General features: G+C 63.4%; 214 protein-coding genes, 2 tRNA genes, 3 pseudogenes and 1 riboswitch. Of the genes and pseudogenes, 123 read left to right on the top strand and 96 right to left on the bottom strand.

Annotated elements, in window-relative coordinates; translation table 11 throughout:
* The first annotated feature begins 760 nt into the window (after positions 1-760).
* The 4 genes from FJ958_RS12810 to FJ958_RS12795 are packed head-to-tail and all read left to right on the top strand — an operon-like array spanning position 761 to position 2,853.
* Positions 761-1,342: a VOC family protein gene (locus FJ958_RS12810; protein WP_140743042.1), complete on the top strand. Its 582-nt coding sequence runs from the start codon at positions 761-763 to the stop codon at positions 1,340-1,342.
* Between the two features lie 21 nt (positions 1,343-1,363).
* Entirely contained in the window at positions 1,364-2,194 is an 831-nt protein-coding gene (locus tag FJ958_RS12805; RefSeq protein ID WP_140743040.1) for a glutathione S-transferase family protein, read from the top strand.
* 60 nt (positions 2,195-2,254) lie between these two features.
* A complete protein-coding gene (locus FJ958_RS12800) occupies positions 2,255-2,485 on the top strand; it encodes a hypothetical protein (RefSeq protein WP_140743038.1) in 231 nt (76 codons plus the stop codon).
* Positions 2,482-2,853, top strand: a complete 372-nt coding sequence (locus FJ958_RS12795) for a cell envelope integrity protein TolA (protein WP_140743036.1) — start codon at positions 2,482-2,484, stop codon at positions 2,851-2,853. The genes FJ958_RS12800 and FJ958_RS12795 overlap by 4 nt, the downstream gene beginning before the upstream one ends.
* 140 nt (positions 2,854-2,993) lie before the next feature.
* Here FJ958_RS12795 and FJ958_RS12790 read toward each other — a convergent pair whose 3' ends face one another.
* The gene (locus FJ958_RS12790; RefSeq protein ID WP_140699521.1) at positions 2,994-3,209 is read right to left on the bottom strand and encodes a hypothetical protein; all 216 of its coding nucleotides are present in this window, start codon (positions 3,207-3,209) and stop codon (positions 2,994-2,996) included.
* Between the two features lie 400 nt (positions 3,210-3,609).
* Here FJ958_RS12790 and FJ958_RS12785 point away from each other — a divergent pair, with 400 nt between their 5' ends.
* On the top strand, positions 3,610-3,846 hold the full coding sequence (locus FJ958_RS12785; protein WP_140608882.1) for a hypothetical protein: 237 nt from the start codon (positions 3,610-3,612) through the stop codon (positions 3,844-3,846).
* Positions 3,847-4,099: 253 nt separating this feature from the next.
* On the opposite strand, the gene FJ958_RS12780 is transcribed toward FJ958_RS12785, so the two are convergent.
* Positions 4,100-4,429, bottom strand: coding sequence for a hypothetical protein (locus FJ958_RS12780; RefSeq protein ID WP_246679586.1), 330 nt, complete (start codon positions 4,427-4,429; stop codon positions 4,100-4,102).
* A 207-nt stretch (positions 4,430-4,636) separates the two neighbouring features.
* Between FJ958_RS12780 and FJ958_RS12775 the strand changes: the two genes are divergently transcribed.
* The 7 genes from FJ958_RS12775 to phoB all read left to right on the top strand — a co-directional run bounded on the left by FJ958_RS12775 (position 4,637) and on the right by phoB (position 14,611).
* The gene (locus tag FJ958_RS12775; RefSeq protein WP_140743032.1) at positions 4,637-8,782 is read left to right on the top strand and encodes a PAS domain-containing protein; all 4,146 of its coding nucleotides are present in this window, start codon (positions 4,637-4,639) and stop codon (positions 8,780-8,782) included.
* 531 nt (positions 8,783-9,313) lie between these two features.
* The gene (pstS, locus tag FJ958_RS12770) at positions 9,314-10,372 is read left to right on the top strand and encodes a phosphate ABC transporter substrate-binding protein PstS (protein WP_140608876.1); all 1,059 of its coding nucleotides are present in this window, start codon (positions 9,314-9,316) and stop codon (positions 10,370-10,372) included.
* A gap of 63 nt (positions 10,373-10,435) precedes the next feature.
* Positions 10,436-11,425, top strand: a complete 990-nt coding sequence (gene pstC / locus FJ958_RS12765; RefSeq protein WP_140743030.1) for a phosphate ABC transporter permease subunit PstC — start codon at positions 10,436-10,438, stop codon at positions 11,423-11,425.
* 3 nt (positions 11,426-11,428) lie between these two features.
* Positions 11,429-12,280 (top strand): phosphate ABC transporter permease PstA, encoded by an 852-nt coding sequence (gene pstA / locus FJ958_RS12760; protein ID WP_140608872.1) that lies wholly within the window; start codon positions 11,429-11,431, stop codon positions 12,278-12,280.
* Positions 12,277-13,080: a phosphate ABC transporter ATP-binding protein PstB gene (gene pstB / locus FJ958_RS12755; protein WP_140743028.1), complete on the top strand. Its 804-nt coding sequence runs from the start codon at positions 12,277-12,279 to the stop codon at positions 13,078-13,080. Before pstA ends, pstB begins: the two co-directional genes overlap by 4 nt.
* A 25-nt stretch (positions 13,081-13,105) precedes the next feature.
* Positions 13,106-13,813, top strand: a complete 708-nt coding sequence (phoU, locus tag FJ958_RS12750) for a phosphate signaling complex protein PhoU (RefSeq protein ID WP_140608868.1) — start codon at positions 13,106-13,108, stop codon at positions 13,811-13,813.
* A gap of 108 nt (positions 13,814-13,921) precedes the next feature.
* Entirely contained in the window at positions 13,922-14,611 is a 690-nt protein-coding gene (phoB, locus tag FJ958_RS12745) for a phosphate regulon transcriptional regulator PhoB (RefSeq protein WP_032917568.1), read from the top strand.
* A gap of 12 nt (positions 14,612-14,623) precedes the next feature.
* Here the strand turns inward: phoB and FJ958_RS12740 are convergent, their stop codons facing one another.
* A complete protein-coding gene (locus tag FJ958_RS12740) occupies positions 14,624-15,868 on the bottom strand; it encodes an ROK family protein (RefSeq protein ID WP_140743026.1) in 1,245 nt (414 codons plus the stop codon).
* Positions 15,869-16,140: 272 nt separating this feature from the next.
* Between FJ958_RS12740 and xylF the strand changes: the two genes are divergently transcribed.
* Positions 16,141-17,181 (top strand): D-xylose ABC transporter substrate-binding protein, encoded by a 1,041-nt coding sequence (xylF, locus tag FJ958_RS12735; protein WP_140743024.1) that lies wholly within the window; start codon positions 16,141-16,143, stop codon positions 17,179-17,181.
* A gap of 15 nt (positions 17,182-17,196) precedes the next feature.
* Here xylF and FJ958_RS12730 read toward each other — a convergent pair whose 3' ends face one another.
* On the bottom strand, positions 17,197-17,436 hold the full coding sequence (locus FJ958_RS12730) for a hypothetical protein (RefSeq protein WP_140743022.1): 240 nt from the start codon (positions 17,434-17,436) through the stop codon (positions 17,197-17,199).
* Here FJ958_RS12730 and FJ958_RS12725 point away from each other — a divergent pair.
* The 3 genes from FJ958_RS12725 (at position 17,426) to FJ958_RS12715 (ending at position 21,366) form a co-directional block, all read left to right on the top strand.
* Positions 17,426-18,781, top strand: coding sequence for a sugar ABC transporter permease (locus tag FJ958_RS12725; RefSeq protein WP_140743020.1), 1,356 nt, complete (start codon positions 17,426-17,428; stop codon positions 18,779-18,781). The two genes, FJ958_RS12730 and FJ958_RS12725, sit on opposite strands and share 11 nt — an antisense overlap.
* An 11-nt stretch (positions 18,782-18,792) precedes the next feature.
* Positions 18,793-19,593 carry an ATP-binding cassette domain-containing protein gene (locus FJ958_RS12720; protein WP_140743018.1) on the top strand — a complete coding sequence of 267 codons (801 nt, stop codon included), beginning with the start codon at positions 18,793-18,795 and terminating at the stop codon, positions 19,591-19,593.
* A 150-nt stretch (positions 19,594-19,743) separates the two neighbouring features.
* A complete protein-coding gene (locus FJ958_RS12715) occupies positions 19,744-21,366 on the top strand; it encodes a CHASE domain-containing protein (protein ID WP_140743016.1) in 1,623 nt (540 codons plus the stop codon).
* Between the two features lie 92 nt (positions 21,367-21,458).
* On the opposite strand, the gene FJ958_RS12710 is transcribed toward FJ958_RS12715, so the two are convergent.
* The 6 genes from FJ958_RS12710 to FJ958_RS12690 all read right to left on the bottom strand — a co-directional run bounded on the left by FJ958_RS12710 (position 21,459) and on the right by FJ958_RS12690 (position 24,978).
* On the bottom strand, positions 21,459-21,704 hold the full coding sequence (locus tag FJ958_RS12710) for a YMGG-like glycine zipper-containing protein (protein ID WP_140608856.1): 246 nt from the start codon (positions 21,702-21,704) through the stop codon (positions 21,459-21,461).
* An 83-nt stretch (positions 21,705-21,787) separates the two neighbouring features.
* A complete protein-coding gene (locus FJ958_RS12705) occupies positions 21,788-22,114 on the bottom strand; it encodes a hypothetical protein (RefSeq protein WP_140743014.1) in 327 nt (108 codons plus the stop codon).
* Positions 22,115-22,294: 180 nt separating this feature from the next.
* The gene (locus FJ958_RS31580; protein ID WP_181176380.1) at positions 22,295-22,471 is read right to left on the bottom strand and encodes a hypothetical protein; all 177 of its coding nucleotides are present in this window, start codon (positions 22,469-22,471) and stop codon (positions 22,295-22,297) included.
* A gap of 139 nt (positions 22,472-22,610) precedes the next feature.
* Positions 22,611-23,645, bottom strand: a complete 1,035-nt coding sequence (locus tag FJ958_RS12700; protein ID WP_140743012.1) for a PAS domain-containing sensor histidine kinase — start codon at positions 23,643-23,645, stop codon at positions 22,611-22,613.
* 182 nt (positions 23,646-23,827) lie between these two features.
* The gene (locus tag FJ958_RS12695; RefSeq protein WP_010911886.1) at positions 23,828-23,992 is read right to left on the bottom strand and encodes a DUF1328 domain-containing protein; all 165 of its coding nucleotides are present in this window, start codon (positions 23,990-23,992) and stop codon (positions 23,828-23,830) included.
* A gap of 191 nt (positions 23,993-24,183) precedes the next feature.
* Positions 24,184-24,978 carry a response regulator gene (locus FJ958_RS12690; RefSeq protein ID WP_140743010.1) on the bottom strand — a complete coding sequence of 265 codons (795 nt, stop codon included), beginning with the start codon at positions 24,976-24,978 and terminating at the stop codon, positions 24,184-24,186.
* A gap of 219 nt (positions 24,979-25,197) precedes the next feature.
* Here FJ958_RS12690 and FJ958_RS12685 point away from each other — a divergent pair, with 219 nt between their 5' ends.
* The gene (locus FJ958_RS12685; protein ID WP_140608848.1) at positions 25,198-25,401 is read left to right on the top strand and encodes a NepR family anti-sigma factor; all 204 of its coding nucleotides are present in this window, start codon (positions 25,198-25,200) and stop codon (positions 25,399-25,401) included.
* Positions 25,402-25,405: 4 nt separating this feature from the next.
* On the top strand, positions 25,406-25,957 hold the full coding sequence (locus FJ958_RS12680) for a sigma-70 family RNA polymerase sigma factor (RefSeq protein WP_013892668.1): 552 nt from the start codon (positions 25,406-25,408) through the stop codon (positions 25,955-25,957).
* Positions 25,958-25,986: 29 nt separating this feature from the next.
* Here the strand turns inward: FJ958_RS12680 and FJ958_RS32540 are convergent, their stop codons facing one another.
* On the bottom strand, positions 25,987-26,547 hold the full coding sequence (locus tag FJ958_RS32540) for a response regulator (protein WP_348642202.1): 561 nt from the start codon (positions 26,545-26,547) through the stop codon (positions 25,987-25,989).
* On the opposite strand from FJ958_RS32540, the gene FJ958_RS12670 reads away from it, so the two are divergent.
* The 3 genes from FJ958_RS12670 to FJ958_RS12660 all read left to right on the top strand — a co-directional run bounded on the left by FJ958_RS12670 (position 26,517) and on the right by FJ958_RS12660 (position 28,189).
* Positions 26,517-27,275 carry a Crp/Fnr family transcriptional regulator gene (locus tag FJ958_RS12670; protein ID WP_140743008.1) on the top strand — a complete coding sequence of 253 codons (759 nt, stop codon included), beginning with the start codon at positions 26,517-26,519 and terminating at the stop codon, positions 27,273-27,275. The two genes, FJ958_RS32540 and FJ958_RS12670, sit on opposite strands and share 31 nt — an antisense overlap.
* Positions 27,276-27,392: 117 nt before the next feature.
* Positions 27,393-27,719: a DUF883 family protein gene (locus FJ958_RS12665; protein ID WP_140608845.1), complete on the top strand. Its 327-nt coding sequence runs from the start codon at positions 27,393-27,395 to the stop codon at positions 27,717-27,719.
* Positions 27,720-27,730: 11 nt separating this feature from the next.
* Entirely contained in the window at positions 27,731-28,189 is a 459-nt protein-coding gene (locus tag FJ958_RS12660) for a hypothetical protein (RefSeq protein ID WP_140743007.1), read from the top strand.
* A gap of 35 nt (positions 28,190-28,224) precedes the next feature.
* On the opposite strand, the gene FJ958_RS12655 is transcribed toward FJ958_RS12660, so the two are convergent.
* Complete coding sequence (locus FJ958_RS12655; protein ID WP_140743005.1) at positions 28,225-29,757, bottom strand: HWE histidine kinase domain-containing protein; 1,533 nt, start codon at positions 29,755-29,757, stop codon at positions 28,225-28,227.
* A gap of 138 nt (positions 29,758-29,895) precedes the next feature.
* Here FJ958_RS12655 and FJ958_RS12650 point away from each other — a divergent pair, with 138 nt between their 5' ends.
* Positions 29,896-30,069 carry a hypothetical protein gene (locus FJ958_RS12650; protein WP_140608839.1) on the top strand — a complete coding sequence of 58 codons (174 nt, stop codon included), beginning with the start codon at positions 29,896-29,898 and terminating at the stop codon, positions 30,067-30,069.
* A 29-nt stretch (positions 30,070-30,098) separates the two neighbouring features.
* Here the strand turns inward: FJ958_RS12650 and FJ958_RS12645 are convergent, their stop codons facing one another.
* A complete protein-coding gene (locus FJ958_RS12645) occupies positions 30,099-31,019 on the bottom strand; it encodes a diacylglycerol kinase family protein (RefSeq protein ID WP_140743003.1) in 921 nt (306 codons plus the stop codon).
* A 281-nt stretch (positions 31,020-31,300) separates the two neighbouring features.
* Between FJ958_RS12645 and FJ958_RS12640 the strand changes: the two genes are divergently transcribed.
* Positions 31,301-32,581: a PRC-barrel domain-containing protein gene (locus tag FJ958_RS12640; RefSeq protein ID WP_140743001.1), complete on the top strand. Its 1,281-nt coding sequence runs from the start codon at positions 31,301-31,303 to the stop codon at positions 32,579-32,581.
* 86 nt (positions 32,582-32,667) lie between these two features.
* Here the strand turns inward: FJ958_RS12640 and FJ958_RS12635 are convergent, their stop codons facing one another.
* A complete protein-coding gene (locus tag FJ958_RS12635; RefSeq protein WP_140742999.1) occupies positions 32,668-34,245 on the bottom strand; it encodes an alkaline phosphatase family protein in 1,578 nt (525 codons plus the stop codon).
* Between the two features lie 228 nt (positions 34,246-34,473).
* Between FJ958_RS12635 and FJ958_RS12630 the strand changes: the two genes are divergently transcribed.
* From FJ958_RS12630 to FJ958_RS12615, 4 genes are all read left to right on the top strand, one after another.
* Positions 34,474-35,406, top strand: coding sequence for a VOC family protein (locus FJ958_RS12630; RefSeq protein WP_140742997.1), 933 nt, complete (start codon positions 34,474-34,476; stop codon positions 35,404-35,406).
* Between the two features lie 4 nt (positions 35,407-35,410).
* The gene (locus tag FJ958_RS12625; RefSeq protein WP_140742995.1) at positions 35,411-36,031 is read left to right on the top strand and encodes an alpha/beta hydrolase; all 621 of its coding nucleotides are present in this window, start codon (positions 35,411-35,413) and stop codon (positions 36,029-36,031) included.
* Between the two features lie 2 nt (positions 36,032-36,033).
* Entirely contained in the window at positions 36,034-36,333 is a 300-nt protein-coding gene (locus tag FJ958_RS12620) for a GNAT family N-acetyltransferase (RefSeq protein WP_140708095.1), read from the top strand.
* A gap of 146 nt (positions 36,334-36,479) precedes the next feature.
* Positions 36,480-37,538 (top strand): dipeptidase, encoded by a 1,059-nt coding sequence (locus FJ958_RS12615; RefSeq protein WP_140742993.1) that lies wholly within the window; start codon positions 36,480-36,482, stop codon positions 37,536-37,538.
* A gap of 6 nt (positions 37,539-37,544) precedes the next feature.
* Here the strand turns inward: FJ958_RS12615 and FJ958_RS12610 are convergent, their stop codons facing one another.
* From FJ958_RS12610 to FJ958_RS12595, 4 genes are read right to left on the bottom strand one after another with little or no spacing between them, the layout of a single operon-like run.
* Positions 37,545-37,802: a hypothetical protein gene (locus FJ958_RS12610; RefSeq protein ID WP_140742991.1), complete on the bottom strand. Its 258-nt coding sequence runs from the start codon at positions 37,800-37,802 to the stop codon at positions 37,545-37,547.
* 2 nt (positions 37,803-37,804) lie between these two features.
* Entirely contained in the window at positions 37,805-39,043 is a 1,239-nt protein-coding gene (locus FJ958_RS12605) for an aminomethyltransferase family protein (RefSeq protein WP_140742989.1), read from the bottom strand.
* A gap of 47 nt (positions 39,044-39,090) precedes the next feature.
* Positions 39,091-40,656 (bottom strand): NAD(P)/FAD-dependent oxidoreductase, encoded by a 1,566-nt coding sequence (locus FJ958_RS12600; RefSeq protein WP_140742987.1) that lies wholly within the window; start codon positions 40,654-40,656, stop codon positions 39,091-39,093.
* On the bottom strand, positions 40,643-42,262 hold the full coding sequence (locus FJ958_RS12595) for an NAD(P)/FAD-dependent oxidoreductase (protein ID WP_140742985.1): 1,620 nt from the start codon (positions 42,260-42,262) through the stop codon (positions 40,643-40,645). Before FJ958_RS12595 ends, FJ958_RS12600 begins: the two co-directional genes overlap by 14 nt.
* A gap of 200 nt (positions 42,263-42,462) precedes the next feature.
* On the opposite strand from FJ958_RS12595, the gene FJ958_RS12590 reads away from it, so the two are divergent.
* The 4 genes from FJ958_RS12590 to FJ958_RS12575 all read left to right on the top strand — a co-directional run bounded on the left by FJ958_RS12590 (position 42,463) and on the right by FJ958_RS12575 (position 46,393).
* Positions 42,463-42,747 carry a hypothetical protein gene (locus FJ958_RS12590; protein WP_140742983.1) on the top strand — a complete coding sequence of 95 codons (285 nt, stop codon included), beginning with the start codon at positions 42,463-42,465 and terminating at the stop codon, positions 42,745-42,747.
* A 6-nt stretch (positions 42,748-42,753) separates the two neighbouring features.
* Complete coding sequence (betI, locus tag FJ958_RS12585; protein WP_140742981.1) at positions 42,754-43,467, top strand: transcriptional regulator BetI; 714 nt, start codon at positions 42,754-42,756, stop codon at positions 43,465-43,467.
* Positions 43,468-43,492: 25 nt separating this feature from the next.
* Positions 43,493-44,575: an ABC transporter substrate-binding protein gene (locus tag FJ958_RS12580; RefSeq protein ID WP_140742979.1), complete on the top strand. Its 1,083-nt coding sequence runs from the start codon at positions 43,493-43,495 to the stop codon at positions 44,573-44,575.
* 507 nt (positions 44,576-45,082) lie between these two features.
* The gene (locus FJ958_RS12575; RefSeq protein WP_181176379.1) at positions 45,083-46,393 is read left to right on the top strand and encodes a flavin monoamine oxidase family protein; all 1,311 of its coding nucleotides are present in this window, start codon (positions 45,083-45,085) and stop codon (positions 46,391-46,393) included.
* On the opposite strand, the gene FJ958_RS12570 is transcribed toward FJ958_RS12575, so the two are convergent.
* The 3 genes from FJ958_RS12570 to FJ958_RS12560 are packed head-to-tail and all read right to left on the bottom strand — an operon-like array spanning position 46,357 to position 49,218.
* Positions 46,357-47,430: an ABC transporter ATP-binding protein gene (locus FJ958_RS12570; RefSeq protein WP_140743066.1), complete on the bottom strand. Its 1,074-nt coding sequence runs from the start codon at positions 47,428-47,430 to the stop codon at positions 46,357-46,359. The genes FJ958_RS12575 and FJ958_RS12570 overlap by 37 nt on opposite strands.
* A gap of 52 nt (positions 47,431-47,482) precedes the next feature.
* Entirely contained in the window at positions 47,483-48,304 is an 822-nt protein-coding gene (locus tag FJ958_RS12565; protein ID WP_140742975.1) for an ABC transporter permease, read from the bottom strand.
* On the bottom strand, positions 48,301-49,218 hold the full coding sequence (locus tag FJ958_RS12560; protein WP_140742973.1) for an ABC transporter permease: 918 nt from the start codon (positions 49,216-49,218) through the stop codon (positions 48,301-48,303). Before FJ958_RS12560 ends, FJ958_RS12565 begins: the two co-directional genes overlap by 4 nt.
* 268 nt (positions 49,219-49,486) lie before the next feature.
* Between FJ958_RS12560 and FJ958_RS12555 the strand changes: the two genes are divergently transcribed.
* Positions 49,487-50,905, top strand: a complete 1,419-nt coding sequence (locus tag FJ958_RS12555) for an aminotransferase (RefSeq protein WP_140743064.1) — start codon at positions 49,487-49,489, stop codon at positions 50,903-50,905.
* Between the two features lie 169 nt (positions 50,906-51,074).
* Here FJ958_RS12555 and FJ958_RS12550 read toward each other — a convergent pair whose 3' ends face one another.
* Entirely contained in the window at positions 51,075-52,277 is a 1,203-nt protein-coding gene (locus FJ958_RS12550) for an aromatic ring-hydroxylating dioxygenase subunit alpha (RefSeq protein WP_140742971.1), read from the bottom strand.
* A 345-nt stretch (positions 52,278-52,622) separates the two neighbouring features.
* Here FJ958_RS12550 and FJ958_RS12545 point away from each other — a divergent pair, with 345 nt between their 5' ends.
* The gene (locus tag FJ958_RS12545; protein ID WP_140742969.1) at positions 52,623-53,033 is read left to right on the top strand and encodes a hypothetical protein; all 411 of its coding nucleotides are present in this window, start codon (positions 52,623-52,625) and stop codon (positions 53,031-53,033) included.
* A gap of 117 nt (positions 53,034-53,150) precedes the next feature.
* On the opposite strand, the gene FJ958_RS12540 is transcribed toward FJ958_RS12545, so the two are convergent.
* A complete protein-coding gene (locus tag FJ958_RS12540; RefSeq protein WP_246679585.1) occupies positions 53,151-55,238 on the bottom strand; it encodes a sensor histidine kinase in 2,088 nt (695 codons plus the stop codon).
* A 75-nt stretch (positions 55,239-55,313) separates the two neighbouring features.
* A complete protein-coding gene (locus FJ958_RS12535; protein ID WP_181176378.1) occupies positions 55,314-56,087 on the bottom strand; it encodes a response regulator transcription factor in 774 nt (257 codons plus the stop codon).
* 45 nt (positions 56,088-56,132) lie between these two features.
* Here FJ958_RS12535 and FJ958_RS12530 point away from each other — a divergent pair, with 45 nt between their 5' ends.
* Entirely contained in the window at positions 56,133-56,819 is a 687-nt protein-coding gene (locus tag FJ958_RS12530; RefSeq protein ID WP_140608797.1) for a response regulator transcription factor, read from the top strand.
* 70 nt (positions 56,820-56,889) lie between these two features.
* On the opposite strand, the gene FJ958_RS12525 is transcribed toward FJ958_RS12530, so the two are convergent.
* Positions 56,890-57,057 carry a hypothetical protein gene (locus FJ958_RS12525; protein WP_140742967.1) on the bottom strand — a complete coding sequence of 56 codons (168 nt, stop codon included), beginning with the start codon at positions 57,055-57,057 and terminating at the stop codon, positions 56,890-56,892.
* A gap of 184 nt (positions 57,058-57,241) precedes the next feature.
* Here FJ958_RS12525 and FJ958_RS31575 point away from each other — a divergent pair, with 184 nt between their 5' ends.
* Both FJ958_RS31575 and FJ958_RS12515 read left to right on the top strand, forming a co-directional pair.
* Positions 57,242-57,496, top strand: a complete 255-nt coding sequence (locus FJ958_RS31575) for a hypothetical protein (protein ID WP_181176377.1) — start codon at positions 57,242-57,244, stop codon at positions 57,494-57,496.
* Between the two features lie 263 nt (positions 57,497-57,759).
* Positions 57,760-58,215 carry a L,D-transpeptidase gene (locus tag FJ958_RS12515; RefSeq protein WP_140742963.1) on the top strand — a complete coding sequence of 152 codons (456 nt, stop codon included), beginning with the start codon at positions 57,760-57,762 and terminating at the stop codon, positions 58,213-58,215.
* A gap of 209 nt (positions 58,216-58,424) precedes the next feature.
* On the opposite strand, the gene FJ958_RS12510 is transcribed toward FJ958_RS12515, so the two are convergent.
* Positions 58,425-61,508 (bottom strand): efflux RND transporter permease subunit, encoded by a 3,084-nt coding sequence (locus tag FJ958_RS12510; RefSeq protein WP_140742961.1) that lies wholly within the window; start codon positions 61,506-61,508, stop codon positions 58,425-58,427.
* Positions 61,505-62,815, bottom strand: coding sequence for an efflux RND transporter periplasmic adaptor subunit (locus FJ958_RS12505; protein ID WP_140742959.1), 1,311 nt, complete (start codon positions 62,813-62,815; stop codon positions 61,505-61,507). The genes FJ958_RS12510 and FJ958_RS12505 overlap by 4 nt, the downstream gene beginning before the upstream one ends.
* A gap of 145 nt (positions 62,816-62,960) precedes the next feature.
* Between FJ958_RS12505 and FJ958_RS12500 the strand changes: the two genes are divergently transcribed.
* The gene (locus tag FJ958_RS12500) at positions 62,961-63,494 is read left to right on the top strand and encodes a TetR/AcrR family transcriptional regulator (RefSeq protein WP_140742957.1); all 534 of its coding nucleotides are present in this window, start codon (positions 62,961-62,963) and stop codon (positions 63,492-63,494) included.
* Positions 63,495-63,621: 127 nt separating this feature from the next.
* Here FJ958_RS12500 and FJ958_RS12495 read toward each other — a convergent pair whose 3' ends face one another.
* The gene (locus FJ958_RS12495; protein WP_140742955.1) at positions 63,622-64,062 is read right to left on the bottom strand and encodes an Lrp/AsnC family transcriptional regulator; all 441 of its coding nucleotides are present in this window, start codon (positions 64,060-64,062) and stop codon (positions 63,622-63,624) included.
* A 130-nt stretch (positions 64,063-64,192) separates the two neighbouring features.
* Here FJ958_RS12495 and FJ958_RS12490 point away from each other — a divergent pair, with 130 nt between their 5' ends.
* From FJ958_RS12490 to FJ958_RS12460, 7 genes are all read left to right on the top strand, one after another.
* A complete protein-coding gene (locus tag FJ958_RS12490; protein ID WP_140742953.1) occupies positions 64,193-67,249 on the top strand; it encodes an aminotransferase class III-fold pyridoxal phosphate-dependent enzyme in 3,057 nt (1,018 codons plus the stop codon).
* A gap of 118 nt (positions 67,250-67,367) precedes the next feature.
* The gene (locus FJ958_RS12485; protein ID WP_140742951.1) at positions 67,368-68,381 is read left to right on the top strand and encodes an amino acid ABC transporter substrate-binding protein; all 1,014 of its coding nucleotides are present in this window, start codon (positions 67,368-67,370) and stop codon (positions 68,379-68,381) included.
* 219 nt (positions 68,382-68,600) lie between these two features.
* Complete coding sequence (locus tag FJ958_RS12480; protein WP_140742949.1) at positions 68,601-69,671, top strand: LacI family DNA-binding transcriptional regulator; 1,071 nt, start codon at positions 68,601-68,603, stop codon at positions 69,669-69,671.
* A gap of 22 nt (positions 69,672-69,693) precedes the next feature.
* Positions 69,694-70,440 carry a transporter substrate-binding domain-containing protein gene (locus tag FJ958_RS12475; RefSeq protein ID WP_140742947.1) on the top strand — a complete coding sequence of 249 codons (747 nt, stop codon included), beginning with the start codon at positions 69,694-69,696 and terminating at the stop codon, positions 70,438-70,440.
* Positions 70,441-70,505: 65 nt separating this feature from the next.
* Positions 70,506-72,155, top strand: coding sequence for an amino acid ABC transporter permease (locus tag FJ958_RS12470; RefSeq protein ID WP_140742945.1), 1,650 nt, complete (start codon positions 70,506-70,508; stop codon positions 72,153-72,155).
* A complete protein-coding gene (locus tag FJ958_RS12465) occupies positions 72,136-73,539 on the top strand; it encodes a GH1 family beta-glucosidase (RefSeq protein WP_140742943.1) in 1,404 nt (467 codons plus the stop codon). The genes FJ958_RS12470 and FJ958_RS12465 overlap by 20 nt, the downstream gene beginning before the upstream one ends.
* A 1-nt stretch (position 73,540) precedes the next feature.
* Positions 73,541-74,236: an SDR family oxidoreductase gene (locus FJ958_RS12460; protein ID WP_140742941.1), complete on the top strand. Its 696-nt coding sequence runs from the start codon at positions 73,541-73,543 to the stop codon at positions 74,234-74,236.
* A gap of 31 nt (positions 74,237-74,267) precedes the next feature.
* On the opposite strand, the pseudogene FJ958_RS12455 reads toward FJ958_RS12460, so the two are convergent.
* Positions 74,268-74,462: pseudogene (locus tag FJ958_RS12455) on the bottom strand (PfkB family carbohydrate kinase); the annotation flags it as partial.
* A gap of 106 nt (positions 74,463-74,568) precedes the next feature.
* On the opposite strand from FJ958_RS12455, the gene FJ958_RS12450 reads away from it, so the two are divergent.
* On the top strand, positions 74,569-76,179 hold the full coding sequence (locus FJ958_RS12450; RefSeq protein ID WP_140742939.1) for an inorganic phosphate transporter: 1,611 nt from the start codon (positions 74,569-74,571) through the stop codon (positions 76,177-76,179).
* Between the two features lie 418 nt (positions 76,180-76,597).
* Here the strand turns inward: FJ958_RS12450 and FJ958_RS12445 are convergent, their stop codons facing one another.
* Together FJ958_RS12445 and FJ958_RS12440 are read right to left on the bottom strand one after the other, a co-directional pair.
* Positions 76,598-77,758 carry a patatin-like phospholipase family protein gene (locus tag FJ958_RS12445; protein ID WP_140742937.1) on the bottom strand — a complete coding sequence of 387 codons (1,161 nt, stop codon included), beginning with the start codon at positions 77,756-77,758 and terminating at the stop codon, positions 76,598-76,600.
* Positions 77,751-78,539 (bottom strand): acetoacetate decarboxylase, encoded by a 789-nt coding sequence (locus tag FJ958_RS12440; protein ID WP_140742935.1) that lies wholly within the window; start codon positions 78,537-78,539, stop codon positions 77,751-77,753. Before FJ958_RS12440 ends, FJ958_RS12445 begins: the two co-directional genes overlap by 8 nt.
* A 258-nt stretch (positions 78,540-78,797) precedes the next feature.
* On the opposite strand from FJ958_RS12440, the gene FJ958_RS12435 reads away from it, so the two are divergent.
* The 3 genes and pseudogenes from FJ958_RS12435 (at position 78,798) to FJ958_RS12425 (ending at position 81,774) form a co-directional block, all read left to right on the top strand.
* Positions 78,798-79,586 (top strand): 3-hydroxybutyrate dehydrogenase, encoded by a 789-nt coding sequence (locus FJ958_RS12435; RefSeq protein WP_140742933.1) that lies wholly within the window; start codon positions 78,798-78,800, stop codon positions 79,584-79,586.
* Positions 79,587-79,923: 337 nt separating this feature from the next.
* Positions 79,924-80,958 (top strand): annotated as a pseudogene (locus tag FJ958_RS12430) (LacI family DNA-binding transcriptional regulator); the annotation flags it as partial.
* Positions 80,959-81,012: 54 nt separating this feature from the next.
* A complete protein-coding gene (locus FJ958_RS12425) occupies positions 81,013-81,774 on the top strand; it encodes a phosphodiesterase (RefSeq protein ID WP_348642203.1) in 762 nt (253 codons plus the stop codon).
* Here FJ958_RS12425 and FJ958_RS12420 read toward each other — a convergent pair.
* Entirely contained in the window at positions 81,719-81,958 is a 240-nt protein-coding gene (locus FJ958_RS12420) for a phosphopantetheine-binding protein (protein ID WP_140742931.1), read from the bottom strand. The two genes, FJ958_RS12425 and FJ958_RS12420, sit on opposite strands and share 56 nt — an antisense overlap.
* Positions 81,959-82,256: 298 nt before the next feature.
* Here FJ958_RS12420 and FJ958_RS12415 point away from each other — a divergent pair, with 298 nt between their 5' ends.
* The 5 genes from FJ958_RS12415 (at position 82,257) to FJ958_RS12395 (ending at position 88,422) form a co-directional block, all read left to right on the top strand.
* Positions 82,257-83,585 (top strand): NAD(P)H-dependent oxidoreductase, encoded by a 1,329-nt coding sequence (locus FJ958_RS12415; RefSeq protein ID WP_140742929.1) that lies wholly within the window; start codon positions 82,257-82,259, stop codon positions 83,583-83,585.
* A gap of 2 nt (positions 83,586-83,587) precedes the next feature.
* Positions 83,588-84,616 (top strand): thiamine pyrophosphate-dependent dehydrogenase E1 component subunit alpha, encoded by a 1,029-nt coding sequence (locus tag FJ958_RS12410; RefSeq protein WP_140742927.1) that lies wholly within the window; start codon positions 83,588-83,590, stop codon positions 84,614-84,616.
* Positions 84,616-85,614: an alpha-ketoacid dehydrogenase subunit beta gene (locus tag FJ958_RS12405; RefSeq protein WP_140742925.1), complete on the top strand. Its 999-nt coding sequence runs from the start codon at positions 84,616-84,618 to the stop codon at positions 85,612-85,614. Before FJ958_RS12410 ends, FJ958_RS12405 begins: the two co-directional genes overlap by 1 nt.
* A gap of 3 nt (positions 85,615-85,617) precedes the next feature.
* Positions 85,618-87,033: a pyruvate dehydrogenase complex dihydrolipoamide acetyltransferase gene (locus tag FJ958_RS12400; protein WP_140742923.1), complete on the top strand. Its 1,416-nt coding sequence runs from the start codon at positions 85,618-85,620 to the stop codon at positions 87,031-87,033.
* A 213-nt stretch (positions 87,034-87,246) separates the two neighbouring features.
* The gene (locus tag FJ958_RS12395; protein WP_140742921.1) at positions 87,247-88,422 is read left to right on the top strand and encodes a DUF930 domain-containing protein; all 1,176 of its coding nucleotides are present in this window, start codon (positions 87,247-87,249) and stop codon (positions 88,420-88,422) included.
* Between the two features lie 4 nt (positions 88,423-88,426).
* Here the strand turns inward: FJ958_RS12395 and FJ958_RS12390 are convergent, their stop codons facing one another.
* Entirely contained in the window at positions 88,427-89,101 is a 675-nt protein-coding gene (locus FJ958_RS12390; RefSeq protein WP_140742919.1) for an HAD family phosphatase, read from the bottom strand.
* A 106-nt stretch (positions 89,102-89,207) separates the two neighbouring features.
* The gene (locus tag FJ958_RS12385) at positions 89,208-89,849 is read right to left on the bottom strand and encodes a hypothetical protein (RefSeq protein ID WP_140742917.1); all 642 of its coding nucleotides are present in this window, start codon (positions 89,847-89,849) and stop codon (positions 89,208-89,210) included.
* Between the two features lie 190 nt (positions 89,850-90,039).
* Between FJ958_RS12385 and FJ958_RS12380 the strand changes: the two genes are divergently transcribed.
* From FJ958_RS12380 to ptsP (FJ958_RS12360), 5 genes are all read left to right on the top strand, one after another.
* Positions 90,040-90,477, top strand: coding sequence for a transcriptional regulator GutM (locus tag FJ958_RS12380; protein ID WP_140742915.1), 438 nt, complete (start codon positions 90,040-90,042; stop codon positions 90,475-90,477).
* A gap of 52 nt (positions 90,478-90,529) precedes the next feature.
* Complete coding sequence (locus tag FJ958_RS12375) at positions 90,530-91,297, top strand: PTS glucitol/sorbitol transporter subunit IIC (protein WP_140608745.1); 768 nt, start codon at positions 90,530-90,532, stop codon at positions 91,295-91,297.
* A 16-nt stretch (positions 91,298-91,313) separates the two neighbouring features.
* Positions 91,314-92,315: a PTS glucitol/sorbitol transporter subunit IIB gene (locus FJ958_RS12370; protein WP_140742913.1), complete on the top strand. Its 1,002-nt coding sequence runs from the start codon at positions 91,314-91,316 to the stop codon at positions 92,313-92,315.
* 27 nt (positions 92,316-92,342) lie between these two features.
* Positions 92,343-92,723 carry a PTS glucitol/sorbitol transporter subunit IIA gene (locus FJ958_RS12365; protein ID WP_140742911.1) on the top strand — a complete coding sequence of 127 codons (381 nt, stop codon included), beginning with the start codon at positions 92,343-92,345 and terminating at the stop codon, positions 92,721-92,723.
* A 159-nt stretch (positions 92,724-92,882) separates the two neighbouring features.
* Positions 92,883-94,868: a phosphoenolpyruvate--protein phosphotransferase gene (gene ptsP / locus FJ958_RS12360; protein WP_140742909.1), complete on the top strand. Its 1,986-nt coding sequence runs from the start codon at positions 92,883-92,885 to the stop codon at positions 94,866-94,868.
* Positions 94,869-94,891: 23 nt separating this feature from the next.
* Here ptsP (FJ958_RS12360) and FJ958_RS12355 read toward each other — a convergent pair whose 3' ends face one another.
* Positions 94,892-95,692, bottom strand: coding sequence for a hypothetical protein (locus FJ958_RS12355; protein ID WP_140742907.1), 801 nt, complete (start codon positions 95,690-95,692; stop codon positions 94,892-94,894).
* A gap of 157 nt (positions 95,693-95,849) precedes the next feature.
* Between FJ958_RS12355 and FJ958_RS12350 the strand changes: the two genes are divergently transcribed.
* Complete coding sequence (locus FJ958_RS12350) at positions 95,850-96,860, top strand: sugar-binding transcriptional regulator (RefSeq protein WP_140742905.1); 1,011 nt, start codon at positions 95,850-95,852, stop codon at positions 96,858-96,860.
* A 135-nt stretch (positions 96,861-96,995) separates the two neighbouring features.
* Positions 96,996-97,349, top strand: coding sequence for a cupin domain-containing protein (locus FJ958_RS12345; protein WP_140691636.1), 354 nt, complete (start codon positions 96,996-96,998; stop codon positions 97,347-97,349).
* A 380-nt stretch (positions 97,350-97,729) separates the two neighbouring features.
* Here FJ958_RS12345 and FJ958_RS12340 read toward each other — a convergent pair whose 3' ends face one another.
* The 3 genes from FJ958_RS12340 to FJ958_RS12330 form a co-directional block, all read right to left on the bottom strand.
* Positions 97,730-98,152: a hypothetical protein gene (locus FJ958_RS12340; protein ID WP_140742903.1), complete on the bottom strand. Its 423-nt coding sequence runs from the start codon at positions 98,150-98,152 to the stop codon at positions 97,730-97,732.
* Positions 98,153-98,647: 495 nt separating this feature from the next.
* Positions 98,648-98,724: transfer RNA gene (locus FJ958_RS12335), tRNA-Arg, on the bottom strand.
* Between the two features lie 83 nt (positions 98,725-98,807).
* Positions 98,808-99,971, bottom strand: coding sequence for a M20 aminoacylase family protein (locus FJ958_RS12330; protein ID WP_140742901.1), 1,164 nt, complete (start codon positions 99,969-99,971; stop codon positions 98,808-98,810).
* 236 nt (positions 99,972-100,207) lie between these two features.
* Between FJ958_RS12330 and FJ958_RS12325 the strand changes: the two genes are divergently transcribed.
* Both FJ958_RS12325 and FJ958_RS12320 read left to right on the top strand, forming a co-directional pair.
* Positions 100,208-101,371: a D-alanyl-D-alanine carboxypeptidase family protein gene (locus FJ958_RS12325; RefSeq protein WP_140742899.1), complete on the top strand. Its 1,164-nt coding sequence runs from the start codon at positions 100,208-100,210 to the stop codon at positions 101,369-101,371.
* A 3-nt stretch (positions 101,372-101,374) separates the two neighbouring features.
* Positions 101,375-102,487: a GTP-binding protein gene (locus tag FJ958_RS12320; RefSeq protein WP_140742897.1), complete on the top strand. Its 1,113-nt coding sequence runs from the start codon at positions 101,375-101,377 to the stop codon at positions 102,485-102,487.
* Positions 102,488-102,717: 230 nt separating this feature from the next.
* Here FJ958_RS12320 and FJ958_RS12310 read toward each other — a convergent pair whose 3' ends face one another.
* From FJ958_RS12310 to FJ958_RS12290, 5 genes are all read right to left on the bottom strand, one after another.
* Complete coding sequence (locus FJ958_RS12310; RefSeq protein WP_140742895.1) at positions 102,718-102,957, bottom strand: sulfurtransferase TusA family protein; 240 nt, start codon at positions 102,955-102,957, stop codon at positions 102,718-102,720.
* A 10-nt stretch (positions 102,958-102,967) separates the two neighbouring features.
* Positions 102,968-104,296 (bottom strand): murein L,D-transpeptidase family protein, encoded by a 1,329-nt coding sequence (locus FJ958_RS12305; RefSeq protein ID WP_140742893.1) that lies wholly within the window; start codon positions 104,294-104,296, stop codon positions 102,968-102,970.
* Positions 104,297-104,536: 240 nt separating this feature from the next.
* A complete protein-coding gene (locus tag FJ958_RS12300) occupies positions 104,537-105,487 on the bottom strand; it encodes an acetyl-CoA carboxylase carboxyltransferase subunit alpha (RefSeq protein WP_140742891.1) in 951 nt (316 codons plus the stop codon).
* A gap of 98 nt (positions 105,488-105,585) precedes the next feature.
* On the bottom strand, positions 105,586-106,503 hold the full coding sequence (locus tag FJ958_RS12295) for a site-specific tyrosine recombinase XerD (protein WP_140742889.1): 918 nt from the start codon (positions 106,501-106,503) through the stop codon (positions 105,586-105,588).
* Between the two features lie 55 nt (positions 106,504-106,558).
* Positions 106,559-106,711 carry a hypothetical protein gene (locus tag FJ958_RS12290; RefSeq protein ID WP_027059000.1) on the bottom strand — a complete coding sequence of 51 codons (153 nt, stop codon included), beginning with the start codon at positions 106,709-106,711 and terminating at the stop codon, positions 106,559-106,561.
* A gap of 211 nt (positions 106,712-106,922) precedes the next feature.
* Here FJ958_RS12290 and FJ958_RS12285 point away from each other — a divergent pair, with 211 nt between their 5' ends.
* Genes FJ958_RS12285 through FJ958_RS12275 form a run of 3 tightly spaced genes read left to right on the top strand, consistent with a single transcriptional unit; the run spans position 106,923 to position 109,556 of the window.
* Complete coding sequence (locus FJ958_RS12285) at positions 106,923-107,531, top strand: shikimate kinase (RefSeq protein WP_140742887.1); 609 nt, start codon at positions 106,923-106,925, stop codon at positions 107,529-107,531.
* On the top strand, positions 107,528-108,664 hold the full coding sequence (gene aroB, locus FJ958_RS12280; RefSeq protein WP_140742885.1) for a 3-dehydroquinate synthase: 1,137 nt from the start codon (positions 107,528-107,530) through the stop codon (positions 108,662-108,664). The genes FJ958_RS12285 and aroB overlap by 4 nt, the downstream gene beginning before the upstream one ends.
* 1 nt (position 108,665) lies before the next feature.
* On the top strand, positions 108,666-109,556 hold the full coding sequence (locus tag FJ958_RS12275; protein WP_140742883.1) for an HlyC/CorC family transporter: 891 nt from the start codon (positions 108,666-108,668) through the stop codon (positions 109,554-109,556).
* Positions 109,557-109,589: 33 nt separating this feature from the next.
* Here the strand turns inward: FJ958_RS12275 and FJ958_RS12270 are convergent, their stop codons facing one another.
* From FJ958_RS12270 to FJ958_RS12260, 3 genes are read right to left on the bottom strand one after another with little or no spacing between them, the layout of a single operon-like run.
* Positions 109,590-111,134 carry a SpoVR family protein gene (locus FJ958_RS12270; RefSeq protein ID WP_140691651.1) on the bottom strand — a complete coding sequence of 515 codons (1,545 nt, stop codon included), beginning with the start codon at positions 111,132-111,134 and terminating at the stop codon, positions 109,590-109,592.
* Between the two features lie 11 nt (positions 111,135-111,145).
* Positions 111,146-112,456 (bottom strand): YeaH/YhbH family protein, encoded by a 1,311-nt coding sequence (locus FJ958_RS12265; protein ID WP_140742881.1) that lies wholly within the window; start codon positions 112,454-112,456, stop codon positions 111,146-111,148.
* Between the two features lie 18 nt (positions 112,457-112,474).
* Positions 112,475-114,424, bottom strand: coding sequence for a PrkA family serine protein kinase (locus FJ958_RS12260; RefSeq protein ID WP_140742879.1), 1,950 nt, complete (start codon positions 114,422-114,424; stop codon positions 112,475-112,477).
* A gap of 176 nt (positions 114,425-114,600) precedes the next feature.
* Between FJ958_RS12260 and FJ958_RS12255 the strand changes: the two genes are divergently transcribed.
* Entirely contained in the window at positions 114,601-115,401 is an 801-nt protein-coding gene (locus FJ958_RS12255) for an alpha/beta hydrolase (protein ID WP_140742877.1), read from the top strand.
* 184 nt (positions 115,402-115,585) lie between these two features.
* Positions 115,586-117,139, top strand: a complete 1,554-nt coding sequence (locus tag FJ958_RS12250; RefSeq protein ID WP_140742875.1) for an acetolactate synthase large subunit — start codon at positions 115,586-115,588, stop codon at positions 117,137-117,139.
* 41 nt (positions 117,140-117,180) lie between these two features.
* Here FJ958_RS12250 and FJ958_RS12245 read toward each other — a convergent pair whose 3' ends face one another.
* Positions 117,181-117,483 (bottom strand): BolA family protein, encoded by a 303-nt coding sequence (locus FJ958_RS12245; protein WP_140742873.1) that lies wholly within the window; start codon positions 117,481-117,483, stop codon positions 117,181-117,183.
* Positions 117,484-117,661: 178 nt separating this feature from the next.
* On the opposite strand from FJ958_RS12245, the gene FJ958_RS12240 reads away from it, so the two are divergent.
* From FJ958_RS12240 to FJ958_RS12220, 4 genes are all read left to right on the top strand, one after another.
* A complete protein-coding gene (locus FJ958_RS12240) occupies positions 117,662-118,291 on the top strand; it encodes a J domain-containing protein (protein ID WP_140742871.1) in 630 nt (209 codons plus the stop codon).
* A 123-nt stretch (positions 118,292-118,414) separates the two neighbouring features.
* Positions 118,415-119,401 (top strand): cobaltochelatase subunit CobS, encoded by a 987-nt coding sequence (cobS, locus tag FJ958_RS12235; protein WP_056576002.1) that lies wholly within the window; start codon positions 118,415-118,417, stop codon positions 119,399-119,401.
* Between the two features lie 11 nt (positions 119,402-119,412).
* The gene (cobT, locus tag FJ958_RS12230) at positions 119,413-121,311 is read left to right on the top strand and encodes a cobaltochelatase subunit CobT (RefSeq protein ID WP_140742869.1); all 1,899 of its coding nucleotides are present in this window, start codon (positions 119,413-119,415) and stop codon (positions 121,309-121,311) included.
* A 196-nt stretch (positions 121,312-121,507) separates the two neighbouring features.
* A complete protein-coding gene (locus tag FJ958_RS12220; protein WP_140742852.1) occupies positions 121,508-122,524 on the top strand; it encodes an esterase-like activity of phytase family protein in 1,017 nt (338 codons plus the stop codon).
* A 6-nt stretch (positions 122,525-122,530) separates the two neighbouring features.
* Here the strand turns inward: FJ958_RS12220 and FJ958_RS12215 are convergent, their stop codons facing one another.
* From FJ958_RS12215 to rpmB, 3 genes are all read right to left on the bottom strand, one after another.
* Entirely contained in the window at positions 122,531-123,229 is a 699-nt protein-coding gene (locus tag FJ958_RS12215) for a spermidine synthase (protein WP_140742850.1), read from the bottom strand.
* An 80-nt stretch (positions 123,230-123,309) separates the two neighbouring features.
* Entirely contained in the window at positions 123,310-123,990 is a 681-nt protein-coding gene (locus FJ958_RS12210; RefSeq protein WP_140742848.1) for a queuosine precursor transporter, read from the bottom strand.
* Positions 123,991-124,152: 162 nt separating this feature from the next.
* The gene (gene rpmB, locus FJ958_RS12205; protein ID WP_140500766.1) at positions 124,153-124,449 is read right to left on the bottom strand and encodes a 50S ribosomal protein L28; all 297 of its coding nucleotides are present in this window, start codon (positions 124,447-124,449) and stop codon (positions 124,153-124,155) included.
* Positions 124,450-124,708: 259 nt separating this feature from the next.
* Here rpmB and FJ958_RS12200 point away from each other — a divergent pair, with 259 nt between their 5' ends.
* The 3 genes from FJ958_RS12200 to FJ958_RS12190 are packed head-to-tail and all read left to right on the top strand — an operon-like array spanning position 124,709 to position 127,167.
* Positions 124,709-125,497 carry a DUF3108 domain-containing protein gene (locus FJ958_RS12200; RefSeq protein WP_140742846.1) on the top strand — a complete coding sequence of 263 codons (789 nt, stop codon included), beginning with the start codon at positions 124,709-124,711 and terminating at the stop codon, positions 125,495-125,497.
* A 42-nt stretch (positions 125,498-125,539) separates the two neighbouring features.
* Positions 125,540-126,496, top strand: a complete 957-nt coding sequence (locus tag FJ958_RS12195; RefSeq protein ID WP_140742844.1) for an EamA family transporter — start codon at positions 125,540-125,542, stop codon at positions 126,494-126,496.
* Positions 126,493-127,167 (top strand): lysoplasmalogenase, encoded by a 675-nt coding sequence (locus FJ958_RS12190; RefSeq protein WP_140742842.1) that lies wholly within the window; start codon positions 126,493-126,495, stop codon positions 127,165-127,167. The genes FJ958_RS12195 and FJ958_RS12190 overlap by 4 nt, the downstream gene beginning before the upstream one ends.
* Here the strand turns inward: FJ958_RS12190 and FJ958_RS12185 are convergent.
* Positions 127,164-127,604: a cupin domain-containing protein gene (locus FJ958_RS12185; RefSeq protein WP_140742840.1), complete on the bottom strand. Its 441-nt coding sequence runs from the start codon at positions 127,602-127,604 to the stop codon at positions 127,164-127,166. The two genes, FJ958_RS12190 and FJ958_RS12185, sit on opposite strands and share 4 nt — an antisense overlap.
* Positions 127,605-127,728: 124 nt before the next feature.
* A complete protein-coding gene (gloB, locus tag FJ958_RS12180) occupies positions 127,729-128,496 on the bottom strand; it encodes a hydroxyacylglutathione hydrolase (protein WP_140742838.1) in 768 nt (255 codons plus the stop codon).
* A 139-nt stretch (positions 128,497-128,635) separates the two neighbouring features.
* Between gloB and FJ958_RS12175 the strand changes: the two genes are divergently transcribed.
* Together FJ958_RS12175 and FJ958_RS12170 are read left to right on the top strand one after the other, a co-directional pair.
* Positions 128,636-129,424, top strand: a complete 789-nt coding sequence (locus FJ958_RS12175; RefSeq protein WP_140742836.1) for a methyltransferase domain-containing protein — start codon at positions 128,636-128,638, stop codon at positions 129,422-129,424.
* A gap of 129 nt (positions 129,425-129,553) precedes the next feature.
* Positions 129,554-131,380, top strand: a complete 1,827-nt coding sequence (locus tag FJ958_RS12170) for an ABC transporter ATP-binding protein/permease (protein ID WP_140742834.1) — start codon at positions 129,554-129,556, stop codon at positions 131,378-131,380.
* Between the two features lie 92 nt (positions 131,381-131,472).
* Here FJ958_RS12170 and FJ958_RS12165 read toward each other — a convergent pair whose 3' ends face one another.
* Positions 131,473-132,408 carry a glycosyltransferase family A protein gene (locus tag FJ958_RS12165; RefSeq protein WP_140742832.1) on the bottom strand — a complete coding sequence of 312 codons (936 nt, stop codon included), beginning with the start codon at positions 132,406-132,408 and terminating at the stop codon, positions 131,473-131,475.
* 376 nt (positions 132,409-132,784) lie between these two features.
* Between FJ958_RS12165 and FJ958_RS12160 the strand changes: the two genes are divergently transcribed.
* Complete coding sequence (locus FJ958_RS12160; protein ID WP_140742830.1) at positions 132,785-133,105, top strand: DUF1330 domain-containing protein; 321 nt, start codon at positions 132,785-132,787, stop codon at positions 133,103-133,105.
* 61 nt (positions 133,106-133,166) lie between these two features.
* Here FJ958_RS12160 and FJ958_RS12155 read toward each other — a convergent pair whose 3' ends face one another.
* The 4 genes from FJ958_RS12155 to FJ958_RS12140 form a co-directional block, all read right to left on the bottom strand.
* Positions 133,167-134,159 carry a glycosyltransferase gene (locus FJ958_RS12155; RefSeq protein WP_140742828.1) on the bottom strand — a complete coding sequence of 331 codons (993 nt, stop codon included), beginning with the start codon at positions 134,157-134,159 and terminating at the stop codon, positions 133,167-133,169.
* Positions 134,160-134,293: 134 nt separating this feature from the next.
* Positions 134,294-135,118, bottom strand: a complete 825-nt coding sequence (locus FJ958_RS12150; RefSeq protein WP_140742826.1) for a Stf0 family sulfotransferase — start codon at positions 135,116-135,118, stop codon at positions 134,294-134,296.
* On the bottom strand, positions 135,067-135,681 hold the full coding sequence (metW, locus tag FJ958_RS12145) for a methionine biosynthesis protein MetW (RefSeq protein ID WP_140742824.1): 615 nt from the start codon (positions 135,679-135,681) through the stop codon (positions 135,067-135,069). Before metW ends, FJ958_RS12150 begins: the two co-directional genes overlap by 52 nt.
* A 58-nt stretch (positions 135,682-135,739) precedes the next feature.
* Positions 135,740-136,909, bottom strand: coding sequence for a homoserine O-acetyltransferase (locus FJ958_RS12140; protein ID WP_140742822.1), 1,170 nt, complete (start codon positions 136,907-136,909; stop codon positions 135,740-135,742).
* A 90-nt stretch (positions 136,910-136,999) separates the two neighbouring features.
* A riboswitch (SAM riboswitch) is annotated at positions 137,000-137,077 on the bottom strand.
* Positions 137,078-137,213: 136 nt separating this feature from the next.
* Here FJ958_RS12140 and hisC point away from each other — a divergent pair.
* The gene (gene hisC / locus FJ958_RS12135; RefSeq protein WP_140742820.1) at positions 137,214-138,323 is read left to right on the top strand and encodes a histidinol-phosphate transaminase; all 1,110 of its coding nucleotides are present in this window, start codon (positions 137,214-137,216) and stop codon (positions 138,321-138,323) included.
* Positions 138,324-138,344: 21 nt separating this feature from the next.
* Entirely contained in the window at positions 138,345-139,280 is a 936-nt protein-coding gene (locus tag FJ958_RS12130; RefSeq protein ID WP_181176375.1) for a prephenate/arogenate dehydrogenase family protein, read from the top strand.
* Positions 139,281-139,287: 7 nt separating this feature from the next.
* Here FJ958_RS12130 and FJ958_RS12125 read toward each other — a convergent pair whose 3' ends face one another.
* A complete protein-coding gene (locus FJ958_RS12125) occupies positions 139,288-140,217 on the bottom strand; it encodes a sugar kinase (protein ID WP_140742816.1) in 930 nt (309 codons plus the stop codon).
* Between the two features lie 7 nt (positions 140,218-140,224).
* Positions 140,225-141,223, bottom strand: a complete 999-nt coding sequence (locus FJ958_RS12120; RefSeq protein ID WP_140742814.1) for a DUF2125 domain-containing protein — start codon at positions 141,221-141,223, stop codon at positions 140,225-140,227.
* 149 nt (positions 141,224-141,372) lie between these two features.
* Here FJ958_RS12120 and FJ958_RS12115 point away from each other — a divergent pair, with 149 nt between their 5' ends.
* The 3 genes from FJ958_RS12115 to FJ958_RS12105 all read left to right on the top strand — a co-directional run bounded on the left by FJ958_RS12115 (position 141,373) and on the right by FJ958_RS12105 (position 143,682).
* Positions 141,373-141,894, top strand: a complete 522-nt coding sequence (locus FJ958_RS12115; RefSeq protein ID WP_140742812.1) for a gamma-glutamylcyclotransferase — start codon at positions 141,373-141,375, stop codon at positions 141,892-141,894.
* 125 nt (positions 141,895-142,019) lie between these two features.
* Positions 142,020-142,967, top strand: a complete 948-nt coding sequence (locus FJ958_RS12110) for an aldo/keto reductase (RefSeq protein WP_140742810.1) — start codon at positions 142,020-142,022, stop codon at positions 142,965-142,967.
* 88 nt (positions 142,968-143,055) lie between these two features.
* The gene (locus FJ958_RS12105; RefSeq protein ID WP_140742808.1) at positions 143,056-143,682 is read left to right on the top strand and encodes a LysE family transporter; all 627 of its coding nucleotides are present in this window, start codon (positions 143,056-143,058) and stop codon (positions 143,680-143,682) included.
* 22 nt (positions 143,683-143,704) lie between these two features.
* Here FJ958_RS12105 and FJ958_RS12100 read toward each other — a convergent pair whose 3' ends face one another.
* Together FJ958_RS12100 and FJ958_RS12095 are read right to left on the bottom strand one after the other, a co-directional pair.
* On the bottom strand, positions 143,705-144,493 hold the full coding sequence (locus tag FJ958_RS12100) for a 1-acyl-sn-glycerol-3-phosphate acyltransferase (protein WP_140742806.1): 789 nt from the start codon (positions 144,491-144,493) through the stop codon (positions 143,705-143,707).
* Positions 144,494-144,618: 125 nt separating this feature from the next.
* Positions 144,619-145,521, bottom strand: coding sequence for a LysR family transcriptional regulator (locus tag FJ958_RS12095; RefSeq protein ID WP_140742804.1), 903 nt, complete (start codon positions 145,519-145,521; stop codon positions 144,619-144,621).
* 121 nt (positions 145,522-145,642) lie between these two features.
* Between FJ958_RS12095 and FJ958_RS12090 the strand changes: the two genes are divergently transcribed.
* Positions 145,643-146,113: a DUF1348 family protein gene (locus tag FJ958_RS12090; protein ID WP_140742802.1), complete on the top strand. Its 471-nt coding sequence runs from the start codon at positions 145,643-145,645 to the stop codon at positions 146,111-146,113.
* An 85-nt stretch (positions 146,114-146,198) separates the two neighbouring features.
* The gene (locus FJ958_RS12085; RefSeq protein WP_140742800.1) at positions 146,199-146,828 is read left to right on the top strand and encodes a pyridoxamine 5'-phosphate oxidase family protein; all 630 of its coding nucleotides are present in this window, start codon (positions 146,199-146,201) and stop codon (positions 146,826-146,828) included.
* Positions 146,829-146,846: 18 nt separating this feature from the next.
* Here the strand turns inward: FJ958_RS12085 and FJ958_RS12080 are convergent, their stop codons facing one another.
* The 3 genes from FJ958_RS12080 to ftsE all read right to left on the bottom strand — a co-directional run bounded on the left by FJ958_RS12080 (position 146,847) and on the right by ftsE (position 149,329).
* Positions 146,847-147,569, bottom strand: a complete 723-nt coding sequence (locus FJ958_RS12080; protein ID WP_140613090.1) for a YdcF family protein — start codon at positions 147,567-147,569, stop codon at positions 146,847-146,849.
* A 121-nt stretch (positions 147,570-147,690) separates the two neighbouring features.
* Positions 147,691-148,677, bottom strand: coding sequence for an ABC transporter permease (locus FJ958_RS12075; RefSeq protein WP_140743056.1), 987 nt, complete (start codon positions 148,675-148,677; stop codon positions 147,691-147,693).
* A complete protein-coding gene (ftsE, locus tag FJ958_RS12070; RefSeq protein WP_027041732.1) occupies positions 148,670-149,329 on the bottom strand; it encodes a cell division ATP-binding protein FtsE in 660 nt (219 codons plus the stop codon). Before ftsE ends, FJ958_RS12075 begins: the two co-directional genes overlap by 8 nt.
* Positions 149,330-149,628: 299 nt before the next feature.
* On the opposite strand from ftsE, the gene FJ958_RS12065 reads away from it, so the two are divergent.
* The 3 genes from FJ958_RS12065 (at position 149,629) to FJ958_RS12055 (ending at position 151,328) form a co-directional block, all read left to right on the top strand.
* A complete protein-coding gene (locus FJ958_RS12065) occupies positions 149,629-150,273 on the top strand; it encodes a hypothetical protein (protein WP_140742798.1) in 645 nt (214 codons plus the stop codon).
* A 22-nt stretch (positions 150,274-150,295) separates the two neighbouring features.
* The gene (hpt, locus tag FJ958_RS12060; RefSeq protein ID WP_140613087.1) at positions 150,296-150,838 is read left to right on the top strand and encodes a hypoxanthine phosphoribosyltransferase; all 543 of its coding nucleotides are present in this window, start codon (positions 150,296-150,298) and stop codon (positions 150,836-150,838) included.
* 118 nt (positions 150,839-150,956) lie between these two features.
* Complete coding sequence (locus tag FJ958_RS12055; protein WP_140743054.1) at positions 150,957-151,328, top strand: response regulator; 372 nt, start codon at positions 150,957-150,959, stop codon at positions 151,326-151,328.
* Here the strand turns inward: FJ958_RS12055 and FJ958_RS12050 are convergent, their stop codons facing one another.
* Entirely contained in the window at positions 151,329-152,276 is a 948-nt protein-coding gene (locus tag FJ958_RS12050) for a DMT family transporter (protein ID WP_140742796.1), read from the bottom strand.
* Positions 152,277-152,501: 225 nt separating this feature from the next.
* Here FJ958_RS12050 and FJ958_RS12045 point away from each other — a divergent pair, with 225 nt between their 5' ends.
* Positions 152,502-153,362: a LysR substrate-binding domain-containing protein gene (locus FJ958_RS12045; protein WP_140742794.1), complete on the top strand. Its 861-nt coding sequence runs from the start codon at positions 152,502-152,504 to the stop codon at positions 153,360-153,362.
* Positions 153,363-153,469: 107 nt separating this feature from the next.
* Positions 153,470-154,099 (top strand): glutathione S-transferase family protein, encoded by a 630-nt coding sequence (locus tag FJ958_RS12040; protein WP_140742792.1) that lies wholly within the window; start codon positions 153,470-153,472, stop codon positions 154,097-154,099.
* Between the two features lie 234 nt (positions 154,100-154,333).
* Here FJ958_RS12040 and FJ958_RS12035 read toward each other — a convergent pair whose 3' ends face one another.
* From FJ958_RS12035 to argH, 5 genes are all read right to left on the bottom strand, one after another.
* Positions 154,334-156,928, bottom strand: a complete 2,595-nt coding sequence (locus FJ958_RS12035; RefSeq protein WP_140742790.1) for a TIGR02302 family protein — start codon at positions 156,926-156,928, stop codon at positions 154,334-154,336.
* 210 nt (positions 156,929-157,138) lie between these two features.
* Positions 157,139-158,077 (bottom strand): threonine/serine dehydratase, encoded by a 939-nt coding sequence (locus FJ958_RS12030; protein ID WP_140742788.1) that lies wholly within the window; start codon positions 158,075-158,077, stop codon positions 157,139-157,141.
* Positions 158,078-158,130: 53 nt separating this feature from the next.
* Positions 158,131-159,396, bottom strand: a complete 1,266-nt coding sequence (gene lysA, locus FJ958_RS12025) for a diaminopimelate decarboxylase (protein ID WP_140742786.1) — start codon at positions 159,394-159,396, stop codon at positions 158,131-158,133.
* A 69-nt stretch (positions 159,397-159,465) separates the two neighbouring features.
* Positions 159,466-159,672 (bottom strand): lipoprotein, encoded by a 207-nt coding sequence (locus FJ958_RS12020; protein ID WP_140742784.1) that lies wholly within the window; start codon positions 159,670-159,672, stop codon positions 159,466-159,468.
* Between the two features lie 91 nt (positions 159,673-159,763).
* The gene (argH, locus tag FJ958_RS12015) at positions 159,764-161,164 is read right to left on the bottom strand and encodes an argininosuccinate lyase (protein WP_140742782.1); all 1,401 of its coding nucleotides are present in this window, start codon (positions 161,162-161,164) and stop codon (positions 159,764-159,766) included.
* A gap of 36 nt (positions 161,165-161,200) precedes the next feature.
* On the opposite strand from argH, the gene FJ958_RS12010 reads away from it, so the two are divergent.
* Positions 161,201-161,878 carry a TlpA disulfide reductase family protein gene (locus FJ958_RS12010; RefSeq protein ID WP_140742780.1) on the top strand — a complete coding sequence of 226 codons (678 nt, stop codon included), beginning with the start codon at positions 161,201-161,203 and terminating at the stop codon, positions 161,876-161,878.
* Positions 161,879-161,886: 8 nt separating this feature from the next.
* Here the strand turns inward: FJ958_RS12010 and FJ958_RS12005 are convergent.
* Positions 161,887-162,117, bottom strand: a pseudogene (locus FJ958_RS12005) (hypothetical protein); the annotation flags it as partial.
* A 286-nt stretch (positions 162,118-162,403) separates the two neighbouring features.
* Here FJ958_RS12005 and FJ958_RS12000 point away from each other — a divergent pair.
* The 4 genes from FJ958_RS12000 to FJ958_RS11985 all read left to right on the top strand — a co-directional run bounded on the left by FJ958_RS12000 (position 162,404) and on the right by FJ958_RS11985 (position 166,830).
* A complete protein-coding gene (locus tag FJ958_RS12000) occupies positions 162,404-163,756 on the top strand; it encodes an extracellular solute-binding protein (protein WP_140742778.1) in 1,353 nt (450 codons plus the stop codon).
* Between the two features lie 153 nt (positions 163,757-163,909).
* Entirely contained in the window at positions 163,910-164,794 is an 885-nt protein-coding gene (locus FJ958_RS11995; RefSeq protein ID WP_140742776.1) for a sugar ABC transporter permease, read from the top strand.
* A gap of 7 nt (positions 164,795-164,801) precedes the next feature.
* Positions 164,802-165,716 (top strand): ABC transporter permease subunit, encoded by a 915-nt coding sequence (locus FJ958_RS11990; RefSeq protein WP_140742774.1) that lies wholly within the window; start codon positions 164,802-164,804, stop codon positions 165,714-165,716.
* Positions 165,717-165,729: 13 nt separating this feature from the next.
* Entirely contained in the window at positions 165,730-166,830 is a 1,101-nt protein-coding gene (locus tag FJ958_RS11985) for a sn-glycerol-3-phosphate import ATP-binding protein UgpC (protein ID WP_140742772.1), read from the top strand.
* 135 nt (positions 166,831-166,965) lie between these two features.
* On the opposite strand, the gene FJ958_RS11980 is transcribed toward FJ958_RS11985, so the two are convergent.
* From FJ958_RS11980 to FJ958_RS11970, 3 genes are all read right to left on the bottom strand, one after another.
* Positions 166,966-168,048, bottom strand: coding sequence for an ABC transporter ATP-binding protein (locus tag FJ958_RS11980; protein WP_140742770.1), 1,083 nt, complete (start codon positions 168,046-168,048; stop codon positions 166,966-166,968).
* On the bottom strand, positions 168,045-169,625 hold the full coding sequence (locus FJ958_RS11975) for an iron ABC transporter permease (protein WP_181176382.1): 1,581 nt from the start codon (positions 169,623-169,625) through the stop codon (positions 168,045-168,047). Before FJ958_RS11975 ends, FJ958_RS11980 begins: the two co-directional genes overlap by 4 nt.
* Positions 169,626-169,798: 173 nt before the next feature.
* Complete coding sequence (locus FJ958_RS11970; protein WP_140742766.1) at positions 169,799-170,806, bottom strand: iron ABC transporter substrate-binding protein; 1,008 nt, start codon at positions 170,804-170,806, stop codon at positions 169,799-169,801.
* 345 nt (positions 170,807-171,151) lie between these two features.
* Between FJ958_RS11970 and FJ958_RS11965 the strand changes: the two genes are divergently transcribed.
* The 3 genes from FJ958_RS11965 (at position 171,152) to FJ958_RS11955 (ending at position 174,487) form a co-directional block, all read left to right on the top strand.
* The gene (locus tag FJ958_RS11965) at positions 171,152-171,703 is read left to right on the top strand and encodes a sigma-70 family RNA polymerase sigma factor (RefSeq protein WP_140742764.1); all 552 of its coding nucleotides are present in this window, start codon (positions 171,152-171,154) and stop codon (positions 171,701-171,703) included.
* 1 nt (position 171,704) lies between these two features.
* Positions 171,705-172,343 carry an NrsF family protein gene (locus FJ958_RS11960; RefSeq protein WP_140742762.1) on the top strand — a complete coding sequence of 213 codons (639 nt, stop codon included), beginning with the start codon at positions 171,705-171,707 and terminating at the stop codon, positions 172,341-172,343.
* 221 nt (positions 172,344-172,564) lie between these two features.
* Positions 172,565-174,487 (top strand): PAS domain S-box protein, encoded by a 1,923-nt coding sequence (locus FJ958_RS11955; protein ID WP_246679584.1) that lies wholly within the window; start codon positions 172,565-172,567, stop codon positions 174,485-174,487.
* Positions 174,488-174,554: 67 nt separating this feature from the next.
* Here FJ958_RS11955 and FJ958_RS11950 read toward each other — a convergent pair whose 3' ends face one another.
* The 7 genes from FJ958_RS11950 to FJ958_RS11920 all read right to left on the bottom strand — a co-directional run bounded on the left by FJ958_RS11950 (position 174,555) and on the right by FJ958_RS11920 (position 180,045).
* Positions 174,555-175,433, bottom strand: coding sequence for a 3-hydroxybutyryl-CoA dehydrogenase (locus tag FJ958_RS11950; protein ID WP_140610529.1), 879 nt, complete (start codon positions 175,431-175,433; stop codon positions 174,555-174,557).
* A gap of 208 nt (positions 175,434-175,641) precedes the next feature.
* Positions 175,642-176,571, bottom strand: coding sequence for an electron transfer flavoprotein subunit alpha/FixB family protein (locus tag FJ958_RS11945; RefSeq protein WP_140742760.1), 930 nt, complete (start codon positions 176,569-176,571; stop codon positions 175,642-175,644).
* 24 nt (positions 176,572-176,595) lie between these two features.
* Positions 176,596-177,345, bottom strand: coding sequence for an electron transfer flavoprotein subunit beta/FixA family protein (locus FJ958_RS11940; protein WP_140742758.1), 750 nt, complete (start codon positions 177,343-177,345; stop codon positions 176,596-176,598).
* 181 nt (positions 177,346-177,526) lie between these two features.
* Positions 177,527-178,327, bottom strand: a complete 801-nt coding sequence (locus FJ958_RS11935) for a rhomboid family intramembrane serine protease (RefSeq protein WP_140742756.1) — start codon at positions 178,325-178,327, stop codon at positions 177,527-177,529.
* A gap of 32 nt (positions 178,328-178,359) precedes the next feature.
* Positions 178,360-178,941 (bottom strand): cob(I)yrinic acid a,c-diamide adenosyltransferase, encoded by a 582-nt coding sequence (locus FJ958_RS11930; protein WP_140742755.1) that lies wholly within the window; start codon positions 178,939-178,941, stop codon positions 178,360-178,362.
* 19 nt (positions 178,942-178,960) lie between these two features.
* Positions 178,961-179,152, bottom strand: coding sequence for a twin transmembrane helix small protein (locus FJ958_RS11925; protein ID WP_140610534.1), 192 nt, complete (start codon positions 179,150-179,152; stop codon positions 178,961-178,963).
* A 26-nt stretch (positions 179,153-179,178) separates the two neighbouring features.
* The gene (locus FJ958_RS11920; protein WP_140742753.1) at positions 179,179-180,045 is read right to left on the bottom strand and encodes an SDR family oxidoreductase; all 867 of its coding nucleotides are present in this window, start codon (positions 180,043-180,045) and stop codon (positions 179,179-179,181) included.
* A gap of 58 nt (positions 180,046-180,103) precedes the next feature.
* Between FJ958_RS11920 and FJ958_RS11915 the strand changes: the two genes are divergently transcribed.
* On the top strand, positions 180,104-180,955 hold the full coding sequence (locus FJ958_RS11915; RefSeq protein ID WP_140742751.1) for a YihY/virulence factor BrkB family protein: 852 nt from the start codon (positions 180,104-180,106) through the stop codon (positions 180,953-180,955).
* Positions 180,956-180,999: 44 nt separating this feature from the next.
* Here FJ958_RS11915 and FJ958_RS11910 read toward each other — a convergent pair whose 3' ends face one another.
* Both FJ958_RS11910 and gluQRS read right to left on the bottom strand, forming a co-directional pair.
* Positions 181,000-181,896: a DMT family transporter gene (locus FJ958_RS11910; RefSeq protein ID WP_140742749.1), complete on the bottom strand. Its 897-nt coding sequence runs from the start codon at positions 181,894-181,896 to the stop codon at positions 181,000-181,002.
* Positions 181,897-182,048: 152 nt separating this feature from the next.
* Positions 182,049-182,924 carry a tRNA glutamyl-Q(34) synthetase GluQRS gene (gluQRS, locus tag FJ958_RS11905; protein WP_140742747.1) on the bottom strand — a complete coding sequence of 292 codons (876 nt, stop codon included), beginning with the start codon at positions 182,922-182,924 and terminating at the stop codon, positions 182,049-182,051.
* A gap of 75 nt (positions 182,925-182,999) precedes the next feature.
* Between gluQRS and FJ958_RS11900 the strand changes: the two genes are divergently transcribed.
* Positions 183,000-183,641 carry a DNA-3-methyladenine glycosylase gene (locus tag FJ958_RS11900; RefSeq protein WP_140742745.1) on the top strand — a complete coding sequence of 214 codons (642 nt, stop codon included), beginning with the start codon at positions 183,000-183,002 and terminating at the stop codon, positions 183,639-183,641.
* 188 nt (positions 183,642-183,829) lie between these two features.
* Positions 183,830-184,387: an HNH endonuclease gene (locus tag FJ958_RS11895; RefSeq protein ID WP_027167440.1), complete on the top strand. Its 558-nt coding sequence runs from the start codon at positions 183,830-183,832 to the stop codon at positions 184,385-184,387.
* Positions 184,388-184,543: 156 nt separating this feature from the next.
* Here the strand turns inward: FJ958_RS11895 and FJ958_RS11890 are convergent, their stop codons facing one another.
* Both FJ958_RS11890 and FJ958_RS11885 read right to left on the bottom strand, forming a co-directional pair.
* Complete coding sequence (locus FJ958_RS11890) at positions 184,544-185,062, bottom strand: disulfide bond formation protein B (protein ID WP_140742743.1); 519 nt, start codon at positions 185,060-185,062, stop codon at positions 184,544-184,546.
* Positions 185,063-185,138: 76 nt separating this feature from the next.
* The gene (locus FJ958_RS11885; protein WP_140742741.1) at positions 185,139-185,732 is read right to left on the bottom strand and encodes a YqaA family protein; all 594 of its coding nucleotides are present in this window, start codon (positions 185,730-185,732) and stop codon (positions 185,139-185,141) included.
* Between the two features lie 180 nt (positions 185,733-185,912).
* Between FJ958_RS11885 and FJ958_RS11880 the strand changes: the two genes are divergently transcribed.
* A tRNA-Leu gene (locus tag FJ958_RS11880) sits at positions 185,913-185,997 on the top strand.
* A gap of 34 nt (positions 185,998-186,031) precedes the next feature.
* Here the strand turns inward: FJ958_RS11880 and FJ958_RS11875 are convergent.
* From FJ958_RS11875 to secA, 3 genes are all read right to left on the bottom strand, one after another.
* Positions 186,032-187,312 (bottom strand): GNAT family N-acetyltransferase, encoded by a 1,281-nt coding sequence (locus FJ958_RS11875; protein WP_140742739.1) that lies wholly within the window; start codon positions 187,310-187,312, stop codon positions 186,032-186,034.
* A complete protein-coding gene (locus FJ958_RS11870) occupies positions 187,312-188,712 on the bottom strand; it encodes a lipopolysaccharide biosynthesis protein (protein ID WP_140742737.1) in 1,401 nt (466 codons plus the stop codon). The genes FJ958_RS11875 and FJ958_RS11870 overlap by 1 nt, the downstream gene beginning before the upstream one ends.
* Positions 188,713-189,044: 332 nt before the next feature.
* Positions 189,045-191,777, bottom strand: a complete 2,733-nt coding sequence (gene secA / locus FJ958_RS11865; protein ID WP_140742735.1) for a preprotein translocase subunit SecA — start codon at positions 191,775-191,777, stop codon at positions 189,045-189,047.
* Positions 191,778-192,038: 261 nt separating this feature from the next.
* Here secA and FJ958_RS11860 point away from each other — a divergent pair, with 261 nt between their 5' ends.
* The gene (locus FJ958_RS11860; protein ID WP_140742733.1) at positions 192,039-192,959 is read left to right on the top strand and encodes a peptidylprolyl isomerase; all 921 of its coding nucleotides are present in this window, start codon (positions 192,039-192,041) and stop codon (positions 192,957-192,959) included.
* A 54-nt stretch (positions 192,960-193,013) separates the two neighbouring features.
* Here the strand turns inward: FJ958_RS11860 and FJ958_RS11855 are convergent, their stop codons facing one another.
* On the bottom strand, positions 193,014-193,610 hold the full coding sequence (locus FJ958_RS11855; RefSeq protein WP_140742731.1) for a TetR/AcrR family transcriptional regulator: 597 nt from the start codon (positions 193,608-193,610) through the stop codon (positions 193,014-193,016).
* 258 nt (positions 193,611-193,868) lie between these two features.
* Here FJ958_RS11855 and argJ point away from each other — a divergent pair, with 258 nt between their 5' ends.
* The 5 genes from argJ to FJ958_RS11830 all read left to right on the top strand — a co-directional run bounded on the left by argJ (position 193,869) and on the right by FJ958_RS11830 (position 197,039).
* Positions 193,869-195,110 (top strand): bifunctional glutamate N-acetyltransferase/amino-acid acetyltransferase ArgJ, encoded by a 1,242-nt coding sequence (gene argJ, locus FJ958_RS11850; RefSeq protein WP_140742729.1) that lies wholly within the window; start codon positions 193,869-193,871, stop codon positions 195,108-195,110.
* Between the two features lie 29 nt (positions 195,111-195,139).
* The gene (locus FJ958_RS11845) at positions 195,140-195,892 is read left to right on the top strand and encodes a GNAT family N-acetyltransferase (protein WP_140742727.1); all 753 of its coding nucleotides are present in this window, start codon (positions 195,140-195,142) and stop codon (positions 195,890-195,892) included.
* Entirely contained in the window at positions 195,885-196,307 is a 423-nt protein-coding gene (locus FJ958_RS11840; protein WP_140742725.1) for a (deoxy)nucleoside triphosphate pyrophosphohydrolase, read from the top strand. The genes FJ958_RS11845 and FJ958_RS11840 overlap by 8 nt, the downstream gene beginning before the upstream one ends.
* Before the next feature lie 127 nt (positions 196,308-196,434).
* Entirely contained in the window at positions 196,435-196,749 is a 315-nt protein-coding gene (locus FJ958_RS11835; RefSeq protein ID WP_140742723.1) for a hypothetical protein, read from the top strand.
* 110 nt (positions 196,750-196,859) lie between these two features.
* Complete coding sequence (locus FJ958_RS11830) at positions 196,860-197,039, top strand: Flp family type IVb pilin (protein ID WP_140742721.1); 180 nt, start codon at positions 196,860-196,862, stop codon at positions 197,037-197,039.
* 26 nt (positions 197,040-197,065) lie between these two features.
* Here FJ958_RS11830 and FJ958_RS11825 read toward each other — a convergent pair whose 3' ends face one another.
* The gene (locus FJ958_RS11825; RefSeq protein ID WP_140742719.1) at positions 197,066-197,938 is read right to left on the bottom strand and encodes a methyltransferase domain-containing protein; all 873 of its coding nucleotides are present in this window, start codon (positions 197,936-197,938) and stop codon (positions 197,066-197,068) included.
* A 67-nt stretch (positions 197,939-198,005) separates the two neighbouring features.
* Here FJ958_RS11825 and FJ958_RS11820 point away from each other — a divergent pair, with 67 nt between their 5' ends.
* From FJ958_RS11820 to FJ958_RS11805, 4 genes are read left to right on the top strand one after another with little or no spacing between them, the layout of a single operon-like run.
* The gene (locus tag FJ958_RS11820) at positions 198,006-198,806 is read left to right on the top strand and encodes a ComF family protein (protein WP_140742717.1); all 801 of its coding nucleotides are present in this window, start codon (positions 198,006-198,008) and stop codon (positions 198,804-198,806) included.
* A 25-nt stretch (positions 198,807-198,831) separates the two neighbouring features.
* The gene (grxC, locus tag FJ958_RS11815) at positions 198,832-199,101 is read left to right on the top strand and encodes a glutaredoxin 3 (protein WP_140742715.1); all 270 of its coding nucleotides are present in this window, start codon (positions 198,832-198,834) and stop codon (positions 199,099-199,101) included.
* 10 nt (positions 199,102-199,111) lie between these two features.
* Complete coding sequence (locus FJ958_RS11810; RefSeq protein ID WP_140742713.1) at positions 199,112-199,978, top strand: carbon-nitrogen hydrolase family protein; 867 nt, start codon at positions 199,112-199,114, stop codon at positions 199,976-199,978.
* Positions 199,975-200,400 carry a DUF1178 family protein gene (locus tag FJ958_RS11805; protein WP_140742711.1) on the top strand — a complete coding sequence of 142 codons (426 nt, stop codon included), beginning with the start codon at positions 199,975-199,977 and terminating at the stop codon, positions 200,398-200,400. Before FJ958_RS11810 ends, FJ958_RS11805 begins: the two co-directional genes overlap by 4 nt.
* Positions 200,401-200,404: 4 nt before the next feature.
* Here the strand turns inward: FJ958_RS11805 and FJ958_RS11800 are convergent, their stop codons facing one another.
* Positions 200,405-200,890, bottom strand: coding sequence for a MarR family transcriptional regulator (locus FJ958_RS11800; RefSeq protein ID WP_140742709.1), 486 nt, complete (start codon positions 200,888-200,890; stop codon positions 200,405-200,407).
* Between the two features lie 101 nt (positions 200,891-200,991).
* Between FJ958_RS11800 and FJ958_RS11795 the strand changes: the two genes are divergently transcribed.
* A complete protein-coding gene (locus tag FJ958_RS11795) occupies positions 200,992-201,906 on the top strand; it encodes a DMT family transporter (RefSeq protein WP_140742707.1) in 915 nt (304 codons plus the stop codon).
* Between the two features lie 6 nt (positions 201,907-201,912).
* Here FJ958_RS11795 and FJ958_RS11790 read toward each other — a convergent pair whose 3' ends face one another.
* Positions 201,913-202,503, bottom strand: a complete 591-nt coding sequence (locus FJ958_RS11790; RefSeq protein ID WP_140742705.1) for a winged helix DNA-binding protein — start codon at positions 202,501-202,503, stop codon at positions 201,913-201,915.
* A gap of 111 nt (positions 202,504-202,614) precedes the next feature.
* Here FJ958_RS11790 and FJ958_RS11785 point away from each other — a divergent pair, with 111 nt between their 5' ends.
* Complete coding sequence (locus FJ958_RS11785) at positions 202,615-203,739, top strand: LLM class flavin-dependent oxidoreductase (protein ID WP_140742703.1); 1,125 nt, start codon at positions 202,615-202,617, stop codon at positions 203,737-203,739.
* A 120-nt stretch (positions 203,740-203,859) separates the two neighbouring features.
* A complete protein-coding gene (locus FJ958_RS11780) occupies positions 203,860-204,372 on the top strand; it encodes a flavin reductase family protein (protein WP_140742701.1) in 513 nt (170 codons plus the stop codon).
* Between the two features lie 9 nt (positions 204,373-204,381).
* Here FJ958_RS11780 and ubiG read toward each other — a convergent pair whose 3' ends face one another.
* Both ubiG and FJ958_RS11770 read right to left on the bottom strand, forming a co-directional pair.
* A complete protein-coding gene (gene ubiG, locus FJ958_RS11775; protein ID WP_140742699.1) occupies positions 204,382-205,131 on the bottom strand; it encodes a bifunctional 2-polyprenyl-6-hydroxyphenol methylase/3-demethylubiquinol 3-O-methyltransferase UbiG in 750 nt (249 codons plus the stop codon).
* Positions 205,132-205,314: 183 nt separating this feature from the next.
* The gene (locus tag FJ958_RS11770; RefSeq protein ID WP_140742697.1) at positions 205,315-207,153 is read right to left on the bottom strand and encodes a CHASE3 domain-containing protein; all 1,839 of its coding nucleotides are present in this window, start codon (positions 207,151-207,153) and stop codon (positions 205,315-205,317) included.
* 261 nt (positions 207,154-207,414) lie between these two features.
* Here FJ958_RS11770 and FJ958_RS11765 point away from each other — a divergent pair, with 261 nt between their 5' ends.
* From FJ958_RS11765 to FJ958_RS11730, 8 genes are all read left to right on the top strand, one after another.
* Positions 207,415-208,668: an aspartate kinase gene (locus FJ958_RS11765; protein ID WP_140742695.1), complete on the top strand. Its 1,254-nt coding sequence runs from the start codon at positions 207,415-207,417 to the stop codon at positions 208,666-208,668.
* An 81-nt stretch (positions 208,669-208,749) separates the two neighbouring features.
* On the top strand, positions 208,750-211,020 hold the full coding sequence (gene ptsP, locus FJ958_RS11760; RefSeq protein ID WP_140742693.1) for a phosphoenolpyruvate--protein phosphotransferase: 2,271 nt from the start codon (positions 208,750-208,752) through the stop codon (positions 211,018-211,020).
* 8 nt (positions 211,021-211,028) lie between these two features.
* A complete protein-coding gene (prfA, locus tag FJ958_RS11755; protein WP_140742691.1) occupies positions 211,029-212,108 on the top strand; it encodes a peptide chain release factor 1 in 1,080 nt (359 codons plus the stop codon).
* Entirely contained in the window at positions 212,101-212,979 is an 879-nt protein-coding gene (prmC, locus tag FJ958_RS11750) for a peptide chain release factor N(5)-glutamine methyltransferase (protein WP_140742689.1), read from the top strand. Before prfA ends, prmC begins: the two co-directional genes overlap by 8 nt.
* A gap of 302 nt (positions 212,980-213,281) precedes the next feature.
* Positions 213,282-214,271, top strand: a complete 990-nt coding sequence (locus tag FJ958_RS11745; protein ID WP_140742687.1) for a DUF4167 domain-containing protein — start codon at positions 213,282-213,284, stop codon at positions 214,269-214,271.
* 222 nt (positions 214,272-214,493) lie between these two features.
* A complete protein-coding gene (gene clpB / locus FJ958_RS11740) occupies positions 214,494-217,100 on the top strand; it encodes an ATP-dependent chaperone ClpB (protein ID WP_140742685.1) in 2,607 nt (868 codons plus the stop codon).
* A gap of 147 nt (positions 217,101-217,247) precedes the next feature.
* Positions 217,248-217,613 (top strand): MmcQ/YjbR family DNA-binding protein, encoded by a 366-nt coding sequence (locus FJ958_RS11735; protein WP_140742683.1) that lies wholly within the window; start codon positions 217,248-217,250, stop codon positions 217,611-217,613.
* 257 nt (positions 217,614-217,870) lie between these two features.
* Complete coding sequence (locus FJ958_RS11730; protein ID WP_140742681.1) at positions 217,871-219,397, top strand: L,D-transpeptidase family protein; 1,527 nt, start codon at positions 217,871-217,873, stop codon at positions 219,395-219,397.
* On the opposite strand, the gene FJ958_RS11725 is transcribed toward FJ958_RS11730, so the two are convergent.
* A complete protein-coding gene (locus FJ958_RS11725; RefSeq protein ID WP_140742679.1) occupies positions 219,371-220,003 on the bottom strand; it encodes a TMEM175 family protein in 633 nt (210 codons plus the stop codon). The genes FJ958_RS11730 and FJ958_RS11725 overlap by 27 nt on opposite strands.
* 151 nt (positions 220,004-220,154) lie before the next feature.
* Between FJ958_RS11725 and FJ958_RS11720 the strand changes: the two genes are divergently transcribed.
* The gene (locus FJ958_RS11720; protein WP_140742677.1) at positions 220,155-221,714 is read left to right on the top strand and encodes an MFS transporter; all 1,560 of its coding nucleotides are present in this window, start codon (positions 220,155-220,157) and stop codon (positions 221,712-221,714) included.
* Positions 221,715-221,724: 10 nt separating this feature from the next.
* Here FJ958_RS11720 and FJ958_RS11715 read toward each other — a convergent pair whose 3' ends face one another.
* Complete coding sequence (locus FJ958_RS11715) at positions 221,725-223,695, bottom strand: M23 family metallopeptidase (protein ID WP_181176374.1); 1,971 nt, start codon at positions 223,693-223,695, stop codon at positions 221,725-221,727.
* Positions 223,696-224,147 lie beyond the last annotated feature (452 nt).

Genomic DNA, 224,147 nt, shown 5'->3' with positions numbered 1-224,147 from the left:
ACAACCTAAGCCATTGATTTTAAAGGAAAGATCAACTCCCCTTGGGCGTACCAGGACATATCAAGCACTTAGCTCTGATCAGCGGAAAACCGTCAAAATAGCGGTTAAAAGCTTGCGCCCCACCACCCTCGGTGCTGCGAGCCGCCTGATCGTGGAACGGATTCGTAACCCCCCAACCGTTATCACCAATTGACGAATCCCCCCAATTTAAGTCAGGCCGCGACGCTTGAAAGCATAGCGATTTCTGTTAGTTGCGGTGCGGGGTCGCATCCGCGGCAGCGCGGATTGTGGGTTGGGGTAGAGTTGGAATGGCCTCGGTGAAGATGATATGCCCGCACTGCCATGGCTGCGGCAAGGTTTTCGATTGCTCAAGATGGTGTGCGTCAAAAGGACATTGCTGTCCGCCAGGGACGCATCAGACCGGTTGCCCCGGGAAGACCCTCGCCTGCACCGAGTGTGGCGGCCTCGGGATGCTGGCGGAAACGGAGCTTAGGGCTGTCGTATAGCCTGGCTTCGGGCCGAACGGGATGAGGGCGGTTTCGCGTTGCGATTGTGCCCTGCATCATCTCGAAAAGCCCTCGACCTTGAACGCCAAGCCCCCTTGCACCGCCGCGCATCGCCAGGAATCGTTGCTTCTGGCGCCGCGGGGCTGATTGCATTAGCATCACGTCATGGATCTTGAAGCCCGGCTCAGGCGGCACGCAGAACGTCGGATGCCGGGCAAGGTCCGCACGGGCAGCTGATGTCGCGGGAGAGGCCAATGCAGAAACTGCAATCGCAGGGCGTTCATCACATCACGCTGGTCGGTGCCGGGCGCCAGACCTCAATCGATTTCTGGGAAGGCGTGCTTGGCATGCCGTTCATTTTCGAACAGCCCAACCTCGACAAGGCCAGCGAGAGCCATCTCTATTTTGATCCGGGCGACGGCCGGCTGATCACCGTCTTCACCGATGAGAGCCGTACGCCGCAGAAGCGGCGCACGCCGACCGATCCGGGCTGCGTCCATCACATCGCGTTTGCGGTGTCGCGCGTCACCTTCCTGCAGGCGGTCGCCCGGCTCGACGAGCGCGACATCAAGCACAGCGGCGTCAAGGATCGCGGCTTCATGGATTCGATCTATTTCGAGGATCCGCTCGGCCTGCTGATCGAACTCGCCTCCTACCGCTTCGAGCCGCCGGCGGGCTTTACCCATGCCGACGTCCTGATGGAAGCGCACAGGCTGCGCTTGGCGCGAGGCGACTACAATATCGCGGAAGCGCATCTCGCAGACGCGGTTCAGGTGCTCGTCGAGCGTTCCCGAGCAACCTTGTCGAATGACCGGACACCGAAGAATCCATACTGAACGGATCAGAGGGAGGAGCAAATGGCGAAGACAGCGAAGAGTGCGAAGAAACCCGCGGCGAAAGCAGCGGCCAAGCCGGCGGTGAAATCAGCGGCAAAGCCGGAGGCCAAGGCCACTGCCAGGCCCGATGCGAAGGCCAAAGCGAAACCGGCGAAGAAACCTGCCGTGAAGCTCAGCATGCTGAAGCCCAGCGTCAACAACATGACTGTACGGGTGTTCGCCCGCGCGGCCGGGCTGGATGCCGCCGAGACCGATGCCTGGGGCCATACGCGCTCGCCCGAATTCACCGCGCGAAACCCGTCCCATTTGACGCCGATGATCGAGGACAAGGGCCTTCCCAGAGGTGTGTTGTGGGAAAGCTGCGCCATCATGCAGTATCTCGCAAACAAGCACGGGCTGGAGAAATTCTACCCCAAGGCGCCGGCCAAGCGGGCCATGGTCGACAGCGCCATGTTCTACCTGGTGGGTACGCTCTACCCGTATGTGGCGCGCGCCACCTATCCGTTGCTCGGCTTCCCGCAATACGCCGGCGAGGTCGGCCACAGCGACGCCCACCCGGACAAGAAGTCCGAAGCGCAGAAGGCCGCCATGGCCGCTATCGCCGAGCCGCTGGAGGTCTTCCACAGCTTCTTCAGGGACGGCAAGCCGTTCATCGGCGGCAAGCATCCGTCGATCGCCGACATCCGGCTGGCGGCGACGCTCGAATTCCTGGCGGTCATCGACTACCCGCTGCCCAAATGGGCGAAGGAGTACATGGCGACGATCGAGAAGAAGCTCGGCAAGGCCTATGCCGAGCCAGCCGGCGACGTGCGTGGCTACATTGCCCATGTGAGGTCGCAGGCGAGGGCCTGAGGTTAAGGGTTCGTTAACCAAAGCCCTGTCTACTGTCGGGAATTCACCGTGCGACCACGGATGTACTGGCGCAATATCGGTGAAAGGAAAGGTCGGCTCATTGCCGGCCTTTTGCTTTTCGGCCTCATGCCGGAACATCACGGGACAGCGATCAGGCAACGCCAGAGCATCAACTTTTTGCGCCGGGATATTGTCATTGCCGGCGTTGGCTCTAACATCCCTTCCAGCGGGTCCGGCAAGGAATGTCGGCCAAGGAATGTCGGCTGGGAGCGAGATGAGGGCTTGCAATGAAAAGCATGGCGGCAACGCTGATCATCGCCGGCGGAATGCTGGTTGGCACACTCCTCCCGTCGCATGCCGCAACGCTCAACACGATGGATGATGTCGGGGCAGCGATTCAGGCGTGCTGGACGCCGCCGCCCGATGCCGGGGATTCGACCGTGACCCTGAGCTTCAGTTTCAAGCGTGACGGCACGCTGATCGGTGCGCCGCGGCCGACCGCCGCCAAGGTGGCCGGCGACGACAAGGCGCGGAAGTCGTTCATCGACGCGGCGGTCGCGGCGGTCAAGAATTGCACGCCGCTGACCTTTTCGCCGACGCTGGCTCAAGGCATAGGCGGCAACGTCTTCACGCTGCAATTCGTCTCGCCGAAGAAATAGCCGTTCTTGCAGGTTTTCCGGTTTGCGGGAGTGGCCGGCATAACCTGACGCCGATGGGGCCGGGAAAGCTCACATATATATCAACGCTCCAGCGACGGCATCCAGCTCTGCCGGGTCGGCTTTTCGGGAGGAGCCCCCGGTCAATGGCTCAAGCGCCGTACCTTGGCATGCCGTGCCAGGTCCGGTGTCTCGAAGACATAGTCGCTCCACGCGGATTCCGGGATTTGCCCGGCCAGATAGCACTCCAGCAACAGGTTTTGCTCGGGAGTGAGCGGCCTTGGCGCGCGCTCGTGATCCAGCCCCAGGGAATGAAAAAGGTTCCTTGTCAGTTCCGATACCGTGAAGTGGATCGACATCCGCGTTCTCCTTTGCCCCTTCAACGCCGCAACCCGGGCAAGGTTTCAGGAGCAGGCCCCGGTAACGACGGATTGATCGTTCGCCCGGTAAACAGCGCAAATGCACGGCGCGAAGTGCCACGGCCGGCTTCTTCAACGCTTGCGCGGACCCTGCCAGTAACTGGACGGAAGGTGCAGCGCCCTACACTCCGGGTATCGCCCAGCGGCAGTCGATCGAGGCCGGCAAGCGGCCGGTGCGCGTGGTCGGCCCGGCACTTCCCGGCTGAATGACCACCGGCGTCTCATATTCAGCGGTTGACCGGCAGCAAGGAGCCTGCCGCTTGCCCCGATAGAACCGTGATCTGCCTGGAACAGCCGCGTGCTTGCGGCGTTGTGATCGACACCAGCCAGGAGAGACGCCATGGCCACGTTCAGGGAAATGAGGGTTCTGGAGATTGTCGAGGACGGCTCACTGACCAAGGATGAGAAGATCGCTGAACTGCGCAAGATCGAATCCGAGGCACGCGGGCTGCAGCGAGCCGCGTCGGAAAGCCCGATGGGCGAAGATGATGGCTGGCAGGACGATTTGCGCCAGGTTCGGCTTGCGCTCGACAAACTAGGGGCAAAGGAGCCGAAGAAGGGCGCGGCATCGCTATAGGTGCGCTGTTTGCCACAAAGCTCTGGCGAATTGCGGGGGCCGTTCATTGTTTCGCGGAAACGAAGAACGGCTCCATCTCCTGGTTTCAAATAATTTTGGTCTCGAGCAATTCCGAGCGGAAAGCTGCTTTGCAGCTTTGCGAGGATTGCCCCAATGCATGTCGCCCAAAAGTGAACTCGGTTTTGGGAGAACGGCATGCATAAAAACAAAAACCTAAAGCGCGTCGCATGAATCCGTTTCGACGCGACGCGCTTTAGTCGCAGACCATGCGAACCCTTTCGCCTGGCGCGCTCACATTCCTGCAGGCCAGTTGCCTTTCCGGCCCGGAGGATGGCGGAGACGGCGGCGAAAGCCTCGTCTGGCGACGTCTCTGGATGGCCGGCTTCACGACCTTGCGTTCGGAAAACTGCCCGGGCTGCCGTGGCGGCACCGGAATGGCGCCATTGTCGACCTGCGGTTGGTAATCGACATTGGGCGGCGGCCGATCCCAGAAACGCCTGGCGTCCAGCGGTCGCGGGATGATGACCGTACCGTCATAGCTTCGCGAGCAGCCGCCGCCGAAAAGCAGCGTAACGCCCAGCAAGAAAGGCCCTATCCGTCCATACATTAGCAACACCCCTGCGCGGGCTTATAACGCGGCCTTGGTCCACCAGACAACCGGACGGAATAACGCAGCAGGAACCGCTCGGTTGCTCCGTTAAGGTTAGCGGATCGTTAATGCTTGTCGGGCACATTCCGCCGACGAACCGCGGAGGGAGGGTTCGACCTTGGGTTTCGGGGTGGGGACAGCATGGCGGAAGCGGACGAAGCAATCGGCGCGCGCGGCAAGGGCGGGGCAGGCAAGGCAACAGCGGACGGCGGCGACAGGTCATCGCGCACGCCCGACCTGGATTGCGCCGACGCGCTCCGCCAACTTGTCGAGCTGGGCTCGGACTGGGTCTGGGAAACCGACGACGAGCTGCGCTTTTCCTGGCTTTCGCCAAACTACCAGGCTGCCACCGGTATCGATCCAGCCAATGTGCTTGGCCGGTTCCGCTTCGATTTCCTCAACCAGGTCCTGAAGGGCAAGCGCAGCGCGGCAGCGCATCTGGAAGACCTGCAGGCGCACCGGCCATTCCGCGACTTCATCTACGAACTGAAGGGAGGCCGCGACGACTGCCGCTGGGTGCTGACGTCGGGCTTTCCACGGTTCGACAGTGAAGGAAAGTTTGCCGGCTATCGCGGCATAGGCCGCAATGTCACCGCGCTCGCCAGCGCCTTCGGAGACAGTGAGCCGAAGCAGGGCGAACGATTTTCTTCGGAAAGCCTCGCCAACCTTCGCGCGATGGTCGATTCAATGCCGATCGGCGTGGTCGTCCTCGATGCCGACATGCGTGCCGAGGTGATCAATCGCGCCTTCTATGATTTCTGGAAGATCGATCCCACTCGCGCCGGCATCGGCTCGGCCTTCCGCGATCTGATGGAGGCCAGCCGCGCCATCGATCCCCACGGCGCCGATGAAATTGCCTGGCAACGCCACACCGCCGAGCGCGAAGCCGAAATCAGGGCCGGCGTCGCCGGTTCCAGACGATTGCCCCACAATGACGGGCGCACGCTGGTCGCATCGCTGGCACCGCTGGCCGGCGGCAAGCGGCTCATTTCCTATGTCGACGCCACCGACATGAAGAGCCGTGAAACCGAGCTCGCCGACGCGCTGGAAAAGGCGCGGCTGGCGGAGGCGGTGATCAACGCGGTCGAGAATCCGATTTTCGTCAAGGACGATCATCTGAGGTTCGTCTTCGTCAACGAGGCGTTCGCGGCGCTGTTTGGCCAGACGCCGCAAGCCATGCTTGGCAAGCCTGGCGACGATTTCCTGAGCCCGGCCGAGGCCGCGCTCTTTGAACGCAGCGAACGGGAAGTCCTGTCGACCGGACAAATCTACGAAGTCGAGGAAAATTTCGAGGACCAAGGTGTCGCCCGCTCGCGCATCGTCCGGAAAAACCGCGTCCGCATGGCAAGCGGCCGCGACTATGTCGCCGGTTTTCTCTTCGACATCTCGGAGATGAAGCGGCGTGAGACCGAGGCGCAGGATGCGCGCAAGCATTTGGCCAGCGTGCTGGAATCGCTCCCGGCCGGCGTGATCATCTACGATCGCGATGACAATTTCGTCTTCGCCAACCGCAAGATGAAGGATGCGGTTCCGGAACTGGAGACGGTATGGCAACCCGGCCGCACCTTCCGGGAAGCGTTGGCATCCGGCAATTCCGCCGGTTATTTCCGGCAGAGCGGCGATCCGGAGCTCGACAAACTCTACGACAGCGATCCGCAGCGTTGGGTCGATGGGGTCCTCGCGCGGTGCCGCCTGCCCAGCGCGTCGTTCGAGCGTGTCAATCCCGACGGCAGCTGGCATCAGGTCTACGACATGCGCACCGATGACGGCACGTTCATCGGCGTGCGCGTCGACATCACAGGCATCAAGAGCCGCGAGGCGGCGCTGCGCGACTCGATGCGACAGATCGATCTCTTCCGGCACGTCATGGACGAGTTGCCGGTGGCAGCCTTCATCAAGGCCCAGGACCTCAGCATCGAATTCGTCAAAAAAGCCTGGTGCGCTATTACAGGCTTGGCCAAGGAAGACGTCATCGGCCGGACCGACCGCCAGCTGTTCGGCGCCGAGGCGGCGGAAAGCTACGGCCATGACGACACCGATGTCGTGGCGACCGGCAGCGTGCGCGAGGTCGAGGAGCCCGTCACCCATCGCGACGGCACGGTGCGGCAGCTGATGACGCGCAAAAGCCGCCTGGTGGCCATCGACGGATCGGTGCATCTGGTCGGTTCCAGCACCGACATCACCGAGGTCAAGGCACGCGAGCAGGTTCTGGAAGAGAGCATGCGCGAGAACGAGGTGTTTCGCAGCCTGATCGACAATGTGCCGGTGTCGATCTACGCCAAGCGCTCCGATCTCAGGCAGTTCTACGTCAACAAGGGCTGGTGTGATCTCACCGGCTTCAGCAAGGAAGAAGCGATCGGCAAGACCGATGTCGAGATCTTCGGGCCGGATGGCGAAGCCTTCGTGGCTGGCGATCTGGCCGTGCTGCGCACCGGCGAAACCCAGGAGATCGAGGAGACGGTGCGGCTTGCCGACGGCAGCGTCAGGCACCAGTTCGCACGCAAGGGCGCGATGATCGCCTCCGACGGTTCGCTCTACCTGATCGGTTCGACCACCGACATCACCGAGCTGAAGCAGCGCGAGGCGGAACTCAGCGAAGCGCGCCAGCGCGCCGTCCTCGCCGACCGCGCCAAATCGGAATTCCTCGCCAATATGAGTCACGAGATCCGCACGCCGATGAACGGTGTGCTGGGCATGGCCGAACTCCTTGCCAAATCCAATCTCGATGCGAAGCAGAAGACGTTCACCGACATCATCGTCAAATCGGGCAACGCGCTTTTGACGATCATCAACGACATTCTGGATTTCTCCAAGATCGATGCCGGCCAGCTGGTGCTGGACCCGGCGCCCTTCAACCTTGCCGAGGCGATCGAGGACGTGGCGACGCTGGTGTCGACACGCGCCAAGGAAAAGGATCTCGAGCTCATCGTGCGCATCGAGCCGGGGCTCGAAAGCCTGTTCATCGGCGATGTCGGCCGCATCAGGCAGATCGTCACCAACCTAGTCGGCAACGCGGTGAAATTCACCGACGAAGGCCATGTTCTGGTCGATGTGACCGGTGACAGGATCCCGACCGGAACCAGGTTGACGATTTCCGTCACCGACACAGGCATCGGTATCCCCGAGGACAAGCTGAAGCAGGTGTTCGAAAAATTCAGCCAGGTCGACACGTCCTCGACAAGGCGGCACGAAGGCACCGGGCTCGGCCTTGCCATCACCTCGCGGCTGGTCGAGCTGATGGGCGGCACAATCGGTGTCGAGAGCGCCGAGGGCAAGGGCTCGACTTTCTGGTTCACGGTGACGCTGCCCAGGGCCGAACAGCAGCATGGGCAGCGCATCATGCCGGTGGACGTCACGGGCGCGCGCGTGCTGATCGTCGACGACAATGCCGTCAACCGCGCAATCCTGACCGAGCAGATGACGTCATGGACGTTCGATTCCTGCGCGGCCGAAAGCGGCGCCGAGGGGCTGAAGGTGCTGATCGCCGCGGCCGCCTATGGCGTGCCCGTCGATTGTGTCGTGCTCGACTACCAGATGCCCGGGATGAGCGGCGCCGAAATGGCCCGCATCGTGCGCAACACCGAAGGCCTCGCCGACACACCGATCATCATGCTAACCTCGGTCGACCAGTCGCTCGCCAACACCAGCTACCGCGATCTCGGAATAGACGCCCAGTTGATCAAGCCGGCGCGCTCCTCGGCGCTTCTGGAAACGCTGGTCGGGACCATCCAGCGCCATCGCCATACGACGAACGGCAACGCCCAGCCGCCTGCAGACGAGGGCCTCGGCGCTTCCCAGCGGCCGCCGCTGGCGGCGTCCGAACAACGCTCGCAATTGCAGCCGCCGCCGGTTCGTCCGAGGCTTCCCGCCACGGGCGGTGGCGGACATCGGCTGGATATCCTCGTGGCCGAGGACAACGAGGTGAACCAGATGGTCTTCACTCAAATTCTCGGCGAGACCAGCTATGGTTTCGAGATTGTCGGCAATGGCCGCAAGGCGCTCGACGCCTTCGGCAGGCTCAATCCGTGCATGATCCTGATGGACGTCTCGATGCCGGAGATGAGCGGGCTGGAGGCGACCGCCGCGATCCGTCGGCTGGAACAGGAAACCGGCACGCATGTACCGATCGTGGGCGTCACCGCGCACGCGCTCAAGGGCGATCGCGAACGATGCCTGGAGGCGGGCATGGACGATTATCTGCCCAAGCCGATCAGCCCGAGGGCCCTGCTGGAGAAAGTCGAGCGCTGGATCAGCGCCGGCCAACAGGTCCAGCGCAACGCGGGATAGCACCGCGTCGGCCGGTTCCAGCAATCCGAAGAGGCGTTGCCGGAGGGAATCAGTCGGGATTTGCTGCTACCCCTGCGTGCAAAGACTATGGTGTGATCGCACCATATCAAAGGCGGTGCTTAGCCGGGACAATGGCAACATCGAATTCCGCTCTTCTCAGTTACGGGCGGGAGCAGCGACCGCCGGCAAGAAACAGCGTCACTCTACCCCAACGGACCTGTTTTCGGCGATGGCCCGGCCACGACACGCTCTGGCCTCGAGCAACGCGCTCCCGTCCGGATTTTCTTCATCCGAGCCGGCCCGGCGAATCCAACGCCGGCTCCGAGCCGGCAATGGCTCAAGCCACTGATTCCCGGGGCAAACCCGGACCGGGCCGCAACCATCCGAAGCCGCCGCCTTTCCCCGCGCCGGCGACGCGTTACCCGGTTGACACGAAACTGTCATGCGACTGTAATAATCGAAGGCTATTGGCCTCAGCGGGCGCCGGCAAAAGGGCGCCGAGAGACCATCTTCCGAACAGGAGCAGGCCACATGAGACATTTCATCCGCTCGGCGGCCGTTGCGATTGCAATGGCTGCGGCGTCCACCTTCACCATGTCCGCAGCGTTTGCGGCTGATATCTCCGGCGCTGGCGCCACTTTCCCCTACCCGATCTACGCGAAGTGGGCCGACGCCTACAAGAAAGAGACCGGCATCGGCCTCAACTACCAGTCGATCGGTTCCGGCGGCGGCGTCAAGCAGATCAAGGCCAAGACCGTTACCTTCGGCGCTTCCGACGCGCCGCTGAAGGGTGAAGACCTCAACTCCACCGGTCTCGCCCAGTTCCCGATGGTGATGGGTGGCATCGTGCCCGTCGTCAATCTCAAAGGCATCAAGCCGGGCGAACTCGTTCTCGACGGCACGACGCTGGCCGATATCTTCCTCGGCAAGATCACCAACTGGAACGACGAGGCGATCAAGAAGCTCAACCCCAAGGCCAAGCTGCCAGACCAGGCGATTGCCGTCGTCCACCGTTCGGACGGCTCGGGCACCACGTTCAACTTCAGCTACTATCTCGCCGACGTGAACGCCGACTGGAAGTCCAAGGTTGGCGTCAACAGCGCGCTCGAGTGGCCGGTGGGTATCGGCGCCAAGGGCAATGAAGGCGTTGCCAACAACGTGTCGCAGACCGGCGGCGCCATCGGCTATGTCGAATACGCATATGCCAAGCAGAACAAACTGACCTACACCGACATGATCAACAAGGACGGCAAGAAGATCGAGCCGACCGCGAAGGCGTTCTCGGCCGCGGCGGCCAATGCCGACTGGAACTCACAGCCGGGTTATGGCGTCATTCTCGCCAACCAGCCGGGCGCCGAATCCTGGCCGATGACGTCCGCGACCTGGATCCTGCTGTACAAGAAGCCCGATGACGCCGCGGCGACCAGCGAAGCCCTCAAGTTCTTTGCCTGGTCCTATGCGAAGGGCGACAAGATGGCGGGTGAACTGGACTACGTTCCGATGCCGGACAAGGTCGTCAAGAGCGTCGAGGAAATGTGGAGCAAGGACATCGTCGGCAGCGACGGCAAGTCGCTCTACGCCGCCAAGTAACTCTCTTTGTCGGAGGGAGGACGCCTTGGCGTCCTCCCATTTCTTTCGAATACGAGGGGCTAGATGACCACCGTTTCAGAAGCCACGCCGTTATCGAGCGCCATGCGGTCCAGGGATGCGACAGTGCGGCGCTTCGCCTTCACGGACACGGTGTTTCGGGAGGCGACGCGCTCTTCCGCCGTTCTCGTCCTGCTCATCCTCAGCGGCGTCGCCGTCTCGTTGTTTGCCGGCTCATGGGAAGCCCTGTCCAAGTTCGGCTTTTCCTTTCTGACGACCGAGGCATGGAACCCGGTCACCGAGAATTTCGGCGCCCTGTCGCCGATCTACGGCACCATCGTCACGTCAGCCATCGCAATTCTGATCGCCGTTCCCATCGGCATCGGCATCGCCGTCTTTCTCACCGAACTTTGCCCGCGGCCGCTGCGGCGCCCGATCGGCATCGCCGTCGAGCTTCTGGCCGGCATCCCTTCGATCATCTACGGCATCTGGGGCCTGTTCGTGTTCGCACCGTTCCTGCAGACGACGGTACAGCCTTTCATCATCGACATCTTTCACAACGTGCCCGGGCTCTCCAGCCTGTTCGCCGGCCCGCCATACGGCATCGGCCTGCTGACGTCGTCGCTCATCCTGGCCATCATGGTGCTGCCGTTCATCACCTCGATCACCAAGGACGTGTTCGACACAGTGCCGGCGGTGCTGAAGGAATCGGCCTACGGCATCGGCTGCACGACCTGGGAAGTCACGCGGCGCGTGGTCATTCCCTACACCCGTGTCGGCATTATGGGCGGCGTCATGCTCGGCCTCGGCCGTGCGCTCGGCGAAACCATGGCGGTGACCTTCGTCATCGGCAACGCGCATCGTATCAGCGCCTCGCTGTTCGCGCCGGCGACGACGATCTCCGCGACGATCGCCAACGAATTCACCGAAGCCGACGGCCAACTCTACACCTCTTCACTGGTGGCGCTCGGCCTGATCCTCTTCGTCATCACCTTCATTATCCTTGCCATCGCACGCTATATGCTGATGCGCATCGACGCCCGCACGGGAGCCTGACCGATGTCGACGTCCCTGGCACTCCACAACAGACGCAAGAGAAGGAACGGCGTGATGATGGCGCTCTGCGTCGTCGCCGCCGGCATCGGCCTTGCCTGGCTGGCGCTGATCCTCGGCGCCCTGGTCTACAAAGGCCTGTCCGGCGTTTCGCTGGCGGTCTTCACTGAGATGACGCCACCGCCCGGCGATGCCGGCGGCCTGCTGAACGCCATCTATGGCAGCATCGTGATGACCGTCATCGGCGTCATCGTCGGCACGCCGATCGGTGTGCTGGCCGGTACTTACATGGCCGAATACGGACGCTTCTCGAAGCTGACCACGGTGGTGCGTTTCATCAACGACATCCTGCTGTCGGCGCCGTCGATCGTTATCGGCCTGTTCGTCTATGAGTTGCTGGTGCGGCCGATGGGGCACTTCTCCGCCATCGCCGGCGCCGTCGCGCTGGCCATCCTCGTCATCCCGGTCGTGGTGCGCACCACAGAGGACATGCTCAACCTGGTGCCGAACGCCTTGCGCGAGGCAGGCGCCGCGATCGGCGCACCGCGCTGGGTGGTCATCCGCTCTGTCGCCTATCGTGCGGCACTCTCCGGCATCGTCACCGGCATATTGCTGGCCATCGCCCGCATTTCCGGCGAGACGGCGCCGCTGCTCTTCACCGCGCTCAACAACCAGTTCTGGTCAAGCAATCTCAACGCGCCGATGGCCAGCCTGCCTGTCACCATCTTCCAGTTCGCTCTCAGCCCCTACGAGGAATGGCAGCAACTGGCCTGGACCGGCGCACTCATAATCACCTTAACGGTTCTCGGGCTGAGCATCTTCGCCCGCAGCCTTACCGGACGCAGAGAGGACAGATGAAACCGATGTTGTCCACCGATTTGAACGTGGCCGAGGCTGCCGTGGAAAAGGCCAAGATCGAGGTCAAGAACCTCAATTTCTACTATGGCCAGTCGAAGGCGCTGAAGGACATCAGCCTGTCGCTGCCCGAGCGCAGTGTCACCGCCTTCATCGGCCCTTCGGGCTGCGGGAAGTCGACGCTGCTGCGCGTCTTCAACCGCATCTACGAGCTCTACCCGAAGCAGAGCGCCGAGGGTCAGGTGCTGCTTGACGGTCGGAACATTCTCGACCGCTCGCAGGACCTCAACCTGCTGCGCACCAAGATCGGCATGGTGTTCCAGAAGCCGACGCCGTTTCCGATGTCGATCTATGAAAACATCGCGTTCGGCGTCAGGCTCTATGAGAAGATCAGCAAGGCCGAGATGGACGGCCGTGTCGAGCAGGCGCTGAAGCGCGCGGCTCTGTGGACCGAGGTCAAGGACAAGCTCAACGCCAGCGGCCTCAGCCTTTCGGGCGGCCAGCAGCAGCGTCTTTGCATCGCCCGCACCGTGGCGGTGAAGCCGGAGGTCATCCTGCTCGACGAGCCGGCCTCGGCGCTAGACCCGCTGTCGACCGCCAAGATCGAGGAGCTGATCGACGAGCTGCAGGCCGACTACACGATCGTCATCGTCACCCACAACATGCAGCAGGCGGCGCGCGTGTCGCGCCAGACGGCTTTCATGTATCTGGGCGAGCTGGTCGAGTTCGACCGTACCGAGAAGATCTTCACATCGCCCCGCGAGAAGCGCACGCAGGACTATATCACCGGCCGCTTCGGCTGATCTCACGCATACGAGGACCAGGATCATGGCCGAACACACAGTCGCTTCTTTCGACGAGGATCTCGGACAGATCAGCAGGCTGATCAGCGACATGGGCGATCTCGCCAGCTCGATGGTCGGCGGCGCCACCAAGGCGCTGCTGAACTCCGACAACGCGCTGGCACAGCGCGTTGTCTCCGACGACGTCATCATGGACGCGCGCCAGCGCGAACTCGACGATCGCGCCATCACGCTGATCGCCAAGCGCCAGCCGATGGCCGACGATCTGCGGCATGTCGTCGGGTCGATCCGCATGGCCGGCGACCTCGAACGCATTGGCGATCTTGCCAAGAACATCGCCAAGCGCGTCGGTACGGTCGGCCTGTCCACCACGCCGCGCGACCTGTCGCATTCGATAGACGCCATGGCGCAGCTGGTGCTGATCCAGGTGCAGGGCGTGATCGAGGAGTATGCGGCGCACGATGCCGAGGCCCTTGCCAAGCTGCGCGCCGACGACGAACGCATCGACGTCAAATACACCTCCGTGTTCCGCGAACTTCTCACCTACATGATGGAGGATCCGCGCAACATCACCGCTTGCACGCATCTGTTGTTCTGCGCCAAGAATCTCGAGCGGATCGGCGATCATGTGACCAACATCGCCGAGAATGCCTACTACGTGCTGACCGGTACGCAGCTGCCAGCGAATCGTCCAAAGCAGGACGAAACGGCGATGTCGGCGCCGGCGGCTTGATCGTCAGAGCGGTTCACCGTTTCACGGAAAACCGCTCTTGTTTCCATGCAATTCCGGACGGAAACCGCTTCACACTTTTCCTGGAATTGCTTTAGAGGTGACCAGTCGATGATCGCGCCACGCATCATGGTGGTGGAGGATGAGGAGCCGCTCGGCGTGCTCCTCCGCTACAATCTGGAATCGGAAGGCTATCAGGTCGAGGTGGTCCCGCGCGGCGATGAGGCGGAGATCCGCCTGCAGGAGAATGTCCCCGACCTGCTGGTGCTCGACTGGATGGTGCCGGCGGTGTCCGGCATCGAACTCTGTCGCCGGCTAAGGATGCGGCCCGAGACCGAGCGGCTGCCGATCATCATGCTGACGGCGCGCGGCGAGGAAAGCGACCGCGTGCGCGGCCTTTCGACCGGCGCCGACGATTATCTGGTCAAGCCGTTCTCGACACCGGAATTCATGGCCAGGGTCAAGGCGCTGCTGCGCCGCGCCAAGCCGGAAGTGTTGTCCAGTGTGCTCAAGGTCGGCGACATCGTGCTCGACCGCGAATCACATCGCGTCTACCGCAAGAAGAGCGAAATCCGGCTCGGGCCGACCGAATTCCGCCTGCTCGAATTCATGATGCGTCATCCCGGCCGGGTGTTTTCGCGCAGCCAGCTGCTCGACAATGTCTGGGGAGAGACGATCTATATCGACGAGCGCACGGTGGATGTGCATGTCGGCCGGTTGCGCAAGGCGGTCAACAACGGCCGCATGCCCGACGTCATCCGCACCATTCGTGGTGCAGGGTATGCGATCCGCGAGGATTGAGCGCGACGTTATTCAGGCCACGTTCTCCCCGGAGCCGGCTTTCGCCTGCATGCCCGGCGCGAAAATCTCCTGGTCGACGAAAGTCAGCGCCCGCATGGCGCAGCCCTCGCGGATCAGCGGCAACTCGTTAGGCTCGGTGTCGAAGGAAATCGATTTCGAGTGCTGGCCGCCGGCGGTCTGGGCGATGGCCTCGCGCAAGGCCGGCTCGATCAGGTCGAAGGCGGCGGCGCTGACGCCGACCATGGCGACGGGGGCGGGATCGATCAGCGCGAACAGGCTGCCGAGGCCGTAGCCCAGCGCCTCGCCGGCCCTGCGGTAGGCCTCGCGCTCGGGCCCGTCCGTTTGCCGCGCCGTCGCCGCCAGCGCCCGCATCTGCGCGTCGCTGACATCGGCCACCGGCTCGGTGTCCTCGCTGAGCTGCCTGGCGTTGCGCCAGATGGCGTAATTGCCGGCATAGGCTTCGACGCAGCCGCGCCGCCCGCAGCGGCAGAGCGCGCCGCCTGGCCGATGGATCATGTGGCCGAATTCGCCGCCCGAGGAGTGGGTGCCGGTGAAGAGCTCGCCCTTCAGCACCAGGCCCATGCCGATGCCGTGCGAAAGGAGAATGGCGATGAAGTCGTCGCGGTAGCGCTCGGGATCGCGCCAGCGCAGCGCCACCGCCATCATGTTGCAGTCATTCTCCACGGTGGCGGGGATGCCGAACTCGGCTTCGAGTATGTCGGCGAAGGCGATGTCGGTCTGCGGCGTGATGGGCGACCACAGCATTGCCCGGGCATCGGTGTCGGTGATGCCCTGGATGGCCAGCGCGACGCGGGCGACGCTGCGCACGTCGATGTCGGGATCCTCCAGGCGCCGCCGCACGATGGCGACGCATTCGCCGATCAGTGCATCGCGCGACATGGTCAGCGTGTCCAGCCGGCGCTGTTCCTCTGATATGACCTGGCCGGCATAGTCGATAACGGCGACGGACAGGAAATTCAGCGACAGCACAGCGGTCATCACCGTTGCGGCTTCCGCATTGAGGCCAAGGCCGACCTGCGGCCTGCCGCGTTTGAGCGCGCCGGCCTCGCTCGGCTTGCCTTCGGCCAGGATACCTTCGCCGATCAGATCGGAGGAAATCGCCGATATGGTGGAGTGGCTGAGGCCGGTGGTCGCGGCGATTTCGGTGCGCGAGGACTGGCCGGCCCGGCGCACCGCGGCAATCACCATCGCGCGGTTGCGCCGGCGCAGGTCGTCGTGGCGGATTCCGACCGACATGTTTTTCCCATATCCTCCCGGTCGCCGCGGTTCTTCCTGACCTCGAACACTGTCGGCAACACGATTAAATACTGGCAGAAGCGGCCGATGCTGTCATTTATTTATTGCGGGGCTCGAAAAAAGGTTCCCGGGCCCTCGAAATCCATCAGAATCATTGTTGACAGCTTTCCGGCGATGCATCACTATTTTTTTTGAGGCTCGAAAAAATAGAGCCTTTGTGCCGGCCTTCGGGCCAGTTTGGTCGCGCCATACGCGGCGCAGGGAGGATAATCATGAAGAGATTCGCAGTCGCCATCCTGGCGGGTGTCGCCATGTCACTGACGCTCGCGTCGGTCGCGCAGGCGAAGGGCAAGGTCATCGGCGTTTCTTGGTCCAACTTCCAGGAAGAGCGCTGGAAGACCGACGAGGCCGCCATGAAGAAGGCGATCGAGGCCGCCGGCGACAAATACATCTCCGCCGACGCGCAGTCCAATCCCGGCAAGCAGCTCACCGACGTCGAGAGCCTGATCTCGCAGGGCGCCAATTCGCTGATCATCCTGGCGCAGGACGCCTCGGCGATCGGCCCGGCCGTCCAGAAGGCGCTGGACGAAGGCATTCCGGTCGTCGGCTATGACCGCCTGATCGAGAACAAGGACGTCTTCTACCTGACCTTCGACAACAAGGAAGTCGGCCGCATGCAGGCCCGCGCGGTGTTCAAGGTCAAGCCGGAAGGCAACTATGTCTTCATCAAGGGCTCGGGCGCCGATCCGAATGCCGACTTCCTGTTCTCGGGCTCGATGGAAGTGCTCAAGCCGGCCATCGACAGCGGCAAGATCAAGAATGTCGGCGAGGCCTATACGGACGGCTGGCTGCCCGCCAACGCCCAGAAGAACATGGAGCAGTTCCTGACCGCCAACGACAACAAGGTCGATGCCGTGGTCGCCGCCAATGACGGCACCGCCGGCGGTGTCGTCGCGGCGCTGACCGCGCAAGGCCTTGCCGGCACAGTGCCGGTGTCGGGCCAGGACGGCGACCATGCCGCGCTGAACCGCATCGCGCTCGGCACGCAGACCGTGTCGGTGTGGAAGGACGCGCGTGAGCTCGGCAGGAATGCCGCCGAGATCGCCTCGCAGCTGGCTGACGGCAAGAAGATGACCGACATCGCCGGCGTGAAGGACTTCACGACGCCTGGCGGCAACACCGTCAAGTCGCTGTTCCTGACCCCGGTCGCCATCACCAAGGACAATCTCAACGTCGTCATCGATGCCGGCTGGATCAAGAAGGACGAAGTCTGCGCGGGCGTCGCCGCCGGCACCGTCGCGGCCTGCAACTAAGCTGGCCTGTTTCTCTCAGATATAGACGCCGCGGCCCTGGAACGGTTCAGTGTTTCTTGAATCGCTGAACCGTTCCAGCCCATTGTTTCCCGCAATTCCGGATGCAAAACCGCCACGCACTTTTCCTGGAATTGCTTCAAAGCCGCGGCGTTTTCTCAAAAAGATTTGTGTTTCCGCATCAGGCGGATAGCTTCTAGGCTGGGCTCCGGCGTCCGCGCCAGACGGCGGCCAGTGGGAGGAAATCATGACCGACACGACGTCCAACCCGCCGCAGGTCGATACCGCACGCGCCTCGGAACTCGGCGCGGTTGCCCGCTTCCTGAAGGCAACCGAGATCGACACCCGCATGCTCGGCATGATTGGCGCTCTGTTGCTGATCTGGGTCGGACTGCACGTGATTTCGAGCCTGCGTCTGGGCGTCAATCCGCTCGATTTCGACAGCCGCACCTTTCTCACGCCGCGCAATCTATGGAACCTTTCAGTACAAAGCTCCGCGGTTGCCATCATGGCCTGCGGCATGGTGCTGGTCATCGTCATGCGCAACATCGACCTGTCCGTCGGCTCGGCCGAGGGCCTGATCGGCATGGTCATGGGTTTTGCCCAGGTGCATTTCCTGGTGCGGTTTGTCGGGCTTGAACTCGGCAATCCGTGGATCTGGGTGCTCGCGCTGTTCATCGGCCTGGTGCTGGGCCTGCTGATCGGCGCCTTCCAGGGCTTCATCATCGCCTATCTCGAAGTGCCGGCCTTCATCGTCACGCTTGGCGGCCTGCTGGTCTGGCGCGGCGCTGCCTGGTGGGTCACCAGCGGCCAGACCGTGGCGCCGCTCGACGCCACCTTCCAGCTGATGGGAGGCGGGCCGGCCGGATCGATCGGCGCCACCTGGAGCTGGATCGTCGGCATCGTCGCCTGCCTCGCCGTGGTGTTTGCGCTGTTCAACGGACGGGTGCAGCGCAAGCGTTTCCGCTTCCCGCTGCGCCCGATCTGGGCCGAGACGCTGCTTGGCGCCGTCACCTGCGCCGCCATCATGGGCGCGGTGTGGCTGGCCAACTCCTATCCGTGGCCGATCGGCATCGTGAACAGATACGCCGCCGCCAACAACATCACCGTGCCCGAGGGCGGCCTGTTCATCGCTCACGGCATCGCCATTCCGGTGCTGATGGCGGTTGCGGTCGGGCTGATCATGACCTTCATCACCAACCGCACCCGTTTCGGTCGCTATGTCTTTGCCATCGGCGGCAATCCGGAGGCCGCCAATCTCGCCGGCATCAACACGCGCTGGATCACCATGAAGGTGTTCATGATCATGGGCGTGCTGGCCACGATCGCCGCCGCGATCTCGTCGGCCCGGCAGAACTCGTCCACCAATGTGCTTGGAACATTGGACGAGCTGCTCGTCATCGCCGCCGCCGTCATCGGCGGCACCTCGCTTGCCGGCGGTTCGGGAACGATCATCGGCGCCATGCTCGGCGCGCTGCTGATGCAGTCGCTGCAATCGGGCATGGTGCTGCTTGGTGTCGACTCGCCGCTGCAGAGCATCGTCGTCGGCGCCGTGCTGGTCATCGCCGTCTGGCTCGACACCGTCTATCGCAAGCGGGTTTAGAGGATACGATCATGGCTGACAAAACCGCTCCCGCCGGCACGCCGCTGGTCGACATGCGCAACATCTCGATTGCCTTTGGCGGCATCCGGGCCGTCGATGACGCCTCGATCGATCTTTTCCCCGGCGAGGTCGTGGCGCTGCTCGGCCACAACGGCGCCGGCAAGTCGACGCTGATCAAGATACTCTCCGGCGCCTACAAGCGCGACGCCGGGCAGATCTTCGTCAATGGCGAGGAAGCCACGATCACCAATCCGCGCGATGCCAAGAAATACGGCATCGAGACGATCTATCAGACGCTGGCGCTGGCCGACAATGTCGACTCCGCCGCCAATTTGTTCCTCGGCCGCGAGCTGATGACCGCCTGGGGCACGCTCGACGACGTGGCGATGGAGGCCGAGGCGCGCAAGGTGATGGGGCGGCTCAATCCCCGCTTCCAGCGTTTCAAGGAGCCGGTCATCAAGCTGTCGGGCGGGCAGCGGCAGTCGGTGGCGATCGCACGCGCGATCCTGTTCAACGCCCGCATCCTGATCATGGACGAGCCGACCGCGGCGCTTGGGCCCCAGGAAACGGCACAGGTCGGCGAACTGGTCAGGCAGCTCAAGTCCGATGGCATCGGCATCTTCCTGATCAGCCATGACATCCACGATGTGTTCGAATTGGCCGACCGGGTCTGCGTGATGAAGAACGGCCAGGTCGTCGGCACCGCGCGCACCACGGATGTAACCCAGGACGAGGTGCTCGGCATGATCATCCTGGGCAAATGTCCTCCTGGCGCCATTCCCGGACCGGGTGCGCTGAAGATCGCCGCCTGAGGCCTGTCGGTCGCGCCCGGCATTGGCGGACCGGGCCCGCGTTGCCGCTCATGTGATATGCCAGTGATCGCGATGGCTTGGCCTGACCATTGTGTTGGCCCGGCGACTTGCCCATAAAGGTCCGGTATTGCCCATGGACCGCATCATCCGTTGAAGAGACTTTTTCCAATCGTTGCGTTCATCGCCGTTGCGCTGATCAGCATGACTATGGCTGGGTTCGCCTATTTCGCGACGCAGGAAGCCGCCCGCATCAAGTTCGAAGCGGCGGCCGACGATGCACTCAACCGGATCGAGAGCCGGATCGACCTGCATCTGTCGCTGCTGCGGTCGACGCAGGCCCTGTTCGACGCCCGCAACGGCGACATCTCCCAGAACGAGTTCAAGGCGTTCTTCAATGCGCTGGATATCGACCACAACTTCGCCGGCCTGCGCGGCATCGGCTTCCTCCAGCTTGTCAAGACGGGCGACGAAGCAGCGGTCGAACGCGATATCCTGCACGATTTTGGCGCCAGCCATCCGGTCTATCCGGACTCGACGCAGCCCTGGCGCGCGCCCATCACGCTTTTCGAGCCGCTGGATCCCTCCAGCCAGTCCAGCATCGGCTACGATATGTTCAGCGAACCGGTGCGGCGCGCGGCGATCGAGAAGGCAATGGCCGATGACCAGCAGCACGCGAGCGGGCTGGTGCAACTGGGCCAGGGCACGGGTGTGGCGCAGACCTTCACCGGCTTCCTGGTCTTCGTGCGGCTCAACGTCGAAACCGCGCCGGAGGTCATCAACGCATCGCGATCCTCGACCGCGGGCTTTCTTTACGCCGCCTTCCGGGCCCGCGACCTGTTCCAGATCGCGCTCAGCCGCGCGCCGCTGCTGCCGGTCAACACCGAGATCTATGACGGCGCGGTGAACGGCGACAATCTGCTGTTCCGGTCGGAGACGCCACCGGTTTCGGCCCTTGGTGACCGGCTGCTGGTCACCCGAAAGATCACGGTGGCCGGCCGTCCGTGGACCGTGCTGTTCAGGCCGACCAGCGCCTTCTCGCAGCCGTCGTCGCGCGCCATCCCGGTGATGCTGGGGCTGTTTGGCCTGCTGCTGGCGGGCGCCATCGCGCTGGTGGCCCGCTATCAGGAGCGGGCCTACGAGGCGGCATCGCGCCTGCACGAAACAACCGAAAAGAGCCTGCTCGAAAAGGACCTGATGCTGCAGGAGATGAAGCACCGCATCAAGAATTCGATTACCAGGGTGCTGGCGATCGCGCGGCAGACGGCTTCGCGGGCGACCGATGTCAACGAGTTTTCCGCATCCTTCTCGGCCAGGCTGCAGGCCATGGCTGCGTCACAGGACATGCTGACGCGCTCGCGCTGGCAGAAGGCCGATCTCGCCGACCTCCTGCGCATCGAGCTCGGCCAGGTGTTCGGCAAGGAACTGCCCGACGAGCTCCTCTCGGGGCCGGAGGTGCTGCTCGACGAGACCACGACGCAGGCGCTTGGCCTGACCTTCCATGAGCTGGCGACCAATGCGCTCAAATACGGCGAAGCCGGCAATTCCGTTGGCGCGCTCAAGGTGGACTGGCTGCTGGAGGGGCGCGGGCGGGAGCGGACGCTGGCCCTGAACTGGCGGGAGGCCGGAAAGAAGAAAGTCGAGGCGCCGGCCGAAACCGGTTTCGGCACCAAGCTGATCGACCTCAATGTCACGCGCGAACTGCGCGGCACGATCAAACGCGATTTTCAGGCCGATGGTCTGAAGGTGGAAATCAGAATTCCGCTGGTCGGCTAAATCTGCCGTTACCAGGCCAAGCAACAGATCGCCGGTCAAGAAAATCCGGAGGCACGATACCGGCCTCCGGATCTGCATTCCGTTGTCGCTGACTAGTTGCAGCGCGCCGTGTAGATGCGGCCGTGGCGATCACGGTATTGGCAGTAGCCATTGCGCAGGTTGCGCACCAAAAGGCCGGAACCGGCACCAACAGCCGCACCGACCAGTGCGCCCTTGCCGCCGCCGACCAGGCCGCCGATACCGGCGCCAATCAAGGTACCGCCAGCCACATCCTTTTCGGTGCTGGTACAGCCGCTGACCGCGACCACCGCAACCATGGCAATAATCATTTTCCGCATAGAGTCACTCCTCACTTTGTGTCCTCACTTTAGTAAACTCCAACCGCCATTTAGCATGAAACAACGGTCTTTGCTGCTCGAATTTATTGTTGGCTAAGGTAGTCTTTTTCTGGGCGCGCCGCGTTCGATGCCATGACGGGGCCGGAAATCGCCAGCGAAGCGTCGAGGCTGCCATCGGGGCGCACATTCCAGACGATCTGGTCGTAGTCGTCCTCGAGCGCGGGATCGACAGGAAGGCATTTGGCAATGATATGCTGCGCCTGCCCCTGAACGTCGCTCAGGGCGAAGGGACGTTCGGCGATGCATTCATCGGCGGTTGCAAAAACGCTCACGGGAACCTGCAGTTCACGGCACTCGGCCATCGAGTTGGTGCAACCGATGACCAGCAGCAACGCGGCGATGTGTTCCATGGGGAAATATCCTCTCGCCACAACAACGGACCGCATCGCCAGAAAGTTCCTTTTCCATCCAGGGATAGGCGAATAATGCCGGCCCGCCGGGAACAGATTTCCGCAATGGCCCCCGTCACCAGTTGGAACGGCGGCCAAGACCATATTGGAGCCGGCTCACAGCCAGGACGCCGATCGCGATCAGGTGAACTGGAACAGCGCTGTCAGGAGGATTGCCGCGACCAGCGCCAATACAACAATGCCCGGTAACCGGTTACGGGCAGCGGGAAGCGATTGCGCGGACGCCTCGGGATCCAGGAACTCGCCCATGGAAATTCGAGCGGCCTGTTCCAGTCTGTTCATGTCGGCAATCGTCAAGGGCGTCCTCCCGCACCGAGCTGTAAATGCTACTGCGGAAATGTCCAAAAAGGCCGCAGGTTCCGCTGGTATCCGAGAAAAACAGCATTCACTCTTATGGTGAATAGCCGGTTAAGAATCGCTGCTTGTCGTGGCCCGCTCATTGCGTATCGAAGTTGCTGTGCGGAACGACAAGGCGGTATTCAAGATGGCCATCGGCGATGTCGAGGCTCGCGGTTCCACTCAGGGATGCCGGCACCACCCGTTCCAGCGCGACGCTGCCGAAACGCTTTTGTTTGCCTCGGCCGCCGTTGGTGCCGATGGTTTCGGCCCATATGAGGGACAGGGTAACTTCACCGGTGGCGGCAGTGTTGAGATCGGCGGTCACCTCGACGAAACCATCCGGCCGGGACAGGGCACCGTAGCTGACCGAATTGACCGCGAGTTCATGCATCGCCAGGCCGATATGCAGCGCGGCGTTTGGATTGAGGTAGGGATTGGCGCCCCGGAAGCGAAGGCTATGCGGTGTGTTCGTCTCGTAGCGGCCGACCTGGCTCGCCACCAACTCATGGAGCGCCGCGCCGCGCCAGTTGGAGGATGTCACCAGATCCTGGGAAGAAGCGAGTGACTGCAGCCGGCCGCGAAAGCGCGTCAGGAAGTCGCTGATGCCATCGGAATAGCGACCGGTCTGGGTCGCGATGCTCTGGATGATCGCCAGGAGGTTCTTCGAGCGGTGGCTGACTTCGCGCAGAAGCGTTGTCAGCGTCTGTTCGCGCCGTTTCTGCTCGGTCGTCTCGACCATGGTGGTGACGACACCTTGCACGTCGCCGTCGTCGCCCCGGTCGGCATCAACCCAAACCTGAAACCAGCGCACCCCGTTCTCGACCGGCATACTGATTTCAAGGTGCTGAGGATCGCCAGTCACGACCACATCGCGCTTGGCGGCGCTGATGCGGTCGGCCTGCGCCAACGGCAGGATGCCATTGCCATCGGTATTGTCCGAAACCCAGGGCGCACGCATGTTGCGGGCCCAGACGGTCTTCATCTCGCGATCCTGATAAAGAACCGAGATTCCGGCATTGTAGAGGGCGTGGAGCAGAGCCCGGCCAAGCTGCATGCCGCTTTCAGCCGGATGCAGGGCGATGACCTCGTCGGTCCGTGCGCCTTCCGTTTTATCTGGAGTCCTGGAGCGCATCGGTCAATCTGTCCACCCAACTCACGCTGAACGGCTCACTGTCAAATGGGTTCCCAATGAAATTTCTTGGAAAGCCAGCCTTCAAAAGCGGTCCGCCGGACGGTGTCCCTTTGAAGGATACCGCCCGGCGGTGGCTGGAAACCGTTTGAGGGGTGCGGCTTCCAGTGTTCGCTTGGATGCGTTCACGCCCGTCTGAACAGGCCGGCAAGAAGCGAAATGACCAGGAAGGCGAGAAAGATGAAGAACAGAATCTGCGCGATCCCAGCAGATGTACCGGCGATGCCGCCAAAACCAAGCGCGCCGGCGATGATTGCTACGACGAGAAATACGAGCGCCCAGTAAAGCATGGTTCTTCTCCTTCCGAATGATGCTGACAAAACGTGGGTGGTTGCGGTTTGTTCCACCCTTTGCCGAAAAAGACGACGCATGCAATGGTTCGGATCAATTCCACGATAAGGACCGCAAAGGGCCGCCCGACGCATCGCATCGGGCGGCCCCGAAGTCATACTGTCCGATCAGATCCGCGAAAGCCCTGAGCCTATGCGGCGGCCTTCGCCTGACGGTCGAAGAACAGCGCCTGGCTGATCAGCGCCTTGACCATGTCGGGATTGAACGGCTTGGTCACCAGGAAGGCCGGTTCCGGGCGCTCGCCGGTCAGGAGGCGCTCCGGAAAGGCGGTTATGAAGATAACCGGCACGGAGGTCGACGACAGGATTTCGTTGACCGCCTCGATGCCTGAACTGCCGTCGGCGAGCTGGATGTCGGCCAGTACCATCTTCGGCCGCGTCTTGCCGAACATCGTCACCGCTTCGGCGTGGGTACGCGCCGTGCCGACGACACGATGGCCGAGGCTCTCGACCATCTCTTCTATGTCCATGGCGATCAGCGGCTCGTCCTCGATGATCAGCACGTCGGTTGCCACCTGGCGGGAAATCTCATTGCTTGCCTGGGCAAGCAAGTCGGAGAACTCCTGTTCGCCGACGTCGAGTATCTCGGCGGCCTCGTCCTCGCTGAAGCCTTCGACGGCAACCAGCAGGAAGGCCTGGCGGGGAAGCGGCGCGATCGCATTGAGATTGGCGGCCGCGCGCTGTTCCCACGCCGATTGTGCCTGCTCCTGCGGCACGCGGATGGCGACCGAGGTGAAGAGCTTGGCGAAAACCTTGTACAAGGCGATGCGGTCGCTCGATGCCTCCGGGAAGATGTCGATATCGGCAATGATGGCCTCGAGCATCGCGGCGACCAGCGCGTCGCCGCTCTCTTGCGATCCCGAGACGGCACGCGAGAAGCGGCGCAGGAATGGCAGATGCGGAGCGATGGTGGCGGATAAGCTCATGATGGACGTCTCCCTCACATGACGTGTTTGACTGAATCGCAGGCCAAGCTGCTTGCAAGCCCCACAGGTACAACGCGGCCTTTCCGAAAAAGTTCCGCGTGATATGGAACGAATGGGCGGCAACGGCGTTGAGATCCGGGATGGGCAACCAGACGAGGGGCCGCTTGCCTTGTGTTGAGTTGAATATGGGCGGCTTCGGTGCTGGAATATAAGGGCAAAATGAAAAATATGACGAAAGATATTTTGGCTGGCGCCGCGGGCAGGCGCCGGAACGGGGTCGGCGATCCATTGGGGCCGAATTCCGAAATCGGGCGCAAACTCAAACAATATTATGACGAGCTGGTGTCCGACGATGTGCCGGATCGCTTTGCCCGGTTGCTCAGCCAACTGGAGCAGACCGAACCCGCGCAGAAAAAGGACTGAGGGCATGGCAGCGGTCTCCCAAGGCTTCAAGACCGATCTGCTTGGGGCAATACCAAGCTTGCGGGCGTTTGCCGTGTCGCTGACGCAAAATGCCGACAAGGCCGACGACCTCGTTCAGGAAACGCTGGTCAAAGCCTGGGACAAGCATGAGAGCTTCCAGCCCGGCACCAATCTCAAAGCCTGGCTTTTCACGATCCTGCGCAATGAATTCTATTCGCAAATGCGCAAGCGTGGCCGCGAGGTGCAGGACAGCGACGGCATCATGACGGCCAGGCTCGCGGTGCATCCGGCCCAGCACGGCCAACTCGACCTCAAGGATTTTCGGGGCGCTCTCGAGCAGCTTCCGGAGGACCAGCGTGAGGCCATCATCCTCATCGGTGCATCGGGCTTCTCCTATGAGGAGGCCGCCGAAATCTGCGGCTGCGCGGTCGGAACGATCAAGAGCCGCGTCAGCAGAGCCCGCACACGGCTGCAGGAAATCCTGAAAATCTCCGGCGAAGACGAATATGGCCCCGATGCGATCTCAACTCAGGTCACCGGGACGGCTGCGCATTGAAGCGCGATCCGGACGCGGCCGCATCGGTCTCAACCAGGGGAGCCTCGTCCGTAAGCCTGGGCCACCGCTTCGACGAGATCTTGGCCTGAATAGGGTTTGGAGACCAGCCTCACTCCCGGAAAGGATGCCTGGATCTCGTGTGCATCCGAATAGCCGGAGGCAAACACGAACGGGACGCCTGTTTCCCGCAAGCCGGCGGCGAATTCGAGCGTCGAGGCGCCACCCAGCATCAGATCGACGATGGCCGCGTCGAATTGCAGTGCGATCTTTCGGCCATCGACCTCGGTCAGGTTGCGGGCAACCACCACTTCATTGGCACCATGGTCGCGGCAAAGCTGCTCCACATCCATGGCAATGAGGAATTCATCCTCCAGGACAAGAATTCGCAATCCGTCAAGCAAGTGAGGCACAGGCAATCGCTCCATGAAACATCGTGAGTCATGATCGCTATTTGGCGCGTTGTCATTTAAAAAAGACATGCCGCCAGCGGCGGGATCGATCCCTGGCAAGCGATTGAAACCCGACCTGCCGGCTGGCAGGCTTTCGAAGAGGGGTCGAAATGCCAGGCCAGAATGCGCATTCTTTTTCAAGCCAATATCCCTGCGAGAATTGCCCATTACGGCCCCTGCCGGTCTTCCGGGAGTTCGAAAAACAGGAGCTGGCCTTCATAAGCCGGTTCAAGAAGGGGGAGCTCGCGGTCGACAAGGGGGCCACGGTCCTCGTGGAAGGAAGCCATAGCGCCCATCTCTACACCGTGCTGTCGGGATGGGCATTCCGCTACAAGCTGTTGCCGGATGGTCGCCGACAGATCCTCAACTATCTCATGCCCGGCGATCTCATTGGCCTGCAAGGCAGCGTCATGGGAGAAATGCAGCATTCCGTCGAGGCCCTGTCGCCAATGCTGCTATGCGTCTTCGAACGCGACAACCTGCATGAGCTCTACCGCAACCATCCGGGTCTCGCCTACGACATCACGTGGATCGCGTCGCGCGAAGAACGGATGCTGGACGAGAACCTGCTCAGTGTCGGCCGACGCAGTGCGATCGAGCGCGCCGCCTATCTTATCGCCTTCATAGGCAGCCGCGCCAAAGTTGTCGGACTGAGCGGCAAGCAGTCCATCCGAATACCGATCACGCAGCAGCACATCGCCGACACCCTTGGCCTGTCGCTGGTTCACACCAACAACACGATCCGCAGATTGATGGACCGCAAGCTGATCGTCTGGCGCGACGGCGGCTGCGAGGTCGTCGACAATGAAGCGCTCAAGCAACTCGCTGGCTGGGAAGGGCTGGGCGAGGGCCGCCGCCCACTGATCTGATGCGGCTAATCCCGGCATATGGATGCGCGCCGGCAGGTTTTCGGCTAGTTTGTCCCGACGTCGGAACCTTGAGACGAACGGCGCGTTTGAAATCGAGCAATCACAAGGAGTTAAGCAATGGCAACCGCCGCAGGGAAGACCGCCAACGAGGCGCGGGCGAATTCGGATCTCGAAGCCGACATCAGGCAGCTTAAGGCCGATATCAACAAGCTCACCAAGCAGTTGGCCAAGACCGGCGAAGATGGCTACGGCACAGCGCGCCGTGCGGCGGCGGAAGGTGTCGAGCAGTTGCGCGCTCAGGGTGAAGCGGCCTTCGACAGCCTGCGCGGCAACGCAAGGGATATCGAGGCCCAAATCGTTGCAAGCGTTCGGGAAAAGCCCGTGACGTCCCTGGCGATCGCCGCCGGCGTCGGCTTCCTCTTCGCGCTGCTCGCGCGCCGCTAGTTCCCCCGCAGATGGGACTGCTGGCATCCCTGCTTTCGGGTTTCGCCTCCGGTGAAACCATGGCCGCCATACGCCGCGCGCGTACGGCGGCCATCGTCTATGCGCTTGCCGCGCTGGCGGCGCTCTGCGGTCTCGGCTTTCTGGTCGGGGCAGCCTATATCTGGGTCGCCGCCCGCTATGGATCGCAGGTGACGGCACTTGGCTTCGGCATCGGCTTCCTGGTGATCGCCGGGCTCGTGCTTCTGAGCCATCGCTTGATGGCCGGTGCCCGCGCCCGCCGCGAGGCAAGGCGGCGTAAAGCCGATATGAAGGCGATCGGGATCTCCGCCGCACTCGCGGTGCTGCCGGCATTGATTAAGGGAAAAGGCGGCCTCGGCGTCATTCTGGGTCCGGCCGCGGCACTTGTGGCCTATGCCATCTACCGCGAGAACGTGAAGCCCGACGATCCGGAGGCCGGGGGGCGGAAATGACGCCGCCGCTCTGGTCCGCGATCATGGCCAGTCAGTCACTTGGACAGATCTTCCAGCGGCATCGATATTTCGGCGAATACGCCTTCGGGCCGGAATTCATGGGTCACTTCGCTTGAATTGACCTTGGCCAGGCTGCGGCGGATGAGGATCGAACCAAAGCCGTGGCGCTCGGGCGGGGCAACCCGCGGGCCGCCGCTCTCGCGCCAGGTCAGCACCAGGCGCCGGGCGCCCTTCTTGCCCTGTGTCTTCCAGTCGAGATCGACCTTGCCGGATGCAACCGACAGAGATCCATATTGCAGCGCGTTGCTGGCCAATTCGTGCAGAATAAGGCCAAGGCCGACGGCCTGATCGGGCGACAGCAGCAGATCGGCGCCGGAGATGGTGATGCGCGGCCGATCGGCCGTGTCGAACGGCCTGATCTCGATCTGGACGAGTTCGCGGATGCCGATACCGCGCCACTCGCGGTCGGACAAGAGATTGTGGGCGATGCCCAGGGCCTGAAGCCGGGCGCCGAAAGCCTCGAGGAACTCGCTCGGCTGACGGGCATGACGCACGGTCTGGCTCGCCAACGCCTGGACGGTCGCCAGCGTGTTCTTGACGCGGTGGTTGAGCTCGCGCAGCAAAAGCCTCTGCCGTTCGTCGCCGAGCTTGCGCTCGGAGATGTCGTAGTTGACGCCGAAGATCAGTGTCGGCTTGCCGTCGCCATCGCGCTCGATGACGCGGCCGCGTGTCGCCACCCAGCGCGGCGGATGAAAACCTTTCACGCGATATTCGCCGAAATAGTCGTCGCTGCCGGTCAAGGCATCGCGAAAGCGGGTTTCGGTCTGGTAGACGTCGCGCGGGTCGATGGCGGCGAGGATGTCGCGTGCTCGCAGGCGGGTCGAGCGCGGCAGGTTGAACAGTTCCGACAGCCGGACATCGCATTCGATCATGTCGCTGCGGATATCCCATGCCCAGCTGGCGAGCGAGGCCGCATCGAGCGCGATGGCGCGCCGTTTTTCCTCCCGCGCAAGTGCCGCCTCGGCGATAGCACCGCTGCGGGTCGCATCCTTCAAGGTGAACAGGCTGCCGGCAAGGCCGGCGAGAGTCCTCAACTGGTCGAGCCTGGCCCGGGATGGATAGGCGTGCGGCTTGCGGTCGAAAACGCACAGCGTGCCGATGCTGGCGCCTGCGACGATGATCGGAGCGCCGGCATAGAAGCGCACATGGTGCTTGCCGGTGACCAGCGGGTTGGCTTTGAACCGTGGATCCGTCGTTGCGTCCGCCACCACCATGGGTTCGTCGCCAGCGGCGATGGTGTGGGCGCAAAAGGAGATGTCGGTCGCGGTCCCGGTCTCGTCCAGGCCGAAGCAGGACTTGAACCATTGCCGTTCGAGATCGACGAGTGTGACCAGCGCGACCGGCACGTGCATCACGGCCGCGGCAAGGCTGGTGATCCGGTCGAAATCCGGATCGGCCGCGGTATCCAGCATCTCCAGCCCATGCAGCACGGCCAGCCGGTCTTCGTCCCTCACCGCGCGCGCAACCTTGGCCGGCAGACCCGGCGCTGTTTCGGTCCTGCTATTCACCCAAGTCCCCAATGTCCCGGCCTTCGCCGTCTTACCCGCCAGGCCCGGCGTTTCCGGAACCATCCTAGCAAGGAACCGTTACCCGACCATGATTTGCCGGATGCACCCCGGTAGTGCAAAACGAGACAAGGACCGACCATGACCAAGATCATTCCCGAAAACAAAGCGCGTCAAGGGCGATGGGGCTGGCACGGTTTGCGTATTCTGATCGCTGCGCTGCTTCTGGCCTTCGCGGCCTGGGGCATTGCCGAAATCTATGGCGAGGTGGCCAAGACCCCGGCGACAGAGCAAGGAAGCGCGCCAAGCGGCTAGATTTTCGGCCGCCATCGTTCGAGATCGCATCAGGCGGCCTTTGCCTCGGCAATGCTGGCCGGCACCAGGACGTTGAGCGCGCCAGGCTGGATTTCAATGATCGTCTCACGATCGAGCCTGACCAGTTCGCCATCCATGACGGCACGGAACTTCCTGCTGCCGGAATGAATTTTCAGAACCGTCCGATCGGATTGATGGATTTCGACATGCTCGTTGTCGCGCCATTTGCCGCGCGCCATGTTGAAGAAGAACTTGACGAGCTCGGCGCGTTGCTGCGCCACCGTGACATAGATGCCGAGCACGCCGCCCGCCGGATTGTCCGCATAAGGCAGGTGGCCTTCGCCGAACAGGTTGTTGGTGACGCCGATGCCTGATATGCGCGCCGTCATCTCGGCCTCGCCGATACTGAGCGTGACGTTCATGGCCGGCGGATTCTTGATCGTCGCCCAGGCCGCCTTGGCCGAAGCGCCGATCTTTCCCAGGCGCGAACCGAATTCCATCCTCTCGCGCAGCTGCACCATCCTTGCATGCATGCCTATGGAGAACTGATGGATGAAGGGCCGGCCGTTGGCCGTAGCCATGTCGACCGCGATGATTTCGCCGTCGGCGAAGGACTTCAGCGCGGCATCGAGCGACTGCGGAATGCCCAGACCACGCGCGAACAGGTTCATGGTGCCGGCGGGCAATATGGCAAGCGCTTTTTTCTTGCCCATCAACCTGGCCGCCGCGGCTGAAATGGTTCCGTCACCGCCACCAGCCAGCACGACATCGACGGTGCGGCGCGAAGCGGCATAGTCGAGAGTTTCCGCTACGTCCTTGCCGGCGACCACATCTATGCTGAGAGTGTGGCCTGCCGTTTCAAGCGTCTGACGCACCCTGTCGGAAAAAGCGGCGAGGTCGATGGTGCGCAAGGTGCCGCCGTCCCGGTTCAGCACCGCAGCAAATTTCATGCCCCGCTCCGTAAGCTCAACCAAAAGCCGACCGGGACGCGCCCAGCCAAGGCAAAAAACGCGGCGAAACGGGAAAGGTTCCCGGCAGCGCCGGGGACCTGCGGCCACATTTGGTGGCTGTCATCCACGAGCGTCGTGTTGGTCACGAATGCCAAGGCGTCTTTTGGAACAACAGCATGGTCACGACGTTGTGAACCTGTAGAAGACGCCGCGCCCGGGCCTCCCCAGCGACGGTTCAATCCGGACGCGGTGTGCACGAAATCATGCACGAGGAGACCATCATGATCCGCACCCTTTTTGCCACCACCGCCCTCGCGACATTGGTCGCGACCGGCGCTTTCGCGCAGAGCGCGACAACTCCCGCACCCGCCGCACCCGCCGCTGAGCAACCGGCAGCAACTCCGGTGCCGCGCGCCGAAGGCAGCATCGTCACCAACATCATTGGCGCATCCGTCTACAACGGCACTGGCGACAACGCCGAGAATATCGGCAAGGTCAGCGATGTCGTCTTCGACAAGGACGGCATGGCGAAGTCCGTCGTCATCGGCGTCGGCGGCTTTCTGGGCGTCGGCACGAAGAATGTCGCCTTCGACTATGACAAGCTGCAGTGGGCCGAGAAGAACGGCGACCGCTGGCTGGTCGCACAGACAAGCAAGGACGAACTGAAAGCGCACCCGGAATTCGACAGCAAGGCCTATGCCCCGGCCCCTGCTTCGACGGATGCGGCAGCGCCCGCGACAACCGCGCAAAATTCCGCCGGCACGAATGCCGCGCCTGCCGAACCGGTGAAGCACGCCGACGGCAACCTAGCGACCAATATCATCGACAAGGCCGTCTATAACGGCACCGGCGATGACGCGCAGAAAATCGGCAGCGTCAATGACATCGTGCTGTCCAAGGAAGGCAAGGCCCAATCCCTGGTCATCGGCGTAGGCGGGTTCCTTGGGCTCGGTGCAAAGAACGTAACCTACGATTTCAACAAGGCGCAGTGGGCGGAAAAGAACGGCGAGCGCTGGCTGGTGGCGCAGACCACCAAGGAAGAGCTGCAGGCACAGCCGGATTTCAACCGCAAGGCCTATGATCCGGCACCGGCGACGACCGCTTCCAACGCACCGGCGACAACTGCGCCGGCTACCATTACGGCTCCTGCCGCCGCTCCGGCGAACAAGACAGCCGAGGCTCAGCCGGCACCCGACCAGACCCAGACGGCTGCCATCGACAAATCGACGCTGACCGCGATGCCGGTCGGCGAGATCAGGGCCGACGACCTGAAAGGCACCACCGTCTACGGCGCCAACGACGCCAAGGTCGGAACAATCGGGGATGTCGTGCTCACGCCAGACAAGAAACCCGATGCGGTGATCGTCGATGTCGGCGGTTTCCTTGGCATCGGTGCGAAGGAAGTGGCGGTCGGCATGGACAATTTGAAATTCATGACCGACAAGAACGGCAAGAAATACCTCTACACCACTTTCACCAAGGAGCAGCTTCAGGCGCAGACTGCGTACGACAAGGGCAGCTATGCGCAGAAGCGCGACCAGCAACGGATGATTGTGAAGTAAGGGAATAGGCAGTAGGCAGTAGTAGTAGGGCAGTAGGGCAGTAGGTGGAGAAAGTCTGGCGCGCAGCAGCGTTTTGTTGGGATTGCCTACTGCCTACTGCCTACTGCCCACGCCCTTCCGAAATGCCCAGCAACGCCATTCTCCGTCAATTCCGCCAGCGCCAGAGACTGGTCGAGATGTTCAGCCCGCCAGGCAAGCAACCGTTCGGCGAATTCCAGACGGGTGGACAGATGTGCAGGGCTCGTGGCGAGGTTGGTCAGTTCGCCAGGGTCCGCCTCGATGTTGAAAAGCAAGGGTGGCAAGCCGCCGCCAAAATGCACGTATTTGAATTTTTTGGTGCGGATGACGGCGAGGTTGCACTGACGCGAGGACACGCCGAAGTGTTGCTCGGCTTCGCCGTCCGCGATCGAGCGGAAATCGAACTCCCAATGCGCGGCGTCGCGCCAAACGGCGGGGGTTCCGCCGCTCAGGAATGGTTTCAGCGAGCACCCATCGAGATGCGGTTCGGGAGCCCCGCCAAGCAGATCCGTCAGCGTAGGCAATATGTCCACCGCTTCGGTGAAGCGATCGACGGTGCTGCCGGCGGCCTTGCCGTGACGCGGGTCGCGGATGATCAGCGGTATGTGATAACCGCCGTCGAAATAGCCGCCCTTGCCCAGCATGAAATGGTCGCCCATCATCTCGGCGTGGTCGGAGGTGAGCACGATGATGGTATCGTCCCATGCGCCTGATGCCCTGACCGCTTGCCATACGCGGCCAAGCTGTGCGTCGACTTCCGAGATCATGCCGTAGTAAATCGCCCGGATGGTGCGGAAATCATCCTCGCTCCAGTCGTGCACTTTGCCTGTAGCACCGGGGCGGAACTTCGCGCGTCTCCGCCGGGCAAGATCATAGGCGAGATAGGGATGGCTCTGGGCTTCAGCCCGCCAACTCGCCGCGCGATGAAAAGCGGGGCCATCGGCCGGATCGTATAGCGTGTTGTAGGGCTCCGGTACGATGAAGGGTGGATGCGGGCTGATGAAGGAGAGATGCGCGAACCAGGGCGCGGCCTGCTCCTGTTCGCCGAGCCAGCGGATGAACTCACCGACAAGGAAAGCCGTCGGCGTATGGTCTTTCGAATAGATCGGCGGTGCCTCAGTCACTGCATCGGCGCCGTCTTCCTCGTCCACGGGACGGTGGATACCCGGAAATCCGGCGCTGGCATCGATGCCTTGCAGCGTCAGCCAGGACAGCCATTGCTTCTGATGTTCGGGCAGCAGCTGGCGCACCGTGAAACCCGGCAGCACGCCCTCATAGCTTTTCAACCTTGGATCATCAGGCGCCAGCAGGCGGGGATCGAGCGCGACGTCAGTATAACCGAACAGCGTCGGATCATAGCCGAGGGCTCGGGCGTGCAGCGCGATGTTGCCATGACGGGCATCAAGCGGCGAACCGTTGCGGCAGACGCGGTTGTTCATCTGATAGAGGCCGGTATAGAGGCAGGCGCGCGCCGGCGAGCAAGGCGCCGCGCCGCCATAGTGCCGCTTGAACAACATGCCCTCGGCGGCCAGCGCGTCGGCGTTCGGCGTCTTCACTACGGGATGGCCGACGGCCGACAGGCAATCCCCCCGCCACTGGTCGCAGGTGATCAGGAGAACGTTCGGGCGCCTGGCTTTTCCTGTCACTCGCGATACCCTTCTCCCGACATGGCCGAGTACCATTCATGGACCCGATTTCCGGCACCAACGCAAGACCACCTGCGTTAGCTGATTGGTGAACAAAACTCTTTCAGTTGTTCACTTTTAAAGCACAGTCCATTCTGTGTTTGCCGCCTTTGCCACAAGCCGGCCTGTCCTCATATTGGCGTGGACAGCAGCGAGCGCCGCACGAACACAAGGGAAGGAGCCAAGACAATGCTCGACCAGATCAAGGGTCTGCATCACGTCACCTCGATGGCTGGGGATGCCCGACAGAACAATGATTTCTTCACCCATAAACTCGGCCTGCGCCGGGTCAAGAAGACCGTCAATTTCGACGCCCCAGACGTCTATCATCTTTATTATGGCGACGAGGTCGGCACGCCCGGCTCGGTGATGACCTATTTTCCGTTCCCCAATATCGGCAAGGGCCGTCATGGCGTCGGGGAAGTCGGCACCACCGTCTATTCCGTGCCGGAGGGCACGCTCGCCTATTGGGAAAAGCGGTTCGCCGACGAAGGCGTGACCGGTGTTTCCAGCGAGGAGAGCTTCGGCGAGAAGCGGCTCAGGTTCGCCGGTCCCGATGGCGATGGCCTCGCGCTCGTCGAGAATAAGGCCGACGGCCGCGCGCCCTGGGTGAAGGGCGGTGTTGCCGCTGACGAAGCGATCCGTGGTTTTCACTCGGTTTCGCTCAGGCTGAAGGATGGCGGCGCCACCGAGGAGCTCCTGAAATTCATGGGCTACGAAGAGATCGAGAAATCAGGCAATGTCAGGCGACTCGCCGTGAGGAACGGCAACGGCGCCGATGTCGTCGATATCGAATCGCTGCCGACCGCGGCCTTCGCCGATCTCGGCGCCGGCTCCGTCCACCATGTCGCTTTCGCGGTCGAGAACCGCGCCAAACAGCTGGAAGTGCGCAAGGCGTTGATGGACACGGGCTATGGGGTGACGCCGGTGATCGACCGCGATTACTTCTGGGCGATCTATTTCCGCACGCCGGGTGGCGTGCTGTTCGAAGTCGCCACCAACGAGCCGGGTTTCGACCGCGACGAGGACACCGCGCATCTGGGCGAAGCGCTGAAACTGCCGACGCAGCATCAGCATCTGCGGCCCTATCTCGAACAGCATTTGCAGAAGCTGGAGGGCTGAAGCGATGGGCAAGGACGCTTACACCTACAAGGGCCTGCCCGGTTCGCCGGGCGGTCCGTTGCTGTTCGTCTTCCACGGCACTGGCGGTGACGAGAATCAGCTTGTCTCGTTGGGGCGCGATCTTGCGCCTCAGGCCACCATCGTCTCGCCGCGCGGCGATGTGTCCGAACACGGTGCGGCGCGTTTCTTCCGGCGCACCGGCGAGGGCGTCTACGATATGGCCGATCTGGCGCGGGCGACGGACAAGATGACGGGCTTCGTCAAGGCGCATGTCGGGGCGGCGAAGCCGTCGGCCGTGCTGGGCCTTGGCTATTCCAACGGCGCCAACATCCTGGCCTCGCTGGTGTTCGGGGCGCCCGGTTTGTTCGACGCCACGGTGCTGATGCATCCGTTGATCCCGTTCGAGCCGGAGGTCAAAGGCAGCCTTGCCGGCCGCCACATCCTGCTGACCGCCGGCAAGCGCGATCCGATCTGCCCGCCGAACCTGACGGCGCGGCTTGAAGCCTATTTGCGTGCCGACGGTGCCGATGTCACAGTGGAGTGGCACGAAGGCGGGCACGAGGTGCGGCCAAACGAAGTCGAGGCGGCGCGGCGGCTTTTTGCCGGTGTCGCCCAAGGAGTGTAGAGATGCCCGACCAACTGCCGGAAATCGAACTCGAAGATCGCGGCTCCAAGGGTCGTTACGTGCTGCGTGGTCCAGGCGGCGCCGAGGCGGAGATGACCTTCACCAAGATCGGCGAGCATCAGCTCATCATCGACCACACCGAAGTGCCGGACGCGTTTCGCGGCCAGGGTGCCGGGCTTCGGCTCGTCACCCGCGCCGTCGAGGACGCGCGTGCGGCAGGCAAGAAGATCATCCCGCTTTGTCCGTTCGCCAATGCCCAGTTCCGGCGACACCCGGAATGGGCCGATGTGCTGAAGCAGTAGGCGCGCAGGCACTTTTTGATAGGCAGCAGCCGGGGGACAAAGGGGCAGTCCCCCGCTGCCGGCCGGCATTGTAATTTGCGCCGACCGCGCATCTTGCCTAGATAGGATATATCGCCGCGCCGACAAACGAATTGAATGATCCCCCGATGACCGAAACAGATCTCGTCCCCGTCTTCGACGGCCACAACGACACGCTGCTCAGACTCTATCAGTCTAAGGACACGGACGTCGAAAAGCTGTTCATCGAAGGGAAATCGGGCGGGCATATCGACCTGCCGCGCGCCAGGGCCGGTGGCTTCGCCGGCGGCATGTTCGCCATCTTCCCGCCGCCGGTCGAAAAGGCCAGGCGCAGCGCCGTGCCCTCGGCGCCGAGCGCCAGCGAGCCGCTGCCGCCAGAGGTGCCGCGCGCCGATGCGCTCAATTCGACGATCGCCATGGCCTCGATCCTGTTCCGGCTGGAGCGGGCGGGAGCGCTTGCCGTCTGTCGCAGTGCCGGCGATATCCGCAACGCCATGGCCAAAGGCACGATTGCCGCCGTGTTCCACATCGAGGGCGTCGAAGCGATCGATCCTGAACTCACCATGCTCGACGTGCTGCATGCGGCCGGCCTGCGCTCGCTGGGCATCGTCTGGAGCCGGCCGAATGCCTTCGGCCACGGCGTGCCGTTCCGCTTTCCGTCCTCGCCCGACACCGGCCCGGGCCTGACCGATGCCGGCAAGGCGCTGGTCAAGGCTTGCAACGAACTCAAGATCATGATCGACCTCTCGCATCTCAACGAGAAGGGCTTTCGCGATGTCGTGGGCCTCAGCGACGCGCCCCTGGTCGCCACCCACTCCAACGTTCATGCGATCTGCGGCCATTCGCGCAACCTCACCGACTGGCAGCTCGGCGCGATCCGCGAATCCGGCGGCATGGTCGGGCTGAATTTCGCCACCGGGTTTTTGCGCGAGGACGGCCGCATGAATGCCGATACCAGCCTCGATCTCATGGTGCGCCACATCGATTCCCTTTTGCAGGCCCTGGGCGAGGACGGTGTCGGTCTCGGTTCGGATTTCGACGGCGCCATGATCCCGGCCGTGATCGGTGACGTCGCCGGCCTGCCGAAGCTGATCGATGCGCTGGCGGCACGCGGTTTCGGCCGCGCACTGATCGAGAAGATCGCCTATCGCAACTGGTTGGGCATGCTGGAAAGAACGATAGGATAGAGCACCCTATTCGAAGCCCATGCGCTTCAGCCAATTCTTGCCGACACCGCGATCCCTGATGATCGGCAGCGGGTTCTCCGAATCCAGCCTTGCGCAGATGCGGTAGACTTCGAGCGTCTCGGCGCTCATCTCGTCACGCTTGTAGAAGAACATGGCGGCGGCGTAGCGCGTGCGTCCGGACCATTTCTCGCCGAGCGGCGTGTTGACCAGTTCCCACTGTTCGGCGGCTTCCCCATCTTCCGGCGGCTTGTCGGCTTCGTCCATGGTCAGAAATCCGCCGGCGGATTGGCGGTGCGGCGGTCGAGTTTGATGAAGGGCCGTGCCACCACCTTGGCCCGCTTCATCAGCTTCTGATATTGCAGCTCGCGCATGGCGTAGATTTCGACCCAGAGGTCTTCCACGACAGTATCACCGTATGGCCGCGCCAGTGAGGCGATGGCGATGTTTCGCTTGGCCATCGGCGACCACATGGCGGCGCTGACCAGACCGACCTCCCGGCTTTTCTTGTGGTAGACGATGGCGTGTTCGGCTGGGATGTTGCCTTCGATCTCCAGTCCGACCAGCACATGGCGGACCTTCCGTTTGGCGCGCGCTTCGAGAATGGCGCGGCGGCCGTTGAAGTGGCCTTTTTCCGGATCGATCATGAAGCCGAGCCCGATCTCGTCGGGCATGCGCGGACGGTCGGCGCGGATGGCATGCTCGGCGGTGGTGAAGTCGGCATTGGCAACGATCAGTCCGGCCTCGAGCCGCGCGCGATTGAGCGCGGTGTAGCCGATGGCGCGGATACCGCGCAGTTCGCCAGCGGCCATCAGCCGGTCCCAGAGGCTCAACGCCTTTTCGGCTGCGACGAAGAGTTCGTAGCCGAGATCGCCGGTGAAGCCGGTGCGCGAGATGGTAACCGTGCCGCCCTCATGGGCGAACTCGGCAAGGTCGAAGATCTTCAATCTCTCGACACCGGCGAAGCCGGCGTCGCGCAATACGGCGAAGGAGGTCGGCCCTTGCAGTGCCAAGCCGGCGACGGCCTCGGTTTCCTCCTCGACGAGGACGTCGAAACCAATGGCGCTATCCAGCAGCCATGGCAGATGCCGCTCCTGCGAACACAGGCGAAAGAGTGTCGGCGAGAGACGGAACAGGGTGCCGTCGTCCAGCACAAACCCCTCATCGTTGCACCAGGCGGTGTAGTGGACGCGACCGGGCTTCAGCTTGCTGACATCGCGCAAGGTGACGCGGTCAAGTAAGGCTTCGGCGTCCGGACCCTTGATCCGGTATTTGGTCATCGGCGAGATGTCGAACAGGGCAGCCTGGCTGCGGATGGCGAAGTATTCCAGCTCTTCGTCCCACAGGGAATGCGGCGCGCGGTAGCCAGCCCAATTGTACCAGTTCTGCGTCCTGGCCAACACGTCTATGCGCGGCTGGAACGGCGTGCCGAGGCGCAGCGTGCGGAAATGGGTCTGGGCGAGAGCGCGGGCGTTCGTCGACGGCTTTATGGTGGGATGATGGTTCATGACGGCGTTCCGTAGGACGCAGCCTTGCCGAATTGCGAAATCATGGCCTACCCCTTCATCGCAATAATGCGCCGCGCGGCGTTAAGCCCGGGTGCGCCCGAAACGCCGCCGCCGGGATGCGAACCGGCGCCGGCCAGGAACAGCCCATCCAGCGGTGTATCGTAACCAGACCAGCCGGAGACGGGCCGCGAGACCAGCATCTGGTCGGCCTGCAGCTCGCCATGGTGCCAATGGCCGCCCGGCATGCGGTAGCGTGTCTCGATATCGGCCGGCGTCAGAAGCTCGGCATGGACAACGCTCTTGCCGATGCCGGGCGCGCAGGCTTCGAGCTGCGTCATGATCGCCTTGAGGAATTTCGGCTTGCCGGCATCCCAGCCTTCCTTCAGCGCATAGGGCGCGTATTGCACCACCGCCGACAGAACACAGGCACCATCTGGTGCGAGCGATGGATCGGCCAGGCTGGGCAGCGTGATCTCCATCACCGGTTCGGGCGAGAACTCGCCGTACTTGGACGGGTTGAAGGCGCGCTCGACATGATCGGGCGAGGGCGCGATGATCAGACGGCCCTTATGGACGGCGGCATCGGCGCCAGTGAATTGCGGCGGCCGGTCGAGCGCCAGATGAAGCTTGGCGACATCACCCTTCATCCTGATGTTTTTCACCTTGCGGACAAAGCCGGTGTCGATCGCGCGCGGTCCGACAAGGTCGAGAAAGGTGGTTGCCGGACTGATGGCAGCGACGACCGTGCGGGCCCGCAGTTCCTCGCCAGTATCGAGCGCGACGCCGACGGCGCGGCTTTTTTCGACGATGATCTTTGTCACCGGCGACGATGCGCGGATGGTGACGCCAGCCTTTTCCGCCGACGCGCGGATGGCGGCGACGACGGCGCCCATGCCTCCCCGCGGCAGCAATTGCGCACCGGCGGTCCCGCCGACTTCTCCAGCCAAGCGATAATAGAGGCCGAGCAGCGAGGTCGGCGAGCGCGGGCCAAGGTGGCTGCCGAGCGTGGCGTCGAAGGCCAGCAGTCCCTTCAGCCTGTCGTCGGTGAGCTGCTCGTCGAGCAGGTCGGCGACGTTCATCAGCAGGACGCGCAGGAAGTCGCGCATGTCTTCCCTGCCGAGCTTTTTCAGGCCCAGCGCTGTTTGACCGAGGGAAGCGGTCTCGAGCAGCGACATGCCGGCGAGGTCCGGCGCGCGTCGGGAGAGGAACGGCTTCAGGATCCCGGCATAGCGCAGCAGTTGCGCGCGCAAGTCCTTCCAGGCCGATTGCTCGGATGAACTGGCACCGGTCAGCACCTCGCCATAGGCGCCGTGCAGGACCAGAGAGGGGCCATCTTTCGACAGTGCGACCGACGGCTGGAAGTCCGTGCGGGCGAATTGCAGCCCATGCTTTTCCAGATCCAGCGTCTTCACCACATCGGGGTGGAGCCTGTTCAGCAGATGGGCGATCGAGGAGGCGCGGAAGCCCGGGGCGAATTCCTCGGTGCGCGCGGCGCCGCCGACTTCGGCGCCGGCCTCCAGCACAAGCACCTTGCGGCCGGCTTTCGCCAGCGTGGCCGCGGCGACGAGGCCGTTATGGCCGCCGCCAATGACGATTGCATCAGATGACGTCATGGGCCGGGCTCATATGCGAAGTGGATTTGGCGAGATCACGCAGGATTTCGGCTGCTGCATTGCGGCCGGGCGCGCCCATCACGCCGCCGCCGGGATGGGTCGAGGAGCCGCACATATAGAGTCCGCCAACCGGCGAACGGTACTGCGCGTAGCCCGGCACCGGACGGTTGAACAGCAGCTGGTCGAAGGTCAGTTCGCCCTGGAAGATGTTGCCCTCGGTGAGGCCGACCTCGGTCTCGATCTCGCGCGGCGTGCGCACCTCCATGTGGACGATGCGGTCGCGGAAGCCCGGTGAATAGTCAGCGATCTGTGCAATCACGCTTTCTGCGAAGCCGTCGCGATCGGCATCGGTCCATTCGCGGCCGTTCACCTTGGGCGGCGCGTATTGCACGAAGCAGCTCATGAAATGCTTGCCGGGCGGCGCCATGGTCGGGTCGAGCGTTGTCGGGATCACCATGTCGAGGAACGGATCGGCCGACCAGCGCCCGGCCTTCCAATCGTCATAGGCGCGTTCCATTCGCTCCATCGAATCGGTGAAATGCATGTCGCCGCGATAGACGGGTGAGTCCTTCGGCAAAGCGGGGAATTCCGGCATCGAATCGAGCGCGATGTTGACCTTGCCGGAGGAGCCTCGAATCTTGAAGTTCTTCACCCGGCGCAGGAAGATGTCGGGCAGTTCCTTCGCCTCGACCAGTTTCAGGAAGGTGCGCTTGACGTCGGCGTTGGAGACGACCAGCTTGCCGTAAATCTCCTCGCCGCCGGCCAGCACCACGCCCTTGGCCTTGCCTCGGTTCACCAGCACATGGTCGACCTCGGCGCCGGTGCGGATGGTTCCGCCCGAAGCCTTGAACGACGCGGCCAGCGCCCTGGTCACCGCGCCCATGCCGCCGCGCGCATAGCCCCAGGCGCCGACCGAGCCGTCGACCTCGCCCATGTAGTGGTGCAAAAGCACGTAAGCGGTGCCGGGCGACATAGGCCCGAGCGCGGTGCCGATGATACCGGACAGCGCGAAGTTCGCCTTGATGACATCGGTCTCGAAATACTCGTCCAGGAAATCCGAGATCGACATCGTCCAGAAGCGCAGCGTCAGCGCCATTTCCTCCGCCGACAGGCCGGCGAATTTCCTGCCGAGGTAAAGCAACTCGCCGACGTCACGGGGGCGCAAGCTCGTCGGGTCGGGCGCCGTGCGCATCAGCAGCGGCTGGATGAAGCGGCACTGCCGCGTCACGTCGCGGGCGTAGCGGTCATAGGCCTCGGCATCGCGCCTGGAGAAGCGGGCGAATTCGCGCCGGTGCGCATCATGATCGCGGTAATTGGCAAGGTAGTCGCCGTCGCGCGTGAACACCGCGCCGCCCTCGTAGGAGATGACCTGCAGGCCGAAGCGCGGCAGTTCGAGGTCGCGCATGATCTCGGGCCGGAACAGCGAGCAGACATAGGAGCAGTTGGAGTAGAGGAAGCCCGGCGTCAGTTCGCGGCTGGTGGCCGCGCCGCCGACCCAGTCGTTCTTCTCGACGACCAGCACTTCGAGTCCGGCCCGTTGCAGATAGCAGGCATTGACCAGGCCGTTGTGTCCGCCGCCGATGACGATCGCATCCCAAGCTTTCATTGTGGCCCAGTTCTTATCTGCGACCCGCTCTTCATTTTTGCGTGATCTGTTCCCGGATACGCGGAATTTGGCATGGTATCAGCCATTCTGTCCAGCCATTCTGAATGAATGTTCAACAAATGATATTGCGTTTCCACTCGTATGCGCTACGCTTTGCCGGCATTCGAAGTGAGCATTCATCGATTGGGGATCGAGGGCTGATGATCGAAGCGGCTGATGCCGAAACGGAGTATGACGACACCGCCATTCGCTCTCTCGAGGCGCTATGGGGCGATGGTTACCTGTCGCCGGGCGGCCCGGACGAGGTCGTCGCGCGGGAACTCGAAAAGCTCAGGGGGCCGCTCTATCGGGCTGCCGCCGCCATGGTCGGCGCTGCCTGTGTCGACAGGAACATACGAAGCTGGGAAGCCATGCAGAAGGTGCTTGACACTGGCGAGCACCGTCCCACTCATCTTCGCGGGTGGAAGCCGGATGCGATTGGATAGCCGGCGATGCTGGAGACCATCACACGCATGAAGACGGCAGACGCCAGGGACGCCCTCCTTGAACCGGCACAAAAGGCTGAATCCGAGAAGCGCGGACGCAAGGCCTCGAAGGAGGTCAGGCGACTTCAGCTCATCGAGGCGACGATCGATTCACTCGCCAAGCGCGGCTATTCGGAGACGACCATGGCCGATGTCGCCGACGGCGCAGGCCTGTCGCGCGGCATCGTCAACTTCCACTTCGAGAGCAAGGAAAAGCTGCTCGTAGCGACGCTGCAGCACATGTATGACGAATATTCGGCCCATTGGCGCAACGCGCTGCAGAAGGCGGGGGATGACCCGGCCCGCCAGCTCCAGGCCCTGGTCGCCGCCGATTTCGACCGCTCCATCTGCAACAAGCGCAAGCTTGCAGCCTGGTGCGCTTTCTGGGGCGAGGCCAAGTCACGGCCGACCTACCAGGCGTTGAGCAGCGCGCGGGACGCCGTCTACCAGAACATCTTCATCGAGCTTTGCGCGGCCCTGAAGGAAAGCGGCGGCTACGCCTATGAGCCGCAGGTCATGGCGCTGGCGCTCAGCGCCATGACGGAGGGGTTGTGGCTGCGCTTGATGATGGGCACCGAGGACACCACTCGCGAGACCGCCTTGCAGGCGGCGAACGAATTCCTGTCGGCGGCTTTCCCGAGACACTACGCGCGCAAGGCCGCCGGGGCTACGAAACCATAAGAAGACCACAGAGGATGGAACAGCAATGAAGCGATTCACTCGACGCCTGACGCTGACATTGGCGCTTGCCGGAACACTGGCGGCTTCGGCCGCGGCCCTGGCGATCGCCGCCGACAAGGACCTGATCGTGTTCGACTGGTCCGGATACGAAGCCCCCAACTTCCATCCGAAATATGTCGAGAAGAACGGCGATTCGCCGACGTTCGCCTTCTTCGGTGATGAGGACGAGGCGTTCGAGAAGGTGCGTTCAGGCTTCAAGGCCGATATCGGCCATCCCTGCTCGCAGAGCGTGGTGAAATGGCGCGAGGCTGGGCTGCTGCAGCCGCTCGACACGTCGAAGATCGCGGGCTGGAAAGACCTCAATCCCGGCATCATGGCGATGAAGAATCTCGCCATGACCGATGACGGCAAGGCGTGGTTCATGCCGTGGGACTGGGGCAATACCCAGCTCACCTATAACTCCTCCAAGATCGACGAGAAGGACGTCCAGTCGCTGAAGGCGTTCGCCGATCCGAAGTACAAGGGCCGGGTGTCGATCGGCGACAATGTCGACGACGCCTATGCACTTGCAGCCCTCGCCATCGGGCTGAAGGACTGGACCAAGATGACGGACGACCAGTTCAAGCAGGCGTCCGATTTCCTGCGCCAGGTGCACAAGAACGTCCGCTCCTACTGGACCGACACGACGGATATCGTGCAGTTGCTCTCCGGCGGCGAGGTCGACCTCGCCTGGGCCTGGAACGACGCGACCGTGCAGTCGGTCGCCGCCGGCGTGCCGATCAAATCGAAGAAAGACACGGCGGAGGGCATATCGACCTGGGTTTGCGGCTATGTGCTGTTCAAGGACGCGCCCGGCAATACCGACAAGGCCTATGACTACCTGAACGCCGTCAACGATCCGGAGATCGCCAAGGTGCTGGTCAAGGACTGGGGCTACGGCCAGGCCAACGCCAAGGGCATGACTGGCGTCGATCAGGCCATCCTGAAGGAAAAAGGCTATGACGATGTCCAGAAATTCGTCGACAAGACGCTGTTCCAGTCGCCGTTGCCGTCGAATCTCAAGCTGAAGATGATCGCCGAATTCGAGAAGATCAAAGCCGGCTATTGAGTGCTGCGGAAACGACCGGTCGCTCCTGAACTGAAACGGCGTGGCGCAATGGCTTCAATGGCGGGTTGTGGTTGTTTGGCAGGTGCAGATCGCCGATATCGGCGCTGCCCCTCATCCCCCTGACGGGACCTTCTCCCGTATAGCGACGGGGAGAAGGGGCTGGCCGCGGCCTTGGCGCTCATTCTGCAGCGCTGGTGATTGGCGAAACCGCTAAGGTAGCGTCTTCCTCCCCGTCACTATACGGGGAGAAATGCCCGGCAGGGCAATGGGGGGCAGTGCTGGCTTCGGCAATTGATGGTTGGAGACAAGTTAGAAAAGCCATTGTCTGGAGCCGAACCGGTCGGGCTCGCCAAAGCCCCTGAATTCTCCTAACCTCTCCTCACATTCGCGATGGGGGGAGCACTCGGCCATGACATCCATGCTTCGCCGCCTTGCGCTCGTCACCGTCGGCGCGGGCACCGCCTATGCGCTTGCCGAAGGCGGTGGCGGCCAGATCAAGGCTGGCTATTGACGGACGAACCGGAAAGAACCGACGTCATCATCGTCGGCGCCGGCTTCACCGGCCTGTCGGCGGCGCTTGAGTTGAAGGCAGCCGGCATCGGTTTCCTGCTGCTCGAAGCGCGCGACCGCGTCGGCGGGCGGGTCGAAGCCCGGCAGAACGGGCTCGGCGAACGCATCGACAGCGGCGGCCAGTTCCTCTGCGAGGACATGCCGGAAGTGATGGCGCTGGCCAGGGCGCGTGGCAAGACATTCGTCGAGACCTATGTCGAAGGCGAGTTCATCACTCATCCGTCGATGTCGGCCAGGGGCGCCAAGCGGACCTATCACGGCGCAATGGCGATCCGCGAGCGTATGAACGGGATCGAGCCGGACGACCCCTCGATAGCCGGCATGAGCGTCGCCACCTGGCTGGAGCATCAGCACGATCCCACCGATGCCAAGGCGGCCTTCCGCTCGATGATCGAAGGCTTGTGGTGCCTGGCGGCGGACAAGGTGCCGCTCTGGTACCTGATCGACAATGACCGGCGCATCACCAACGAGGTGCCTGAGCTTCAGTACTTCCTGCGCGAGACCATGCAATCACTGGCCGAGGATCTGGCTGGCGACGTCGGGGACCGGGTGCGGCTCGGCCAACCGGTCACGCGCATCGAGCACGGGCCGCATGGCGTTCGTGTTGTCTCAGGCAATCGCGTAATCGAGGCGAGCGAAGTGCTCGTCGCGCTGCCCCCGGCAACGGCCGCGAAGCTCGACTTCGCGCCCGCTTTGCCAGCGGCTCTCCAGAGAGCGCTTGGCGCCTGGGAGAGCGGCGCGGTGATCAAGATCCTGGTGCGCTATGCCAAGCCTTTCTGGCGGCAGCGGGGTCTGAGCGGCATGGTGATGTGGCGCGATCTGCCAGGGCTGTTTGCCTGCGACGTCAGCAAGGACGCGGAGCACGCAGCGCTCGTCGTCTTCGTCGGTGGACCGCTGGCGTTGCGCTGGCGAGCGCTGGGCGAGGCGGAGCTGCGTGCGGAAGTGACGGCCAGGCTCGCAGCTGCGCTCGGCCCCGACGCGGCAGCCATTGCCGACTTCAGCTGGCGCGACTGGATAGAGGACCGATGGAGCGGCGGCGCTTACAGTGACCTCATTGTCGACGTAACGGCGAGGGATGCCGAGCGCACAATTCTCGGCGGCGCGCCACGAGTTCATTTCGCCGCTTCGGAACTGTCGCCGTCATTCCCGGGTTATGTCGAGGGCGCCATCATTGCGGGGCGCATCGCGGCGCGCAAGATCATCTCAGGACTTCAGTCCGCCATCGCCACTAGAGCCTCGGGATCGTAGGCAAGACGGATCGAGGTGCCGACCGGAATGTCGTCGGCGCCAAAATCGTTGGTCTCCGTCACCGACAGCGGCTTTTCCAGGCCCGGTATCTCGACGATCAGGTGGGTGATCTCGCCGAAATAATGGCGCTCGACAACCTTGCCAGCAACCTCGAATTTGGCCGTCGCATTGTCCCACAGGACACGCAGGCGCTCAGGCCGGATGCCGAGCGTGGCGCCGCCGCCAGTGCCCACGAAGGCCTTCGGCTTGTCGGTCTTGACGCGGCCGAAGCCCAGCGTGTCGACGACCAGCGAGGCGCCGTTCTCCTCGACGATCTCCGCCTTGACGAAGTTCATGCCGCCGAGGAAGTCGGCGACCTGGCGGTTGACCGGGCGCTGGTAGATTTCCTTGGGCGACGCGACCTGGGCGATCCTGCCGCCGAACATCACGGCGACGCGGTCGGACATGGCGAGTGCTTCATACTGGTCGTGGGTGACGAGCACGAAGGTGATGCCGACCGCCTGCTGCAGACGGCGCAGCTCGATCTGCATCTGCTCGCGCAGCTTCTTGTCGAGTGCCGAGAGCGGTTCATCGAGCAGCAGCACCTTGGGCCTCATCACCAGCGCGCGGGCCAGCGCCACGCGTTGCCGCTGGCCGCCGGAAAGCTCGGTCGCGCGCCGCTTGCCGAGGCCCGTCAGCGATACTTGCGTCAGCGCCTCCTCGACGCGGCGTTTCTCCTCGCCGCCCTGCAGCTTCAGCCGCTTCAGCCCATAGGCGACGTTCTGCTCGACATCGAGATGCGGGAAGATCGCATAGCTCTGGAACACCATGTTGGTCGGCCGGCGATTGGCCGGGATGCCTTCCATTGGCTGGCCGCCGACCGCGATCGAACCGCTGGTCGGATTGTCGAAGCCGGCGATCATGCGCAGCAGCGTGGTCTTGCCGCAGCCGGACGGGCCGAGCAGCGAGAAGAATTCGCCTTCCCTGATGGTCAGGGAGGCGTCGTCCAGCGCCTTGAACGCTCCGTAGCTGCGGATGACGTTGCGGATCTCGATCATCGGCCGGTCGGATTGCGGCCGGCCTGGTTGGGAGCGCTCGATCCGTAACTGATCAGGCATAGAGGCCTCCCTCGTTCTGGGTGCGTCTGGCCGCGCGGCGACGCAGGATTTCGGCGACGGTCATCAAAAGGAAAGAGGCGATCAAAAGCAGCGTGCCCAGCGCCAGCACGCCGGGAAGTTTCGATGCGAAACGCAGCTGGCCCCAGATGTAGATCGGCAGCGTCGCTCCGGTGCCGGTCAGGAAGAAGGCGATGATGAATTCATCCAGCGAGATGGTAAAGCAGACCAGCAGGCTGGAGATGATGGCCGGCGCCACCATGGGCAGCGTCACGCGCCGGAAGGTGCCGAAGGCGCTTTCACCGAGATCGGCCGAGGCTTCCTCGAGACTGCGGTCGAAGCCCTCGAAGCCGGAGGTCAGCACAGTCATCGAATAGGGAATGCAGATCAGCACATGGCCGAGCACGACGGTGAACAGCGACAGGCTGAGGCCCAGTTGCAGCATCACCAGCAGCATGGAGATGGCGACGATCACCTCGGGCAGCACCAGCGGCGCCATGATCAGGCCATTGATGGTGCGGCGGCCGGGGTAGCGGTAGCGGGTGATCGAGCGTGCGGCGAGGATGCCGAGCACGGTGGCGAGAACCGAGGCGGAGACGCCGACGATCAGGCTGTTCCAGGCGGCATCGAGCAAGGCCGGCGTGTTGGGCAGGTCCTCGTACCATTTGAGCGTATAGCCGGTGAGCGGGAATTTCGGCGTCGGGGCGGTGTTGATCGAGAAGATCGGCAGGAAGACGACCGGCAGATAGAGGAACACGATATAGAGGAACGCATAGAGGGACAGCCAGCCGCCCGGCAGGAAGCGCCGCGCCCTCATCGCGCCAGCCTCTGCAGGGCGCGGATGATCAGCACCGTGGCGCCAGCCGTCAGGGTGACGATCACCATGGTGGTGACGGAAAGGGCCGCGCCCAGCGGCCAGTTGGCGGCCTTGCCGAATTGCGCCTGGATGGCGTTGGCGATCATGACGCCGTCCTTGCCGCCGACGAGTTTCGGCGTGACATAGTCGCCGACGGTCGGGATCATGACGATCAGCGCCGCCGAGATGACGCCGGGCGCCGACAGCGGCAAGGTCACGCGCAGGAACGAACGCAGGGGACCGTCGCCGAGGTCGGTGGCTGCTTCGACCAGCGTGCGGTCGACCTTTTCCAGCGAGACGAAGATCGGCAGGATGGCGAAGGCGGCCCAGGCATGGGTGAGCGTGATGATGACGGCGCTCGAATTGTAGAGCAGGGCCGTCGACGGCTCGTCGATGACGCCGAGGCCCATCAGGCCGGAATTCAAGACGCCGTTATAGCCGAGGATGACCTTCCACGACATGACGCGCAGGAGATAGCTGGTCCAGAACGGAATGGTGATGAGGAACAGCCACAGGCTCTTGTGACGGCCGCCATGGAAGGAGATGAAGTAGGCGATCGGATAGGCCAGGACGACGGTGAACAGGCTGACCGTCAGCGAGATGTAGAGCGAGCGCCACAACAGATCGCGGTAGATCGGCTCGGTCAGCGCGACACGGTAGTTTTCCAGCGTGAAGGTGCGGTCGATGGTCAGGTAGTGCTGTGTCCAGAAGGAGTGGGCGATGACCACCAGGATCGGTAGCACCAGCAGGATGAGGGCGTAGAGAAAGGTGGGGCTGATCAGGGCAAAGCCCTGCACGGGCTCGGATTGCAGAAGGGCATTTCGTCTGGCCCGCGTCATGCGCAACGGGGGCGACCCTTCCGCGGCCACTGTCATTGCCAGACACCGGGGAGCAGGGCTCCGGGCGTGATCTCGGTTGCTGGCCTGGATTGTTCCGCCATCGGCATCCCATTGTGCTGACGCCGACTTGTGGTTCCCCTTGCCGGCTTTCTTTCATCATGCACGCATCCGTGGATTGAAATCAAGCGCCATCTCTGAGATATTGATTGAACGGACATTCAAAATCAGGCGAAGAAGGCCTTCGTTTCGGGCATTCGACACCGGATTGAATGCTCTGGGAGAAATGAGAGATGTGGAGGCGACGATGGCGGCGGTGCGGGATCTGAAAGCGAGCGAGATGGCAGCGCCTGGGGGCGACGATGTCGTCGACCTGGCCAAGCGCCATCTCATCCAGCCCTGGCCCTACGCTGGTTCCGTCGGTGCCGAAGCGCGCGCGCTGATCGGCGAGGGCGATGGCATCTACATCACCGACAACGCCGGCAAGCGGCTGATCGATGGGCCGGCCGGCATGTGGTGCGTCAATGTCGGCCACCGCCGCGAGGAACTCGCCAGGGTGATGTACGACCAGGCGATGGCCTTGTCCTACAACACGCCCTGGTACACGATGAACGCGCCGTCGGCGGAACTTGCCATGCGCATCGCCGGCCACGCGCCCGGCGATCTCAGCCACGTCTTCTACACCACTGGCGGCTCTTCGGCGGTGGAGACGGCGCTGCGCTTCATGCAGTTCTACAACAATGTGCGCGGCCGGCCGGAAAAGAAGCTGATCCTCAGCCGGGGCGGCGCCTATCATGGCTCGACCTATCTCTCGGCCTCGCTCAACGGCCGCCCGCGCGACCGCGACTGGATGGACGGCGCTGACGATCTGGTGATCAAGCTGTCCTCGCCCGATCCGTTCCGCCGTCCGCAAGGCATGAGCCTTGCCGCCTTCACCGATTTCCTCGTCGGCCAGTTCCGCGATACGGTCGCGCGCATCGGCGCCGACAAGATCGGCGCTTTCGTCGGCGAACTGGTGCAGGCCTCCGGTGGCGTCGTCGTTCCGCCCGACGGTTACCTCAAGCGCATCCGCGAGATTTGCCGCGACAACGACATCCTCTATGTCTCCGACGAGGTGGTGACGGGCTTTGGCCGGCTTGGCCATGTCTTCGCCTCGGGTGACGTGTTCGGCATCGATCCCGACATGATCACCTTCGCCAAGGGCGTCACCTCGGGTTATTTCCCGCTCGGCGGCGTCATCATCTCGGAACGGCTTCTGGAGGAACTGCGCCGCTCCAACCATCCCGACGCATTGTTCGGCCATGGACTCACCTATACCAGCCATCCCGTCGGCTGCGCCGTGGCGCTGAAAAATCTCGATTTGCTGGAAGAAGGCGTGCTGGCCCATACGCGAGACGTCGCGCCCTATTTCCAGGCGCGGCTGAAGACATTGGAGGAATTGCCGCTGGTCGGCGAGGTGCGTGGCCTGGGGTTGATGGGCTGCGTCGAATGCGTCGCCGACCGCGAAAGCAAGGATCCGCTGCAGCTCGACAAGGATGTCGGCAAGCGCATCGACGCCCATTGCCACGAGCTCGGCCTGCTGGTGCGGCCGCTGATCAACATGTGTGTGATGTCGCCGCCACTGGTCATCACACGCGAGCAGATCGATGACATGGTCGGCATCCTGCGCGAAGGCATTTCGCGGACGATGGATGATTTGAGGAAAGAGGGTGTTTGGCGGGGGTGATTAGTATCTCCCCCCTTGAGGGGGAGATGTCGCCAAAGGCGACAGAGGGGGTCGTCTCACGTAAATCGCCAGCGCTATCTATCGTTCCGAAATGTTGGCGCTTCACGCGCAGCGACCCCCTCTGGCCGCTTCGCGGCCATCTCCCCCTCAAGGGGGGAGATTGGCGGCCTTACCCCCTCGACCTCAACGCGTCATTCAAATTCCACATATCCTTCTCCTCCGGCGCGGTCTCCAGGCCGAGCACCGGCAGCATCTTGCGCAGATGGTCGTGGTGGGTGCGCACGCCATATTCGAGGTCGGAGAGATAGAATCCGCCGAAGGCTTCGGACAGCATGGATTCGTTCGACCACACCGAAAGCTGCACGTCTTCCGACATGGTGTCGCGGTCGATGCGGAAGGACAGGTAGCGGGCGGCGGCCTGTTCACGGCTTTCGTCGCGGTAGCGGTAGATGGCGCCGCGCAGCAGGGTCTCCCCCGTCGACAGCGGGAATTCCTGATAGAACTGCACCGATTCCGGCATCACCGAGAGGACGGCGTTGGGGAAGATACCGTAATAGACCCAGGCCTTCTTCAGGTGTTCGGGCAGGTGTGTCGGCTCGGGCGCGATCTTGATGTAGTTCCTGACGCTCCAGCGGCGGCCGGCATGCGGGTTGTAGGTGGCGAAGGAGCGCGACACGCCATTGATGAAGGGCTCGTCGAAATAGGTCGCGCCATAGAGGTCCTGCAGGGCGGGATGCGCCATGGCGACGTGATAGCCTTCGTTGTCGACGTCGCGCACCGACTTCCAGTTGACCGGGGTCGTCTGGGTCCAGATTCCCCAGGACGGCACCATGTCGGCGGCCTTGTAATGCGCGAATTCGGTCTCGATCGGCCTCATCAGTTCGGCGACGGAGGGCTGCGGCCCGCCATCGCGGAAGCGGATGAAGATGAAGCCCATCCAGATTTCCAGATCGAGCTGCATCAGGCCGAACTCGGTCTTGTCGAGATCAGGGAAGGAGCGCGGGCGCGCGGCGCCACGCAGCGTGCCGTCGAGATTGTAGACCCAGCCATGGAACGGGCACACCAATGCGTTCTTGCAATTGCCCTTGCTGTCGGCGACGACGCGGCTGCCACGGTGACGGCACATGTTGTTGAAGCCGCGCACGACGCCGTCCTTGCCGCGTACGATCAAGGCGCGTTCGCCGACCACATCCATGGTCAGGTAGTCGCCGGCATCCGGGATGTCGCTGACGTGTCCGGCGATCTGCCAATGGGTGCGGAAGACATGCTCCTTCTCGAGTTCGAGGAGGGCGTCGGAATGGTAACTCCAGCCCGGCAGACCCCGCCGGTCCCAATCGTTAGGGATCGCCACGTCACGCAGGTGCGGGTTCATAAAAGTCTCGTTTTTTGTTGAATACTCATTCAATAAAAGCATATTTTGCATTGAAATGCAATGGCTTGTGAAAACCAGTATGATTTTGGCGCGGAGTTTGCGCGCTATCCGCCGCTGAATCCAGTGCTGTCGCCGGCCTGAAAACCCCGGAGAATCCGGGTGTTAGCCTGCGGCTTCGAAGCCGCCTCCCGCCTTGACGTGCCCGGAATGACTGACTTTGCCCGGTTGTGCCCGGAGTTCTGTTTCATAACTGTTACAAGCCTGACTTTACGTCATCGTTCAGCTGTTACAAGGCGCGATTAAGTTCACTTTATTGAAAAAGGAAAATCAACGAAGGGAACTACGATGCATGCGAAAGTCCAGATCCCCAACGGCGGTTGTCGGCTCCAGGCTCCGGAGCGCGCTGACCGCCGCCCGAAACTGGCCTTACGTCAGCGCGCCAGCGACCACCCGATGGCAATGTTCATGGCGCTGGCTGCTTGCGCCTTCGCCTGCCTGGCGTTCACGCCGGCGGCCGGCCCGGCCTTCGCTTCGCTCAATCCCCCAGCCAACATCGTCGCAGGCGCGCTGACCACCACAAGGACCGCACGCCTGCCGATGCCGGCGGTCGACTTCGCATGCAAGGGGCAGGCCTGGGGCGCCGAGAGCGTGGATTGTCTGCGCGCCATCGCCGAGCAGTCCGGAACGCACAAGGCCCGCGCGATCCGCATGATCGCCAACGCCGCGCCTCTGACCAACACGCCGAACGTCTTCTGATTTCCAGGCTTGATCCCGAAGCCGGCTTCCAGGCCGGGGTCATGCCGCGATCTCCCCGAGCGCTCCCTCCAGCGCTCCCTTCGGCTCCCGCCGCACCGTCGGTCGGGAGCTTCTTTTTTAGCCTTTCAACGCCGCCTGCTCGGCGATGCTCGAAAGCACGCTTCGTACATCCAGCGTGCTGAATGGCTTTTCCAGGATCTGCGGCCGCTGCTGCGCCGGCAAGGCCTCGATTTCCGCCTTCGCGCCGATCAGGTCGCCGGTGACCAGCACGAAGCGCCGCGCGAGGTCAGGCCGTTCGGCCAGCAATTCTCGATAAATGGCAATGCCGCTGATGCCGGGCATGCGCAGGTCCGAAAAGACAATGTCCGGCGGCATGTGGCCGCTCAAGGTAGCGGCGCCCGATTCCCAGATGAGCGCAACCCGCGACTTGATGCCCATCAACTCGAGAATGTCGGACAGCGAGCCGGCGACGTCAGGCTCGTCATCGATGATCAGGGCATGACGCAGGCCGCTCGAGCGCGGCTGGGTTTCGCCGGCGGCGGCGATGCCCGCGGAGATGGCCGGCAACTGGACGACGAAACGCGCGCCTCTGGGCAGCACCTCCTCGAACCAGACATTGCCATTGTGCCGCTCGATGATCGATTTCGAGATCGACAGGCCGATGCCGGTGCCGACGCCGACCGGCTTGGTGGTGAAATAGGATTCGAAAATGCGGTCGCGGATCGCTTCGGGAATGCCGGGCCCGTTGTCCTCGACCGAAAAGCCGGGATTGCCCCGGTCGCTGCGGAATGTGCGCACCTTGATCAGCCGATCGCCGGCAACGCCGGCCAAAGCGTGCTGGCTGTTGATCAGGAAATTGGCCGCCACCTGCGTCACGTGGTCGGCATCGGCCATGGCCAGCAGCGGACCCGGCGCGAAATCGGTGTCGATGATGATGCCGCTGGAGCGCGCGCCATAGGCGGTTACCTCGAGGGCGGCGCGGATCACCTGGTTGAGATCGGTCTCAGCCTGTGCCGCGGGATGGAGGCGGACCATCGACAGGAAGCTCTTGACGATGCGGCCGCAGCGCTCGGCGGCGGCGCGCACCTTCTCGGCGCGGATCTTGGTCTGCGGATCGGACGCGAATTCATGCAGCAGCGTCGACTGGGCGACGACCACGGCCAGCGGGTTGTTGAGCTCGTGCGAGACACCCGCCAGCAGCGAGCCCATCGCCGCCATCTTTTCGTTCTGATGCAGTTTTTCGCGCTGCCGGTTGATCTCTTCCTCAGCGCGCAGCTTGTCTCGCAGGTCGCGGATCGAGCCGAAAATCAGGCGGCGGTCGGCGACCCGCATCTCGGTCGCCGTCAGTTCGATCGGGAACACTTCCCCGGCGGCATTCTGTGTCACCGTTTCCAGCCGCTGGCCGACCATCGACGCGCCGCGGCCGGACATGTACTCGGCTCCCGAGGAATAGCCCTTGCGGTAATAGATCGGCACGATGGTGTCGAGCAGATCCTTGCCCAGGATGTCGCTGCGCAGGAAACCGAACATCTTTTCCGCCGCGGGATTGAATTCGATGATCGAGCCGGTCTCGTCGATAACGACGATGGCATCGAGCGAGGCCTGCAGCATGGTGCGGCGAATGACCTCGCTGGCATGGGCGTCGGAGGGCGAGCGTTCGATGGCATCGCCAATGGCGAGCGCGATGATGTGCAGCGTCGCTTCTTCCTCGTCGGTCCATTCGCGCTCCTCGACGCAATCATTGACCGCCAGCGTGCCCCATAGATGGCCGTGCGCGAAGACGGATACCGACAGGAACGACTTGATGCTCTGCTTCTCGAAATCGCCTCTCAGGAAGCCTTCGAGATTGCGCGTATGGCCGGCAAAGATCTTGCCTTGCCGCTCATCCTCGGCCAGCCGCTCCAGCAGCGGATCGGAGTTGACGATCGACTGCACGATGACGGTCGGTGAGGCCAGTTCGCCGCCGGAGGCGGGGTCGATCCAGTAGGCGGCGACCGACTGGGCGAACCCCTGGCCAGGCAGTTCGCGCAAGCGGAACAGGATGCCGCGCTGGCAATCCATGGCATGGCAGAGCGTCGCCAATATGCCGTCCATCTCGCGTTGCCAGTCCCCGGCCTCGCGCAACCGGCGCACGACACGCACGGCCGCCATCGCCGCGCCCTGCCGGTCCCCCTGTGTACCCGTGCCTGCTGGTTCAGCGGTCATCTTCAGCCGTCATTGCGCTGCCATGTCGAATCCGGTCCGGGCCAGGGCCGGAAAGGAAGCCTCCTACGCCGGCGTTCAATTGCCATCGCGGGCCGGCAACGAGAAGATATAGCCTTCGCCGCGCACCGTGCGCAGGAATTTCGGGTTGGCCGGGTCCGTCTCGATCTTCTTTCTCAGGCGCATGATGCGGATGTCGACGGCGCGCGACGATTCCGGATCCTCGGTGAAGCCGATCGCTTCCGAGATCGCGGCGCGTGTCAGCAGCCGGTTGGCGCGGGTCAGGAAAACCTCCAGTACATCGAACTCGCTCTTGGCCATGTCGATCACCGCGCCGTTGGCGCCGGTGACCAGCCTGCCGTCGAGATCGGCCTGGAAGGGGCCGAAAGCGACGGAGCGGCGCTCCGTCCTGGCTTTCCTGTCCCCCAGCTCCGTCTGCTGCGGAACACGGCGCAGCACGCTGCGGACCCTGGCCAGCACCTCGCGCAGCTCATATGGCTTGACGATATAGTCGTCGGCGCCGAGTTCCAGCCCGACGATGCGGTCGAGCGCGGTGCCTGCGGCGGTCGCGTAGATGATGCCGATCGGCATTTTAGAGCGCAGCCAGCGGCCGAGCGACAGCCCGTCCTCGCCCGGCATGGCGATGTCTAGGATGGCCAGATGGAACGCCTGCGCTTCGATCAGGCTGCGTGCCGCGGCCGCGGTTTCGGCGGTCGCAACGTCATAGCCGGCGGCGCCAAGATATTCGGCGACCGCGTCCCTCAGGTCGGGCTCGTCCTCGACGATGACAATTCTTGCCCGCACGGCGCCTTCGCTCCCACTTTCAGTGGAAAGTAGATTGGGTATAAACATGATGTCCAGCACTCATATCCGGTTGCCAGGGAACGGTTGGAGAACATGGCCGCACGAGCCGTCATCGCGCTTGTTTCCGTCGCCGACGTGGTCGCGACCGAGCTTGCCGACCATCTTGAACGGCGGGGCCATGATGTGCGCCAGGCGCGGCAGCCCTGGGAGGCGGAATCGCTGCTGGCGGGCAAGGGCATCGATGTCGTCGTCGTCGGTGACAGTCTCAGTCAGGCGGAAGGGCGGGATCTGCTCAGGCGCCATGGCGGTGAGGATGGGCCGGATTTCATCCTGATCTGCCGGCCGGCCGATCTCGTCGACAAGGTGCTGGCGCTCGAACTTGGCGCCGCCGACGTTGTCGAAAGCCCGCTCAATGTGAGGGAACTCGCCGCGCGTGTCGGCGGCTTGCTTTCGCGGCGCGGCAGGGGCACCCAGGAACTGATCGTGCTGGAGAATGCGACCGTCGATCTGCGATCGGCGATCGTCATGCATCGCTCCGGTGCCGAGGAACAGCTTTCGCCCGGTCAGGTGGCGCTGCTCAGGCTGTTCCTGGCGAGCCCCCGCAAGGTGCTGACGCGTGACGACATCATCGCCGCCGCACCGGCCGAGAATGCCGACGCCTTCGATCGTTCGATCGATTCGCGCATCGTGCGGCTGCGCCGCAAGCTCGACACCGAGACCATCACCACCATACGCGGTGCGGGCTACCGGTTCGATCCGCCACGGCAATTCGCCGACTGACGGCCGGGAACCCGGTCTGTCTTTCCGGCTGAGCATCGGATCTTTCATTTTCGCACCGATGCTCCGAGGTTCAGCGTACCACCAGCAGCGATGGGCCCGATGGCATGTCGTTGCCCGTGGCGAACTCACCTGCGTGGGCACGCTCCTTGAGGAGCACGGTGGCAAGAGCGGCAAAGCCGAGCAGGCCCTGTGCATAAAGCAGTGCGGAAAGCACCGAGGCTACGAATTTCGTTTTCATCGGACCAATTCCCCAGAAATGGATGTGTCGCGGGTCGCTTCAGGAAACTCCCGAAGTGCCCGCGCCGCCCACGGAGCCCCCCGTCGCGGCGCGGGCCTTCGGTCCTCTCGGCAGCAAGTTGCCGGAGGGGCCGCGCAATGCCAGCAGCCGAGGGCCAACCCGCCAGAGGGCCCAGAGCCGGACGATGCGCAGGCTGGAAACAATCCAGACCGTGGCGGAAAACAGGGCGGCATTCAGGGTCGAGATCTCGCTCAAGGCCATTGCCGCCAGCCGTGACATGGGGCCGCCGGCAACCGGGCCAGCGCCGCCGACCGTTGCCGGCGCGATGCTGATCCTGAGAAGCCAGGACCGCGTGTTCGTTTTCGTTCCCATGACCGTTGCCGTCTGCTTTCGTTGCATCAACCTTGCTGGCGGCCTGTATCCGTATCATGCCGCCTGAAGCCGCGCTTTGTTGCAGATTGGTTTCGAAATCGGTGAAATTTCTTTCATATAAGGATAATACGCGCTTTCGTTTCGCGCATTCAGGCGTGTCGGCCAATCGCCAATCATCGTGGCAGCGCCACGGAGCGGCAGACGCACACCTTGTTGAGAAACATTACCGAAACATAACCGCGCGCCTAACGAAATTAAACCGAAACAATCCGCAGCGATAAGCCCTGCATCGAATTGGAGCCGGCTGGACCGGCAGAGAGAGGGGACGTCATGCACACCACCATTGCCGCCAAGTTGATCAACATCACCGCCGCCGTGCTCACGGGTACCGCGCTTCTGTTCGGTGCCAACGCTGGTCATGCCGCCAATAAGATCGTGGCGCGGGTCTCGCTTTCGCGGCAGGTCATGGAGGTCTCGGTCGATGGCCGGCCGACCTTCGCCTGGAAGGTCTCCACCGGCGACAGGGCGCATGTGACGCCGATCGGCTCGTTCAAGCCGACGCGAATGCATGAGATGTGGTATTCGAAGAAATACGACGACGCACCGATGCCGCACTCGGTTTTCTTCAGCGGCGGCTACGCGGTGCACGCGACCTCTGCCATCAAGCGTCTAGGCCAGCCGACCTCGCATGGCTGCGTGCGCTTGCATCCCGCCGCCGCCGCCGATTTCTATCAGTCGGTCGAGACCTTCGGGCCGGCCAATACCAGCATAGTCATCGTCAAGTAGCAGGCCGGGAACGGGTTGTCCGTTCGTCGCCGTGCACCCGTCCAAGGCTCCCGCCGGAATGCCCTCCAGTGATAGTGATAATGAGCTCAACTCAAACCGGCGGCATCGAGCCCAGCCAAAAAAGAGGCCGGAAAATCTCCGGCCTCTTTTTCAGTTGTTTGTTTGCGCAATCCCGATCGGAAAACCGTTACACACTTTTCTGGAATGCTTCAGGTCGGCAATGCCGGCATCAGCTTGGGATCAGGCTTCTCGGCAAGCTGAGGCAGATCCTTGCTGGCGATGAAGGTGTAGAACATGGGCACGACGAAGAGCGTGAACATGGTGCCGACCAGGATGCCGGTGAAAATCACCAGGCCCATCGAGTAGCGGGCCGCGGCACCCGCGCCGCTGGAGACGATCAGCGGCACCACGCCGAGCGCCATCGCCGCCGTCGTCATCAGGATCGGCCGCAGGCGCACCTTGGCCGAGGCGATGATGGCGTCGCGCCGCCGCATGCCATGGATCTCACGCTGCTGGTTGGCGAATTCCACCAGCAGGATGCCGTGCTTGGTGATCAGGCCGATCAGCGTGATCAGACCGACCTGCGTGTAGATGTTGAGTGTGCCGAGGCCCAGATTGAGCGGCACGATCGCACCGAAGATCGACAGCGGCACCGCCATCATGATGATCAATGGGTCACGGAAGCTTTCGAACTGCGCCGCCAGCACCAGATAGATGACGATGACAGCCGCCGCGAAAGCGATCAGGATCGTGTTGCCCTGCTCCTTCTCCTGCCTGGACTGGCCGGAATAGTCGATGAAGAACGTATCGGGCAGGCTTTCCCGGGCGATGTCCTCAAGCACTTTCAAGCCGTCGCCCGTGGTGACGCCGGGCAGCGGAAGCGCTGATATGGTTGAGGAGTTCAGCTGGTTGAACTGTTCGATCGCCGCCGGCGCCGCATTGTTCGAAATCTTCACCACCGCCGACAGTGGCACCATCTCGCCGGTGACGCTGCGGACGAAATATTCGCCGAGCTTTTCGGGATTGTCGCGGAATTCCTGCGGCACCTGCGGGATGATGTCGTAGCTGTTGGAGTCGCGGTCGAACTGCGCCACTTCGGCGCCGCCGACCAGCAGCGTCAGCGTCCGGCCGATATCGGCGATCGGCAGGTTGAGTGCCGCGGCGCGGTCACGATCGATGGTCACAGTCACCTGCGGCGCGTCATAGGCCATCGAGTTCTGCACGACGATGAAGCGGCCGGAGGCTTGCGCCTTGTTCTTGATTTGCTCGGCCGCCTCGTAGACTTCGGCGGAGCTGCCGGTCGAGCGCACCACCATGGCGATCGGCAGGCCGCCGCCGGAGCCTGGCAGCGTCGGCGGGGCGAAGACGAAGGCCTGGACACCGGCAACCTTGGCGATGCGGGCCGTGATATCGGCCTGCAATTGCTTCGAATTGCGCTTGCGATCCGCCCAGTCCTTGAAGGCGAAGCCGACGAAGGCGCTGTTGGTCGTGCCGCCGAAGGCGACGGCCGAGAATTGCGCCCGCGTTTCAGGAATGTCCTTCACCAGGCCCAGGATCTGGTTGACGTAGGTCTCGGTGTAATCGGAGGTCGCATAGCGCGGCCCCGTTACCAGCGAGAGCAGGAAGCCCTGATCCTCTTCCGGCGCCAGTTCCGTCGAGGTCTTGGTGAACATGAAGCCGGTCACGCCGACAAGCGCCAGCACGATGATCAGCGTCAGCGGGCGATAGTTCAGCGAACCGGTGACGGCACGCTCATAGACGTGCTCGACCCGCGAGAAGGTGCCGTCGACGATGCGCTGGAAACGGCCGGCATTGCCGGGCTTCAGGAGGCGCGCCGACATCATCGGGGTGATGGTGATGGCGATGACGCCCGATAGCACAACCGATCCAGCCAGCGTCACCGCGAATTCGCGGAACAGCGAGCCGGTCAGGCCGCCGGTAAAGGCCAGAGGTGCGAACACGGCAGCCAGTGTCATGGTCATGGCGACAATGGCGGTGGCGATTTCACGCATACCGTTGAAGGCCGCCTGCATCGGCGACATGTGGTCTTCTTCCATGTGGCGATGGATGTTCTCCACCACCACGATGGCGTCGTCGACGACAAGGCCGATCGCCAGCACCATGGCCAGCAGCGACAGAAGGTTGATCGAATAGCCCACCGCAAACAACAGGAAGCAGACGCCGATCAGCGACAGCGGGATGGTGATGATCGGCATCATCACCGAACGGAACGAGCCGAGGAAGAGCAGGATGACGACCACGACGATGGCAACCGCCTCGGCGATGGTCTTGAACACCTCGTCGATCGAGGCGCTGATCTGACCGGTGGCGTCGTAGACGATCTCGATCGTCATGCCTTTCGGCAGCGTTTCCTGGATCTGCGGCACGAGCTTGGTGAGCGCTGCCGCCGTGGTCAACGGGTTCGCGGCCGGCGTCGGGAAGATGGCGAGGAAGGTGCCAGGCTTGCCGTTGAAGCTGACCCTGGTGTCGGTGTTTTCGGCGCCGAGTTCGACGCGCGCGACGTCGCGCAGCCGCACCACATTGCCATCGGTCGAGCGCAGCGGCAATTCGGCGAACGCCTCGGGCGTCTGCAGCGTCGAACGCACCGTGATCGACGAGACGACATATTCGTTCTGGGTGTTGCCGGGCGCCGACAGGAAGTTGGAGTTGTTGATCGCCGCCAGAACTTCGGCGGCCGTCACGCCGCGCGCGGCAAGCCTGACCGGATCGATCCAGACGCGCATGGAATATTGCTGGGCGCCGAAAATCTGCACGTCGGCGACGCCTTCGACGGTCGACATGCGTGGCCTGATGACGCGCTCGATATACTCCGTCAGCTGCTCCTTGGTCATGTTCGGATTCTGCATCGAGATGTACATCATCGCGAACTGCTGGCCGGTGCCCTTGACGATGACGGGATCCTTGGACGCATCCGGCAAGGTGCCGCGCACGCCCTGGACCTTCGACAGCACCTCGGTCAAAGCCACGTCCGGATTGGAGCCGAGCTTCATCTGCACCGTCACCGTGCTGGAAGACGGGCGGCTCGACGAGGTGACGTAGTCGATGTTCTCGGTCGAGGCGACGGCGCGCGCGATCGGGGCCGAGATGAAGCCCTGGATCAGGTCGGCGCTGGCGCCCGGATAAGCGGTCGTGATGGTGATCGCGGTTTCGTCAACCTTCGGATACTGCCGGATCGACAGGTTGAAGATGCCCTGGAAGCCCAGGAGCAGGATCATGCAGGCAAGAACCGTCGAAAGGACGGGCCGGCGAATGAAAAGATCGGAAAAGCTCATTGCTGGCCGGCCTGCTGGTTCGCCGATTTGGTCGGGTCGATCGTGTTGTCGACGTTGACGGACATGCCGTTGAAGAGGCGGTTCTGGCCCGCGGTGACGACCTCGTCGCCGGCCTTCAGCCCTTCGACGATCTCGACCATGCCTTGATTGCGGCGGCCGGGCTTGACGAAGACCTGCGACAGCACCAGCGCGGGCTTGGCCGGGTCCGCGGCCTTTTCGGGCTTCGCGGCGTCGGCCGGCTTGCTTGCCTCGGCCGCCGGTTTCATCGCATCCGCCGGCTTGGCATCCGCCGCCTTGCTGTCCGCCGGCTTGTCAGCGGCTGCCGAGGGCTTTTCCTCCGGCTTGGCAGGCTGCGTGGGTGCGGCTGCGGCGGGCTTCGCCGGCTGCACCACGAAGATGTAATCGCCATAGAGGCTGGTGGTCAGTGCCGTCTGCGGCAGCACCAGCACGTTCTGCTCCTCGGGCAGTTCGACACGCACCTGCACGAACTGGCCCGGGGTCAGCTTGCCATCGGGATTGGCGACCTCCGCCCGGATGTTCACCAGCCGGCTGGACGGGTCGATCTTGGGATCGATGCCGCGAATGGCGCCGGCGAACGGCATGTCTCCGCCGCCGCCGAGGCCCAGCCGAACCGTCTGGCCGATCTTGAGCAGCGGGAGCTGCTGTTCGGGGACAGAGAAATCGACCCGCATAGTATCGAGATCCTGCAGCGTCACCACGGCGGTGCCGGGCGCCAGATACTGGCCGATGTCAATCTTGGGAATGCCGGCCGTGCCGGCGAAAGGCGCGGTCAGCTGCTTCTGGTCGAGCACGGCCTGCAATCTGTTGACTTGCGAGGCGGATGCGCTTGCGGCCGCCCGCGCGGCGTCCAGCGTCGCGTCGGTGCCGACGCCGCGCCGCTGCAATTCGATGGCGCGCGCGAATGCAGCCTGGTCGGACACGGCCTGTGCTTTCTGTGCCTCGAGATCGGCGCGCTCGACGGCGTCGTCGAGCTGCAGCAGGACGGCGTTGTCCTGCACCTTCTGGTTGGCGTGGAAGAGGATTTCCTTGACGATGCCCGTGGTCTCAACCGTCAGGTCCACACCGCGCACGGCTCTCACCGTGCCGATCGCTTCGACGCCCGGCGTCCAGTTCGACGGCTTGGCGATGGTCGTCGAAACGGTCGCCGCCGGCGGCTTCATCGTGGCGAAATACTGCTTGATGCCGTTGTCGCGCAGGAAGTTGAAGCCGACAATGCCACCGACCACGACCACGAGGACGAGCAGAACCAGGAAGACGATGACGATACGAAGTATGCGCTTGAACAAGAAAGACCCCTCAGTCGTAATCCGGCGCGAAGCACGGACATCGGGACACATATCGACTGCAGGTCCCGATTTCAAATAGCGGCGGTCTTACTGTACCGTCTGGACGGTCTTGTCAATTGGGCCTAAGCTTGCGATGGGAGGCGCCATGAGAGCCCGAAAAACGAATTCGCGCGAGAAAATTCTCGCCGCGGCGGCTGACGTGGCACGGGAGTCCGGCCCCGGAAGCCTGTCGCTGGAAGCCGTCGCCAGCCGCGCCGGCGTATCGAAAGGCGGGCTGCTCTACAATTTTCCGACCAAGGCCAAACTGATGCAAGGGCTGGTCGAGGGCTATCTGCGCGAATTCGAGCAAGCGCTGGAGGCGGCCAACAGCAATGACAATGGCAAAAACCCGCTCGCCGTCTACATCAGGCTGTCGGCCAATGATTGCGAGGAAAAGCAACCCTCTGCCTCCTGGATCTTTTCGGCGATCGCCGAGGATCCCGATTTCATGACGCCGATAAAGATATTCAAGCGGCAGCTCTTCGAACGGCTGAAGGGCGAGACGAACGACCTCAGATCGCTGCTGGTCTGCTATCTCGCCATCGAGGGGCTGCGCAGCATGAACCTCTTCGATTCCGATGTGCTGTCGAAAGACGAACGCGAGCTGCTGGTGTCTTCCCTGCTGGAAATCGCCAAATAGATAGAGCCAATAGATAGAGCTTGAGCGTGGCGAAAACGGAGCGAGAGAGACGATCGCTGTCTAGAGCCGGATAGAGCATGATGTCGTCCGAAACCGTTTCACACTTTTCGGCATCATGCTCTAGGGATCACTCCACGGCGCGTTCGATATCCCTGCGCAGGACAATCGCGGTCGTCAGGTCCTCGACGCCGCCGAGCGTGGCAATGAGGTCCCGCACCGTATTCAGCCTGTCGATCGATGGCACCTCGACCTCGACGATGAGATCGAGCTGGCCGCTCACCGATGACACCCGCCGCACTTCCGGATAGCGCGCCAGCTGGTCGAGAATGCCGATGGAGGGCGTGCGGATCAGCGTGACCAGCAGGAAGGCGCGGACCAGGCCTTTGTCCATCTGACCGATATCGGCCCGGTAACCCCTGATAACGCCGCTCTTCTCCAGCGACGCCACCCGCTCGCTCGTCGCGCTGCGCGACAGACCGATGCGCCCGGCAAGCGTCTTCAGCGGGATGCGGGCCTCCTTCGACAGGATGGCCAGAATGTCCCGATCCTTGGCGTCCAGTTCCCTCATCGTGCCACGCTCCCCTGGCTCCGTTAATGTGCCGGCCAATGCGGTCATTGTGCCGGCGCAACCGACGCTTTGCCGGATGCCCGATTTTTTGGCCCATGCCAAGCTTTGACAAAGCAGATGCGGATTTCAGATGACCAACGTCTCCCACCCGGCACCTCAATTCTCGCAAGGCGAGGCAGTCGATCTCGCCACGCGGCACTTCGGCATTGCCGGCAGCGTCACGCCGCTCGACAGCGAGCGCGACCAGAATTTCAAGCTGGCTGCTCCCGACCGCTCGCTCTGGATCCTGAAAATCGTCAACGCCAGCGAGCCGCTGGCCGAGAGCGAATTCCAGACGGCGTTGTTCGACCACCTCGAGCGCAACAGCCCGGATCTCGCCGTACCGCATCTCAGGAAGACGGCACGGGGCGCTTCGCTCGCGCATGCCAAGGGCACGGGCGGCGAAGATCATGCCGTGCGTATGGTGTCATGGCTCGCCGGACAGCCGCTGGCAGAGAGCCAGACCACGCCGGCGCTGCTTGAAAGCCTCGGCGGTGCGCTTGGCCGGCTTGACCGCGCCCTGCAGGGCTTCATTCATCCCGGCGCGCTGCGCTCGTTCGACTGGGACATTCGCCAGGCCGGTCGCGCGCGGCAGCGCCTTCACCACATCGGTGATGACCGGGACCGCGCCTTGGTGGAGCGGTTGCTCGATCATTTCGACGCCGAGGTGGCGCCTCGCCTGCCTGCATTGCGGGCACAGGTGATCCACAACGACGCCAATGACTGGAACGTGCTCGTCGATCCCGAAAAGCCCGAGCGTGTCGCCGGGCTGATCGATTTCGGCGATGCCTTGCACAGCGTGCTGATCGCCGAGGTCGCCGTCGCCTGCGCCTATGCCATCCTCGATGCCGAGGATCCGATTGGCGCGGCCGCACGGTTGGCCGCCGGCTTCCACGCCGAGTATCCGCTGCGCGAAGAGGAACTCGACCTGCTCTTCGACCTCATCGCCATGCGTCTCGTCACCTCGGTGACGCTGTCGGCGGCGCGCAAGGAGCGGACCGCCAACAATCCTTACCTGTCGATCTCGGAAGCGCCGGCCTGGCGGCTGCTCAATCGTCTGGGCAGGATGAACCGGCGCTTCGCCACGGCGATCCTGCGCCATGCCTGCGGCTTCGAAGCCGCTCCCGGAGCCCGCGCCGTGACAGGTTGGATCGCGGCAAACCGTGCGCATCTTGCGCCAATCCTCGACCGCCATCCGGCGACGCTTGCCAAGGCGCTTGTGCCCTACGGCGATCCGCAAAATCCGATGACGGTGACATCGGCCGCGCAACAGCCCGACAAGGCGACAGCATGGTGGGATGCCTATTGCGCCGAACATGGCATTGCGCTCGGCATTGGTCCGTGGGGCGAGGCCCGCACGGTCTATACAAGCGACATCTTCCAGTCGCGTTTCGTGGAGGGCGCGCGGCGCGCCAACCATCTCGGTCTCGACCTTTTCATGCCGGCGGGTACAAGGCTTTACACGCCGCTCGCCGCCACGGTCAGAAGCGTCGAGATCGAGGAGGATCCACTTGGCTATGGCTGCCTGGTGGCGCTGGAGCATGCGCCGCAGGGCTGCCCGCCCTTCATCACCCTGTGGGGCCACATGGCGCATGAGGCTGGACGGCGGCTGAAGGCCGGCGACCGCCTGGAAGCGGGCGCGCTTGTCGGCGAGATGGGCCTACCTGCGGAAAATGGCGGCTGGGCGCCGCATCTGCATTTCCAGATATCGACGGATACCAGTCTTGCCGCACGCGACATCCTTGGGGTGGGTGAAGAGCGCTATCTCGACGTGTGGAAGGAACTGTTTCCGGATGCCGCCGAACTCGCCGGCATCCCGCCTGAAACCTTCCAGCAGAGTGGCCGGTCACGCCCGGAGATCGTTGCCGCGCGCAAGGCGTCGCTGCTGCCCAATCTCTCCATCTCCTATTCCGAGCCGATCAAGTTCGTGCGCGGCGAAGGCGCCTGGCTGATCGACGATCGCGGCCGCGCCTATCTCGACTGCTTCAACAATGTCTGCCATCTCGGCCATGCCCATCCTGACGTGGTGGACGCGATCGCGAGGCAGGCGGCAAAGCTCAACACCAACACACGCTACCTGCACGACGCGATCGTCACCTATGCGGAGCGGCTGACGGCGACGCTGCCGGCCGGGCTGTCCGTGGCCTCCTTCGCCTGTTCGGGCAGCGAGGCCAACAGCCTGATGCTGCGCATGGCGCGCACCCATACCGGCCGCAGCGACGCGATCGTGCTCGACTGGGCCTATCACGGCACGACGCAGGAGCTGATCGACCTCAGCCCCTACAAATACAAGCGCAAGGGCGGCAAGGGGCGCCCGGCGCATGTGTTCGAGGCGGCCATTCCAGACAGCTACCGTGCACCGGCTGAATGGCCTGTTGGCGAGCATGCGAGGCGCTTTGCCGAAAGCGTCGCCGAGCAGATCGCCGACATGGCGAGGCAAGGCCGCGCACCCGGCCTGTTCCTGGCGGAATCGATTCCCAGCGTTGCCGGCCAGGTGTTCCTGCCCGATGGCTATCTCAAGGAAGTCTACGCGATGGTGCGCGCCGCCGGCGGCATCTGCGTCGCCGACGAGGTGCAGGTCGGCTTTGGCCGCGTCGGCAGCCATTGGTGGGCTTTCGAAACCCAGGGGGTAACGCCAGACGTCGTCACCATGGGCAAGCCGATCGGCAACGGCCACCCGATGGCGGCCGTGGTGACCACCGCCGAGATCGCCGCCTCGTTCAACAATGGCATGGAGTATTTCAACACTTTCGGCGGCAATCCGGTGTCCTGCGCGGCAGGGCTCGCGGTGCTCGACGTCATCGAGCGCGACGACCTGAGGCGCAATGCGCAGGAGATAGGCTGTTATCTCATGGCGCGCTTCAAGGCCTTGCAGGATCGTTACGAGATCGTCGGCGACGTGCGTGGCCAGGGGCTCTTCCTCGGCATCGAACTGGTCGCGGACCGCAAAACCAAGGCGCCGGCGACAGCGCTTGCCCGCCGCATCAATGACGGCGTTCGGGCACGCGGCGTGCTGATCGGCACCGAGGGACCGCATGACAATGTCCTGAAGATGCGCCCGCCGATGATCTTCAGCCGGGCCAATGCCGATCATCTTGTCGGCGTTCTCGACGAGACGCTGACGGCGGTTCTGGCGCAAGAGGCTTAGGACAGACCAGCGCACCGTCTGGCGGTGCGTGAATTGACAGAACGACAGCGATTTTCACGAAGTCCGGTGCTTCACGTGCCGGCGGCAGGAGAGGCTTTGCCTCATCAAGGGAGGAACCATGAGACATGCATTGATCACCGCGCTCGCCCTCGGAGCGGCCACGCTGGCCGCTCCGGCAAAGGCGGACACATTCGACATCGTCAAGCAGAGGGGCTCGATCCTGTGTGGCGTCAGCCAGGGGGTGGCCGGCTTCTCAGCACCCGACGACCAGGGAAAATGGAGCGGCTTCGACATCGATTTCTGCCGCGCGGTTTCAGCCGCCGTTTTCGGCGACCCCGACAAGGTCAGCTACGTGCCGCTGTCGACCAAGGAGCGCTTCACGGCGCTGCAGGCCGGCACCGTCGATATCCTGTCGCGGCAGTCGACCTGGACCTTGTCGCGCGACACGGGCATGGGCATCCACTTCGTCGGCGCCGCCTATTATGACGGCCAGGGCTTCATGGTGCGCAAGGACCTCGGCGTGGATAGCGCGCTGAAGCTCTCTGGCGCAACGGTGTGTGCGGAACAAGGCACCACCACCGAGCAGAACGTCGCCGACTACTTCACCGCCAACAAGATGAAGTACGAGGCGGTCGTCATCGATTCCGCCGACAGCATCATCAAGGCGTTCGACAGCGGCCGTTGCGACGTCTACACCACGGACGCTTCGGCGCTCTATGCGCAGCGCCTGAAGCTGACCGATCCCGCGGCCTTCATGGTGCTGCCGCAGATCATCTCGAAGGAGCCGCTGGGTCCGGCCGTACGCAAGGGCGACGACAAGTGGTTCGATGTCGTGCGCTGGACGCTGTTCTCGCTGATCGAGGCGGAAGAGGACGGCATCACGCAAGCCAATGCGGAAGCCTCGCTGAAGTCGCAGAACCCGACGATCCGCCGGTTCCTCGGTGTCGAGGGCGACAACGGCAAGCAGATCGGGCTCGAACCGGCCTTCGCCTACAACATCGTCGCCAAGCTCGGCAATTATGGCGAGATCTTCGAACGCAATCTCGGCCAGTCGAGCCAGTTGAAGATCGCGCGCGGCATCAACGCGCTGTGGAATGCCGGCGGCCTGATGTATGCGCCACCCGCGCGCTGAGGCCTGAAGCCGAACGCTTGTTTGGTGCCGGGCCGGCAACGGGCCCAGGCTCCTTGCCCGGCCATTCCACTTCACGGAACGGAGCGGTGATGTGTGCCGTCGCGCATCATCGCCGCTCTTCGATCGATGTCCGGAATTTGGACATAAAAACGTTTTTATCCTTCTTGAAAACGTTTTTATCCGATGTTACGGATGCTGACCCTTGAGAAGCAGCGGTCCATGGCAGCGAGCAAAAAATCCGAGCATCGGGAACTTTCGCCGACGATCAAGACGTTGGCGGCCCACACGGGTTTTTCGATCGCCACCGTCTCGAAGGCTCTGCGCGGTTCCCCCGTGGTCGCCCAGCAGACCAGGGACGCCATCGTCGCCGCAGCGCGGACTCTGGGCTATCAGGCGAACATCCGAGGCATGGCGCTGAGGACCGGCAAGACCTATCGGGCGGCGGTGCTGATGCCGATAACGTCCGCTGCCGGCTATGAGTGGGACGGCGTTGAATACACACAGATCCTGAGCGGCATAAGCCAGGCGCTGGAAAACAGCGACTATCAGCTCTCCGTTCACGGTTTCCGGGATTTCGGCGACGCTTTCGACACAGCCCGCCGCATCGTCGACCAGAGCGCGGCCGACGGCCTGATCTTTTCCGGCGTGCAAGCCGACGATCCGCGTATCGACATGCTGGTCGAAAGCGATTTTCCGTTCGTGTCGCTTGGCCGATGCCGCAAGCCGCTCACCTATGCCCATGTCGATGTCGACAATGAATGGGCGGCATTCACCGCCACGGCCCGGCTGATAGCGGGCGGACATCGGCGGATAGCGCTGATCAACGCGGATCGCCGTCTTTCCTATGCCCTGGACAGGATTGACGGCTTTTCGCGCGCCTTCGACGAGGCAGGGCTTGCCACATCGATGGACCTTGTGGCCGACGGCGATCTGTCCACCCGCTTCGGCCGTGACAGCGCGCTCAGACTACTTGGCTTGCCCAGCCCGCCCACCGCCCTGGTGTGCATCAACGAATCCACCACCCTGGGCGTCCTGTCGGCGCTGGGCAGCCTCGACCGGCGCGTCGGGGTGGATGTCGACGTCATCGCCTATGACGATATCAACGTCAGCGCGTACTTCACCCCGCCGATCACGACATTCTACCAGCCAATCGAACTCCTCGGCCGCAAGCTCGGGGAGTTTCTGCTGCGACGCATGGCGGGCGAGGATCCCTCAAAGCTCACCATGGTCTCGAGACCCGAGCTCATCGGCCGGCAGCCGGACAATCTCGGCGGGCGAAACCGCCGCTAATCATGACATGGGAGGAAAGAACATGAAGAAGATTCTGATCGGACTTGCGCTGACGCTATTGACGGCCGGCACTGCCGGCGGCGCCGACCTCGGAGGCAAGGTCCTGAAGGTGGGTTCCGACACCACCTCGCCGCCGATGGAAAGCGTCGACGCGGCGAGCGGCCAGATCGTCGGTTTCGACGTCGATGTGATCAAGGCGGTCTGCGGCAAGATCAACTGCAAGGCTGAATTCGTCACCACCGGCTGGGATGGTATCTTCGCCGCTCTCGACCAGGGAAGTTTCGACCTGGTCGCCTCCGGCGTATCCATCACCGACGAACGCAAGAAGGCGATGGATTTCTCGGACCCCTACATCATCAACAGTCAGGCCGTCCTCATGCGCGTTGAAGACGAGGGCCTGTCCCTCGATGACTTCAAGGCGAAAGGCAAGAAGCTCTCGGCGCAAGCCAACACCACCGACGCACAGGTCGCCGAAAGCATCGTCGGCAAGGACAATGTGGTCGCGTATGACAGTTTCGCCGCCTCCGTCATAGCGCTGAAGAACAAGGACGTGGACGGCGTCGTGATCAACGGCGCCAATGCGGCCGCGTATGAAAAGGAATTCGCGGGCGAACTGGTGGTGCCGATCAGGAATCTCCAATCCGATCCCCTGGGGCTGGTCTTCCGCAAGGGTGACGAGAATGTCGCCGCCTTCAACGAAGGGCTGAAGGCCATCAAGGCCGATGGCAGCCTCGACGCGCTGATCGCCAAATACTGGGGCGTGAAATAACTGCCTGAAAGACTTCGGCTCCGGTGCCGGGCGCCGGAGCCGCCGTGAGGGAGGGACGGGACCGGATGCAGTTTCTGATGCGCCTGCGGCCCAGCAATCTGATCATCGTGGCGGCTTTGCCGTTCATCGTCTATCTCTTCGCTTCGTCGATCAACTACCAGCGATCGCTTCGCGCCATCCTGGGCGTGGAGAACGGCTCGTCGGTCTTCGTGCCTGGCTTTCTGGTGCTGGCTGTCGCCTTTTTCGCCGGTCTTGCCGTGGTCGTGTTCTCGCGCGCTTCGTCCAGGTCACCGCGTCTCGCGACGGTCGCCGCCGGGGTCAACCTTGCCGCCGCGATGGTGCTTGCGACAACCGGCGTCGCCTATCCCTTCGTGGCCTCGGTCGTGGCGAACGCCGTCGATCCGTTCACCTCCAATCTGGTGGTTCAAGGCGTTACGCCGCGGCGATTGACGGATGCCGCCGACCTCATGGTGCGCGGCCAGGCCGCACTCCTGTTGCGAGCCTATTTCGGCCTGACGATCGTGCTCCTCGGTGCATTCTTCATCGCCGCCCGCAATGGCACCGGCAACGCGACGCACCGTTGTTCCCGCTTCGCACTTGCGGCGGTGAACGGCGCAGGGTTGGTCTTCATCCTGCTTTTCGCGCATATCGCATTCGCGGCGGGCGTCGCCACGACGATCCGGGCGGCCGTCGCCGCCTACATGCTGGCGGCAATGATGGGCTTGCTCTGGGTCGGGCTCCTCAAACTCAAATACAGCTGGCGGGCAGACCTGACCTGCATCGCGGCAACCATCCTCATGATCTGCGCTGCCGCGTGGTTCCTGCTTCAGCCACGCGACAGCTATGTGCTTGTGGGGTCTCTCGCCGGGAAGGTCGCGGTCACGGCCGGGACCCCGTCGGGGATACTTGGTCCCGTCCGCTACGGGCAATTTCCCGGGGGTCCCGACCGCGATGTGCCGCTGCGCACCTTTCGTGGCGCGCCGGAAGCGCTCGACGCGATCGGCAAGGCTCCCGATATCAGCGCGGCACTTGTTCCCGCCGCAACGGCGCCGGGCGCATTGCCCGTGCTGTGGCAAGCAGAGGCGTTGAACGATCGCGACAAGGCGTTCGGCATTACGCTCGCGGTGCTGGCGATCGTGCTTGGGCTGCTGACCTTCGGCGGTCATATCCACCGCAGACACCCGCTCTCGATCGGCTCGGAATTCATCGTCGACACGATCCGTGGCATCCCGATGCTGGTTATCGTTCTCTATGTCGGCCTGCCGCTCGCCGGCGCGCTCAAGGACGCGACGCAGGGCGTGGTCGATCCGCCGAACCTGGTGCGCGGCATTGCCGCCATGGCGCTGGCCTATTCGGCCTATCTCGCCGAAATATTTCGTTCCGGCATCAATGCAATCCCTGCGGGCCAGATCGAGGCAGCACACAGTCTCGGCCTCAATGGCTGGCGTACTGCCCGGCTGGTTGTGCTGCCGCAAGCCTTCCGCATCATCATTCCGCCGCTCGGCAACGAACTGATCGCCATCCTCAAGGACACGTCCTTGCTCTCTATCCTGTCGATCCGTGACATCACGCAGCGTATGCGGGAATTCCAGTCGGCAAGTTTCCTGCCGTTCGCGCCCTACAACTCAGCCGCCATCTTCTACATTTTCCTGACGTTGGCGGCGGCAAGCCTCGTCAGCACCATCGAGAGAAAATATGACATCAAGCATCGATAACGCACGCCGGACCCTTGAAGCCCGCGCCGCCGGTCTGGTCTTTCCGCAAGGCTTCGTGTTCGGCGCCGCGACCGCGGCCTATCAGATCGAGGGCGCGCATGACGCGGACGGCAAGGGCGAAAGCATCTGGGACCGGTTCTGCCGTGTTCCCGGCGTGATCGTGGATGGCTCGAGCGGTGATATAGCCTGCGATCACTATCATCGCTGGAAGGAAGATATCGCTGTGCTCAAGGCGCTCAGCCTTGGCGCCTATCGCTTTTCCCTCGCCTGGACGCGGCTTCTTCCCGAAGGTCGAGGCGACGCCAGCGCCAAGGGTATCGCCTTCTACGATCGGCTGGTCGACGATCTGCTTGAAGCCGGCGTCGAGCCCTATGCAACGCTCTACCACTGGGACCTTCCGCAGGCGTTGCAAGACCGTGGCGGCTGGTACAGTCGCGAAACCGCCACCGCCTTTGCCGATTATGCCGGGCTTGCCGCCCGCAGCTTCGGCGATCGCGTCAAGAAATGGACGACGCTCAACGAGCCCTGGACCTTCTGCTGGTCGGGACACGCGACCGGTGAGGATGCGCCGGGATTGCGGGATGGTGTGAAAGGCGGCGTGACTGCAAGTCATCATGCATTGCTGGGTCATGGCCTGGCTGTTCCAGTCATCCGGGCCGAGGTAGCGGATGCGTCAGTCGGCATCGTCTTCGATCTCAACGTCGCGGAGGCCGCTACCGATGATCCGCGCGATGTCGCGGCGACATGGCGCTTCGACGGCGCCCAGAACCGCTGGTTTCTCGACGCCGTCTTCACGGGCACATACCCGCAGGACATGCTGGAGCTCTACGGCGATCTGCTGCCGCCGGTCGATGCCCGGGATAATCAGATCATCGCCGCGCCGGTGGACTATCTGGGCATCAACATCTACCGTCGCTCGGTGATCGCGGCGGGTGACGAACTCGCGCCGCTAAGCTATCGACGGGTGCAACCGAAAGGCATCTATTCGGCGGTCGATTACGAGATATGGCCGCGCTGCATGTACGACATCCTGCGCTATGTGAACGACCGCTATGCGCCGCAGGCAATCTACATTTCCGAGAACGGCGTCGCCACGACGCCGGAAAAGGTTGGCGACGACGGGCGTGTCTGGGACGATCTGCGCGCCGCCTACTACGTCGATCATCTCGAGCAAGTGGCCAAGGCGGCGGGCGAGGGCGTGCCGGTGCGGGGTTATTTCGCCTGGACACTGACCGACAATTTCGAATGGGCCTATGGCTATACGACACCGTTCGGCATCACCCATGTCGATTTCGCCACGCAGCAACGCCACATCAAATATTCCGGCGAGGTCTACGCCATGATTGCCCGGCAGGAAACCGTGCCGGTCGCCAAGAGCGCCTGACTTGGCTGCGGAAGGGCATGGCGGCACGGTCCTTATAACTGGCGCCGGGCGCGGGCTCGGCCACGAGCTGGCGTTGCAATACGCCCACCATGGCTGGCGCGTGATCGGTTGCGGGCGCACGCATCCGGCTCAAGGTTGCACGGGTCGAATCGAGTTCCAGCCGCTCGATGTCGCCGATCCCGCTTCCATTTGCGACCTTGCCACGCGGCTCACCGGCAGACCCGTGGATGTGCTTGTCAACAATGCCGCCATCCGCAGCGAGATCCCTGGCCTGCACAGCTTTGCCCCGGATGAATTCCTGAAGGTCATGCGGACGAACACGCTCGGTCCGTTGTTGCTGGCGAGGGCGCTGCGCCCGAACCTGGTTGCGGGGCGCATGCGCGTCATCGCCAACATCGGCAGCCGGGCGGGGTCGATGGCTGAGGGGCTGCTCGATGATTATGACGACGACTATGCCTACCGCTGCTCGAAGTCAGCGCTCAACATGGTCTGCGCCCAGTTGGCGCAGGATTTGCGCGTCGACGGGATAACGGTGTTGTCGCTCCATCCAGGTTGGGTAAAGACGGATATGGGAGGCGATCAGGCGGTTCTGGCGGTCGAGGACAGTGCGCGGGGCCTGCGCACGATCATCGATAGTGCGACGCCTGGAGATAGCGGCTCCTTCCAGACGTTCGACGGCGTGCCCATCGGGTGGTAGTCGAAAAGCACCCGGTCTCCACGCTGGATGCCGCCATGGCTGCCAGGAAAGCGGCGTTGAAGACATCGCCGGCACCGATCGTGTCGACAACGCGGACATCGGATGCGACGGCCTCGACAAGCGTGCTATCGGGGCCGATGGAGATGGCGCCTCGCGGTCCGCGCTTGACGACGAAGGTCGCGCCTTCGCGCATGCTGGAGCGGATTTCTCGCGCGGCCTGCTCCGGGCTGGTCCGGCATAGGCGCAAAGCCGCCTCTTCGCGTCACACAGGGTTCATCGTGCGGACATAGCGTCCTTCCCAGGTCTTTGCTGCAATGCAAAAGGAGTGGGACATGGTGGACATAGTTTCTAGTGAAGCGGGCATCCCGAGACCGGAGCATCCGCTCGAGCAATCAGGCAGTGCGAAGTGGTTCCTGCCCGCCTTCGGCGTGCTGGTGCTGGTCGGCATCGTCTATGTCGGTTACGCGCTGAGCCAGGATCTGGCGGTAGCCAAGACCGTGCCCTGGATCCTGCTCGGCATCGCCCTGCTGATCGCGCTCGGCTTCGAATTCGTCAACGGTTTCCACGACACCGCCAATGCGGTGGCGACCGTCATCTACACGCGCTCCCTGCCGGCCGAATTCGCCGTGATGTGGTCGGGCGTTTTCAATTTCCTCGGAGTGCTCACCTCGAGCGGCGCGGTCGCCTTCGGCATCCTGTCACTGCTGCCGGTCGAGCTCATCCTGCAGGTCGGCTCCTCCTCGGGCTTCGCCATGGTGTTCGCGCTGCTCGTCGCGGCGATTCTGTGGAACCTCGGCACCTGGTTCCTTGGCCTGCCGGCGTCGAGCTCGCACACGATGGTCGGCTCGATCATCGGCGTCGGCCTCGCCAACCAGTTCATGGCGCCGGCCGGCAGCGCCACCAGCGGCGTCGATTGGGGGCAGGCGACCAATGTCGGCACCACCTTGCTCGTCTCGCCGATCGTCGGCTTCTTCGCCGCCGCCATCCTGCTCTATGTAATGAAGTTGCTGGTGCGCAACCCGGCTCTCTATGAAGCGCCGAAGGGCAATGCCCCGCCGCCCTGGTGGATCCGCGCCTTGCTGATCTTCACCTGCACCGGCGTCAGCTTCGCGCACGGCTCCAATGACGGACAGAAAGGCATGGGCCTGATCATGCTCATCCTGATCGGCGTCGTGCCGACCGCCTACGCGCTCAACCGCACGCCCGACATCAACTATCTCGAGGCCTACAAGTCGGCTTCCGTCAACGTCGAGACGGCGCTGGGCAAATATGTCAAGCCCGGCGTCACCGTTGCCGATGCCAATGCTGCAAAGGCAGCCGTGCAGGAAGCCGTGCGCAGCAAGACGTGGAACGATCAGACGACCGTTGCTCTGCAGGCCTATATTCACAACACAACTGCCGAGCTGCAGCCTTACGCTTCGGTCGAAAAGGTGCCGACCGATCTGGTCAGCAACGCGCGAAACGACATCTACCTGATCGGCGAAGCGCTGAAGCTGATCGACAAGAAGAAGCTGCTGCCGATGAAAGACGACGACCTGAAGGCGGTGACCGACTACCACAAGGCCGTCGACAATGCGACGAAGTTCATCCCGCTCTGGGTGAAGGTGGCTGTCGCGCTGGCCCTCGGACTGGGCACGATGGTCGGCTGGAAGCGCATTGTCGTCACTGTCGGCGAAAAGATCGGCAAGAGCCACCTGACCTACGGCCAGGGTGCTGCCGCCGAACTCGTCGCCATGGTGACCATCGGCATGGCGGACCGGCTCGGCATGCCCGTGTCGACCACCCACGTGCTGTCGTCGGGCGTCGCCGGAACGATGGCCGCCAACGGCTCGGGCTTGCAATGGTCGACGGTGCGCAACCTGTTGCTGGCCTGGGTGTTGACCCTGCCGTGCTCGATCACGCTCGCTTTCGTGCTGTTCATCGTCTTCCGCCAGGTGTTCTGAGCGGAGCCGAGAGTTCTCGAACATAAGGGCAGCGCCAGCGACCGGCGCTGCCTTTTTCGTTGAGCGAGGGGCAAGTCTGAAGAGAGTGCGTGCATTTGCGTTGGCCGGCGCATGCCTTGGAGATTGGCGCGAAACGCCCATCGCTTCGTCATCCTGGAGCAAAGCGGCGCGGCGCAGCCCCCAGCATCCATGCCAAGACTTCAAAGCGTTGCTACGGTGCGGAAATCTGCTTCGCCGCACTCTTCGATCAAGGTAACGGCGTGGATCCCTGGGTCTTCGTTCCGCTTCGCGTCGCTGCGCCCAACGGCACAAGGGGCCCCGGCAAATCTTGAACGGCGACCCGCTCGATCGAGCGACTGGAATCTCGCTGACAATAGATACCTGAGATACCCGGTGAAAAATCACCGCACGGGTTTGGCTAGGTCGGGTCCTCGCGGTGCAGATCGTGGATGGCGACGCCCTCGACATTGGTCGGCAGGGTCAGCCACTGGCGATGACGCAAGGTGCGCTGCGTGTCCTCCAGGCCCATCTCCCAGTGCTCGCGCATCGAGGTGCCGGAGAATTCATAGTCCTTGGCGTGTCCCTCGTAGCCCTTGTGCTGGTAGATCAGGTGGACGATGTTGACGACGCCGGCGTTGGAATAGTCGGCGATCAGCTCCTTCTCGCCGTCTTTCAGCAACTCGGGGGGCACGCGCTTCAGCGCCTCGAGCAGCTTCATCTTGAGCGCGTGGATGCGCTGGAAATTGTCGGTATTCTGGCGCGTGCGGCTGGAATACATGATGTCCTTGTGGCGCGACAGCACGTCGGCCATGCCGCGTGGCAGGACGCCGCGGGCGCTGAACAGATCGACCTGGAACACCAGCGAGGAGCGGTCCTCTTCCTGGTCGAGCAGATACTGCAGCGGCGTGTTGGAGACGATGCCGCCGTCCCAGTAGTACTCGCCCTCGATGCGGACCGACGGGAAGGCGGGAGGCAGCGCGCCGCTGGCCATGATGTGCTCGGGTCCGATGCGCACCTTGTCGGTGTCGAAATAGACGAAGTTGCCGGTCCGGACATTGACCGCGCCGACGCTTAGCCGCTTCCTGCCGTCATTCAGGACATTGAAGTCGATCAGACTCTCCAGCGTGTCCTTCAGTTCGGCGGTGTCGTAGAAGCTGGTGGCGCCCTCGGCGCCGGCATGCTCGAACCAGGGGTTGGGACTGCGCGGCTTGAAGAAGCCGGGCTGGCCCATGGTCATCGTCATCCACGAGGAGGTGCGGTTGCGGATGTCGCGGTAGATGTCGCCCTCCGGCGTATACGACCAGATCTTGCGGCCCGAGATCGTCTGCCAGAACTGCTCCAGCCGCTGCAGCCGGCGGCTGGACTCATTGCCGGCAATGATCGCGGCGTTGATGGCGCCGATCGAGACGCCGGACAGCCAGCTCGGCTCGCAGCCGGCCTCGGCCAGCGCCTGGTAGACGCCGGCCTGGTAGGCGCCGAGCGCACCGCCGCCCTGGAACACCAGCGCGACGCGGTCGTATTGCGCCGAGATCTCCTCGATGGTGGCGGCGGCTTCCTTGTTTCGGTTGCGTTCAAGCACGAATTTTCTCCGGCAGGGTTGTGCTGTTTGCGAGCTGGCCGTGACCGGCAAGATAGTCGTGGACCACCTCGCCCAACCCGAGCGTCAGATCGGCTTTGAAGTGGACGGCGGACACGATGTCGAGCACCGGCAGCTTCGCCACGTCGGCCATGACGTGGGGCCGCAGATCGAGCGCGGCCGGCGCCGTCCAGGCTTCCTTCAGTGTTATGTCGGTCAGGTAATAGCGCACCAGCTCGCAGATGCGTGGCGTGCCGTCGACATGCGGGATGATCTTGATCAGGAAATTGGGGGCGGCGAGCGAGGCAAGCACGGAATCGTGGTCGGCCTCGCGGTGCTTGTAGCCCATCGTGCCGGTGGCGCACAGAACGCTGCCATAGTGCAGCGTGCCGACGATCACCTCCCCCTCATGGACGATTTTGGGATTGGCCAGCTTCTTTGGAAACCCCCACAGTTCGCGCCCGCCGGCAATGGGCGCGTCGTCGTCGAGATACATGGAATGAACGTAGCCACCATGCTGGCCCTTGTAGCGCACCGGGATGACCTGGCCGGTCTCGGTGTAGTCGCCGAAGCCGGTCGAATCGGGCATGCGGATGAATTCGTACTTGACCAGCGGCTCGTCGATCTCCAGCGGCGCCGGCACGACGGCTTCGAGCGCCTCGCGCGTCGTGCGGTAGGTGATGATGATGTATTCGCGGTCAAAGAAACGGTAGGGGCCGGGCGGAAAAGACGGGTTGGTCAGCGGCATCGCATAGGCGCGCTTCAAAACATCGGCGATTTCCAAGCTGCACCCCCAAGGTTTTGTCAGGTGAAGTTTCGTCAGGCGAATTGCGTTCAGGAATGACCGCGCGAATGCGCACGATTATGTTGCACGGCACCATGACAGTGCCGTGTCAGCCTGACGACCGCGGTCCCGGACCGCGCGGGGCAATACCAGGGCTGTCGTCTGGCTGTAATCGCATCGACACATGGCTCTGTCATTGTCATGCTGCGACGCACAATTATATGCTCCTATTCTCCTCCCTCCTCTCGCGAGATCATCATGGGTTCCCTGTCTTCGAAGAATGCCCTCGTCACCGGCTCGACCAGCGGTATCGGCCTGGCCATCGCCCGAGCCTTCGCCGCCGAGGGCGCCAACGTCACCATCAACGGCCTTGGCGATGCCGCCGCGATCGAGCAGGAGCGCGCCGGCATCGAGAAGGATTTCGGCGTCAAGTGCCGCTACTCCGATGCCAACATGATGGACGGCGCGGCGGTGAGCGCCATGGTGCATGACACCGAGGCCGCGTTCGGCAGCCTCGACATCCTGGTCAACAATGCCGGCATCCAGCATGTCGCGCCGATCGAGGAATTCCCGGACGACAAGTGGGAAGCCATCATCCGCATCAATCTGCTCGCGGCCTTCTATGCCATCAAGGCGGTGGTGCCTGGCATGAAGGCGCGCAAATGGGGCCGCATCATCAACACGGCTTCCGCGCACGCGCTGGTCGCCTCGCCGTTCAAATCGGCCTATGTGTCGGCCAAGCATGGCATTGCGGGCCTGACCAAGACGGTGGCGCTGGAAGTGGCGCAGGATGGCATCACCGTCAACGCCATCGCACCGGGCTATGTCTGGACGCCGCTGGTCGAGAAGCAGATCCCCGACACGATGAAGGCGCGCGGCATGACCGAGGAACAGGTCAAGCACGATGTGCTGCTCGCCGCACAGCCGACGAAGGAATTCGTCACTGTCGAGGAGCTTGCTGCGCTGGCGCTGTTCCTGTGCTCGGACGCGGCCAAGCAGATCACCGGCACGACCTTGCCGATGGATGGCGGCTGGACGGCGCAGTAGAGTAATTCCGGCTTCATGGCCACGGCCTGAAAGGCGTTCCCCCGTCGCCGCGGGATGGTTGTATCCTGACGGCGGTGGCGGAGGATCGGGAGTTATCCGCGGCGATGCGCCGTGTGGAGTGACCGGCTAGCGAAGGAAGAGAGGCCTTTCCCTTCAAACCGTCATCAAGCCGTTACCCGGACCTCCTATCCGGAACCCGGAGAGCGGGCAGCTTGCATGCCGCAATGCACAGCTGTGCAAGCGCTTCGATTGGCTTCATGCTGATCGTCGAGCGGTTCCTGAAGGCCGATGTGCTGTCGCGGATTGGCGAATTAAGCGCGAGCATGGGCGTCAACCGATGACGGCGGACAAGAACTCGACCACGGGGGACAAGATCTCGGACAAGCTCCGTTCGGTCAGCGCCCTGCATGTCGCGCGCCAGGCCGGCGTCTCGCGCTCGGCGGTGTCGCGTGCCTTCACGCCGGGCGCCAGCGTCGCCAGGGAGACGCGCGAGAAAATCATGCGCGCGGCCGAGGAACTCGGCTATCAGGTCAACGATCTGGCGCGCGGCCTGCTCGCCAACCAGAGCCGGCTGGTGGGGCTGGTGGTGACCAAGCCGGAAGTCGGTTTTCGCGCCCATCTCGCCGCGGCGCTCACCAAGGCCCTGATCCATCGCGGCAATGTTCCGGTGATGATCAACACCGGCCAGACCGAACAGGAGCTGATATCGGCCCAGAAGACGCTGCTCGGCCATCGCGCCGAGGCGACCATCATCCTGTCCGGCTCGCCGCCATCATCCTTCTTCGAGCTTGCGCGGCGCAACGGCCAGCCGCTTGTGGTCATCGGCCGTTCCGAGCCGGAAGCCGATCACATCCAGACCGACGGCGGCGCGGCGGCGAAGCTCGCGGCAGCGATGTTCGTCGCGCGCGGCATGACGAAACTTGGCCTGGCGGGATCGCTGTCGGGCACGCCCACCATCACCGAGCGCGAGGACGCCTTCCGCGCCGAGGCGGCGCGCCTGGGCGCCGAGGTCGTGATCGCGCGAGGCAGGGATACGGACTATGCCGGCGGACTGCAGGCGGGCAGGGCGCTGATCGACGGCCAGAGCCGGCCACAGGCGATTTTCTGCGTCAACGACCTCATTGCCTTCGGCGTCATGGACCATGCCCGTCAGGCCGGGCTCGACATTCCCAGCGATCTCTGCGTGGTCGGCTTCGACGATGTTCCCGAGGCCGGTTGGCTTGCCTATCCGCTGACCACCTTCCGCCAGGATCCGGAGACCATGGCCGCCAGGGCCGTCGCGTTACTTGACCTGCGACAACGAGAACCGGATCTGGCGCCCATTCGCCAGCGTCTGAGCGTGCCGCTGGTCGTGCGCGGCAGTTTTGTCCCGCATCATGCGGCCGATTTCCAGACAGTTCCTCCTGAAATCGTCAGCCAAAGGTCGATGCCCATGAAGATCATCCAGCTCTCCGACCCGCATCTGATGGCACCGGGCGGCCTTCTCTACGGCTCCGATCCGCTTGCCAGACTGGACGCCTGCCTGGCGGATATCGGCGAAAACCATGCCGATGCCGATCTAGTGGTGATATCAGGCGACCTGACCAATGATGGCGAGCGCACCGCCTATGCGGCGTTGCAGGAGAGGCTGGCGCAATTTTCTCGGCCCTGCCGGCTGATGCTCGGCAACCACGACGACCGTGTGCTTTTCCTTGAAAGGTTCCCCCATGCCGCCGAGCAAGGGTTCGTGCAGAGCGTTTTCGACGGCAGCGAGGGTCGGCTGATCCTGCTTGATACGCTGGACAGTGGCCATGTCGAGGGCAGGCTGTGCGCGGCGCGTCTCGACTGGCTCGACGAACGGCTGCAAGAGGCGCATGGCCGGCCGGTCTTTCTCTTCATGCATCACCCGCCGTTCCGGATACACATGCCGGTGCTCGACGCGGTCAAGCTCGCCGACGCCGATACGTTCCACGACCTCCTGGCGCGCCATGGCAATGTCCGCCACATCTTCGCCGGCCATGTCCATCGGCTGATCGCCGGCAGCTGGCGCGGCATACCGGTCAGCACTTTGCGCAGCACCAACCACCAGACCGCGCTCGATTTTTCCGACAGCTGGAGCCTGGGCCACGAGCCGCCCGCCTATGCCGTCATCTTCATCGACGCGGATGGAGTGATCGTGCATTTCCACGAATTTCCGATCGCCGGATAACGCGCGAGGCACCGACAGGACCGCGGTGCTGACGCTCATTTAGCGAGTCGCCGCCGAGATCGAAGAAATTGTCGTCGAGACCGATGGAGGGAACCTGCAATTCCGCGGCGAAGATGCCGGCAATCGAATGTCCCGGTCCGTCGCCGGGCAATGCGGCAGGCCGAATCCGTTGTTGGACATTCATCGGAAAAGCCTGACCGACGGAAGTTCACCGCAAGCGCTTTACGCGGCGGACCGGCCCCTAACAAGCCCTTGCGCCGTGCATCCCTGGAGGTGTGGCCGCGAACTGTCCGCGGTGCCTGGAGCAAACCGGCGGATCGCCCTATTTACCGGCTTTCCCGGGCCTCTCTTTCACGTCCCCGAGCCCTCCGGGAAAGTGCTGCAAAAGTACACAAATTTGGACATTAGTCTTGACAGAAATACAGATGTTCAATACCCGTCAGGTGATTGAACAAGCCTGCAATGTGGGAGGAACGAGCGGTATGGCTTCCAATGTTTCGTTGACGGGCCTTGCCCGCGATCTCGATGAACGCGGCAAGTCGGGCAAGCCCATCCGCATCGGCCTGATCGGTTCCGGCGAAATGGGAACCGACATCGTCACCCGCGTCGCCCACATGTCCGGCATCGAGATCGGTGCCATCTCGGAGCTCAACCTGCCCGCCGCCAGCAAGGCGGTGGACATCGCCTTCCAGGAAACCGGGCATGCACGCGAAGTGTCGAACGCTTCGGCGATGACGGCCGCCATGGAGGCCGGCAAGGTGGCGGTGACCAACGACGCCAGCCTGGTCATCAACAATGATCTCATCGACGTCGTCATCGACGCGACCGGTGTTCCCGCCGTCGGCGCCGAGATCGGCTTGCGCGCCATGGAGCACGGCAAGCATCTGGTGATGATGAATGTCGAGGCCGACGTCACGATTGGCGCCTACCTCAAGAGCGAGGCCGACCGGCTCGGCGTCACCTATTCGCTGGGCGCCGGCGACGAGCCGTCCTCCTGCATGGAACTGATCGAATTCGTTTCGGCCATGGGCCACCCGATCGTCGCCGCCGGCAAGGGCAAGAACAATCCGCTCAACATCGACGCGACGCCGCCCGACTATGAGGAAGAGGCCAGGCGCCGGCACATGAATGTGCGTATGCTGGTCGAATTCGTCGACGGCTCGAAGACCATGGTCGAGATGGCGGCGATCGCCAATGCCACGGGACTGGTGCCGGACAAGGCCGGCATGCATGGCCCGGCGGCGACGCTCGGCGAACTGAACAAGGTGCTGGTGCCGCAGAAGGATGGCGGCGTGCTGTCCAGGGTCGGCGTCGTCGACTATTCGATCGGCAAGGGCGTCGCGCCCGGCGTTTTCGTCGTCGCCGACATGTCACATCCGCGTATCTCGGAGCGCATGGAAGATCTGAAGATGGGCAAGGGCCCATACTTCACCTTCCATCGCCCCTATCATCTGACGTCGCTGGAAGTGCCGCTGACCTGCGCCCGCGTCGTGCTCTACGGCAAGGCCGACATGGTGCCGCTGGCGAAGCCGGTGGCCGAGGTCTGCGCGGTGGCCAAGAAGGATATGCAGCCGGGCGAAAAGCTCGATGCGATCGGCGAATATTGCTACCGCGCCTGGATCATGACGGCGCCCGAGGCGCATGCCGCCAAGGCCATTCCTTGCGGCCTGCTGCAGGGCGGTTCGGTGACGGCGCCGATCAAGAAGGGCGAGCTCATCACCTATGCGAACGCGGCCCCGGCCGCGGGCTCCAAGATCGCCGAACTGCGCGCCCGCCAGGACAAGCTTGTCTATGGAACCGTGGGAGCCTGATCATGGCCGGAGCCAGCAAAGCCGTCGCGGACAGCCGCGCCAACCTGCCTTTCGTCTATCGCCAGTACAGCGCCGAACAGCTCAAGCAGGTGCTCTACAAGATGTATCTTATTCGCCGCTTCGAAGAGGGCGCCGAGGAAAGCTACATGCGTGGCCTGATCCACGGCACCATGCACCTGTCGATCGGCCAGGAAGCCAGCGCCATGGGCATCTGCATGCCGCTCGGCGAGGATGACCAGATCACCTCGACACATCGCGGCCACGGCCACTGCATCGCCAAGGGGGCCGAGGTGAAGCGCATGTTCGCCGAGTTCTTCGGCAAGACCACCGGCTACTGCAAGGGGCGCGGCGGCTCGATGCACATTGCCGATGTCGCCAAGGGCAATCTCGGCGCCAACGGCATCGTCGGCGGCGGCATTCCTATCGCCGTCGGCGCGGCACTCTCGTCCAAGATGATGAAGACCGGCAAGGTCGTTGTCTCCTTCTTCGGTGACGGCGCCAACAATGAGGGCGCCTTCCACGAGGCGCTGAACATGGCGGCGGTGTGGAAGCTGCCGGTTATTTTCGTCTGCGAGAACAATGGCTACGGCATGTCGACATCGACGGCCCGCTCCACCGCGGTCAAGAACATCGCCGACCGTGCCGCCGCCTATTCGATGCCGGGCGTCATCGTCAACGGCAACATCTTCTCTGAAGTCGCCGAGGCATCGCACAAGGCCGTCGAGCGGGCGCGGGCGGGCGAGGGGCCGACGCTGATCGAATCCAAGACCTACCGCCATCGCGGCCACTCCAAGAGCGACCGCAACCGCTATCGCACCAAGGAGGAGATCGAGGATTGGATGTCGAACCGCGACCCGATCACGCTGTTCGAGAACGAGCTGCGGGAATTCGGCTTCATCGACGGCCCGGGCATCGAGGCCATTCGTGAGGCGGTGGCGCGGGAAATCGCCGATGGCATCGAGTTCGCCAAGGTGAGCCCGTCGCCGGATGTGCGCGAGACCGGAAATTACGTGTATACGGAGCAGGCGTGATGGACGCGATGGTGCGTGAACTGAGCTACGCCCAGGCGATCCAGGAGGCCATGGCGGTCGCCATGGACATGGACGAACGCGTCTTCCTGATGGGCGAGGATATCGGCGTCTATGGCGGCGCCTTCCAGGTGACGGGCGATCTGGTCGATCGTTTTGGCACCGAGCGGGTGATCGACACACCGATTTCGGAACTGGGTGGCGCTGGCGTCGCGGTCGGTGCGGCGCTTACCGGCATGCGGCCGATCTTCGAGTTCCAGTTTTCCGATTTCGCCACGCTCGCCATGGAGCAGATCGTCAACCAGGCCGCCAAGATGCGCTTCATGCTGGGCGGCGAGGTTTCGGTGCCTGTCGTGATGCGCTTCCCAGCCGGTTCGGGCACGGGTGCCGCCGCGCAGCACAGCCAGAGCCTCGAGGCCTGGCTCGGCCATGTGCCGGGCCTGAAGGTCATCCAGCCCGCGACGCCCTATGATGCCAAGGGCATGCTCCTGGCGGCGGTCGCCGATCCCGATCCGGTGATGATCTTCGAGCACAAGCTGCTCTACAAGGCGAAGGGGCCGGTTCCCGAAGGCTACTACACGGTGCCGATCGGCAAGGCCGACATCCGCCGCGAGGGCCGGGACCTGACCATCGTCGCCACCTCTATCATGGTGCAGAAGGCGCTCGACGCCGCCGCCACACTGGAAGCCGAAGGCATCGACGTCGAAGTCGTCGACCTCAGGACCATCCGGCCGATGGACAGGCAGACCGTCGTCGACAGCGTCAAGAAGACGTCGCGACTGATGTGCGTCTACGAGGCGGTCAAGACGCTTGGCATCGGTGCCGAGGTCAGCGCCATGATCGCCGAAAGCGAGGCGTTCGACTATCTCGATGCGCCGATCGTGCGGCTGGGCGGCGCGGAGACGCCGATCCCCTACAATCCGGAGCTCGAAAAGGCCACGGTGCCGCAGGTTCCCGACATCATCACCGCCGCGCGCGACCTCGTGAAAGGGGTTCGCTGAAAGATGCCGACCGAAGTCATTCTTCCCAAGGTCGACATGGACATGGCGACCGGACAGATCTCGCGCTGGTTCGCCACGGAAGGCCAGCAGGTCAAAAAGGGCGATTTGCTGTTCGAGATCGAGACCGACAAGGCGGCGATGGAGATCGACGCGCCGGCCAGCGGCATCCTGCGCGATGTCACCGGCAAGGAAGGCATCGATATTCCTGTCGGCGCGCCGGTGGCCTGGATCTATGCCGATGGCGAGGCTTATGGGGCGCCGCTCTCCGCCCTCGAGGGGGAGACGTCGACGAAGTCGACAGAGGGGGTCGCCGCGGGAGGCACCTCCCTGGCGCCGAGCACTGCTATTGCGCTAAGCCCAGTCGAACCGACCCCACCCGACCGGCCTGCGGCCGGCCACCCTCCCCTCGAGGGGGAGGGGAGAACCCGCGCTACGCCTCTGGCCCGCCGCCTTGCCCGTGAGGCGGGTATGAGTCTCTCCGCCATATCAGGCACGGGCCCCTATGGCCGCATAACGAAGACCGATGTCGAAGCGGCGATCTCCTCCCCCCTCGAGGGGGAGGTGTCCGCGAAGCGGACGGAGGGGGTCGCCTCAGAAGGCACCTCCCTAGCGCCGAGCCCGGTCGAACCGATCCCACCCGACCGGCCTCTGGCCGGCCAGCCTCCCCTCAAGGGGGAGGGGGACGTGCTCCGTCTGTTCGAGGAAGGCTCCTACGATCTCGTCCCGCACGACAATATGCGCAAGACCATCGCGCGGCGGCTGGTCGAGGCCAAGACCACCATCCCGCATTTCTACCTGACGCTCGATTGCGAGCTCGACGCGCTTCTGGCGCTGCGCTCGCAGCTCAATGCTGCAGCGCCGACGAGGAAGACCGACAAGGGGGAGGCCCCGGCCTACAAGCTCTCCGTCAACGATATGGTGATCAAGGCCATGGCCATGGCGCTGAAGGCGGTGCCGGATGCCAACGCCTCCTGGACCGAGGGCGCCATGGTCAAGCACAAGCACGCCGATGTCGGCGTCGCCGTGTCGATCCCCGGCGGGCTGATCACGCCGATCATCCGCAGGGCGGACGAAAAGACGCTGTCGGTGATCTCCAACGAGATGAAGGATCTGGCCAGCCGTGCCCGCAGCCGCAAGCTGAAGCCGGAAGAGTATCAGGGCGGCACCACGGCGGTGTCGAACCTCGGCATGTTCGGCATCAAGGACTTCGCCGCCGTCATCAACCCGCCGCATGCGACGATCCTGGCGGTTGGTGCCGGCGAGGAGCGGGCGGTGGTCAGGAATGGCGAGATCAAAATCGCCACGGTGATGTCGGTGACGCTGTCGACGGACCATCGCGCCGTCGACGGAGCGCTGGGTGCGGAACTGCTCGTCGCCTTCAAGCGGCTGATCGAAAACCCGATGGGCATGCTGGTCTAGGTAAATTCCAGGAAAGGTGCGCAGCGGTTTTCCTGGAATTGGGCGCGTTGCCGGCCAGGCGGCGTCACTTGCAACGGATCGTCGAGTGGCGCCCGTCTCCGGGGGCGCGGCCCTGCCAGTGTCCATCCAGATCACCAAGCTGTCAGCGGTTAAATTAAACCAATCCGATGCCTATGCTTGAAGCCGCCGCCATTTCATTCCACATCGGTCAGCATGAAGGACGAGACACGAGAGTGGCGTCGGAATTTGCTATGGGGCTTGTCCGCATCGCTGGTCCTGCATGCGCTGATCGCAGCGCTCCTGGTCTACAGCCTGCCGAGGCCTCCCCAACAGCCGCAGCAGGAGCAACCGGTAAACATCGCGATCGTCCCTCCGCCCGATCAGCCCAAACCGAAACCTGCCCCTGCGCCGTCGCCAAAGGAAAAGCCGCCGGAACCGAAGGTTGAAAAACCACCCGAGCAGAAGGTTGAAAAGCCGCCTCCGCCGGAACTGCCTCGCAAGCCCTCGCCAATCGAGGTGCTGAAACCTGTTTTTCAGTTCGGCGCCAAGGACACCGGCCCCAGGAAATCCCTGGATGGGGCCAGCGCTCAGGACAACTCGCCGTCGCCGGCCGAGGATGCGAAGCCGCCTGTCGCGCCGAAGGATGCAGAGAACAAAACCGCCGCGCCGGCAGCCCCCGAAGAGCGGGCAGATTCAGCCAAGGCCAGCGAGAAGCCGATAACCGCGCCGAAGGATGCCGAGCCCGCACAGGAGAAGCAGGCAACTTCAACCCAGGACCTAGCTAAACAGCAGGCAGACAAACAAGAGGCGGAAGCGCACGACGCCGACAAGCAGGCGGCGACGCCGCCAACGCCGTTGGCTGCCGTTGGCGGCGACGGCGAGATCGAGCTTCCCACATCGGCGGAAGCGCCTACGCCCAAACCCGCGGACGCGCCGAAGCCCAATCCTGCAAAGGTTTCGAACTCCCGAAGCGGGAGCGCCGGGAGGTCAAGTTCCAAGGACGCAGCTGTTGCCGCATCGCCGAGTTACTCGGGTCTTCCGGGTGTTCGCAGGCTCTATTCGCAGGGCGCGACCGGTGATGCGCTGGCCGTGACCTCAATGGACGGCATGCCTCGCGGTCAGCGTGCTGCCAGACTTTGCGCCAGCGCGTTGGACCAGCAATTGGTGGACGCCTCTTATTTTCCCGAGTTGATCCCAAGTGTTCCGCTGAAGGCCGGCAATATTCTCGACGCCCCGGATGTCGCTTTCCGCACAACTACAAAATGGTACCATCTGAGCTTCCGGTGCGAGGTCGACCCCGATGCGACGAGGGTCTTGTCCTTCACCTTCCGTGTCGGGCCTACGATCCCGCCCGAAGAATGGACCCGCCTTGGACTGCCTAACCGGTAACGGATCAGGCCGGCACACCGAGTCCGGATAGTTGCCGGCTGACTTCCCGCCAGTCGGCGCAGACGAAGTCGGCTCCGGCCGCCTTTAGTCGTGCGCCATGCTCGGCATAGGTGTGGCCGCCACCGGTGTAGCCGATCGCCCTCATGCCGGCGGCGACCGCGCCCTGGATGCCGAAGGGCGAATCCTCGATGACGATGCAATCGGCCGGGTTGGCGCCCATTTTTGCCGCGGCGAACAGGAAGATGTCCGGCGCGGGCTTGCCGTTCTTGACCATCGAGGAGCTGTAGATCGCATCGCCGAAGAAGCGGGCCAGCCCGGTCACCGCCAGACTGTGGTTTATGCGCTCGACCGACGACGACGATGCCACGCAGCGGTCGCCGGCAAGCGCCTCGAGAAAGGCGGAAATTCCGGGCGTTGGTTTCAACTCCTCGGAAAACAGGACCTTGGTCTCGGCCCAGATGTCGCCGTCGGCCGCGGCCGGAAACTGATGGCCCGTCAACTCCTTGATCCTGACGATGATGTCCGACTGCTTCATGCCGATGCACTGGGCGATGATGCCGCCGTGAACACCGGGCATGCCATGTTTTTCATAGACCCGTTCATAAGCGCGGGCGGCCAGGGGCTCGCTGTCGACGAGAACGCCGTCGCAATCGAAAATGATAGGCCTTGGTCTCGCCACGCGCTTGTCTCCTCAAGTCAGATTTCGCACATCGCTATCGGCAAAAAGTCAAATGTTCAATAGCGCGGTGGTTTGAGGACTTTTGGAGCATAAAGCCGAAGGGCCTTCAAAGCCGGCGCAACGCATCGCTGGCGCGGGAGGAGCCGAGCGCCCGTTGCATGGCTTGCCTTGACTGCGCGCGGTCCGGCGTGATCCAGTTCGGCTCGGCGCCGAGGAAGCGGTCGAGGAAAGCCACCGCATAGGCGGGCATCTCGGTGACGTTCTCGCGATAGGACCACCAAGTACGCAGATCGTCGGCGCATTTGTCGATGCTGGGTGCCGAGCCGAATTCCTGCTCGTAGATGGCTGAAATCGCAGAGACGCAGTAGTTGGTGTAGAGGAAGCCCTCCGGCCAGAAGCGGATGATCTCCAGCGTGCTGGCATTCTGCTCTGTTTCGGTCAGTTGCGCGAGGCCGGAGATTTCCCTGGCCGGCGCCTGCTTTATCAGTTCGCGCAGCACGAGGCCGGCGGCAAAGACGATAAAGTCGGCACGGTCGACTTCGGCGAAGCGCTTTTGCGCTTCCATGATCTCGACCCAGTCGAGAAAGGCCCTGGTGAGCTTCGCCTCGTCGATCTCGAAACGCACGCCGAACGTGTCCGAAACCACCTTGGCACTGCCGCGGAAGGTGGCACGGAACCAGCGCAACTGCCGCAACCGGTGGCGCAGGTCGGGCATAAGGACCAGTTCGTCCCTGAAGGGCAGTTCCATTGCATGCATCCCGTTTGGTGACAGGCTAGCACAGCCGTGCCGCCGCCGAAATCGGCCGGCGGCCCTGTGGATGAGCTGATGCGGTCAATATCATACATATTGACATTCGCGGAAACAAATGTTCTCACTTTGCTGTTGCCGCGCGTCGGTCCAAGGTGCGCTTCGACGAAGGCTTCGGGAGGAGAACCGAATGGCGATTTGGCAGTGGGGACTGCTTCTGCTGGTTATTGTGTGGGCGCTGCAGTCGCTCGGCGTCTGGCTGCAGATGCGGCACTATTCGGATGTGTTCCGCGGTGTCACCGACCAGTACAGGGATGGCTTCGTCGGAGCCGGCAATTTTCGCGGCCGGTTGGCCAAGGGGACCATCGCGCTCGTCGTGGTGACGCCCGACCTGACGGTGCGCCGCATGATGGTGATGAGCGGGCGATCCGTCTTCACGAAATTCAAGCGACATGAAGAATTCGAGGGTGTTCCCCTCGATCGACTCCGGTCCAACCCTGCGATCATGGGGGAGGGGGAACCCGGTGTGGCCGAGGCCGTGAAGCGGGCGATCGAACAGATCGACAAAGCACGGTCAGAGCCGGGGAAGAAGCCGGGCCTGTCCGGCTTGAATGTAGCAAGGGCTTAGAGGACGCCGCGCACCGACTGGGCTCAACCGGCGGGCGGCATAAGGAGGAGAAATGTCTGTATTTTCGTTGTTGGCGCAGCATGCCGACATGGCCGTGCACAATCTGCATGTCGCGGGTGCCATGGTCTCGGATGCTGCTTTGCATGGCAAGCTCGCCGTCGAGCATGCTTCCGATCATCTCGTGGTTCTGGCGCAGGCGCAGACCGACAGCGCCCCGGTCACCGCCGATCAGCTGAAGGAACAGCTGAAAAACGTGCAGCAGGAAGAGCAGCTTGGCTGGCTCACTGCAATCGGCAAGTACTTCATCGGCATCTTCCAGAAGGGCGGCGAGGTTTTCGCCGGCTTCGTCACCGGCATCATCCCGACACTTGTCGTGCTGATGACAGCCTTCTACGCCGTCACCGAGCTGGTCGGCGAAGAGCGTGTCCACGGTCTGGCGCGTGGTGCCGGCCGCATCGCGCTGACCCGCTACACCGTGCTGCCGCTGCTGGCGGTGTTCTTCCTAACCAACCCGATGGCCTATACCTTCGGCTCGTTCCTGGAAGAAAAGCACAAGCCGGCCTTCTATGACGCGGCCGTATCCTACGTGCACCCGCCGCTCGGCCTTTTCCCGCACATCAACCCTGGCGAATATTTCGTCTGGGGCGGCATGCTCGTGGCCTTGCTCGATCTTGAGAAGCGGGGCGTCGTCGTCGCCGGCTACCACGTCAAGGTGGCGATCTGGTACGCCATCGTCGGCCTCGTCGTCATCCTGCTCAAGGGCATGCTGACCGAGCGCATCACCGCCATCATGGCACGCCGCCAGGGCGTCGAGCTGTAAGGGCGGGGAGGACATCATGGCCAAGACATACAAAGCCGTAAAAATCTCCCGAGGCTCCACAGGTTGGGGGGGTCCGCTCGTCATCGAGCCGACCGAGCAGCGCAACAAGGTCGTCTCCGTCACCGGCGGCGGTATTCACCCGGTGGCGCAGCTGATTGCCGAAATGACCGGCGCAGAGGCCGTCGACGGCTTCAAGGCACCGCCGATCGAAGGCGAGATGGCTGTCGTCGTCGTCGACTGCGGCGGCACCGCCAGATGCGGCGTCTATCCGCGCAAGCGCATCCCGACCGTCAATCTGACGCCGGTCGGACAGGCTGGGCCGCTCGCCCAGTTCATCACGGAGGACATCTACGTTTCGGGCGTGAAGCCGGCCAACGTCACAATGGCGGACGGATCCGAGGCGGTCACCACTGCGGGGGGAGCAGCATCGATGAGTTCAAGCAACACCAAAGCGGCGGCGGCGCAGCCGCTGCCGAGCGAAGGCGGATTGATAGGCTTCATAAGCACGATCGGTCGTGCCATGGGTCGTGTGGTCGGCATCTTCTTCAATGCCGGCCGGCGCACGATCGACCAGGTGGTGCGCAACGTGCTGCCGTTCATGGCCTTCGTGACGATGCTCATCGGCCTGATCCTCTACACCGGCATCGGTGACGTGCTGGCGCAGCCGATGGGTCCGCTGGCCAACAACATCGTCGGCCTGCTGGTCATATCGGCCATCTGCGGCCTGCCGTTCCTGTCGCCCATCCTCGGGCCAGGCGCTGTGATCGCGCAGGTCATCGGTGTTGCCATCATCGGCCCGCAGATCGCCAACGGCACGATTTCGCCGGCAATGGCCCTGCCGGCGCTGTTTGCCTACAACACCCAGGTGGGCTGCGACTTCGTGCCAGTCGGCCTGGCACTCGGTGAAGCCAAGCCGAAGACGATCGAAATCGGCGTGCCGGCGGTGCTCATCAGCCGCCAGATCATGGGCCCGGTCTCGGTGTTGATTGCCTGGGTCGTCAGCCTGATCGTGTTTTAAAGAGAGTAAGGAAATGAGGTTCGCCACATGACGGTTCTGTTGAGAACACGGGTCACTTCCATCGGGCCCGAAGTGGCGGACCTTGCCGAAGGAGGCGTGGTCATCCTGTTTGCGGATGGCTCGCCGCCGGAGCTTGCCGAAGTCTCCGTCCTGCACAAGACGGAGCAGGGACCAAGTGACGGAGCGCCCGCCAAGGGCGCTTCGATCACTGTCGGTCCGGTTTCAGCCGTTATAACAGCGGTTGGCTCCAGCGCCTGGAGCAAGGTCCTCGAGATGGGCCACGTCGTCATCTCATTCAACGGCGCCACCGAGGCCGAGAGGCCGGGCGAGATCTGCGCATCGCAGGTCGACGCCCAAGCGCTCGTGGCCGCCCTGAAGACGGACGCAATCATCACCATCGCCGCCTGAAAGCACGCGCGCCACGACCTGTCTGGTCACGGCGCCAGAGCAATTCCAGGAAAAGTGCGAAAAGGTTTTCCGTCCGGAATTGCGTCAAAACAAAGAGTTAGAGCAGCTCGCCGTTCCCTTGAAACGCCGAATTGCTCTAGGAAAAGCAGAGTATTTGCCATGGAACGCTCGACCATCGTCAGAGTGCATGAAGGTTTGCACGCCCGTCCCGCCACGCGGTTCGTCAAGCTCGCCAAGGGGTTCGAGTCCGATGTCGAGCTGATCAAGGACGGCAAGGCGGTCAGCGCCAAGAGCTCAGTCAAGCTGATGCTGCTGGCGGTCAAGGAAAACCAGGAAGTCACCGTGCGGGCGAACGGCGCCGACGCCATCGAGGCGATCGAGGCGCTGATAGGCTATCTCGAGAACCCCAAGGCGGGTCTCGACGACGAAGCGGAGCCGCAGAGCCCGGCGAAGGACGCCGGCCAGGCGGCGGCACCCGCAGCAGCGCCCCAATCGGCATCTTCCGCACCCAGCCAGGCAAATGGCCTGCGCGGTGTCGCCGCGAGCGAGGGCGTCGCCATCGGGCCGGCCTTCGCGCATTTCCCGCCGGAGATCGCCGGGCAGGGCCACATGCTGCAGGCTGAGGAGATCGCCGCTGAGATCGACAGGTTCCGCGCCGCCGTCGCCGCCGTCCAGGCGCGCATGGACCGGGCCTTGGCGCAGGACAGCCTGTCGGCCGGCGACCGCGGCATCGTCGCGGCGCTTCGCGATATCGCCGTGGACGATAGCCTGACCGGCGAGGCCGAGAAGGCGATCAAGGGCGGCAATGACGCGATCTCGGCCATCATCACCGCCGCCTCCACCATCGCCGCCGATTTCAGCACCGTCGACGATCACTATCTCAATGCGCGGGCGGACGACGTCCATGCGGTCGGACGGCAGATCTGCCTGGTGCTGCTCGGGCAGGACGACGTCAGCCTCGAGAACATCCCCGAGGGCGCCATCCTCATCGCCGACGACATCGGCGCCTGGGATCTGGCGCGCGCGCCCTTGAAACGCATCGGCGGCGTGGTGTGCGGCCATGGCGGCGCCACCTCGCATATCGCCATCATCGCCCGCTCACACGGCATCCCGGCGGTGCTGGGCCTTGGCGACCAGATCAACGCCTTGCGCACGGCTCACCATGTGGCGCTCGACGGCAATACCGGGCAGGTGATCATCGACCCCGACGCGGCGACTCGAGCCGACTTCGCCGGCCGCGTCGAAGCGGCTGCAAAGGAGCGTGCCGGCCTGACCGCCTTCAAGACGGTGACACCGAAGCGCGCCGACGGAAGGGTCATCGAGGTCGCGGCCAATATCGGCTCGCTCGAAGAAATCGAGGCCGCCCAGGAGGCCGGCGCCATGGGTGTCGGCCTGTTCCGCACCGAGCTTCTGTTCATGCGCCATATGCACCTTCCCTCGGAAGACATGCAGGCCGAGACTTATGCGGCGCTGGCCAAGGCCTTCGCGCCATATCCTGTCATCGTGCGCACGCTCGACATCGGCGGTGACAAGCCGATCGCCGGCATCGAGTTTCCCGACGAGGAGAACCCCTTCCTCGGCTGGCGCGGCATCCGAATGTGCCTCGACCGGCCCGATATCTTCAAGCGCCAGCTCAGGGCGCTGCTGCGAGCAGCCGTGCATGGCAACGTCAAGGTGATGCTGCCGATGGTCGCCGACATTGACGAGGTGAGGCGAACAAGGGTGTTGGTCGATGAATGCGCCGCCGAACTGAAGGCGGAAGGCGTGCCGCACGCGACGTTCGATCTCGGCGTGATGATCGAGACTCCGGCCGCGGTGCTGATCGCGCCGGCGCTGGCCAAGGAGGTGGCTTTCTTCTCGATCGGCACCAATGACCTGACCCAGTACATCATGGCCGCCGACCGGCTCAACCCGACTGTGGCGAAGCTCAACGACGTCACCAATCCGGCTGTCCTGTCGGCGATCGAACTGACGGCCAGGGCAGGGGTCGCCGCCGGCATCATGGTGGGCATGTGCGGTGAGGCGGCGGGCCGGCCGGATCTGATCCCGGCCTTCATCAAGATGGGCCTGACCGAGCTTTCGATGAGCCCGGCCTCGATCCAGCGCGCCAAGAAGACGATCACGGCCATGGTGGCCGGGGAATAGAGTTCCGGAACCGCTGCTGGAGCTTACGGCAAGTGGGCAAGCAAGGTGGCGAAGACAGGTCTCAGTTCGTCGACCGGGCTTGCCTTGGCGCAGGCCTGCACAATGCGGTCGTGACGGATATCGGCTGCCAGTATCGCGATCTCCAGCATGTCCGGCTCCGGCGCGCCGTCGCGGCCGGTTGTCGCCAGGCCGCAGGCCAGAACGACCGGCGCCAGGCAGCTTATGTCGAGTGCCCAGCCGCCAGTAGCCGCCGTTTCCGGCGCGGCTTCGTCAAAGTGGACCGGACGCTGGTTGAGCAACTCGACCAGCAGCGCAGCGCAGGTGGCCGCGATCGCCTGCAGTCCGGCATCGGGCGCGGCCAGGGCGGCCAGGAGATCGCCATGGCGCTTACGCATGGCGGTGTGGGCGGCGGCAAAATCGGCTTCATGGATGCGGGCATTGTCGATCTTCAGCCCGGCGAGCACCGCCTTGGTAAGGTAGTACATGTCGCGCCGGAACAGGCGCTCGGCGCTCAACTGCCGCTCTTCGTTTCCGGTCGGGAAATAGGTGCCAAGGCCTTTTACGGTCGTGCCGTCCACCTTGATCGGGCGCTCATGCAGGACAAAGGATTCGGCGATCGACAGCGCTTCGTCGACGGCGCTCGCGGCATGGCTGAGCAGGCCTTCGATGCCCTTGCCCGGAAACGGCGGCAAATGGCTGGTGGCTTCGCGCAGGATGCTGGCGTCGCCGCGGCCGTCATGACGGCTCTGGCGGATGAGATCGCGGATCTCCCGCAACCGGTCCTTCAGGTTGACGCGGACGTCTTCGGAGATTTGTCGCAGCATCGCGGTTTGCCTCGAAAGTGCCGTGGAGGGCCGCCAGCAAGGGGCCGGCCACGCACCCTACATTGTTCCTATCGATTGGTAGATCAATAGGCGATACTAGACCAGCGTGCAGAATCGGCAACGGCGCATATGTCCGGCGCCGCGGGGGAGGGATGATTTGGGCAGGCGACGAAAGACCGACGAGGGGCGGACAGAGGCCGAGGCGACGGAGCAGGTCGTCGCCGAAAGCCGGACGGATCGTCTCAGGGTTCGGGCCGCCTGGATGTATTTCGTCGAGCAGATGACGCAGAACGAGATCGCCGATGTGCTCGGCGTCGGCCGCGTCACCATCGTGCGCATGCTGGCGGAGGCGCGCTCGCGCAACGAGGTGAAGATCACCATCGAGAGCGAATTGTCGGAGATCGTGCGGCTGGAGCGCGCGCTGGAGCGGACGTTCGGCCTCCAGCAGGCGCTGGTGGCGCCGCTCACCGCCCCCAATGCCGACCCGATCCCCGCGATCAGCGCCAAGACCGGCATTTTCCTGTCCGACACGATGAAGTCGGGCATGCGCGTTGGCGTCGGCTGGGGCCGGACGCTGTTCTCGAGCCTGCCGTTCATCAGCGCCAAGTCGCTTGCCGATTTCAAGGTCATTTCACTGCTGGGCGGCGTCGGCGTCGCGCGACGCTACAATCCGGCGGAGTTCGCCTGGCGTTTCGCCCAGGTCTTCCAGGGCGACGGCTACCTTATCCCGACGCCGGCTGTCGTCGACAGTGTCGAGACCAAGATCGCGCTGGTCGAGCGTTGCGGCCTGCAGGAGATCTTCGAGATGGCCGACACGCTCGATGCCGTGCTGGTCAGCATCGGCGGCATTGCTTCGGCGACCACCTTCTATCGCGGTGGCTTCCTCAAGGAGGCGGAGCGCGAGGCGCTGGTGTCGCGCGGGGCTGTCGGCGATCTCCTGTTTCATTTCTTCGACCGCAATGGTGACCTGGTCGATCATCCGATCAACACCCTGGTGATGTCGGTGGATGTCGACCGGTTGCGCAAGGCGCCGATCCGTATCCTGACTTCCGGCGGCGAGGAGAAGGTCGAGGCCTTGCTCGGCGCCATGAACCTGATCGCGCCGACAATCCTGATCACCGACGAGGAGAGCGCAAGGCGCATGCTCGAGGCGGTCGGCGAAAACTGAAGGAGCCGAGGTGCACAGTCCGGCCAGGCCCAGCTGTGCTGTCTAACCCCAGTGGTTTTCGCCGTGCACGCATTGCTCCCGTCATGTGCATCGGCTATCCGACCTGTCGGACAGATGAAGCAAACGGAGCCCGGCATGACGAACAAGACGATCCTTAAATTTGGCGCGGTGGAGCACGCGGACGCCGGCGATCTGCCCGGCTGGATCGTGGTCGAAGGCAGACCGACCATGCAAACCGCCGTCCAGCACACGACAGAGGACGGCAAGGTGATGTCGGGAACCTGGCGGGCGACGCCCGGCACCTATCACGCGACCTACACCGACTATGAGTTCGTGCACATGATCGCCGGCCGCATCATCATCACGCCCGATGGCGGCACGCCGGTCGAAGTGGGTCCTGGCGATGCCTTCGTGGTGGAAGCCGATTTCAAGGGCACCTGGAAGATCATCGAGCCGGTGACCAAGCATTTCGTGGTCAGGGTCGGCTGAGGCGGCCCGATCGCATTCGAGACATGAAGAAGCCCGTCATGGTTCGCCATGGCGGGCTTTTTCTTTGTCTCATTGGTTTCGAGAGGTTACTTCAGTGCCCCCGTTCAACGACCGAATGCTCGCGATGAAGCCACGTCCTGACTCCCGGTTGCATTCAGTAGGTTGATTACGCTTCCTCCGTTTCCGTGGTTCAGGAAGAACGGACCGCACCGCATTCGGAGGCCGCGAGCAGACATGAGGATGCGCCGCCGCGGCGATAAGGATTGGACGCACCGGACGCAACAAGTAAACACTCGGTCGAGCGATCGTAGCAGGTCAACTGAAGGGACCATGGCGCCCGTTGTCGCCGCCATGAGACCGGCCCGTCGACCTGCTTTGTCTCAACCCCTAAACAGGGCTCTAAGCTTGGCAAAGACACCGTCATTCATGGCGGCCCGCACACCAAGTGCGACCCATCCGGCCTTCATCGTCGCACCGACATGACAATGGCAAACGATGCGATGCAATTGCCAGTTGGACAGTTCAAAAAAACGCCGCGCCGCGCCGTAGGTGTCGTCTTCCAGGCCCTGCGCCCGCAGGATCGGATCTTCGAACGCAATGCTGATCGGCGATGCCAGGCAATGCGCTTCGTTGCGTTCCCTGGCACTCATGTATTCGGTGCCGGGAAGCGCGCTCAGGCATCGTTCCGGTTGGCGCTCGAGGAGATTTGCCCAGCGCTCCAGGCGCTGTCTGCGCGTCATTGTTGGAAATTCCGCGTTCACCTCTGCGATAACGTTCAGTTGTTCGAGTGTCTGGTGTTTCATGGTCAAGCTCCTGTTGAGCCAGTTTGTCCTCATTTTCCGAGATAACGACAGGCCCGGTCGCCATCGCCACGCTTGTGAACCCCGCTTTCTCGCCAAAGTTCCATGGTGTCGATAAATTGAATGTCGCTGTGGCCAGGTCTGGGGGATTCCCCTGGCACGAAAGGCTGCCGACGCCTGGATCATCGCGCCACAAGTTCTGGAACGGCGGGGCTCAACCGCCTCTCCTGCGACAGCCCTGAAGGCAAAATTCAGCGCTCGCCGTTCGGTTCGTTGGCCGCTGCTGAATCGCCGTTGGGATCAGGCAAAGCTCGCCTTGTTGGCGAGACGGAGGTTTTCCGCGAAACGAAAACAAGCTTGCGGAAATGTTGGGTGAGTGGTCCTGATTGCGTCTTCCGAGGAGTTCCTTGACGAGCATAGCTCGCCGACTGACGGCGGAATTCGCCGTACTAACTCGCGGAAAAGTACGGCAGCACTTTATAAGCAATTGAAATTGCGTGGTGATCCCGACAGGAATCGAACCTGTGACCTACAGATTAGGAATCTGCCGCTCTATCCTACTGAGCTACGGGACCACGCGGCCCGACACATAGCCGCTTCGGATCGTTTCGCCAAGAGGCCGGCCGAAGGCAATTCGGCCGGCCCTTGTGGGCAGCCGTCAGGCGGCCAGCGCCGTTTCCGCCAGCTTCACCCAGTAGCTCATGCCGTGCGGGATGGCTTCATCGTTGAAGTCATAGGCCGGGTTGTGGAGGCCGGCCGTGTCGCCATTGCCGATGAAGATGAAGGCGCCGGGCCGGGCTTCCAGCATGTAGGAGAAATCCTCGCCGCCCATCACCGGCTGGATGCTCCGGTGGACATGGGCGTCGCCCGCCACGCCGGCCGCAACGTCGCTGGCGAAGACGGTCTCTTCCGCGTGGTTGAATGTCACCGGATAGTTGGCGTCGTATTCGACTTCGATCCTGGCGCCGAAGGCGGTCGCCAGTCCCTCGCAGATGGCACGGATGCGCTCTTCCGACTTCCTGGCGACCTCCTTGCGCAAGGTGCGCACGGTGCCGGCGATCTCGGCCGATTCGGGAATGATGTTGTAGGCGTCGCCGGCATGGAACTTGGTCACCGACACCACCACCGCCTCGACCGGATCGGTGCTGCGCGAGGCGATCGTCTGCAGCGCGCCGACCAACTGGCTGGCGATGACAATCGGATCGATCGTGCCATGCGGCATCGCGGCATGGCCGCCCCGGCCCTTCACGGTGATGGTGAATTCGGCCGTCGCCGCCATGATCGGGCCTGGGCGGATGGCGAACTGTCCGACAGGCAGGCCGGGCATGTTGTGCATGCCGAACACCCTGGAGATGTCGAAGCGCTCCATCATGCCGTCCTTGACCATCTCATTGCCACCGCCGCCGCCTTCCTCCGCCGGCTGGAAGATCACCGCCACCGAGCCGGCGAAATTGCGCGTCTCGGCAAGGTATTTCGCGGCACCCAGCAGCATCGCGGTATGGCCGTCATGGCCGCAGGCATGCATCTTGCCTGGAACGGTCGAGGCGTAGGGCTTGTCCGATATCTCGTTGAGCGGCAGCGCATCCATGTCGGCGCGCAGGCCGATGGTGGTGCCTTCGCCCTGACGGCCGCGGATGATGCCGACGACGCCGGTCTTGCCAAGGCCGGTCACCACGTCATCGCAGCCGAACTCTTTCAGCTTTTCGGCGACGAAGGCCGCCGTCTTGAAGACGTCGAAGTTCAGCTCCGGCGTCTGGTGCAGATGCCGGCGCCAGCCGGCAACTTCGTCCTGCATTTCGGCGGCGCGGTTCAGGATTGGCATGATGGTTCCATTTCGTTGTTGGAGCAGCCGGCTTCAGCCTGGTGTTTTGCAATTGTGGCCGGTGTTTTGCAATTGTGATGTCAGGCACTTTGCCATGTTGGCGTCACATAGGGTAAATAGCACCGCGACGATGCGATCCGTTTTTTTGAGGGGCGGACCCATCATGCTGGCGGTCACGTAACGAAATCTTACGGAGCCAGGGGCAATCAGGGCAAGAGGCGATTTCGGATTAGATCATGCGGCACAGGCATTTCCTCAAACTATTCTCGGCCGGCGCAATCGTGCTGTCGGTCCTGGCTGGGCCGGCGCTGGCCAATCCGGTGGTTGTCTTCGACCTGAAAAGCGGCCAGATCCTGCAGCAGCAGGATGCGTTCAAGCGCTGGTATCCGGCGTCGCTCAGCAAGCTGATGACCGCTTACGTGACCTTCCGGGCGATCGCGGCCGGTGAAGTCCAGCTTGATTCGCCAATCAAGGTGACGAAACATTCCGCTGCCGAGCCGCCGAGCAAGATGGGCTTCAAGCCGGGTTCGGTGATGCGGCTCGACAACGCGCTGAAGATGATGCTGGTCAAGTCGGCCAACGACATCGCCATGGCTGTCGGCGAGAATGTCGGCGGCTCGCAGGCCGCCTTCGCCGAACGCATGAACGCCGAAGCGGGCCGGCTCGGCATGAACGGCACCCATTTCGTCAATCCGAACGGCCTCTATTCGCCCGACCAGTACACGACGGCGCGCGACCTTTCGATCCTGGTGATGGCCATCCGCCGTGAGTTTCCGCAATATGCGCCATGGTTCTCCATCGAGGGGCTTGCGGTCGGCAAGAAAGCGATCCCGAACTACAATCTCCTGATCGGCCGCTATCCCGGCGCCGATGGCATGAAGACAGGCTTTGTCTGCTCTTCCGGCTTCAACATGATCGGCTCGGCGACCCGCAACGGCCGCACCCTGGTGGCGGTGGTGCTTGGCGAGAAATCGGCGGTCAGCCGTGCCGAAGCCACGGCCAGGCTGCTCGACCAGGGTTTTGACACGCCGGCCGCCGGCTCGGCCACCGTCGCCACGCTGGCGCCTTACGGCGACACCGTCTCGCCCAACGATATGCATGACGAGATCTGCAAGAAGAGGAAGCGGGAGGAGCAGTCCGAGGCGCCGCCAGCGGCCGCAAAGGACGGGTCGAAATCGCCTTACCGGGAGAAGCTCGATCATGTGCCGACGCTGGTTGCCGTCGGCCTCGGCGGCGCCACCGGTCCGGCACCGAAGGCGATGCTCGACGAGGGCGAGCAGCAGTATGCCGACGTGCCGATCCCAAGCTGGCGGCCTGACATGCCGGTGCCGGCCGGCGCTGGTCCGACCATGGCGGGTTCGGCTGCCCAGGGCGACCAGCCGGTCAAAGCCGCGAATTAGCCAATGAGCGGCTTCCCCATTCCCGTCTCGGTGCTGACCGGCTTCCTCGGCGCCGGCAAGACGACGCTGCTCAACCGGCTCCTGAAGGACCCGGCGCTGGCCGACACGGCGGTCATCATCAATGAATATGGCGAGGTGGCGATCGACCATCTGCTGGTCGAGCAGGCGTCCGACGGCATCATCCAGCTTTCGGACGGCTGCCTGTGCTGCACGGTGCGCGGCGAACTGGTCGACACGCTGGCCGACCTGGTCGACCGGCTGCAGACCGGTCGCATCGCCCGGCTCGCGCGCGTCATTGTCGAGACCACGGGGCTTACCGATCCGGCACCGGTGCTGCAGTCGATCATGGCGCATCCAGCGCTGGTCCAGGCCTTCCGGCTCGACGGCGTCATCACTTTGGTCGATGCCGTCAATGGCAATGCCACGCTCGACGTCCATGTCGAGGCGGTCAAGCAGGTCGCGGTCGCCGACCGCATCGTCTTGAGCAAGGGCGAGCTGGTGACCGATCCCGGCGACCTCGACAGGTTGCGGGCGCGCCTGGCGCAGATCAACCCGGGTGCCGAACTGCTTGATGCCGCCGATACCGGGACAGGCGTGGCGGCGCTGTTTGACTGCGGCCTCTACAATCCCGCCACCAAGTCCGCCGACGTGAGGCGCTGGCTCGGCGAGGAGGCGGCGCACGATCACGACCATCACCACCATGGCGACCATGATCACGATCACAGTCATGACCATGGTCATCGCCATGATCAGCGCGTGCGCTCCTATTCGCTGGTGCATGACGGTCCGGTGCCATTCTCGGCGATCGAGATGTTCCTCGACCTTTTGCGCTCCACGCATGGCGAGCGCCTGCTGCGCATGAAGGGGGTCATCGAACTCAAGGATGATCCCTCGCGGCCACTGGTGGTCCATGGCGTGCAGAAGATCCTGCATCCCCCGGCCCGGTTGCCTGCCTGGCCGGACGGCCAGCGCGGCACGCGGCTGGTGCTGATCACGCTGGACATGCCGGAAGACTATGTTCGCCGGCTGTTCGCCGCCTTCACCAACCAGCCATCGATCGACACGCCCGACCGCGCGGCGTTGGAAAACAATCCGCTGGCGATCGCCGGTCGGTAGCGCTTTCAGTCCGATTCAATTCTCGTAACGTCGCGCCGCCCCTCATCCGGCTGCCACCTTCTCCGCGTATAGTCACGGGAAGAGGGGAGATGGCCGCAAGCCGGTGTTTCTCCCACAACGCTGGCGGTTGGCGAAGCGGCCGGCGACAGCGTCTTTCTCCGCGTCACTATACGGGGAGAAATGCCCGGCAGGGCAATGAGAGGCAGCGCCAACCGCAGCAGAAAACGCTTTCAGATCGTCTCGCCGCGCTCGACCAGAAAGCGGTGGCCGCCGGACATCGCCGCTGTCTCGATCAGTTGATGGCCGCTGTCGGCGCAGAATGCCGGGATGTCGATGACGGCCAGCGGATCGGTGGTCTCAAGCCAGAGCCGGCTGCCCGGCTGCATCCCAGCCAGACGCTTCTTCGCTTTCAACACGGGCAGGGGGCAGTTCAGCCCCTTTAGGTCGTAAATGGCTGTCAGTTCGGCCAAGGTGAAAACCTCAGCCGCCGAACATGCCGAGCAGCTTGTTCTTCAGCTTGGTAACCCGGCTCTCGTCGGCGCTCGCCGCCTGCGTTTCGGCCGGTGGCGCCTCGGTGGGGGCAGCGATGGTCGCCGTGGCGACAGGGGCTTGCTTGGCTTGCTTGGCTGCTTCCTTTGCCGCCACGGCTTGCGCCTTGGCAGCTTCCTTTTCGGCCAGAGCCTGTGCCTTGGCGGCTTCCTTGGCTTGCTTGGCGGCCTCTATGGCGGCCAGCCTCTGTTCCTCGGCCTTCTGCTTGGCGGCTTTTTCGGCCTCAAGTGCCGCCATCTTGCGGCCAGCGGGCGAATCGATGCGGCCCATGCGCATCGTCTCGGTCACCGAACCGTCGGCATTGAGTGACGGCGGGTCGATCGGCACGCGCTCGCCGCGCGCCCGGCGCTTCGACCAGTCGGAGACGATGCTGGCTTCCTTGATGCCGGCGATGGTCGGCTTGGGGGCGGGCGTACTGGATTTCAGCGCGCTGCCGAATGCCGCGTCATAGCTTTTCTCGTAGTCGGCGTAGGCCGTCTTGAGAGAATCCGGCTGCGACATTGCCGGGCAGGGGCCGGTTGGATTGAAGGTCGTGCCTTCGGGAGCGACCTGGTTGAAGACATAGCGTTTCTCGCAGACATCAACCTTCGGCGGCACCTTGGTGATCTCGAAATTGTCGTAGCCGACCTTCAGCATCTTCCAGAATTCATAGTTCGGGTCATTGCGGTAGCGCGCCATGTTGGCGGCGGTCATGCGGAACGGGAAGGCCTGAACCTGGAATTCGGTCTGGCCACCCTGGAAGGCGTCGCGGCCGAAGGCATAGATCTGCTCGATCTGCGCATCGGTCATCGAATAGCAGCCCGACGACGAGCAGGCGCCGTGCACCATCAGATTCTGGCCAGTGCGGCCGTTGGCGCGGTCATAGGCGTTGGGAAAGCCGATGTTAAAGGACAGATGGTAGTTCGAGCGCGGATTCATCTGCGCCGGGCGGACCGTGTAGAAGCCTTCCGGCGCCTGGCGGTCGCCTTCGGTGTATTTCGGTCCGAGCTTGCCCGACCATTTGCAGATGTCGTAGCTCGCCACCATGTCGTAGCGGCCGTTGGTCTTGGCCTTCCAGATCTCGAGCTTGCCCTCTTCCTTGAAGATACGCGCCATCACCGAAGAGGTGCGCACCATGCCCTTGGCCCTCATGTCGGCCAGGATCTTGTCGGGCAGCGGCTTGTTGGCCTCAGGGGCAAAATCCTTCATCGACGAATCATTGCAGCCGGCGATGGCTATCGAGGCGGCGACGATTCCGGTGCGGGCGAGCTTGGCAAACATGGATACGGCTATGTCTTTTTTCCTCGGGCCAATGGCTTCGCAACAGCCAAGCCCGCATGCTGAACACCGACGGACCGTAAGCCCGTTAACCTTGAAAATTCCTTACCGCAAGCTTCGACCAACCCCTCACGGCAATTTCATTGAACCGAATCCGGCGGCATTTTTGTGGCGAAAGCGCTCATTGCCGCCACATTGCGGTGGGCAGGCAGCTTCCGATGCTCTCTTTGCGCCGTCAGGCGGTCAGAGGCTGCGGCCCATCGCCAGGTATTTCTCGCGGCGCTGTTCGCGGAAATCGGTATTGGCGCCGGCGAATTCCTTCATCGTCTTGGCGATGAGGTCGCCGGTCGCGGCAATCACCTTCTCGGGGGCGCGCTGGGCGCCGCCCATTGGCTCGGGGATGATGGCGTCGATGATCTTCAGTTCCAGAAGATCCTGCGCGGTGATCTTCATGTTGGTCGCCGCGTCCTTGGAGCGCGTGGTGTCGCGCCACAGGATCGAAGCCGCACCCTCCGGCGAAATCACCGAATAGATGGCATGTTCGAGCATATAGACGCGATTGGCGGTGGCGATGGCGATGGCGCCGCCCGAGCCGCCTTCGCCGATGACCACGGAGATCGAAGGTACCTTGATCGCAAGGCAGGCCGAGGTCGAGCGGGCAATGGCTTCGGCCTGGCCGCGCTCCTCGGCACCGACGCCGGGATAGGCACCCGCGGTGTCGACCAGCGTCAGGAGCGGAATCTTGAAGCGGTCGGCAAGCTCCATCAGCCGCACGGCCTTGCGATAACCCTCGGGGCGCACAGAACCGAAATTGTGCTTCAGGCGGCTTGTCGTGTCCGAACCCTTTTCCTGGCCGATGATCGCCACCGGCTCGCCGCGGAAGCGGGCGAAACCGCCGACGATCGCCTGGTCCTCGCCGAAATTGCGGTCGCCGGCGAGCGGCGTGAAGTCACTGAACAGGCCCTTGATGTAGTCGACGCAATGCGGCCTGTCGGAGTGGCGGGCCACCTGCACCTTCTGCCACGGCGTCAGCGCCTTGTAGAGATCGCGCAAGGCATCGCGCGACCGCTTTTCCAACCTGGTGATCTCATCGGCGACATCTACCGCCTCGCCGTTCTCGGCAAGCTTCTTCAGCTCGAGGATCTTGAGCTCAAGATCCTGCACCGGCTTTTCGAAATCGAGGTAATTGTACATGCTTGGGCGGACCGATACGTCGGAAGGCAAGGACCGCGGAACCCTTGAAACCAAGGCTCCGGGCAGTGAAATGTCGTCCTCACATAGCGATATGAGGCCTAGTCGGCAAGCGGGTGATGATCGTTGACCAGCCGCACCAGCCGCTCTTCCAGCACATGGGTATAAATCTGTGTCGTCGATATGTCGGCATGGCCAAGCAGTTGTTGCACAGCCCTGAGATCGGCGCCGTTCTGCAGGAGATGGCTGGCGAAAGCATGGCGCAGCACATGCGGCGATATCTTCGCCGAGGCGATGCCGGCGCGCGCCGCCAGTCCTTTGAGGTCGCGGGCAAAGACCTGGCGCGAGAGATAGCCGCTGTCGGATGCTGCCGGAAACAGGAACGGGCTTTCGGCGAAAGCGGGCACCCCGGCCCGGGCGGCAAGCCAGGCACGCATGGCCGCGCGCGCCTTGCCCGAAAGCGGCACCATGCGCTCCTTGTCGCCCTTGCCGCGCACCATGAAGAAACGGTCGTCCCGCTGCGCCACCGTCACCGGCAAGCCGACAAGCTCGGAAACGCGCAGTCCGGTGGCGTAGAGCACTTCGACCAACGCATGCAGGCGCAGCGCCGCCAGCCTGTCACCCTGGCCGAGCCCGGCATCGCCGGCCTCGAGTGCTGCGCGGTCGATCAGCCGGCCGGTCTCGGCCTCGCTCATCGTCTTGGGCAGCGGGCGGCCCTTTTTCGGGCTGTCCAGCGTGCCGGTCGGGTCGTCGCCGCGCAGACCCTCGGCATAGAGGAACTTGAAGAACTGACGGATCGCGGACAGTTTGCGCGCCTGCGATGTCGGCGCGAAGCCGCGCGCGGCGATTTCGTCGAGATAGGCGCGGATATCGGAGGCCGCCGCACCGGCAAGCCCGCCGTCGATTTCGGTCGAGGCGTCCTCGAGGTCGCGGCGGTAGGAGGAAAGCGTGTTCTCGGCAGCGCCGCGCTCGGCGCTCATCATTTCCAGGAAGGCCTCGATGCGGGCAGCGCTGTTCATTTCCGTCAGGCGGTTCCGAGATCAGTTTTCTTGAAGCTCAGTTTCTTCTTGGAGCTCAGTTTTTCTTGGGATTCAGCTTTTCCTGGGGGATGCGCACGCTCATCTCCGCTTTTTTCGGCTCGACGAACATCACCAGCGCGAACATCGTACCATAGGCAATGCCGGCCAGAATCGCGAGAGTCACGACAAAGCGAAACAGTGTCGGCATCAATTTTCGCTCGTCTTCTTGTTCTGCGTTTCCAAACCCTGTGCCCTTATGGGACGCCAATCCGGCCAATTCAAGGAAGAAGCGGAGGCCTGTTAGCAACTTCTGATGCGGGCGTCCGTCTGCCCATATCGGCCTCAGGGCGTTCGGCACGCTTGACGCAAACCGGCTTTTCATGTCGATACGCCGGCAAAGAGGGCCCAAGAAACAGCCGATGAACGCACAGGCAAATCCTCCAGGCGAGACCCATGCCGCGCTGCTTGGCCAGTTGGGCAACCGGTCCATCGTGTTTGTCGGGCTGATGGGCGCCGGCAAGACGGCGATCGGCCGCAAGGTGGCGACGATGCTGGCGTTGCCGTTCATGGACAGCGACCATGAGATCGAAAGCGTTTCGCGCATGACCGTCCCTGAACTGTTCGAGCGCTACGGGGAGACCGAGTTCAGGGCCCTGGAGCAGCGTGTCATCCTGCGCGTTCTGGAGAACGGCCCGCAGGTTCTGTCCACCGGTGGCGGCGCCTACATGAACGCGCAGACGCGCGAGGCCATCGCCGCCCATGGCGTGTCGGTGTGGCTGAAGGCAGAGCTCGACCTTCTGATGGACCGCGTTTCCAAGAAGCAGAACCGGCCGCTCCTGAAAAGCGCCGATCCGCGCGCCGTGCTGGAGCGACTGATGGGGGAGCGCTATCCGGTCTATGCGACATCGGATATCACCGTGCCCACCCGCGACGACCGCAAGGAGGTCATTGCGGCCGAGGTGGTGGAGGCGCTGTGCCGGCATTTCGGCATCGATGCGATCGCCGCGACGGGCGAGGTCGAATCGTGAGCGCGGATCAGCCAGTCACCGTTGAAGTCGGGCTCGGCGACCGGGCCTACGACATATTGATCGGCTCCGGCCTGCTGTCGCGCGCCGGCACCGAGATCGCGCGCCGCCTGCCGGGCACGCGCGCCGCTGTCGTTACCGACGAGAATGTCGCCGCCGCGCATCTCGATACGCTGAAGGTCGGGCTTGAGAAGGGCGGCATTCAGCCCGTCGTCATCACGATGCCGGCCGGTGAGAAGACCAAGAGCTTTGCCCATCTCGAGGAGGTGGTCGATGGCGTTCTGGCCGCCAGGCTGGAGCGCGGCGACGTCGTCATCGCGCTTGGCGGCGGCGTCATCGGCGATCTCACCGGTTTTGCCGCCGGCATTGTGCGGCGCGGCATGAATTTTGTGCAGATCCCGACCTCGCTGCTGGCGCAGGTCGATTCCTCGGTCGGCGGCAAGACCGGCATCAACAGCCCGCGCGGCAAGAATCTTGTCGGCGTCTTTCTCCAGCCGAAGCTCGTGTTGGCCGACACCGAAGCGCTCGACACGCTGCCGGTCCGCGAATTCCGTGCCGGCTATGCCGAGCTTGCCAAATACGGGCTGATCGATCGGCCGGAATTCTTCACCTGGCTGGAAGCGAACTGGAGACAGGTATTCGCCGGCGGTCCGGAGAGGGCGCAGGCGATTGCCGAGGCCTGCCGCGCCAAGGCCGATGTCGTCGCCCGCGACGAGTTCGAGACCGGTGACCGGGCGCTGCTCAACCTCGGCCACACGTTCGGCCATGCGCTGGAGGCCGCCACGCAGTATGACGGCACCCGTCTCGTCCACGGCGAAGGCGTCGCGATCGGCATGGCGCTGGCGCATCGGTTCTCCTCGCGGCTCAATCTGGCGAGCCCCGACGACGCGGCGCGCGTCGAGACGCATCTGCGCGCCGTCGGCCTGCCGTGGCGGATGGCCGACATTCCGGGCGACTTGCCCGATGCCGAGGCGCTGCTTGCCTTCATCACCCAGGACAAGAAGGTGTCGCGGGGCGCGCTGACCTTCATCCTGACGCGCGGTATCGGCCAGGCCTTCATCGCCAAGGACGTGCCCGCCTCGGAAGTGCTGTCGTTCCTCCGGGAAAACCATCCGGCCAGCAGGAAAGCCGGCTGAGATGGAGACCGGCTGGATCGTTGCCGCCATCCTTGCCGTCCTCGTCCTGCTGGCTCTTGTGTTGCGCAAGAGCCTGCTGGCCGTGCTCGGCTATGAGCTGTCGCGCATCGAACCGCAGCGCTCGAGTGAGGCCGAATTGCGCGGCGCGGTCGACGATTTCCGCCGCGACGGCCAGGTTGTGCGCGAGGATCGCGACCGCGTCGGCGGCCTGTTCGATCTCGCAGAGCTCGAAGTCTCCGACATCATGGTGCATCGCACCAACATGCGCTCGGTCAATGCCGACAATGCGCCGGAAGCGGTGGTGCGCGAGATCCTGCAAAGCCCGCACACCCGTATGCCTTTGTGGAAAGGTTCGCTCGACAACATTGTCGGGGTGCTGCACGCCAAGGATCTGCTGCGGGCGCTGAACGAAGTCGGCAATGATTTTTCGCAGATCGACGTGATGAAGATCGCCTCGAAACCGTGGTTCGTGCCCGACACCACGACCTTGCAGGAACAGCTCAACGCCTTCCTGCGACGCAAGGCGCATTTCGCCGTCGTCGTCGACGAGTATGGCGAGGTCGAGGGGCTGGTGACGCTGGAGGACATCATCGAGGAGATCGTCGGCGAGATCGCCGACGAGCACGATGTCGACATCCAGGGTGTCAAGCAGGAGGCCGACGGTTCCGTCGTCGTCGAGGGCACCGTGCCGATCCGCGACCTCAACCGGGCGCTCGACTGGAACCTGCCGGACGAGGAGGCGACCACGATTGCCGGCCTCGTCATCCACGAGACGCAATCGATCCCCGAGGAGAAGCAGGCTTTCACCTTCCACGGCAAGCGCTTCATCGTCATGAAGCGCGACAAGAACCGGATCGCCAGGCTCAGAATCAGACCCGCGGCCGACGCTTAGACCAGGATTGTCGGATTAGGATCATCCTTACGCTCAGCAGTCCTTGGTCCAGCGTTCGCTGAGCGTCGCCCCCGTTTCGGCGTCGATCGCCACCAGGCTGACTTCGTAACCCCAGAGATTTCGGATGTGGCGAAGGGTTGCGTCGCGGCTTTCATTCTCGAGCATGATGCCATTCTTCACCTTGTGCTGCAGCCGCAAATGCCTGTCGCCGAGCAGGGCCACGTCCACGACCTGGATATCCGGCCGGCTTGCACCCAAATCATAGCTCTGGGCCAGCGCGGCCCTTATCCTATTGTAGCCGCGCTCGTTGTGGATCGAAGCGACCTCGTAGTGCGGTTGGTCAGCTCCGTCGCCCAGCACGAAGAACCGCCATTTCCGGATCAGGGTCGGACTGAGATATTGGCGGATGAAGGATTCGTCGCGGTGATTGGCCCAGGCGTCGAGCAAGGTTTCAAGCCAGTCGCCGCGGCCGGCAATGTCGGGGAACCAATCGCGATCCTCCGCTGTGGGTTCGGTCGAGATGCGCTGGATGTCCTGCATCATGTCCAGACCCAGCGCATAGGGATTGATGCCGGAAAACCGCGGGTCGTCGAAGGACGGCTGGAAGATCACATTCGAATGGTTGCGCAGGATTTCGAGCATGGCGCCTTCGCTGATGCGGCCACGGTCGAAAAGCGTGTTCATGAGCGTGTAGTGCACGAAGGTGGCGCAACCCTCGTTCATCACCTGGGTTTGCCGCTGCGGATAAAAATACTGGGCAATGACGCGGACGATCCTGACAATCTCACGCTGCCAGGGCTCAAGGACAAGGCTGGTTTTCTCAAGGAAATAGAGCAGGTTTTCCTCTGGCAGATGGAGCGATTTCTTCCGCTCCGACACGCCGTCTTCGCTAGTTTCGGTCTTGTCGTCCTCTTGCGAAGGAGGCAGCGTACGCCACAAATCGTTGTAGGAGCGTTCCTCGTATTCGAGGCGCTCTCGAAGCTCTTCGCGCTGCTGTTCGCCTGACGGCTTCGGTGGCCGATGATATCGGAAGACGCCTTGGTCCATCAATGCGTGGGCGGAATCGAGGATCGCCTCCACGGCGGCGAGGCCATGTCGTTCCTCGCATCGGGATATATAGCTCTTGGCGAAGTTCAGATAGCTCAGAATCCCCCCTGCGTCCGTCCATTGCCGGAAGAGATGATTGTTCTTGAAGAAGTGATTGTGTCCAAGCGCGGCATGGGCCGTCACCAGGGCCTGCAACGCCATCGTGTTTTCCTCCATGAGGTAGACGATGCACGGATTCGAGTTGATGACCAATTCATAGGCCAGCCCACGTCTGCCTTTGCGGTAGAGAAGCTCGTTGTAGAGGAAATGCTTGCCGAACGACCAATGCTGATACATCAGCGGCATACCGACCGAGGAATAGGCGTCGAGCATCTGCTCGGAGGAAATGACCTCCATCTGCACGGGGTAAACGTCTAGGCGAAGCTCTTCCATCCCAAGCGCTTCGATCTCGTCGTAGACCCGCGACAGTTTCTTGAAGTCCCAGTCCGCCCCGGAAAAGAGCAATTCGGATTTGCGCGCTGGAGTGCCCATCCGCCTTGTCCTTATGCGCTTTTGCGCAGTGCCGGCTGCCTGGCGAAGAGCTCGCGAAAGACCGGATAGATGTCGCTCGGAGCAGCAATGCGCTTCATCTGGAAATTTGGCCATTTTCCATCGACAGTGCTGTAGGCGCGCCAGAGCGAGGTCCCGTTTTCGGTCGAACCGAAAATATGGCTCTCGCGTTCATCGATGATCTCCACATAGGCGAAATACTGGCACAGGCGCATGAGCTTGCCGCCGAGAAGCTCTATGCAGCGCTCGGAGTCGGTGGCGAAATTGTCGCCGTCGGACGCCTGGGCGGCATAGATGTTCCATTCCGTGGCCGGGTAGCGCTGTTCGATGATGCGATGCATTTCCTCAAGTGCCGTGGAAACGACGGTGCCGCCGCTCTGGGTGTGATAGAAGAACGTCTGTTCGTCCACCTCCTGGGCCTCGTGAGTGTGTCGAATGAACACGATGTCCGTCCTCTCATAACGGCGCGTCAGGAACAGGTGCAGCAGCACGAAGAAGCGTTTGGCCAGATCTTTTTCGCGCTCTCCCATGGATCCGGACACATCCATCAAGCAAAACATGACGGCGCTGGCATTGGGCTGTGGCTGCGGGTCGAAACGATTAAAGCGGATGTCGACCGGATCGACATAGGCAACTCGCCTGCGGCGACGTTCCAGCCGGTCGAATTCCTCGCGCAAAGCCGCGATCCGCTCGCGCCTTGCCGTGTCGGGCGGTTGTGCTTCCAGCATGGCGATCTGCATGGCGATCGCGTCCAACTGCGCCTGTTTGGGACGCCGAAGCGCGATGCGGCGGCCATGGCTGTTGCGCATGGTGCGGCCGACATTGATGTTGGTCGGCGCGCCGCTGGACGCGAAGCCCGCCCGCTTCGGCTTGAACGTCAGTATCTGCTTGAGATTGAGCTTGACCAGATCTGGCAGTTCCAGATCCTCGAAGAAGAGGTCGAGAACCTCCTCGCGCGACAGCACGAAACGAAAGTCGTCTTCGGATTCCTTGTTTCCGGGAGCGGAGGAGCCCATGCCTCCCCGCCCGGGCTTGGGGATCAGATCCCCGGAAATGTAAGTCCTGTTTCCGGGCAGGACGTGCTGGCGTCGGCCGCTGTTTCCGGCATCGCTGAACACCGGCTCGCTGGTGTCCTTATGCGGCATGGGCACGGCATGCTCGCGGCCGACCTCCGCGATGCGGCCCTCGCGGACCTTGTCGCGGATGCTTCGCTTGAGTTCCTCGCGCGCGCGCTTGAGGAAGCGCTGGCGATTGCCCAGGCTCTTGTCCTTCGGATTCAGGCGGCGGTCGATGAAAATCGGCATGGAGCGTTCGGGCTTGCCTCAACCCGCCTTGTTCACGCGCATGTACCAGTCGACAAGCCGGCGCACCTGCCGCTCCGTATATCCGCGTTCCACCATGCGCTGCACGAATTCATTGTGGCGCTTTTCCGTGACACTGTCCTGCTTGGAGCCGAAGCTGATCACCGGCAGCAGGTCCTCGACCTGGCCGAACATACGCTTTTCGATGACTTCGCGCAGCTTTTCGTAGCTTGTCCAGGACGGGTTGCGGCCATGATTGCGCGCCCGTGCCCGTAGCGTGAACTTGACCACTTCGTTGCGGAAGTCCTTGGGATTGGCGATGCCGGCCGGCTTCTCGACCTGCGACAATTCCTTGTCCAGAATCTCACGGTTGAGGATCTGTCCCGTGTCGGGATCCTTGTAGTCCTGGTCCTCGATCCAGGCGTCGGCATAGGCGATGTAGCGGTCGAAAAGGTTCTGGCCATATTCGCTGTACGATTCCAGATAAGCCTTCTGGATTTCATGGCCGATGAACTCGGCATAGCGCGCCGCGAGTTCCGACTTGATGAATTCGAGATAGGCAGCTTCCGTCTCCTTCGGGAACTGCTCGCGCTTGATCGCCTCTTCAAGAATATACATCAGATGCACGGGGTCCGCCGCGACCTCGTTGGTGTCGTAGTTGAATGTCTGCGACAGGATCTTGAAGGCAAAACGTGTGCTTACGCCGGTCATGCCCTCGTCGACCCCCGCGGCGTCGCGATATTCCTGGACCGACTTGGCCCTGGGATCGACCTCTTTGAGGTTTTCGCCGTCATAGGCGCGCATCTTGGTGTAGAGCGGCGAATTTTCATGCGCCGCAAGACGGGTCGAGACCGTGAACCGGCTGAGAATGTCCAGCACCTCAGGCGCGCAGGGGCTGCCCGCCAGTTCACTCTCGCGCAACAGCTTCTCGTAGATATGCCGTTCTTCGGTGATGCGCAGGCAATAAGGCACCTTGACCACCAGAATGCGGTCGAGAAAGGCCTCGTTGTTCTTGTTGTTCTTGAACTGCTGCCACTCCGATTCGTTCGAATGGGCAATGATGATGCCCTGATAGGGGAAGGCGCCGAAATTCTCGGTGCCATTGTAGCTGCCTTCCTGCGTCGCGGTGAGCAGCGGATGCAGGACCTTGATAGGCGCCTTGAACATCTCGACGAATTCGAGCAGGCCTTGGGTGGTCCGGTTGAGGCCGCCGCTGTAGGAATAGGCGTCCGGATCGGACTGGCTGAAATTTTCCAGCTGTCTGATGTCGACCTTGCCGACCAGGGCCGAGACGTCCTGGTTGTTCTCGTCGCCGGGCTCGGTCTTGGCGATCGCGATCTGGCGCAGCCTCGACGGCATCAGCTTGACGACGCTGAATTTGGAAATGTCGCCGGACAGTTCGTCGAGCCGCTTGGCCGCCCAGGGCGAGATAAGTCCGTTGAGGCGGCGCCGGGCTATGCCATATTTGTCCTCCAGCAGGTCGCCCATGCGGTCAGGATGGAAAAGGCCAAGCGGTGATTCGAAAATCGGACTGATCTGGTTGCCGACCTTCAGCGTGAAGATCGGTCTTTCCTCCATCAGTTTCTTCAGCCGTTCGGCAAGAGAGGATTTGCCGCCCCCGACAGGGCCGAGAAGGTAGAGGATCTGCTTGCGCTCCTCCAGTCCCTGCGAGGCATAGCGGAAATACCCGGCGATCCGCTCAATCGTATCTTCCATTCCATAGAAGTCGGAGAAGGAGGGATAGATCTTGACGGTGCGGTTGGAGAAGATGCGCCCGAGCCGCTCATCCTTGCTGGTGTCGACGAGGTTCGGCTCGCCAATCGCCTCGACCATGCGCTCGGGGGCCGAGGCGTACATCGACTTGTCTTCGCGGCAGGCCAGGAGATATTGCTGGAGACTGATCTCCTCCTGAGCCGCCTTGGTATAAATCTCTGAGAACAGATTGAAGACGTCAGACTGGTTCTCACGCATGATGCTTACCCTCAGAGCCGTTTCCGGCTGTCGAACGGCCACTTACCTATTCAACTGTCGGAACGCATTGTTGTTCCCTTCACATCGAGGGGAGTTCGTGCGCTTGCGCATGAAACCGGGAGGCGGCCCATGCGTTGCAACGCGTGCCAGGAACAGGAGAGATGGCGGGAACATGAATGATTGACCGACGAAGATTTGTCCTGGCTTCGATGGCGACGATGCTGCCACGGCGCGGGTCGGCCGCGTTGCGCGGCCCGGTGCCAAGGACCTTCGACTACGGGCCGGCCAAGCTCGACATCTATGCGCCCGATGGCGCCAGGGGCTTGCCGGTCGTCTTTTTCGTCCATGGCGGCACCTGGCAGTTCGGCAAACGTACGCAGGTGAACGCCAAGCCGGCCTTCCTGCTCGCCAATGGGTTCTGCTTCGTCTCGATCGACTACCGCATGCTGCCGCAAGCCGATGTCGCGACCCAGGCCGGCGACGTCGAAAAGGCCTATGCCTATGTCAGGGCCAACATCGCCCGGCTTGGCGGCGATCCCAACCGCATCGTCGGCATGGGTCATTCGGCCGGCTGCCATCTGATTGCCTTGACCGGCATGCGCGGCGGATTGCCTGGCGTGGCGGCGCTCATCCTCGACGACACCAGGGCCTATGATCTTGCGGCGCTCCAGAAAAACGGCGGCATGGTGCGGGCCTATGCCCGGGTCTTTTCCGATCCCTCGCAATGGGCGGCATTGTCGCCGGCCAGCTATGTCGACGGCCGCAAGCATCCGCCGACCTTCATTGCCTACTCCCGCGCCGAGGGCCGTGACCGGGACTCCAAGGCTTTCGCCGAGCGCCTGCGCGCCACGGGCACGCAAGTGACGCTGTTCGACGGCAGCGCCTACACGCATATGTCGATCAACCGCGATTTCGGCGAAGACGGCGACGCGTTGACCGCCGCCGCGCTGGCGTTCCTGAAATCGACGGTCGGCTGATCCCTGCCGATTTCCGTCCGCCCCCCTCTGTCACTGGATCATGCCAAAAGCGGCGGCGGGATATTGCCGCGCCGACATCCGTGGGTGCAATTGCGCTATCTGTTGTCTTGACGCAGCTCCGGACGGAAAACCGCTTCACGCGTTTCCTGGAATTGCTCCTCGATCGTGAGCGGGAGAAAATTGCATGAACGGTGCCGATGTCCTGTGCGACGTGCTGCTGGCCAATGATGTGACGGTCTGCTTCGCCAATCCCGGCACCTCCGAGATGCATTTTGTGGCCGCGCTCGACCGCAAGCCTGAAATGCGCTGCGTGCTCGGACTGTTCGAGGGCGTCGTGACCGGTGCCGCCGACGGCTATGCGCGCATGACCGATCGTCCCGCCGCGACGCTGCTGCACACAGGCCCGGGCCTCGCCAATGGGCTGGCCAATATGCACAATGCCCGGCGTGCGTTCAGCCCGATGATCAACATCGTCGGTGACCATGCTTCCTATCACCTGCCGCTCGACGCGCCGCTCACCAGCGACATCGAAGGCCTTGCGGCGCCGATGTCCAAATGGGTTCGCCGCATCGAAGGGCCGGCCGATGTCCAGCCGGCGACGGAGGCGGCCTTTCGCGCCTCGCTGACGCCGCCGGGGGTCACGACGCTGATCCTGCCGGCTGATGCTGCCTGGGGCGACGCTGCCCTGGCCCCGTCGGGCAAGGTCGTCCTTCCGCCGCCGCCGGCCGTAAACATGGACGCCGTGCGCAAGGTCGCCGCCGCGATCCGGAGCGCTCCAGGCCGCGTCGGCATGATCGTTCGCGGGCGGGCCGCACGGGCCGATGCGCTAGAACTCGCGGGCCAGATATCTACAGCTTGCGATGTCCGTCTGTTCAGCGAGGTGCTGATCGCGCGGATGCAACGCGGGCGTGGGCGCGTGGCGCCGACACGCATTCCCTATCCAATCGATGCGGCGACGGCATTGCTGAGGGATATCGACGTTTTGGTGCTGGTCGGCGCGCGAGAGCCGGTCGCCTTCTTCGCCTATCCGGGAAAGCCCGGACGGCTTGTGCGCGAAGACTGCCAGGTGCTGACGTTGGCCACCCATGGCGATGATCTGCACGCGGCGCTGGAGGCACTGGGTGATGAACTCGGCGTCAGGCCGTCGCGGCAGACGATGTTCGCGACCGCCTTTCCGGAGGAGGCAGCGCCGAGCGGCACGCTGACGGACGATGCCATCGCGCTGTCGGTGGCGCGCAAGCTGCCGGACAACGCAATCGTCTGCGATGAGGCGGTTACCTCGGCGCGCCGTTTCTTCGCGCTGTCGGCATTCGCGGCGCCGCACGATTACATGATGGGCACGGGCGGATCGATCGGCGGCGGCATTCCGATGGCGACCGGAGCCGCGATCGCCTGTCCCGACCGCAAGGTGATCAATCTCGAAGCCGACGGCAGCGGCATGTACACGGTGCAGGGCCTGTGGACGCAGGCGCGGGAAAATCTCGACGTGGTGACGATCGTCTTTTCGAACCGAACCTACGCGATCCTGCATGGCGAGATGCGCAATGTCGGCGTGAATGCCATCGGCGAGAATGCCAGGCGCATGCTCGACCTCGACCAGCCCGCGCTGGACTGGGTTTCGCTGGCTAAAGGCATGGGCGTGGAGGCGGCGCGCGCCGACACATGCGAGCGGTTCGACGCGCTGCTGGACAGCGCCTTGTCGCGGCGCGGTCCGTTCCTCATCGAAGCGCTGATCTGACCGTTTGCGAAAGGCGAGCCGTAGGTCGCCGGCTGAACGACCTACCAGCGGGTCTTTTCGCCGGGAGCCGCCGGTTCGATCGCCAGCGCATGCACACCGGCCTTCAATTCCTCGGCAAGCAGTTCGTTGACGGCGCGGTGGCGGTCGATGCGGCTCATGCCGGCAAAGGCGGACGCGACGACGCGGACGCGAAAATGCGTCTCGCCGGTGCCGTCATAGGCGCCGTGATGGTCGGAGCCATGATGGTGATGGCCGGCATGGAGATGGCTTTCGTTGATGATGACCAGCCGCTCGGGCGAAAATGCCTTGTTGAGCTTGTCGTCCATGGTCGCCTGTATGGACATCGCCATCTCCCTTCACCACATATGGCTGGTGCGTCAGCCTGGGGCCGCTGCAACGCTTCAACAAATAGATCGTTTGAACAAAATGGATCGTTCGTCCGCTTTTAAGCCGCGATTCAGCGGTTAGGGCGATCATCGAGAAAATGTCAATTCTTGTTTCGCATCTGCGAACGCCCCATAAATGGGTGAGATGAAGCCGTATCCCAAATATTTCGAGAAGATTCGCATCCGCCAGGAGAAGGACGCGGAGGTGAAGTCGCACTCGCCGGTCTGCCAATGGGATGGCTGCAAGGAGCCGGGCACCCATCGCGCGCCGGTCGGGCGCATGAAGGAGGGCGAATATTTCCGCTTCTGCTTCGACCACGTGCGCGAGTACAACAAGGGCTTCAACTACTTCTCCGGTGTGCCGGACACCGAGGTGGCGCGTTTCCAGAAGGAGGCGATGACCGGCCACCGGCCGACCTGGAAAATGGGCATCAACGGCGCCTCGACGCGTTCGTCGCCCGATATGGCGCAGATGCGCTCCGGCCGTGCCGGCTACTACAACCGCATGCGCGACCCGTTCGACCTGTTCAAGGGACCGAAGGATCCGCGCGAGGCGCGCGAGCGCAAGGCCAAGCCGCTTGAGGCCAAGGCGCTGGAAACGCTTGGCCTTGATACAAAGGCGACTGGCAAGGATATCAAGGCGCGCTATAAGGAACTGGTGAAGCGTCACCATCCGGATGCGAATGGCGGCGACAGAGGTTCGGAAGACCGGTTCCGCGATGTGCTGCAGGCCTATCGCGTGCTCAAACAGGCGGGCCTGTGCTGAGCGACCCTATGGTTTGTGTCGTTTTCCAACTTTCATAAGGGTGGAAAAGGCTTTAAGACCGCCCCCGAACAAAATCGATTGCCGGCGAAACGGGACGTTTCGCCCGTGGAGACGTTGAGAGATATGAACAAGGTCGATCGCGACATCGCCAACCTGCCCGACACGACGGTGTCGGTGAAGGAGAAATTCGGCTTCGACTCCAAGATGGTGGTGCCAGCCTATTCGGTCACCAGCGAGCATGTGCCCGATGTCGATCCCGACTATCTGTTCGACAAGGCGACGACGTTGGCGATCCTCGCCGGCTTCGCCTATAACCGCCGGGTCATGGTCTCGGGCTATCACGGCACGGGCAAGTCGACCCATATCGAGCAGGTCGCGGCGCGCCTCAACTGGCCCTGCGTGCGCGTCAACCTCGACAGCCACGTCAGCCGTATCGATCTCGTCGGCAAGGACGCGATCGTCGTCAAGGACGGGCTGCAGGTCACCGAGTTCCGCGACGGCATCCTGCCCTGGGCCTACCAGCACAATGTCGCGCTCTGCTTCGACGAATATGACGCCGGCCGTCCGGACGTGATGTTCGTCATCCAGCGCGTGCTGGAATCGTCGGGCCGGCTGACGCTGCTCGACCAGAGCCGGGTCATCCGCCCCCACCCGGCGTTCCGGCTGTTTTCGACCGCCAACACGGTTGGCCTGGGCGACACCACCGGCCTCTATCACGGCACGCAGCAGATCAACCAGGCGCAGATGGACCGCTGGTCAATCGTCACCACGCTCAACTACCTGCCGCACGACAATGAAGTGAACATCGTACTGGCCAAGGCCAAGCACTATCGCGACGGCAAGGGCAAGGATATCGTCAACAAGATGGTGCGCGTCGCCGACATGACGCGCTCGGCCTTCATCAACGGCGATCTCTCGACCGTGATGAGCCCGCGTACCGTCATCACCTGGGCCGAGAATGCCGAGATCTTCGGCAATATCGGCATGGCCTTCCGGCTGACCTTCCTCAACAAATGCGACGAACTCGAGCGGTCGGTAGTAGCCGAGTTCTACCAGCGCGCCTTCGGCGAGGATCTGCCGGAGAGTGCTGCCAACGTGGTGCTGGGCTAAGCAGAGCCTCGATGGCGGGTCCGGGCGACAACACGCGCAACAAGTCGAAGACGGGGTCTGAAGCCGACAGCTTCAAGCGCGCCGTCACCGTCTGCATGCGCGCCATTGCCGGCGACAAGGACATGGAAGTCGGCTTCGCCAAGGACAGGCCGGCGCTCGCCGGCAGCCGCGCGCGCCTGCCAGAGTTGCCGAAGAAGGCGTCGAAGACCGATATCGCCATCACCCGCGGGCTTGGCGATTCCATGGCGCTGAAGCGCGCCTGCCATGATGTGCGCATCCACACCAGGCTGGCGCCGGAAGGCAAGGCGGCCCGTGCGATCTACGACGCGGTCGAACAGGCCCGCGTCGAGGCGATCGGCAGTCGCGCCATGCAGGGCGTCGCCGACAATATCGGCTCGATGCTGGAGGACAAATACGCCAAGGCCAACCTCGTCGACGTCAAGGACAAGGCCGACGCGCCGATCGAGGAAGCGCTTGCGCTCATGGTGCGCGAGAAGCTGACCGGCCGTCCGATCCCGAAGAGCGGCGAGCGGCTGGTCGAACTCTGGCGGCCCTGGGTCGAGGATAAGGCAAAGGCTGATCTCGACGGGCTTTCGGCCAAGCTGGACGACCAGCAAGCCTTTGCCCGGGTCGTGCGCGATATGCTCGCCTCCATGGAGATGGCCGAGGAACTCGGCGACGACCAGGAGACGGAAGACTCCGAGGACAATGACGACAACCAGCCGCAAGGCGAGGAGCAGAGCGAGGAGGGCGGCGAGGACGATTCCGGCTCCGAGCAATCGCAGTCCGAGGATGCCGAGGCGTCCGCCGATGACGAGCAGTCGGCCGAGACGGAAGCCTCCGACGCCACCGCCGACGATCTGTCCGACGATGATGATGCCGATGCCGAGACGCCCGGCGAGGCGCGGCGCAACGACAATCCCTTCACCAACCTGCCGAAGGAAATCGACTACAAGGTCTTCACCACCGCTTTCGACGAGACGGTCGGCGCCGAGGAGCTTTGCGAGGAGGAAGAACTCGACCGGCTCCGCGCCTTCCTCGACAAGCAGCTTGCCAATCTGTCGGGCGTCGTCGGCCGGCTCGCCAACCGCCTGCAGCGCCGCCTGATGGCGCAGCAGAACCGGTCGTGGGATTTCGACCTGGAAGAAGGCTATCTCGACCCGGCGCGGCTGGTGCGCGTCGTCATCGATCCGATGCAGCCGCTGTCCTTCAAGCAGGAGCGCGACACCAAGTTCCGCGACACGGTGGTGACGCTGGTGCTCGACAATTCGGGGTCCATGCGCGGCCGGCCGATCACTGTCGCCGCTACCTGCGCCGACATTCTGGCACGCACGCTGGAACGTTGCGGCGTCTCGGTCGAGATCCTCGGCTTCACCACACGGGCCTGGAAGGGCGGACAGGCGCGCGAGAAGTGGCTGAAGGACGGCAAGCCGCCGAACCCGGGCCGCCTCAACGATCTGCGCCACATCATCTACAAATCGGCGGACCATCCGTGGCGGCGGGCGCGGCGCAATCTCGGCCTGATGATGCGCGAAGGCCTGCTCAAGGAAAACATCGACGGCGAGGCGCTGCTGTGGGCGCACAACCGCCTGATCGCACGGCCCGAACAGCGCAAGATCCTGATGATGATCTCGGACGGCGCGCCGGTCGACGATTCGACGCTGTCGGTCAATCCGGGCAATTATCTCGAGCGCCATTTGCGCGCTGTCATCGAACTGATCGAGACGCGCTCGCCGGTGGAATTGCTGGCCATCGGGATCGGCCATGACGTCACGCGCTATTACAGGCGTGCCGTCACCATCGTCGATGCCGAGGAACTGGCCGGCGCCATGACCGAGCAACTGGCCTCGCTGTTTGCCGAGGAAAGCGCGCGCGACACGCGGCGCGGCGGCATCCGGCGCGCCGGATGACGACGGGCGATCGTATGCCTGAAATGTCGGCGCTGCCCCTCATTGTCCTGCCGGACATTTCTCCCCGTATAGTGACGGGGAGAAAGAGGCCGTCGCCTGGTATTTCGCCAATCGCCAGTGCTGTAAGAAGGGTGCCGGGGGCGCGGTCAGCCCCCTTCTCCCCGTCACTATACGCGGAGAAGGTGCCGGCAGGCGAATGAGGGCCGGCGCTAACCTGCGCATCCTCGCCCTGGGCATTGCGGCACTTTTGGCAATCGTGCCTGCGATCGCCTTCGGCTCGAGTCCAGTCGAGCCGGTCGCGGTCTCGGCAAGACCAATAAGCCAGTTCAGAATAGGACATGACGAGAAACAGTTCGGTCCGCTCGAATTCGTCGGCGGGTTGGAACTGATCTCGCCATCGCGCGATTTCGGGGGGCTGTCAGCGTTCCGCTTCCTGAAAGCAGGGGGCGATTTCATCGGCGTGGCCGACACCGGTTACTGGTTCCTCGGTACGGTGGCCCGCGACGCCGACAGACGGCCCGTGGGCGTCCAGAACTTCCGTTTGCAGCAGATGGTCGACCAGAGCGGCCAGCCAATCGACGAGAAATGGGAAGTCGATGCAGAAGGCCTCGCGGTCCAGGACGGCATCGCCACCGTCGGTTTCGAGCGCAATCATCGCGTCGCCCAGTTCAACATCGACCCCAGCGATATGAAGGCGCCATTCAAACAGCTGGATTTCCTGGTTCCGGCCCAAGAGTTGCGGCAGAACCGCGGCTTCGAAACCGTCGCCCATGCCAATGCTAACGGCCAACACCAGGGCGGTCTGGTCGTGGTCTCTGAGCAAAGCCTCGACAAATCAGGCAACATCTATGCCGCCATCATCGGAGGGCCGCACAAGGGTGTCTTCACCGTCAAGCGCAACGATAATTTCGACATCACCGATGGCGCCTTCCTGCCGGATGGCGACCTGTTGCTGCTGGAGCGCAGTTTTACCATGGCGGGTGGCCTCAAGATGCGGCTGCGACGCATCCATGGCGAGAGCGTGGAAAAGGGTGCCATCGCCGACGGGCCGGTGCTTTTGGAAGCCGACATGGGCTACCAGATCGACAATATGGAAGGGCTCGACGTGTGGACCCGCGATGACGGCGCGTTGATGGTGTCGCTGATCTCCGACGACAACCACTCGATCCTGCAGCGCAACCTCTATCTGGAATTCATCCTGCACCAGGATTGAGGTTGGTTACGGCATGCGCTCGTTGGCCATACGCAGACCATTGGTCGCGATCCAGATGACATGACGCGCGCCACGCTTGCCGTTGGCGCGCGTGTTGACCTCCTCGATCGTGAAGCCTGCCTGCTTCAGCCGCCGCGTGAAGCCAGGGTCCGGCCCCTGCGACCACACCGCCAACACGCCGCCCGGCTTGAGGGCGGTGCGGGCGATGCCGAGGCCTGCCAGGCTGTAGAGGGCGTCATTGCCCTTGTGGACGATGCCTTCGGGGCCATTGTCGACATCGAGCAGGATCGCGTCCCAGGCTGCAGGTTTAGAGCGTATCAGTTGCCCGACATCGGTCTCCTGGATGGTGACGCGAGGGTCGTCGAGACAGCCGCCAAACATTTCGGCCATCGGGCCGCGCGCCCAGGCGACGACAGCCGGCACCAGTTCCGCGACAGTGATTTCGGCATCATCGGGCAGCTCGGCAAGCGCGGCGCGCAAGGTAAACCCCATGCCGAGCCCGCCGATCAGTATTCGCGGCCGCCGATGACCGGCAATCCTGGAGCAGGAGAGTTGTGCCAACGCCTCCTCGGAGCCGCTCAGCCGGCTGTTCATCAGCTCGTTGGTGCCGAGCATGATCGAGAATTCGGCGCCACGCCGCTTGAGGCGAAGCTCCTGCGCACCATCCGGGGTCTTAGTCGCATCGAGCTGGACCCAGGGGATCATTGGCTTTGTCTGATCATGATCTTTTCCGAAAACCGGACGCCAAGTTTCGCTGACGCGGACTTTCGGTTCGGGATCATTTCTTAAACCGCGACCGCCGGCTGGCTCCAGCGGGCGGCGAGCAGCCGGTAGGGTATGAGCGCCACCACTGCGATGATCAGCTTCACGCTGAGGTCGCCGAGCGCCCAGGAAACCCAGCGCATGGCCTCGACATGGAAGACCCCCATCAGCGGCGCCGTCTCGAGCGCAAAACTATCGTTGGGGCCAGCAAAGGCGAAAGCGGCCGAGAATGCGACGGTGAAGAAGACCATGGTGTCGAACACCGAGCCGACCAGCGTGCCGACGATCGGCGCCCGCCACCAGCTCTGCCGGCGCAGCCGGTTGAACACGGTGACATCGAGCAATTGCGCGGAGAGGAACGCCGCGCCGGAAGCGGCCGCGATGCGCACCAGCCGGTCGGCGGCGGTCTCGAATTCGATGAAGCCGTGGCGGAACAGGAAGGGCGGCACAAGGATGGAGCAGACCACCGCCGTCATGAAGCCGACAAAGACGATCCTGCGCGCTACCGCAGGCCCGTAGCGGCGGTTGGCAAGGTCGGTGACCAGGAAGGAGAAGGGATAGGTGAAAGCGCCCCAGGTGAGCAGGTCAGCCAGCGACAGGCCGCCGATCTGGCCCTGCATGGGGAACTGCACGAGGATGTTCGATGCCACGACGACAAGCGCCATGGCGGCCACGAAGGGCAGATATCGCGAGAAGGAAGACATTTTTTTATCCTGGGTAATGGAACCAGCGGAGCATCAGGCCCAAGCGGGCATCGCTCGCTTCGTAGTTGAGCATCGGATTGCAGAACCCTTGCGGATTTCGTTCCGATGCCCAAGGCCAACAAGTGGTTGGCCGGGGCGGTCGTCCCCCGCCTTTAATCGATGTCAGGCGGCGGCCTGCTCGGCCAGCTTCTTGGCGATCTGCTTCTTCAGGAGACGCGCGCGCTGCGACAGTTCCTTGACGTCGGCCTTGGCCAGGAAGGCATCGAGGCCGCCGCGATGTTCGACCGAACGCAGCGCGTTGGCCGAGATGCGCAGGCGCACATTCTGGTTCAGCGCTTCCGAGATCAGCGTCACGTTGACGAGGTTCGGCAGGAAGCGACGCTTGGTCTTGTTGTTGGCGTGGCTCACATTGTTGCCGGTCTGGACTGCCTTGGCAGTGAGTTCGCAGGTGCGGGACATGGTTCTAACCTTCAGTTCTCTCGTGACCTGCCAAACCTTTGTGCCCACGCCGGGTGGCGCGCGGTTCTGGTCAGGCGGCCTTATGGAAAAAGTTGGCGTTCCATAGTTGCATTTCGCCAATGCGTCAAGCTCCGGTCCTTCGCCCATGCGGCATGCATTTCACATTAAGGCCGGAATTCACCCTATAAGCGGTCCCATAGGGACATGCCAAGCCGGAGTTGCCCGCCTCCGGCCGAAAAGATCGAGGACCGATCCCGCCATGCTTCGTTCGTCTTCCGCCCTTGCCGCCATGCTTGCCACCGCCTTGCCATCGGCTGCGTCCGCCGCTTCGCCGCAGTCTTTCAAGGGCGAGTACACGGTCTCGTTCCTCGGCCTGTCGATTGCGAGATCGACCTTTTCCAGCCGCTATGAGAACGGCGTCTATTCGATCAACGGCAGCGTCTCGGCGGCGGGTCTGGCCAGGCTGTTCGACGACACGCGCGGCACGATCTCGTCCAAAGGCACGATTTCGGGCCAGAAGATGGTGCCGCAGGCGTTCCGCGCCGACTACACCTCCGGCAAGAAGGTGTCCGCGATCGACATCCGCTTCGCCAATGGCAACGTGACCTCGACGCAGGTCATCCCGGCACCTGGCAAGCGCGACCCCAAGAGCTGGGTGCCGCTCGGGGCCGGCGATCTGGCATCGGTGCTGGACCCGATGGCCGCGACCGTCATCCATGCCGACAGTCTCGACAAGGTCTGCGGCCGCACCGTGAGGCTTTACGACGGCGAGATGCGCGCCAACCTGACGCTCAGCTACGCGTCGAAAGGAACGATCTCGGTGCCGGGCTACAAGGGCGACACCGTTACCTGCCGGATGGGTTTCGAGCCGGTGGCGGGCTACCGCAAGGGTCGCAAGGCGCTCAACTATCTCAAGGATAAAAGCCGGATGATGGTGACGTTTGCGCCACTCGGCCAAACCGGGGTATATGCGCCGATCCACGCCACGGTTGGAACGCAGATCGGCACCTTGACCATCAGCGCCAGGCGTTTCGAAGCGGTACAATAGGCACGCTCTCACGACGGAAGAGGGCGCGCCACGGGAGAGGAAATGGCGCGCGCTACACTGATCGGCTTTTCGGCGGTCGCCATGTGGGCGCTGCTGGCATTGCTTACCGACGCGTCCGGCAAGGTGCCGCCGTTTCTTCTGTCGGCGATCACATTCTCTATCGGCACCGGGGTCGGGTTTGTCGCTCGGCTGTTCATGCCAGCCGCCGACAAGAGCCGGAAGATACCGCCGCAGGTCTGGCTGATCGGCATTGCCGGCCTGTTCGGCTACCACTTCTTCTATTTCACGGCGCTGCGCAACGCACCGGCGGTGGAGGCAAGCCTGATCGCCTATCTGTGGCCGCTGCTGATCGTGCTCGGTTCGGCGCTGATGCCGGGCGAGAAACTGGCCTGGAACCATGTCGTCGGCGCGCTGCTCGGCCTTGCCGGCACGGTGCTCATCGTCACCAAAAGCGGTGGCCTTGCCTTCGATGCGCGCTACACATTCGGCTATACCATGGCCGCCGTCTGCGCGGTGCTGTGGTCGTCCTATTCGCTCCTGTCGCGGCGTTTTCCCTCGGTGCCGACCAGCATCGTCACCTGGTTCTGCGCGGCGACCGCCGTACTGTCGCTCGTGTGCCATCTGGCGCTGGAACAGACGGTGCTGCCGGACGGCGCCGGCCAGTGGCTGGCCGTGCTTGGGCTCGGCCTGATGCCGGTGGGCGCGGCCTTCTACGCCTGGGACATCGGCGTCAAGCGCGGCAACATCCAGGTGCTAGGTGCGGCAAGCTATGCGGCGCCGCTGCTGTCGACGCTGGTGCTGATCGCGGCCGGCGTCGCCGAGCCGTCGCTGCGCATCCTCGCCGCCTGCGTGCTGATCACCGGTGGCGCGGCCCTGGCGGCAAAATCGCTGTTCCTGCGCAAGCCGGCGGCGGCCGAGAGCGGAGCCAAGGTATCTGAAAGCGGAACTGGGGCATCAGAAGGCGGAGCCCGGGCATCCGAAGGCGGAGCCGGGGCATGACGATGCCGTTTGCCGGCGGCATCGACGCCAATGCCAATGCGACGCTGATCTTCTCACTGGTGGCGGCGGTGATCTACGCCTTCACATCAGGCACGTCGCCGACGCTCGCCCGCTCGGCGGCAAAGACGCTCGCCGTCGCCATGCTTGCCGTGCTCGCCGCAATGCAGGGCGGCCCGCTGATGCTGGTCTACGCGCTTGCGCTCAGCGCGGCGGGCGATGCCTTCCTGTCGCGCGATGGCGAAAAGCCGTTTCTCGGCGGGTTGGCGAGTTTTCTCGTCGCCCACATCGTCTACATCGTGCTGTTCCTGCGCAGCGGCGGCGGGCTGGATGTGCTTGGCGCCGAATCCTGGCGGGGCGCGACCGCACTGGCAATGGCGGTGTTCGCGATCGTCATGCTGGCCGCGCTCTGGCGCCGCGTCGGTCCCGGCCTGCGTCTTCCGATCGCCGTCTATGTCGCGGCAATCCTGGCGATGGGCATGGCGGCGCTGACGACAGGCAACGCCTGGGTGATTGGCGGCGCCGTGCTGTTCATGGCATCGGACGGGCTGCTCGCCACGGAAAAATTCCTGGTTGCAGCCATCTCGCCGCATCGCGCCTGGATGCGTTTTGCCGTCTGGGTTTTATACTATGCCGCCCAACTGGCGATCACCCTCGGGTTCCTGCTGGGCTAAATTGGCTTCGGCTGCCAGCCCGGTTCGGCCAGTTCGAAGGCGGCGAAATCAAAGCCCGGCGCAACCGTGCAGCCGACCAGGGTCCATTCGCCCAGGCTGCGCGCCGATTGCCACCAGCCCGCCGGCACGACGATCTGCGGCCGTTCACCCGCCGCGAGGTCGATGCCGAGAACCTGCTCGATCACCTGGTTGTCCCTCGGGCTGCCTTCTTCCCACATCGACAATGCCAGCGGCGCGCCGGCATGGAAATGCCAGACCTCGGCGGCGTCCCTGACCCGATGCCAGGCCGAAACCTGATGCTGCTCCAGCAGGAAATAGATGGCGGTCGAATGGCCGCGCGCACCGCCGGCTTCATCGCGAAAGGTCTGCGTGTACCAGCCACCCTCCGGATGCGGCTTCAGTCCGAGCGTCGCGATGATTTCCGCTGAGCTGTTCATCTGTCGAAGGCTAAAGCGCGCCGCGTTGAGACGGACCGATGCGGCACGCTTTAGTTCGTTGTTTTTTATGCATGTCGTTTCCCAAAACCGAGGTCATTTTTGGGCGGCATGCATAGCATGGCGCTCAGAAATTGTCCTTACGTTTGCGAATCTCGGCGAACACTTCGGCATCCCCAGCCCTTTCCATGCCGAGATGCTTACGAATCGCCGGATCGTGCCAGCGGAGGAAAGGATTGGTCGACAGTTCCTCGCCGATCGTGGTCGGCAGTGTCGGCTTGTTGTCGACCCGCAGCGCCTCGATCCGGGCGGCACGCTCCCTCAAGGCCGAATTGGTCGGGTCGACGGTCAGCGCGAAACGGGCGTTGGCGAGGGTGTATTCGTGGCCGCAATAGATAACGGTGGCAGCAGGAAGTGCGGCAAGTTTCTTTAGCGATTCGTACATCACCGGCGGCTTGCATTCGAACAGCCGCCCGCAACCCAGCGCAAACAGCGTGTCGGCTGTGAACGCCACCTTCGATGCCGGCAGGTAATAGGAGACGTGGCCGGCGGTGTGGCCTGGGGTGGCGATCACTTCGATGCGTTCATCGCCGAGATGAAGCACGGAACCCTCTTCGACCGTTTCGTCGATGCCGGGGATCTTGGCCTTTTCCGCTTCCGGGCCGACGATGCGCAGCTTGAAGCGCTCCTTCAACGCCAGATTGGCGTCGACATGATCGAGATGGTGATGGGTAGTCAGGATCATCGTCGGCGTCCAGCCGGTGCGCTTGATCGCTGCCAGGATCGGCGCTTCCTCGGGCGCGTCGATGATCGCCGTCTGTCCGCTTTCGGGATCATGCACCAGAACACCAAAATTGTCGGTGCGGCACATGAACTGTTCGATTTCGACCGCCATCGCATCTCTCCATCTTGTTGCCGCAGACATAGGGCGCCGGCGCGCCGATGTCATGTGGGAAGCACCGAACAAAGTCCGCGATCCCAGACGCCTCCGGCCTCTTGTTGAATCCGGCCGATATCACGGCTACATCCCTGAAATGCATTCCGACATCGTCGATCTCCGTTCCTTCTATTCGACAACGCTCGGCCGGTTCGCCGAGCGCTCGATCACCATGGCGCTGTCGTCCATATGGGCCACCGTGCCCAACGAACGGCTGGTCGGCCTCGGCTATACCTTGCCCTGGCTGGAGCGTTTCGGCGTCGATGCCGAACGGGTCTTCGCCTTCATGCCGGCGACGCAGGGCGCCGTGGTCTGGCCGGCGACGGGGCCGACGGCGACGGCCCTGGTCTTCGACGAGGAACTGCCGCTGGTCGATTCCTGCATCGACCGCATGCTGCTCGTCCATTCGCTCGAACATGTCGAGAATCCGCGCGAGACGCTGAATGAGATATGGCGGGTGCTGTCGCCGGCGGGCCGCGTCGTCATCGTCGTGCCCAACCGGCGCGGTGTCTGGGCGCGCTTCGAGCATACGCCGTTCGGCAATGGACGGCCTTTCTCACGCGGACAGCTGACGGAATTGCTGCGTGAGGCGAATTTCACGCCCGCGGCCTGGTCGGATGCGCTGTTCTTCCCGCCGTCGCGGCGGCACTTCATGATGCGCTTCCACAATGTGCTGGAGCGCGTCGGTCGGCGGCTGTGGCCGATCTTTTCCGGCGTCATCGTCGTCGAGGCGCAGAAGCGGCTCTATCAGGGCGTGCCGGTGGTCCAGCGCGCATCTCGCCGCGTCTTCGTGCCGGTGCTGTCGCCGCATGGCGCGACGCGGCTTGGCCGCCGGGCCGGCGCGGAGGGTGCGGCGTCGCCGGCTCGCCGGGTGAAACCTTCGTGATCATGGTGGAAACGCGCGCCCTTTCCCGACCTATCTGTCGTGATCAACGCGCACCCTGGTCGATATTCGGATGTCTTCGTTTTTCTTCATCTGGTTTCAGCATCGCTTCTGAACGCAAGGACATTGGGTATGGCTGATCAACCAGACAACGCTGTCCACTCCCGGCCGGTGGTTGCGGCCGTCGAAACCAGCAGCCTGCGGGATCAGGTGACGACGATCAAGCAGGCGCTGGTGGGATCGCCGGTTCGCAAGTGGCTGCTGTGGACTTCGGTCGGCATCATGGCCGTCATCATCGCGACATCGGTCGGCCAGGTGCTACTCAATCGCTGGAACCAGCCTTTCTACGACGCGCTGGCGCGCAGGGACATGGCGGCCTTTCTGCACCAGCTTCTTGTCTTCGCAATGATCGCTGGCGGGCTTCTGGTGTTCAATATCGGCCAGACGTGGCTCAACCAGATGATCCGGCTGAAGCTGCGCGAGGCGCTGACGCTGGACCTGATCGACCAGTGGATGCGGCCGGCGCGCGCCTTCCGGCTGGCCAATGCCGGCGCCATCGGGGTCAATCCCGACCAGCGCATGCAGCAGGATGCGGCGCATCTTTCCGATCTGTCGACGGATCTCGGCGTCGGCCTGCTACAGTCGCTCATCCTGCTGGTGTCCTTCGTTGGCGTGCTGTGGGAGCTGTCTTCGGGCTTTGTGTTCCACATCAACGGCTGGTCGCTGGCCATACCGGGCTACATGGTCTGGGCCGCGTTCCTCTATGCCGGCACCGCCTCCTGGCTGAGCTGGCTGGTCGGGCGACCGCTGATCCGTCTCAACAGCGACCGGTACACAAGGGAAGCGGAGCTGCGCTCCTCTATGGTGCGCGTCAACGAGAATGTCGATGCCATCGCCCTGTACCATGGCGAGGCCGACGCCAAGCGGCGGCTCGAACTCGACCTTGGCACGGTTCTGGGCGCCATGCGGCGCATCTATACCGCCCAGATCAACCTATCCTGGGTGACCGACACCTATGGCTGGATCACCGTGGTGGCGCCGATCCTCGTCGCCTCGCCAGTCTATTTCTCCGGCGACATCAGCTTCGGCGGGCTGATGATGGCGGTAGGGGCCTTCAACCAGGTCCACTCCTCGTTGCGGTGGTTCATCAACAACATCGGCAGCATCGCGGACTGGCGCGCCACGCTGATGCGCGTCGCCGACTTCCGCATCGCGCTCGTCGAGACCGATGCGCTGCATGGCACGGAAAAACGCATCACCTTCAGTGAGAACGCGAATGGCAGCATGACTTTCGAGAACCTCCAGGTGGCCTCGCCGGAAGGATGCGCCAAGCTTGCCGACCAGCATGTCGAAATCCGAACCGGCGAGCGTGTGATGATCACCGGCGAGCCGGGCGCCGGCAAGACGCTGTTCTTCCGTGCCATTGCCGGCCTGTGGCCTTGGGGAAGCGGGAAGATCGGCATGCCGGCAGGAGAAGCCCCCATCTTCGTGCCGCGCGTCCCGTATTTCCCGGCTGGCACGCTGCGCGAGGTCCTCGATCATCCAAACGGGGTTGCTCCGGCCAGCGATGCCGAGATTTCGGCGGTGCTTGCCGAAGTCGGTCTCGGACGACTGTCGTCTTCGCTGGATCGGTCGGCCCGCTGGGAGCGTGAGCTGGGCGATGACGAACAGCGTTCGCTTGCCTTCGCAAGGCTCGCCTTGCGCAAACCGAAATGGGTGATCATTGACGAAGCGATGGACGCGTTCGATGGCCCCACGTTGAGGCGAGTGTTGTCGGTGCTGGAAAAGCATTTGCCGGAAGCGGCCATCCTTAACATCGGGCGCGGCCAGCACAACAATCAGTTCTTTCCGCGCGGCTTGGCAATTGTGAAGGATTCCGGCGCGCCTGCGCTGAAGCCTGCCCGCGTCAGGGCTGGCGCCATCGAACCGCCGCCTGTCGCCACCCGCCGCAAGAAGTAGACTGCCTTGGGAACTTGACCGGTAGGGTCGCGGGGACTCGTTGTGCATGCCGTTGCCCCAAAGTCCGCTGGCCCCTTTTGGGCGAGAGGCGATCAGGCAGGCCGGGCGCCAAACGTGTCGCGAAACTCATTATAGAGATCGCGGCGCCAACGCCGGCCACAGACATAACCATTGATCAGCTCCGGCAGCGAATAGCCAAGCGCCTTCGACGAGCGGTTGGCCATGTAGCCCTCGAAGGCCTCCGGTATCCGGCCCCTGAGAACATCGGCAATGATCTGCCGCGAAACCATGTAAGGCGGGATGTGCGGATAGGCGTGGGCGATATACGGATGCTTGCCCATCAGGTTCGCATAGGCTTCGACATAGCCGCCGCGGCGGCGCGAAATCGAATTCTGCGAATTGTATTTCGTCCAGTCGATATCCCTGGACAATTGCGCGCCGCACCGCCGCGCCAAGCGCAGCAGCAACTCCCGGTCCTGCATCCTGGTAATGTCGCTGTCGTAGCCGCCGATTGCCAGCAAGGCCTCGCGGCGGGCGGTTATCGCGGAACCGGCGAGGAAGATCGTCTGCGCCACAAGCGTCCGCTCGAGCATCATGGGGCTCACGAAGGCCTCGGGGTTGACGCAGTTGGTGGCGCGGCCGCTCTTCACGGAAACATATGAGCTGATCAGCACTTCGAGCGCCGGATCCTCATCGAACCGGGCCAGGGTGCACTCAAGCCGATGCGGCAGGTAGACGTCGTCCGAATCAAGGAATGTCACCACCGGTGCCCGCGCACGCTCGATTCCGGCATTCCTCGCGGCGTTCGCGCCTCGCCATTTCGCGCCGACATAGATCAGCCGCGGATCGCTGATGCGGGCCAGCGTCTCCTCCGTGCCATCGGTGGAACCATCGTCGACGACGATATGCTCAAGCTTCGGCATGCTCTGGGAAAGCACGCTTTCCACGGCACGCAACACCGTTTCGCGCCGGTTGTGGGTCGGCGTGATGACCGTGATGAGGGGAGAGTATTCCATCTTCCCGGTCATGCCGCGTCAGCCGGTTCCAGCGCAAAAATGCGCGTCCTGCCAGTTCCTTCGATCTTCAGGATGGTCAAATGGATCGGACGTCCCCCTTCCGTGATCCTCTTCGTATTCGTTCGAAGGGTACAAAAACCAGCCGCGCATGTCACCCCATCGCAGCGAGGCTCAATCCACGAGGAGTGACGAATTCCGTGCCGAGCGCTTCAAGTGCAACACCATCGCCGCCCGCCATGTTTGCGAACCGCCGAAGCGAAGATGGCGCTGCCTGACGCGGATCGCCTCTATTCTCCATGACGTCGGAGGTAATCGCATCGCCGCCGATGTTTGGGCAGATTGGCCCTTGGAAGGCCGGTCGCTGGCCTCGACCAGAGGGAGTTATGTCATGACCGGCTACGCCGTTGCCCATATGCGCCAGGTCAAGATGGGGCCGCGGATCGTCGAGTATCTGCACAGGATCGATGCCACGCTGGAGCCTTTCGAGGGCCGGTTCCTGATCCATGGCGGCGATGTGGAGGTGGTCGAGAACGACTGGCCGGGCAACCTCATCATCATCGAGTTTCCCGATAGGCAACATGCGCGCGGCTGGTACCGCTCGCCCGCCTACCAGGCGATACTGTCGCTGCGCACCGACAATTCTCAATCCGACGTGGTGTTCGCTAACGGCGTCGAAAATCCACACAAGGCCACGGATGTTCTGCGGTGATGGAGCGGTCCTAAACAATTGGATGTTTGAAGCGGGAGTTCGAACCAATCGCGAAAGGACCCTAGCTGTGTCCGACATAGTCAGGCACGACTTCGATGTCGTCACTGACCAGACCTGTGGCAAGACTGAACTGGCCCCAGAACACCAGGACATAAAATGCCTGGCCAACAATCAGAGAAAATGGAATTTGCCAAAGCGGCATTCCGGCCTCGCGGGCATGGCCAATGATCCGTCGTGTCGTGCGCCACGACATGGTCGCCCATCGGCTAAAGGACTTGACGACCCGTTGTGTGCGGCTGGGCGATTTGAGCTCTGTGAATTTCCGGTCGGCGTCACGGCCCGTGACCAAGGCACGCCAGTAAAAGAACCGCCATCCGCGCGGTGAGTAGTGGTAGACGCGAGCGTTTACGTTGTGAATTTTATGGCCCTCACGGAGCAGTTTGTGCATCAGCAAAGTGCACGAAACCTTGAAGCCATTGTGTCTTGGAAAGGGATGGTCGAAGATCCATTCGCGCCGAAAGCCAACATTGTTGGCGTTGATTGCTCGTTTCGAGGCGAAACGCTTGTCCCCACGAGCCATCGGGAAAAACCAGATCAAGGCAAATGTTCTTGAAAAGAAATCATCATGTGAAAGATACGTGTACCCATTTACACAGATGATTTCAGGATCGGCGAACGGCTCAAGCAAGCCTGACAGCCAGCCTGATTCGGCGACGACGTCGGAATCGGTGAAGATGACCACATTTCCATGCGTTGCCAGCATGCCGTTGTTCTTCAGGTCGTAATATCGACCTCCCGGGAAAGCGGTGAAGACAAGGTCGGCAACCTGGCCTAGTTCCGGTGCTTCAGCCGCGATTTCATGGCGCAACGCGTTTGAATCCGACATTGCCCCACTGTGAGAAATAACAACGGTTGGCCACCCAAGCCCGTTTGCTGAAACAGCCGCAATTTCGCGCGCCAATGCTTTCAGCCCAACGCCGATCTCGTCCCAGTCTATGGACTTGGCGTTTTCCATTTCGACGACGATTGAATATGTTGTGTCCGGTTCAATCATTTCTATACAAATTCAATTGGTAGTGTCGATGTGGCAAGAATTGTCCGAGCCCGCCGGAAACGGCAATTTCAATCTAAAACGACAGGGCCTTTTTGTATATCGCCCAGCGACCAGATCGAAACCGAAATGAGCCGTCAAAAGAAACCTCGAATGCGGTCGGTGGGGAATCTTGACGGGTCTGAATACTGCAACAAAAAGCGCTCTCTCCATTCTGCATTCACGGTGTCCCGTTGAATTTCAAGGCCCGAATCAAGATCGATCGCGTCGCCACTGGTAATCTTGGCATCAACCAGACCGGCAATTTGCTCAAGCGTGGCCTTTGGTTTCTGGAAGAGCTCCTCATATGTCAAAGACAAGGGAGTCACCCCGTTCCTTGCAAACCAAAGCTCCCAAACGAGATTCTCCGAGGCAAGTTTATCGAGCGACCGTGCGATGGCGGCACCGTCATAATAGGGCGCTTTCTGACCGGCTTCAGTAGAGCGGAACTGGCCGGTCTGACGCGCGCGCGTCCAAGAGATTGCCTGTCCGAGGAGATCGCTGCGGGTCAAGCGAATGTAGCGCAGTTCTGGGAGGCTGGCAGGGAGATCGACGATCTTGGCGACTTCCGAAAACTGACTCGCAAACAGCTTGACCGCATAGATTCCAGAAGGCGATCGCCCGTCTGTCAATGCGCGCAAAACCTGAGCGCGGGGATCGCTAGGATAGTTTGGCAGTTCGAGAACGCGGCGGCCACCAAACCACTCCCGAGGATAGCCAAGCCCGGCGGCCAACATCAACTCCGCAAGATGGTTGCTGCCGCTGCGCGGTGAAGTGCAGACAAGGATTCCAGCCTTTATTCCTGACAGGACTTCGGGCGGTACTTTAACTGGAAAGGCGCGTTTGCGAATGAGGTGCATGGCGAACGAAACTAGCGTCTGAGCAAAAATACTGCTTGTTGGCCAAAGAAATTCCAGAACCACCAGGGCATCGACAGGCCGATCCTTTGACCGTTGGCGTCGAGCGCGGTTGCCTTTTCCACCGTCGCGCCAAGCTCCTCGCACAGATTGACGAAGTCGCGGATGGTGCAGAAATGGATGTTGGGCGTGTCGTACCAGGAATAGGGCAGGTCCTTGGTCACCGGCATGCGGCCCTTGACGAACAGCGACAGGCGTACCCGCCAATGGCCGAAATTGGGGAAAGACACGATCGCCCGGTTGCCGATCCTGAGCAGTTCGTCGAGCACCAGCTTCGGGTTGCGGGTGGCCTGCAGGGTCTGCGACAAAACGACGAAGTCAAAGCCCTTGTCGGGATAGAATTCGAGGTCCTTGTCGGCATCGCCCTGGATGACCGAGAGGCCGCGCGCCACGCATTCGTTGACGCCGCGCTGCGACAGCTCCAGCCCGCGGCCGTCGACCTGCTTGGTGTCCTGCAGCAATTCGAGCAATGAGCCGTCGCCTGATCCGACGTCGAGCACGCGGGACTGGGGTGGGATGAGGTTGGCGACGACCTCCAGGTCGACACGCTGGCTGCCGTTGACGCTCATGAAGTCGCCTCCTGTGCGGCGCAAGATCCCGGACGGACAAGCCCGCAATTCTCCTGGGTCATGCGCTCAGCCCCCTGGCGCGCGCCGCCGAGCCTATGAAGCCGTTGATGGCCGCGAACAGTTCCGGCTCGTCGAGCAGGAAGGCGTCATGGCCGCGATCGGTCTCGATCTCGACGAAGGACACCGAGGCGCCGGCTGCGTTGAGCGCGTGCACGATGGAGCGGCTCTCCTCGGTCGGAAACAGCCAGTCTGACGTGAAGGACACCAGGCAGAAGCGGGTCTTGGTGCCGGCGAAGGCGTCCGCCAGCCTGCCGCCATGGTCGGCGGCGATGTCGAAATAATCCATCGACCGGGTCATATAGAGATAGGAATTGGCATCGAAGCGATCGACGAAGGTCATGCCCTGGTGGCGCAGATAGCTTTCGATCTGGAAGTCGGCATCGAAGCCGAAGGTCAGCGCTTCTCGATCCTGCAGGTTGCGGCCGAATTTTCGGTGCAGGGCGGCTTCCGAGAGATAGGTGATGTGGGCGGCCATGCGCGCCACCGCCAGCCCCTTTTCCGGGCGCTTGCCATAGTCGAAATATTTGCCGCCATGCCACTCCGGATCGGCCATGACGGCTTGGCGGCCAACCTCGTGAAAGGCGATATTCTGCGAGGAATGGCGGGCGCCGGTGGCGATCGGCAGCGCTGCAAAGACGCGCTCGGGATAGCTCGACGCCCATTCCAGCACCTGCATGCCGCCCATCGAGCCGCCAAGCACGCAGAACAATTTCTCGATACCGAAATGGTCGATCAGCATCTGCTGCGCACGCACCATGTCGCGAATGGTGATGACCGGCAGGTCGAGCCCATAGGGTTTCCCGGTGGCGGGATTGGTCGAAGCCGGGCCGGTGGAACCAAGGCAGCCGCCGATGACGTTGGAACAGATGACGAAGAAACGGTTGGTGTCGATGATCTTGCCGGGGCCGATCAGCACTTCCCACCAGCCCGGTTTGCCGGTCACCGGATTGGTGTTGGCGACATGCTGGTCGCCGGTCAGCGCATGGCAGACAAGGATGGCATTGGAGCGGGCATCGTTGAGCGTGCCATAGGTCTGGTAGGCGATCTGGAACGGCGACAGCAGCGTGCCGGCGTCGAGCTTGAGCGGCTTGTCGGGCCCGAAACGCAACACCGGGCTCGACGGCTGGTCGGCCTCGTTGTTGGTCTTTCCTGCGCGCTGAGCGGCCATCACGTCTCTCTTGCTGCACCGAGCGCCGCCGATGCGTTCGTCCGGCCGGTCACGGACAACAAAAAACCGGCATTGCCTTCGCAAGCCGGTTACGTCACGCAAACGGCCCTTTAGCGAATTGTTTAACGTGGCTGCAAGCCGACCGGCCAAATCACCACGGAAGTTCGCTGCTGTTCTAGAACTCGCCCGCCTTGCCGTCAATGCCGGCCGCTGGCCCCACTGCCGCCTCTCGACATTGCGGGCCACGACTTGTATTTCCGCTGCGGCCTTCCGATGAAGGCATTTTCGACGGATTTTGCAAAAAATGAACCAGACACCGGATCAGGCACGTCCAACCCCGCGCGCGGGCATCATGGCCATAGATGCCTATGTGCCCGGCAAGAGTACGGCACCCGCCGGTGTCGCCAAGGTCCACAAGCTGTCGTCGAACGAGAATCCGCTCGGCCCGTCACCAAAGGCCATCGAGGCCGCCCGTGAGGTTGCCGCCAGGCTCGACATCTACCCCGATGGCACCGCGAGGCGGCTGCGCGAGGCAATCGCCGAAGTGCATGGACTCAACCCCCAGAACATCATCTGTTCCAACGGCTCCGACGAGATCCTCGGCCTGCTGGCGCAGACCTATCTGGCGCCGGGCGACGAGGCCATTTTCACCGAACACGCCTTCATGGTCTACAAGATCTACATCCAATCGGCCGGCGCCACGCCGGTCGTGGTCAAGGAGACCGACGAACGCGCCGACATCGACGCGATATTGGCCGCCGTCACGCCGCGCACGAAAATCGTGTTCCTCGCCAATCCCAACAACCCGACCGGCACCTATGTGCCATTCCAGGAGGTGCGCCGCCTGCATGCCGGCCTGCCAAGGAATGTGCTTCTGGTGCTCGACGCGGCCTATGCCGAATACGTCCGCCGCAACGATTATGAAGCCGGCATCGAGCTGGCCGGCAGCGCCGAGAACGTGGTGATGACCCGCACTTTCTCCAAGATCGGCCTGGGCGGGGCACGAATCGGCTGGATGTATGGGCCGATGCACATCGTCGACGCCATCAACCGCGTGCGCGGCCCCTTCAACGTCAACGCCACCGCGATCGAGGCCGGCATCGCCGCGATCCGCGACCGCGCCCATATCGAGCGCAGCGTTGCGCACAACGAGACCTGGCTCGCCTGGCTGAGCGACGAGATGACCGGGCTTGGGCTGCGGGTGACGCCCAGCGTCGGCAATTTCATCCTCATCCATTTCCCGGACGACCAGAAGCATTCCGCGGCGGCGGCCGACGATTACCTGACCGCGCGCGGCTATATATTGCGGCGCGTTTCCGGCTATGGCTTCCCGAACGCGCTGCGCATGACCGTCGGCACCGAAGAGGCCAATCGCGGCGTCGTCGCCGCGCTCACGACATTTCTGAAAAGCTAGAACGCCAAAAGCTGGAACGCCATGACATCACCGATGTTTGAAAAGATCGCGCTGGTCGGCATCGGCCTGATCGGCTCGTCGCTGGCCCGCGTCATCCGCCGCGAGGGCCTGGCCCGCCATGTCGCCATCTCGACGCGCAGCGTGGCCACGCTCGAGCGGGCCGAGGAACTGGGCCTCGGCGATTCCTACACCACCGACGCGAAGGAAGCGGTCCGCGACGCCGACCTGGTCATCGTCTCGGTGCCGGTCGGATCATCCGGCGCGGTGGCGCAGGAGATCGCGCCGGCCCTGAAGAAGGGTGCGATCCTCACCGATGTCGGCTCGACCAAGGCCTCCGTCATCGCGCAGATGCAGCCGCATGTGCCCGACGGCGTGCATTTCATTCCCGGCCACCCGTTGGCGGGTACGGAAAAATCCGGGCCGGATGCAGGCTTCGCCGATCTGTTCGACAACCGCTGGTGCATCTTCACGCCGCTGCCGGACGCCGATGCGGGTGCTTTGGAACGGCTGTCGGAATTCTGGCGCCGTTGCGGCGCCAACATCGACACGATGGACCCGCAGCATCATGACATGACGCTGGCCATCGTCTCGCATTTGCCGCACATCATCGCCTACAACATCGTCGGTACCGCCGACGATCTGGAATCGGTGACCAAGACGGAGGTGATCAAATATTCCGCCTCCGGCTTTCGCGACTTCACGCGTCTGGCCGCCTCCGACCCGACCATGTGGCGGGACGTGTGCCTGCACAACAAGGACGCCATCCTCGAAATGCTGGCGCGGTTCTCGGAAGACCTGGCGTTCCTGCAGCGGGCGATCCGCTGGGGCGACGGCGACAAGCTGTTCGACCTGTTCACCCGCACCCGGGCCGTGCGCCGCTCGATCATCGAGGCCGGCCAGGATATCGACGCGCCCGACTTCGGGCGTCAAGCGGTCGAACATCCGGCGAAGGCGTAGCAGGCTCTCAGGCTTGGGCGGGCCAGTGGGCCGCCATCATTGCCAGCGTCTCGGTTCGCTCCGGTGCGCCCAGCCTGCCGCCGAAGCGCTGGCATTTGAGCGCGGCGGCCGCACTGGCAAAGCGCAGGGCGTTCACTATCGGCATGGCTTCCGCCAGTCCCACCGCAAAGGCACCGTGAAAAACGTCACCGGCTGCCAGTGTGTCCACCACTTTGACCTTTGGCGTCGCGACATGGCGAACAGTTCGGGTCGGGCGGTCGAACCACCAGGTGCCTGCCGCGCCGCCGGTGACGGCGACAAAAGCATCGGTACGCGAGGCCAAGTCGGCGCAGGCGGTCTCAGGGTCCGGCGCGTGCCCGCAGACGATGCGCGCCGCCGGCTCGGAGGCGACGATATGCGAAGCCAGCGGCAGCATCTGCTCCAGCACCGCCAGCGGCGCGGTATCGGCGTCGAGAATTGCCGGGAGGCCGGCAGCGCGCGCCGCCTTGAGGGCAATTGCCGCCGCACCCGGCCAGCGCACGTCGACCAGCACGGCATCGAATGCCGTCACGTCGGTAAACGGCAGCGTCTCGGGATCGGCCTGGGCCCGGCTGTCATAGAACGGCACGATGATGCGTTCGCCATGCGCGTCGACAAGGATCGATGCCAGCGCCGAGCGGGCGCCGCCGACACGGCGCACGTAGCTGCAATCAACCCCTTCGGCCTCAATTCCGGCAATCAGCTGATCGCCGGCCGGATCGTCGCCGGTGCTCGCCCATAGCGACACTTCGGCGCCGAGGCGATGCGCGGCGCAGGCTGCGCTCGCGGCCATGCCGGAGGCGATCTGGACGCCATCCGATGCGATGAACTTTCCCTGATGGCCGGGCAAGGTCTCGACCCGCAGGATCATGTCCAGGGTCAGCGCTCCGACACTCAGGAGCTTCACGGGTCTTGCCATGGCAGCGCTATTGCACCGGCTTGATCTTGCCGAGCGGGATGAAGCCGAGTGCTGCCTTGCCCTTGACCACCTTCAGCGGCATCGACGGTTCCTTGCCGAGCAGAGCGAGAGCGGCAAAGCCCTGTTCGATGGCGTTCTTCTGTTCGGGTATGGCGCCGGCAAGAATGGTCGCCACGGCTTTCGGATCCTTGATCCTGATCATCAGATCGGCATCGACCAGGCCTTCGGCGTCAACCGACAGCGGCCCAGAGACGGTAACCCGCGCCGTACCCGACGACAGGTCGATGTTGCGGATCTCGATCTTCTGGCCGCGCAGGCTCTTCACCTGCGTTCCGATCAGCGCGACCCCATTCTTCAGCGTGGCGTCGCCGCTGGCATCGAGCGCCGGAAGCACGCGCCCGCCGATCGCGTCGGGGTCGATCTCGAGATCGGTGAAGCTGCCGACGTAGTCGACGTCCTGGCCGTTCGGCTGCAACTGGCCTGATGCCTTGCCGGCGCTGAACAGTTCCACCGGATCGGTGTCGTCGGCCGGATCGGTCTGGCCGGACAGGCCTTCCGCCTGCAGCGAAATGCGCCGGGGCAGCGGCCATGACAGTTTGACGTTGGCCTGCAGATTGTCCCAGTCGATCCACAGCGGCACCATGCCGGGGGCGGAGGTCCTGAGCGGACCGCGCAGATCGGCGACCGGGGACAAGGGCTGGATGATCTGCGCGACGGCATTGAAGGAGCCGGACGAGGCCGCGATGTTCTTGGCATCGTCCTCGTAGGCCAGATTGTCGCAAGAGACGACGAAGCTCAGCGGATAGCCGCTGACCTGGAGATTGGCGCAGCCTGCCTGGATGCCGCTCTTGTTGAGCGTGGCGACCGCCTTGTCGGCTTCGATCCTGACCCTGTTGGCCAGGTAGAACCAGCCGGCGCTGTAGATGGCGAACAGCACGACGACGAACGCCGCAAGCCACCACAGGCGGCGACGGTTACCAGGTTGGCGTTCGTCACTTGACGTCATGCTTCGGCTCTCATTAACGCATGGTTGTTGTGGACGGACTCTCGATTCCGACAACAGTAGGTAGACAGAGATAGGTAGACGGAGACGGGCGGAAAAAACACCGGTCTCCAGTGCGGTGTTGCCATTCTTTTGCAATCAGGCGCGGCGATATGGGCGATTTTTGGGTGTTTGGCTATGGTTCGCTGATCTGGCGGCCGGGTTTCGCACATATCGAGACACGGCGCGCGCACCTGCACGGCTATCGCCGCTCGCTCTGTGTCTATTCCTTCGTGCACCGCGGTACGCGCCAGCGGCCCGGACTGGTGCTCGGTCTCGACCATGGCGGTTCCTGCGTCGGCCTTGCATACCGTGTGCCCGGCGATTTGCGCGACGAGGTCATTGCCTATCTGCGCGAGCGCGAACTCGTCACAAGCGTCTATCTCGAGCGTAGGCTCAAGATACGGCTCGACGGCGGCGATATGGTCGAAGCGGTTACCTACATCGTCGACCGCAAGCACGAGCAATATGCCGGTGCGCTGGCAGCCGCCGATGCGGCGGCCGTGGTGCGCGGCGCGGTCGGCCAATCCGGCAACAACGAGGATTATGTCTTCAGTACTCTGAAGCATCTGGAAGCGCTGGGCATCCGCGATCATTGGCTGGAGGATGTTGCGCACCAGGTCGCGCCTTTGTGAGCCTTGGCTCGGCGGAAAAAGGCCGCCAGGGCTTTGACCTCGATGGGTCAAGACCTAGGTTAGGCTCCGAACCCTCAGCCCGCGGGCGACATCCGCCCCGTCCCCAACCATCACGGAGATCCGCCTTGCAGAAACGCCGTCTCGGTCGCACCGACCTTTCCATCGCGCCGCTGGTCCTGGGCGGCAACGTCTTCGGCTGGACCGCCGACGAGAAAACCTCTTTCGACCTGCTCGACCGCTTCGTCGGGGCCGGACTCAATGCCATCGATACGGCGGACGCCTATTCGCGCTGGGTCCCGGGCCACAAGGGCGGCGAGTCCGAAACCATCATCGGCAACTGGATGAAAGACCGCGGCAACCGTGACAAGGTCGTGGTGGTCACCAAGGTCGGCTCGGATATGGGGCAGGGCCATAAGGACCTCTCCGCCGCCTATATCGAAAAGGCCGTCGAGGCGTCGCTGGAACGCCTTCGGACCGATGTCATCGATCTTTATCTGTCGCACTGGCCGGATCCGACCACGCCCTATGAGGAAACCCTCGGTGCCTATGAGAAGCTGCTCGCCAAGGGCAAGGTCCGCCATATCGGCTGTTCCAATCTCGATGCCGGCCAGTTGCGGGCGGCACTCGATGTGGCGAGTCTGCGCGGCCTGCCGCGCTATGAGGTGCTGCAGCCGGAATACAATCTCTACGATCGCTCTTCGTTCGATGGGCCGCTGCGCGATTTGTGCATGGCCGAGGACATCGGTGTGATTACCTATTTCAGTCTCGCCAAGGGTTTCCTGAGCGGCAAGTACCGCAGCGAGGCCGATCTTGACCAAAGCCCCCGTGGCGGCGGGGTGAAGGACTATCTCAACCCGCGCGGCATGCGCATCCTTGCGGCACTCGATGCGATATCGGCCAGGCATTCGGCCAAGCAAGCGGAAGTCGCGCTTGCCTGGGTGATCGCGCGGCCTGGCGTCACCGCGCCGATCGCCAGCGCCACCAAGCCAAGCCAGATGGACAGTCTGATCAAGGCGGCGTCGCTGAAACTGACCGCCGACGATATCGCCGAACTCGACAGGGCCAGCGGCTGAAGTTTCCCGCGCCACCGCGCACGAACGTCCAAGACCACCCTCAAGTCTTGCCATACCGTCCTTCGCACGAGACAGGACGGAGGGTGCAATGGTCGAACCGCTTCTTTTGCAGCCGGACCCTTGGCGCCAGCTTATAGCACTGGTGCTTGCCGCCACGGTCGTCATGGGCAGCCCGGGGCCGGCAACGATAAGCGTCACCGCCGCTGGCGCCGCCTTCGGCCTGCGCCACTCGCTGCGCTACACCTGCGGGATCGTGCTGGGCACGATCGCCGTGCTGCTGGTCGTGGCGACCGGGGTGACGGCGGCGCTTGCCTCGATGCCGGGGCTGGCGCTGTTGCTGGCCGCCGCGTCGGCAGCCTATATCCTCTATCTCGCCTTCAGGATCGCCACGGCGCCGCCTCTGGCGGCACGCGCGGCCGAGGTGTCGCGCCCGACATGGCTGGCCGGGTTTCTGCTGGCGGTCGCCAACCCGAAAGCCTTCGTGGCGATCGCTGCCGTGTTCGCCGGTGCTTCTTCGAGCGAGGGCGATGCCGGGCTCGGCCTCTGGACGAGGCTCGGTGTTCTCGCGCTGATGATCGTTGCCATCCACGCCCTGTGGCTCGTCGCCGGGGCGGCGTTCTCAGGTATACTGCGCAGGCCGGCGGCCTCGCGGATCATCAATCTGGTCTTTGCCGCGACGCTGGTGCTGACCACGGCGCTGGCCGTGTTTGGCTGATTATTCGGCTGGAGCTTTCGCTTCAGGCCTTCGCGCCGAGATCCCGCAGCCTTTTCACCGCCGTCGGCGGCAAGGGCGGCGGGTTGGACGCGAGCGACGCTTCGACAAGAAGCTGGTCGCAGGCGGCTTCCGTCTCGCCGATCAGCCGCGCCATGAACTCGTCCTTGCTCAGGCCGGGCGGTATGGGCGGCAGGAAACGCGCCTTGATGGTGCCGGGATAGCGTAGGAATTTGCGGCGCGGCCAATAGAGGCCGGCGACATGGGCCACCGGCACCACCGGGACGCCAAGCTGCGTATAGATTTCGACGATGCCGTATTTATAGGCGGGTTCGTCGCCCGGCGCGCGGCGCGTACCTTCGGGATAGATGATCAACTGGCGCGGATTGCGCGCCATCTCTTCCTTGGTCGCCGCGACCACCGCCTTCAGGGCTTTGGAGCGGCTGCCGCGATCAACCGGGATCATGCGCATCTTCATGATGTACCAGCCGAAGAAAGGGATCCAGGTCAATTCACGCTTGAGGATGTAGAGCGGGTCCTGAAGGAAAGGGAAGAAAGCGATCGCGTCCCAGAACGACTGGTGCTTGGGCGCAAGGATGAAAGAGCCTTCGGGCAGGTTTTCCAGCCCGGTGATGTCGTTCCTCGTTCCGGCGATCTTGTCATAGAGCCACATGCAGGTGCGCGACCAGAATTTCGGCACAAACCAGGCGCGGTGACGGGGCGACAGGAAATAGTAGGGCGTCCAGAGGATCATCTGGACGATCAGATTGACGTAGAAAACGAAGTTGAACGCCAGCGATCTGACATAGAGCATGGGCGAGGTCCGGTGAGGAAGTGTGCGTTGGTTACACCAAGCGCGGGGAAAAAGGAAATGGCCCAGGCGTGTCCCGACCGAGCTGGAGCAAGGTCCGCCCAAGTGGCCGGCCGGCATAGGTCCCGCTATCCCAATCGCGCCAGCCGCTCCTTCAGGCGCGGGGCGGCGAAGTCGAGGAAGGCACGCAGCTTGACCGGCAGCAGGCCGTGGCCCGCATGCACCAGGCTGACGGGCCACGGTTCCGGCTCGAAATCCCGCAGCAGGATGCACAACATGCCCGACCGCACCGCGGCATCGACCTGATAGGAGAGCACCTTCGTCGGCCCGACGCCGGCAATCGCGGCATCGATCGCCGCTTCGGCGGTGTTGACCTGAAGCCGCGAGCGGACCGGAACCGTAACTTCCGTCTTGCCGCTGGCGAAGGTCCATTGGGCGGCGGAGGCAAGCCCCTCGAAGGTGACGCAACTGTGGGCGGCCAGATCGTCCAAGGTCATGGGCGTGCCGTGCTCGGCGAGATAGGCAGGGCTGGCACAGACGACGCGGCGGATCGCGCCGACGCCAAGGGCGACAAGGCTCGAATCGGGCAATTGGCCGATGCGGAGAGCGAGATCAAAATGGTCCTCGACCAGCTGTGTTATGCGGTCCGCCAGGGTAAGGCGGATGTTGACGTCGGGATAGGCGGCGAGAAAGCCGGTGACGACCGGCAGCACATGAAGGCGGCCGAAGACGACCGGGGCGGTGATGGCAAGTTCGCCGGTCGGCGCGCTGTACTCGCCCGCCGCCGCGCGTTCCGCCTCGCCGACATCGTCGAGGATGCGTCGGCAGGCCGCAAGATAGGCCTCGCCGGCATCGGTCGGCGTCAGCCGGCGCGGCGAGCGGTTCAGGAGCCGGGTGTTCAGATGGCGCTCCAGATCCGAAACTTTGCGGCTGACGGTCGCCAGCGGAATGCCGAAGCGGCGGGCCGCGGCGGAAAGGCTGCCGGCCTCCACGACGGCGACAAAGAGGGACATGGCTTCGAGACGGTCCATTGCAACTTCCACAAAATGGAAGGATAGGTTGCGAATATGCCATCTGCATTTAAATCATGGAAGGCCTTATATGGGCCAGTGTGGCTCGCATATTGCGGTCCCCGGTCAATAAGGAACCGTCATGTCTGAGAGCCGCCCGCCGCTGCCGCCGTTCACCGCTGAGACTTCTGCGCAGAAAGCGCGCATGGCTGAGGATGCGTGGAACTCGCGTGACCCGGCACGTGTCGCGCTCGCCTACACGACCGACAGCCGTTGGCGCAACCGCGCCGAGTTCCTGCAAGGCCGCGATGCCATCCAGGCGTTCCTGACGCGCAAATGGAGCCGCGAGCTCGACTACCGGCTGATCAAGGAGGTCTGGGCTTTCCACGGCAACCGCATCGCCGTGCGCTTCGCCTATGAGTGGCACGACGACAGCGGCTCCTGGTTCCGCAGCTATGGCAATGAGAACTGGGAGTTCGACGAGCACGGGCTGATGCGCCTGCGCATCGCCGGCATCAACGACCTGCCGATCAGGGAGGCCGAGCGCAAGTATCACTGGCCGCTCGGGCGCCGCCCGGACGACCATCCATCACTGTCGGAGCTCGGGCTTTAGGGCAACTCCAGGAAAAGTGTGAAACGGTTTTGGTCCAGGGTCGCGTCAACTGCCGCAGGTCCCATTCCGGGCAAGGAGGCTTTCGATGAACGCGTATGCTTTCACCAGCGACGTTGCCTTCACGCCGACCGTCAAGGCGATCCAGGCGCGCAAGGGCTCGCGCCAGTCTTATGCCCGTGTCGAGGAGCGCGGCGGCTGGCAGGCTGATATCACGCCGGACCTTGCCGCTTTCATCGAGATGCAGACGAGCATCTTCCTGTCGACGGCCAATGGCGATGGCCAGCCCTACATCCAGCATCGCGGCGGGCCGGCCGGTTTTCTCAAGGTGCTGGACGAGAAGACGATCGGCTTCGCCGATTTTTCGGGCAACAGGCAGTTCATCACGCAGGGCAATCTGGCCGACAACCCACGCGCCTTCCTGTTCCTGATCGACTATATGCTGCGCCAGCGTATCAAGGTCTGGGGCACGGCTCGAGTCGTCGAAAACGATGCCGAACTGACGGCGAGGCTGATGCCGCAGGATTACAAGGCGCGTCCCGAGCAGGTCATCCTGTTCACGGTTTCGGCCTGGGACGCCAATTGCCCGCAACATATTCCGCAGCGTTTCGAGGCAGCGGATGTGGCGGCGGCACTCGGCGAACGGGACAGGCGTATTCAACAGCTCGAGCAGGAGGTCATGCGCCTGAAGGCGTCGAAAGGGAGAGACGAAGCGTGATGATGCAGCGCCGAGGGCTCAGCCGCCAGCCGCGGTCTCGGCCAGTGCGAGGCCGTCGGGCGTCTGCTTCACCGGCACGATGCCGCGTGCCAGCGCCAACAGGTATTTGTTGTACTCGGTGAACAGCACGCGCAGGGCCTGCGGCTTGGTCAGCCAGCCACCATTGTCGAGATTGGCATTGACCACCGGATAGGGTTCCAGCTTGGCGCCATGCAGCAACCGGCCCATTTCCAGCAGGCTGCGCGGCATATGGTAGTTGTTGGTGACGAGGATCACCGTGTTGTAGGCATGGCTTTCGACCCATTTGGCGCTTTCCTCGGCATTGCCGATCGTGTCGAGCGCGGCGCGGTCGATGTCGACGCAGCAGGAAAACAGCTTCTTGTCGCCACCGGTCGCGGCCTGGAGCTGGCGGCGGCTGGCGGAAGGGTGCACGCCACTGATCAGGAGACGCTCGCCTTTGCCGGACGCCAGCAGGTCCATCGCGGCGTCGAGGCGGGACTGGCCACCGGTCAGCACGATGATGGCATCGGCCTTGGCCGGGTTGGCTGGCGTGGTCAAGTGGCTGACCTTGTTGGCAAACCAGCCGAAGCCGCCGGCAAACAATGTTGCGAGGATCAGGAGGGAGAGGGCGGAGACACGCAGGGCGCTCCGTAAACGGCTGACCCTGCCGTGGGCGCGCGAACGAGCCACCACCGGCATCTGTCCAACCGTTCCGGTCGAATCCCGCACGTCCATAGCCATATGGTTAATCCCGAAATGCGGCCTTTGGTAGGTAAAAGTCGCACTTTGCGTTACGCAAATTCTCCATCCGTGATCGTTCTGCGTTCATCCCGGACGTCGGCCCAAAAGCGCGTCCCCTTTTTCATGCGTCGGGTTGGCGAACGTCGATGTCGCTGAGATAGGCTACGACGGTGGCATGCGAGGTCGCCGCCGTCAGCGCGCCGATCACCAGCACCATCATGACCACCCCGAGATAGCCCGCCGAGCCGATGGCGAAATTGCCGAACAGGGCGGTTGCCTGATCGGCCTGGGGCGTCGCCATGTTGCGCGACGACCACCAGGAAAAGATGATGAAGACCAGCACCGCCGCCGCGCCGCCGGCGGCCGCGCCCCTCATGCCGGTGACCAGGAAATGCCGGCGGAATTCGCGCGCGATGAACCGCGCCTCGGCACCGACGAAATGCAGCACCTCGATGATGTGACCATTGCCGGCCATGGCGCCACGGGTTGCGAACACCACGGTCAGCACGGTCGCCGACAGCATCAGCGCCAGAACGGCGATGCCGATGGTCACCGTGGTGCGGGCCATGGCCACCAGCCGGTCGACCCAGGTGCGGTGATCGTCGAGCGATGCGCTCGGCAGCTTCGGGGCGATCGCGGCGCGCATGGCGGCGAAGTCGGGTGGGCTGTTCTCGTCGATGGTGACGATGATCAGGCGCGGCACCGGCAGGTCGTCGATGTTGAGGCCCGAACCCAGCCACGGTTCGAGAAGCCTTGCCGTGGCTTCGCGGTCGATGATCTTTGTCGACTTCACGCCGGGGAATTCGCCGGCGATCCGCGAGGCCTGGACAAGGGCGGCCTCCATGTCGAGGCCATCGACCGGTTTGATCTGGATCGTCGCCTCGCGCGAGATCTGGTTCTCCCAGACCGAAGCGGTGTCGCGCACCAGCGTCACAGCGCCGAAGGTGAGGCAGGACAGGAAGGTCATGATGGCGATGACCAGGATCAGCGCGCGGCCGGCGATGTTCTGCGCCGGCACGATCGGCGCCATCCGGCGCTGGGAGCGCGGCCTTGCCTCGCTCACCTCGGCGTCACGGTCTTCCAGGTGTTCGGCGGACAGCTCAGTCATAGACATCCAGCCTTCCGCCGGCCAGGATCATGCGGCGTGCGTCGACCTGTTCCATCAGGCCAAGATCGTGCGTGGCGATGACCACGGCGGTGCCGAGACGATTGAGCTCGATGAACAGCCGCAGCAGTCGGCGTGCCAGCGGCGGATCGACATTGCCGGTCGGCTCGTCGGCGAGCAGGATCTCGGGCTGTTCGATCAGGGCGCGCGCGATCGCGGCGCGCTGCTTCTCGCCGCCCGACAGGACCGGCGGCAGCACATGCATGCGCTCGCCCAGCCCCACCCATTTCAACAGTTCGGTGACGTCGGTGCGGTAGCTCGCTTCCTCGCGCCCGCGCACGCGCAACGGCAGCGCGACATTCTCATAGGTCGTCATGTGGTCGAGCAGGCGAAAGTCCTGGAACACCACGCCGATACGGCGCCTGAGATGCGGCAGTTCGGTGCGCGAGATGCGCGAGCGGTCCTTGCCGAAGATGGTGATCAGGCCGCGCGTCGGTTTCAGCGACATGAAGAGCAGGCGCAGCAAGGTCGTCTTGCCGGCGCCCGAAGGGCCGCTCAGGAACTGGAAGGAGCGCTCCGGTATATGCAGGGAAATGTCGCGGAGGATTTCCGGACCCATGCCATAGCGGAGGCCGACATTTTCGAAGCGAATCAATTTCGACGACCTGAAATTCCTAGAGCATGATGCCGAAAAGTGTGAAGCGGCTTTCGGACGACATCATGCTCCACCTCTTTGATTTAGAGCCGGATGATTTCAGGTCGATTCGACCTGAAATCATCCGGCTCTGCCGGCGGCGAGCCGGCCCGTTCTGGGAAAAGACCATCGGCCGGCATGGTTAACCGGCGGTTAATTTCTATGCTCTTTCGGCGCGTCACGAGGGCTCCGGTGGGGAAACGTTAACCATTTGTGTTTACGCAAAAGAAACGAAAAGCGAACAGGTGCGATACTGGGCCATGACGGCTGACGAGCGAACCGCGCGCCCGGTTTCCGGCGAAATCATGACCGATCCGCTGGCAATTGCCGTGGCGGACCGGATCGTGCGCGGTCCGGCGCCCGATATCGTCGATGCCGATTATGTCGTGATGCCGCGGACAGCCGCGGCCACGCAAGCCCAACCACCGCAGCCGCGCCCGATTGTCACGCCGCCCGTAGAGGGCATGGATATGCTGCGTAAGCCAGAGGCGCCGGCGGAGCGGCCGCCGGCCTCGCGCGGCGGGCCGATCTTCTGGATCGCCGGCATCGGCGCCGCCCTTGCCGCCTTCTGGATCTCCGGTGGGCATGCGCTGGTGCGCCAGGCGCCGCTCCTGACCGGCGCGCAAGCTTCGGCACTGACCATTTCAGGCGTCACCTCGCACGTCGACGCCTCCGGCGCGAATCCTGTGCTGTTCGTCGATGGCGAGGCCGCCAATGACGGGACGGGTCCGGCGACCCTGCCGCCGCTCGAAATCCGGGTGACGGGCAATGACGGGCGCACGACCCGCTATACGTTGGGGACATCCGGCCACGCGCTGGCCTCGGGCGAAAGATTCGGCTTTGCCAGCCGGCTCGACGTGCCTAAGAACGGCGTAAGAACCGTTTTGGTCACTTTCGCCGAGTAGGCGATCATCGGGAAGGCCATCAATGCCCATCGTACGCAACAAGGACATCGAAGTCCTGTTTTCGGCATCGGCGATCGCACGGCGCAATCTCGAGCTCGCCAAGGAGATCGCCGAGCACGATTACCATGATCTGCTGGTGATCTCGGTGCTGAAAGGCTCGTTCGTCTTCGCGGCGGACCTGATCCGCGCCATGCACGATGTCGGCCTGTCGCCGGAGGTCGAATTCATCTTCATTTCCAGTTACGGCGCCGGCACCACCAGTGGCGAGGTGAGAGTGCTGCGCGACATCGACAACGAGGTTGCCGGCCGCGACGTGCTGTTGATCGACGACATCCTGGAATCGGGCAAGACGCTGACCTTCACGCGCGACCTGATGCTGTCGCGTGGCGCCAGGAGCTGTTCCATCGCCGTGCTGCTCGACAAGCGCATGCGCCGCCAGACAGCGCTCAATGCCGACTATGTCGGCTTCGACTGCCCCGATTATTTCGTCGTCGGCTACGGCATGGACGTCGCCCACGCGTTTCGCGAACTGCCGTTCGTGGGTGTTGTGAAAGGCGATGCGTGAGGCCGGTGCATCGCACCGTCGAATTCTGAAAAAGGCCTTAACGGCGCCAGGAAAATTAGCCCGGTCGAGCGCCGGGGCTTTCAGGAAAAGTCAACTTTTGCCCGCCAAATATGCCGGCATGGCAAAGCTTCTGATCGTCGAGGACGATGAGTCCGTCCGCACCCTCGCAGCCCGCGCACTCGAACGCGCCGGCCACGCAATCGACATCGCGGCAGATGGTGCTCAGGGCCTTTCGCTGATCCGGGCCGCGAATGGCGCTTACGACCTCGTCGTCTCCGATATCCGTATGCCGGAGATGGACGGCATCGAGATGGCGATCGCGGCGGCCGCTCTTTTCCCGGCGATGAAGATCATGCTGATGACCGGCTATGCCGACCAGCGCGAGCGCGCCGAGGAACTGAACGGCATCATCCTCGATGTCGTACAGAAGCCGTTCACACTGGCCGAGATCCGTTCTCGCGTGGATAAGGCGCTGATCTGCTTCGCCTGATCAGGCTGGATCGGTGGCGGCGAGCGCGGGTGCAGTGCTCCGGCGTCGCCCTGCGTTGAGCGCCAGCAGGCCGGCGCCGATGATGAGGGCGGCACCGATCACGGTGGTCGGCCGCGGCACTTCGGCGAAGAACAGAAAACCCCAGAGCGGCGACCACAGGATGCCGGTATATTCGAAGGTGGCGACGCGGTTGGCCGGTGCCAGCCGGTAGCCCTGCGACAAAAGGATCATGCCGGCCGACGCGACGAAACCGCAAGCGGCCATCTTGAGGAAATCCGGCAGCATCGGCCATATCCACGGCCGCACCAGAAACTCCAGGCTTGGATGAACGGCGTGGGTTACGCCGGCAAGATGAAACGTGCCGGCAACCAGGACGGCGCCGGCGAGATAAGCGCCGTTCTGATAGAAGGCCATGACCGTGGACGATTCGGTGTCGCCGATCTTGCGCGTCATCAGCTGCGAGAAGCCGTAGAGCGCCGCCGAGCCCAACGACAACAGCGCTGCCCCGTCGAACAGCCCGGCGCCGGGCCGCACCATCACGACTACGCCGAGCAGCCCGATCAGTACGGTCGCCAGCGTCTGCCAGGAGACGCGCTCGCCAAGATACGGTCCGGCCAGCGCCATGATGAACAGCGGCGCCATGAAATAGAGCGCAACGGCGTCGGCCAGCGGCAGGGCGGCGATGGCCAGATAGTACATCGTGTAGGAGGTGAACTGGATGAAGGCACGCACCGTCAGCAGGCCGAACCGTTTCGATAGGATCGCCCGCAGGCCGACATCGGCGTGGACGAGAACGATCAGGATAGGCAAGGCGACGACCGAACGGATCGCCATCACCTCGGTCACCGGGTAACCGCTCGACACGGATTTGACCAGCGGGTCCTGCAGCGAAAAGACCAGCACACCCAGACACAGGCTCAGGATGCCACCCACCATCCTATTGTGCATCTGCGTTCAGGCTCCTGCGCGTACGATCCGAAGCGTCCGACTCCGGATCAAAAAGAACCCGCCACCGTTTCGGGCAGCGGGCACGAGTGAGGACTCTTTAGATTGGTCCGCGGCTGGTTTGGCAGCCGCATATCCAATGGGTGAGGCGACTATCGTCCGGCGTTTGACATGTTGCAAACGAATTGGAATGATACCAGCAATCAAATTTTCTCATGGCGGATTTCCATGCGGCCGACCCTCGACAGCGATCTCCTGCGCACCTTCGTGGCCATTGCCGAGGTCGGCAATTTCACCAAGGCGGCGGAGCAGGCGGGCCGCACCCAGTCGGCCGTGTCGATGCAGATGAAAAAGCTTGAAGGACTGGTCGGCGACAGCCTGTTCGAGCGCGGTTCACGTGGCGTCGTGCTGACGCGGCGGGGCGGCGAACTCATCGTCAATGCCCGCCGCATCGTCTCGCTGCTCGACGAGACGGCGGCGTCGATCGCCGCGGCGCCGCTGGGCGGGCCGGTGCGCATCGGCATTCCCGAGGAATATGGCCTTGCCATCTTGTCACGCGCGCTCGGCGCGTTTTCGAAACGCCACGCCCAGGTCGAGGTTACCGTTCGCTACGCGCATTCGGGGGCACAGATCGCGGCGCTCGCCGCCGGTGAACTCGATCTGTGCGTGGTGTTCGAATGGCAGGATCCGTCCGGCGGCGAGGTGCTGATGCACGATCCGACCGTCTGGGTGACCTCGAACCTGCATCACATGCATGAAGAACGTCCGGTGCCGATCGCCCTCTACAACCGGGCAGGCTGGTGCAAGGACTTCGCCATCAAATCGCTGGAGCAGCGCGGCCTTGCCTATCGTGTCGCCTATACGAGCGACACCAATGGCGGGTTGAAGCTTGCCGTCACCTCGGGGTTGGCGATCGCGCCGATTTCGCGCAGCAACATTCCGGACGGCTGCCGTGAGTTGTCATCCGTCGATGGGTTCGGCGCCATCGATTCCTCGAATGTGGTGATGCATCGCAACCCGAACGCATCCGGCGAGGCGATCGACGGCATGCAAGAGGCGATCCGGGAAGCGTTCAGGCAAGGTGTCTGAACGCTTCGGCCGATCGCCGCCGCTTCGCGTCCTCTGTTGTCCGTCCTGACGGAAAGCTGTCAGGAGCCGCATGATAGAAAGGCCCATCGCCAATTGGAGAATGATGAATGATCATCTTCTACCACACCCCCTGGTCACGCGCCTCCGGCGTCCATTGGCTGCTCGAGGAACTCGGTGTGCCGTTCGAATTTTCGCGCGTCGACATCCGAGCGAAAGAGGGCGTTCCCGAATCCTACCGGGCAATCCAGCCGAACAAGAAGGTGCCGGCCATCGACCACGATGGCACCATCATCACCGAACGCGCTGCGATAACTATCTATCTCGCCGATACCTTCGCCGAAGCCGGCCTCGCGCCCGCCATCGGCGATCGTGCACGGGCCACCTATCTGACCTGGCTGGTCTATTCGGATTCCGTCTTGGATCCAGTGGTGGCCGCCAAGGCACATGGCAAAGAATTCATGGGCAGCCGCTATTCCTACGGGTCCTTCTCCGAGATGGTTGCCAATCTGGAGAAGACGCTTTCGTCGCGGCCGTATATCGCCGGCGACAAGTTTACGGCGGCAGACACGCAAATCGGCAGTGGCGTCCATTTTGCGACAAACGTGCTGCGCGTGCTGCCCGAGCATTGGGTCTTCCGGGCCTATATGGATCGTCTTGCCGCCCGTCCGGCATTCCAGCGCTATTCGCGAAGGGAATATGAGATGGCGCAGGCGGCCGGAATGCTCGACAGCCGCTGACGGCTTCTTCCGCTTCAGGATCCGTCTTGATGGAAATGCAGCCGGCTGCCGAATGGACCGGCGACCATCTCGCGGGTTTTCCGTGGTGTTTCTTGAAGGCCGGCCTGGACCGGATGGAGGGGCGACGATTCCCATAGCGGTTCAGCGTTCACGGAAACGCTGACCCGCTCCATCTCTTTTGCTGTTGACGCAATTCCGGACGGAAAACGGTCTCACACTTTTTCTGGTATCGCTCTACTTCAGCTCCAGCAGCCGTTCGAGATAGCTGCGCTCGATATCGGGGCTCAGCGCATTGCCGAGCCGCTTGCGGATCGCTTCCAGTATCTGACGGGCACGCTGGACGTCGATCTCGTCGGGCACTTTCACCGAATCGCCGAAATCGGGGCCTTGGCTGGCGCGTGGCCGGCCGAGCGGATCGCGGTCGGCATTCTGCTGGCGGCCGCCTTCCTGGCTGCCGCCCTGGTCGCCCTGCATGGCCTGCATCTGCTTCATCATGTCCTTGGCGCCCTTGCGCAGCGCCTCAAGCGCCCGGCCCTGGTGACCGACCGCCTCGTCGCCCTGGCCTTCGCCGAGCGCCTGCTCGGCGCTGCCCATGGATTTACCGGCCTCGCCAAATCCTTCGTTGGGCTCCATGCCCATGCCTTCGAGGCCCTTCTTCAGCTGCTCGAGATCGCTTTTCAGCTGCCCCTGGCCTTCCTGCAACTGCTTCAGCGCATCGGCGAATTCCTGCGGCGTCATCGGCTTTTGCCTGGAGCGCGGATCCTGGTCTTGGCCGAGACCCTGCCTGTCCTGATTCTCGCCACTGCCTTGTCCAAGCTGCTCGTCGGGGCTCTGCCCGCGCTGGCGCTCGCCGCGCTGCATCTGGTCCATGCGGAAAGTGTCGTTCATCATCTCCTGCTGGCGCCGCAGGATCTCGCCGAGCTTGTCCATCTGCTGGCGCATCTGGCTGTCCTGCTCGCCGCCCTGCTGCTGACGGCCGGCCTGGAGATTGTTCATCATGTCCTGCAACTGCGACAGCAATTGCTGCGCCTTGTCGCGGTCGCCCGACTTCGCCAGGTTCTCGATCTGGTCCATCATGCGATCGATGTCGCTCTGGCGCAGTTCCTGGCCGTTCTGCTGCATTTGCGGCGCATTCGGGTTCTGCTTGGCGCGTTCGGCGAATTCCTGCAGGAACTGGTTCATCGCCTCACGCAGTTCCTTCATCGCCTTCTCGATTTCCTGGTCGCTGGCGCCGTTCTTGATGGCGTCCTGCAGCGCCTGCTGCGCTTGGCGCAGCCGCTTTTCGGCGGCCGAGAGATTGCCCTCCTCGATACCGAGCGCGATTTCCCAGAGATAGGCGACCTCGCCGCGCAGCTGATCGTCGTTTTCCGCCAGCTTCAGCCGGCTACGCGCGCTCATGATGGCGAGGTAGTGGGACATGGTGTCGAATGTGTCTTCCGGCCGCAGCGTGATGGCGTCGATCAGGTCGAGCACGTGCGGCTTGGCATTGGCGTCGAGCGCCAGCAGGCGGCGCTGTTCGATCACCGCCCGCGCCAGCGGATTGGCGAACGGCCGCTCGGGCATCACCAGCGTCTTGGTCTCGCTGGACGCGGTGTGTCCGGCGTCGTCCGTGGCGACCAGCGTCAGCCTGATGCTGCTGCCGGCCCAGACATGCTCGGTCAGGTCCTTCGTGGTCCTGGCGGCATTCGACTTGCCGCCGCGGCGCGGCAGCGTCAGCGGCATATCGGGTGGGCCATAGAGCGGATGCGCACCCGGCGCTTGCGGATCGGCCAGCGCGAAGACCGCCTTGGCGGTGGCGGCGCCATAGTCGTCGTCGATCTGGTAGTTGAGTTCGAAAGCGCCATTGGCGGCGCGCTTGGGCTCGCCGACGAAGCGGATCTGCGGCGGCTTGTCAGGGATCACGGCGAAGGCCCAGCGGCCGAGTTCGTCCCCGCCCGATTTCAGGGTCAACGTGCCGTCGCTCGTCAGCTTGCCGGTGAACTGGCGCACCTTTGACGGCACCGCCGGGCTTGCGGCCGGCTTGGCCGAGGCGGCCTGAGGGCTGGCCGGATCGATGCTGCGCGCGCTGCCATCCTTGTCGGCATAGGCAAGCGTTTCCTCGCCCGAGCCACCGGTGACGCGCAAGGAGACGTCGCTGCCCTCGGGGACATGAAACGTCGGCGTCGCCTGGTTGGCATCGGCGGTCAGGAAGATCGGCGGCTTGCCTGTATAGGCCGGCGGCGTCACCCAGGCGTCGATGCGCGGCGGTAGGGCGTCGTGCATGCCACGGGCGCTGAACCCGTCGCCTATTCGGCCACCCGTCGGCCCGAACGAGAAGGCAAAGGCGGTGACGAGCAAAAGTGCGGCTACAGCGCGCAGCGCCCAGGGGTCGCGCTCCGGCACCCGCGTGCGCGGCACGTCGGCGCCGAGGCTGTCGAGCTTTGCGGCCATGCGCTTCTGATGCTCGCGCCAGAGCGCTTGCGAGAAGCTGCTTTCCCGGCCGCTTGGCCGGTCGGCCTGCGTCAGGACGGGGCTGTGCAGCAGGTTGTTGGCGGCCTCGATGCGGCGGTCCACCTCGGCGGCACCGGGCACGCGGAAGAAGCGCAGTGGATAGAGTGCCGCAAGCCCTGCCAAGCCGAATGCGGCGACAAGGCCGATGCGTACTGCATCCGGCAGCCGGGAGAAAATGCCGAACCAGGAAGCACTGAGGAACAGGCAGGCGACGATGACCAGCGGAAGCAGCAGCGGCCAACCGCGCTCGACCACCATCGAGACCCGCGTCGCCAGCCGGCTCAAGGCCAGGCGTCCGGCCAGTCCGCGATTGCTGCTGAAGGTGGGTCGTTCCGTCATCGGCCCTTCCAAGAGCGTCCCTCCCGCAACGAACCGGGATGGAGCCCCATCTCGTTGAGCATGATCTGTTGTCGAAACCCGGAGTCCACTTTTCGGGATCATGCTGTGGGCCGGGCAGGATAACCCAAGCCTCACGAGTCGAAGAATACCAGCAAACACGGCAAAGACGAGGCGGTTTGAAAAAAGTGAACCCGGCCGAAATGGCTGCGCTCAGAAATTGGCGGGGTTTGCGTTGGCGCCGCAGACGAGCACGGCGACCCGTTCGCCCGATGCCGGCGTGTAGCGCCCGGACAGGATCGCGGCGAAGGCCGCGGCACCTCCCGGCTCGGAGATGATGCGCACCCGGTTCCACAGCGCCTTCTGCGCGGCAATGATGTCGTCGTCGCTGACCAGGATGGAGCGCTCGACGAAGGCTTCGGCGATCGGGAACATCATTTCGCCGACGCGCCTGGGCGCCAGGGAATCGGCGGCGATGCCTTCCGCCGGGGCGTCGACAGGATGCCCGGCCTCGAAGGCGCGATGAAGCGTCGGCGCGCCCTCGGGCTCGATGGCGACGATGCGGATGCGGCCGGCATACCAGGCGGCGATGCCGCCGATCAGGCCGCCCCCGCCGACGGCGACCAGCAGCGTGTCGATCTCAGGCAGGTCCTCCTCGATCTCGAGCCCGAGCGTGCCCTGGCCGATCAGCGTTTCCTCCTGGTTGAAGGCATGGATCTGCAAGGCGCCGGTTTGCTCGGCGAAGCGTTCGCTGGCGGTTAGTGCCTCGGCATAGCGTGCGCCGCCGACGACCAGGTCGGCGCCATAGCCGCGAATGCGCTCCAGCTTCGCCTGTGGGCTCACTTCGGGAACGAAGATGGTAGCCTTGTGGCCGAGCCGCATGGCGGCGTAGGCGACGGCGGCGCCATGGTTGCCGCCCGAAGCGGCAACGACGCCGGCCTCGGGAACCGGCCGCTCCAGAAGATTGGTGAAGGCGCCGCGCGCCTTGAACGAACCGGAATGCTGCAGGCATTCCAGTTTGAGGTCGATCGCCAGGGGCGGGCGATCGAAATCGGCCATGTCGACGCGCAGCACCGGCGTGTGGCGCACGTACGGACGGATGCGCGGTTCCATCGCGGCAATGCGTTCGCGTGTGACGGTGTTGTCTGACATGGGTTCTCTCCCCTATCGGGCAGGTCTTGGATGGGGCAGGTCTTCGGGCTATTTCAGAGCCAGTCGGGCACCGAATCCAACCCGATCAGGTCGTCATAGGTCAGGCGCGGGCGCACGACGTGGAAACGGTCGCCGTCGACCAGTACCTCCGGCACCAGCAGGCGGGTGTTGTAGGTGCCGGCCTGCACGGCGCCGTAAGCGCCGGCGGTGGACACGGCAACGAGATCGCCGGCCTTCAGCCTGGGCAGGTCGCGGTCGAGGCCGAGATAGTCACCGGTCTCGCAGACCTGACCGACCACGTCGACCATCATGCGGGGCGTGTTGGCCGGCGGCTGCACGACTGGCCTGATGTCGTGGAAGGCATCGTAGAGCGTCGGCCGGATCAGGTCGTTCATGGCGGCGTCGACGACGAGGAAGTTCTTCGCGTCGCCTTCCTTCACGAAGATCACTTCCGAGACGAGGATGCCGGCATTGCCAACGATCAGCCGGCCCGGTTCGAACATCACCTTCAAGCCCAGCTTGGTGACATGCTTCCTGACGATCTCGGCATAGGCGTCGGGCAAAGGCGGCGGGCTGTTGTCGACGCGATAGGGAATGCCGAGGCCGCCACCGAGGTCGACATGCTCGATGGCATGGCCATCGGCGCGCAAAGCGCCGACCAGGTCGACCAGCAGAGCGAAGGCGTCGTCGAAGGGCTGCAATTCGGTGATCTGGCTGCCGATGTGGGTGTCGATGCCGGTGACCTTGATGCCCGGAAGCGTTGCGGCGCGGGCATAGACCTGGCGCACCCGCTGCCATGGAATGCCGAACTTGTTCTCGGCCTTGCCGGTGGAGATCTTCTTGTGGGTCCTGGCGTCGACATCGGGATTGATGCGCAGCGAGATCGGCGCCACCTTGCCGAGCGCCGTGGCGCGGGTCGACAGCAATTCGAGCTCGGGTTCCGACTCGACGTTGAAGCAAAGAATGCCGGCTTCGAGGGCGAAGTCCATTTCGCGCGCGGTCTTGCCGACGCCCGAGAACAGGATCTTGCCAGCCGCGATGCCCGCGGCCAGCGCCCGGCGCAATTCGCCTTCCGAGACCACGTCGGCGCCGGCGCCGAGCTTGGCCAGGGTCCGCAGCACGGCCTGGTTGGAGTTGGCCTTCATGGCGTAGCAGACAAGCGCGTCGAGCCCGGCAAAGGCCTGGGCGAACACCCGGTAGTGCCTGGTCAAGGTGGCCGTCGAATAGCAGTAGAATGGCGTGCCGACCTGGGCGGCGATATGGGGGATGGCCACGTCCTCGGCATGGAGCACGCCGTCGCGGTAGTCGAAATGATTCACGAGAGTGGTTCCGGAAAGTTGGGGCACGACGACATCGGGTTTGGAAGACCTGACCCGATCCCATCGGCTCTAGATCAGCGGATCGAGAATGAACTTCTTGTCCCGGACCGGTTTTTCCGGCTCCGGCGGCACGGGCTGTTTGGCCCTCTCGGCATCCTTGCGCGCCTGAACGGCCGCCTCGTAGGGCGTGTCGAGGCCGGCCTTGCGGCCGCAGGCGGTCACGGAGGCAAGAGCCGCCAGAAGCGTCAGCGTCATCAAAATCCTGCTTCCGGTCATCGATCCATCCGTCCGAACGTTTGCCAGCCGCCGCTTTTAGCCGAGTTCTCAGCGCATTGCACCCCGGATATTGCGATCGCAATATCCGGTATCATGCCTTGGCGATGCGCTTCTTCCAGGCGCGGATCTGCCTCCTCACTTCCGACGGCGCCGTGCCGCCGAAACTGGTCCGGCTCTTGACCGAGTTCTGCACCGCCAACACCGAGAAGATATCGGAAGTGATGCCGGGGTTGATCGACTGCAGGTCCTCCAGCGAAAGCCTCTCCAGCCCCACCTTCTTCTCTTCGGCCAGCGCCACGGCGTGGCCGGTGACATGATGCGCCTCGCGGAAGGGCAGGCCGAGCGTGCGCACCAGCCAGTCGGCGAGGTCGGTGGCGGTCGCGTGGCCGGAGCCGGCGGCCTTCTTCATCGCCGCGGCGTTGACCGTCATGTCCGAGATCATGCCGGTGGTCGCCGCCAGCATCAGGTCGAGCGTCTCGGCGGCGTCGAACACCGATTCCTTGTCTTCCTGCATGTCCTTGCCATAGGTCAAGGGCATGCCCTTCATCACCGTCAGCAGGCCGACCAGATGGCCGTTGACGCGTCCGGTCTTGCCGCGCACCAGTTCGGCGGCGTCGGGGTTCTTCTTCTGCGGCATGATCGAGGAGCCGGTGGAGAAACTGTCCGACAACCTGATGAAGCCGAATTGCGGCGTCGACCAGATGATGATCTCCTCGGCCAGCCGCGACAGATGCGTGGCGCAGATCGCCGCCATGCCGAGAAACTCCAGCGCGAAATCGCGGTCGGAAACGCTGTCCAGCGAATTGCGCATCGGCTCGCGGAAGCCGAGCGCCCTGGCGGTCTGGTGGCGGTCGATCGGAAAGCTGGTGCCGGCAAGGGCGGCGGCGCCCAGCGGGCTCTCGTCCATCCGTTCGATGGCATCGCGCACGCGCGACAGATCGCGCGAAAACATCTCGACATAGGCCATGCAGTGATGGCCGAACGTCACCGGCTGCGCCGCCTGCATGTGGGTGAAGCCCGGCATCACGGTCGCCGCATGCTCCTCGGCCCGCTCCAGCAATGCCCTGATCAATCCTTTCAGCGCTTCGGCGACGCGAAAACACTCGTCCTTGACCCAGAGCCTCAGATCCACCGCCACCTGGTCGTTACGCGAGCGCGCGGTGTGCAGCCGGCCGGCAGCCGGACCGATCAGGTCGGCGAGGCGAGCCTCGACATTCATGTGGATGTCTTCCAGCTTGGTCGAGAACTCGAAGGTGCCGGCCTCGATCTCTTTCAGAATCGTGTTCAGCCCGTGAGCGATTTTTTCTTGATCGGCCGCCGAAATAATGCCCGTTTGCGCCAGCATCTCGCTGTGAGCGATCGAACCTCTGATGTCCTGCGCGTAGAGCTTGCGGTCGAACGAGATCGACGCGTTGATCGCTTCCATGATCGCGGTCGGACCCGAGGCAAATCGTCCGCCCCACATCTGGTTGCTGGTCTTCTTGTCGCTCATCGCTATAAACCCGTGCTTCGGAGCAGTTTTGAGAAAATGGCAGACGGAAACAGATTTTTCCCGGCCCCGCGCCTGATCCTCGCCGCCCTGGTGGCGGGAGTGCTGGCCGGCGCGGTCGCGGTATATGTCAGCGAGAGCCGGTCTGGCAACAACGCACCAGCGCAGGTGGCCGCCGGCAATGGCAACGACGTCGCCTGCGCCGCCAAGAGCGACCGCGCCAAGAAGATCGCGGCCGCGGCCACGGGCGAGGTCGCGGCCCTTTTGCCCGCGGATCCGCCGCAATCGATGAAGAGCCTGGCCTTCAAAGGCCCAGACGGCAGGCCGATGACGATTGCCGACCATGCTGGAAAGACGGTGCTGCTCAACCTCTGGGCCACATGGTGCGCGCCTTGCCGGGCCGAAATGCCGGCGCTCGATGCACTGCAGAAGGAGAAAGGCAGCGACGCGTTTCAGGTCGTCGCGGTCAATGTCGATGCCGGCGACGACGTGAAGCCGAAGAAGTTCCTCAAGGATACCGGCGTCCAGACCCTCGGCTACTATCGGGACTCGACCATGACGCTTTTCAACGACCTCAAGGCGCGCGGCCTGGCGCTCGGCCTTCCGGTCACCATGCTGATCGACGGCGAAGGCTGCCTGATCGCCCACATGAACGGTCCGGCCGAATGGTCGGGACCTGACGCCAAGCGGCTGATCGAGACGGCTCTGGGATCGTGAGCAAGAAGCTAGGCTGAGCGCACGCTTGGCTTGAGCAATACAAGGTTGCCGTCCTGGTGGTCAGCGGCGCGCACCGGAGTATGCTTGCCGTTGCCGGTCAGGTCGTCGAACGCCTCGATCGGCGCCGGTTTGCCGAGATAGTAACCCTGGCCGATCTCGCAGGGCTCCGCGTCCATGAACTTCAATTTGCCAAGCGTTTCGACGCCCTCCGCCAGCACAGGCAGGCCAAGCCCATGTCCCGCGAGCTGGCCATTCGTGCGTCAGCTGCTGCACCAGCAGCATTTCACCATCCATTTAGCCGGCTAATCATTACGATCCGTCTTGGGCTTTACGTCCACGACGATCAGCCTGGCTCCCTAAGGCGCCGGTGTGACACTTTCATGCCGGCCAAGCCGCCGAGGGGAAGGAACGAACAGCTGTGCAAAGGCCCGGGAGCCACAACAGAACTGTCACATACCTTCTCTAAGAGAGCGGGCAAGGACTTGCGCAAGACCCTTGTCACCAGTCATTCAAGAGGGAAAAACCATGACCATGATCAAGCGGGGCCTCGCTGCCCTTGCCGTCGGTGCGCTCGGTACCGCGCTGGCGATGCCTGCCTTTGCAGAACCGGTAAAATTCGATTTCTGGTTCGGCCTTTCGGGCGACCTCGCCCGCGTCGTCGACACGATGTGCAAGAACTTCAACGAGTCGCAGAAGGACTACGAAGTCGTCTGCACCAGCCAGGGCAATTACGACGCCACGCTGCAGAACACCATCGCCGCCTTCCGTGCCGGCAAGCAGCCGACCATCGTCCAGGTCTATGACGTCGGCACCGCCACCATGATGCTGTCGGGCGCCTACAAGCCCGCCGACAAGCTGATGGAAGAAAACGGCTACAAAATCGATTATGCCGACTATTTCCCCGGCATCGCGCGCTACTATGCCACCTCGAAGGGCGAAATGCTGTCCTTCCCGTTCAATTCCTCGACCGCGCTGATGTACTGGAACAAGGACGCTTTCGCCAAGATCGGCAAGACCGAAGCGCCGAAGACATGGGAAGATGTCGGCGCCGACCTCAAGGCGATGAAGGACGCCGGCTACGAATGCCCGATGGCGATCAACATCTCGGCCAACGAAAGCTGGCAGTTGATGGAGCAGTTCTCCGCGATCCACAATCAGCCGATCGCCACCAAGAACAATGGCTATGACGGGCTCGATGCCCGCCTGGAGGTCAACAAGACCAAATTCGTCCAGTACGTCACCGACCTCAAGAAGTGGTATGATGCCGGCCTGATCAAGATCAAGTCGAAGGACCTCGGCCAGGACATGGTCCAGGCTTTCGCCTCCGGCACCTGCCAGATGATCCTGACCTCCGTCGGCGACCACGGCACCGTCGGCAGGACCCAGAAGGAAGGCATGAAGTGGGATGTCGCCGAACTGCCGGTCTATGCCGGCACCGAGCGCAAGAATTCGCTGGTCGGCGGCGCTTCGCTGTGGGTGCTCTCCGGCAAGTCGGACGCCGAATACAAGGGCGCGGCCGCCTTCCTCAACTTCATCCACGACCCCAAGACCGCTTTGTTCTGGTCGACCAACACCGGCTACATCCCTGTGACCAAGTCGGGCTTCGACTACATGAAGGCCGACGGCTTCTACGACAAGGCGCCCTATAAGGGCCGTGAAGTCGCGATCGCCAGCCTGACCGCCTCGGAGCCGACCGAAATCACCCGCGGCGTGCGCTTGGGCAACTTTACCCAGATCCGCGCCGAGTTCGGCACGCAGATGCAGGCGATCTTCGCCAACAAGGTCAGCGTCCAGGAGGGCCTCGACACGCTGGTCAAGAACGGCGACGCCATCCTCGATCGCTTCCAGCAGACCTATCCGGGCAAGACCCTGCCCTGATAGCCGAATGCCAAAGGCCGCCCGTGCTCCGAGCGTGATCACTTCCGAAAACGGTTTCCACTTTCGGGATCATGCTTGGGTCGACGGGCGGCCGTTTCGCATATTAATCTCACCCTTGCTCCAAGCTAGCTGTGAAGCGGCATCGGCGGACCGATGGAAAAACGCGTTACCTTCAGCAGATCGACGATCGGCATCCTGTTCGCGGTGCCGCAGCTCCTTCTGATCTTCACGTTCTTCTACTGGCCGGCAGGCCAGGCCGTGTACTGGTCGCTGACGCTGCAACAGCCCTGGGGCGGCGGCAATATCTGGGTCGGGCTCGACAATTTCCGCTCGATCCTGGCCAACGCCGATTATTGGAACTCGATCACCGCCAGCCTTGTCTTTGCGGGGATCAGCACCGGCCTTGCGATGTTCATTGCCTTGGTGCTCGCCGCCTTGACCGACCGCCAGCTCGCCGGCTCACGCCTCTATCGCGTGGTGCTGATCTGGCCCTACGGTATTGCCGCGCCCGCGCTGGCGATGGCGTTCCGCTTCATCCTGGCGCCGGAGGCCGGCTTCATGGCCGTCGTCAACCAGGTCTGGCCCGGCTTCTGGGACCCCGGTCTTGACGGCGCCGATGCCATGGCTTCGATCATCGTCGCCTTCTCCTGGAAATATGTCGGCTACAACTTCATCTTCTTCCTCGCCGCCTTCCAGGCCATCCCGCGTTCGCTGATCGAGGCGGCGGCGATGGATGGATCCGGCGTCGTCAGGCGCTTCCGGGACATCCAGTTCCCGCTGATCACGCCGACGATCTTCTTCCTGCTGGTCATCAACATCACCGAAAGCTTCCAGGATTCCTTCGGCATCGTTGACATCATGACCGCCGGCGGTCCCGCAAACGCGACCAACCTGATGGTCTACAAGATCTATTCCGATGGCTTCAAAGGCCTCGATTATTCGGGCGCCGCCGCGCAGAGCATCATACTGATGCTGCTCATCATCGTGCTCACCATCTTCCAGTTCCGCTTCATCGAGCGGCGCGTGCACTACAGGTGAGATAGATATGGTCGAGCGCACTCCGTTTCTCAATTTCTTCACGCATCTGATCCTGTTCGTCGGCTTCGTCTTCTGCGTCGCCCCATTCGCGGTCGTGGCGATCGCCGCGTCGCACAACCTCAAGGACGTCAACGACGTGCCGATGTCGCTGCTGCCTGGCAGCGACTTCTGGATCAACATCAAGACAGCCTGGACGACAGCCGATCTCGGTCCCAAGCTGTTGAACAGTTTCATCATGGCTGCCGGCGTGGCGGCGGGCAAAGTGATCATCTCGGCGCTCACCGCTTTTTCGATCGTCTATTTCCGCTACCCCGGGCGCACGTTCATCTTCTGGCTGATCTTCGTCACACTGATGCTGCCGCTCGAAGTCCGCATCGTGCCGACCTACGCGGTCGTCGCCAATGTGCTGTCGCCCTACCAGGCCATCCTCGATGTGACGGGCCTGAGCTGGTTGATCGAAAAAGTGTCGGGCGTGCAGGTCTCATTCAGCCTCGGACTGCTCAATTCCTACACCGGCCTGATCATGCCATTGATCGCCACGGCCACCGGCACGTTCCTCTACCGCCAGTTCTTCCTGACGGTACCCGATGAACTGACCGAGGCCGCGCGCATGGACGGCGCCGGCGCATTGCGCTTCTTCATCGATATCCTGCTGCCGCTGTCGCGCAACAACATGGCCGCGTTGGGTACCATCATGTTCCTATGGGCCTGGAACCAGTATCTATGGCCGCTGCTTATCACCACCGACCAGTCGCATGCGACTGCGGTTACCGAGCTGAAGCAGCTCATCCCCAATGTCGGCGGCGCGCCGGAATGGCACATCGCCATGGCGGGCACGCTGATCGTCATGCTGCCGCCGCTGATCGTGGTGGTGCTGATGCAGCGCTGGTTCGTGCGCGGCCTGATCGCCACCGAGAAATAACAGGAGACAGGAAATGGCCTCCATCGCAATTCGCGGCGTCAAGAAGAACTACGCCAAGACGCAGGTCGTGCACGGCGTCGACCTCGACTTCGCCTCGGGCGAATTCGTCGTCATCCTGGGACCGTCCGGCTGTGGCAAATCCACGCTTCTGCGGATGATCGCTGGCCTGGAAGAGATTTCCGACGGGACGATCGCCATCGACAATACGGTCGTCAACAAGCTCGAGCCGCGCGAGCGTGGCTGCGCCATGGTGTTCCAGAACTACGCGCTCTATCCGCATATGAGCGTCGCCCAGAACATCGGCTATTCGCTGAAGGTCGCCGGCGTTCCGCCGGCCGAACGCACCCAGCGTATCCAGGCAGTGGCGAGGGTCCTGGAGCTCGAACATCTGCTCGACCGCAAGCCGATGGCGCTTTCCGGCGGCCAAAGGCAGCGCGTCGCCATGGGCCGCGCCATGATCCGCGAACCGAAAGTGTTCCTGTTCGACGAGCCGCTGTCCAATCTAGACGCCAAGTTACGGGTCCAGATGCGCTCTGAAATCCGCAAGCTGCACCGCCGGCTCAACGCCACTTCCGTTTTCGTAACCCACGACCAGGTCGAGGCGATGACGCTTGCCGACCGGCTGGTGGTGATGAATGCCGGACGCGTCGAGCAGGTCGGCACGCCCGGTGAAATCTATACCCGGCCCGCCAGCCGCTTCGTCGCCACCTTCGTCGGCGCGCCGGCGATGAATATCCTGGAAGGCACCGTCGAACTCGACGGGTTGTCGCTGCTCGGCGGCAGCCGCCACCTGACGATCGCCCGCGCCGGCTTGCCGGTCGGCTCGAAGGTCGCGATGGGTGTCCGGCCCGAAGCCGTACGGCTGGTGGCGCCGGGCACCGCCGGCGCGCTCAACGCCACCGTCGACCTCGTCGAGGAACTGGGCGCCGGGAAGGTCATCTATGTCGATCTCGACGGCGCGCCGTTTTCGGTGATGACATCGGAAGCCGTGCACCCGGAGCCGGGCAGCACGGTCGGCCTGAAGCTTTCGCCCGACGACATGCATTTCTTCTCGCCGGAGACGGGAAGCCGCCTCGATGTCTTCAAGGCGTCCATTCCCGAGCCGGCACTCTGATTTGCGAAACGTCATCACCGCCGTGACGGATCCGGCTCTCCGGCGGTGGCCGATCTGCTCGGGCCGAGCCCGGTAAACGCTTCAACGACTCTTGCCACTGCACGCCCGGCGCGGCGTCATCAAGCTTTCAGCCGTTCAGGTAAACACATGCGCCTTTCCCGACACGGTGAGCCGCACGATCTCTCCGACCGCAGGTGCGTCCATGCCCGGCTTGCGCAGGATCAACGGCGTGTTGCCGATGGCGGCGGCGTCCGGCGGGTCGGGATTGTTCATCAGGCGCACCGCGATGGTGCACATCGAGCCGGCGAATTCGCATTCCACCACTTCGCCAAACAGCATCTCCGGTGTGCCCGACATGCCCTCGCGCGATGTCCTCTTCAATCCGATCTGCTCCGGCCGCAGCATGATGCGGGCGACATCCCTGTTGTCTGACGTGTCGACGGCGATGCGGCCCAGCGGTGAGGTGGCGAAGCCGCCCGAGACGCTTGCCGGCAGGATGATGGCGTCGCCGAGGAATTCGGCGATCATCCTGTCCTTTGGCTTGAAATAGAGCTCACGCGGCGTGCCTACCTGCGAAAACTTGCCTTCGCGCATCACCGCCACCTGGGCAGCGAAGGACAGCGCCTCGGCCTGGTCGTGCGTGACCAGGATGGTGGTGATGCCGGCCGCTTCCAGAAGCTCGGCCACCGCCTTGCGCATCGAAGCGCGCAGACCGGTGTCGAGCGCCGAGAACGGCTCGTCGAGAAGCATCAGCCGCGGCTTCATCGCCATGGCGCGGGCGAGCGCCACGCGCTGCTGTTGGCCGCCGGAGAGTTCGTGCGGGCGGCGCTTGAGGATCGCCTTGTCCAGCCCGACGATATAGGCGAGTTCGACGATGCGCTGGGCGCGTTTGTCCGCGCCGCGGTCCATGCCGAAACCGATATTGTCCGAAATGGTCAGATGCGGGAAGAGGGCGCCGTCCTGCGCCACCACGCCGATGCCGCGGCGATGCGCCGGGACAGCCGCACCACCATTGGCCAGCACCTCGCCGTCGAGCACGATGCGGCCCTGGTCCGGCGCCTCGAAGCCGGCGATAAGCCGCAGCAAGGTGGTCTTGCCGCAGCCGGACGGGCCGACAATCGCCGTGCGGCTGCCGCTGGCGACATTGAGGTCGACGCCGTCAAGGGCCGCGACCGGGCCGTAGTGCTTTTTCAGACCGCTGATTTCGAGAAAGCTCATCGTCCGGCCATCCGTTTCGACTGGACATAGAGCAGCCAGGTCAGGGGCAACGACATCGCCACCATGATGAGGGCGTAAGGCGCCGCCGAGGCGTAATCGATCTCGCCGCTGTAGGACCAGAACGCCATTGCCAGCGTGCGGGTGCCGTTCGGCGCCAGCATCTGGGTCGCGGTCAGTTCGTTCATGATGCCGAGCGCCACCAGCGCCATGCCGGCCGCGGCGCCGGGCGCCGACAGGCGGATCGTCGTCGACCAGAGCGCGTTGAGCGGACGCCGGCCAAGGCTGGACGCGGCGCGTTCGAGCTCGACCGGTGCCTGGGCGATCGATGCGCGCAGGCTGACCAGGGCACGCGGCAGGAACATGAGTGCATAGGCGACCAGGATGGTGAACAGGGTCTGGTAGAGCGGCAGGGCGACGCGCACGACGATGGTGACCAGCGCCAGCGCGATGACGATACCCGGTAGCGAGCCGACGATGTAGTTGCAACCCTCCAGCAGGCGCTGCAACGGTCCCGGCGCGCGGATCGAGATCCAGGCCATCGGCATGGCGGCGACCGTTGCAAGCAACGCGCCGGCAAGCGACAGGAACAGCGTCTGGCCGAGCGCCAGGCCAATTTCATCGAGACGCCAGACATCGGCGCCGCCGGCGACGAGCCAGCGGCCGATGGTGATGAACGGTACGCCAAGCGCCAGCAGCGTGATGACCATAAGCAAGGCGAGGCTCGGAATGGTGGCGCGGCCGAGGCCCTTGCGTTGCTGATAGCGCGCCGCGCCGGAGCCGACACGGGCATAACGCTCCTCGCCGCGCACCAGCACTTCGAGGCCCAGAAGCACAAAGCAGCAACATACCAGCACGCCGGCCAGCATGTTGGCGGCCGGTCCGTTGAAGGTCGACTGGAACTGGTCGACGATCGCCGTGGTGAAGGTATCGAAGCGGATGAAGACGTAGAGGCCGTATTCGGCCAGCAGGTGCAATCCGACCAGCAGCGAGCCGCCGCAGATGGCGAGCCTGAGCTGCGGCAACACGACACGCCAGAACACCCGCCAGGGTCCAAGGCCAAGTGCCGCAGCCGTGTCCTCCAGGGCGGGATCGAGGCGGCGCAGCGCCGCCGAGACCGGCAGATAAAGGAAGGGGAAATAGGCGATCACGGACACCAGCACGCCGGCCCACAGGCCGTGCAGCCCGGGCACCATGGTGACCCAGGCATAGGAGTGGACGAAAGCGGGAATGGCGAGGGGCGCCACGCACAGCCAGGACCAGAAACGGGCACCGGGCAGGTCGCTGCGTTCGGTCAGCCAGGCCAGCGTCACCGACAGGATGATGGCGATCGGCACGGCCAGCAGCACCAGCAGGCCGGTGTTGACCAGCAGTTCGCCGACGCGGGGCCGGAAAACCAATGCCAATACGGTGTCCCAACCGGTCTGCACCGCGACCCATATGATGAAGGCAAGCGGCAGCAGCGACAGAAGGGAGACGAAGATGGCGGCGGTGACGAGCCACGGCGCCGTCCGCCGCCGAGCCTTTCGGCCCGTACGCGCAGGCAGGCCCGAGTGTGCGAGATCGATCGCGGACTGCATCAGGTCAGGCACCGCGCCGTTGCCGCCCAGTGGCAGCAATCGAAGGACCGCAATCGCGGTCGGGAATACAGCGTGTCGTCATCGACGAATGCCATCTCGAAAAACAAAAGCACTCCCGCCGAAAACGAATTCCGGCGGGAGCACGGTTGGTGTCCTTTTAGGACGAACGATAACTAAAGCAAGCCGGCTGCCGTCATCAGGTCGGTGACCTTCTTCGAGTTCAAGGTTGTCGGATCCACCTTGGGCGCCTGCAGATCGGCCAGCGGCACCAGCTTCGGATTGGATTCGGCACCTTTGCCGACCGCGTATTCGAAGGAGTCACCGTTCTTGAGAACGCCCTGGCCGCCCTTGCCGGTGACCCACTTCAGGAAGGCCTGTGCTTCCTTCGGATGCTTGCTCGAGGCGAGCACGCCACCACCGGAAATCGACACGAACGCACCCGGATCCTGGTTCTTGAAATAGTGCAGCTGGACATTCTTGCTGTTTTCACCGGTCTTGGCCTGATCGCCAAAGTAGTAATAGTGATAGATCACGCCGCCTTCGATCTCGCCGGCGTTGACCGCCTTCATTACCGTGCTGTTGCCCTTGTAGGCCGTGAAGTTCGTCTTCATCGCCTTCAGCCAATCGGCGGTAGCGGCCTCACCCTTGAGCTGCAGAAGTGCGCTGACGACGGCCTGGAAATCGGCGCCCGACGGCGAGGCGGCCCAACGGCCCTTCCAACTCGGATCGGCGAGATCAAGCATCGACTTCGGCAGCTGGTCGGCGGTCAGCTTGGTCTTGTTGTATGCAAAAACGGTGCTGCGCGCCGCAACGCCGACCCACTTGCCGCTTGCCGGATGGAAGTCCTGCGGAATCTGGGCCAGCGTGTCGGCATCGACCGGGGCGAACAGGCCTGCATTCTCGACCAGCGCCATGGCCGGCGAATTCTCCGTCAGGAAGACGTCGGCGGGCGAAGCAGCACCCTCGGCGACGATCTGGTTGGAGAAGTCGCTGTCGCCGCCATTGCGCAAGGTGACCTTGATGCCGGTTTCCCTGGTGAACCCTTCCGCCCATTCCTTGGCGAGGCTTTCATGCTGGGCGTTGTACACGATAATGCCAGCATCTTCGGCCATCGCCGGTCCGGCGATCAGGCCGATTGCAAGTGCCGTGGCGCAGGCAAGGGCAAGAAGGGGGAATTTCATAAGGTGCTCCTCGGGTTTCCCGCATTGCGGATGCGCCCGAGTATCAAATCATGAATGCACTAGTCAAGATTGAAAGACGTCCGGCGGATCACGGTTTCGCGTGTCAAGACGTCACTGACGGGTATCACCCGATACGGGGGACCGGTGGCCGCGCTCTGGAATACCGCTTAGGGTCTACCTTGCGTCAACGGGCCGTGGCGATCGGAGAGTCCGACAATTCGGCATGGCATTCCGGTGGGCTATCCCGCACACTTTCGTGACTTGCCCGTAGTTTGGCTTGGACATTATTTCGCCGGCCACGTAACAAATCAGCGCCGAGGCGCGAAAACCGGGGAGTGAACTCTTGTGAGCGGCAAGGACGAGGCCGAGCTTTCCCGGCTGTTGCGAGCCGCCATCGCGGGAGATGAAAAGGCCTATGCCGACTTTCTCCACCGAATTGCCGCGCTGGTGCGCGGCTTTGTCAGGCGCAAGATCGTGCAGGGCGGGGTCGATCCCGAGGATGTCGTGCAGGAAACCTTGCTGGCCATTCATGTTAAACGGCACACCTGGCGCCAGGACGCGCCGGTGTTGCCCTGGGTCTATGCGATCGCCCGCTTCAAGCTGATCGATGCATTCCGGCGCCGCGGTCGGCGCATCGAGATCGATGTCGACGACATCGCCGAGACATTCGCCGAACCGGAGACCGAGACCGTCAGCGAGCGCGATATCAATCGGGCGCTGGACGGGCTGCCGCCAGCTCAGCGGTCCGTGGTGTCGTCCATATCGGTGGATGGCCGCTCTATCGGCGAGACGGCGGCCAAGTTCGGCATCAGCGAGACGGCGGTGCGCGTATCGCTGCATCGTGGGCTGGCCGCGATAGCCAAGCGATTCGGCCAGGGGCGATTCGGGCGGGAATGACATGAGGACGGACGATCTCATCAAGGCGCTCGACGCCGATGCCCGCAGCACGGCGATGCCATTGCGCCCGGCCTGGTGGCTGGCTGCCGGCGTGGCCGCAGTGATCGCCGCGATCGTTTTCCTGTCGACGATCGGTCCGCGCCCCGATTTCATGGCGGCCGCGCACACGATACGCTTCCTGTCCAAGTTCGTTTTCACCATCGTGCTCGCCATCAGCGCCTTCGCCTCTATCCGCGCCCTTTCGACGCCGGGTGCGGCGACAGGCCGGGCAATGGCGGGGATGATAGCCGCGCCGTTGCTGGTCGCGGTGGCGGTGGTTCTGGAACTGTTCGCGGTGCCCGAGGCCGATTGGAGTACCAGGATGATCGGCTCCAACATGATGATCTGCATGAGCTTCATCCCGCTGATCGGCATTGGCCCGCTGGCCATCTTCCTGTGGATGCTGCGCTATGGCGCGCCGACACGGCCGGTGCTTGCCGGCGCGGTGGCGGGGTTGCTTGCCGGTGGGCTGGCGGCGACCTTCTATGCCGCACACTGTTTCGACGACTCGCCGCTCTTTGTCGCCACCTGGTACACGATCGCGATCGCGGCTCTTGCTTTGCTTGGTGCGCTTGGCGGGCGTTTTTTCGTGCGTTGGTAGCGCAGTCCAAGCAAGCGCAAGCCGTGCACACTGATCCTTAATCATGCCGGCAATTGTTTGCCGGTTGCCCATCGCCAGTACCCCGATGCAACCTTTCCTTAAAATCGATCCTTCAGGGTTTTGACGGAAAAAAGCGATTGCCCACGGGGGTGGCACGGGTCGTGATATTGCGGGGATTGATCGGGCCGAGGCTCCACAAACATGCAGCGCTGGCGTTGCTTGTGGCTGCTCTTGCCGTGGTGGGGGCCCCGTTCGTGGTGTCGAGGCTGAACCCTGGCGCGGAAGCACTGAGACTTTGTCTTCAAATATCGGTCGCGTTGACGGTATGCGCGCTGTTCTTCGCTTACTTGTTTATCGTTCGCATCTCCGACGACCGGCGCCAGATCGCGGAGAGCGAACAGCGCTTCCGCCGGGCCATGGAGGACTCGGCGATCGGCATCGCCATCGTGGCGCTTGACGGGCGCATCCTTCAGACCAATCCAGCCTTTGCCGCCATGCTTGGCTACAGCCGCCAGGAGATCGAGGCGCTGACCTTTTTCCAGATCACGCATCCCGACGATCTGCATATCGGGCGGGAAACGATGGACTCCATGAGGGCGGGCAACGTCAACGCCTTCCACTTCGAAAAGCGTTATCTGCGTAAGGACGGCACACCCGTCTGGGCGCGCCTTGCCGGCTCCGTCATCCGCGATGAGAAAAGCGGGCATCCGCTCCATCTCGTCTCGCAGATCGAGGACATCGACGCGCGCAAGCAGGCCGAGGCGCGCATTGCCGAAGCCGAAACGCGCTGGAATTTCGCACTCGCCGGCGCGGGTCAAGGTGTCTGGGACTTCGACAGGCGCAAGGGCGGCACGACCTATTCCTCGACCTGGGTCAAGATGCTCGGTTTCGAGGAAGGCGAACTCGACGGCGATCCGGACCGCTGGGTGACGATGATCCATCCCGACGACCGCCAGACCGTCGCCGAAGCGGACCGCGCGCATCTTGATGGCCAGACGCCGTTCTTCGAAGCCGAGTTCAGGATGCGCCACAAGGACGGTCACTGGATATGGATCCTCGACCTCGGCAAAGCCATCGAGCGCGACGAGGACGGACGGCCGATCCGGGCGATTGGCAGCCTGACCGACATCACCCGGCGCAAGGAGGCCGAAGAGCGCCTGACGATGTCGGCGGCAATGCTGGCCGACGAGAAGGAGCGGCTGAGGGTGACGCTGCAGTCGATCGGCGATGCCGTCATCTGCACCGATGCGGCGAACCGTGTGACCTTCATGAATCCGGTTGCCGAGAAGCTGACCGGTGTTTCCGGCGAGGCCGCTCTCGGCAAGACGCTCGGTCATGTCTATTGGGCGGTTGACGAGGAGACGGGCCACGGGATCGGCGCGACGCGGCCCGCAATCGGCGCGGAGGCGTCCTCCGACCAGAACAGCCGGGCCGTGCTGATCCGCCGCGACCACACACGCTGCAGCATCCGTCAGGTCGTGTCGCCGATCATGAACGAGCGCAATGAATTCTGCGGCCTTGTCATCGTCTTCCAGGACTTCACCGATGCGCGTGCGTTGCAGAGGCAGCTTGCCCATGCCGCCGCGCATGACGCGCTGACCGGCCTTGCCAATCGATCGAGCTTCATCCGCACCATGGAAGGACTGGTCGAGCAGACGCGCAAGGAGGACGGCACGATGGCTGGGGGCGGCCACCAGTTCATGTTCATCGACCTCGACCATTTCAAGCTGGTCAACGACACCGGCGGCCACGCCGCTGGAGACGCCCTGCTGAAGCGGGTCGCCGAGGCAGTGCGCGGCGTGCTTGGCCCTGAAGACATCGTCGCACGCCTGGGCGGCGACGAATTCGCCGTCATCCTGAAATCAGGCTCGATCGCGGGTGCCAGGATCGCGGCGCGTTCCATAATCGATGCGATAACCGGCCTGAACTTCAGCTGGGATGGCCGGCCGCATGCGATCGGCGCCAGTATCGGGCTGGCGGCGATCCGCGCCAATAGTGGCGAAGTCGATGAGATCATTGCAAGGGCCGACGCCGCTTGCTATGCGGCCAAGGCGGCCGGCCGCGGATGCCTTTCCGTGGCGCCGGATGGCAGCTTCGTGAACGACAGGTCGGAACCGCCCAAGCCACTCGCCGTGGCATCGTAGGCCGCGGACGCGTCGGAGCGGTTCATCGTTTCACCGAAACGCCGAACCTTCCATTTCTCGACTTTGACTAGCGCGTCGGAACGGGGTGCTCGCCGCGATAGTCGTAGAAGCCGCGCCCGGTCTTGCGGCCGAGCCAGCCGGCCTCGACATATTTGACCAGCAGCGGGCAAGGGCGGTACTTCGAATCCGACAGGCCGTCATGGAGCACCTGCATGATCGACAGGCAGGTGTCGAGGCCGATGAAATCGGCGAGCTGCAGTGGCCCCATCGGGTGGTTGGCGCCGAGCCGCATGGCGGTGTCGATGGCATCGACCGTGCCGACGCCTTCATAGAGCGTGTAGATCGCCTCGTTGATCATCGGCAGAAGGATGCGGTTGACGATGAAGGCCGGGAAATCCTCTGAGACGGTGATCGTCTTGTCGAGCTGCTTCACATAGGTCTTGGCGGCCTCGAAGGTCTGGTCCTCGGTGGCGATGCCGCGCACCAGCTCGACCAATTTCATCACCGGCACTGGGTTCATGAAATGTATGCCGATGAAGCGCTCCGGCCGGTCGGTCTGCGCGGCAAGCCGCGTGATCGAGATCGACGAGGTGTTGGTCGCCAGGATGGCCTCTGGGTTGAGCTGCGGACAGAGCTGGGCGTAGATCTTGCGCTTGACCGTCTCGTCCTCGGTCGCCGCCTCGATCACCAGATCGGCGCCGGCAAGATCGGCCATGGCCGGTGCCGACGCAATGCGCGCCATCGCCTGGTTGCGCAGCTTCTCGTCAAGCTTGCCGGACCCCACCTGGCGGGCCATGTTGCCGCTGATGGTGGCGATGCCCTTCTCGATACGGTCAGGCGATATATCGTAGATCAGCACCTTGTAGCCTGAAAGCGCGGAGACGTGGGCGATGCCGCCGCCCATCTGGCCCGCGCCAATGATGCCGATCGTCTCGATCTTGCTCATTACCCCGATCCCGTCCGGAGCTTTCCGCTTGAATCGCGAAAACGCTCCATCTTTTGTTTTTCCCGCAATCCCTGACGCAAAACCGCTGCGCGTTTACTGGAATTGCACTAAGCCTTTCTGGCCTGCTTTTTGTGCAGCGCAAACTAAAAGGGCGGGGCGACTTAGTCTACCCCACCCCTGACAATTTAATACGCTTTGGCAGAGAGCGTCAAAGCGCCTTCTGCAACTCCGGCAGAATAACGAAGAGATCGCCGACGAGGCCATAGTCGGCAACCTGGAAGATCGGTGCCTCCTCGTCCTTGTTGATGGCGACGATGACCTTGGAGTCCTTCATGCCGGCGAGGTGCTGGATGGCGCCGGAGATGCCGACAGCGATGTAGAGATCGGGAGCCACGACCTTGCCGGTCTGGCCGACCTGCCAGTCGTTCGGGGCGTAGCCGGCATCGACGGCCGCGCGGGATGCGCCGACGGCGGCGCCGAGCTTGTCGGCGACCGGCAGGATGACCTCCTGGAACTTCTCCGAGGAGCCGAGCGCACGGCCGCCCGAGATGATGATCTTGGCCGAGGTCAGTTCCGGACGGTCGGTCTCCGACAGCTTGTTCTCGACGAAGGTGGACAGGCCGGGATTGGCCGCGGCCTTGACGGTCTCGACAGCGGCCGAGCCACCCTCGGGAGCCGCCTGGAAGGAGGCGGTGCGCACGGTGATGACCTTCTTGGCGTCGGTGGACTGCACGGTCTGGATGGCGTTGCCGGCATAGATCGGCCGCTTGAACGTATCAGGCGAAACGACCTCAATGATCTCGGACACCTGCGCGACATCGAGCAGCGCCGCGACACGCGGGGCGACATTCTTGCCGGTGGAAGTCGCAGGCGCGATGATGGTGTCGTAGCCGCCCGCAAGCGACACAACGAGAGCCGCCATCGGTTCAGCGAGGCGCTCGGCGAGTTCGTCGGCCTCAGCGAGCAGCACCTTGCTGACGCCCTTGAGCTTGGCGGCTGCATCCGCTGCACCCTTGGCGCCTTTGCCGGCTACCAGCACATGCACGTCCGAGCCGATCTGCAATGCAGCCGAGAGCGCCTTGGCGGTCTGGTCGGAAAGGGTGGCGTTGTCGTGTTCGGCGATGAGGAGAATTGCCATTTTATCTGTTCCTTTCCCGATCGCTTACAACACGCCGGCTTCGTTCTTGAGCTTGTCGACCAGTTCGGCGACGCTCTTGACCTTGACGCCCGCCTTGCGGCCGCCGGGCTCCTCGGTCTTGATGACCTTGAGGCGCGGCTTGACGTCGGCGCCGTAGTCGGCCGGGCTCTTCTCGTCGAGCGGCTTCTTCTTGGCCTTCATGATGTTGGGCAGCGAGGCGTAGCGCGGCTGGTTGAGGCGAAGGTCGGCGGTGACGATCGCCGGCATCTTCAGATCCACCGTCTGCAGGCCGCCATCGACTTCGCGCGTCACCTTGGCCTTGTCGCCTTCGAGCACCACCTTGGAAGCGAAGGTGCCCTGGGCCCAGCCGAGCAGGGCCGCCAGCATCTGGCCGGTCTGGTTGGAGTCGTCGTCAATCGCCTGCTTGCCGAGGATGACGAGGCCAGGCTTCTCGGCCTCGACCACGCCCTTCAGCACCTTGGCGACGCCGAGCGGCTCGGTCTGCTCGTCGGTCTTGACCAGGATGGCGCGGTCGGCGCCCATGGCAAGCGCGGTGCGGAGCGTTTCCTGCGCCTGCTGCGGGCCGATCGAAACGACGATGATTTCTTCGGCCTTGCCGGCTTCCTTCAGCCGGATCGCTTCTTCCACCGCGATCTCGTCGAACGGGTTCATCGCCATCTTGACGTTGGCGAGTTCCACCGCCGAACCATCAGCCTTGACGCGAACCTTCACATTCGCATCGACAACCCGCTTCACGGGCACAAGGATCTTCATTTGCCTGTCACCTCTTCACGCTAGTTGGGCGCGCTATAGCAGCCTGCGCCCTTTCTGAGTTGTCGAAAGCCGACATTCCGGATGGAAATTCTGGTCTCTGACCGCCTTGGGCTGCGACGGAGACGTTTCCGTAGTTGTGGTAATCCTGCGCGTCAATACGGTGAAGGCGGCTCAAATCGGTTCAGTATGGGCCAGAAGGGTTTCCCCGGCCCCAGCGCGCCGTGGTGGCCGGCGGTTCGGCCGCCACTGGCTCAGCGGGAACCGACGGCTGGTCGGGTAAGGGAGCCACGGTATCCTCGTCGGCGGCGGCAAACAGCGGCACGCCGCGGCTGCGCAAGACCAGCACCAGAATCGCCCCGGCGATGATGCCGCCGATATGGCAGGCCCAGGAAATCTGGTCCTCGCCGCCGGCGGCGAACATGATGATCTGAAACAGCACCCACAGGATGAGCGGGATAAAGGCCGGAATGCGCAGGGGAATGCGGGCAAAGGCAAGCACCCAGACCTTCACCCTGGGATAGAGGATCAGGTAGGCGACGACCACGCCGGCGATGGCGCCGGAGGCACCGATCAGCGGCACCTGCGAGTCCCAGGCGACAAGGCTCTGGAAGGCCGCTCCGGCAACCGCGCACAGGAAATAGAAGATGAGGTAGCGGATGTGGCCGAGCGCGTCCTCGACATTGTCGCCGAACACCCACAAAAACAGCATGTTGCCACCCAGATGAAGAATGTCGGCATGCAGGAAGGAATAGGTGAGGTAGCTCAGGCTTTGAGGGATGACGACAAAGCGAGGGTCGAGCTCGGCCGTGTCGTGAACCACGGCGGGGATGAAGCCGAGGCCGAGCACGGCGGCATTGGTGAAGTTCTCGCCGCCGAGCGCGGTGGCGCAATAGACCAGCGCATTGGCTACGATCAGCCCGATCGTGACATATTGCAGGCGGATGTGGCGCAGCCTGTTGGTGTCGTAAAGCGGGATGAACATCGGTCCCCGGCCCCTCCGACCTTTCGATCCGTTCAGCGGTTCTTGCCGGGAACCCATAGCACGTCGGCATTTCCATTGTCATTGACCGCCCGGGCGGCGACAAACAGGAAATCCGAGACGCGGTTGACGTATTTTAGCCCGTCGCGGTTGACGTGCTCCCCCGGATCCTGGGCGAGCGCGACCATCAGCCGCTCGGCCCGCCGCGCCACCGTGCGGGCGAGATGCAGGGCGGCGGCGGCCGGCGTGCCGCCGTTCAGCACGAAGGATTTGAGCGGCTGGAGATCCTTGTTGAGAAGGTCGATGTCCTTCTCGACGCGATCGGTCTGCGCGGGGGTGATCCGCAACGCCTCATAGCCGAGCGGTTTACCGTCGTCGGGCACCGCGAGATCCGCGCCGAGGTCGAAGAGATCGTTCTGGATGCGCGAGAGCATGGCGTCTATCGCCGGATGGGTCTGGGCGGTGTGGACGCGCGCCATGCCGATGCAGGCATTGGCTTCATCCACCGTGCCGTAGGCGTCAACCCGCAGATCGGATTTCAGCCGCCTTTCACCGGTGCCGAGGCCGGTGGTGCCATCGTCGCCGGTGCGGGTGTAGATCTTGTTGAGCTTGACCATGTCGCCCCCCGAAAGGCCTTCACTTGCGGGTAAAATAGACGGCCAGCAGAATCAGCGCCAGCGCCACGGCCTGCAGCATGACGCGTGCCTGCATCAGTTTGTTCGACGTAACGCCGGAACCGCCGCGCATCATGTTGATGAGCCCCCGGATCAGAACGATCACCACGGCGGCCATGACCAGAATGGCGAGGATGTTGAAGACGGATGCCATTGTTGCGTTTCCAGTTCTCTTGTTGTTCAGGCGCGTTTGGCCATCAGGCGGTAGAGTATCGATGCCGGCAGGATGCGTTTGAGCGTAGCGCCGATCTTCGCCGGCACCGTTACCACATAGTGCGGGCGCGGGCTCCGTGACAGAAGTGCATGGCGCAGGGCCTTGTGAACCACCTCCGGCCCGGGCTTCAGTGCCGATTGGCTGCCGCCGGCGCGCAGCCGCTTCAGCTGCGCCTCATAGTCCAGCCGATGCACGGAATTCTCGTGGTCGATATTCCTGAGGAACCACGGCAGGCCATTGCTGGCGATTTTCGATTTCACCGGCCCCGGCTCGATCAGCGAGACGTGGACGCCGCTGCCTGTCAGTTCCTGGCGCTGGCAAAGCATCAGCGCCTCAAGCGCATGCTTCGATGCCGAATAGGCGCCACGAAAGCGCACCGGCACCAGGCCGAGAATCGATGAGCAATGAATGAGGCGGCCGTGGCCCTGGCGGCGCATCACCGGCACGATGCGCGAGGTCAGGTCGTGCCAGCCGAAGAAATTGACCTCGAACTGCGCCTTGAGCGCTGCCACCGACAGGTCCTCGACCGCGCCGGCCTGGGCGTAGGCGCCGTTGTTGAACAGCGCGTCGAGCCGGCCGCCGGTGCGGCCGAGCACCGCTGGCACCAGGGCGGCGATCGAATCCGGCTCGCTATAGTCGAGATAGAAAGCCTCGATGCCGTCGGCCTGGAGTGCGGCAATGTCTTCAGGTTTGCGCGCCGTGGCAAATACCCGCCAGCCCTCGGCCTTCAATGCCCGGGCGCAATAGGCTCCTATGCCTGAAGACGCGCCGGTGACGATGACGGTGCGCAACTCTGCCGCTGGAGAATTCGTGGTTTGACGAAGGGTTGCCATTTGCAGCATTCACTTCCCATATTCGCGGCGTCGAGACAATCGAAGGGAGCGCGCGTTCTTGCTGCGGAATATTGTCGCCCTGCGCCGCGTGCTCTACGACGCGATCGGCCATTTCACCACCGATGATGGCTGGGCGATGGCCAGCCATCTGGCGATCACCTCGCTGATGGCGCTGTTTCCGTTCCTGATCTTCGCCACGACGCTGGCCAGTTTCCTCGGCGCCCAGGCCTTTGCCGACACGGCCGTGCATCTGGTCTTCGACACCTGGCCGGATCAGATCGCCAAGCCGATCGCGCGTGAGGTGCTGAACGTGCTGACCGTCAGGCGCAGCGATCTGTTGACCTATGGCGTGCTGCTTGCAGCCTATTTTGCGTCGAATGGCATCGAGGCGCTGCGCACCTCGCTCAACCGGGCCTATCGCGTCACGGAAACGCGCGGCATCATCTATCGCCGTGTGCAGAGCATCTTCTTCGTGCTGATCGCCACCGCCGGTTTTCTTGCGATCAGCGTGCTGCTGGTGTTCGCGCCGTTGCTGGCGCGGCTGGCGGAAGCCCATTTCGAATGGATAAAGCCCTATACCGGCACGATCACGCTATGGCGCTACGTCATTGCCTCGACGGTCATCATCGGTGGGCTGTTTGCCGTGCATTACTGGCTGCCGGCCGGCAAGCGCCGCTTCGTCTCGCTGGTGCCGGGCATCATCTTCACGCTGGGCGCGTGGCTTATCGGCTCGACGATATTCGCCACCTATCTCGACCATTTCTCATCCTATGTGACGACCTATGCCGGCCTGGCATCGATCATGATCGCGGTGGTTTTCCTCTACATCGTCTCGGCGATCTTCATTCTTGGCGGCGAACTCAATGCCGCCATCAGCCGCTATCTCGAGGCACGGGCAAGAGTCGGCTGAGCCGAGCATGATCTCTTCCGAAAACCGGTTCCCACTTTTCGGGATCATGCTTTGCTTGGCTCAGCCTGTGTCTTGGTCTGCCGAGCCGTTGCCAGGGCAACGCCGAAGGTGGTGATCGCCATGCCGGCAATCTGAAGCGCGTTGAGCTGCTCGTTGAACAGGGCCCAGGCGATGACGGCGGTCACCGCGGGCACCAGATAGAACAGCGAGGCCACTTTCGACATCTCGCCGTCGCGGATCATCACCATCAAAAGGAAGATGGCGCCGACCGACAGCACCAGCACCAGCCAGGCCATGGCGAAGATCAACTCGCCATTGATGACGACGGCGTGCGTTTCGAAGGCAAGCGCGGCCAGGATCATCAGCGCCGCGCCGCCGACATATTGCCACATCGTGGCCGCCACGAGATTGCCGCCGGAGGCAAAACGCTTCTGCCAGATCGTGCCGGCGGCCATGCCGAGCACGGAGATGAGCGAGGCGGTCAGTGTCGCCGATGTCACGCCGCCGCCGAGCGCGCCAAGTTTCGGCCACAGCACGATGACGACGCCGATCAGACCAACGGAGAGGCCGGCCCAATGGCGCGGCAGAATGGCCTCGCCCAGGAATTTGCCGGCAAGCACCGCCGTGATCAGCGGCTGCAGTCCGACAATCAGCGCCGAAAGCCCTGCAGGCATACCCCTGTGGATGGCCCAGAACACGGCTCCGAGATAGACGCCGTGCATGAGGATGCCCGCGCCGGTCGCATGCAGCGCCTCTTCACGGGTGGCTCTTTTCGAACCCAGAATGACCGTCAGGACAGCGAACAGGACCGCCGCCAGGATGAAGCGCGCGGCGAGGAACGTAAAGGGCTCCGCCCATGGCATGGCGTAGCGGGCGCCGATGAAGCCGGTCGCCCACAGGACAACGAAAGTGGCGGGGATGAACCGCTTGATGCTGTGCATTTCCGGGAACCGCCACATTGGTGAGAATTGACCGTGGCGATTGCTCTAGTCCTGTTCAGACCGGCGTGCAAAACGAAACCATTGATCCATACGTCACCGGAATTGAATGGGCGGTACGTCCGATAAGCGGGTTTCCGGGGGGTTTTGCAGGCTCAGAGACCAACGATCCGTCTGATATCGTCCGGTGACGCGCCGGCACCGCGCAATGCGGCCAGGCCTGAATCACCGAGGCTCTTGGAGAGCTTTCGTCCGTCCGGCCCAAGGATAAGCCGATGATGGAAATAGGCCGGCTGCGGCAATCCAAGCAATTCCTGGAGCAGGCGCTGCACCCCGGTTGCTGAGAACAGATCCTGTCCGCGCACGATATGGCTGACACCTTGCAGGGCGTCGTCCATGACAACCGCAAGGTGGTAGCTGGTCGGGATGTCGCGGCGCGCCACGATCACGTCGCCCCAGTCTCGCGGACGGGCCTCGACCGGACGCGTCGCGGACAGCGTCTCATCGGTGAATTCGGCCCATGCGAGGCCCTTGCCAACATGTGCCAAGGCGGCACCGACATCGAGCCGCCAGGCGAAAGGTTGGTTATCGTCGATGCGCCGCTTGCGCTCTCTCATCGGCAGCGCCTTGTCGGTCGGAGGGTAGAGCGGCACGCCGTCGGGATCGCGCGGCCAGTCGCGCCCGCGCTTTTCGCAGTCGGTGATAAAGGCGCGGATCTCGCCACGGCTCATGAAGGCGGGATAGACAAGTTCCTCGCGGATCAGCCGGTCGAGCACCGCCTTGTACTCGGCAAAATGTTCGGACTGGCGACGCACCGGCTCCTCCCAGCCAAGGCCCAGCCACTTCAGGTCGGCGAGCACGCCAGCCTCGAATTGCGGCGTGCAGCGCGTCGTATCGATGTCCTCGATGCGAAGCAGCAGGCGGCCGTCAGAGGCATTTGCCAGCTTCTGGTTGAGCAGCGTCGAATAGGCGTGGCCGAGATGCAGGTCCCCGTTGGGGCTGGGGGCGAAGCGGAATGTCAGGAGCGTCATGTCTCAGGCGGCAATCGGGTTGTGCTGCGGTTTTGGCAATTGCTACTTTGCGGCACATTCGCGGATAAGGATACCATGCAACGCATCGCGACACTGGACGACATTGCGCGCGGGCTGGATGCGCTTTGCGTCATCGACCCGCGCCTGGAAAAGGTGCGCGGCATGGCCGGCGAGGTACCGCTCAGGCTTTCCGAGCCGGGGTTCAGGAGCCTGGCCTCGATTGTCGTCTCGCAGCAGGTCTCCCGCGCAAGCGCCGATGCGATTTTCGGCCGGCTGACCAGGCTCGTCGACCCGCTGACGCCGCAGGCGATCCTGACCGCCGACGAGGACATGTTTCGCGAAGCCGGCCTGTCGCGGCCCAAGCAGCGCGGGCTGATCGCGGTTGCCCAGGCGGTGGCCGCCGGTCTCGACCTCCATCACCTGTGTTCGCTCGACGCAACCGAGGCGATCACGACGATGACCGCTGTGCCCGGCATCGGTTCCTGGACAGCCGAAGTGTACCTTTTGTTTGCCGCGGGGCACCCCGACATCTTCCCGGCGCGCGACGTCGCCCTGCAGGCTGCTGTCGGCCATGCGCTCGGCATCGAGCCGCGTCCGCCGGAGAAAACACTGATCGCGTTGGCCGAATCATGGAGCCCGTGGCGAGGTGTCGCATCGCGGCTTTTCTGGTCCTATTATCGCGAAACCAGGGGGCGCGACGCCGCACCGCCTGCCTGAATCCGCAAAAAGGCATGAAAATCACGCATTTTTGGCACTTCGGGCAAACGACAATCCGCTTCACATCCCTGTCATGTCGGGCTTACAGTATCCGCGCCGAACGGCGGGTCTTTTGAAGCTGCACGTGACCCTTTCCGAAAATCGAATTCGATTTTCGGGGTCGTGTGCGAACCAAGGAGGTCAACAAGGTGACGGTTGCCGTATCTCCGGATGGGCTTCCAGCGCTGGTGCTGAATGCGGATTACCGTCCGCTCAGCTATTACCCCTTGTCGCTCTGGTCCTGGCAGGACGCCATCAAGGCAGTGTTCCTCGACCGGGTGAATATCGTCGCCGAATACGAGCATGCGGTTTCCTCGCCGACCTTCTCGATGAAGCTGCCGAGCGTGGTCAGCCTGAAGGCCTATGTGAAGCCATCCAGGCATCCGGCCTTCACCCGTTTCAATGTCTTCCTGCGCGACCGCTTCCAGTGCCAGTATTGCGGCACGCCCGAGGATCTGACCTTCGACCACGTCATCCCGCGCCATCGTGGCGGTGCCACGACATGGGAGAACGTCGTCGCGGCCTGTTCTCCTTGCAACCTCAGGAAGGGCGGCATGATGCCGGCGCAAGCCAAGATGTGGCCGCTGCAGAAGCCCTATCAGCCGACGGTGCACGATCTGCACAACAACGGCCGGCTGTTTCCGCCCAACCACCTGCATGAAAGCTGGATGGATTATCTATACTGGGATGTCGAACTCGAACCTTGAGATCGTTCGAGAATTCGGGAGGCCGGCCGTCTGGAGCAATTGCCTGCGCTTCCGATGCTCACGGACCAAATGTCCGCTCCGCTTCGGTTCTCGACAATCACTCCATACGACTCGGCCTGCCGAATTCCTTGAACGATCTCGCGTCGGCTCTATAGCTCAATCGCGGGCAAGCGCGCCGCGGAAGGCGACGGCGGCGAGGATAAGGCTCGCGATGGCGTTCCAGCCGGCGAGCGACAGGCCGAGGATGCGCAGCGCGGCCTTGTCGCAAGAGGGCGGCACGAATTTGTCGAGCGCGTCGAGCACGCCCTTGCCGCCGGTGTCGACCGGACCGGCGCCCGCCGTGCAATCGGCCGGACCTTGCCACCAGGCCCATTCGACGCCGGAGTGGTAGACGCCGAGATAGAGGCCGTAGAGCATCAGCAGGCCGCCGATGCCCAGCAGGCCGCGCGTCAGCCATGCGGGCGCACGCAGCAGCGAAGCAACCACCGCCAGCAGCATCAAAGGCGCGCCGATATAGTAAGGGGTGCGCTGCTCCAGGCAGAGGTGGCAGGGGATGTAGCCGCCAATATACTGGAAGCAGAGCGCCGAGCCAACCGTGGCGGCCATGGCGACGGCGAGAAACAGGGCGGTCCGCGTGCGCTGGCGTCCGGTATCGGCATTCATCGTCGCTGTCATGGGTCTTTCGTCCATTGTGTTCGCCGCCCGCCAGGTCCGCTTACCCAAAAGCATTGCGCGGTTTGAGAGCGATGGCTCAGAGGGCGTACTTGATCACGATATAAAGCAAAATCAGGGCTACCGCGGCGGCGCTGGCGATGAGGCCGAGACGCTTTTCGATGAATTCGCGGATCGGTTCGCCATAGCGCCGCAAAAGCCAGGCCAGCAGCAGGAAGCGGCCGCCGCGCGCCACGATGGCGAGCACGATGAACAGGGCCAGGTTGACGCCAAGGGCGCCGGACAGGATCGTCACCACCTTGATCGGCGGCAGATGGGCTGCACCCGAGGTGACCAGCATCAGGGCGATGAATTCTATGCTTACGCCCGCCGAAGTTCGCAATTGCTCGAATTCGTCGTACTTGCCGTAGAATTGGAGGATCGGCCGCGCCACCGCGTCATAGGCGTAGTGGCCGATAAACCAGCCGGCGATGCCGCCCAGCACCGAGGCGACGGTGGCGACCAGCGCATAGCGATAGGCGCGATCCGGCCGCGACAAAGCCATCGGCAGATAGAGCACGTCGGCCGGCACCAGGAATACCGAGCTCTCGACGAAAGCGATGAAAGCCAGCCACCATTCGGCGGATTTGCGCGCCGCCAGTGACAGGGTCCAGTCGTACAGTCCGCGAAGCATCGGCTCTCCTATGGAACGGCCCGTCTGTCTAGAAAGGTTTTTCGCGCTGCACAATGGCCGCGGTCTTACAAATTGGAAAGGTGCCGTCTGGTCGCGGCTGTGAGCTGGTCTGCAAATTGGGCAGTTGACGAACAGCCCTCCAACCGTATAGTCCGCGCCCATCCAGGCCGCCCGGCCTGAGCCCCTATGGCGGAATTGGTAGACGCGCTCGACTCAAAATCGAGTTCCGCAAGGAGTGCTGGTTCGATCCCGGCTAGGGGCACCAAATTCCTTCGCACGCCTTCGCGAATTCGATTGGCTCAGCGCCGCCTCAACAAGCTCTTCATCCGGTTGCGCAGCAGACGCGCCATGTTGCGGGTCTCGCGATAGAGGTGCAGCTGCGAGGCGGCTTGGCGGGCGAGGCGGTCGGCGTCCGGCGTCAGCCCGATCACCAGTGTGCCGATCGGCTTGCGCTCGCTCCACAGCCTGCTCATCACCGGATGGTCCGGCACCGCGCAGGAATCGGTCATCATGATGTTGGGATCGTCGAGATGCCGCCTGGTCACCTCGATCATCAGCAGCGTGCCCGGCGAATAGGCGGCCAGGGTCTCTTCATAGGCCGTCTTCCAGGTATAGGCGACGCCGGACTCGACGAAGACGATCAGGCAGGCGATGGTGCGGCCGTCGAGCGTCAGCGAATGGATGCGGCACATGTCCTGTTCGGCAAGCCTGTGCACGGCCTCGCGGGCGAAGGCGGCGCGGTAGCGGTCGATCGCCATGGCGGTGCGCTCGCGGCCCTTCCAGCCGGCCGCCTCCAGCGTCAGGAAGCTTTCGATGGCGTGGCGGATCTCTTCGGGGCCGCGCGCCACGATGTGCTCCAGCCTGCCGAGGTCTGCAAGGCGGCGCTTCAGGCGGCGGAACTCGCGATAATGGTGCGAGCGCAGCGAGGCCTTCAGATAGGCGTCGCCGTCGGCTTGGCTCTCCAGCACGGGGCGTGGGGTCTGGCCGGTGGTGACCAGTATCAGGCCGCGCGTCTCGGCCACCGTGCCAAGCAGGCTCGCCACCGGACCGTCGAGCCAGATGTCTGGCAGGACGAAGACTTTCGGCAGCTTGAGGTGCGGGCGCGACAGCATCGAGAAGAAATCCTCGACGACGCCGACCGGATCGTCGCGGTCGATCAGCGGCGTGCCGAGCGGGCCGAACGGGCTCGACCAGGTGCGCATGACCGGGACGCCGAGCGGCACCACCGGCCGTTCCACCGAGAACGGCACCAGAAGGCGCAGCCGGTTGCGGTATTCGTCGCCGTCGCGGATCACCGCCAGGCGCACCTCGCGGTCCTCCAGCCGGGGCATGGCCGGCGCCAGGAAACGCGGGTTGAAGAAGACGTTCGGCTCGATCGTACGGGTGCAGAGGTAATCCAGTTCCTCTACGAGGTCGAAACCCGCCGAGGCCGGGTAGATGGCCAGTTTGCGCTCGGGGCGGTTGTTGGCGAGGATCTCGATATGGGCCGGGTCGGGGTCGCGCGCCAGCCCGGCAAGGCCCGACACCATGGCGCCGGCGGGGCCGCCGCTGGTTTCCTCGAGCAACGGGATGGCGGCCATCAGGCGGCTCCTTCGGCTGGCACGAAGATCGCCATGACGATGCCGAGCTTGCGCCACACGGTGAAGGACAACGCGCTGGCCTCGAAGATCATGGCAAAGGCGGTGGCCATGGCCGCGCCCCACAGGCCGAAAAGCGGGATCAGCACCACGTTGAGGCCGATGTTCAAGGCCAGCGTCATGGCATAGACGGCGGCGCAGATATTCTGGTTGCCGCTCATGGTGAGCAGGCTTTCGCAGGGGCCCACGGCGGCCCGCGCCACGACGCCGAAGACAAGCAGGAACAGCAGCGGATAGCCTGTCGTGAATTCGGGGCCGAACAGCACCAGCATGGGTTCGCCGAGCGCCAGCACCAGGAGCGCCATCAGGAGCGACGGCCAGAAGGTCCACGACACCGTCTCGCGGGCGAAGGCGGCAAGCTTTTCCGGCTCGCCGTGGGTGAACTGCGCATAGCGCTGCGCGACGCCGGCCTTGACGGCGAAATAGACGAAATGCACCAGCGCCAGCGTCTTGACGGTGGCGAAATAGACGGCGACGTCGTTGGGATCCATATAGGCGCCGACCATCAGCACGTCGGCATTGGTGAGCAGGAAGAAGAAACTTTCGACCAGGAAGATCGGCAGCGAGACGATGAACCATTGCGCGAAATGCACCTTCATCGGCCCGGTGGGGATCTGTCTTTCCATGCGCTGGGTGACGCCGATCAACTGACCAAGCGTGGTGACGTAGGTGGCGGCGATCGAGGCGAAGATCGCGGTTCTGGCATCGGCGGCGTAGCCTGTGAAGAGCATCAGCGCCATGAACAGCAGGATGAGCACCGGCCGCACCAGATAGGTCGGCGACAGGGCAAACAGCGCCCAGCTGTTCGCCCTTGCCTGGCCTTGCAGCAGATCCGACAGCGCGATCATCGGCAGGCAGATGACGCCGAGGATGAACGGGATCACGTAATAGTTTTCGATCCAGGGCGCCGCCAGCCAGACGCCGAGCGCCCCGAGCCCAGCGATGACCGTCGAGGCGATCAGCACGAACAGGCGGCTGGCGACGACGATGCCGCGCAGTTCGTCCATCAGGCCGCGCTCGCGGTATTCGGGGATGAAGCGGATGACCGAGGTGTGGAAGCCGAGGCAGGCGAGATTGCCGACGATGACCATCGTCACCCAGACAAGCACGAAGATGCCGTACTCGAACGAGCCCATCCAGCGGGCCATCAGCACCTGGCTGACGAAAGCGATGACGGCGCTGACGATACGGATCGAGAAGGCGATGACCGACATGCGGCCCGCCTCGCCGCGCTCGTCGGCGGTGAACAGGACGGCATCGATGCGGTCAAGCAGCGGCCCCACGCGCAGCGCCAAACGCTGCGGCAAGAACCGCCCGGCAGTCGTGGCCGCGGAAAAGCGCACCCCGATTAAACTCCGTTTTCCGCTTCTTTTTCGGGCTTTGGTGTAGCCAAAACACCTTAAGAAAACGTGGGCGGAGAACCTTCCTTCTCCCCGTCGCTATACGGGGAGAAGGTGCCAGCAGGCGGATGAGGGGCGGCGCGAGCCTACGGAGATTGCGCTGATGGGCCGGGTGAGGAGAATTAGATTAACTATAGACGAATCGGCTTGCGCAGTCCGGCATGTCATCTCCCGGTTGGGGCATGCGATAATCGCGGGACTTCGCGCCGCCCCTGATCCGCCCTTCGGGCACCTTCTCCTCGTACAGGGACGGGGAGAAGGAAAGCGCTGCGCCGTTATGCGAAGGCGCCGTGGCAGTGCTTGTATTTCTTGCCGGAACCGCAGGGGCAGGCCTCGTTGCGGCCGACCTTGCCCCAGGTGGCGGGGTTCTTCGGGTCGCGGTCTTCCGGAGCGACAATGGCACTGTTCTCCTGGCGCACCAGAAGGGCGGTTTCACCGCCTTCGAAATCATTCTCGCCGGTGCTGCCGTCAATATGCGTGCCGAACATGTCGGGCGCTTCCGGAGGCGGGGCCTCGGCGGCCTGGCGGACCAGTTCGACGCGCATCAGCTGCGCGGTGACGGCCTGGCGCAGATTGCCGAGCATCGCCTGGAACAGCTCGAATGCCTCGCTCTTGTATTCCTGCAGCGGATCGCGCTGGGCGTAGCCGCGGAAGCCGACGACCGAGCGCAGATGGTCGAGGTTGACGATGTGCTCGCGCCATAGATGGTCGAGCGTCTGCAGCACCACCGAGCGCTCGACATAGTTCATCACCTCGGGCCCGAAACGCTCGGCGCGCTCCTTGGAAGCGGCTTCGGCGGCAGCGGAAATGCGCTCGCGGATGTCGTCCTCGGCGATGCCTTCTTCCTTGGCCCACTCGTCGACCGGCAGGTCGAGATTGAGGAATTCGGCGACCTCGGCCTTCAGGCCCGCGACATCCCACTGCTCGGCATAGGCGTTCTCGGGAATGGCCTTGGCGACGATCTCGTCGATGACGCCTTCACGCATCTCGGTAATGGTTTCCGACAGGCCTTCGCCGTCCATCAGCTCGATGCGCTGTTCGAACACCACCTTGCGCTGGTCGTTCGAGACGTCGTCATATTTCAAGAGGTTCTTGCGGATGTCGAAGTTGCGCGCCTCGACCTTCTTCTGCGCCTTTTCCAGCGCCTTGTTGATCCAGGGATGGATGATCGCCTCGTCTTCCTTAAGGCCGAGCTTCTGCAGCATGCCGTCCATGCGCTCGGAGCCGAAGATGCGCATCAGGTCATCCTGCAGCGACAGGAAGAATTTCGAGCGGCCAGGGTCGCCCTGGCGGCCGGAGCGGCCGCGCAACTGATTGTCGATGCGGCGCGATTCATGGCGCTCGGTGGCGAGAACGTAGAGGCCGCCGGCGGCCAGCGCCTTTTCCTTCAGGCGCTCGACGTCGGCGTTGATTTCCCTTTCGCGTGCTTCGCGCTCGGGGCCCTCAGGCATGTCGCCCAGTTCCTCGGCGATGCGCATCTCGGCATTGCCGCCGAGCTTGATGTCGGTGCCGCGGCCAGCCATGTTGGTGGCGATGGTGATGGCGCCGGGCTTGCCGGCCTGGGCGACGATCGCCGCCTCGCGCTCGTGGTGCCGGGCGTTCAGCACCTCGAAATCCTTAAAACCTTCCTTGCGCAGGCGCTCGGCGAGCTGCTCCGACTTTTCGATCGAGGTCGTGCCGACCAGCGTCGGCTGGCCCTTGGCGCTGGCTTCGCGGATCTCCTTGACGATCGCCTTGTATTTCTCCTCGACCGTCCGGTAGACCTCGTCGTCCTCGTCCTTGCGGATGACCGGCAGGTTGGTCGGGATTTCGGTGACCTCGAGGCCGTAGATATTGCCGAATTCCTCGGCCTCGGTCAGCGCCGTGCCGGTCATGCCGGAAAGCTTCTTGTAAAGGCGGAAGTAGTTCTGGAAGGTGACGGAAGCGAGCGTCTGGTTCTCCGGCTGGATGGCCACGTGCTCCTTGGCTTCGAGCGCCTGGTGCAGGCCTTCGGAATAGCGGCGACCGGGCATCATGCGGCCGGTGAACTCGTCGATGATGACGATCTCGCCGTTGCGCACGATATAGTCCTTGTCACGCTGGAACAGCCGGTGCGCCTTCAGCGCATTGTTGACATGGTGGACGATGGCGACGTTCTCGACATCGTAGAGCGACTCGCCCTTCAGCAGGCCGGCATCGCGCAGCATGTTCTCCAGCTTCTCGGTGCCTTCCTCGGTGAAGATCGAAGTCTTCTGCTTCTCGTCGATCTCATAATCCTGCGGCTGCAGCTGGATGATGAAGGTATCGATGGTGTTGTACATTTCCGAACGATCCTCGAGCGGACCGGAAATGATCAGCGGTGTGCGCGCCTCGTCGACCAGGATGGAATCGACTTCGTCCACGATCGCGTAATTGTGGCCGCGCTGCACCATCTGCGCGCGCTCGTACTTCATGTTGTCGCGGAGGTAGTCGAAGCCGAGCTCGTTGTTGGTGGCGTAGGTGACGTCGGATGCGTAGGCAACGCGACGCTCCTCGTCGGACAGGCCGTGAACGATGACGCCGACCGAGAGGCCGAGGAACTTGTAGACGCGGCCCATCCATTCGGAGTCGCGCGTGGCTAGATAGTCGTTGACGGTGACGACATGGACGCCGTTGCCGGCAAGCGCGTTGAGATAGACCGGCAACGTCGCGACCAGGGTCTTGCCTTCGCCGGTGCGCATTTCGGCGATGCCGCCATTGTGCAGCACCATGCCGCCGATCAGCTGGACGTCGAAGGGCCGCATGCCCAGCACTCGGCGCGCCGCCTCGCGGACGGTGGCGAAGGCCGGTACCAAAAGGTCGTCAAGGCTGGCGCCGTTGGCGATATCCTGGCGGAATTTCTCCGTGCGGCCGGCAAGCTCCGCGTCGGAGAGCGCCCGCATCTCGTTTTCCATGGCGTTAATCGCCTCGACACGGGGCCGGGTCGATTTGACCCGACGGTCGTTGGAGGAACCGAAAACCTTACGGGCGAGACCGCCGAGACTGACCATCCAATGGTCCTTTCGATAGAATTCTCAATCTTGAGACGGGCGCCGGCCGGCCCCATCAAATCCGCGTGAACGCGCCGCCTGAATACGGGCAAACACAAAAAGCGCCCGGAAAACGGTTCTGGACGCCAAGTCGTTGGACAGATAAGAGGGGGCTCAACTGATGTCAACGCCGCGCTAGCCCTGGCGGGCGCGCCAAATTCCGCCGCAATCTGGCTGATCTGGAACCCATCCTCCTTACAATCCTTCACCGGAGTCATTCCAATGCCCTTGTTGTTCCGCCGTGCGTCGCTTGCCAGCCTTGGCCTGGCCTTCGGCCTGTCGGCTCTTTGCCTCTCCCCGCTGATGGCGCAGGAGACCGCTCCTGCTGCTCCGGCCGACGCGGCGGCACCCGCGGTGAAGCCGGTCGATCCGAATGCCGTCGTCGCCACGGTCAACGGCCAATCGCTCACTGAAGCCGATCTGGTGCTTGCCGAAGGCGAGCTGTCGCAGCAATTCGCGCAACTGCCGCCCGAACAGCGCCGCGCCGCCGCACTCTCCGCGGCCATCGAGATCCGCGTCATGGCCGCCAAGGCCGTCACCGATGGTCTCGACAAGGATCCAGACTTCCAGCGCCGCATGGCCTTCCTGCAGCAGCGCGCCCTGCATGGCGAGATGGTCGAGAAGGGCGTCGTCGACAAGGTCACCGACGCCGAGGTTCGCGCCCGCTACGACCAGGAGATCGCCAACACACCGCCGGTCAACGAGGTACATGCCCGTCACATCCTCGTGAAGACGAAGGAGGAGGCCGAGGCCATCATCAAGCAGCTCGACGGCGGCGCCGATTTCCAGAAGCTCGCCAACGAGCACACCAGTGATCCTTCAGGCAAGTCCAATGGCGGCGACCTCGGCTGGTTCGGACCCGGCCAGATGGTGCCGGAATTCGACAAGGCGGCCTTTGCGCTAGAGGTCGGCAAATACACCGAGCAGCCGGTGCAGTCGCAGTTCGGCTGGCATGTCATCAAGCTCGAGGACAAGCGCGCCAAGCAGCCGCCGGCTTTTGACGACGTCAAGGACCAGGCCAAGCAGGCCGTCATCCGCGACAAGTATTTCGCGCTGGTCAAGTCGCTGCGCGCGGGCGCCAAGGTCGAAATCCCCGACGCCAAGCTGAAGCAGGCCGTCGATACGCTGGAAAGCGGCAAGTAAGCCTTAAAGGCTTTTTCAAAAGGGCGCGGCAGCGAAGGTTGCCGCGCCCTTTGTTTATTGGACGGCCGCTATGCCTTTCAGGAGGTAGCGGACCACCGTGCGTATCGTTGCCTCGGGCTCGTCGAGCCGGTTGGTCAGGAGATGCCGCCAAGCATAGGAAGCCAGCAGGTCGGCGACCATGGCCGGATCGATGTCGCCCGCGACCTCGCCTCTTGCCTTGGCGCGCTCGATGATCTGATCGGTGTGGCCGCGGCGCCCGCCGGCATAGCCGGCAAGGGCCGCGGCCGCGGCTTCATCCGACTGCGCCTCGGCGATCAGCGACCTGAACACGCTGCCCGACGATGTCTCGCGCCAGTGGAAGAACAGGTTCTGCAGGAAGCCGACGAGATCCTCTTCCAGATTTCCGGTATCGGGAACGTCGACGCGCTTCTGGCGCTGGTAGACTTCGAGCAGCAGCGCGGCCTTGCTTGGCCACCAGCGATAGATGGTCGGTTTGCCGGCGCGGGCGCGCCGCGCCACCGCCTCGATCGAGAAGCCGGCATAGCCGGCCTCGACAAGCACTGCCTCGGCGGCCTCCAGAATGGCATCCGCACTGTCGGGATTGCGCCGCGCACCGATCGATCTGCGCGCCGTATCCGCCTCCTCGGCCATTCCTGTCGTCCTCGCCTCAATTTCCCGGCGATGATAAGTGATCCGGCGATGAAACGAAACGCCCCGTTTTTCAGCGTGAGAGCGCGTCCGTCATCTGCGATGTCTCCGACACGATGCGCCATCCCTTATCGGTTCTGAACGCAGGCTGGATCCGGAGTGGGTTTCCCGCCCCGCAGGCGTGGCGAAAACGCCCTTGCGCCGGCGCACCGTATCGGGCAAACCGGCCTTCCCCTTGCGATTTTCCCGCCCGAGGTTGCCATGTCCACCACGATTTCACCGCTCGCGCCGAAGAAATACCCCAAGATGCCTGTCGTCGAAGGGGTGCGCATCGCCACCGCCGAGGCGGGGATAAAATACAAGAACCGCACCGACCTGCTGGCGATGGTCTTCGACGCCGGGACCACGGTCGCCGGCGTGTTCACGAAGTCGAAATGCCCCTCGGCGCCGGTCGATTTCTGCCGGCAGAACCTTGGCGCTGGGAAGGCCCGGGTGCTGGTCGTCAATTCCGGCAATGCCAACGCCTTCACAGGCAAGAAGGGCCGCGAATCCACCGCGCTGACCGGCGAGGCGGCGGCCAAGGCGGCCGGCTGCACGGCGGGCGAAGTTTTCCTGGCCTCGACCGGTGTCATCGGCGAGCCGCTCGACACAACCAAGTTCAGCCATCTGCTCGCCGGGCTGGTCAGCGACGGCAAGCCGGACCTGTGGACCGAAGCGGCGAAGGCCATCATGACCACGGATACCTATCCGAAGGTGGCGACGCAGACCGTCAAGCTCGGCGACACGGACGTCACCATCAACGGCATTTCCAAGGGCGCCGGCATGATCGCGCCTGACATGGCGACGATGCTCTCCTTCATCGCCACCGACGCGCCGATCGCGGCATCCGTTCTTCAGGATCTGCTGTCGCGCGGCACGGCCAGGACGTTCAACGCAGTCACAGTCGACAGCGATACGTCGACCAGCGATACGCTGCTGCTCTTTGCCACCGGCAAGGCCGCGAAGCGCGGCGCACCTGAGATCACCGACCCTAGGGATGCCCGGCTCGGCGCGTTTCGTCGGGCGCTCGGCAAGGTGCTGAAGTCGCTGGCGCTGCAGGTGGTGCGCGACGGCGAGGGCGCGCGCAAGCAGGTCGAAGTCACCGTGACCGGCGCGAAATCGGCCCGCTCGGCCAAGCGGATCGCGCTGTCGATCGCCAATTCGCCGCTGGTCAAGACGGCAGTCGCCGGCGAGGATGCCAATTGGGGCCGCGTCGTCATGGCCGTCGGCAAGGCCGGCGAGCCCGCCGACCGCGACCGGTTGTCGATCTGGTTCGGCGACAACAGGCTGGCCCATGAGGGCGAGCGCGACCCGGCCTATTCGGAAGAAAAGACCTCGGCCTACATGAAGCGCGACGATATCCGCATCCGCGCCGATATCGGCATCGGCCGCGGCAAAGCGACCGTGTGGACCTGCGATCTCACCAAGGAATATGTCGCCATCAACGGCGACTACCGGAGCTGATCGCCTTGGTCTCGCGCCATCCGGCAAGCATGCTCGCAACCGTGCGCCGCTACGAAGCGGCCGGCTTTCGCGCGTGGCCGGCGGCGGCCGTCCACTATGACGGCACCTGGGTGGTGCGGCTGACCGCCGGCCACCCGGCCAAGCGGCTGAATTCGGTCAATCCGCTCGATCCCGGCGACACCCAGCACATCGCCGACCGCATCGGCCGCGCCAGCCGCCGCTTCGACGCCTATGGCCGGCCGCTGACGTTTCGCATGTCGCCGCTGTCGGGTCCCGATCTGGCCAGCCATCTCGACAAGGAGGGCTGGAGCCGGTTCGACGAATCGCTGGTCATGCGGCTGCCGCTGGGCGACGCGCAGCTCGATGCGGCCATGGACCAGATTCCGCTCAAGGACATCAGCCGCTTCATCGGCGCTTCGCTCAAGGTCAGCGGCTCCGACGTTTCGCTGCGGCCTGGCCTGTCGGAGATCATCGGCGCCATCCAGCCGGAGGCCGGGCTGTTCGCCCTCGAGGATGAAGCGGAGCCGCTGGCGACGCTGATCTGCGTGCATGATGGCGATCTCGCCGGACTGTTCGAGGTCGCCACCGACAAATCGGCGCGCAACAAGGGGCATGGCCGCAACCTGATCCTGTCGGCGCTGAAATGGGCGAGGCTGCGCGGCGCGCGGGAAGCCTGGCTGCAGGTCGAGGCGGGCAATGCGCCGGCGCTGGCGCTCTACCGCTCGCTCGGTTTCGACGAAGTCTATCGCTATCACTACCGCCGGCCGCCCGGGCATGAATGATCTGGTCGGTCCCGGCAAGCGCCTGCTCCTGGTTGCTGCCTGCGCTCTGGTCGACACCGACGGCCGCGTGCTCCTGGCGCAGCGGCCGCAAGGCAAGCAACTCGCCGGCCTGTGGGAATTTCCTGGCGGCAAGGTCGAGCCTGGCGAGACGCCGGAGCAATGCATCATCCGCGAATTGCTTGAGGAGATCGGCATCGAGACCGAGATCCCGTGTCTGGCACCGCTTACCTTCGCCAGCCATTCCTATGACGACTTCCATCTCCTGATGCCGCTGTTTGTCTGCCGCCGCTTCCGCGGCATCGCCCAGCCCAGGGAAGGGCAGACGCTGAAATGGGTGCGGCCAAAGCAGATGCGCGACTACCCGATGCCGCCGGCCGACGCGCCGCTGATTCCGTTTCTCATCGATCTCCTCTGAGGATCGGTGAGCTGATCGGAACCACGGTCCATGTCGGCCAGCGTTAATGGAAGATTTATCTCATCATGAAAAATTGATGCATGGCCGTATTTGTCACGGTCGCCGCCGAATCGCAGGGAGCGATAGCATGAGCCTGGACAGGGATTGGGATTCGATCCGGCCCGACCGCGGCTTCCGTGCCGCCGATGCCGGGATGGGCATCTTGCGCGTCACGTTGCTGTTCGGATCGGCCGCGGTGGCGCTGGCGCTGATCGCGACGCCTTTCCTCGACAGTCAGACGCGCTCGCAGTCGGCTCGCGACGGTTTTCCCGGTCTCGACATGACGGCGACCGGTTCGATCAGCCATCGCAGCACCTATACGGTGCGCCGCAGCGTGCTGCAGCCGGAGCCCGGTTCGGTCTGCATCATCGGGTCGGACGGCAGGACCAGCGGCGACTGCTGAGATGGTTAAGACATTTTCGCGGGAGCGGCTGTTTCACCGCCTGTTAAGCCTTTGCCATTAACCTTTCTTAACAGATCGGCGATAAGGTCCCGGCAACGGGGATCGAGGCCATGAAAACAGTGCTGCTGCGTTTTCTGAAGGACGACACCGGCGCCACCGCCGTCGAATACGCGCTGATTGTCACCGTGCTGTCCCTGACCATCATCGGCGGCATCGGCCAGGTCTTCAACTCCATTACCTGGCTGTTCAGCGACAACTCCAGCCGGCTTGCGAACGCCTTCGCGCCTTGATCCTGGCTGTCAGCGTGGCGGGCAGGTCAATGCCCTTCGGGTTCCTCCAGTACGGTCTTCAGCGAGACCTTGGCTGAACCAGGCTTCAGCGGTTTTTGCTGTGACGCATCGGGCGCCCAGCCGGACATCCAGACCATCGAGAAACTTGCCCGGATCCGACCGTCGGGGTCGGAAAAACGCTCGGCGTAGATTTCCGCGGCGCGGGCAAACAGCTTGCGAACCCCCGGTCGTCGGCTGCGATCGGCCAGTGCGCTGGTTTCGCCCATGGCGCGCAGATCGGCCATCAGGGCAAACAGGTTGGCATAGCGCACCGTCACCGTCTCGACGTCGGCGACCGGCAGTGCCAGACCGGCGCGCTGCAGCAGCGCACCGGCGTCGCGCACATCGGTGAACGGGATGACGCGCGGGCTGGCACCGCCGTAAAGCTCGGTCTCGGCCGCAAGCAGGCTTTCGCGCAGCTCGCCGAGCGTACCTGCACCGGCAAAGGCACCGAGGAAAAGCCCATCCGGCCGCAGCGCGCGGCGGATCTGGATCAGCATGCCGGGGATGTCGTTCATCGCCTGCAAGGACAGAAGCGACACGGCCAGATCGAGACTTTGCGGTTCGAACGGCACGGTCTCCAGGGGTGCGACCAAGCCGGCACTGCCGATCAGGAAGGCGGCGTCCGTCTCGACGCGGACGACGTCCCCAACCTTGCCGCTCGCAGCCAGAACGTCGGCTGCCGCCGGCGTCTGGCAAAACAGCACCGCCGCCTTGCCGAACCGGCGCTCGACGGCACCCAACCGGTCGGCAAGGTCCTCGGCGGCGCGGTTCATCAGGAAATCGGCGCCGTCGACAGGATGAGCAAGCGCGCGCCGCTTGTGCGCCAGCCATAGTGAGGTATCCATTATAGGCTGCAAGGGGCGGATCCTTGTTTGTCCCTGCCCTGGGGGCACTGATATAGTTGGTATGATGGCAGAGAACCACGTGGCCGATCCGATGTCCAAGATCAAGTCCATCGACATCAGGAGCCTGGCCCGATCGGCTCTCGGCTGGCCGTCGGGCATTCTGTTTCCGCCCGTCTGCGCCGGCTGCCGCCGGCATGTCTCGCAGCCTGGCGTGCTGTGCGGCGCCTGCTGGCCGAAACTCAGGCTGCTGGAACGACCCTGGTGCCCGGTGATGGGCACGCCATTCATCCACCATATGGGCGAGGGCTTTCTGTCGGCCGAGGCGATCGCCGATCCACCGCCCTTCGAGCGAGCACGGGCGGCCGTCGCTTATTCCGGCGTGGCTCGCCAGATGGTGCAAGGGCTGAAATACCAGGACCGCACCGATCTCGCGCCTTGGATGGCGCGCTGGATGGCGCGCGCGGGCGCCGATCTCATTGCCGAGGCCGATGTGGTGGTGCCGGTGCCGCTACACTGGCGGCGCTTTTTCAAGCGGCGTTTCAACCAGTCGGCGGAATTGGGGCGCGCGGTTTGCGAACTCGGCGGGCTGTCCTTCGCGCCCTCCGCCATGCGGCGCGTGAAACTCACCCGCCAGCAGGTCGGGCTGGAGCGACAGGAACGCGAGGAGAATGTGCGGGCCGCGTTTCGTGTGCCGGCGGAAGCGGAAATCGAGATTGCCGGCCGCAGGGTGCTTCTGATCGACGATGTCTACACCACGGGCGCCACCGTGCGTGCCGCCACGAAGGCGCTGAAAAGAGGAGGTGCGGCCGCCGTCGACGTGCTGACGTTTGCCCGCGTGTTGCCGGGGGACTTCCGGGCGGACGAGTCCGTGACTATATAAGTCGGCAACAGAGAACGGAAACGTCATGGTCGATGTCACCATCTACACCCGCATGATGTGCGGCTATTGCACGGCGGCCAAGCGGCTGTTGGAGCGCAAGGGCGTCGCCTATACCGAGCATGACGCCTCGTTTTCGCCGGAACTGCGCCAGGAGATGGTTTCGCGCGCTCATGGGCGTACGACCTTTCCGCAGATTTTCATCGGCGACAGGCATGTCGGCGGCTGCGACGACCTCCATGATCTGGAGGCCGAAGGCCGGCTGGACAAACTGCTCGCCAACGGCACGACGATTTGAGGGTATGATCATGGATGTTTTCAAGGCCGCGGCGATCCAGATGCGCTCAGGCGAAAGTCCAGAGCGCAATGCGGTCGATCTCGAACGGTTGGTGCGTGAAGCGGCGGCGCAAAATGCCACCTACATCCAGACGCCTGAAATGACCGGGGCGCTGATCCGCGACAAGGAAGCGCGTGCCGCCTCCTTTACCTCCGAGGACAAAGACATCGTCGTCGCGACCGCGCGCCGACTGGCGCGCGAACTCGGTGTCTACCTGCATATCGGCTCGACCGCCATCCTGCGCGCCGACGGCAAGCTCGCCAACCGGGCGCTGTTGTTTGGCCCGGACGGCACCACGCTTGCCGCCTATGACAAGATCCACATGTTCGACGTCGATCTCGACAATGGCGAGAGCTGGCGCGAATCCGCCTCCTATGAACCAGGCACCGAGGCCGTCGTGACCGAGATCGCGGGCGCGAAATTGGGTTTCGCGGTCTGCTACGATCTGCGGTTTCCGCAGCTGTTCCGTGCCGAGGCGATGGCGGGCGCCGACCTTTTGACCGTGCCCGCGGCCTTTACCCGTCAGACGGGCGAGGCGCACTGGCACGTGCTGCTGAGGGCCCGCGCCATCGAGAACGGCGCCTTTGTCGTCGCCGCCGCGCAAGGCGGCCTGCACGAGGACGGCCGCGAGACTTATGGCCATTCGCTGATCGTCGATCCGTGGGGGCGCATCCTGGCGGAAGCCGCGCATGACGAGCCCGATGTGATCGTCGCCGAGATCGACCCGGCGCAGTCGCTTGCGGCGCGCAAGAAGATCCCGAACCTCAGAAATGCGCGGGATTTCACCATCAATGCTGGCGCGGTGGAGGCGCCGCGTCTCAGGGGTGCCGCCTTTTGATCCGCTTTTCCCTCATCTGCGAAAACGAGCACGAGTTCGAGGGCTGGTTTCGCAGCAATGACGATTTCGACACCCAGAAGAGGCGCGGCTTTGTCGATTGCCCCAGCTGCGGCTCCCATACGGTGCGGAAGGCCCTGATGGCGCCCGCCGTCTCGACGGCCCGCAAGCAGGAAACCATTGCGCTGGCCATGGGCGAGGCGCAGAAGCAGGCCATGGCGCGACTGAAGGCTATGGCCGAGAAGGTGCGCGAGAATGCCGACTATGTCGGCGACAAGTTCGCCGAGGAAGCGCGAAAGATCCATTTCGGCGAAACCGACCCGCGCGGCATCTATGGTGAAGCGACGCTGGAAGAGGCCAAGAGCCTGGCCGAGGACGGCGTCGATTTCATGCCGATCCCGGTGTTTCCGGACGACCGCAACTGAACGATCAGCTCACGTTGCCGATCAGCTTCTCGAGCAGGCTCGAAAGCGTCTCATGCTCGGCCTTCGTTAGGCCCGAAAGAATCTCGTGTTCATTGGCGACATGGGCGGTGACAGCCTCGTCGATCAGCGCGAGACCTTTTTCCGTCAATTGCACAACAACCCCGCGCCGGTCGCTGGGGTGCGGCGCGCGCAGGATCAGTCCGGCCTTCTCCAGCCGGTCGAGCCGGGCGGTCATGGCGCCGGAGGTCACCATCGTCGCCTCATAGAGCTCGGTCGGTGTCAGCGCGTAAGGCTGGCCGGAACGGCGCAGCGTCGCGAGCACGTCAAATTCCCCCGATTGGAGTCCGAAGCGGGCAAAAACCGGCGCGAGGCGGTCACGCGCGATCAGCGAGGACGCCTCGTTCAGCCGGCCGATCACGCCCATCGGCGACACGTCGAGATCCGGCCGTTCCCGTCGCCACTGTTCGATGGCCTTCGCTGCTCTGTCCATATATCTCACCATCAAATATCTTGACGCTAAGAATCTTTCCATTATCTTATCGCAAGATATCACGGCGGCCAAGCGCCGCCAGTCAACGACGGGACCGTCCGATGAAATTTCTCTGGGATTCGGCGCTCGGCCTGCTGGTGGTCACCGGTGGCCTCCTTGGCCTGACGCTGCCCTTCGGCAAGCTCGCCACGGCGGCCGGCGTGCCGGCCATGGTCTGGGCCTTCGTTATTTCGCTCGGCGCCGGCGGCGTGCTTTTGTGCGCATTGCTGCTCAGCAGGCAAAAGATCCGGCTGACGGCGCATAAGCTGCGCTATTTCTTCGTCACCGCGGCGGTGTCCTACGCGTTTCCCAATCTCCTGATGTTTTCAGCCATCCCGCATCTCGGCGCCGGCTATACGGGCATCATGTTCACGCTTTCGCCGGTCGTCACGCTGGTGTTCTCGATCCTGCTCGGTGTCCGGCGCCCCAATATGCTCGGCATATCAGGCATTGCCGTCGGCTTCATCGGTGCGGTGATGGTCGCTCTTACGCGCGGAGAGGCCGGCCAGCCGGCCGATTATTTCTGGGTGGCCGTGGGGCTGCTCATTCCGGTCAGCCTCGCCGCCGGCAACATCTACCGTACCGTCGATTGGCCGGAAGGCACCGGCCCGATCGAGCTTGCCGTCGGCAGCCATCTGGCGTCGGCGACGCTGTTGCTCGCCGGCATTCTCGCCCTGTTCGGCGTCAGGGCTTTCGCCCCGCTCGGCGGCGTGCCGCTGGTGGTCGTCGCGCAGGTCGCATCCGCATCGGCGATGTTCGCCTTCTTCTTCCGGCTGCAGGCTGTCGGCGGCCCGGTCTATCTCAGCCAGATCGGCTATGTGGCGGCCGCGGTGGGGCTGTTTGCCGGCACGATCTTCCTGGGCGAGCACTACCAGCTGCTGACCTGGGCCGGCGCCGTTATCATCACCGCCGGCGTGTTCATCACCACCAGGGCGCAAGGCCAGACCGGTGCGAGAGCGCAGAGCCAAGCCGCCTAAGCGTCTTCAGCCCTTGCCATCGGCGTCGCCTCCGGGCTCCTGCCTTGGATGCCGGCGGCGGTGGGTGGCGGCGGCGCGCGCCGCCTGTTCGTAGATGCCGGTCATCAGCTCGAGCGTGCGCGCGACCTCCTCGAGCTTATCGGCCATTTCGGGAATGCGCGTCACGGCTTCGATGAGCAGAACGGAGCGGATGTCGGCGTAGCGTTCGGTCACGCGATGCCCGAGTGGAGTGACCTCATAGGTAACGCCGGCCCTGCCGCTGCCGGTGCGGGTGATCAAGCCGCCCTTGAGCAATTTGCGCAGGCTGTACTGGATGTTGGGAATGTCATCGCGATTGGTCATCTGGGCAAGATCGCGCACGCTTTTCGGGCGGTCGTTCATCCGGATGACATGGAGCAGCGCGTTCTCGGGGCCGCTGGCGGAAAACTCGATCACCGTGGCAAGGCATTCGGCCTGCCAATGGCCGAACGCCTCATAGGAGCGCATCAGCGCATACTCGACTTCGGTGACATCGATTTCCAGCGGCGTGCGCGCCAGATGCCAGCCGCGATCCAGCAACTTGGCCTCTGTTTCCTGAGATTTGCGCCGATCATTCATCTGCCTGTTCCCCGCTATGAGCATGCGCCGATCCCGGTGGTTGCGTCTACATGGATTTATGATAGACTTTCTATTATAAATTATAATAAAAAATGAGGAGAACACCCCCCAATGAGCATGCTCGACAAGACTGCGCCTGATGCGCAACCCTTCTTCCTCGGCACTTTCGCGTCCAATTGCTCCGGCGGCATGACCGTCACCAAGATCCCGGAGCGCTGGGTCAGTTCCTGGGACAACAATCTGCGGCTGGCGTATCTGCTCGACGAGGCCGGCATGGACTTCATGCTGCCGATCGCGCGCTGGATCGGCTATGGCGGCGAGACCAACTTCCACGGCAATGTGCTGGAGACGATCACCTGGGCCGCTGGGCTGCTGGCGCTTACCCGCAACATCACCGTCTTTGCCACGACGCATACCGCGGCCAACCATCCCGTCGTCGTCGCCAAGCAACTGGCGACCATCGACCAGATCAGCCGTGGCCGCATCGGCCTCAACATCGTCGCCGGCTGGAACAAGCCGGAATATGAAGCGCTTGGGCTGACGCTGCCCGACGACCACGTCACGCGCTACGGCTATGCCCAGGAATGGTTCGATATCGTCAACGCGTTGTGGGAGCGCACGGAGGCCTTTGACTGGGACGGCAACTGGTTCAAGCTCAGGAATGTGCTTGGCGACCCGCGCCCGGCTTCGCGGCTGCCCATCCTCAACGCCGCCGGTTCAGAAGCGGGCCGCAAATTCGCGGTCCGCAACGCCGATTTCCTGTTCACGCCGGCAATCGACCTGGCGCGCTCCAAGGATGAGATCATTGCGCTGAAGGAGCAAGCGAGGACCGCCGGCAGCGATGTCGACGTGCTGACCTTCGCCCATGTCGTGTGCCGGCCGACCGAAAAGGAAGCCAGGGACTATCTCGAACATTTCGGCCGCACCAACGCCGACTGGGCGGCGGTCGACAATCTGGTGAAGCTGCAGTTCGCCCATGCGCAGTCGTTCCCGCATGATCTCTTGGCGCTCATCCGCGACCGTATGGCGGCGGGCCATGGCGGCTTCCCGCTCACCGGCACGCCGGAACAGGTCGCCGACGGGATCACTGCCTTGCATGCGGCCGGGTTTCGCGGTTCGACGCTGTCCTTTGTCGACTATGCCGGGGAATTCCCCTATTTCCGCGACACCGTGCTACCCATTCTCGAAGAGAGAGGTGTCCGCATCGCGCCGGCCACGATGCAGTCGGCGGCTTAGAGCAATTCCAGGAAAAGTGTGAAACGGTTTTCCGCCCGGAATTGCGTCAAGGCAAACAGATGGAGTGGTTCGGCGTTTCCGTGAAACGATGAACCGATCCAGGCTGCGAAGGAGGAGGTTATGTCCACAGTTTTGGGGGAGGGCCCCGTCGGCGTCGCCGATTTCCGCGCCGCCATGCGGCTCATCGTCGGCAATGTCAGCGTCATCACCGCCGGCATCGGTGACGACCGTTCTGGTCTCGTGGTCATTTCGGTGGTCTCGCTGTCGGCCGAACCGCCCAAGGTGATCGCTTGCGTCAACCGCTCGTCATCGACTTGGCCGGTAATCGAGCGCTACCGGCATTTCGGCGTCAATTCGCTCGGTCCCCAGCACCAGCACGTGGCCGAGCGTTTCTCCGGCTTTGGCGGCATCAAGGGCAAGGACCGCTATGATGGCGCCGAATGGACGACGCTGAAAACCGGAGCCGCGCTGCTTTCGGACGCGGTGGCCGCCTTCGACTGCAGCCTCGACGAGATGATCGACCGCGGCACGCATTCCATCGTCATCGGTTCGGTCGAGGCGGTGCGCACCCGCGACACCAGCCAGGCGCTGATCTACTGGCGCGGCGGCTACCGTCCGCTCAATGCCGAATAGCGAGAAAGGTCAGACCGATCCTTTTTCCGCCAGCACCATGTAGTTGACGTCCATATCCTTCGACCGCGACCAGCGGTCGGCAAGCGGGTTGTAGGTGACGCCGGTGCGGTCGATGACCGTCAGGCCGGCGCCGCCAAGCGCCTTTTCCAGTTCTTCCGGGCGCACCAGCTTGCCGAACTGGTGGGTGCCGCGTGGCAGCCAGCGCAGGACGTATTCAGCGCCGATGATGGCCAGCCCCAGCGCCTTCAGCGTACGGTTGATGGTGGCCACGAACATGATGCCGCCGGGCCGGACCATCTGTCCGCATTTGGCGACGAACAGGTCGATGTCGGCGACATGCTCGACCACTTCCATGTTGAGAATGACGTCGAATGTCTCGCCGGCGTCGGCGAGGTCCTCGGCCGTCGTGGCGCGATAGTCGACGCTCACATTGCCTTCGGCGGCATGCAGTTTTGCCACTTCGATGTTCGTTTCCGAGGCGTCGGCTCCCACGACCTCGGCGCCAAGCCGCGCCATCGGCTCGCACAAAAGGCCACCGCCGCAGCCGATGTCGAGGATGCGCAGGCCTTCGAACGGCCGTGCCGCGCGCGGGTCACGGCCGAAGCGCGTCGCGATCTGGTCGCGGATATAGGAAAGCCGGACCGGATTGAATTTGTGTAGCGGGCGAAACTTGCCGTTCGGGTTCCACCATTCGGCGGCAAGGGCGGAAAAGCGTTCCACTTCTCCGGCATCGATCGTCGATCGTCGGGGCTCTGGCATAGATTGGTCTCCTCGACACTACAGCGCCGCGCGTCCTTCGGACGCGCAAAGGACGCTGTAGCACTTTGATTCTGCGCATGATCCCTTTCCGAAATCGAAGTCGATTTCGGGGTCATGCGCTAGGAAGTCGGGCGTGAGGCCTCGAATGTCAAGGCAACATTTTCTCCCTGCCGCCAAGCCCGCCTACTTCGTGTCCAGCACGTCGCGCAACTTCGCGGCCAGCTGCTCGATGGTGAACGGCTTGGCGAGGAAATGCACGTCATGGTCGAGCACACCGTTGTGGACGACGGCATTCCTGGTGAAGCCGGTGGTGAAGATGACTTTCAGCCCGGGCTGGCGCGCGACCGCTTCCTCGGCGAGCTTGCGGCCGTTCATCACCGGCATGACGATATCCGTGAAAAGCAGGGCGATGCCAGGCGTCGCGGCCAGCTTCTGAAGGGCCTCCGGGCCGCTTCCGGCCTGGATGACGGTGTAGCCGAGTTCGCGCATGGTGTCCGTCGTGGCGGCTCGCACGCGGGCGTCGTCCTCGACCACGAGGATCGTCTCGGTGACCTTGGAGACGCTCTTGCCACGCTCGGCGGGCGCGGCCGGCTGCTCGGGGCCGAAGAAGCGTGGCAGGTAGATCTTGATCGTCGTGCCTTCCCCCGGTTCGGAGTAGATCTTGACGTGGCCACCTGACTGTTTGACGAAGCCGAACACCTGGCTCAGCCCCAGTCCCGTGCCTTTGTTGACCGGCTTGGTGGTGAAGAAGGGTTCGAAGGCCTTGGTAATGACCTCCGGTGACATGCCCGCACCGGTGTCGGTCACCGCGACCATCACATACTGGCCGGGCGTGACTTCGGCATGCGTCGAGGCATAGGCCTCGTCGAGGTAGCTGTTGGCGGTCTCGATGGTCAACTTGCCGTCATTATCCATGGCATCGCGGGCGTTGATGGCCAGATTGAGGATCGCGTTCTCGATCTGGCTGGGGTCGGCGTGAGTTTTCCACAGGCCGCCCCCCAGCACCGTTTCGATGCGAATGCCCTCGCCCAGGGTCCGTCGCAGGAGGTCGGACATGCCGGTCACCAGCCGGTTGGTGTCGACGACCTGCGGCGCCAGCGGCTGCAGACGGGAGAAGGCAAGAAGCCGGGAAGTCAAATTGGCGGCACGGCTGGCCGCGTCGGTCGCGGCTTCGATCAGCTTTTCTATATCATGCTCGCCACGCCTCAGCTTGCGCTGGGCAAGGTTCATGGCACTGAGGATCACCGCCAGCATGTTGTTGAAATCGTGGGCGATGCCGCCAGTCAATTGCCCGACGGCTTCCATCTTCTGCATCTGGCGTATCTGGGATTCGGCCTTTTCACGCGTCAGGATCTCGTTGCCGAGCTCGGTGTTCTTGCGCATCAACTCTTCCTGGGCGGTGGCGACCTCGCGGAAGCGGCGGCGGGATACGTGGATGGTGTAGGCGCCAAGCAGGAAGATCGCGACGAGGGCCGCCAGCGAACCCACGCGCAGCCAGGCCTCGACCTGGTCCGTGTGCGCGTCGCGCGCCGCGATGTCGGCCGCGCCGCTGCGGCGGATCGTATCCATGCTGGTCCGGATTTCATCCATGGCGGCCTTGCCCTGGCCGCTGCGGACCAGTTGCAACGCCCCGGCCACATCGCCCCTGTCGTACAGGGCGATGGTCTCGGCCAGTTCAGCCTGCTTTTGCGAAAGCGCATCCTTGATGTGATTGATCTGCTGGACGAACGGGTCGTCCGAAGCCGCCATGGCGTCGATGCGGGAGAGCTGCCCCGGAATTGCATCGACTGCCTTCCGGTAGGGGTCGAGATAGGATTTCTCGCCGGTCAGGAGATAGCCGCGCTGACCGCTTTCGGCGTCCTGTGCCAGAGCAAGGAGGCCGGAAAGCAACTGCTGATATTCAAGAGTCTGGCGTGCGGCGGCACGATTGGCTCTCTGGTCTTCAACGAGCATGGCGCGGGCGCCGACGATCAGCGCCAGCACCACGAAACCGGCGACAATCGGAAACGTTTGCCATCGCATGGCACGTCGAAGACGAGCAATCATCTGTTCTGCCGGACCAAAAGGAATTCCCGCGGGCAGCATTTGGTAAGCGGCAGCAGCCTCCAAGGCAATATGCCGTCTTCTTGAAGCCGGCAATACGTGTCCAGCCTTGCGAAACCGAAAGCATTTGGCTAAGGAGGCCGCGCATTCAGCGGCCGGCGCAGCCGGACGTGTCTTTCCGCTTTTCGGGATTCCGCTTTCTGGGTTGGGTCCGGCTTCAGTCAAAGGCAATTCGCTTCCATGGCGCGCATCGTGATGAAATTCGGCGGAACCTCCGTCGCCGACATCGCCCGCATCCGCAATGTGGCGCGTCACGTCAAACGCGAGGTCGACGCCGGCCATGAGGTGGCGGTGGTGGTTTCGGCAATGGCCGGCAAGACCAATGAACTGGTCGCCTGGACGCGCGAGGCCTCGCCGATGCACGACGCACGCGAATACGATGCCGTTGTCGCTTCCGGCGAGCAGGTCACCGCCGGGCTTTTGGCGATCACGCTGCAGAACATGGGCATCCATGCGCGGTCCTGGCAGGGCTGGCAGATCCCGATCAAAACCGACAACGCGCATGGCGCGGCGCGCATCCTCGACATCGACGGCGCGTTCCTGGTCAAGCGTTTCGGCGAGGGCCAGGTGGCTGTCATCGCCGGTTTCCAGGGTATCGGGCCGGACAACCGCATCGCCACACTTGGCCGCGGCGGTTCCGACACCAGTGCCGTGGCCATAGCCGCGGCGGTCAAGGCCGATCGCTGCGACATCTACACCGATGTCGACGGGGTCTATACCACCGATCCGCGCATCGAGCCCAAGGCGCGGCGGCTGGGCAAGATTTCCTTCGAGGAAATGCTCGAAATGGCCTCGCTCGGCGCCAAGGTGCTGCAGGTGCGTTCGGTCGAACTTGCCATGGTGCACAGGGTGCGTACCTTCGTGCGGTCGTCCTTCGACGATCCCGACGCGCCCGGAATGGGGGATTTGCTCAATCCTCCGGGAACGCTCATTTGCGACGAGGAAGAGATCGTGGAACAGCAGGTCGTCACCGGAATTGCCTACGCCAAGGACGAGGCCCAGATTTCGCTGCGCCGCGTCGGCGATCGCCCCGGCGTTGCCGCCGGCATCTTCGGGCCGCTGGCCGAGGCCAACATCAATGTCGACATGATCGTCCAGAACATTTCCGAGGACGGCAAGTTCACCGACATGACCTTCACGGTGCCTTCCGGAGACGTCGACAAGGCACTTGCCGTACTCGATCGGCTGAAAGCAGAGGTCGGCTACGATGTCGTGCAGTCGGAAGCCGGCATGTCGAAGGTTTCGGTCATCGGCATCGGCATGAGGAGCCACGCCGGCGTCGCGGCCACCGCCTTCAAGGCGCTGGCGGACAAGGCGATCAACATTCGAGCCATCACCACCTCCGAGATCAAGATTTCGATACTGATCGACGGCCCGTACACGGAACTTGCTGTTCGCACTTTGCATTCCGTCTACGGTCTGGATAAGCAGTAGCAAGACTGAATCAGTTGTTGCGCGCGTGCCGGCAGCGGCGGAAACTGCGCCGGCAGGTGTTTCATTGGAGAAGAAGCCGCGATGCGTGAGACGGCCGTTGGCCCGCGCGTTCTGCTGAAACGGCTCCGCGAGCTCATGCAAGAGCCGCTGGAGCCGCAGGAGCGGCTTGACCGGATCGTGCGCGATATCGCGTCCAACATGGTCGCCGAAGTCTGCTCGCTCTATGTGCTGCGCGCCGATTCGGTGCTAGAGCTCTACGCCACCGAAGGTTTGAACCCCAACGCCGTCCACCTGGCGCAGCTGAGGCTGGGGCAAGGCCTGGTCGGCACGATCGCCGCCAGCGCGCGGCCGCTCAACCTTTCCAACGCGCAGGAACACCCGGCCTTCGCCTACCTCCCAGAAACCGGGGAAGAGATCTACAATTCCTTCCTTGGTGTGCCGGTGCTGCGGGCAGGGCGCACGCTGGGCGTCCTGGTTGTCCAGAACAAGACCATGCGCCACTACCGCGACGACGAGGTCGAGGCGCTGGAAACGACGGCGATGGTCATCGCCGAGATGATCGCCACCGGCGATCTGGCCCGGCTGACCCGGCCAGGTCTCGAACTCGACCTGCGCCGCCCGGTGAGCTTCACCGGCCTGTCCTTCAACGACGGCGTCGGGCTTGGCCATGTCGTGCTGCACGAGCCGCGCATCGTCGTCACCAACCTGTTCAACGAGGACAGTGAGGAAGAGGTCCGGCGGCTGGAAAGCTCGCTCGGCTCGCTGCGGCTCTCGATCGACGATATGCTGGAGCGCCGCGATGTCGCTTTCGAGGGCGAGCATCGCCAGGTGCTGGAAGCCTACCGCATGTTCGCCAACGACCGTGGCTGGGTGCGGCGCCTGGAAGAGGCGATCCGCAACGGCCTGACGGCGGAAGCGGCGGTGGAAAAGGTGCAGAGCGACATGCGCGCGCGCATGCTGCATATGACCGATCCCTATCTGCGCGAGCGGATGAGCGACTTCGACGACCTCGCCAACCGGCTGCTGCGGCAGTTGATGGGACGCGGGCCGGAAGATGTCGCGGCATCGCTGCCGAAGGATGCCATCATCGTCGCCCGCTCCATGGGCGCCGCCGAACTGCTCGACTATCCCCGGGACAAATTGCGTGGACTGGTGCTCGAGGATGGCGCGGCCACCAGCCACGTCGTCATCGTCGCGCGCGCCATGGGCATTCCGGTCGCCGGCCAGATGAAGGGCGCCGTTTCCATGGCGGAAAACGGCGATGCCATCATCGTCGATGGCGAGGAAGGCGCGATCCATCTGCGGCCGCAGTCCGATCTCGAGGCGGCCTATGCCGAAAAGGTGCGGTTCAGGGCACGCCGGCAGGAAGTCTACCGCGAGCTGCGCAAGAAGCCGTCGATGACCAGGGACGGCGTGCAGGTCGACCTGCTGATGAATGCCGGGCTTGCCGTCGACCTGCCGCAGCTGGCCGAGGCGGGCGCGGCGGGCATCGGCCTGTTCCGCACCGAATTGCAGTTCATGGTCGCCTCGACATTTCCGCGCGCCGAAGCGCAGGAAAAACTCTACCGCGACGTGCTCGAGGCCGCGCGCGGCAAGCCGGTAACCTTCCGCACCATCGATATAGGCGGCGACAAGGTGCTGCCCTACTTCAAGGGCGCCATCCAGGAAGAGAACCCGGCGCTCGGTTGGCGGGCGATCAGACTCACGCTCGACCGGCCGGGATTGCTGCGCACGCAGATCCGCGCCCTGCTCAAGGCCAGCGGTGGGCGTGAACTCAAGCTGATGCTGCCGATGGTGACCGAGCTTGGCGAGATCGCCCAGGCGCGCGAGATCATCGATCGCGAGGTGCGGCATCTCTCGCGCTTCGCCCACCACCTCCCGACCAGCCTCAAGCTGGGCGCCATGCTGGAAGTGCCGTCGCTCCTGTTCCAGCTCGACGAATTGATGAAAGCCGTCGACTTCGTCTCGGTCGGTTCAAACGATCTGTTCCAGTTCGTCATGGCGGTCGACCGCGGCAATACGCAATTGGCGAACCGCTTCGATACGCTGTCGGCGCCGTTCCTGCGTGTGCTCAAGCAGATCGCCGACGCCGGCGCCCGCAACCACACGCCCGTGACGCTGTGCGGTGAACTCGCCGGCAAGCCGATCTCGGCAATGGCGCTGATCGGCCTCGGTTTCCGCTCGATCTCGATGTCGCCGGCCTCGATCGGCCCGGTCAAAGCCATGCTGACGGAACTGCCGTTGGACGAGCTGAAAGCATTCTTCGACGATAATCTGATGGCGCCGGCGCAGGGGCTGCCGATGCGGGCGTTGCTGCAGGCCTTTGCCGACGACCGCTCCATTCCGCTGTAGCATTTGTCATGATTAACCTGCCCCGCGACCGCATGGATCAAGTCGTCAAGCGTTTCGAGATGCTCGAAGCGCAGATGTCGGCCGGCCCGGCGCCGGATGCCTATGTGAAGATGGCCTCGGAATATGCCGAGCTTCAGGACATGGTGGCCAAGGTTCGGGCGCTGCGCTCGGCCGAGCACGAGCAGGCCGATCTCGAGGCGATGCTCGCCGACAAGGGCACAGACGCCGAGATGCGGGCACTCGCCGAAGCCGACCTGCCCGGCGTCGAGGAGCGCATCGAAGGGTTGCAAAAGGACATCCAGATCCTGCTTTTGCCCAAGGATGCGGCCGACGACAAGAACGCCATCCTCGAAATCCGCGCCGGTACCGGCGGTGACGAGGCGGCACTCTTCGCGGGCGACCTGTTTCGCATGTATGAGCGCTATGCCGGCGAACGCGGCTGGCGGTTCGAAACGGTGTCGGCCAGCGACGGCGATGCCGGCGGTTTCAAGGAAATCATCGCCACCGTGTCGGGCAAGGGCGTGTTCGCCCATCTGAAGTTCGAATCCGGTGTGCATCGCGTGCAGCGCGTGCCGGCAACCGAGGCCAGCGGCCGCATCCACACTTCGGCCGCCACCGTTGCCGTGCTGCCGGAAGCGGAAGAGGTCGACATCGAGATCCGCGCCGAAGACATCCGTATCGACACTATGCGGGCCTCGGGTTCCGGCGGGCAGCACGTCAACACCACCGATTCGGCGGTCCGCATCACGCATTTGCCGACTGGCATCATGGTGGTGCAGGCGGAGAAGTCGCAGCACCAGAACCGGGCGAAGGCCATGCAGATCCTGCGGGCCCGGCTCTATGATCTGGAGCGCGGCAAGGCTGACGAGGAGCGTTCCGAATCGCGCAAGTCGCAGGTCGGCTCCGGCGACCGCTCGGAGCGCATCCGTACCTACAATTTCCCGCAAGGGCGCGTCACCGACCACCGCATCAACCTGACGCTCTATAAGCTCGACCGGGTGATGATGGGCGAGCTCGACGAAATCGTCGACGCGCTGATCGCCGATCACCAGTCGAAGCTGCTGGCTGATATCGGCTTCGATGGCTGATCCTCTGCCCGAGGCGCTGGGGCCGCTGCTGCGGGAAGCGCGGGCCAGGCTTGTGGCCGCCGCGGTCGAGGATCCGGCGCTCGATGCGCGGCTGATCGTCGAACATTTTTCCGGCACGACGCGCACGCAGGCCATTGCCGACCCCGAACGCAAGGTCGACCGGAACGCCATCGCCGCGATCGACACCGCCCTGATGCGGCGGGTCGGTGGCGAACCGGTGCATCGCATCCTCGGCTATCGTGAATTCTACGGTTTGCGCTTGTCGCTGACACCCGACACGCTGGAGCCGCGGCCGGACACAGAAACGCTGATCGAGGCGGTGCTGCCATTCGTCAAGGCAACGGCCGCACGGGAGGGCACATGCCGCATCCTCGACCTCGGCACCGGGACGGGCGCGATCGCCTTGGCGCTGCTGAGCGTGGTGCCGACCGCAACCGCCACTGGTGTCGACATCTCCGACGGCGCGCTGGCGACGGCGACCCGCAATGCCGGGCAATTGGGGCTCGGCGGCCGGTTCACGGCACTGCGGTCGGATTGGTTCGAAAAAGTTTCTGGCCGATACCATGTAATTGCCGCAAACCCTCCCTATATAGCATCACAGGACATTGGAAATCTGCAGGACGAAGTTCGCGATTTCGACCCGCACCTTGCCTTGGATGGCGGTGTGGATGGACTGGTCCCCTACAGGATCATCGCTGCCAAGGCGGCAAGGTTTCTGGAAGCCGAGGCCAGGATTGCGGTCGAGATCGGCCACACGCAACGCAACGAGGTCAACGACATATTTCGTACAGCCGGCTATGCCGCCGGCGAGGTGTTTGGCGATCTCGGTGGAAACGACAGGGTTCTTGTCTTTCAACGGGGAAAGCCTTGACGCGGTGCGAAAAAACCGCTTGGCAATGCCGGGGAATGCGGCTAGGGTCGCCTCAACCGGATGAGACGAAGCAGGCAGTGCTCTTAGCGATTCGGTTTCCTTGGAAATAGCTGCCTTCTTGCGCAAACGACGCCCAAGCTTCGTGCGGGAATCGTCCGGCAAGTGATGTAACCGGAACAGGATGGCACGTGGCGCCAACGCAATCGATGCGGGCGAACGCCGGTGAAGAAACGAAACGGCTGGCTGCATGAGCGCCTCCGTTCGTAACGAGTTTTCGAAAATTTCAAGATGAAGAGAGTCGAATGAGGCCACAACAGCAGAACAGGCGCATGCGCGGTCGCAACAATAGTGGCGGCGGCGGTGGCAACAACAATAACAACAACCGCAAAGGCCCGAATCCGCTGACGCGCAATTACGAGAGCAACGGCCCGGACGTGAAGATCCGTGGATCGGCTCAGCAGATCGCCGAAAAATACGCCACCCTTGCCCGTGATGCGCAAAGCTCCGGCGACCGGGTCATGGCGGAGAACTATCTCCAGCACGCCGAACACTACAATCGCATCATTGCCGCCGCGCAAGCGCAGATGCCGATCCAGAACGTCCAGCAGAACCGTGACGACTTCGACGATGACGGCGACGAGGACCGTGACGAGTTCGACAATGCCGGCAACATCGGGGCTGGCAACAGCGGGGCCAGCAACAGCGGAGCAAGCAGCGGCGGAGCAAGCAGCGGTGGCAACACCATTTCCGATCCGCAAGTTCCAGTGATCAACCATGGCGCCGGTCCGCAGCCAGTGATCGAAGGCATGCCGGCCGAGGTCGCGCTCAACCGGGAAAGCGGCCGCGACAATCGTGACAATGGTGGCCGTGACAGTGGTGGACGCAACAATGGCGGTCGCCATCGCGATCGCCGCCCCAATGGCGGTTATGGCCAGAACGGCCAGCGCGATTATGCTTCGTCCGCCGAGCAAGGCGGCCAGCAGCAGCGCAACGAGGCTCCGGGACAGGCTGAGGTGCAGGCAGAGCCCGCTTCGCCAGCCGAAACCGCCGCGGCGGCCGAACCGGCTCCGCTGTTCGAGAATTTTTCGCCGGCCGGTCTGGCCGCCCAGGCCGAGCTCAATGAGGCGGCAGCCGAGAGCGGCGCCGCTCGCCGCCCGCGGCGTCCGCGCCGCCCGCGCGCCAATGCCGACCAGGGAGACGGCGGCGGCCGCAATGCGGATGCCGGCGAGGTGGCCGCGGCCCCTGCCGACAGCAGCGGCGCCGAGCCCGTGATCTCAGACATCGACAACTGATCGAACAGCACTTGAAGACGTTGAACGGCGGGGAGAAATCTCCGCCGTTTTCGTTTTCTAGCGCCCGTGGAATATTATGCGTTGACCGACATCAAAGCGTCTTGAGACAGCATGGCCTATGCACCATATCTCGGCTGAACAGGATCCGGCTCGAATGGGCGGGTCCGTCACCGCAATCTGATCCGGTGCCGCAAAGCGGGCCGGTGATGGAAGGAGACAGATATGAATCTTGAGAAATACTCCGAGCGCGTGCGCGGCTTTATCCAGTCCGCGCAAACAATGGCGCTCTCCCGCAATCACCAGCAATTCACCCCCGAACACATCTTGAAGGTACTCGTCGACGACGATGAGGGCCTAGCCGCGTCGCTGATCGAGCGCGCCGGCGGCAATGTCCGCGACGTCAAGCTCGGTGTCGAGGCGGCACTTGAGGCGATGCCCAAGGTGGAAGGCGGCAATGGCCAGCTCTATCTGGCGCAGCCTCTGGCCAAGGTGTTCTCGACCGCCGAGGAACTGGCCAAGAAGGCCGGCGACAGCTTCGTCACCGTCGAGCGGCTGCTGCAGGCGCTTGCCATGGAAAAATCGGCCAAATCAGCCGAAATCCTGGCCAAGGCCGGCGTCACCGCGCAGGCGCTGAACCAGGTCATCAACGATCTCCGCAAGGGCCGCACCGCCGATTCGGCGAGCGCCGAGCAGGGCTATGATGCGCTGAAGAAATACGCGCGTGACCTCACGGCTGATGCCCGTGCCGGCAAGCTCGATCCGGTCATCGGCCGTGATGACGAAATCCGCCGCACCATCCAGGTGCTGTCGCGCCGCACCAAGAACAATCCGGTGCTGATCGGCGAGCCCGGCGTCGGCAAGACGGCCATCGCCGAAGGCCTGGCGCTGCGCATCGTCAATGGCGACGTGCCGGAATCGCTGAAGGACAAGCAGTTGATGGCGCTCGACATGGGCGCGCTGATCGCTGGCGCCAAATATCGCGGCGAATTCGAGGAGCGGCTGAAGGCCGTGCTCTCGGAAGTCACTTCGGCCAACGGCAGCATCATCCTGTTCATCGACGAAATGCACACGCTGGTCGGTGCCGGCAAGGCGGATGGCGCGATGGATGCGTCCAACCTCCTGAAGCCGGCCCTGGCGCGCGGCGAACTGCACTGCGTCGGCGCGACCACGCTCGATGAATACAGAAAACACGTCGAAAAGGATCCGGCGCTGGCCCGCCGTTTTCAGCCCGTCTTTGTCGACGAGCCGACGGTCGAGGACACCGTCTCGATCCTGCGCGGCCTGAAGGAAAAATACGAGCAGCACCACAAGGTGCGCATCTCCGACTCGGCGCTGGTGGCGGCGGCGACGCTGTCCAACCGCTATATCGCCGACCGTTTCCTGCCGGACAAGGCGATCGACCTCGTCGACGAGGCTGCCTCGCGGCTCAGGATGCAGGTCGATTCCAAGCCCGAGGCGCTGGACGAGATCGACCGCCGCATCATGCAGCTCAAGATCGAGCGCGAGGCGCTGAAGGTCGAGAAGGACGAGGCCTCGAAGGATCGGCTTGCCCGCCTGGAAAAGGAACTCGCCGGCCTCGAGGAGGAATCGACCGAGATCACCGCCAAATGGCAGGCCGAGAAGCAGAAACTCGGGCTTGCCGCCGACTTGAAGAAGCAGCTCGACGAGGCGCGCAACGAGCTGGCCATTGCCCAGCGCAAGGGTGAATTCCAGCGCGCGGGCGAGCTTGCCTATGGCAAGATTCCGGAACTGGAAAAGAAGCTGAAGGAGGCCGAGGCCCAGGACGGCAAGGCCGGCATGGTCGAGGAAGTGGTCACCCCCGACCACGTCGCCCATATCGTGTCGCGCTGGACCGGCATTCCGGTTGACAAGATGCTGCAGGGCGAGCGCGACAAGCTGCTGCGCATGGAAGACGAGATCGGCAAGCGGGTCGTCGGCCAGGGCGAGGCGGTGCAGGCCGTCTCCAAGGCGGTGCGGCGTGCCCGTGCCGGCCTGCAGGATCCGAACCGTCCGATCGGCTCGTTCATGTTCCTCGGACCGACGGGCGTCGGCAAGACCGAGCTGACCAAGGCATTGGCCAGCTTCCTGTTCGATGATGAGAGCGCCATGGTGCGCATCGACATGTCGGAGTTCATGGAGAAGCACTCCGTCGCCCGGCTGATCGGCGCGCCTCCGGGCTATGTCGGCTATGAGGAAGGCGGCGCGCTGACCGAAGCGGTGCGGCGCCGGCCCTATCAGGTCGTGCTCTTCGACGAGATCGAGAAGGCGCATCCGGATGTCTTCAACGTGCTGCTGCAGGTGCTCGATGACGGCCGGCTGACCGATGGCCAGGGCCGCACCGTCGACTTCCGCAACACGCTGATCATCATGACGTCGAACCTCGGCGCCGAATATCTGGTCAATCTCGGCGAAGACCAGGATGTCGACGCCGTGCGCGACGAGGTGATGGGCGTGGTGAGGGCGCATTTCCGGCCGGAATTCCTCAACCGCGTCGACGAAGTGATCCTGTTCCATCGGCTGCGCCGTCAGGACATGGACCGCATCGTCGAGATACAGCTCAAGCGGCTGGAGAACCTGCTTGTCGATCGCAAGATCGCGCTGTCGCTCGATCACGACGCGGTCGAGTGGCTGGCGTCCAAGGGCTACGATCCGGCCTATGGCGCCAGGCCACTGAAGCGGGTGATGCAGAAGGAACTGCAGGACCCGCTGGCGGAGAAGATCCTGCTCGGCGAGATCCTCGATGGCTCGACGGTGAAGGTCACCGCCGGTTCCGACCGGCTGAATTTCCGCTCGAAGCCGACTGTCGTCGCGACCGAGGCGGCGGCCTGACCGATGCATGTCGCCCAAAACCGACCTTGGTTTTGGGACAACGACATGCATTAAAAACAAAGATCTGAAGCGCGTCGTGCTTCGGAGTGCCGCGCGCCCAGTTTGGGCGCGCGGCGTTTTTCATAGCTAGACTAGCATGGGGCGCGGATGACGCTGGACGACTACAACGACTTCTGCGCCTCTCTGCCTGCCACGAACCATGTCGTGCAGTGGGGTGGCGCCCATGTCTGGAAGATCGGGACCAAAGTCTTTGCCATTGGTGGCTGGAACGAAGGCGCGCAGCTCTTCGTCACCTTCAAATGCTCCGACATTGCCTATGACGTGCTGAAGGAACAGCCGGGCTTGCGGCCCGCGCCGTATCTTGCCTCGCGCGGCATGAAATGGATCCAGCGTCAGACAAGCCAGAGCATGGATGATGAGGCGTTGCAGGACTATCTGCGCGAGAGCCACCGCCTTGTTGCGCTCAAGCTGACGAAGCAGGCGCGCAAGGAGTTGGGGCTTGGCGCAGGCTAAAGCGCGTCTCGTGAAAACGGAGTCATGCGACGCCCTTTAGGTTCTTTGTTTTGATGCATGCCGTTCACCCAAAACCGAGGTCACCTTTGGGCGACATGCATTAGCTGATATTCCCAGAGGTGCCGGAAAACCGCCATCTTCATGCCCGGTTCATGTTGGAACCATATTGTGGATAGCTGGTTTGCTGGCGAAGGGGTTCGCCTCACAGGGACAACGCCGGGCGACGGCAATCTACGGACCGGAGAGTTTTGGCCACCATGTTCCGCATGATCTTCGTCTTTTCGGCCCTCGCAGCCGGGATGCTTTCTTGCGGCGCGCTCGCGGCGCCGATGCAGGACAATGCACCGAGGGTTAGCCGCACCGCCAGCGGCGGTGGCATCCTTGTCGCCCAGGACGGCAATCTCGATATTTACTATGACGCCAGGGGTAATCGCGTCATCGTTGACGCCGATACAGGCAAGGTGATCGCCATCCAGCCGCCGCAGACGAGGCTCGACCGGCGCGCGCTGCGCCGCGATACAAGACTGCGCGAGTTGGGCCGTGCCCCAGCCGACGATGACCGCTACTATCTCGACGATCCGCAAGACATGGCGCGGTTCCGCCGCAAGCAGTTGGAAGAAGAAGGCCGGGTCATCCCCCCGCCGGCGGACGAGGCCGACCCCTATGGCGACAATTCGGTTGAAGCCTATCCGCCTTCGCAGCAGGATGACGGCAGCTACGACAACACTTATCCCGAGGCGCCGCAGCCGGCAAAGCCGCCCACCATCCAACGCCAGCCGCTCGATGAGGCCTCGATAGAACCGGCCCAGCCGGGCCAGCCCGAACTGCAGCCGGCCAATCCGGAAACGCAGACGTCCCTGCCGCCGGACACCGGCGGCAAGGCCACCATCGATCCGTCGCTGTCGCTCGGCGCGCGGCAGGACGTGGCGGCGCTGCAGGTGCTGCTCGACCGCGGGGGCGCTTCGCCGGGGGTGATCGACGGGCGCTTCGGCTCTAACGTCGACAAGGCCTTGGCCGCCTACAACCAGATCACCGGTAGCAATCTGAAATCGACCGACGCGGTCGGCATCCAGGCGGCCCTTGCCCAGACCGGCGGCGACGCTTTCGCTTCCTACACGATCACCCCCGAAGACGCGGCTGGCCCCTATGTAGCCTCGATCCCGGAGGACTACAGCCAGAAGGCCAAGCTCGACCGCATGGGCTACACCTCCGTCACGGAAGCGCTCGCCGAGCGCTTCCACATGGATGAGACCTATCTGAAGTCGATCAACAAGGGCCTGGACTTCAATCGCCCCGGCACCATCATCAAGGTCGCCAATTTCGGCAAGCTGGTGTCAACGCCAGTCGCGCGTATCGTCGCCGACAAGGCCAAGAAGGAAGTGTACGCCTACGATGCGGACGGCAAGCTGGTCGCAGCCTATCCCGCGACCATCGGCTCGGCCGACACGCCGTCGCCCACCGGGATACACACGGTGTCGCGTGTCGCGCTCGACCCGAACTACACCTACAACCCGAACATCAATTTCAAACAAGGCCAGAACGACAAGATTCTCACCATTCCGCCAGGTCCCAACGGACCTGTCGGGTCGGTTTGGATCGCCTTGGACAAACCGACCTACGGCATCCACGGCACGCCAGACCCATCGAAGATCGGCAAGACCGAAAGCCATGGCTGTGTGCGCCTGACGAACTGGGACGCGCGCGAGCTCGCCAAGTTGGTGTCGCCAGGCGTCACCGTGGAGTTCGTCGGGGGATCTTCAGCCGATGACTTTGCGCAGCAATGAGCCGCGCAGCGCGGCGGCATAGATCAGCTGCACCACCAGAATGAAGCCGACGCTGAGCAATGGGGTGACCAGGCAGAGCGCGGCGCCGATTGCCCACAGGATCTGCGCCTTGACGATGCGCAGATAGACCGTGCGCTTTGCTTCAGCGTCGACGTCTTCCGCGACAAAGCCGTTCTTCTCCGCGTAATGCCAGCTGGCGAACAGCGTGACGCCGAGCATCAGCAGGTTGAGCCAGTAGACCAGCACCGCGGTCCTGAATTCGAGGAAGTCCGCCAGAAGGTCGGTCGAGAACGGCAGCAAGGCGATAAAGGCGAGAAAGCAGAGGTTCAGCGTGGCAAGCCGCCTGTCGGACTTGGCGATCAGCCCATGCTGGGCCTGCTGGCCGAACCAGAAGATCGTCAGCGTCAGGAAACTCAAGGCGTAGGTCAGGAAGCGCGGCGCCAATGCCGCGATCGCAGCGAGCAGATCATGCTCGGAATGGATCGTCTCATGCGCGGGCACCCTGATCTCGAGCACGATCAGTGTGAGCGCGATGGCGAAGACGCCGTCGGTGATGCCGACAATGCGGCCGCGTCCCTCCGCCGATGCTTCGAGTGGACGCTTCATAGATTTCTCCCCGCTTGCGGCTCTCCGGAACTTAGCATGACTGCCGCCGTTTGCATCCGGTGCGGCGCGACCCTGCCCAGTTGGCTGGGTTCAGTGACTGCGAGCCGCTGGCCGGTTGTTGCCGACACACCGACGGTCTAAGCAATGTGTCATGCATTCACCAGATAAAGCCTCCGCAATCCCGCTGACCAGTCCGGTCACGAACGGAACTTTCTGTCCGCCTTCGCAGCGGCGATACGTGCTGGTTGCGGCGATCCTGGCTTCGGCGCTCGGCTTCATCGACGGCTCGATCCTGGCCATCGCCATGCCGGCGATCCGCGTCGATCTCGGTGCCAGCCTTGCCGCGGCACAGTGGATTTCCAATGCCTATGCGTTGACGCTCTCGGCGCTGATCCTTGCCGGCGGAGCCGCCGGCGACCGGTTCGGGCTGCGCCGCGCCTTCGTGGCCGGCATTGCGCTGTTCGTCGCGGCCTCGCTTGCCTGCGCGCTGGCGCCGAACGCGATCGTGCTGATCGCGTTTCGCGCCCTCCAGGGCATTGGCGCGGCGATCATGGTGCCGGGCAGCCTCGCCATCATCGCCAAGGCCTATCCGAAAAAAGAGCGGGGCCGCGCGATCGGCATCTGGGCGGCGGCCTCCGCGCTGACCACCGCGCTCGGCCCAGTACTCGGCGGCCTGGTGCTCTCGGCTTTCGGCGATGGCATCTGGCGGGCGATTTTCGCCGTCAACCTGCCGCTTGGCCTGATCTCGATCTATCTCCTGCTTGCCAAAATTCCGGCCGATGAGCCGACTGAGAAACGCAGCCTTGATCTGGGCGGCGGCGGGCTTGCGACACTGGCCTTCGGCGCGCTCGCCTATGGGCTGACCTCGATGAGCGCCAGCGGCGGGGGCCACATGGCGGGACCGAGCATTGCCGCCGGCGCTGTGCTGCTTGCCGTCTTCATCCTGTTCGAGCAGCGGCAACGCGAGCCGATGATCGATCTCAGCCTGTTTCGCATCGGCGCTTTCGCCGGCGCCAATGCGGCGACCTTCTTCCTCTATTTCGCGCTGTCGGCCAATCTCTTCTACCTGCCGATGCTCATGATCGCCGGCTGGGGTCTGAGCACGGCCGAAGTCGGCTTCATCTTCCTGCCGCTGTCGGCATCGATCGCGCTTCTGTCGGGACCTGTCGGACAATTGTCGGACCGGATCGGACCGCGTTTCCCGATCGCCTGCGGCAGCCTGATCGTGGCTTTCGCCTTCGCCGGACTTGCCCTGCTCACCCATGCCGGCATCCATCATTTCTGGACCGGAACATTTCCACTGATGGCGCTGATGGGGCTCGGCATGGCGCTGGTCGTGTCGCCATTGTCGACCGCGATCATGACGGCGGTGGAAGACAAGGACACGGGGGCCGCTTCCGGGATCAACAATGCCGTCTCGCGCATTGGCGGCCTGATCGCGGTGGCGGCGATGGGGTCGCTGGCGGCCTGGGTCTACGCCAAGGCACTGGATGGGAATGCGATTTCAAGCGTGCCCGGCTTCGGCGAACCGGCACCGGCCGGCTTGGCGCCTGCGCTCGATGCGGCAAGGCTCGCCGCCAGCGACGCAGCCTTTTCGGCTGTCTCCTCGGTGACGGCGCTGCTTTGCCTGGTTTCGGCCGTGACCGCATGGACAACGATTCCCGGCGAAGCGCTGCCGTGGTCGCGGCGCGCAGAAACCAGGCAGGACTGAAAGCGAAGGCTCAGCCTTCGATCTTGGCGCTGGCAACCTTCAGCGAATTGCCATCTTCCTGCTTCAAGAGATCGTCGATGCGCTCGCGCTCGCGCTTGAAGGCGACGAGGTCATCGCCTTTAAGCACCTTGCCGACCGGCAGGCGGACACGCATCGGATCGACCTTGGTGCCGTTGACGATCAGCTCGTAGTGAAGATGCGGGCCGGTGGCGAGGCCGGTCTGGCCGAGATAGCCAATGGTCTGGCCCTGGCGGACGCGCACACCCGGCTCGATACCTTTGGCAAAGGCGCTCTGGTGATTGTACGACGTCTCGTAGCCATTGGCGTGACGGATGATGATCTGTTTGCCGTAACCGCCGGCCCAGCCGACCTTCTCGACGACACCATTGCCGGCGGAGATGATCGGCGTGCCGATCGGGGCTGCCCAGTCGACACCGGTATGCATGCGGACATAGCCGAGGATCGGATGCTTGCGTGCGCCGAAGCCGGAGCGGAATTTCCCGGCAGGCAGGGGATTGCGCAGCAGGAACTGCTGGGCGCTCGAGCCGTCCTCGTCGAAATAGTCGGTGCTGCCATCCTGCATCTGGAAGCGGTAGAAGTTGCGCGTCGTGCCGCCAAATGTCGCCGAGACGTAGAGAAGTTCGGAATTGTCAGAGGTCTGGTCATCGCCGTCGGGCTGCGAGAACAGCACTTCGAGGCGGTCGGAGGGGTTGAGGCGGGACTGGAAGTCGACGTCGGATGCCAAGAGCTTGATCAGCCGTTGCGTCATCGCCTTGGACATGCCGTAGGAATAGGCGGCGCGGTAGATGCCGTCATAGACATTGGGCAGATTGCCGCGCACCACCACCGGCCCCGACGAATCATCGAAGGCCGTCAGCAATTCGGGATTGGTTTCGGGCTCCTGCGCCGGCACATACTGGCCACGATCGTCGAGCGCGATGGTGACGATGTGTGTGGTCTTGTCGTAGATGCTGGCGCGCACGACCTTGGCGGCGTCGCCATGGACCTCGAGACCAACGCGCAACACGGTTCCGGCTTTGAGCGCCGGCGCGTTCAAGAGCTTGGCGATCGCCTGGGCCATGCCAATGGCATCTTCGCCCGTATAGCCCGAATCGGCGAAGGCCTCGGCGATGTCGAGATCCTTGGTGAAGGGGATGATTTCCTCGGCAAAAGCCGGTGCCTGATCGTCGACATTGGCGCGCGGCGCCACGGAGACGTTTTCCGGCACGATCTTCACGTCATAGGATCCGGCCATGCTCTCGGCAAAGGCTTCGCCGAATCGTTGCGGGTCGACATAGTGGAGTGAAGCGACCTGCACGGCGCCCTCGCTGAGGTCAGTGCCGGCTTCGCGCACGACTTTCTCCACCTCGTCGGCCGACAGGTCGCTCTTTTCGTCGAACGAGGCCGTCTCGATGGGGAAATCGACGGTCTTCAGGCTCATCTCGCTTTCGACCTTGGCGCCGTAGATCTGGCCGGAGGCCGCGGAGGCCGTCGCCTGCTGCGCCGGAGCGTCGTCGCCGTCGTCGCCGAACACCTGCATCGGGTCGAAAGGCGGGTAGGGGCGGCTTGTGGTGTGGCCCGCGGCGAGCGCCATCTTGATCTGCACGAAAGGCATGGTGTGGATGACGTCGCGGTCGCCGATCTTGGTGACCATCGACACTTCCATGCGGCGGCGGTCCTTGGCCTTGGCAATCTGACGCGGCGCCACCAGCCTGGTCGTCTTGGCCACCTCACCGGAATCGCCGTTGCTGGCAAGGCCGATCAGTTCCGCGATCTCGGGTGGGGTCGCCAACTGCTGGCGCCCGTCAAGGGCGGCGAACAGCGCCACGCCCATCAGCACGCTCGATGTCACGCCAGTGAGGAAAGTGCCCGACAGCCAGCGTGCGGAAACCTCACGCCGATCGGGCGGGCCGCTGCGGCCGTCCGCGATAAGCGGTGGCTCGTTGCCGAGTTCGGCTATGACATCTTCCGTGTCTGGCATCCAGAAAGGCTGCTTCTTCCCCGAGCGGAACGGCTTGTCGCTTTTGTTGTGGCCATGACATTTGCCTGTCACGGCAGGTTAAGTCAACGAAGCCTCAGGCCCCAGTCGAATTCCCTTCTCGCACCTCTTATAGAGCCTTCTGTAAAAGGGCGGCATGCCTTCTCTTATATAAGGCGCGTCGCGCACTCCCATGCGAGGCTCTTAAAAGAGGCCATTGCACTGCTGTGCTACGCCCTCTTTTGTTGGCCTTGGTGTCGAACGGCAATGCGGCGGCAATAGGGCTCCTTCGGAGCTGCCTCCTCGCATTATCCCCAGTTCCCTTGGGGCAGCCGGCTATCGACAATGCGAGCGCGAAATTTCTGTCGCAAAAAGTTCAAAAACTTGGTCGAGTGGTGTTGACAGTTCTGGTTGGTGGCGACTATATACGCCTCACGAACGAGGGCGGTGCGCCG

The sequence above is a fragment of the Mesorhizobium sp. B2-3-5 genome (genome assembly GCF_006442395.1).
In the GTDB taxonomy this organism is placed as follows: domain Bacteria; phylum Pseudomonadota; class Alphaproteobacteria; order Rhizobiales; family Rhizobiaceae; genus Mesorhizobium.
This window is presented reverse-complemented; position numbering and strand designations above follow the sequence as displayed.

What these genes read in the sequence shown, in the direction of transcription:
- FJ958_RS12810 (WP_140743042.1), top strand. Translation starts at nt 761, where the DNA reads ATGCAGAAACTGCAATCGCAGGGCGTTCATCACATCACGCTGGTCGGT.
- FJ958_RS12805 (WP_140743040.1), top strand. Translation starts at nt 1,364, where the DNA reads ATGGCGAAGACAGCGAAGAGTGCGAAGAAACCCGCGGCGAAAGCAGCG.
- FJ958_RS12800 (WP_140743038.1), top strand. Translation starts at nt 2,255, where the DNA reads ATGTACTGGCGCAATATCGGTGAAAGGAAAGGTCGGCTCATTGCCGGC.
- FJ958_RS12795 (WP_140743036.1), top strand. Translation starts at nt 2,482, where the DNA reads ATGAAAAGCATGGCGGCAACGCTGATCATCGCCGGCGGAATGCTGGTT.
- FJ958_RS12790 (WP_140699521.1), bottom strand. Translation starts at nt 3,209, where the DNA reads ATGTCGATCCACTTCACGGTATCGGAACTGACAAGGAACCTTTTTCAT.
- FJ958_RS12785 (WP_140608882.1), top strand. Translation starts at nt 3,610, where the DNA reads ATGGCCACGTTCAGGGAAATGAGGGTTCTGGAGATTGTCGAGGACGGC.
- FJ958_RS12775 (WP_140743032.1), top strand. Translation starts at nt 4,637, where the DNA reads ATGGCGGAAGCGGACGAAGCAATCGGCGCGCGCGGCAAGGGCGGGGCA.
- pstS (WP_140608876.1), top strand. Translation starts at nt 9,314, where the DNA reads ATGAGACATTTCATCCGCTCGGCGGCCGTTGCGATTGCAATGGCTGCG.
- pstC (WP_140743030.1), top strand. Translation starts at nt 10,436, where the DNA reads ATGACCACCGTTTCAGAAGCCACGCCGTTATCGAGCGCCATGCGGTCC.
- pstA (WP_140608872.1), top strand. Translation starts at nt 11,429, where the DNA reads ATGTCGACGTCCCTGGCACTCCACAACAGACGCAAGAGAAGGAACGGC.
- pstB (WP_140743028.1), top strand. Translation starts at nt 12,277, where the DNA reads ATGAAACCGATGTTGTCCACCGATTTGAACGTGGCCGAGGCTGCCGTG.
- phoU (WP_140608868.1), top strand. Translation starts at nt 13,106, where the DNA reads ATGGCCGAACACACAGTCGCTTCTTTCGACGAGGATCTCGGACAGATC.
- phoB (WP_032917568.1), top strand. Translation starts at nt 13,922, where the DNA reads ATGATCGCGCCACGCATCATGGTGGTGGAGGATGAGGAGCCGCTCGGC.
- FJ958_RS12740 (WP_140743026.1), bottom strand. Translation starts at nt 15,868, where the DNA reads ATGTCGGTCGGAATCCGCCACGACGACCTGCGCCGGCGCAACCGCGCG.
- xylF (WP_140743024.1), top strand. Translation starts at nt 16,141, where the DNA reads ATGAAGAGATTCGCAGTCGCCATCCTGGCGGGTGTCGCCATGTCACTG.
- FJ958_RS12725 (WP_140743020.1), top strand. Translation starts at nt 17,426, where the DNA reads ATGACCGACACGACGTCCAACCCGCCGCAGGTCGATACCGCACGCGCC.
- FJ958_RS12720 (WP_140743018.1), top strand. Translation starts at nt 18,793, where the DNA reads ATGGCTGACAAAACCGCTCCCGCCGGCACGCCGCTGGTCGACATGCGC.
- FJ958_RS12710 (WP_140608856.1), bottom strand. Translation starts at nt 21,704, where the DNA reads ATGCGGAAAATGATTATTGCCATGGTTGCGGTGGTCGCGGTCAGCGGC.
- FJ958_RS12705 (WP_140743014.1), bottom strand. Translation starts at nt 22,114, where the DNA reads ATGGAACACATCGCCGCGTTGCTGCTGGTCATCGGTTGCACCAACTCG.
- FJ958_RS12700 (WP_140743012.1), bottom strand. Translation starts at nt 23,645, where the DNA reads ATGCGCTCCAGGACTCCAGATAAAACGGAAGGCGCACGGACCGACGAG.
- FJ958_RS12695 (WP_010911886.1), bottom strand. Translation starts at nt 23,992, where the DNA reads ATGCTTTACTGGGCGCTCGTATTTCTCGTCGTAGCAATCATCGCCGGC.
- FJ958_RS12690 (WP_140743010.1), bottom strand. Translation starts at nt 24,978, where the DNA reads ATGAGCTTATCCGCCACCATCGCTCCGCATCTGCCATTCCTGCGCCGC.
- FJ958_RS12685 (WP_140608848.1), top strand. Translation starts at nt 25,198, where the DNA reads ATGAAAAATATGACGAAAGATATTTTGGCTGGCGCCGCGGGCAGGCGC.
- FJ958_RS12680 (WP_013892668.1), top strand. Translation starts at nt 25,406, where the DNA reads ATGGCAGCGGTCTCCCAAGGCTTCAAGACCGATCTGCTTGGGGCAATA.
- FJ958_RS12670 (WP_140743008.1), top strand. Translation starts at nt 26,517, where the DNA reads ATGCCAGGCCAGAATGCGCATTCTTTTTCAAGCCAATATCCCTGCGAG.
- FJ958_RS12665 (WP_140608845.1), top strand. Translation starts at nt 27,393, where the DNA reads ATGGCAACCGCCGCAGGGAAGACCGCCAACGAGGCGCGGGCGAATTCG.
- FJ958_RS12660 (WP_140743007.1), top strand. Translation starts at nt 27,731, where the DNA reads ATGGGACTGCTGGCATCCCTGCTTTCGGGTTTCGCCTCCGGTGAAACC.
- FJ958_RS12650 (WP_140608839.1), top strand. Translation starts at nt 29,896, where the DNA reads ATGACCAAGATCATTCCCGAAAACAAAGCGCGTCAAGGGCGATGGGGC.
- FJ958_RS12645 (WP_140743003.1), bottom strand. Translation starts at nt 31,019, where the DNA reads ATGAAATTTGCTGCGGTGCTGAACCGGGACGGCGGCACCTTGCGCACC.
- FJ958_RS12640 (WP_140743001.1), top strand. Translation starts at nt 31,301, where the DNA reads ATGATCCGCACCCTTTTTGCCACCACCGCCCTCGCGACATTGGTCGCG.
- FJ958_RS12630 (WP_140742997.1), top strand. Translation starts at nt 34,474, where the DNA reads ATGCTCGACCAGATCAAGGGTCTGCATCACGTCACCTCGATGGCTGGG.
- FJ958_RS12625 (WP_140742995.1), top strand. Translation starts at nt 35,411, where the DNA reads ATGGGCAAGGACGCTTACACCTACAAGGGCCTGCCCGGTTCGCCGGGC.
- FJ958_RS12620 (WP_140708095.1), top strand. Translation starts at nt 36,034, where the DNA reads ATGCCCGACCAACTGCCGGAAATCGAACTCGAAGATCGCGGCTCCAAG.
- FJ958_RS12615 (WP_140742993.1), top strand. Translation starts at nt 36,480, where the DNA reads ATGACCGAAACAGATCTCGTCCCCGTCTTCGACGGCCACAACGACACG.
- FJ958_RS12610 (WP_140742991.1), bottom strand. Translation starts at nt 37,802, where the DNA reads ATGGACGAAGCCGACAAGCCGCCGGAAGATGGGGAAGCCGCCGAACAG.
- FJ958_RS12605 (WP_140742989.1), bottom strand. Translation starts at nt 39,043, where the DNA reads ATGAACCATCATCCCACCATAAAGCCGTCGACGAACGCCCGCGCTCTC.
- FJ958_RS12600 (WP_140742987.1), bottom strand. Translation starts at nt 40,656, where the DNA reads ATGACGTCATCTGATGCAATCGTCATTGGCGGCGGCCATAACGGCCTC.
- FJ958_RS12595 (WP_140742985.1), bottom strand. Translation starts at nt 42,262, where the DNA reads ATGAAAGCTTGGGATGCGATCGTCATCGGCGGCGGACACAACGGCCTG.
- FJ958_RS12590 (WP_140742983.1), top strand. Translation starts at nt 42,463, where the DNA reads ATGATCGAAGCGGCTGATGCCGAAACGGAGTATGACGACACCGCCATT.
- betI (WP_140742981.1), top strand. Translation starts at nt 42,754, where the DNA reads ATGCTGGAGACCATCACACGCATGAAGACGGCAGACGCCAGGGACGCC.
- FJ958_RS12580 (WP_140742979.1), top strand. Translation starts at nt 43,493, where the DNA reads ATGAAGCGATTCACTCGACGCCTGACGCTGACATTGGCGCTTGCCGGA.
- FJ958_RS12570 (WP_140743066.1), bottom strand. Translation starts at nt 47,430, where the DNA reads ATGATCGAGATCCGCAACGTCATCCGCAGCTACGGAGCGTTCAAGGCG.
- FJ958_RS12565 (WP_140742975.1), bottom strand. Translation starts at nt 48,304, where the DNA reads ATGAGGGCGCGGCGCTTCCTGCCGGGCGGCTGGCTGTCCCTCTATGCG.
- FJ958_RS12560 (WP_140742973.1), bottom strand. Translation starts at nt 49,218, where the DNA reads ATGACAGTGGCCGCGGAAGGGTCGCCCCCGTTGCGCATGACGCGGGCC.
- FJ958_RS12555 (WP_140743064.1), top strand. Translation starts at nt 49,487, where the DNA reads ATGGCGGCGGTGCGGGATCTGAAAGCGAGCGAGATGGCAGCGCCTGGG.
- FJ958_RS12550 (WP_140742971.1), bottom strand. Translation starts at nt 52,277, where the DNA reads ATGAACCCGCACCTGCGTGACGTGGCGATCCCTAACGATTGGGACCGG.
- FJ958_RS12545 (WP_140742969.1), top strand. Translation starts at nt 52,623, where the DNA reads ATGCATGCGAAAGTCCAGATCCCCAACGGCGGTTGTCGGCTCCAGGCT.
- FJ958_RS12540 (WP_246679585.1), bottom strand. Translation starts at nt 55,238, where the DNA reads ATGACCGCTGAACCAGCAGGCACGGGTACACAGGGGGACCGGCAGGGC.
- FJ958_RS12535 (WP_181176378.1), bottom strand. Translation starts at nt 56,087, where the DNA reads ATGTTTATACCCAATCTACTTTCCACTGAAAGTGGGAGCGAAGGCGCC.
- FJ958_RS12530 (WP_140608797.1), top strand. Translation starts at nt 56,133, where the DNA reads ATGGCCGCACGAGCCGTCATCGCGCTTGTTTCCGTCGCCGACGTGGTC.
- FJ958_RS12525 (WP_140742967.1), bottom strand. Translation starts at nt 57,057, where the DNA reads ATGAAAACGAAATTCGTAGCCTCGGTGCTTTCCGCACTGCTTTATGCA.
- FJ958_RS31575 (WP_181176377.1), top strand. Translation starts at nt 57,242, where the DNA reads ATGCGCAGGCTGGAAACAATCCAGACCGTGGCGGAAAACAGGGCGGCA.
- FJ958_RS12515 (WP_140742963.1), top strand. Translation starts at nt 57,760, where the DNA reads ATGCACACCACCATTGCCGCCAAGTTGATCAACATCACCGCCGCCGTG.
- FJ958_RS12510 (WP_140742961.1), bottom strand. Translation starts at nt 61,508, where the DNA reads ATGAGCTTTTCCGATCTTTTCATTCGCCGGCCCGTCCTTTCGACGGTT.
- FJ958_RS12500 (WP_140742957.1), top strand. Translation starts at nt 62,961, where the DNA reads ATGAGAGCCCGAAAAACGAATTCGCGCGAGAAAATTCTCGCCGCGGCG.
- FJ958_RS12495 (WP_140742955.1), bottom strand. Translation starts at nt 64,062, where the DNA reads ATGAGGGAACTGGACGCCAAGGATCGGGACATTCTGGCCATCCTGTCG.
- FJ958_RS12490 (WP_140742953.1), top strand. Translation starts at nt 64,193, where the DNA reads ATGACCAACGTCTCCCACCCGGCACCTCAATTCTCGCAAGGCGAGGCA.
- FJ958_RS12485 (WP_140742951.1), top strand. Translation starts at nt 67,368, where the DNA reads ATGAGACATGCATTGATCACCGCGCTCGCCCTCGGAGCGGCCACGCTG.
- FJ958_RS12480 (WP_140742949.1), top strand. Translation starts at nt 68,601, where the DNA reads ATGGCAGCGAGCAAAAAATCCGAGCATCGGGAACTTTCGCCGACGATC.
- FJ958_RS12475 (WP_140742947.1), top strand. Translation starts at nt 69,694, where the DNA reads ATGAAGAAGATTCTGATCGGACTTGCGCTGACGCTATTGACGGCCGGC.
- FJ958_RS12470 (WP_140742945.1), top strand. Translation starts at nt 70,506, where the DNA reads ATGCAGTTTCTGATGCGCCTGCGGCCCAGCAATCTGATCATCGTGGCG.
- FJ958_RS12465 (WP_140742943.1), top strand. Translation starts at nt 72,136, where the DNA reads ATGACATCAAGCATCGATAACGCACGCCGGACCCTTGAAGCCCGCGCC.
- FJ958_RS12450 (WP_140742939.1), top strand. Translation starts at nt 74,569, where the DNA reads ATGGTGGACATAGTTTCTAGTGAAGCGGGCATCCCGAGACCGGAGCAT.
- FJ958_RS12435 (WP_140742933.1), top strand. Translation starts at nt 78,798, where the DNA reads ATGGGTTCCCTGTCTTCGAAGAATGCCCTCGTCACCGGCTCGACCAGC.
- FJ958_RS12425 (WP_348642203.1), top strand. Translation starts at nt 81,013, where the DNA reads ATGCCCATGAAGATCATCCAGCTCTCCGACCCGCATCTGATGGCACCG.
- FJ958_RS12420 (WP_140742931.1), bottom strand. Translation starts at nt 81,958, where the DNA reads ATGAATGTCCAACAACGGATTCGGCCTGCCGCATTGCCCGGCGACGGA.
- FJ958_RS12415 (WP_140742929.1), top strand. Translation starts at nt 82,257, where the DNA reads ATGGCTTCCAATGTTTCGTTGACGGGCCTTGCCCGCGATCTCGATGAA.
- FJ958_RS12410 (WP_140742927.1), top strand. Translation starts at nt 83,588, where the DNA reads ATGGCCGGAGCCAGCAAAGCCGTCGCGGACAGCCGCGCCAACCTGCCT.
- FJ958_RS12405 (WP_140742925.1), top strand. Translation starts at nt 84,616, where the DNA reads ATGGACGCGATGGTGCGTGAACTGAGCTACGCCCAGGCGATCCAGGAG.
- FJ958_RS12400 (WP_140742923.1), top strand. Translation starts at nt 85,618, where the DNA reads ATGCCGACCGAAGTCATTCTTCCCAAGGTCGACATGGACATGGCGACC.
- FJ958_RS12395 (WP_140742921.1), top strand. Translation starts at nt 87,247, where the DNA reads ATGAAGGACGAGACACGAGAGTGGCGTCGGAATTTGCTATGGGGCTTG.
- FJ958_RS12385 (WP_140742917.1), bottom strand. Translation starts at nt 89,849, where the DNA reads ATGGAACTGCCCTTCAGGGACGAACTGGTCCTTATGCCCGACCTGCGC.
- FJ958_RS12380 (WP_140742915.1), top strand. Translation starts at nt 90,040, where the DNA reads ATGGCGATTTGGCAGTGGGGACTGCTTCTGCTGGTTATTGTGTGGGCG.
- FJ958_RS12375 (WP_140608745.1), top strand. Translation starts at nt 90,530, where the DNA reads ATGTCTGTATTTTCGTTGTTGGCGCAGCATGCCGACATGGCCGTGCAC.
- FJ958_RS12370 (WP_140742913.1), top strand. Translation starts at nt 91,314, where the DNA reads ATGGCCAAGACATACAAAGCCGTAAAAATCTCCCGAGGCTCCACAGGT.
- FJ958_RS12365 (WP_140742911.1), top strand. Translation starts at nt 92,343, where the DNA reads ATGACGGTTCTGTTGAGAACACGGGTCACTTCCATCGGGCCCGAAGTG.
- ptsP (WP_140742909.1), top strand. Translation starts at nt 92,883, where the DNA reads ATGGAACGCTCGACCATCGTCAGAGTGCATGAAGGTTTGCACGCCCGT.
- FJ958_RS12355 (WP_140742907.1), bottom strand. Translation starts at nt 95,692, where the DNA reads ATGCTGCGACAAATCTCCGAAGACGTCCGCGTCAACCTGAAGGACCGG.
- FJ958_RS12345 (WP_140691636.1), top strand. Translation starts at nt 96,996, where the DNA reads ATGACGAACAAGACGATCCTTAAATTTGGCGCGGTGGAGCACGCGGAC.
- FJ958_RS12340 (WP_140742903.1), bottom strand. Translation starts at nt 98,152, where the DNA reads ATGAAACACCAGACACTCGAACAACTGAACGTTATCGCAGAGGTGAAC.
- FJ958_RS12330 (WP_140742901.1), bottom strand. Translation starts at nt 99,971, where the DNA reads ATGCCAATCCTGAACCGCGCCGCCGAAATGCAGGACGAAGTTGCCGGC.
- FJ958_RS12325 (WP_140742899.1), top strand. Translation starts at nt 100,208, where the DNA reads ATGCGGCACAGGCATTTCCTCAAACTATTCTCGGCCGGCGCAATCGTG.
- FJ958_RS12320 (WP_140742897.1), top strand. Translation starts at nt 101,375, where the DNA reads ATGAGCGGCTTCCCCATTCCCGTCTCGGTGCTGACCGGCTTCCTCGGC.
- FJ958_RS12305 (WP_140742893.1), bottom strand. Translation starts at nt 104,296, where the DNA reads ATGTTTGCCAAGCTCGCCCGCACCGGAATCGTCGCCGCCTCGATAGCC.
- FJ958_RS12300 (WP_140742891.1), bottom strand. Translation starts at nt 105,487, where the DNA reads ATGTACAATTACCTCGATTTCGAAAAGCCGGTGCAGGATCTTGAGCTC.
- FJ958_RS12295 (WP_140742889.1), bottom strand. Translation starts at nt 106,503, where the DNA reads ATGAACAGCGCTGCCCGCATCGAGGCCTTCCTGGAAATGATGAGCGCC.
- FJ958_RS12290 (WP_027059000.1), bottom strand. Translation starts at nt 106,711, where the DNA reads ATGCCGACACTGTTTCGCTTTGTCGTGACTCTCGCGATTCTGGCCGGC.
- FJ958_RS12285 (WP_140742887.1), top strand. Translation starts at nt 106,923, where the DNA reads ATGAACGCACAGGCAAATCCTCCAGGCGAGACCCATGCCGCGCTGCTT.
- FJ958_RS12275 (WP_140742883.1), top strand. Translation starts at nt 108,666, where the DNA reads ATGGAGACCGGCTGGATCGTTGCCGCCATCCTTGCCGTCCTCGTCCTG.
- FJ958_RS12270 (WP_140691651.1), bottom strand. Translation starts at nt 111,134, where the DNA reads ATGGGCACTCCAGCGCGCAAATCCGAATTGCTCTTTTCCGGGGCGGAC.
- FJ958_RS12265 (WP_140742881.1), bottom strand. Translation starts at nt 112,456, where the DNA reads ATGCCGATTTTCATCGACCGCCGCCTGAATCCGAAGGACAAGAGCCTG.
- FJ958_RS12260 (WP_140742879.1), bottom strand. Translation starts at nt 114,424, where the DNA reads ATGCGTGAGAACCAGTCTGACGTCTTCAATCTGTTCTCAGAGATTTAT.
- FJ958_RS12255 (WP_140742877.1), top strand. Translation starts at nt 114,601, where the DNA reads ATGATTGACCGACGAAGATTTGTCCTGGCTTCGATGGCGACGATGCTG.
- FJ958_RS12250 (WP_140742875.1), top strand. Translation starts at nt 115,586, where the DNA reads ATGAACGGTGCCGATGTCCTGTGCGACGTGCTGCTGGCCAATGATGTG.
- FJ958_RS12245 (WP_140742873.1), bottom strand. Translation starts at nt 117,483, where the DNA reads ATGTCCATACAGGCGACCATGGACGACAAGCTCAACAAGGCATTTTCG.
- FJ958_RS12240 (WP_140742871.1), top strand. Translation starts at nt 117,662, where the DNA reads ATGGGTGAGATGAAGCCGTATCCCAAATATTTCGAGAAGATTCGCATC.
- cobS (WP_056576002.1), top strand. Translation starts at nt 118,415, where the DNA reads ATGAACAAGGTCGATCGCGACATCGCCAACCTGCCCGACACGACGGTG.
- cobT (WP_140742869.1), top strand. Translation starts at nt 119,413, where the DNA reads ATGGCGGGTCCGGGCGACAACACGCGCAACAAGTCGAAGACGGGGTCT.
- FJ958_RS12220 (WP_140742852.1), top strand. Translation starts at nt 121,508, where the DNA reads ATGAGGGCCGGCGCTAACCTGCGCATCCTCGCCCTGGGCATTGCGGCA.
- FJ958_RS12215 (WP_140742850.1), bottom strand. Translation starts at nt 123,229, where the DNA reads ATGATCCCCTGGGTCCAGCTCGATGCGACTAAGACCCCGGATGGTGCG.
- FJ958_RS12210 (WP_140742848.1), bottom strand. Translation starts at nt 123,990, where the DNA reads ATGTCTTCCTTCTCGCGATATCTGCCCTTCGTGGCCGCCATGGCGCTT.
- rpmB (WP_140500766.1), bottom strand. Translation starts at nt 124,449, where the DNA reads ATGTCCCGCACCTGCGAACTCACTGCCAAGGCAGTCCAGACCGGCAAC.
- FJ958_RS12200 (WP_140742846.1), top strand. Translation starts at nt 124,709, where the DNA reads ATGCTTCGTTCGTCTTCCGCCCTTGCCGCCATGCTTGCCACCGCCTTG.
- FJ958_RS12195 (WP_140742844.1), top strand. Translation starts at nt 125,540, where the DNA reads ATGGCGCGCGCTACACTGATCGGCTTTTCGGCGGTCGCCATGTGGGCG.
- FJ958_RS12190 (WP_140742842.1), top strand. Translation starts at nt 126,493, where the DNA reads ATGACGATGCCGTTTGCCGGCGGCATCGACGCCAATGCCAATGCGACG.
- FJ958_RS12185 (WP_140742840.1), bottom strand. Translation starts at nt 127,604, where the DNA reads ATGAACAGCTCAGCGGAAATCATCGCGACGCTCGGACTGAAGCCGCAT.
- gloB (WP_140742838.1), bottom strand. Translation starts at nt 128,496, where the DNA reads ATGGCGGTCGAAATCGAACAGTTCATGTGCCGCACCGACAATTTTGGT.
- FJ958_RS12175 (WP_140742836.1), top strand. Translation starts at nt 128,636, where the DNA reads ATGCATTCCGACATCGTCGATCTCCGTTCCTTCTATTCGACAACGCTC.
- FJ958_RS12170 (WP_140742834.1), top strand. Translation starts at nt 129,554, where the DNA reads ATGGCTGATCAACCAGACAACGCTGTCCACTCCCGGCCGGTGGTTGCG.
- FJ958_RS12165 (WP_140742832.1), bottom strand. Translation starts at nt 132,408, where the DNA reads ATGACCGGGAAGATGGAATACTCTCCCCTCATCACGGTCATCACGCCG.
- FJ958_RS12160 (WP_140742830.1), top strand. Translation starts at nt 132,785, where the DNA reads ATGACCGGCTACGCCGTTGCCCATATGCGCCAGGTCAAGATGGGGCCG.
- FJ958_RS12155 (WP_140742828.1), bottom strand. Translation starts at nt 134,159, where the DNA reads ATGATTGAACCGGACACAACATATTCAATCGTCGTCGAAATGGAAAAC.
- metW (WP_140742824.1), bottom strand. Translation starts at nt 135,681, where the DNA reads ATGAGCGTCAACGGCAGCCAGCGTGTCGACCTGGAGGTCGTCGCCAAC.
- FJ958_RS12140 (WP_140742822.1), bottom strand. Translation starts at nt 136,909, where the DNA reads ATGGCCGCTCAGCGCGCAGGAAAGACCAACAACGAGGCCGACCAGCCG.
- hisC (WP_140742820.1), top strand. Translation starts at nt 137,214, where the DNA reads ATGAACCAGACACCGGATCAGGCACGTCCAACCCCGCGCGCGGGCATC.
- FJ958_RS12130 (WP_181176375.1), top strand. Translation starts at nt 138,345, where the DNA reads ATGACATCACCGATGTTTGAAAAGATCGCGCTGGTCGGCATCGGCCTG.
- FJ958_RS12125 (WP_140742816.1), bottom strand. Translation starts at nt 140,217, where the DNA reads ATGGCAAGACCCGTGAAGCTCCTGAGTGTCGGAGCGCTGACCCTGGAC.
- FJ958_RS12120 (WP_140742814.1), bottom strand. Translation starts at nt 141,223, where the DNA reads ATGACGTCAAGTGACGAACGCCAACCTGGTAACCGTCGCCGCCTGTGG.
- FJ958_RS12115 (WP_140742812.1), top strand. Translation starts at nt 141,373, where the DNA reads ATGGGCGATTTTTGGGTGTTTGGCTATGGTTCGCTGATCTGGCGGCCG.
- FJ958_RS12105 (WP_140742808.1), top strand. Translation starts at nt 143,056, where the DNA reads ATGGTCGAACCGCTTCTTTTGCAGCCGGACCCTTGGCGCCAGCTTATA.
- FJ958_RS12100 (WP_140742806.1), bottom strand. Translation starts at nt 144,493, where the DNA reads ATGCTCTATGTCAGATCGCTGGCGTTCAACTTCGTTTTCTACGTCAAT.
- FJ958_RS12095 (WP_140742804.1), bottom strand. Translation starts at nt 145,521, where the DNA reads ATGGACCGTCTCGAAGCCATGTCCCTCTTTGTCGCCGTCGTGGAGGCC.
- FJ958_RS12090 (WP_140742802.1), top strand. Translation starts at nt 145,643, where the DNA reads ATGTCTGAGAGCCGCCCGCCGCTGCCGCCGTTCACCGCTGAGACTTCT.
- FJ958_RS12085 (WP_140742800.1), top strand. Translation starts at nt 146,199, where the DNA reads ATGAACGCGTATGCTTTCACCAGCGACGTTGCCTTCACGCCGACCGTC.
- FJ958_RS12080 (WP_140613090.1), bottom strand. Translation starts at nt 147,569, where the DNA reads ATGGCTATGGACGTGCGGGATTCGACCGGAACGGTTGGACAGATGCCG.
- FJ958_RS12075 (WP_140743056.1), bottom strand. Translation starts at nt 148,677, where the DNA reads ATGACTGAGCTGTCCGCCGAACACCTGGAAGACCGTGACGCCGAGGTG.
- FJ958_RS12065 (WP_140742798.1), top strand. Translation starts at nt 149,629, where the DNA reads ATGACGGCTGACGAGCGAACCGCGCGCCCGGTTTCCGGCGAAATCATG.
- hpt (WP_140613087.1), top strand. Translation starts at nt 150,296, where the DNA reads ATGCCCATCGTACGCAACAAGGACATCGAAGTCCTGTTTTCGGCATCG.
- FJ958_RS12055 (WP_140743054.1), top strand. Translation starts at nt 150,957, where the DNA reads ATGGCAAAGCTTCTGATCGTCGAGGACGATGAGTCCGTCCGCACCCTC.
- FJ958_RS12050 (WP_140742796.1), bottom strand. Translation starts at nt 152,276, where the DNA reads ATGCACAATAGGATGGTGGGTGGCATCCTGAGCCTGTGTCTGGGTGTG.
- FJ958_RS12045 (WP_140742794.1), top strand. Translation starts at nt 152,502, where the DNA reads ATGCGGCCGACCCTCGACAGCGATCTCCTGCGCACCTTCGTGGCCATT.
- FJ958_RS12040 (WP_140742792.1), top strand. Translation starts at nt 153,470, where the DNA reads ATGATCATCTTCTACCACACCCCCTGGTCACGCGCCTCCGGCGTCCAT.
- FJ958_RS12035 (WP_140742790.1), bottom strand. Translation starts at nt 156,928, where the DNA reads ATGACGGAACGACCCACCTTCAGCAGCAATCGCGGACTGGCCGGACGC.
- FJ958_RS12030 (WP_140742788.1), bottom strand. Translation starts at nt 158,077, where the DNA reads ATGTCAGACAACACCGTCACACGCGAACGCATTGCCGCGATGGAACCG.
- FJ958_RS12020 (WP_140742784.1), bottom strand. Translation starts at nt 159,672, where the DNA reads ATGACCGGAAGCAGGATTTTGATGACGCTGACGCTTCTGGCGGCTCTT.
- argH (WP_140742782.1), bottom strand. Translation starts at nt 161,164, where the DNA reads ATGAGCGACAAGAAGACCAGCAACCAGATGTGGGGCGGACGATTTGCC.
- FJ958_RS12010 (WP_140742780.1), top strand. Translation starts at nt 161,201, where the DNA reads ATGGCAGACGGAAACAGATTTTTCCCGGCCCCGCGCCTGATCCTCGCC.
- FJ958_RS12000 (WP_140742778.1), top strand. Translation starts at nt 162,404, where the DNA reads ATGACCATGATCAAGCGGGGCCTCGCTGCCCTTGCCGTCGGTGCGCTC.
- FJ958_RS11995 (WP_140742776.1), top strand. Translation starts at nt 163,910, where the DNA reads ATGGAAAAACGCGTTACCTTCAGCAGATCGACGATCGGCATCCTGTTC.
- FJ958_RS11990 (WP_140742774.1), top strand. Translation starts at nt 164,802, where the DNA reads ATGGTCGAGCGCACTCCGTTTCTCAATTTCTTCACGCATCTGATCCTG.
- FJ958_RS11985 (WP_140742772.1), top strand. Translation starts at nt 165,730, where the DNA reads ATGGCCTCCATCGCAATTCGCGGCGTCAAGAAGAACTACGCCAAGACG.
- FJ958_RS11980 (WP_140742770.1), bottom strand. Translation starts at nt 168,048, where the DNA reads ATGAGCTTTCTCGAAATCAGCGGTCTGAAAAAGCACTACGGCCCGGTC.
- FJ958_RS11975 (WP_181176382.1), bottom strand. Translation starts at nt 169,625, where the DNA reads ATGCAGTCCGCGATCGATCTCGCACACTCGGGCCTGCCTGCGCGTACG.
- FJ958_RS11970 (WP_140742766.1), bottom strand. Translation starts at nt 170,806, where the DNA reads ATGAAATTCCCCCTTCTTGCCCTTGCCTGCGCCACGGCACTTGCAATC.
- FJ958_RS11960 (WP_140742762.1), top strand. Translation starts at nt 171,705, where the DNA reads ATGAGGACGGACGATCTCATCAAGGCGCTCGACGCCGATGCCCGCAGC.
- FJ958_RS11950 (WP_140610529.1), bottom strand. Translation starts at nt 175,433, where the DNA reads ATGAGCAAGATCGAGACGATCGGCATCATTGGCGCGGGCCAGATGGGC.
- FJ958_RS11945 (WP_140742760.1), bottom strand. Translation starts at nt 176,571, where the DNA reads ATGGCAATTCTCCTCATCGCCGAACACGACAACGCCACCCTTTCCGAC.
- FJ958_RS11940 (WP_140742758.1), bottom strand. Translation starts at nt 177,345, where the DNA reads ATGAAGATCCTTGTGCCCGTGAAGCGGGTTGTCGATGCGAATGTGAAG.
- FJ958_RS11935 (WP_140742756.1), bottom strand. Translation starts at nt 178,327, where the DNA reads ATGTTCATCCCGCTTTACGACACCAACAGGCTGCGCCACATCCGCCTG.
- FJ958_RS11930 (WP_140742755.1), bottom strand. Translation starts at nt 178,941, where the DNA reads ATGGTCAAGCTCAACAAGATCTACACCCGCACCGGCGACGATGGCACC.
- FJ958_RS11925 (WP_140610534.1), bottom strand. Translation starts at nt 179,152, where the DNA reads ATGGCATCCGTCTTCAACATCCTCGCCATTCTGGTCATGGCCGCCGTG.
- FJ958_RS11920 (WP_140742753.1), bottom strand. Translation starts at nt 180,045, where the DNA reads ATGGCAACCCTTCGTCAAACCACGAATTCTCCAGCGGCAGAGTTGCGC.
- FJ958_RS11910 (WP_140742749.1), bottom strand. Translation starts at nt 181,896, where the DNA reads ATGCACAGCATCAAGCGGTTCATCCCCGCCACTTTCGTTGTCCTGTGG.
- gluQRS (WP_140742747.1), bottom strand. Translation starts at nt 182,924, where the DNA reads ATGACGCTCCTGACATTCCGCTTCGCCCCCAGCCCCAACGGGGACCTG.
- FJ958_RS11900 (WP_140742745.1), top strand. Translation starts at nt 183,000, where the DNA reads ATGCAACGCATCGCGACACTGGACGACATTGCGCGCGGGCTGGATGCG.
- FJ958_RS11890 (WP_140742743.1), bottom strand. Translation starts at nt 185,062, where the DNA reads ATGACAGCGACGATGAATGCCGATACCGGACGCCAGCGCACGCGGACC.
- FJ958_RS11885 (WP_140742741.1), bottom strand. Translation starts at nt 185,732, where the DNA reads ATGCTTCGCGGACTGTACGACTGGACCCTGTCACTGGCGGCGCGCAAA.
- FJ958_RS11875 (WP_140742739.1), bottom strand. Translation starts at nt 187,312, where the DNA reads ATGGCCGCCATCCCGTTGCTCGAGGAAACCAGCGGCGGCCCCGCCGGC.
- secA (WP_140742735.1), bottom strand. Translation starts at nt 191,777, where the DNA reads ATGGTCAGTCTCGGCGGTCTCGCCCGTAAGGTTTTCGGTTCCTCCAAC.
- FJ958_RS11860 (WP_140742733.1), top strand. Translation starts at nt 192,039, where the DNA reads ATGCCCTTGTTGTTCCGCCGTGCGTCGCTTGCCAGCCTTGGCCTGGCC.
- FJ958_RS11855 (WP_140742731.1), bottom strand. Translation starts at nt 193,610, where the DNA reads ATGGCCGAGGAGGCGGATACGGCGCGCAGATCGATCGGTGCGCGGCGC.
- argJ (WP_140742729.1), top strand. Translation starts at nt 193,869, where the DNA reads ATGTCCACCACGATTTCACCGCTCGCGCCGAAGAAATACCCCAAGATG.
- FJ958_RS11845 (WP_140742727.1), top strand. Translation starts at nt 195,140, where the DNA reads ATGCTCGCAACCGTGCGCCGCTACGAAGCGGCCGGCTTTCGCGCGTGG.
- FJ958_RS11840 (WP_140742725.1), top strand. Translation starts at nt 195,885, where the DNA reads ATGAATGATCTGGTCGGTCCCGGCAAGCGCCTGCTCCTGGTTGCTGCC.
- FJ958_RS11835 (WP_140742723.1), top strand. Translation starts at nt 196,435, where the DNA reads ATGAGCCTGGACAGGGATTGGGATTCGATCCGGCCCGACCGCGGCTTC.
- FJ958_RS11830 (WP_140742721.1), top strand. Translation starts at nt 196,860, where the DNA reads ATGAAAACAGTGCTGCTGCGTTTTCTGAAGGACGACACCGGCGCCACC.
- grxC (WP_140742715.1), top strand. Translation starts at nt 198,832, where the DNA reads ATGGTCGATGTCACCATCTACACCCGCATGATGTGCGGCTATTGCACG.
- FJ958_RS11810 (WP_140742713.1), top strand. Translation starts at nt 199,112, where the DNA reads ATGGATGTTTTCAAGGCCGCGGCGATCCAGATGCGCTCAGGCGAAAGT.
- FJ958_RS11800 (WP_140742709.1), bottom strand. Translation starts at nt 200,890, where the DNA reads ATGGACAGAGCAGCGAAGGCCATCGAACAGTGGCGACGGGAACGGCCG.
- FJ958_RS11795 (WP_140742707.1), top strand. Translation starts at nt 200,992, where the DNA reads ATGAAATTTCTCTGGGATTCGGCGCTCGGCCTGCTGGTGGTCACCGGT.
- FJ958_RS11790 (WP_140742705.1), bottom strand. Translation starts at nt 202,503, where the DNA reads ATGAATGATCGGCGCAAATCTCAGGAAACAGAGGCCAAGTTGCTGGAT.
- FJ958_RS11785 (WP_140742703.1), top strand. Translation starts at nt 202,615, where the DNA reads ATGAGCATGCTCGACAAGACTGCGCCTGATGCGCAACCCTTCTTCCTC.
- FJ958_RS11780 (WP_140742701.1), top strand. Translation starts at nt 203,860, where the DNA reads ATGTCCACAGTTTTGGGGGAGGGCCCCGTCGGCGTCGCCGATTTCCGC.
- ubiG (WP_140742699.1), bottom strand. Translation starts at nt 205,131, where the DNA reads ATGCCAGAGCCCCGACGATCGACGATCGATGCCGGAGAAGTGGAACGC.
- FJ958_RS11770 (WP_140742697.1), bottom strand. Translation starts at nt 207,153, where the DNA reads ATGCGATGGCAAACGTTTCCGATTGTCGCCGGTTTCGTGGTGCTGGCG.
- FJ958_RS11765 (WP_140742695.1), top strand. Translation starts at nt 207,415, where the DNA reads ATGGCGCGCATCGTGATGAAATTCGGCGGAACCTCCGTCGCCGACATC.
- ptsP (WP_140742693.1), top strand. Translation starts at nt 208,750, where the DNA reads ATGCGTGAGACGGCCGTTGGCCCGCGCGTTCTGCTGAAACGGCTCCGC.
- prfA (WP_140742691.1), top strand. Translation starts at nt 211,029, where the DNA reads ATGATTAACCTGCCCCGCGACCGCATGGATCAAGTCGTCAAGCGTTTC.
- prmC (WP_140742689.1), top strand. Translation starts at nt 212,101, where the DNA reads ATGGCTGATCCTCTGCCCGAGGCGCTGGGGCCGCTGCTGCGGGAAGCG.
- FJ958_RS11745 (WP_140742687.1), top strand. Translation starts at nt 213,282, where the DNA reads ATGAGGCCACAACAGCAGAACAGGCGCATGCGCGGTCGCAACAATAGT.
- clpB (WP_140742685.1), top strand. Translation starts at nt 214,494, where the DNA reads ATGAATCTTGAGAAATACTCCGAGCGCGTGCGCGGCTTTATCCAGTCC.
- FJ958_RS11735 (WP_140742683.1), top strand. Translation starts at nt 217,248, where the DNA reads ATGACGCTGGACGACTACAACGACTTCTGCGCCTCTCTGCCTGCCACG.
- FJ958_RS11730 (WP_140742681.1), top strand. Translation starts at nt 217,871, where the DNA reads ATGTTCCGCATGATCTTCGTCTTTTCGGCCCTCGCAGCCGGGATGCTT.
- FJ958_RS11725 (WP_140742679.1), bottom strand. Translation starts at nt 220,003, where the DNA reads ATGAAGCGTCCACTCGAAGCATCGGCGGAGGGACGCGGCCGCATTGTC.
- FJ958_RS11720 (WP_140742677.1), top strand. Translation starts at nt 220,155, where the DNA reads ATGCATTCACCAGATAAAGCCTCCGCAATCCCGCTGACCAGTCCGGTC.
- FJ958_RS11715 (WP_181176374.1), bottom strand. Translation starts at nt 223,695, where the DNA reads ATGCCAGACACGGAAGATGTCATAGCCGAACTCGGCAACGAGCCACCG.